Raw genomic sequence first — 219,481 nt, forward strand, 5'->3', positions numbered from 1 at the left:
CCCCGCAAGCGACCTCGGCGACCTGCGGTCCCGCCTGAAGGACGGGCGCATCCTCGGGACTGGCGGGCTCGAATCGAAGCACATCGCCATGGAAGCCGGCGAGGCGGGCGTCGATTACCTCATGTTCGGCGGCCTCTACCCGGACGGCGCCGCGCCGGACGCCGAGACCGTGCTGGCGCGGGCCGGCTGGTGGGCCGAGATCTTCGAGACGCCCTGCGTCGCCGTCGCCGCGACGGAGATGGAGCTGCCCGCGCTCGTGGAGACCGGCGCCGAGTTCGTCGGCCTCGAGAGCGCGCTCTGGCTGTCCGATCCGGCCGCCGTCGCACGGGCTCAGGCCCTCATCGGAGCGCAGGCCGGATGAGGATGCGCGCCCTCGCCCTCGCCGCCCTCCTGATCGCCCAGGGGCCGGCCCACGCCGCCTCGGTGGTCGATCCGAAGGCCACCGACGTGCCCCCCGCCGACAAGAAGCCGTCGCGGGAACTGCCGACGCCCTACACGCCGAACTACAGCGGCGGCGCCGTGCCCCCGGTGAGCGGCCAGCCGCCGGATTTCGCCTATGGCGCCTACCAGCGCGGCCAGTACGTGACCGCCTTCCGCGAGGCGACCAAGCGCATCGAGGCCGACCCGAAGGATTCGGCGGCGATGACGCTGCTCGGGGAATTGTACAACCAGGGGCTCGGCGTTCCGCAGAACCCGGTGAAGGCGGCCGACTGGTACAAGCTCGCCGCCGCGCAGAAGGACCCGGCGGCGATGTCCTCGCTCGGCCTGATGGCCCTCGACGGGCGTGGCGTGGCGCGCGATCCCAAGGCCGGGCGGCGCTGGCTCGAACAGGCCGCCGCCATCGGCTCGCCGGCCGCATCCTACAATCTCGGGTTGATCCTGATCGGCACCGGCCTGCCCGCCGACGAGGCCGAGGCCGCCAAGCAGTTCCGCAAGGCCGCCGACGCGGAACTCGGGCCGGCGCAGCACGATCTCGGCGTGCTCTACCTGCAGGGGCGCGGGGTGCCCAAGGACCCGACCGAGGCGGCCTCGTGGTTCCGTCGTTCGGCCGACAACGGCGACCTCGCGGGCGAGGTCGAGTTCGCGATCCTGCTGTTCAACGGGACGGGCGTGCCGAAGGACGAGCGGGCGGCGGGCCGCTACTTCCTGCACGCGGCTAAGCGCGGCAACGCCATCGCGCAGAACCGCGTCGCCCGGCTCTACGCCTCGGGGCGCGGGTTGCCGAAGAACCTCGTGGAGGCGGCCGCCTGGAACCTCGCCGCCGCCGGGCAGGGCCTGTCCGATGCGTGGCTGGACCAAGCCGTCGCCGGGCTCTCCGCCGAGGAGAAGGCGCGGGCGGAACGGCTCGGCAACGACCGGATCGAGGCCCAGTAGGTCAGGCTTCGGCCTTCGACCAATCCACCCCGGCTTCCAAGTCCGGCAGGAGGACGACGCTCTCCTGCTCGTTCGGATCGGTGCGGGCGATCACCGCCACCACCGGCTCCGTGCGGCTGCGGTTGTAGGGCAGGTGCGGGACGTTCGCCGCGATGTAAACGAACTCCCCCGCCCCGGCGATGGCGTGGTGTTCCAGCCGCTCGCCCCAGAAGCAGCCCGACACGCCCTTCAGGACGTGGATCGCCGTCTCGTGCGCCTCGTGCTTGTGCGCATGGGCGCGCTCGCCGGGGGCGATCTCCAGAAGCTGCATGTGCAGCGCCGTGGCGCCCACCGCCTCCGCCGAGATGGCGTGGCGGTAGAGGTGGCCCTGCTTGCCCCGGAAGGGCGCACCCTCCCGCACCACCATGAGGCCGGCTCGTTCGCTCACCTGATCCTCCCGCTGGACTCAGCGACAGGACATCACAACCGGCACGCGCCGCCAAGCGCGTCGTTCTCGGCTTGGGTGAAGAGACGCGAGCGGATGTGGAAGCGCTTCTCGCGGCCGTTCTCCAGCGAGAACATGCCACCCCGGCCGGGCACCACGTCGAGCATGATGTGGGTGTGCTTCCAGACCTCGAACTGCGTGCGCGAGATGAAGAAATCTGCTCCGCCGACCTGGCCGAGATGGACGTCGCCGTCGCCGACGATGAAGTCGCCGACCGGATAGCACATCGGTGAGGAGCCGTCGCAGCAGCCGCCCGACTGGTGGAACATCACCGGCCCGTACTCGCCCTTCAACTCCTCGATCAGCGCCAGGGCCACGGGCGTTGCGGTGACGCGAAGGGGCGTCCCGTCCGCGCCGGTCTGTTCGGCGGTGGTGGCCTCGACCGTCTCCGTGGCGCTCATGCGCTCCTCCCGTTCGTTGGTACCGGTGGGATCTATGGCCGTCAGGTGGGGGCGGCGACCCCCGGACGCAAAGAGGCCCCGGCCGAATGACCGGGGCCCAAGGCAGTCTCGGGGGGAGACTCGGCGAGGCTCAGAAGAATCCGAGCTTCTTCGCCGAGTAGCTAACCAGCATGTTCTTCGTCTGCTGGTAGTGGTCGAGCATCATCTTGTGCGTCTCGCGGCCGATGCCGGACTGCTTGTAGCCGCCGAAGGCCGCATGGGCCGGGTAGGCGTGATAGCAGTTCGTCCAGACGCGGCCCGCCTGGATCGCCCGGCCGAAGCGGTAGGCGCGGGTCCCGTCGCGGGTCCAGACGCCGGCGCCGAGGCCGTAGAGCGTATCGTTGGCGATGGAGAGGGCGTCGGCGTCGTCCTTGAAGGTCGTGACCGACAGGACCGGGCCGAAGATCTCCTCCTGGAAGATGCGCATCTTGTTGTGGCCGCGGAACACGGTCGGCTTCATGTAGAAGCCCTCGGCCAACTCGCCCTCGCGCACGCCGCGCTCACCGCCGGTGAGGCACTCCGCGCCCTCCTGCTTGCCGATGTCGACGTAGCTGAGGATCTTCTCCAGCTGCTCGCTCGATGCCTGGGCGCCGATCATCGTGGCCGGATCGAGGGGCGAGCCCTGCGTGATCGCCTCGACGCGCTTGATCGCCCGCTCCATGAACCGGTCGTAGATCGATTCGTGGACGAGGGCGCGGCTCGGGCAGGTGCAGACTTCGCCCTGGTTGAGGGCGAACATCGTGAAGCCCTCCAGCGCCTTGTCGAAGAAGTCGTCGTCCTCGTTCGCCACGTCCGCGAAGAAGATGTTCGGCGACTTGCCGCCCAGTTCCAGCGTCACCGGGATCAGGTTCTGCGAGGCGTACTGCATGATGAGGCGGCCAGTGGTCGTCTCACCCGTGAAGGCGATCTTCGCGATGCGCGGCGAGGAGGCCAGCGGCTTGCCGGCTTCCAGGCCGAAGCCGTTCACGATGTTCAGCACGCCCGGCGGCAGCAGGTCGCCGATGATCTCCATCAGCACCAGGATCGAGGCCGGGGTCTGTTCGGCGGGCTTCAGCACCACGCAATTGCCGGCGGCCAGCGCCGGGGCGAGCTTCCACACCGCCATCAGGATGGGGAAGTTCCACGGGATGATCTGGCCGACGACGCCCAGCGGCTCGTGGAAATGGTAGGCGACGGTGTCGTGGTCGATCTCGGAGATCGAGCCTTCCTGCGCCCGCACGCAGCCGGCGAAGTAGCGGAAATGGTCGATGGCGAGGGGGATGTCGGCGTGCGTCGTCTCGCGGATCGGCTTGCCGTTGTCCCAGGTCTCGGCCAGGGCGAGGAGGTCGAGGTTCTCCTCCATCCGGTCGGCCATCTTGTTCAGGATGCGGGCGCGCTCGCCCGGCGCGGTGCGGCCCCAGGCTTCCTTCGCGGCGTGGGCGGCGTCGAGCGCCCGGTCGATGTCGGTCGAATCGGAGCGGGCCACCTCGCACACGACCTTGCCGGTGATCGGCGAGGTGTTCTCGAAATAGCGGCCGGCATTCGGGGCGACCCACTGGCCGCCGATGAAGTTCTCGTAGCGCGACGAGAACGGCGACTTCGTGCGGCTGTCGCCGAAGAATTCGGGCTTGTTCATGGGCGTACTCCCTGGGTTGGGCCCGGCCTCGCGGACCGCGGCTCATTGATTCGGCCCCCTTGAGGGGGTCCGTGCCGCGTCCCTCGGCTCCGGGCTCTAGCCAATGTCAGATGGCTGCTCGAAGCAAGGTGGACTTTTGGCCGATGCTCCCCGACGCAAGAGCTTACGCCTGCCGCGAACCCTTGGCGACCCCGCCCCTCACGCCGCCAGGGCGAAGGGCAGGCAGGCCGCCGCGAGGGGCAGAGCGGCCAAAGCCGCCGGCCGCAGCCAGCCCGGCCGGAAGGTGAGGCACAGGGCCACTCCCAAAGCCGCCGCCGTGATGGCGCCCGTCGCCTGGACCGGCCCGAAATTCCACCCGTCGAGGGCGATGGCGGCGGCGAACGACAGGACGATCCCGGCCCAGCCGACCGCCCGCAGGGGCCGCACGCGCCCGCGCGGCACCGGCCCGCGCAGCGCGACGCGGTGATGCCTGTCGAGGCTGAGGGCCAGGGCCGCCATCCCGGCGAAGGCCAGGGCGGCGCACAGGAGGAGGGTGGGCGCGCTCATGCCTCGGCCACCCGCGTCGCGGCCCTTTTTGCGAGGGCCGAAGGGGGCCGCGCGGCCGTCCGTGCCGCGACGATCAGCAGGGCCCCCACGAGGAGCATCGCGATGTCGAAGGGCACGAAGCGCGGCTCGCCGATCAGGGCGAGGTCGGCCGGGACGATGGCGACGAAGGTCGCGGCGGCAAGGCCGAGGGTCAGCGGCCACGCGAGGCGGCGCGGCGCCAGGGCGCCCGCGAGCGCGACGCCGACCCAGGCGCCGAAGAACAGCCCGACCTCCCACGAGGCCCGCCCCGCGATGTCGAGGGGCAGCAGCCGGTTGGCCAGGAAGAACGCGGCAATCCCGGCGGGCAGGCCGGCGATGGTCCCGACATTCAGGATCCGCACGAGGCGCAGACCGAAGCCCTCCGGGGCCGCGCCCTTCGGCGCCCGCGCCACGGTCCAGAGCACGAGGCCGGAGGCCACGGTGGCGGCGCCGAGGAGGCCGCACAGGAAGAACAGCACCCGCAGGGCGTGCGGGGCGAAATGCGCCTCGTGCAGGCCGTACATCACGGTCGCGGTGCGCGTCGCCGGCCCGGCCGGCAGGTTGCGCGCGAGCTCGGCGCCCGTCACCGCGTCGTAGGCGATCTGCGGGTGGAGATGGGCGAGGCCGTGCGGCTCCTCGAACACCGCGCTCACCGTCGCGGCGGCGTCGCCCGGCGAGGAGACCATCAGCGCCTCCGGCAACTCCCCGCCGTCCTTTCCGGCGATGCGGACGATCTCCCCCAGGGGAAGCCCCTCGGCGGCTGTGCCGGCCGGCATCCGCCCCTTCGGCATCAGCCCCGCCTCGACGTAAAAATGCGGTGCCTCGTCCTTGTAGGCCGCCTGCAGCCCCCAGGGCATCAGCATCGGCCCAAGGGTCATCAGGCCCGTGTAGGTGATCATCAGGTGGAAGGGCAGCGCCAGCACGCCGAACAGGTTGTGCGCGTCGAGCCACGCCCGCTGCCGCGAGCGGTCCGGCCGGAAGGTGAAGAAGTCGGCGAAGATCCGCCGATGGGTGACGATGCCGGAAATGAGCGCGATCAGCAGCACCATCGCGCAGGCGCCGACGATCCAGCGCCCCACGAGGGGAGGCAGCGCCAGCTCGAAATGGAAGCGATAGAGGAATTCGCCCGCCTGCGTGTCGCGGGCGCCCGTCGGTGTGCCGGTCACGGGATCGAGGAGGGCGTGGTGGAACGGGCCGGCGAAGCTCTTCCACCAATAGACCTCAGTCAGCGGCTGATCCGGCTTCGGCAGCATGACGAGCCAGCCACCGGAATCGGGGGCCTGCTTGGCGAGGAAGCCCGCCGCCGCTGTCGCGGATTGGGCCGGATCGATCACGGTCTCCCGCAATTCGGGCCGCATCCAGCGGGAGATGTCGTCCTTGTAGTAACTCGCCGTGCCGGTCACGAAGACCGCGAACAGCACCCAGCCGACAATGAGCCCGGCCCAGGTGTGCAGCCACGCCATGGCGGGGCGGAAGCGCTTGGCCTCGCTCATGCCGGCACACCCGCCGAGAAACCGCCCGCGAGCCACAGGCAGGCCGCGAGGATTGCCGCCGTCCCGAGGATGCCGAAGGCGGCCCGGCGGAGGGTCGCGGCGGCGAAGACGAAGACGACGGCACCGGCCATCACCGCGAAGCTCGCCAGCATCGCCGTCGACACCGCCTCCGCCCGCGACAGGGGCAGCGTCACGGCGCCGAGGGCTGTCACGAGGGCGGCCACCGTGTAGCCGCCGAACGCCGCCAGGGCGACCCGGCCCGCGACGGCGAGGCGCCCGCGCCATTCCGACCCGCTGCGGGTCGGCGGATCGCGGGAGGCGTCGAGGGGTGGCGAGTCGCTGGCCATGGCGTCGGGTAGCAGCGGCCGGCGACGCTCGGCAATCGCTATCTTTCGGAACGATTCCAACAAGACGCCAAGCACTTGGCCCGTCTCAAAGGAATCGGTTCGCGCTCAGCGGCCGTTGGTGCCGCGCCCCTGGCGCTGGACCCCGGCGGCGGCGGCCGAGGCGCTGGGCGGCAGGGCCGTGGCGGCGGGGTTTCCACCGGAAGGAGCGCCGGGCGTGACGACGGGGGCGGTGCCCGTGTTCGTCTCGCGGCCCGAGGCGTAGCCGGCGTTCACGCCCGCATAGAAGCCCGTGAAATCCTCGGCCCGGGCCGGAAGGGCGGCGAGGAGGAGAAGCAGCGGCAGGCGGCGGATCATGCGGAACCCAGCGCGTGAAACGAGAACGGCGGCCCGTGGGGGCCGCCGTTTCGAACCTGTCGTGGCATCGCGGCGACAGAGAGGCGCCGCGAGACCCGAACTCAGCCGTCGACGCTGATCGAGGAGGCCTCACGGCCCTTCATGCCCTCGACGACGCCGAGCGTGACCTGCTGGCCCTCGGCCAGGGAGTCGAGGCCGGCGCGGGCGAGCGCGGAGCGGTGGACGAACACGTCCTTGCCGCCGTCGTTCACCGAGACGAAGCCGAAGCCCTTGGCCGGATCGTACCACTTCACGGTGCCGACCATCTCGGTCGACGGGCCGGACGGGGCACGACCGCCACCGCCGCCGCCGCCACCGAATCGGTCGCCGCCACGGCTGCCGCCACCGCCGAAGCGATCGCCGCCGCCGCCGCCGAAGCCCTCGGTGCGCGGACGGAACTCACGGCGGGGCGCCGGAGCCTCGGCCGTGGAGGTGTCGACGCTGGTCACGCTCGTGACCTGCGGACCCTTCTGGCCCTGGGCGGTCGTCACCATCAGCTTGGTGCCGGGCATGAGGTCGTCATGGCCGGCCGCCTCGACGGCCCGGATGTGGAGGAAGGCATCGCCCGAACCGTCGCCGAGTTCGACGAAGCCGAAGCCCTTCTCCTTGTTGAACCACTTTACAGTGGCATCGCGCTCAGGGCCCGTCGGAGCCGGCGCCGCGCCACGGGCCGGACCGCGGTCGAAGCCGCCGCCGCCGTAACCGCCACCGCTGCCATAGCCGCCGCCACCGCCGCCGCCATAGCCCCCGCCAAAGCCGCCCGAGGGAGCCTGATCAGGCCATCTCGGCTCACCGCTCTCGTCGAAGCCGCGCTTCTGCGGCCCCCTGAAATCACGACCACGTCCCATTAGAAGCTCGCAAAAACCGTCCGCCGCCCGTATTCAAAATACACGCCGACCATTGCGGAGGATCGGCGGCTCGCACTGCGCATTACCCCAGGTCACGCTAACCAAGAATAATGGCTTAGTCCTGACGCAATCGGGCCTTGACCGCAAGGTCCTTTAAGGCCGAAACGCGGCGGTTCAATCACTTTCCTGACGCAAGTGTCGCGCGGAGGGTGAGTGGCGTTAGCGAAATGCAAAGTCCGGTCGGCTACGGTCGCGCTGGGACGACGCACCCGATGATTGCCACACCGACCTTCCCCGACCTCTCCGCCCTCGTCGTCGACGAGAGCCTGTACATCCGGCGCATCGTCCGGGACATGCTGATGCGCGTGGGCATCAAGCGCGTCCTGGAGGCGCCCGACGGCGCCGAGGCGCTCGGCGTCATGGCCGAGAGCAAGCCCGACATCGCCATCATCGACTGGGACCTCTCGATCCTGTCTGGCGAGGAGTTCATCCGGCTGGCGCGCACGCCCTCCACCTCCCCCTGCCCCACCCTGCCGATCATCCTGATGCTCGCCCAGCCGCGCCGGAACGTCGTGGACCGGGCGGTCGGGCTCGGCGTCAACGAGATCATCGCCAAGCCGTTCTCGCCCAAGACCCTGTGGTCGCGGCTCGACGAGATCATCAACCGGCCCCGCCCCTACTCGCAGGTGAAGAGCCTGCTTCGGCCGATTCCCCGCGCGGCCGGCGTCGCGAAGGTGTTTGCCTGACCCCCGGCGGGCGTTCGCCCGTTGCAGTTCCCGCCCGAGCCTGTAGGCTCTTGGGCAAGTGAGGCCGGGCTGTCAGCCGGGCCGATGAGGATTCGACGGCCGCGCCGATGAGGGACGAGACCGCCGCGGCCGCGCCGGCCCGGCCTGCCACCGGTATCGCGCCGCCCTCGACGCCGACCCTTTATGCGGGCCGCGAGCGCCGGCAGAGCTATGCGGCCCTCGATCTCGGCACGAACAATTGCCGGCTTCTCATCGCCGAGCCGACCTATGGCGGCTTCCGGGTGATCGATGCCTTCTCGCGCATCGTGCGGCTCGGCGAGGGGCTGGGCTCCTCCGACCGGCTGAGCGAAGCCGCCATCGAGCGCACGGTCGAGGCCCTGCGCATCTGCCGCACCAAGATGCAATCCCGCAGGGTCCGCCGCGCCAAGATCATCGCCACCGAGGCCTGCCGGCTGGCCGTCAACGGCGCCGACTTCGTGGAGCGGGTGCGCCAGTCGGTGGGGCTCGACCTCGAGATCGTGGACCGGCAGACCGAGGCCTACCTCGCCGTCACCGGCTGCGCGGCCCTGGCCGACCCGAGGGCCGAGTCGGTCGTCATCTTCGACATCGGCGGCGGCTCCACCGAGGTGGCGTGGCTCGACGGCGCGGCCACCAACCCCTCCACCGATCCGACCCTGCGCATCCGCGCCTGGGATTCGCTGCCGGTGGGCGTCGTGACGCTCGCCGAGCGCCATGGCGGCGCCGAGGTCACGCGGCGGATGTTCGAGGGCATGGTCGAGGAGGTGGCCGAGAAGCTCGCCGCCTTCGCCCTGCGCGCCGCCCCGGCCGCCACGGCCAGGGGCTTCCACCTGCTCGGCACGTCGGGCACGGTCACGACCATCGCGGCGATGCACCTGCGCCTCGCCCGTTACGAGCGCCGCCGGGTCGACGGCCTCTGGATGCGCGACGACGAGGTCTCGGCGGCCATCGAAGACCTCCTCGACACGCGGCTGGAGCAGCGGGTCGACAATCCCTGCATCGGCCGCGACCGGGCGGACCTCGTCCTCGCCGGCTGCGCGATCCTCGAAGCCCTGCGCCGGGCCTTCCCCTCCGAGCGCCTGCGCATCGCCGACCGTGGCCTGCGCGAGGGGCTTCTCGTGAACATGATGCGCGAAGATGGGGTATGGTCGCGCAAGCCCGTGCGGTAACGGGCGACGGACACCGGGTTCATGACTGACAGGCGCGGCGGCGTAGGCTCCACCGGGGGCGTGCGCGGGGATCTCAAGCAGCGGGTGAAGACCGCGCGCAAGCGCACCGTCTCACAGACGCGCTGGCTCGAACGGCAGCTCAACGACCCCTACGTGGCCCGCGCCAAGCGCGAGGGCTACCGCTCCCGCGCGGCGTTCAAGCTCCTGGAGATCGACGAGCGCTACAAGCTGCTGAAGCCCGGCCAACGGGTCGTGGATCTCGGCGCGGCGCCCGGCGGCTGGTCGCAGGTGGCGGCGCGCGTCGTGGGCCCCACCGGCAAGGTGGTGGGCATCGATCTCCTGCACATCGAGCCCATGGCCGGCGTGGAGTTCATCACCCTCGACTTCCTGGACGACGACGCGCCCCGGCAGCTCACCGACCTCCTCGGCGGCCCGGCCGACTTCGTGATGTCGGACATGGCCGCCAACACGACAGGCCACAAGAAGACCGACCACCTGCGGATCATCGGCCTCGCCGAGACCGCCGCCGAATTCGCCCGCGAGGTTCTGGCCCCCGGCGGTTCCTACCTCGCCAAGGTGCTGCAGGGCGGCACCGAAGGTGAATTGCTCGCCAACCTGAAGCGCGACTTCGCCGTGGTCCGCCACGTGAAGCCCTCCGCGAGCCGCGCCGATTCGAGCGAACTCTACGTGCTGGCCACCGGCTATCGCGGGGCGCTCGGCCGGGGCGTGGCCCCGGAAGAGTAGGCGGACCTGTTCCCCTGGGGACAGATCGGCGCAGCGCGGCGGCGCCGGTAGGCCGGCACGGCGGAATGGGTTAATTTTAGTGAAAGTGTATCGATAGTCAGCGCGTGCTCAGCGGTCCCGCCATTCTTCGCATCTCGGTGCTGTTGCTCCTCGCCGGAGCTCTCGCCGCGCTCGTACAATACTGGATACCGGCCTCGCCGCAGCCGCCCGCCAAGACGGCCGCGGCGACGTCCGCGCCGGCTCCGAGCGAGCCTCCCGTCCGCAAGATCCCGTCGGCGGCCCCGCCCGATACGGTGATCGCGGCCCCCACGCCGCCCCCGACTCCCCCCAAGCCTCAGCCGGCCCCGGCTCCGCCGCCGCAGGTGCCGAGCGACGCCCTCGCCTTCCCGGCGCCGCCGCCCTCCGCCGCGCCCGAGGGCAGGGAAGAGGTGACGGAGGCCGAGACCACGGAGGGTCCGCCGGCCGTCGCTTTGGTGGATCTCAATACCGCGAGCGTCGCCGACCTGAACCGCCTGCGCGGCGGCGGCTCCATCGGCCGGGCCATCGTCGCCAAGCGGCCCTACACCCAGGTGGGCGACCTGCTCACCAAGAGGGTGCTCAGCCGGTCGGTCTACGAGCGGATCAGGGAGCAGGTGACGGTGCGGTGAGGGGCCGGAGGGCCCCTCACGCCGGTCTCAGAGCTTCGTGCCGAACAGTTCCGCGACCTGCGGGATGTCCTTGTCGCCGCGCCCCGACATGCTCAGCACCATCAGGTGGTCGGTCGGGCGCGCGATGGCGAGTTCCGTGACCTTCGCCAGGGCATGGGCGGGCTCCAGGGCCGGGATGATGCCTTCCAGCATCGAGCACAGCTTGAACGCCTCCAGCGTCTCGGTATCCGTGGCCGAGAGGTAGGTGACGCGGCCCATCTCGTGCAGCCACGAATGCTCGGGCCCGATGCCCGGATAATCGAGGCCCGCCGAGATCGAGTGCGCGTCGGCGATCTGCCCGTCCTCGTTCATCAGCAGGTAGGTGCGGTTGCCGTGCAGCACGCCCGGCTTGCCGCCCGTGAGGGAGGCGGCGTGCAGGCCGCTCTTGACGCCGTGGCCGGCGGCCTCGACCCCGAAGATCTCGACCTCGCGGTCATCGAGGAACGGGTGGAACAGGCCCATCGCGTTCGAGCCGCCGCCAATGCAGGCGATCAGCGAATCGGGCAGGCGGCCCTCCTGGGCGAGCATCTGCTCGCGGGTCTCGCGGCCGATCACCGACTGGAAGTCGCGGACCATGGCCGGATACGGGTGCGGGCCGGCGACGGTGCCGATGCAGTAGAACGTGTCCGCGACGTTCGTGACCCAGTCGCGCAGGGCCTCGTTCATCGCGTCCTTGAGGGTCTTCGTGCCGGACTCGACCGGGATGACCTCGGCGCCGAGCATCTTCATGCGGAAGACGTTCGGGGCCTGACGGGCGACGTCCACGGCGCCCATGTACACGACGCATTTCAGGCCGAACCGGGCGCAGAGGGTGGCGGTGGCCACGCCGTGCTGGCCGGCGCCGGTCTCGGCGATGATCCGCGGCTTGCCCATGCGGCGGGCGAGCAGGATCTGCCCCAGCACGTTGTTCACCTTGTGCGAGCCGGTGTGGTTCAGCTCCTCGCGCTTGAAGTAGAGCTTCGCCCCCATGCCGGCCGGCGCCTGGGCGCGCATGTGCTCGGTCAGCCGCTCGGCGTAATAGAGCGGGCTCGGCCGGCCGATATAATGCGTGCCGTAGCTTTCCATGTCCGCCTTGAACGCGGGGTCCTGCTTCGCCTCCTCGTAGGCCTTCTCCAGGTCGAGGATCAGCGGCATCAGCGTCTCGGCCACGAAGCGGCCGCCGAAGATGCCGAAGCGGCCGCGCTCGTCGGGTCCGGTGCGGAAAGAGTTCGGGGCGGGGGCGATGGTCACGGATCTGTCCTTCGCGGAACAAGAAAAGTGTTGCCGGTTGCTAGACCCATGCGCGTCCCGCCGCAATGCCGGTGGCGCCAGACGCATCCGCGCAGTGCTAGCCTCGCGCAGCCGTGACGAAGGCGGCGATGCGCGCCGGATCCTTGATTCCCGGCGCGCTCTCGACGCCGGAGGAGACGTCGACGGCGCGAAGACCCGTCCGCGCCAGGGCCTCGGCCACGTTCTCCGGCCCGAGCCCGCCGGAGAGCATCAGCCCGGCGGGCAGGTCCGCCCCCGCCAGCAGCGACCAGTCGAAGCTGGCGCCGTTGCCCCCCGGCAGGGCCGCGCCGGGGGGCGCCTTGGCGTCGAGGAGGAGGCGGTCGGCGACCGCCGCATAAGCCGGGATCTCGGCGAGATCGGCCGGTCCCGCGATGCCGAGCGCCTTCATCACCGGCAGGCCCGTGGCGGCGCGGATGGCCGCGACCCGCTCCGGGCTTTCCCGCCCGTGGAGCTGGATCAGGTCCGGCGCGATCGCCTCGATGGCGGCGGCCAGCGCCGCATCGTCGGGATCGACCAGCAGGACCACGCGCCCCGCCCTGCCCTTCGCCCGACGCGAGAGCGTGCGCGCCGCCTCGAGCTCCACATGGCGCGGGCTGCGGGTAAAACGCACGAAGCCGACCCAATCGACCCCCGCGCCGAGGGCGGCGTCGAGGGTCTCAGGGGTGCTCAGGCCGCAGATCTTGATCTCGGTCATGGGGTGGATGGGCGCGGCGATCCGCGCGGGAGGGCCTCAGCGCGGCGCGGGCAGCGCCGTGCGGACGGGAACGGAGGTGCCGGGATAGGTCTGGCCCGGCGCGTCGGGGGCGTACGGGCGCAGGCGGTTGACCTCGCGCTCGTAGCGGGTGGCCTCCCGGCGGTGATGGCGGGCATTGGCGCGGACGCGGCCCTGGCCGAGCCAGGTGAAGACGCCGCCGACGACGATGCCCAGCGCCACGGCGCCGAACAGGATCGCATAGAGCGGCAGGTTCACGCTGAAGACCGGCGCATCGACGTTGACCGGATCGAACGACAATGGCACCGGCGTCCGGTTGGCGACGGCCAGCAGGACCACGATTGCCGCGACCGGCAGGAGAACGAGGCTCTTCAAGAACCGGATCATCGTTGTGTGACTCCTGCCTATTCCGCCGCGACGCCTTCGCCGATCTTGGCCGCATTGAGCCGCAGGCGCATCTCCTTACCCGTCTTGAAGACGGGAATGGCCTTTTCGGACACGGCAACGGCCGCGCCCGTGCGGGGGTTGCGTCCCTTGCGCGCTTCCCGGCGCTTCACGGAAAACGCGCCGAAGCCGCGCAGTTCCACCCGGTCTCCCCGCGCCAGGGCGTCGGCGATCGTGTCGAGGATGGCGTTGACCAGGATCTCCACGTCCCGCTGGTAGAGATGCGGGTTCTGCTCGGCGATCTTGAGGACAAGCTCCGACTTGATCATGGCGTTTCGTCTTCCCGTTGGTTCGGCTTTGTTCGGAGGTCGCTGAGGCAATCGCGCTCAGGGCTCCGGCCGCCACAGGACGAGGAGCCCGCCCTGCGCGCCGGCCTGCGCCTCGGCGCCGAGCGCCCGGAGCTGGCCCGCGAAGCCTTCGAGGCCGAGGAGCCCCGCCCCCGTGCCGGCCGCTGACCACAGGGAGAAGTCACTCTCCGAGCGCGGCTTCCAATCTGTCACCGGCAGGTCCTTCGGCACGCCCCGGGCGCTCTCCAGCCACGCCACGGCCTGCCGCTCGCCGCCGAGTTCGTCCACGAGCTTCAGGGGCACGCTCTGCCGGCCGCTGAACACCCGCCCGTCCGAGACGGCGGCGAGCTGCTGCGGGTCCATGCCCCGGCGGTCGGCCACGAGGCCCTTGAACCACGCGTAGGTGTCGCCCACCACGGCGGCGAGGGCCGCGCGCGCCTCGGGCGACGTCGGCGTGAAGCCCGAGGGCTCGGCCTTCAGCGGCGAGGACTTCACCGATTCGACCTTCACGCCGACCTTGTCGAGGAGGCCCGACAGGTCGGGGTACTGGAACAGCACGCCGATGGAGCCGACGAGGCTCGTCTCGCGGGCGACGATGTGGTCGGCGGCGATGGCGGTGATGTAGGCGCCGGAGGCCGCCGTGCCGTCCACGAAGGCGACGATGGGCTTCTTGGCGGCGAGCGCCCGCAGGTTGCGGAAGATCTCCTCCGAACCGGTGGTGGTGCCGCCGGGCGAGTTGATCGAGACGACGACGCCCTTCACGGCATCCGATTCGCCCACCCGCTTCATGAGCTTCGCGGTGGCTTCGCTGCCGGCGATAAAGCCGGAGACGGAGATGCGCGCGATCTGCGGGCGCACGGCGAAGGCGCCGTTCCCGCCGGCCCGGACGCGGTAGCCCACGGCGCCGACGGCCACGATCAGGCCGCCGATCCCGAGCACGCGCCAGAGGCCGAGCCTGCGGCGCAGTCGCCGCCTGTCGATCAGCAGTTCGGCGTCGGCTGCCATGCGATCCGTTCCCTTGCATCCCCGGCCGAACGCCGTGGTCGGCCACCCTGCCCGACGCCGCCCTGGCCCCGCCTCGCGGCGTGCAAGTCCTTGGCGTCCTTGGCATCCCGCCGGGCGGGGCCCGTGCGAGGCGGTGTTCTAGAGCATTTTTTGCCGACGTGGATACGGGGCGCGACGAAGAATTTGCGCGCGGGGTCGCTCGCTCCGATCAGGCCGCGTCGAGGGTCGGGATGGCGGCGAGTTCGTCGGCCATTTCCCGCTCCAGGATGCGCAGGTCGTAATTGCGCTGAAGGTTCAGCCAGAACTCGGCCGAGTTGCCGAACAACTTCCCCAGCCGCAACGCCATCGCGACCGTGACGGGCTGCCGCTCGGCCACGAGATCATGCAGCGTCTGCCGCGACACGCCGAGCTTACGAGCGATCTCGGTCTTGGTCAGGCCGGTGGCGGGGATGATCATTTCGCGAAGCCATTCGCCGGGGTGCATCGGCTCGAGGCCGGTGAGGAGAGACTTGCTGACCATCAGTGATAATCCTCCAGATCGACGTCGATCGCATCCTGCCCGTCCCAACCGAACGTGATTCGATAGTTTGCGCTGGCATCGACGGCGTAACGACCCAAGGAGGTTCCCCGTAGGCCGTGGAAGCGGAGACCGGGCTGGTTCATCACCTCCGGCGATGTCGCCGAGTCGAGAGCGAAAAGGATCTGTCTCACCCGTTTGACGTTCGTTACGCTCAATTTCCGCGCGTCTCCGGTCTCAATGAACAGGCGCAACGCCTTGCTGCGGAACGAGCGGATCATGCGCCGGAATTGACGGCCCATGCCTCCCGATGTCAACCGCCGCCTTACAGTTGTATCCTTCTGTGGCGTAAAAGAAAAGCCGCGCGGAGGGCATCCGCGCGGCTTTCCGAATTCATGCCGCCGCCCGGCGAACCGGGCGGCGTGCGATGAGGATTACTCCTCGTCGGGGCGGGCCTTCTTGAAGGCGGCGCCGAGGATGTCGCCGAGGGAGGCACCCGAATCGGCGGAGCCGAACTGGGCCATGGCTTCCTTTTCCTCGGCCACTTCCAGGGCCTTGATCGAGACCTGGACGCGGCGCGCCTTGCGGTCGAACTGCACCACGCGGGCATCGACCTTCTCGCCGGCGGCGAAGCGCTCGGGGCGCTGGTCGGCACGGTCGCGGGCGAGCTCGGCCCGGCGGATGAAGGTCTGCATGTCGGTGTCGGCGAGCCGCACCTCCAGGCCGGAATCCTTCACCTCGACGATCTCGCAGGTCACGATCTGACCCTTCTTGACTTCGCCGGCCTCGGCGAAGGGATCACCCGCGAGCTGCTTGATGCCGAGCGAGATGCGCTCCTTCTCGACGTCCACGTCGAGAACCTGGGCGCGGACCATGTCGCCCTTCTTGAACTCGTCGATGACCTGCTCGCCGGGACGGTTCCAGTCGAGATCCGACAGGTGGACCATGCCGTCGACATCGCCCTCGAGGCCGATGAACAGGCCGAACTCGGTCTTGTTCTTGACCTCGCCCTCGACCTCGGAACCAACCGGATGCTTCTCGGAGAAGCCTTCCCACGGGTTCTGCAGGGTCTGCTTGAGACCCAGCGAGATGCGGCGCTTGACCTGATCGACTTCCAGGATCTGAACCTCGACCTCCTGGGAGGTGGAGACGATCTTGCCCGGATGGACGTTCTTCTTGGTCCAGCTCATCTCGGAGACGTGGATCAGGCCCTCGATCCCCGGCTCCAGCTCCACGAAGGCGCCGTAATCGGTGATGTTGGTCACGCGGCCCTTGAGCTTGGCGCCCTCGGGGTAACGGGCGGCGATGCCCTCCCACGGATCGGCCAGGAGCTGCTTGATGCCCAGCGAGATGCGGTGCGTCTCGTGGTTGATCTTGATGATCTTGACCTTCACCGTCTGGCCGATGGTGACGACCTCCGACGGGTGGTTCACGCGGCGCCACGCCATGTCGGTGACGTGCAGCAGGCCGTCGATGCCGCCGAGGTCCACGAACGCACCGTATTCGGTGATGTTCTTGACCACGCCGTCGATGACCTGACCTTCCTCAAGGTTGGCCACCAGCTCGCTGCGCTGCTCGGCGCGGCTCTCTTCGAGGACCGTACGGCGCGAGACGACGATGTTGCCCCGGCGGCGATCCATCTTGAGGATCTGGAACGGCTGCGGCGTGCCCAGAAGCGGGGTGACGTCGCGGACCGGACGGATGTCGACCTGCGAGCGCGGCAGGAACGCCACGGCGCCGTCGAGGTCGACCGTGTAGCCGCCCTTGACCTGGTTGAAGATCGTGCCGGTGACACGCTCGTTGGCCTCGAAGGCCTTCTCGAGCTTGACCCAGCTCTCCTCGCGGCGCGCCTTGTCGCGCGAGATGACGGCTTCGCCCAGCGCGTTCTCGATCCGGTCGACGTAGACCTCGACCTCGTCGCCGACGCTCAGCTCGCCTTCCCGACCGGGGCCGGAGAATTCTTTGAGTGCGACACGGCCTTCCGTCTTGGCGCCGATGTCGATGACGGCCACGTCCTTCTCGATCGCGACGACGCGACCCTTGACGACGGACCCTTCGGTGATCTCGTGTTGGAGGAAGCTCTCCTCCAGAAGCGCGGCGAAATCATCGCGGTACTGATCCCGCGCCACGGCTGTCCCTGCGGTCATTCTCTCTCCTGGGCGGTCACATCCTGGGATGGACCGGGTGCGTCGGCGGCTCGCGTTGCAAACGCCCTTGCCGCCGCAGCTTCCCTATGGAGAAGCAACCGCCTCCGAACGGAGACCGGTTTGCCGACGCGTCGATACGGATGACGAGGGCGGCCCGGCCGACTCGCCCGAATATGCCGCCAAGGAAGGCGAGCATCACGACGGACGGCGAGGCGCCTGTCACATACTCTATTCGCGAAGGCCGTTCAACAGCGCCCTCACGCCGCCCGCGCGAAGGCTCCTGCGTTCTCCGGCAACTCGTCCGTCAGGACGTCGAACAGGGCGAGGTAGGCGGTGCCGAAGCTCGTGGTCAGGGCGCAATCGGTGGCGTCGCGGCCCCGCGCCATGACGATGCGGCCGACGCGCGGGCGGTTGTGCCGGGCATCGAACGTGTACCAGCGCGGGCCGTCGGGGCCTTCGAGGAAGACCTCGAACCACGCGGAGAAGTCCATCGGCGCCGGATCCTTCGGCACGCCGATATCGCCGAGATAGCCGGTGGCGTAGCGGGCCGGAATGTTCATGCAGCGGCAGAGGGTAATCGCGAGGTGGGCGAAGTCGCGGCACACGCCGACCTGCTGGCCGTGCCCGTCATGGGCGGTGCGGGTCGCGTCGGCCTTCTGGTAGTCGAAGCGCAGCCGGTTGTGGGCGTAGTCCACAATGGCCTGCACGCGGCCCCAGCCCGGCGCGATCCCGCCGAACAGGGCCCAGGCCGTCTGGGAGAGCTTGTCCGTGTCGCAGTAGCGCGAGCCGAGGAGATAGACGAGCACATCGTCCGGCAGATCCTGCACCGGAATTTCCCGGGCGTCGGGGGCGTCCTCGTCCGGCAGGCCGCTGTCGGCGATCACGAAGTCGGCCGACATGGTGATCCGGCCGCCTGGCGCGACGATGCGGGTGCAGACGTTGCCGAACCCGTCCACATGCTGCCGTGCAGCGACCGGCGGATCGAACATGATCACCTCCGGGGTGATCAGATCGTCCCGGCGCTCCGGCCGGATGTTGAGGAGCAGGTTCATCGGCGTCGGACCGTTGGTGTCGAACGCGATGGTGAAGCCGGTGCGGATCTGCATGGTCTGGGCCGAGATGCGTGGCGGCGATCACTGTCGTGGCGCCGCGAAGACTTATGACAGGCTCCACAACCACAAACTGTAAGGCTGGTTCCGCGTTTCGGTCCCCTGTTCGTGTCGCCGAATGCACAAAGATCATGCAAGGCGGGGCGGGGGTCGTGCAAACATGCAGGGCTGGGCTGTTACCGTCGATGTTGCATCGCGATGACGCCCTGCCTAACCCTGCGCCACCTTTTCTCTGTCGATCCGATCCCATGGCCGCCGACTCTCAGCCCGCCGACAAGCTCTCGCTCCCCAAGGACAAGATCCGCGTCCTGCTCCTGGAAGGGATCAACGACAGCGCCGTCGCGCTGATGCAGGCCGCCGGCTACACCAACCTCACCCGCCTCCCGAAGGCGCTCGACAAGGAGGCGCTGCACGAGGCGCTCCAGGGCGTTCACATGCTCGGCATCCGCTCGCGCACCCAGCTGGATGCGGCGGCGTTCGAGGCGGCCGACCGGCTGCTGGCGGTGGGCTGCTTCTCGGTGGGCACCAATCAGGTGGACCTCGAAGCCGCCCGGCACCGGGGCATCCCGGTCTTCAACGCGCCCTTCTCCAACACCCGTTCGGTGGCCGAGCTGACGATCGGCGAGATCGTGATGCTGCTCCGGCGGATCGTGCCCCGTTCGGTGGGCGCCCATGCCGGCCAGTGGGACAAGTCCGCCGTCGGCTCGATGGAAGTGCGCGGCAAGACGCTGGGCATCGTCGGCTACGGCAATATCGGCACGCAGCTCTCGACGCTCGCCGAGGCCATGGGCATGCGGGTGCTCTTCTACGACCAAACCGACCGCCTGCGCCACGGCAACACCGAGCCGACCGACTCGCTGAAGGATCTGCTCGGGCAGAGCGACGTGGTCTCCCTGCACGTGCCGGAGACCGAGACGACCTTCAACATGATCGGCGAGGCCGAGATCCGGGCGATGAAGCCCGGCGCCTTCCTCATCAACAATGCCCGCGGCACCGTCGTGGACCTCGACGCGCTCGCCTCGGCCCTGCGCGACGGCCACCTGCGTGGCGCCGCCGTGGACGTGTTCCCGAAGGAGCCCGGCTCCAATGCCGAGCGCTTCGTCAGCCCCCTCCAGGGTCTCGACAACGTGATCCTCACCCCGCATGTCGGCGGCTCCACCGAAGAGGCGCAGGAGCGCATCGGCGCCGAGGTCGCCAAGAAGCTGGTGGATTATTCGGACATCGGCTCGACGGTCGGCGCCGTGAACTTCCCGCAGGTGCAATTGCCCACCCGCGCCACCGGCACGCGCTTCATCCATGTCCAGCACAACTTGCCGGGCATGCTCGGGCGGCTGAACGAGGTCTTCGCCCGCAGCCACGTCAACATCGCCGCCCAGTTCTACCAGACGGACGGCGAGGTCGGTTACGTCGTGCTGGAGACCGATGCCACCGACGCGGATGCGGAGTCGCTGCTCGGCGAGATCCGCGCCATCCCCGGCACGATCCGCGCCCGCCTGCTCTACGAGCGCCGCTGAACGATTGCACCTTGCGCGCGAGGCGTTGGCGCTGTTCAAGTCCAGCGATCAAGCGGAACGGGAGCGGTCAGTGGTCAAGCGTGGCTGGACGGCACAAACTTCGCGCGGGGCCGCAGCCCTCGCCCTGGCCATGCTCGGCACGGCCTGCACCGCCTCGCTGGCGTCGGCGGAATGCCTGCGCCAGATCGTCAACCGCTCGGCCTACGTGCTGACGGCACGGCGGGACGGCGGCCCGCCGGTGACGATCCTGCCGGGGCGCGCGGTGCAGATCCGCCTGTCGCATCCGGGCCAGCTGGATTTCGCCGCCTATTGCGCCGTCCCCGGGCCCGACGGCGCCCTGCGGCCGATCACCGAGGCGAGCTTCGACTACGAGGCGGTGATCGATCGCTGCTTCATCCGCTTCGGCGGGCAGGCCTTCATCCCGCAGCTCGGGCGCGGCTTCATCGGCCTTCAGGGCACGGCGCCGTTCACGGTGAACAACCCGCGTCAGGGCGACGTGGTCCTCGGCCCCTTCGCCACGGAGGCCTGTCCGGCGCCGGCGATCCTCAGCCGGGGCGGCTAGGACCGAACCTTACAGGTAATGCCGGAAGACGACCGGGCCGCCGGCCGGGCGGCCCGCAGGGGCGGCCGGGACGAGGCGGCGCGTGACGCGCTCCACGATGCGGATCAGGGCGGCGAGCGCGCCGTCGGACGAGGGGGTGTGGCGCTGGGTCATGGACGCCTCCGCCGCGGCCGGAGCGACACGCCCTTCCCGCGTACCCTCACCCTGTCAGGCACGAACGGCCAAGGCTGTGCCGGAGCGCACATGGTTTCGTTTCGCGATCTTTCCGCCAAGAGTGACAGGGCGAAACACCCCTTCCGTCTGGCGTGGGGCGTGAGCGCCGAATATGGTGGCTGAGCCGAACCGGGACCTGGTCAAGCCCGGCGTGACTGAGGACGCGCGTATGCTCACACACACCGGCAGCACGATCCTGCGCAACGAGCTCGGGGTCGAGGAGACGGTTGAATCCGACAACATCGTCCGCTGGGACGGAAACCGGCTCTATGTGGAGCAGGACGTCTTTCACAACGGACAATTGGTCCATCGCAAGTACAGGCGCACGGTCACGGAGCCCGTGGCGCGGGTCCTGTGGGACATCATCAACCGCGCCAAGCAATAGGCGAGGCGCCGGTCAGGCGGCGATGGCGGTCTCGACTGCCTCGTCCGCCGGGCGGATCCGGTCGATCGTTTGACGGGCGGCGTCGAAGGCCGCCCTGACGGTGGCCGACACGTCCTCGACCGCGACGAGGACCGAGAGCTTCTGGGCGGTGGCGCGGTCGGCGAGGCCCTGGGCCGCGTTCAGCAGCAGGGTCTCGAGCCGCGTCAGGTCGGCCTCGGCGTCTCGTCCGGCCGCCTGGTCGGCCTTCGCGAATTGCGATAGCACCGCTTCCAGGGCATGCCCCAGAACGAGGGTCTTCACCCGTTCCTGGAGGAGAGCTCTCTCTTCGCGCTTCATGGGGCGGTTCGCCGATTCGGATGACCACATCACTGTGGCATCACGGCGCACTTGAAGCAGCGCCTTCCGTGCAACAGAGGCCGCTGCCCACGTCGCCGGCCCCGTCTTCTCGGATCACAAGCGCCTGAGCGCCACACTGTCGATCCGGTGGCTTGCCCCCTTTGTGAGGATGAGGCTCGCCCGCTGACGGGTCGGCAGGATGTTCTCCCGCAGGTTCGGCAGGTTGATCGTCGTCCAGAGATGGTCGGCGATGTCGAGCGCCTCGGCCTCGGGGATCTCCGCGTACTTGCGGAAGTAGGAGCGCGGATCGCGGAAGGCGGTCTGGCGCAGGCGCATGAAGCGGGTCACGTACCAGCGGTGCAGGTCGTCCTCGTGCCCGTCGAGGTAGATCGAGAAGTCGAAGAAGTCGGAGACGAAGGGCACCGCCGTGCCGTCGCGCGGCAGGCGGGCGGGCTGCAGGACGTTCAGCCCCTCCACGATGAGGATGTCGGGGCTCTCCACCACACGCTCCTCCCCCGGCACCCGGTCGTAGACGAGGTGCGAGTAGAGCGGCGCCGTCACCCGCCTCTGGCCGGACTTCACCTCGTGCAGGAAGCGCAGCAGCGCGGCGGTGTCGTAGCTCTCTGGGAAGCCTTTGCGCTCCATCAGGCCGTGGGCGGCCAGTTCGGCGTTCGGCAGCAGGAACCCGTCCGTGGTGACGAGATCGACCTTCGGGGTGTTCGGCCAGCGGGTGAGGAGCGCCGCCAGGATGCGCGCGGTGGTGGACTTGCCCACCGCCACCGATCCCGCCAGCCCGATGATGTAGGGCAACTTGGTCTCGCGCTCGGCGGTGAGGAAACGCTGCGTCGCCTTGAACAGGCCCTGCGTCGCCGCGACGTAGAAGGAGAGCAGCCGCGACAACGGCAGGTAGATCTCCACGACCTCCTCGATGGAGATCGGATCGTTGAGGGATTTCAGCCGCTCCAGGTCGTCCGCGTTGAGCGTCAGGGGAGCGTCGGCGCGCAGATGCGCCCATTCCTCCCGGCTGAAGCGGCGGTAGGGGGAGAGGCTGTCCGTGCCGTCCGAGAGAGCGGGCGGCGGAGTCACGCGGTCGGCCTCGAAGCCTTCTCGGCGATGCCGCTCTGGGCGGTCCGTCGTTCCAATTCGGCCATCACCGCCTCAAGCTCGACATTGCCGGCCTTCAGCAGCACCACGAGGTGGTAGAGCACGTCCGCCGCCTCGTTCTTGAGGCCCTCGCGGTCGCCCTGCACGGCGGCGATGGCCGCCTCGACTGCCTCCTCGCCGAGCTTCTTGGCCGCCTTCGCCGGGCCGCCGGCCAGGAGCTTCGCGGTGTAGGAGGTGGAGGGATCTGTGCCGGCGCGGCTCGCCACGAGGCGAGCGAGATCGGCGAGGCTGTAGCTGCTCATGAACGGTCTTGCATTGTCCGGCCCGCGACGGGCCGATTTCCGGCAGGAAACTGCGCCAGCGCGCGTGCGGGGGCAAGCGCCTGCGCGTGAGAGGCGAGCCGCTTTGTTGGGTAAGGGTTTATCCGGCGATCCTCACCCGTTGGGCAGGTGACGCGCCAGGGCGTCGAGCACGGCCATGCGCACGGCGACGCCCATCTCGACCTGTTCGCGGATCAGCGACTGCGCCCCGTCCGCGATCTCGGAGGAGATCTCGACGCCGCGATTCATCGGACCGGGATGCATCACCAGCGCGTCGGGCTTGGCGAGCGCCAGCTTGTCGGCGTCGAGGCCGTGATAGCGGAAATACTCCTTCACCGAGGGCACGAACGAGCCGTTCATGCGCTCCCGCTGCAGGCGCAGCATCATCACGATGTCGCAGCCCTCCAGGCCCTTGCGCATGTCGGTGAAGGTCTCGACGCCGAAGCGTTCGATCCCCGCCGGCAGCAGCGTCGAGGGCGCGATGAGGCGCACCCGCGCGCCCATCGCCTGGAGCAGGATGAGATTCGAGCGGGCCACCCGCGAATGCAGGACGTCGCCGCAGATGGCGACCTGCAATCCTTCGATCCGGCCCTTGTTGCGGCGGATGGTCAGGGCGTCGAGAAGCGCCTGCGTCGGGTGCTCGTGCGCCCCGTCGCCGGCATTGACCACGGCACAATCGACCTTGCGCGCCAGGAGATGCACCGCCCCGGCGGCCTGATGGCGCACGACGATGATGTCCGGCCGCATGGCGTTCAGCGTCGCGGCGGTGTCGATCAGCGTCTCGCCCTTCTTCACCGAGGACGAGGCGACCGACATGTTCATGACGTCGGCGCCAAGGCGCTTGCCGGCGAGCTCGAACGAGGATTGCGTCCGCGTCGAGGGTTCGAAGAACAGGTTGATCTGCGTGCGCCCGCGCAGGGTTGTGCGCTTCTTCTCGACCTGCCGGGAGATATCCACGGCGGCGTCGGCGGCATCGAGCAGGGCTTCGATGTCGGGCCGGCTCAGGCCCTCGATGCCCAGCAGGTGCCGGTGCGGGAACAATGCGGGCGCAGGCGTCGGGGCTGTCATGACGGGTGCCGGGTGTAGGTGCCGGCGGCGAGTCCTGCAAGCGCCGCCGCGATCCGTGCACCGGCCACCCTGCGGCGTTTTCGTCGCGGCAGGTAACCGCATTGTCGCGCTACACGTATTGCGCGCACAGACCCCCGCCTCGGAGATGGCCCCTTGGACGCCTCGCCCGCCCTCAATGCCCCGGACAAGGCCGCGCCCGAGCGCGTCGGTCCCAACGGGCGCCGGCTGATCTACCGCCATCCGCTGGTGATCCGCCTGACCCACTGGATCAATGCGGCCGTGCTGCTGGTCCTGCTGATGAGCGGTCTTCAGATCTTCAACGCCCACCCGGCCCTCTATTGGGGCGCGGTCTCGACCTTCGACACGCCCGCCCTGGCCATCACCAGCGAGGAGAGCGGCGGCGCCAACCGCGGTGTCGTCTATCTGGGGGATCGCAAGTTCGACACGACGGGGGTGCTCGGCCTGTCGAAGGATGCGGGCGTCGAGACCGAGCGGGCCTTCCCGTCCTGGATCACCCTGCCCGCGAACCAGGACCTCGCCACCGGCCGCCGCTGGCACTTCCTGTTCGCGTGGTTCCTCGTCATCAACGGCGCGCTCTACCTGCTCTACGGGCTGTTCTCGGGGCAGTTGCGCCGCCGGCTGATCCCCGAGGGCGACCAGATCCGCGATTTCGGCGGGTCGGTGAAGGAGCACCTGCTCCTGAAATTCCCCGAGGGCGAGGAAGCCAAGCGCTACAACGTCATCCAGAAGCTCACCTATCTCGGCGTCGTGCTCGTGCTGCTGCCCGCGATGGTGCTCGCCGGGCTCGCCATGTCGCCGGGCGTCGATGCCGCGTGGCCCTGGCTGACAGAACTGTTCGGCGGCCGGCAATCGGCCCGCAGCGTCCACTTCATCGCGGCGGGGCTGCTCGTCCTGTTCGTGGTGGTCCACATCGTGCTCGTGCTGGTCTCGGGCGTCGTCAACAACCTGCGCGGGATGATCACCGGCTGGTTCAGCATCGGCCGCGTCCATCCGGCCGGGGAGGATGCCCGATGATCCTGCACCGCCGACGCCTCCTCACCGCCACCGCCGGCCTCGCCGGGGCCTCCCTGCTCGGCGGCTGCGACCGGTTCGCCGGGACCGAGACCGGCCGCCGCACCCTCTCCATCGGGGAGGACGCGAACCTCTACGTCCAGCGTCTGCTGATGACGGGCATGACCACGGCGCGGGAATTCCCCGAATCGATGATCTCGCCCTGGTTCAAGCCGAACGGATCGATCGATCCGCCGGACACCGCCTACAAGGCCCTCGCCGCGAAGAATTTCTCCGACTTCAAGCTGAAGGTCGACGGCCTCGTGGACACGCCGCTCTCCTTGAGTCTCGCGGACCTGCGCGCCCTGCCCTCCCGGACGCAGATCACCCGTCACGATTGCGTCGAGGGGTGGAGCTGCATCGGGAAATGGTCGGGCGTGCCCCTGTCCGAGGTGCTGAAGCGGGCCGGGCTGAAGCCGCAGGCCCGCTACGCGGTGCTGCACTGCGCCGACACCCTCGAATATGCCAGCGCCGACGGCGCCTGGATGCAGCCGAGCCACCCGAACACGGTGCGCGAGGCGCATGCCGCCTATGTCCAGCTTGCGGCGGCGGACGATTGGGGCGGCTCACCCACCGGTGCCGCCTCGGACGGCGAAAAGGACCCCGACGCCACGGATGGGCGCCGCCCGATCCGCTACTACGAGAGCATCGACCTGTTCGACGCCTTCAACCCGCAGACGATCCTTGCCTACGACCTCAACGGGAAGGCGCTGCCCGTCTCCAACGGCGCGCCGCTGCGCCTGCGGGTGGAGCGCCAGCTCGGCTACAAGAACGCGAAGTACGTGATGCGGGTCGAGATGGTCTCGTCGCTCGCCGGGTTCGGTGACGGCAAGGGCGGCTATTGGGAGGATCGCGGCTACGAATGGTACGCGGGGATTTGATCGGCCGGCGGGGCGCCATTTGACAACCCGCCGCCGCTCACCCACTTCTCCGCCCCGCGAGGCCCCGGCTGGCGGCGGGTTCGTTCGCATTCCGAACATTCCGTCGCGCCGCGGCCCCTTCGAGGGGGCAGAGGGTTCTGGATGAAAGTCGTCGTCGTCGAGTCGCCGGCCAAGGCCAAGACGATCAACAAGTATCTCGGCCGCGACTACGAGGTGATCGCCTCCTTCGGCCATATCCGCGACCTTCCCGCGAAGGACGGCTCGGTCGATCCCGAGCAGGACTTCCACATGGTCTGGGAGCTTGAGGATCGCGGCTCGAAGCGGGTCAGCGAGATCGCCAAGGCGGTCAAGGGCGCCGAGAAGCTCATCCTCGCCACCGACCCGGATCGCGAGGGCGAGGCCATCTCCTGGCACGTCCTGGAGGCCCTGAACGCCCGCAAGGTGCTGAAGGGCGTGCCGGTCGAGCGCGTGACCTTCAACGCCATCACCAAGTCGTCCGTCGAGCAGGCGATGCGCAAGCCGCGCCAGATCGATCAGGCGCTGGTGGATGCCTATCTCGCCCGCCGCGCCCTCGATTACCTCGTCGGCTTCAACCTCTCGCCGGTCCTCTGGCGCAAGCTCCCCGGCGCCAAGTCGGCGGGCCGGGTGCAGTCGGTCGCCCTGCGCCTCGTGGTCGAGCGCGAGATGGAGATCGAGGCGTTCAAGCCGCGCGAATACTGGTCGATCATCGCCACGCTCGCGACCAAGGACGGCGCGACCTTCGAGGCCCGGCTCGTCGGCGCGGACGGCAAGCGCATCCAGCGCCTCGACGTCGGCAATGCCGAGGAGGCCGCCGCCTTCAAGAGCGCCCTCGAGGCGGCGACGTTCCAGGTGGCGAGCATCGAGGCGAAGCCCGCCAAGCGCCATCCCCAGCCGCCCTTCACCACCTCGACCCTGCAGCAGGAGGCCTCCCGCAAGCTCGGGATGGCCCCCGCCCAGACCATGCGCGTCGCCCAGCGCCTCTATGAGGGCGTCGATGTCGGCGGTGAGACGGCCGGCATCATCACTTACATGCGGACGGACGGCGTCGACATGGCGCCCGAAGCCATCGCCGATGCCCGCAAGGTGATCGCTCGCGAGTTCGGCGACCGGTACGTGCCGGGCGCCCCGCGCAAATACAGCGTGAAGGCGAAGAACGCCCAGGAGGCGCACGAGGCGGTGCGCCCCACCGACATGGGCCGCCGGCCCAAGGACGTGGCCCGCTACCTCGAACCGGAGCAGGCCAAGCTCTACGATCTGATCTGGACCCGCACCATGGCGAGCCAGATGGAATCGGCCGAGCTGGAGCGCACCACCGTCGATGTCCACGCGACGGCGGGCGGGCGCCGGATCGAGCTGCGCGCCACCGGGCAGGTGGTGAAGTTCGACGGCTTCCTCGCGCTCTATCAAGAGGGCAAGGACGACGAGGAGGACGAGGAGAGCCGCCGCCTGCCGAAGATGGAGGCGGGCGATTCCCTGCGCCGGGAGAAGATCGCCTCCACCCAGCACTTCACCGAGCCGCCGCCGCGCTATTCCGAGGCGAGCCTCGTGAAGCGCATGGAGGAACTCGGCATCGGCCGCCCCTCGACCTACGCCGCCGTGCTGCAGACCCTGCGGGACCGCGAATACGTCAAGATCGAGAAGAAGCGCCTCCAGCCGGAGGACAAGGGGCGGCTCGTGACGGGCTTCCTCGAAAGCTTCTTCCGCCGCTACGTCGAATACGACTTCACCGCCGATCTCGAAGAGCAGCTCGATCGCGTCTCGAACGCCGAGATCGACTGGCGGCAGGTGCTGCGCGACTTCTGGCGCGATTTCTCGGCCGCCATCGGCGAGACCAAGGAGTTGCGCGTCGCCGAGGTGCTGGAAGCCCTGAATGGGCTCCTCGGGCCGCACATCTTCCCCGACCGGGGCGAGGGCAAGGACCCCCGCGCCTGCCCGAATTGCAGCGAGGGTCAGCTCTCGCTGAAGCTCGGCAAGTTCGGCGCCTTCGTCGGCTGCTCGAACTACCCCGACTGCACCTACACGCGGCAATTGTCGGCCACGGGCGTCAACGGCGAGGGCGATGGCTCCTCCGGCGACGGCGGCCAGCCGGGGGTGCGGGTGCTCGGCAACGACCCCGCCACCGACCTGCCGGTGACGGTGCGCGACGGCCGGTTCGGGCCGTTCATCCAGTTGGGCGAGGCCAGCGCCGAGAAGGGCGCGGAGAAACCGAAGCGCTCCTCCCTGCCCAAGGGGCTCTCCCCTGGTGACGTGACGCTGGAGAAGGCGCTGGCTCTGCTCTCGCTGCCCCGCGAGATCGCACGACATCCGGAAACCGGCGAGCCGATCCTCGCGGGCATTGGCCGGTTCGGGCCGTACGTGCAGCACGGCCGGACCTACGCCAATCTCGGCCGCGACGACGACGTGCTGGAGATCGGCGGCAACCGGGCCATCGATCTCATCGTCGCCAAGGAGCAGGGCGGCGGGCGCGGTCGCCCGGCGGGCGATCCCGGCCGTTCGCTCGGCAAGGACGCCGACAGCGGCAAGGACATCGTGGTGAAGGCGGGTCGCTACGGACCCTACGTCACCGACGGCAACGTGAACGCGACCCTGCCGAAGAGCACCAGTGCCGAGGCTCTGACCTTGGAGGAGGCGCTGAAGCTGATCGCGGCGAAGCGCGAAGCGGGCGGCGGCAAGAAGGCGCCCGCCCGTAAGAAGGCGACGCCGCGCAAGGCCGAGGGCGAGAAGGCGAAGGCGCCGGCCAAGAAGCCGGCCGCCAAGAAGGCCGCGCCGAAGAAGAAGGCGGCAGGCTAAGGCCCGTCGCCCCGGCGGGCTCAGATCAGGTAGGAGATCGTGGCGGCGAAGGCCGTCGCGAGGGTGGCGACGGCGATGGCGGCGGGGGCGGTGACGAACGGGGCGGAACGGCCCTCGTCATCGTCGATGCACCCGAAGGCGGCGCCCGCTGCGTGCTCGAACCGGACGAGGTCGAGATGGCGGGCTTCGTTCGCGTCGCTGAGCATCGGCGCACTCCTGGGATCGGAGGATTGTCCATCCCTGCAACGCCTTGGCCGTAAGCGGGTTCCGGCGTTCCGGGAACGTTAACCACGGCGGTTCACCCTGCCGGGCTGCCGTGATGGCGCGAGGCGCTCGCGCGCCGCAGCGCAGCATGGCAGAAAGGCCACCGATTCCGTTCCGGCGGCTTTGATGTTTCCTTTTTGTTCCGTTATGCTGGCGAGATGAAGGCGCATGCTCCCAGACGCAAAGCTTCCCCCGGTTCGGTCGCTCCTGCTGCGCGTGGGAGTGGCCGCGTGAGCGATCCGGCCCGCGATCTCTTCGCCGGCAAGGGCAAGCCCCTGCCCGCCGCCGAGCCGAGGCGTCGCCTGACCGAGGCGACCTCGCCCGTCACGCTGGCGGCGGCCTCCCCGGAGGCGGGCTACACCGCATCCGACATCGAGGTGCTGGAGGGTCTTGAGCCGGTCCGGCGCCGGCCGGGCATGTATATCGGCGGCACGGACGAGCGCGCCCTGCACCACCTCTTCGCGGAGGTGATCGACAATTCCATGGACGAGGCGGTCGCCGGCCACGCGAGCTTCATCGAGGTGGAACTCGAGGAAGGCGGATCCCTCGTCGTGACCGATAACGGGCGCGGCATTCCCGTCGATCCGCATCCGAAGTTTCCGGGCAAGTCCGCCCTCGAAGTCATCATGACCACCCTGCACGCGGGCGGTAAGTTCGATTCGAAGGTCTACGAGACCTCCGGCGGCCTGCACGGCGTCGGCATCTCGGTGGTGAACGCCCTCTCGGACGTGCTGGAGGTCGAGGTCGCCCGCAACCAGACCCTCTATCGCCAGTGCTTCTCGCGCGGGCATTCACAGGGCGCCCTGGAGATCGTCGGGCGGGTGCAGAACCGGCGCGGCACGCGGGTGCGCTTCCACCCGGACGCGCAGATCTTCGGCTCGCTGAAGTTCGACCCGCGCCGCCTATTCAAGATGGCCCGCTCGAAGGCCTACCTGTTCGGCGGCGTCGAAATCCGCTGGAAATGCGCCCCCTCCCTGGTCGAGGGCAAGGAGGACGTGCCGGCCGAGGCGGTCCACCGCTTCCCCGGCGGCCTGTCGGACTATCTGGCCCGGGACATCGAGGGGAAGGACCTCGTCCTCGACACGGTGTTCTCCGGCAAGATGACGAAGCCCGGCTCGCACGGTTCGCTGGAATGGGCCGTGGCCTGGACGGTCGCCGATGACGGCGTCTCGCATTCCTACTGCAACACGATCCCGACGCCGGAGGGCGGCACCCACGAGGCGGGCCTGCGGGTCGCCCTGCTCCGGGGCCTGCGCGAGCATGCCGAACGGGTGAATCAAGCCAAGCGCATGACGGCCGTCACTACCGACGACGTGATGGCGACCTGCGCCTCCATGCTGTCGGTCTTCATCCGCGAGCCGGAATTCCAGGGCCAGACCAAGGACAAGCTCGCCACCGTCGAGGCGCAGCGCATCGTCGAGACGGCGGTGCGCGACGCCTTCGACCATTGGCTCGCCGCCTCCCCAGGCCAAGCCAACAAGCTCCTCGATTGGGTGATCGACCGCGCGGAGGAGCGCCTGCGCCGCCGCCAGGAGAAGGAGGTCGCCCGCAAGAGCGCCACCCGCAAGCTGCGCCTGCCGGGCAAGCTCGCGGATTGCTCGGCGGCCGGCACGGCGGGCTCCGAGATCTTCATCGTGGAGGGCGATTCCGCCGGCGGTTCGGCCAAGCAGGCGCGGGACCGGGCGACGCAGGCGATCCTGCCGCTGCGCGGCAAGATCCTCAACGTCGCCTCGGCGAGCCGCGACAAGCTCGGCGCCAACCAGTTGATCGGCGATCTGACGCTGGCGCTCGGCTGCGGCACGGGGGCGAATTTCCGTGAGGCGGACCTTCGCTACGACAAGGTGATCATCATGACGGACGCCGATGTTGACGGCGCCCACATCGCCTCGCTGCTGATCACCTTCTTCTACCGGCAGATGCCCAAACTCATCGACAAGGGTCATCTCTACCTCGCGATCCCGCCGCTCTACCGGATCCAGCAGGGTTCGAAGGTGGCCTATGCCCGCGACGATGCCGACCGCGAGCGGATCACCAAGACGGTCTTCAAGGGCGGCAAGGTCGAGATCGGGCGCTTCAAGGGCCTCGGCGAGATGATGCCGGCGCAGTTGAAGGAGACCACGATGGATCCGAAGAAGCGCACGCTCCTGCGCGTCGCGATCCTGGACGAGGCGCGGGAATCGACCGGCGACACGGTGGAGCGGCTCATGGGCAACAAGCCCGAGGCCCGCTTCACCTTCATCACCGAGCGGGCCGCCTTCGCGGAGGGCGCCGACCTCGACATCTGATCGAGGTCGCGCCTGAGGCCGATCCGGCCTAGTGCGCCGGGATCGCCTTGGCCGGGTCGAAGGCCTGGGCGGCCGCGATCGTGTCCTTGCCCATCTGAAGGATCGCGGAGAAGCGGTCCCCGCCCGGCCGCAGCACCAGCGCGTCCGGCCCGACGGCGATCCGCTTGCTGCCGATCCCGAGAAACCCGCCGACATCGACGACGACGGCCTTCAGCGTCCCGCCGTCGAGGAGCAGATCCTCGATCTTCCCGACGCTGTCTCCGGCCGGGTTGCGCACTTCCACGCCGATCATGCGCGAGGCCAGGAAGATGGCCGGCTTCAGGTTCTGGCGCTTGGTCGCCTCCTCGACGCTGCCCGCCTGCATCAGGCCGCCGCCGCCCTGGCCGCCCGTGGTGGTGCCGGGACCCGTGCCGGGCAAGACCGTGTCCTTCCCGATGACGGTGGCGTCCTGCGCCAGAGCTGGGGCGGCGCCCAGGGCGCAGAGCAGCGGCAGCAGGGCGAGGCGGGACGGGCGCAGCATGGGTGATCTTCCGGGCTAGATACCCGTCTCGAGCGCGGGCGCCGGTCAATCGGCCTGTTACGGCGCGGGTTCCTGTGCGCGGCGTCGCACCGGGTGCCCCTGAAACGAAAAAAGCCCGGCCGAATGGCCGGGCTCCCGAAGCCGCGGCCGAAGCCGCGGCGGTTGAGGTCTTAGTACGAGCCGAACTTGTAGTTCACGCCGGCGCGGACGACGGCGAACTCGGTGTCGCGGCGGGTGTTGGCCGGGCCGGAGACGAGGGTGACGCCGGGGGTGGTGGTGGAGACGAGGGCGCCGCCGATGTTCTGGGCGAACGAGCCGGCGGTGCGGCGGTTCTGCTCGAGGTTCACGTAGAGGCCTTCGACCTTCAGCGTGACGGCCGAGGAGCGGAAGAAGTTCAGGAACGAGTCGGTCGGGAGAGCGTACTCGACACCGCCGCCGACGGCGTAGCCGGTCTGGAAGTCATCGGAGTTGACGCCGGTGCCGAACTGACGGCCGCCGCCCGAGCCGTAGGCGAAGCCGCCGGTGGCGTAGACGAGGGTGCGGTCGAAGGCGTAGCCGAGGCGGCCGCGCACGGTGCCGAAGTAGTCGAGGCCCGAGAGGCCGTTCGGGTTGAACACCAGGGTGCCCGGGATGATGGCGGAGCCGTTGGCGCCGATGGCGGAGAAGCGGTTCCGCTGGCGGCCGAAGTCGGCGTACTGGGCGTCGGCTTCGATACCGACGACCACGCCCGAGCCCGGGGTGAACTGGTAGTTGTAGCCGATCTGACCGCCGCCGACGAAGCCTTCGTTGTTGTTGGAGTTCGAGAAGGCGAGGACGCCGCTCTGGAGGGTGTTGCCGGTCGCGAAGATGGCGTTACCGGGGGAGACGCCGACGACGGTCGGGGCGCGGCTGGAGGAGGCGTCGAAGCCGTAACCGGCGTTGAAACCGGCGTAGAAGCCCGTCCAGGTGAAGACCGGAACCGGGGTGAAGACCGGCGGCGGGGCGGCGCGGCGCGGCAGGTCGGCGGCCGAGGCAGCGGCGGTCAGGCCGGCGAGAACGGTCGAAGCAAGGAGAAGCTTTTTCATCGGGGTACCAAATCCTGGGTTGGCTTAGGCCAGCGGCCTTCTAGGCGCTTGCGGCGAACGGGTCTGTCGCTTTCCTGCAACAAGCAGGGTCAGATTAGCCATGTCGGGTCAACGAAAGGTGAAGGTTATGGAGACGTAACACTGGCCCAGGACCAATGTGCTCTGCCGCACAGAGGCACCATTCGAAGTGATGGTGCCTGAACTATCGTTCCGTTCCAATTGAGATTGAGGCGAAACCGCGGCGGGCCTGATCGAACATTTCATTCGGTCGAGGCGCAGCGCCGCAGGGGCAACGTTTTATTTTAGGACGCCGCGGCACCCGGCCTCGCGCGCGGCGCTAGCATTTGCTTAACTCCTGGAGCTCCGCCCGCTCAAACGGCGTAATGCCACGCTTCTACAGGGTAAACGGGCGGCGCTGCCCGCGTCATCCCGCCCTTCCGACGCCCTCAAGATTGACAAGTCGACGCAAGGCTCTAGGTGATGCGGTAATCGCTCGGCGGCCGCGGTTGTGCCCGTGCGTCCGCTCAATCCCGGATCGTTGCCGCGACGATGTCCATCGCGCCGGCCGGGTGCGTGAATGTTGCCGACACGAAATGCCGTTCTCCGATCTGGGACTGAGTGAGAAAGTCCTGCAGGCCGTTACATCGGCCGGTTATACCGAGCCGACGCCGATCCAGGCGCAGGCCATTCCCCACGTGCTGGCGCGCCGCGACGTCCTGGGCATCGCCCAGACCGGCACCGGCAAGACGGCGGCGTTCACGCTGCCGATGCTCACCCTGCTGGAAACCGGCCGCGCCCGCGCCCGGATGCCGCGCACGCTCATCCTCGAACCGACCCGCGAACTCGCGGCCCAGGTGGAGGAGAGCTTTGAGCGCTACGGCACCAATCACAAGCTCAACGTCGCGCTGATCATCGGCGGCGTGTCCTTCGCCGATCAGGATGCGAAGCTGACGCGCGGCACCGATGTGCTCATCGCCACGCCCGGCCGCCTGCTCGACCATTTCGAGCGCGGCAAGCTCCTGCTCACCGGCGTCGAACTCCTCGTCATCGACGAGGCCGACCGGATGCTCGACATGGGCTTCATCCCGGACATCGAGCGCATCGTGAAGATGGTGCCGTTCACCCGGCAGACGCTGTTCTTCTCGGCAACCATGCCGCCGGAGATCGAGCGGCTGGCGGACATGTTCCTGCATACACCGCAGCGGGTCGAGGTGGCGCGTGCCTCCTCCACGGCCACCACCATCACCCAGCGCCTCGTCGCCACCTCCGGTGAGGACCACGCCAAGCGCGACCGCCTCCGCCGCCTGATCCGCGCCGAGGACGGGCTGACCAACGGCATCATCTTCTGCAACCGGAAGCGCGATGTCGCGATCCTGCAGAAATCCCTGGTGAGCCACGGCTTCGATGCCGCCGCCCTCCACGGCGACATGGACCAGCGCTCCCGCACCGCCGCCCTCGACGCGTTCCGTAATGGCGAGACGGCCCTGCTCGTCGCCAGCGACGTGGCCGCCCGGGGCCTCGACATTCCGGCCGTGAGCCACGTCTTCAACTTCGACATCCCCCGGCACCCGGAGGATTATGTCCACCGCATCGGCCGCACCGGCCGCGCGGGACGCGCCGGCGCGGCCTTCACCCTGGTGAGCCCCGAGGACGACCGGTCGCTCAGTGCCATCGAGGCGCTGATCGGCCAGCCGATCCCGTGGTTCGACGGCGACCTGACGACCGTCACCCCGTCGGATTCCGAGCCGCGCAGCCGCCATCGCGGTCGTTCGAGCGAGGGCCGTCGGAGCAGCCGGGGCGGCGAGCGCGGCGGCCGCGAGGATCGCGAGCGCAAGGAGGCCCGCGAGCCGCGTGAGCCGCGCGCGGCGCGTGAGCCCCGGTCGGAGCCCCGCGAGCGTGCCGCTCCCCGCGCCGAGGCGACCCTCACGCCGAAGCCCGAGCAGACCCGCCGGGAGGCCCCCCGCCGGGAGAACCGGCGCGCCCCCCGCGAGGAGAACGACACCGACACGCCGGTCGGGCTCGGCTCGCACGTGCCGGCCTTCCTCCTCCGCGGGCCGAGCGTGAAGCGCGAGCGCTGAATCTTGGCGGCATCCGCCGAGATTGTTTTGGTCATCGGCGAAATTGTGCTGTTGAGCGCCCGTATCAGTCCAACGCGCTAAAACGGTGCGGCTCGATCAAAGCCGGTCGAGCCCCGGCGCCTTTAACTGGGCGTGTACAAAGTTTTGCTACAACCCTGCCGATGAGGCGATGCCCGAGCGGGCAAGCTCGCCCCGATGCGGGTTGAGGATGAGCCAGGACGCTTTCCCTGATCGTGACCGGTCCTTCGCCTTGGCGAAGCGAACGAACGAGCTCATGCGGGACTACGGTCCCTCGGCCACGCCGAGAGCCTATGCCGTGTGGTACACCTACGTCTCCGGCGAGGTGCCGCTGCTCAACGACGCCGTCAAACGGATGACGGCCGAGAGGGGGCATCTGACCGAGATCGACGTCGATCATTTACATGAGAGCTACCTCGACGGGCAGCGCCGGGCGACGGATGCGAGCGTCGTCAGCAAGACTGTGCTCGCCGAGCTGGCGGCGGTGAGCGAGGTGCTGGACCTCTCCCTCGGCTCCACGCAGCAATACGGCGAATCCCTCTCGACCCTGACGCATGACCTCGCGCAGGCGCAGCTCAGCCGCGCCCGCCTTGCCGAGATGGTCGCCTCGCTGGCGGCGGCGACGCGGGAGGTGGTGGCCGACAACCGCGTCCTCGAAGCGCGCATCCGCGAGAGCCGGGACGAGGTCGAGAGCCTGCGGGAAAAGCTCGAAGCCACCCGCACCGAGAGCCTGACCGACCCGTTGAGCGGCCTCTCCAACCGCAAGCATTTCGAGGAGATGATGCACGCGGCCGTGGCCGAGGTGCGGGCCGGCGGCCGCCTCAGCGTGATCGTCGTCGATATCGATTACTTCAAGCGCTTCAACGACCAGTTCGGCCATCTGACCGGCGATCAGGTGCTGCGCCTGGTGGCCGTGGTGATGCGCGAGAGCGTGCAGCCCAACGCGCGCCTGGCCCGGTTCGGCGGCGAGGAATTCGGGATCATCCTGCCCGGTGCCAACCGCCTCGACGCCGTGCAGATCGCCGAGACGATCCGGTCGAGCATGATCGGCCGGGAGCTCGTGAAGCGCTCGACGGGCGAATCCCTCGGCAAGGTGACGGTGTCGCTCGGCGTGGCCGAGCACCGATCCGGCGACACGCCGGCCTCGCTGCTGGAGCGGGCCGACCTGTGCATGTTCGCCGCCAAGCGCGGCGGCCGCAACCGCGTGGTGGACGACGCCTCGATCTCGGCGCCGTCCCAGGCCGCCTGAGGGCGGCCCCGCCCCTCAGGCTGAGGCAGGCACCAACTCAGGCGAGACGGGCGTGATGGCCACGGACTCGCCGCAGCCGCAGGCCGAGGTCTGGTTCGGGTTGTTGAACACGAACTGCGACGCGAGCTTCGTGGTGGTGAAGTCCATTTCGGTGCCGAGCAGGAACAGCACGGCCTTCGGGTCGATGAAGACCTGTACGCCCCGGTCCTCGACCACGTCCTCGCCGGGCTTGCGCCCCTCGGCATATTCCATCGTGTAGGTCATGCCGGCGCAGCCGCCGTTCCGCACGCCGACGCGCAGGCCCGCCACGGGCTTGTCGGCCTCGGCCATGATCGCCTTGATCTGATCGGCGGCGCGATCGGTCAGCGAGAGAACCTTGAAGTTCGCAATCATCGTCTCTCTCTCCGGCCCGAACGGGTTCAAGGCCCGTGGGACGTGGGGTGTCGTGTCCGCCTAAGATAAGCATCCCCGCCGTCCGGGTCCACACGATCCGACGCTCAGGCGGGCGGCGAGACGAGACGCGCGAAAGACGCGATGTCGACATTGCCGCCGCTAATGACGATGCCGACCCGCTTGCCCGCGACGTCGAGCTTGCCGTGCAGCACTGCCGCCGCCGCGAGGCATCCGGTGGGCTCTGCCACGAGCTTCATCCGGGCGGCGAAGAAACGCATCGTCTCGACGAGTTCGGCATCGCTGACGGTGACGATGTCGGTGACGCGTTCGCGGATGATCGGGAAGGTGAGGGCGCCAAGATAGGTCGTCTGCGCCCCGTCCGCGATGGTGCGCGGCACCGGGATCGTCACCACCCTGCCCTCATGGAACGAGCGGCGCCCGTCGTCGCCCGCTTCTGGCTCCACACCGTAGATCGCGATGCCGGGGGAGAGTTCCGCCGCCGCCAGGGCGCAGCCGGCCAATTGCCCTCCCCCGCCGAGGCAGGCGACCAGCATGTCGAGGGGGCCGGTCTCCTCGATGAGTTCGAGGGCCAGGGTCCCCTGCCCCGCGATGACGTCGGGATGGTCGTAGGGCGGGATCAGGGTCAGGCCCCGCGCCTGCGCGATCTCCCGGCCCAGCACCTCGCGGTCCTGGCTGTAGCGGTCGTAGGAGACCACCTCGGCGCCGTAGCCGCGGGTGGCCTCGACCTTCACCTGTGGGGCGTCCTCCGGCATCACGATCACCGCCGGCACGCCGAGCAGGCGGCTCGCGAGGGCGATGGCCTGGGCGTGGTTCCCGGACGAGAAGGCGATGACGCCGCGCCGACGCACCTCCTCCGGGAGGGCGCTGATCGCGTTGTAGGCCCCCCGGAACTTGAAGGCCCCGCCCCGCTGCAGGTTCTCCGCCTTAAAGAACAGGCTTGCCCCGCTCATCGCGTCGGCGGTGCGGGAGGTGAGCACGGGGGTGCGGTGCGCTTTACCCGCGATGCGGTCGGCGGCACGCTTCACATCCGCGAAGGTCGGCAAGGCGGGCGTATCCGTGGCCGGGACGGGCATGGTGAGACTCTCGTAGACCGACTGGCCGCCCCGGGAACCCGAGCGGAGCCATTAGCGTCGCCGTGGATTATCTCCCGTATGGGGGAGCACACAATGGCACGGGTCGAACGACAGCAGGCATTCGCATGGATGCCGGCATGACGCGGGACGAGACCCGTCTGTCCGGTACGCCCGTCACCTTCCGGGGCCGGGGGCTCGGGCTGCGCCTCGGCGCGCGGCTCCTGGTCCTCGTCTGTCCCCTCTGCTCGCAGCGCAACGCGGCGCGCGGCGCCGAGCGGGGGATCTGCGAATGGTGCGCCTACGTCCCGTCCGAGAAGGACGAGGATCCCGCCAGGAAATGAACGGCCTCGCCCCCGGGGGCGTTACTCCCGCAGAGCCCTCGCTCGAGGGACTACATAAATATCACGGAGACGCAGCCATGAAGACCACCACCCTCCTCGCCGCCGCCGGCCTGCTTGCCCTCGGCACCAGCGCGTTCGCGGCCGAGAGCGGCCCCAGCACCCAGAGCACCACCGGCAACGCCGTCGGCCGGATGCAGGGTTCGCCGAACGCCGCCGGCTTCGGCAAGGGCGAGACCACCGGCAGCACCCCGGGTGCGTCGAGCGTCGCGCCGGGCCACGAGATGAAGGGCGACGGCAAGATGCACGGTTCGCCCAACGCCTCCGGCTTCAACGGCGGCCAGGGCACCTCCGGCGCCACCGGCCGCTGATCCCTCGACCGTAGAAAAAGAAACGGCCGCCCCGAGGGGCGGCCGTTTCCGTGTGCGGTGGTCAGGTGTGGATCACCTTGCCGTAGGCGTCGAGGACGCTCTCGTGCATCATCTCGCTGAGCGTGGGGTGCGGGAACACCGTGTGCATCAGCTCTTCTTCGGTGCTTTCGAGGTTCATGGCGACGACGTAGCCCTGGATCAACTCCGTGACCTCGGCCCCGACCATGTGCGCGCCGAGGAGTTGGCCGGTCTTGGCGTCGAAGACGGTCTTGATCATCCCGTCCGGCTCGCCGAGCGCGATGGCCTTGCCATTGCCCGCGAAGGGGAAACGGCCGACCTTCACCTGGAAGCCCTGCTCCTTCGCCTTGGCCTCGGTGAGGCCGACGCTGGCGATCTGCGGCTGACAATAGGTGCAGCCGGGGATCTTGCCCTTGTCCATCGGGTGGGTGTGCAGGCCCTTGATGGTCTCGATGCAGATGACGCCCTCGTGCTCGGCCTTGTGGGCGAGCATCGGTGGTCCGGCGACGTCGCCGATGGCGTACAGGCCCGGCACGTTGGTGCGGCCGAGCCCGTCCGTGACGATGCAGCCCCGGTCGGTCTTCACCCCGAGCTTCTCGAGGCCCAGATTCTCGATGTTGCCGACGACGCCCACCGCCGAGATCATCTTCTCGGCCATGATCTGCTGGCTCTTGCCGTCCCCGCCCTCGATGGTGGCGGTGATCGAGTCGGAGGCCTTCTCGACCTTCGTCACCTTGGCACCGGTGAGGATCTTGATGCCCTGCTTCTCGAACCGCTTGCGCGCCATGGCGGCGATCTCGGCATCTTCCACCGGCAGGATCTGCGGCAGGACCTCGACCACCGTCACCTCGGCGCCCATCGTCTTGTAGAACGAGGCGAACTCGATGCCGATGGCGCCGGAGCCCATCACGAGCAGGCTCTTGGGCATCGTCTCGGGGACCATGGCCTCGTAATAGGTCCAGATCTGCTTCTTGTCGGGCTCAATGCCCGGCAGGGCGCGGGGCCGGGCGCCCGTCGCGACGATGATGTGCTTGGCCTGATAGGAGCCCGCGCCCTTGGCACCCTTCGGCGGTTCGGCGCGCTTGCTCTCCTTCACCGTGACCTGGCCGGGCTGGTTGCCCTTGGCGACGGACTCGACCGTGGCCTCGCCCCAGATCACGTCGACCTTGTTCTTCTTCAGCAGCATGCCGACGCCGCCGTTGAGGCGGGCCGAGACGCCGCGCGAGCGCTTCACGATGGCGGCGGTGTCGAAGCCGACCTTCTCCGCCGTGAGGCCGTATTCCCCCGGATGCTGGAAGTAGTGGAAGATCTCGGCCGAGCGCAGCAAAGCCTTGGTGGGGATGCAACCCCAGTTCAGGCAGATGCCGCCCAGGTGCTCGCGGTCCACCACGGCGGTCTTGAAGCCGAGCTGCGCGGAGCGGATGGCGGTGACGTAGCCGCCGGGGCCGGCGCCGATGATGAGGACGTCGTAGGTCTCAGACATGAAGGGCTCTCCTCAGACGAGCATTCCCATCGGGTTCTCGATCAGCCCCTTGAAGGCCGAGACCAACTCCGCGCCGAGCGCCCCGTCGAGGACGCGATGGTCGCAGGAGAGGGTGCAGGTCATCACCTGCACGACGGCCGGCGCCCCGTCCTTCACGACGACGCGCTTCTCGCCCGCGCCCACCGCCAGGATGCTCGATTGCGGCGGGTTGATCACCGCCGTGAAGTGCTTGATGCCGAACATGCCGAGGTTCGACACCGAGGTGACGCCGCCCTGATACTCCTCGGGCTTCAGCTTCTTGGCGCGCGCGCGCGCCGCGAAATCCTTCATCTCCTTCGAGATGGTCGAGAGCGTCTTCTCGTCGGCGCGGCGGATCACCGGGGTGAACAGGCCGCCGTCGATGGCCACCGCGACGCCGACCTCGGCGTGCTTGAAGCGCAAGATCCGGTCCTCGGCCCAGACCGCGTTGGCGGCCGGAACGCGGGTGAGGGCGAGGCCCATCGCCTTGATGACGAAGTCGTTCACCGAGAGCTTGAAGGCGGGCTTGCCGTCCTTGTCCTTGCCGGCCGAGCCGTTCAGCGTCTCGCGCAGCGACATGAGCGCGTCGAGTTCGCAATCCACCGTCAGGTAGAAGTGCGGCGCCACCTGCATCGCCTCGGTGAGGCGCTTGGCGATGGTCTTGCGCATGCCGTCGAGGGGGACCTCCTCGTAGGCATCCTTGGCGTAGAAGCCCTTGACCTGATCCGTCGTGAGACCGGCGGGCACGCCGCCCGCGGGAGCCGCCTTCGGCGCGGGGGCCGCCGCCTTCGGGGCTTCGGCAGGGGCGGCTTGAGGCGCGGGCGCCTTGAGGCCGCCGCCGGCCTTCGCCGCCTGGACGTCACGGGCGATCACGCGGCCATGGGGGCCGGTCCCCTGGATGGCGCCGAGGTCGATGCCGTCCATCTTGGCGAGGCGCCGGGCGAGGGGCGAGGAGAACACGCGGCCCCCCTCCCCGCCGGAGGCTGGCGGCGCGGAGGGCTGGCCGGCGGCCGGGTTCACCGCCTTGGCGGCGTCGGGCGCCTCGTTCGAGCGCGCATAGGACATCTGGGCGTCGTCGTCTGTCTTGGCGTCGGCCTTCGGCGCCTCGGCGGAGGCCGCCTTCGGGGCCTCGGCCTTGGCGTCGCCGCCGGGGGCCTGGACGCTGCCCGGATCCTCGCCCTCGCCCGCGATGAGGGCGATGAGGTCGTTCACCGGCACGTCGTTCGTGCCCTCGGGCACGATGATCTTGGCGAGGACGCCCTCATCGACGGCCTCGACCTCCATGGTCGCCTTGTCGGTCTCGATCTCCGCCAGCACGTCGCCGGACTTGATCGAGTCGCCTTCCTTCTTCAGCCACTTGGCGAGGTTGCCCTTCTCCATCGTCGGGGACAGGGCGGGCATCAGGACGTTGATCGGCATGGTCAGGTCTCGGGCGTGGCCGGATCGGCGAAGGGGAAGAGATCGTCGAAGGGGAATGACACGGCGTCGAAGGGCGCCAGCGAGACGGGCTCGCCGCCGACCACCGTTCCGAGCAGGAGCCACCGGCCGCCGGTCAGCGCGAACCCTTCGAGGGTGCGCTGGTCGGGGTCGAGCAGCCAGAGATGGCCGATTCCGGCCTCGGCATAGATCCGGCGCTTCGGCCCGCGGTCGAGCCGGAACGTCGAGGGTGAGAGGATCTCGCAGGCCCAGTCCGGCGGGGTCGTGATGAAGGCACCCTCCGGCTCGGTGGGCATCCGCTCCCGGCGCCACCCGGCGAGGTCCGGCACGACGACATGCGGACCGATATGCAGTTCCGGCTCGGCCATGAAGACCCAACCGCCCGGCCCGCCACGGCCACGGCCGAAGGGCATCTGCAACTCGGCGCCGAGGCTCACGGACAGCGACGCGTGCCTCGGCCTCGGGCGCGGATGCGTCTCCAGCGTTCCATCCACGATCTCGGCGACGAGGTGCGGCGGCACCGCTGCGAGGTCGGCGTAGGTGGCGAGGCGCGGAGCCGCCTGGGCCATGCGGGCCCCCGTCAGTTGAAGTCGCCCGGAGCGAGGCATTCCGCCTCGATCGCGGCGCGGATCCGCTCGAACGCCTCGTCCTCCGCCATGTCGGTATCGACCGCGTAGGCACGCGCCGCCTGCCGGGCGAGATCGACCAGCAACCGGCCCCAGGTCGCCGGATCGTCGAAGGAGCGGCGCAGGGCGACGCTCACCGCGCCGTCCACCACCGCCGCGCGCAGCACCTCGACGCCGCCCTGTTCGAGGGCGTCGGGCGGTGCGGCGAGTTCGGCGAAGTTCGCGCTCATCGGACGGGACCGGGTTGCGTTGTCCCGCCGGCGGGGCGGGAGGACGGGGTGACGGTGGGCCGAGCCCTACGACTTGTAGCAGACGGCCTTGGCCGCCTCGATCACCTCGCCCACGTTCGGGAGGGCGAGCTTTTCGAGGTTGGCGGCGTAGGGCATCGGCACGTCCTTGCCCGTCACCCGCAGGACGGGGGCGTCGAGGTAGTCGAAGGCATCGACCATGAGCCGCGCCGAGATTTCGGCGCCGACGCCGGATTGCGGGAAGCCTTCCTCGACGGTGACGCAGCGGCCGGTCTTCTTCACCGACGCGAGCACCGTGTCCGTGTCCATCGGGCGGATGGTGCGCAGGTCGATGACCTCGGCCTCGATGCCCTGCTCGGCCAGCGCCTGCGCGGCCTTCAGGGCGTAGGTCATGCCGATGGAGAAGGAGACGATGGTCACGTCCGACCCCTGGCGGTGAACGCGCGCCTTGCCGATCGGCAACTGGAAGTCGTCCAGCTTCGGCACCGGGAAGGACTGCCCGTAAAGGATCTCGTTCTCGAGGAAGATCACCGGGTTCGGGTCACGGATCGCGGCCTTGAGCAGGCCCTTGGCATCGGCGGCGGTGTAGGGCGCGATGACCTTCAGGCCGGGCACGTTGGAGTACCACGCGGCATAATCGTGGCTGTGCTGGGCGGCGACGCGGGCCGCCGCGCCGTTGGGGCCACGGAACACGATCGGGCAGCCGAGCTGGCCGCCGGACATGTAGAGGGTCTTGGCCGCCGAGTTGATGATCTGGTCGATCGCCTGCATGGCGAAGTTGAAGGTCATGAACTCCACGATGGGCTTCAGCCCGGCCAGGGCGGCGCCGACGCCGATGCCGGCGAAGCCGTGCTCGGTGATCGGGGTGTCGACCACGCGCTTGGCGCCGAATTCCTGCAGCAGGCCCTGAGTGATCTTGTAGGCGCCCTGGTACTCGGCGACCTCCTCGCCCATCACGAAGACATCGCCGTCGCGGCGCATCTCCTCGGCCATGGCGTCCCGCAGGGCCTCGCGGACGGTCATCGTGACCATCTCGGTGCCGGCGGGGAATTCCTCCATCACCGGGTCCTTCGCCTTGGCGGTGATCGTGGCCGGAGCGGCGGGGGCGCGGGGCGCGTCGTCCTCTGTCTTGGCGATCGTGGCCGGCTTGTCGCCGCCCTGCTCGACGGAGGTGTCGTGGCCGTTCGCCTTCGGCGCCTCGGCCGGCGGCTTCCCGCCCGATGAGGCGGCCGATTCGACGTCCTCACCCTCCTCCGCGATGATCGCGATCGGGGTGTTGACGGCGACGCCCTCGGTCCCCTCGTCCACGAGGATCTTGGCGAGGACGCCCTCGTCCACCGCCTCGACCTCCATGGTCGCCTTGTCGGTCTCGATCTCGGCCAGCACGTCGCCGGACTTGATCGGGTCGCCGACCTTCTTGAGCCATTTCGAGAGCTTGCCCTCCTCCATGGTCGGAGACAGGGCGGGCATGAGGATATCGGTCGCCATGGTGAGTTCTTCGCGTCGCTCTCGTACGGGGGCGGCCTAGGGGTTCGGCGGCGCGGTCAGGCGCCGACTTCGAGCAGGATGTCGGTCCACAGCTCGGAGGGATCCGGCTCCGGATCGTTGGTGGCGAACTCGGCCGCCGCGTTCACCGTCTCGCGGACCTTGGCGTCCGTCGCCTTGATGTCGGCCTCCGGCACGCCGTGCAGTTCGAGCAGGCGCTTGCGCACCATCTCGATCGGGTCGTGCTCGTCCCGCATCTTCGAGACCTCGTCCTTCGTCCGGTACTTGGCCGGGTCGGACATGGAGTGGCCGCGATAGCGGTAGGTCTGCATCTCGAGGATGAAGGGGCCCTTGCCCGAGCGGGCATGCTCGATGGCGCGGCTGGCGGCCTCGTGCACCGTGCGGACGTCCATGCCGTCCACCGACTCGCCGGGGATGCCGAAGGAGAGGCCGCGCTTCGAGAAGTCGGTCTGCGCCGAGGCGCGGGCGACGGAGGTGCCCATCGCGTAGCGGTTGTTCTCGATCACGTAGACGACCGGCAGCTTCCAGAGGGCCGCCATGTTGAAGCTCTCGTAGACCTGGCCCTGGTTGGCGGCGCCGTCACCCATGTAGGTGAGGCTCACCTTGCCGTTGCCGCGGTAATGGTCCGCGAAGCCGAGGCCGGTGCCCAGCGAGACCTGCGCGCCGACGATGCCGTGGCCGCCGAAGAACTGCTTCTCGCGGCTGAACATGTGCATCGAGCCGCCCTTGCCGCGGCTGTAGCCGCTCCGACGGCCGGTCAGCTCGGCCATCACGCCCTTCGGCTCCATGCCGGTGGCCAGCATGTGGCCATGGTCGCGGTAGCCGGTGATGACCTGATCGCCGACCTCGGACGCCATCTGCATCCCGACCACCACGGCTTCCTGGCCGATATAGAGGTGGCAGAACCCGCCGATGAGGCCCATGCCGTAAAGCTGGCCGGCCTTCTCCTCGAAACGGCGGATCAGCAGCATCTCATGGTAGGCGTGAAGGTCTTGGTCGCGGGTGAATTGCGGCATGTTCGGAGCCGGCTTGTGGGCCTCGGCCGCCGATGCCGACGACGGGCCGGCAGCGGGCTCAATCTTGGCCGTCTTGCCAGCTTCCATGTCGCTTCTCCCGCACTCTCGCTGTCGTGAGGCGGGTGTAGGCTAGGAACTGACCGAAAGCGAGGCCCGCCCCTCTGACAGGCAAGCGCCGATGTCAGAGCGCGGCGCAGCAAATCCACAGGGCTGTAGCGGATTGCCGGCTACAGCCGCGCGTGCGGCAAGAACTCTCAAGGATCGATGATGACCACGTCGTTGGCGTGGACGCGGCCCAGCACGATCCTGGCCCGTTCCTCCAGCAGGTCGCGGTCGATCTGGTCGCTCTTCAGCAGGGCGACGCGATGCTCCCAGACGGCGCGCTCGGCCTTCACCGTCGCGAGTTCCTGGTTGAGCCCGAAGGCCCGGATCTTCAGCGCCCGCTTGGCTTCGAGGCCGCGATTGCCGCTCTCCGCCTGGACGATGAAGTAGCCGCATACCAGGGCCGACAGGGTCCAGAGACCCAGCGGCAGCACGATCATTCTGACGCGGCGGCGGACAACCATGCGGGAACACTGGCGCGGGAAGGTTAACGGCTGGTTGCCGTCCGCCCCCAAACGAAAAGGCCCCCGGCGCCGCGTGGACGCCGGGGGCCTCTGTTCGGCCGAGGGAGCGGTCAGCCCTGCGCGATCTGCTTGATCGCGCCGCGCCCGGCATAGAGCGCCTGCGGGCCGAGGCCCTCCTCGATGCGGATGAGCTGGTTGTACTTGGCCAGTCTGTCCGAGCGGGCCAGCGAGCCGGTCTTGATCTGCCCGCAATTCGTCGCGACCGCGAGGTCGGCGATGGTCGAATCCTCGGTCTCGCCCGAGCGGTGGGACATCACTGCCGTGTAGCCAGCGCGCTGGGCCATATCGACGGCGGCCAGCGTCTCGGTGAGCGAGCCGATCTGGTTCACCTTGATGAGGATCGAGTTGGCGGTGTGGTTGGCGATGCCGCGCGACAGGCGCTCGACATTGGTGACGAACAGGTCGTCCCCCACCAGCTGGCAGCGGGTGCCGACCTTGTCGGTGAGCAGCTTCCAGCCCTCCCAATCGTCCTCGGACATGCCGTCCTCGATGGACACGATCGGGTACTTGCCGACGAGCTCGGCGAGGTAATCGACCTGGGCGGCGATGTCCCGGGTCTTGCCCTCGCCCTCGTAAAGGTAGGCGCCGTTCTTGAAGAACTCGGTGGCCGCGCAATCGAGCGCCAGGGCGATCTCGGAGCCCGGCTTGAAGCCGGCGGCCTGGATCGCCTCCATCACGAAGTCCAGGGCAGCCTCGGCGGAGGGGAGGTTCGGGGCGAAGCCGCCCTCGTCACCGACATTGGTGTTGTGCCCGGCCTTCTTGAGGGCGCCCTTCAGGGTGTGGAACACCTCGGAGCCCATCCGCACCGCCTCGGCGATCGAGTCGGCGCCGACCGGCATGATCATGAATTCCTGGAAGTCGATCGGGTTGTCCGCATGGGCGCCGCCGTTGATGATGTTCATCATCGGCACCGGCAGGACGCGGCCCTGCACGCCGCCGACATAGCGGTAGAGCGGCAGGCCGGAGGCTTCCGCCGCCGCCTTGGCGACCGCGAGCGACACGCCGAGGATGGCGTTGGCACCGAGCCGGCTCTTGTTGGCGGTGCCGTCGAGCTCGATCATCGCCTCATCGACGGCGACCTGATCCTCCGCATCCATGCCGCCGATGGCGTCGAGGATTTCGGTCTGCGCGGCCTCGACCGCCTTCAGGACGCCCTTGCCGAGGAAGCGGGACTTGTCGCCGTCGCGCAGTTCCATCGCCTCGTGGGCGCCGGTCGAGGCGCCGGAGGGAACCGCCGCGCGGCCGAAGGAGCCGTCCTCCAGCAGCACATCGACCTCGACGGTCGGATTGCCGCGGCTGTCGAGGATTTCACGGGCGCTGATATTGGTGATCGCGGTCATGGTTGTCTCCCCGAGGGCCGCGGGCCGTTCGTCGCGTCGGCCCAACGGCCACGCGTCGCGGGCGGCTTATCCGCCATGCTCGGCCCCCCGGCAACCCGGCGCCGCCCCGCTTCCCGGCGAAATCTTTGCGAATGCCGCTCAAGGCTTTCCAAAGCCGGTCCCCACGCTATAGGGGGCCATGACCAGCACAACCGACCTTCAGTTGGGGCAGGCGACCCCCCTCCCCCAGAATCCCGAGGAAGCCCGGCTCGACCGGGTGCCGAATCCCCATGCGGACACGGATTACGTCGCCCGCTTCACCGCGCCGGAATTCACCTCGATCTGCCCGGTGACGGGCCAGCCGGATTTCGCGATCCTCGTGATCGACTACGTGCCAGACGAATGGCTCGTCGAATCGAAGTCGCTGAAGCTTTATCTCGGCTCGTTCCGCAACCACGGCGCCTTCCATGAGGATTGCACCGTCACCATCGGGAAGCGCCTCGTGGCGCTGCTCGCGCCGCGCTACCTGAGGATCGGCGGCTACTGGTACCCGCGCGGCGGCATCCCCATCGACGTGTTCTGGCAGACGGGTACGCCCCCGGCCAATATCTGGCTGCCGGAGACCGGCGTCGCGCCCTATCGCGGACGCTGACGGCGCGCATGAAAAAAGGGTGGCCGGCTCGCGCCGACCACCCCTTCAATTCTGCGGCTGGAACTTAGTAGCCGTAGCCGTAGGCCGGGGCACCGTAGCCATAGCCGTAAGCCGGGGCGCCATAACCATAGCCATAAGCCGGGCGGCCGTAGCCGTAGGCGTCACGGGCCGCGCCGGCGGCGATCGCACCGGCCGCGAGGCCAGCGATGCCCAGGCCGACAGCCGCGCCGGTCCCGATGCCGCGACGACCGCCGTAGTAGCCGTGATGCCCGTAACCGCCGTGGAAGCCGTAGGGGCGCGCCTCGGCGCCGGTGGTGGCGGCAATGCTGCCGACAGTCAGAGCGGCGGCGGCGGTGATGAGAGCAAACTTGCGCATGGTATCCTTTCTCGATCACTGATCGATGCTGCTCCAATAACGTGGGGGCAGCATGGGGGTTCCAAAGGATTCACGGCGCGTTTCTTAACGCTCCAAAATCATGAACGCCTGTTCATCGCGCGATCACGTGCGAATTCGAGGGGCGATGCCTGCGCCGTGCTCACCGGAAGCTGCGCCGTTGGGGGCAGGGACTTGCCGGCATTGGACCGGCGCCGACGGATGCTCAAACGCCATTCGGCGGACGGATCCCTGCACACGGCGATTTGATCGAAACCCGATCCGGCCTGGGCGGGGTGCGCGGAAACGCGAACCGGCGCATAGGTTAAGACGCGCCGGGCATCGGCGTGCCGGAGTTCGGGTCCGATGGACGCCCTCACGCTCATCCGCGAGACCTTCGCGCCCCTCGCCGACCGGGCGATCCTCGATATCGGCTGCGGGACGGGCACCCTCGCCCGCGCGCTCAGCGAGGACGGCGCGGCCGTGACCGGCATCGATCCCGGTGCGGAGGCTCTTGCCAAGGCGCGCGGCCTCGTTCCCGCCGCGCGGTTCGAGGCGGCCTCCGCCGAGGCCCTGCCCTTCGGAGAGGGGCAGTTCGACGGGGCGGTGATGCTGAATTCCCTGCATCACGTCCCCGATCCGGCCGGGGCGCTGGCCGAGGCGGCACGGGTGCTGCGGCCGGGGGGCCGGCTGGTGGTGATCGAACCGCTCGCCTCCGGCACGTTCTTCGACGCGCTGAAGCCCATCGAGGACGAGACCGCGATCCGCGCGGCGGCGCAGGCGGCCATCGCGCAAGCCATCTCGGAGGGGGCTTTCGCCTGCGAACGTGACCTTACCGTCGAGCGGCGGGAATCCTTCGCGGATAGCGAGGCGTTTTTCGCCCGCGTGACCGCCGTCGACCCCGACCGGGCCAGGGCGATCCGGGAGCGGCGCGATGTGATCGAGGCGGCCTTCTCAAGCGCCGCCGCCAGGGGTGAGGACGGGCGCTTCGCCCTGGTCCAGCCCCTGCGGATCCACGTGCTCCTGCTGAGGGCCTAGATCAGAGGCCCTTCGCGAGCCTGTCGAAGGCGATCAGCTGTTCGAGCAGGGCCGGCATGTCCTTCAGGGCGACCATGTTCGGCCCGTCCGAGGGGGCGCGGTCCGGATCGGGATGGGTCTCGATGAAGACGCCGGCCACGCCGACCGCCACCGCCGCGCGGGCGAGCACGGCCACGAATTCCCGCTGCCCGCCGGAACTGCCGCCCTGGCCGCCCGGCTGCTGCACGGAATGGGTGGCATCGAACACCACGGGCGCGCCGCCCGTGACCTCAGCCATGATCGGCAGGCTGCGCATGTCCGAGACGAGAGTGTTGTAGCCGAAGGAGGCGCCTCGCTCCGTCACGATGACGTTCGGGTTGCCGGCCTGCGTCACCTTGGCGGCGACGTGCTTCATGTCCCAGGGGGCGAGGAACTGGCCCTTCTTCACGTTCACCACCCGCCCCGTGGCGGCGGCGGCGAGGAGAAGGTCGGTCTGGCGGCAGAGGAAGGCCGGAATCTGCAGGATGTCCACCGCCTCGGCCACGGGGGCGCATTGGGCGGCATCGTGCACGTCGGTGAGGACCGGGAGCCCCAGGGTCTCGCGGATCTCGGCGAAGACCGGCAGGGCGCCGTCCATCCCCATCCCACGCGCGGCGCCGCCGGAGGTGCGGTTCGCCTTGTCGAAGGAGGCCTTGAACACGAGGCCGATCCCGAGCCGCGCCGCCAGCTCCTTGAGGGCGGCGGCGATCTCCAGGCCGTGCTGGCGGCCTTCGAGCTGGCAGGGCCCCGCGATCAGCGACAGGGGCAGGTGGTTGGCGAAGGCGGCGTCGCGGGCGCGGACGACGGGGCCGGTCAGAACGTTCGACATGGCGCGGGTCTAGCCGGCATGGCGCCGACGGGAAAGAGCGGCGGGGGCGATCCGGCAGACGGTGAGATCCCCGGCGAGCGCATCCTGGCGGGGGCCGGTCTCGCACAGCATCAGCGCCCGGCCGGTGGCGCCCCGGCGGGGGGCGTCGGCGAGCAGGCTGTCCTGATGGAGGTTCAGCGCCAGCACCTCGGCCCGCTCGGCATCGGCGCCGGTCAGCGCCCGGGCGGCGAGGCCGACGAGCGCGAAGTAAGCCTTGTCCGGCTCGCGATCGAGGGAGGCGAGGGTGATCCGCGCCGGCGCTCGGCAATCGAGGCTCATGCGCTCGGCATCCTGCGCCCGGAACACCGCGTAGGCGCCGGTACGGCCGGCGAGCGACGCGCCGGTCACGCGGATGACCTTGGCCGTCAGGACATCGCAGGCATCGGCCGCCGCAGCCGGTGTGGCGGCGAGGAGGCCGGCGATCATGAGAAATCGGATCATCGGGTCTGTCCGGAGGGGGCTTTCCTCCCGCTCTTATAGGGCGATGTGATGGGCCGGTCCCCTCCGGAGTGCTCATGCCCCGTTTCGCCCTCGCCCCGGCCCTTCTCGCGCTGAGCCTTGCCGCCCTCCCCTGCCGGGCGGAGACGGCCTACGGGCCGGAACTCGAAGGGTTCGACTACCCCTTCCCGGTCGAGCGGTTCGCCTTCACCTCGCAGCGCCAGCCCCTGCAGATGGCCTATCTCGACGTGAAGCCAGACAAGCCGAACGGGCGGACGGTGGTGCTGCTGCACGGCAAGAACTTCTGCGCCGCGACCTGGGAGGGGCAGATCCGGGCCCTCACTGGGGCCGGCTACCGGGTGGTCGCGCCGGACCAGATCGGCTTCTGCAAATCGAGCAAGCCGGGCGCCTACCAGTTCACCTTCCGGCAACTGGCGGAGAACACCCACGCCCTTCTCGAGAAGCTCGGCATCGAGACACCCATCGTCGTCGGGCATTCGACCGGCGGGATGCTCGCCGCCCACTACGCCCTGCTCTACCCGAAGGAGGTCGCGCGGCTGGTGATGGTCAATCCGGTCGGCCTGGAGGATTGGAGCGCCAAGGGCCTGCCCCCCGTCTCCATCGCCCGCTGGTACGAGCGCGAATTGAAGACGAGCGCGGAGTCGATCCGCAAGTATGAGACCGCGACGTACTACTCAGGCCATTGGGATGAGCGGTACGAGCCCTGGGTGCAGATGCTGGCCGGGCTCTACGCGGGCCCCGGCAAGGAGGCCGTCGCCTGGGATTCGGCGCTGCTCTACGACATGATCGTCACGCAGCCGGTGGTCTATCGCTTCCCGCAGATCGCGGTGCCGACGCTGCTGATGATCGGCCAGAAGGACACCACCGCCATCGGCAAGGACCTCGCCCCGCCGGAGGTGCGGCCGACGCTCGGGCATTACCCCGAACTCGGCCGCGCGGCCGCCAGGGCTATCCCCGGCGCCCGCCTCGTGGAGTTTCCCGAGTCCGGCCACGCGCCTCAGATGACCGAGCCGGAGGCCTTCAACCGGGCGCTGATCCAGGGGATCGGCGACTAGAAGTACGATTGCAGCGTGCCCCGGCGGCGCACGTCGAGCGTGGCGCAGTGGAACGAGCCGCCGAACGGGCCGTAGCTCAGGAACGGCGCGGGGATCGGGTCGAAGCCCCAATCCTTCAGCGCCTTGATGAGCGTCGGCTGGCTCTGGTCCACGACGATCTTCTTCTCGGTGATCGCCAGCACGTTGATCGAGGTCCAGGGCGAGCACATCGAGATCTTGCTCATGAAGCCCTCGACCGGGTCGGGGCGCGGGGCGATGAGGACGTCCCATTTCTTGAGCACGGCCGGCAGCCGCTCGACATCGACGTAATCCGGGTTCACCAGCACCTTGCCCGGCGCCAGCGGCATGAACGACGAGTCGATGTGCATCGGCTGCGGGCAGCGGCTCTCGATCTCGTGGATGCGGAAGCCCGAGCCCAGGTGGCGGCGCAGCCACTCGATGCCCATCAGGTTCGTGACGTTGGAGCGGGTCACGAACAGGTCGCGGCCGCAGCGCACGAAGTCGGCGGCGTCGAAGACCGGCTCGAACTCGTTCACTGTGAACTGCATGGGCTCGCCGGCCTTCAGGTTCGGCACCCGGTAGTCGTAATTGTAGAGGTCGTCCGTAAGCTGCGGGCGCGGGGCCGAGGTCCAGCGGGCGCCGTTGCGGAAGTATTCCTTGAACAGCGAGCGGTAGGCGTCACCCTCGAAGTAGCGGGAACGCCAGCACATCGGGCTCTCGATGATCTCGTCGCCGATGACGAGGTACGGGTCGCGCGGGCAGGCCACGCAGAACCCGCGCGAGGACCAGCGCGGCGCCTTGAACTTGCGCGAGAAATCCACCGCGTCAGGACGGCGCACCTTCACGCCCTCGCCCGCGAGGATGGTGATGAAGTTGTCGAGCTCGGCCTGCGCGAGCTTCTTCATGAACTTCGGATACTTCCAGCCCGAAGCCAGCCGGTAGAAGGGCTGGGCCGCCCGCGGCAGGTTGAAGATGACCGTGAGATGGTGGGTCGGAATCGTCGCCCCGTCGAGGGAGCCGACGATGACCTCTTCCAGCGGATCCCACTCGTTCCACGCCATCACGGGCGAGTGCGGCGCGGGCGTGGAAGGCTCCCGCGAGTGGGTCGAGTAACCGTCGACTCGCGCGGATTCATCCACGGCCTCGGCGGCCGTGATGGGTGATTCGCGGTCCATGACGTGTGCCCCTTCTGCGACGTTTCGCGGTCTCATGTCCGGGACGTCAGGCCCGGTCGCCGCTTTGCCCCTCGGTGTAGCAAACGGGTGATAGACAGCGCTCATCCATGCTGCAACGTGGCGGAATAGCTTGTCGGGGCCGCGCCGACCTATTTCCGCCGCGACCGTGACCGATTTCCCGCATCAAGCCATTTGCGAGCTTGAAAGACGAAGATGAAGCGTCTCACGACACTGGCCTCGATTGCCGGTCTCTGCACGGTCGTGGGCCTGTTCGCGTCCTCGGGACTTGAGGACGTGTCGGCCGCCGTTGCGAGCGCCGGATGGGGCGCCCTCCTCGTCGTGCTCGCGAGGATCGTCGCCGTCGCCTGGGCGGGACTCGGCTGGTACGTCGTCTTCCCGAAGGCGCCCACGCCCCTCCTGCGCGACTGCATCTCCCTGCGTTTCGTGCGCGAGGGCATCAACACGCTGTTGCCGGTGGCGACGGTGGGCGGCGACTTCGTCGGCGCGCGCCTGCTCGCCAAGCGCGGCGTCAGCGGCGCCCTGGCCGGCGCGAGCATGTTCGTCGACCTGATGACCCAGGCGGTGACGCAACTCGTGTTCACCGTGCTCGGGCTCGGGCTGCTGATCTGGCTCGTCGGGGACGGGCCGGTCGCCCGCACCGTGTCGGGGGGCGTCGCCCTGGCCGTGCCGGCGCTGGCCGCCTTCTACCTGATCCAGCGCCGGGCCGGGCACCGGGTGATCCAGGCGCTCGTCAACCGCTTCGCCTCCGGGCGCGAATGGCGGGCGCTCGGCGCCGTCGACCAGCTCTATGACGGCCTGCGCCGGCTCTACGGCGCGCCGGGGCGGGTCTTCGCGGCCATCGTCGTCCATTTCGGCGGCTGGATCATCGGCACCCTCGAAGTCTATCTGTGCCTGCACTTCATGGGCTATCCCGTGGACTTCATGCAGGCGCTCGTGATCGAAAGCCTCGCGCAGGCGGTGCGTGGCGCGGCCTTCGCCGTGCCCGGCGCCCTCGGCGCGCAGGAGGGCGGCCTGATCGCCCTGTGCGGCCTGTTCGGCATCCCCGCCGAAGCGGCGCTGGCCCTCTCGCTGGTGAAGCGCTTCGCCGATCTCGGCGTCGGCCTGCCGAGCCTGCTCCTCTGGCACCGCACCGAGGCCGCGATCCGCGCCAGGGGCGAGGACGAGACGGAGGAGGCCGAAGCCGAATCCGACCCGGACGGGGCGATCCGCTTCTCCCGCCGGCCCAAGCCGACGACCCATGCGGCGACCCTCGGTCCGTTCTACAGCTATGCCCCGCCGCGCATGGGCGCCCGGCTGGACGAGAAGGACCTGAAGAAGTGCGCTTGATCCGCCGCTTCGCCGTCGCCGCGATCCTGGCCCTGCCCCTCGCCGCCCCCGCCCTGGCGGGCGACGAGGCCGCGATCCAGAACGTGCGCGACTTGTATGCCGCCTTCTCCGGCGCGGTGAAGGACGGCGCGGGCCCCCTGCCCGCCCGGGTCGAGGCCGTGACCCCGGTGATCGACAAGGTCTTCGACTTCCCCGCCATGGCGCGCATCGCCGTGGGCTCGAAATGGTCGGGCTTCACCCCCGAGCAGCAGCAGGCGCTGACCAAGGCGCTCAAGCGCAGCCTCACCGTGACCTACGCGAACCGCCTCAGCCAGGCGGCGGGCGGCCGGTTCGAGGTGATGCCGAAGATCGAGATGCGCGGCGCGCAGCGCGTCGTTCCGACCAAGGTCACGACGGTCGGCGGCGACGATTCCGAGGTCGACTTCGTCGTCAATGCGGACGATAGGGTGCAGGACGTGCTCCTGAACGGCGACGTGAGCGAGTTGGCGGCGCAGCGCACCCTGCTGTCGAAGCCGCTGGCGAGCGGCGGCGCGGACGGGGCGGTCAAGTTCCTCAACGAGCGGGCCGAGGGCATGCTCGCCGCGAAGCCCGCCTCCAAGCCCGCCCCCGCCAAGCCCGCCCAGTAGTCGCCGCCCGCAACGCCGCAGCCGGCGGCCGGACATTCACGGACCCGACGGATGGATCTGACTTCGCTGGCGTCGCAGGCGCTGCTCTGGCTATCGCCGCTCTGCCTGCTCCTCGCCGGAGCGGGGTGCCTGTACGGGCTCGCGGCGTCGTTCTTCGTGGGCCGCTTTGGCGCCCGCCGCATCCCCGCCCTCCCCGGTGAGGTGAGGCCGGCGGTGACGGTGCTGAAGCCCCTCTGCGGGCTGGAGCCGAACCTCTACGAGAACCTGGAGACGGTGCTGCGCCAGGATTATGCCGGCGCGGTGCAGGTCGTCTTCGGCGTGCAGAACGCGGGCGACCCCGCCATCGGCGTGGTCCGGGCGTTGCGCGAGGCGTACCCCGACGCGTGGATCGACCTCGTGATCGATGCGCGGCAGCACGGGTCCAACCGCAAGGTCTCGAACCTCATCAACATGGCCGAAGCGATCGCCCATCCGGTGATCGTGCTGGCCGACAGCGACATGGTCGTCGCGCCGGATTACTTAGAGCGCATCGTCGCCGAACTCGCCCAGCCGGGCGTGAGCGGCGTGACTTGCCTCTATCATGGCGTGCCGGCCTTCCCCGGCTCCATGGGGCAGCTCTCGGCGCTGGCCATCGACGTGCAGTTCCTGCCGAACGTCGTGATGGGGCTGAGCCTCGGCCTCGCCAAGCCGTGCTTCGGCTCCACCGTCGCCTTCACCCGCGAGAGCCTGGACGCGGTCGGCGGCTTCCGCCGCTTCCGCAACGACCTCGCGGACGATTACGCCATCGGCGCCGCCCTGCGCGGCCTCGGCGGGCGGATGACGATCCCGACCTTCACCATCGGGCATACCTGCGTCGATACCGAGCTTCACGGCATGTGGAAGCACGAGCTGCGCTGGAACCGCACGATCCGCACCGTGGATCCGGCGGGCTATGCCGGCTCGGTCGTGACCCACGCCTTCCCGCTGGCGCTGATCGGCGCCGTCCTGCCGGGCGCGGGCACCCTGTCGCTGGTGGTGGCGGCGAGCGCGCTCGCCAGCCGCATCCTGCTCTGCCGGCAGGTCGAGCGGGCCTTCCGCCTGCCGCCGCACGCCTACTGGCTGTTGCCGATTCGCGACATCCTCTCCTTCATGAACTTCTCCTGTGCCTTCCTCTCGGGGTCGGTGACATGGAAAGGTCACGATTATCACGTGGTTGCGGACGGTACGCTGATCCCCGACGCAGACCTCGGCCGCGATGCCGGGGCTCCGACCGCCTGATCCGCCCGACCCTGCCACTGGCTCAGCATTGAGGCCTTGAACCCCATGCGCACGCTTTTCCTCCAGGCCCCCACCTTCGACGGGTTCGACGGCGGCGCGGGCTCCCGCTACCAAGCCAAGCGCGAGATCAAATCGTTCTGGTACCCGACTTGGCTCGCCCAGCCGGCCGCCCTCGTGCCGAACTCGAAGCTGATCGACGCCCCGCCGCACAACATCAAGCTGTCCGAGATCGTGGCCCAGGCCAACGACTTCGACCTCGTGGTGCTCCACACCTCGGTCCCGTCCTTCAAGTCCGACGTGAAGACGATCGAGGCGCTGAAGGCCGCCAACCCGAAGCTGATCGCCGGCCTGATCGGCGCCAAGGTGGCCGTGGACGCCGCCGGCGCCATGGCCCAGGCCCCGGTGGTCGACTTCTGCGCCCGCAACGAGTTCGACTTCACGGTCAAGGAAGTCGCCGACGGCGTGCCGATGGCGCAGATCAAGGGTCTGTCCTATCGCGATGCCAACGGCACCGTGGTCCATAACGAGGACCGCGAGATCATGACTGATATGGACCAGCTTCCCTTCGTCACCAGCGTGTACAAGCGCGATCTGGAGATGGAGAAGTACTTCATCGGGTACCTGAAGCACCCCTACATCTCGTTCTATTCGGGCCGTGGCTGCAAGAGCCGCTGCACCTTCTGCCTGTGGCCGCAGACGGTCGGCGGGCACACCTACCGCACCCGCTCGGTCGCGCACGTGATCGAGGAGATCAAGTACTGCCTGAAGGAGTTCCCCCAGACCAAGGAGTTCTTCTTCGACGACGACACCTTCACCGACAACCTGCCGCGCGCCGAGGAGATCGCCCGCGAGCTCGGCAAGCTCGGCGTCACGTGGTCGTGCAACGCCAAGGCGAACGTGCCGCGTGAGACCCTGAAGGTCCTCAAGGAGAACGGCCTGCGCCTCCTCCTCGTCGGCTACGAGTCCGGCAACCAGCAGATCCTTCACAACATCAAGAAGGGCATGCGCGTCGAGGTGGCCGAGAAGTTCACCCAGGATTGCCACGACCTCGGCATCGCCATCCACGGCACCTTCATCCTCGGCCTGCCGGGCGAGACGAAGGAGACGATCCAGGAGACGATCGCCTTCGCCAAGCGGATCAACCCGCATACGATCCAGGTCTCCCTGGCGGCGCCCTACCCGGGCACCTTCCTGTACAAGCAGGCGGTGGAGAACGGCTGGCTCGATATCGAGAACGCCGAACTGGTCGATGAGAACGGTGTGCAGGTCGCCCCGCTGCACTACCCGCACCTGTCGCACACCGAAATCTTCACCTCGGTGGAGGAGTTCTACAAGAAGTTCTACTTCCGGGCTCCGAAGATCGCCTCCATCGTCAGCGAGATGGTGCGCTCGCCCGACATGATGAAGCGCCGCCTGCGCGAGGGCGTGGAGTTCTATCGCTTCCTCAAGGAGCGTCAGGGCACCGCGAAGGCCGCGTAAGGCTGACAATGGGGCCGGGGCCTCGGCTCCGGCTGTGTGCGGGGCGCTGCCCCGCCCCCCGCGAGAGGGCTCGCCCTCTCGACACCCATGACCGGGGGCAAGGTGAAGCGTCTCGTTGTCACTGCGGATGATTTCGGGCTCAGCACCGAGGTCAACGAGGCCGTCGAACAGGCTCACCGTGAGGGGATCCTCACGGCTGCCAGCCTCATGGTCTCCGCTCCCGCCGCCGCCGATGCGGTGGCGCGGGCCAAGCGTCTGCCCTCACTCAGGGTCGGGCTACATCTCGTGCTGGTCGAGGCGTGGCCGACCCTGCCGCCCGCCGCGCTTCCCGATCTCGCCGGGCCGGATGGCCTGCTGCGGGCCGACATGGCCAAGCTCGGTCTCGATTTCGCCCGCCGGCCCGCCGCGCGGCGCCAGCTCGCCGCCGAGATCGAAGCGCAGTTCGAGGCCTACCGGGCGACCGGCCTGCTCCTCGATCACGTCAACGCCCACAAGCATTTCCACGTCCACCCGCTGATTGCGGGCGCGGTGCTGCGCATCGGCCGGCGCCATGGGATGCGCGCGATCCGGGTGCCCCGCGAGCCGCGTGAGATCCTGCGCCGCGCCGAGCCGGAGGCACGCCCCCGCGCCGCCCTCGACAGCGCCCCCTGGGCCGCCCTGCTCGCCGTACGCGCCCGTCAGGCCGGCCTGCTGATCCCCGACCGGACCCTCGGCCTCGCATGGTCCGGCGCGATGACGCCGTCGCGTGTGGCCGGGCTCCTCGCCCATCTGCCGGATGGCCTGACGGAGCTTTACACGCACCCGGCCACCGGCGGCGGCTTCCCCTGCGAGGCGCCGGGCTACCTCTACGCGCAGGAGCGCGATGCGCTCATCGCCCCCGCCAGCATCGCCGCCGCGCAGGCGTCGGGTGCCGTTCGAGGCGGGTTCTCGGACTTCCTGTAGGCCATCCCGCTCGCGACGGTGGATGCGCGCGGAGACGCGCCGGCTACTTCGCCGGCACCGGCTCCGCGCGGCGCTTGCCGAGGATCGGGCTCTTGCCGGCCGCGTCGCCCTCGGGGCGGTTGCGGTCGGGCTGGGCCGGGGGCTCGCCCAGCGTCGCCGGCACCACGAAGAACGCCGCGAGCAGCGTGAAGAACAGCGACAGGGCCAGCAACTCGCCCATGCTCGCCGTGCCCGGATGGCTCGACAGCACCAGCGAGCCGAAGGCGCTGCCTGTGGTCATCGCGGAGAAGAAGATCGCCCGCGTCAGGCTGGAGGCCAGCATGTCGGTCACGCCCGCCCGCCACGCGATCACGTAGTAGATGTGGAAGGCCACACCCACCGCGAGCATCAATGGGAGGGCGATGATGTTGGCGAAGTTCAGCGGCATGCCGATGATGCGCATCGCCATCAGCGTCCACAGGGTTGCGATCACCAGCGGGCCCAGCGTCATCGCCACGTCCCACGGCTTGCGCAGGGCGACCGAGAGGATGACGAAGATCAGCACCAGCGCGGTGACGGCGGCCTGCACGAAGGCGCCGAGGATCGTGTAGCTCGACCGGGTGGTCGAGACCGGCGCGCCCGTCGCGTGCGGGGCGACCTTGAGCACTTCGTCGGCGAAGTTGCGCAGGACCTTATCGTTATTCGAATCCCCCTTCGGGTGAACCTCCACCCGCGCACGTCCGTCGGCGGCGACCCAGTCGGCCTTCAGCTGCGGCGGCATGTTCTCCAGGGTGATCTTCTCCGGGTGGAGCAGGTCGCGCAGCCGCGACAGCAGCGGTCCGAGATCCTTCGTCAGCGCCACGGAGGCCGCTTCGCGCTTCTGGACGGGGCCGTCCGCGAGGGTGTCGAAGGTGCCCGCGAGGTGCTTGGCCGTCCCGGCGCCGGGCGTGCCGGTCTTCGCCTCGTCCGCGACGCCCTTCAGGGCGGTCGCCGCGTCCTTCAGCGCCTTCACGTTGTCGGCGTCGGTGGGGGGCGGCGGCTTGCGGGCCGGGTTGAGGATGGGATCGAGCAGCTGTGCCGTGTCAGCGACTTGCGCGAGCTTCTTATCCTGGTCCGGCGGGACGAAGGTGTTGACGCTGGTCACGAAGTCGGCGGCCGGCAGGGTCTCCAGCTTCTTCGAAACTTCAGGAATCGCCGCCACGTTCGGGGCCAGCACGTCGATGACGTTGGGGCTCGTCTCGGGATTCTTGATGAGGTCGAGATAGGTGGCGATCGATTCGACCTTCGGGCTGCGCAGGTGCATCGGGTTCGAATCGAACGGCAGCGACCACAGCAGCGGCATGCCGGCGAGCGTCACCAACCCGACCCCGATCAGGATCGGCTTGCGGTTCTGGATGATCCACGGATCGACGCCGACCAGCCACTTCGTCTCGACGGCGACCTTCTCCCCCTTAGGCCGGAACACGGCGATGAGGGCCGGCAGCAGGGTGAGGGAGAAGAGGTAGGCTACGATCATGCCCACGCCGGCGATGAGGCCGAGCTCGGACACGCCCCGGAAGGCGGTCGGGAGGAAGGCGAAGAAGCCGGCGAGCAGGGACACCGCCGCGAGCGTCAGCGACCAGCCGACGCCTCTTGCGGCGGCGCGGATCGCGGCCTGCAGGGTCGGCTGTTCGTAGCGGTCGGCGCGGTAGCGCACCGAGAACTGAATGCCGAAATCGATGCCGAGCCCCACGAAAAGGGCGGCGAAGGCCACGGAGATCGGGTTCAACTCGCCGACGAGCAGCAGCCCCAGGGCCGCCGTCACGATCAGGCCGGCGAAGGTCGTGATGATGACGGCGATGACCAGCGGACCCGAGCGCAGGGCGAGCCACAGGAACAGCACGATGGCGCCGACGATGATGCTGTTGTTGAGCAGCGCATCCTCGGAGAGCGTCGCGAATTCCTCGTCGGCCACCGCCACGGGGCCGGTGAGGCGCATCCGCAGGCCGTTGGCGGCGTCGATCTTGAGGTCGCGGGCGACCTCGCGGATCATCTTCGTCGCCTCGTAGCCCGGCTCCAAGGCGTTGAAGTCCAGCACCGGCTGGATCATCACGAATTTCAGCTTGTCGGTGACGCGGGTCTGGCCGTTGGCGAGCAGCGACTGCCAGGACAGGCGCGCCGGCTCGCCCTTGAGGACCTTCTGGAGCGTGGCGTCGATCTGCGCCATCGGCTTGTCGAGGTCTTGGAGTGTCGCGTCGCCCGACTTCACGCCGCGGGCGCCGAGGGTGAGCACGCGCATGATGCCGCGCAGCGACGGGTCGGCGGCGAGCGGGCCGAGGAGGCCCTGCTGCTGGGTCAACTGGTCGAGGGTCTTTTCGAGTTCGGCCGGCGGCATGAGCAGGAGGCCGTTCTTGTCGAAGAACGGGCCGCCATCGGGCCGGTAGACGGTCTCGATCAGGTTCTTGCGCTCGGAGAGGGCGCGGGTGAGCGAGGCGGCGGCCTCCTCGGTCTCCTCCGGCGTCTGCCCGTCGATGACGGCGACGATCAGGTTCGAGCGCTGCGGGAAAGCCTTCTCGAAGGCGATCTCGTCCTGCCGCCAGGGCTCCTTCGGGTCGATGAGCCGTTCCACATCGGTGTTGATCCGGAACAGGTGGGCGGCGACACCGAGGCTCGCGACTGTCATCACCGCAATGAGTGCGATGACGGTCCAGCGGAAGCGGACGGAAGACGCGACGAGACCTTCGATCACGAGTATCCTGCCAGTTCGTCCGGCGCGAAGGGGGAGATCCCGCCCGTTCCGGAAACGCTTGCCGGGCCGAACGGCTCTGAGAACCGCCGGACCCGTGGTCGTCGAGGGACTACGCGCGGGGCAAGCCTGCAACCGGTGCGAGGTTCCCCCCGCGCCCGGCGCCTTCTTGCGGCGCAGTCGCTTGGCTCAGTAAAGAGGCGGGATCAGGATTGCAACGCGAGGCGGGCCTGCGTCACCTTCCGGCCACAGGCGTGCGTTGCCGCACCGTAACCGCGACGAGGTTTGCGCAAGCGGACGGAATGGCCGTAATGCGGTCGCATTGTGCGCGTGGAAGTCGTGCACCGTCCGGGGTTGAGGCCGCCGGGTTGACGGCGTCTGGCATCAGCCATGCGTCTGCCTGTGGCGCCGATGCGTCAGCCTCGGACTATTGAGTTCCTACAAGTCCTCTACACCGTAGTTTGAGAGTCGTTCCAAGCTACGTTGCTGGAAATCGAGAACTTTTCACGCTATGCACCCCGCCTGTCCGGGGCCGACGCAACTAAGGAGCCGCAACTTGGGTATCCCCCTCCGGTACGTCGCGAAGATCGGCGGCTACATCCTCAAGCAACATTTGACGGGCCGCAAACGCTACCCGCTCGTGATGATGATGGAGCCCCTCTTCCGCTGCAATCTGGCCTGCGCAGGCTGCGGCAAGATCGACTATCCCGAGGAGATCCTCAACAAGCGCCTGCCTGTGGACGAGGCGCTTGAGTCGGTGCGCGAGTGCGGCGCCCCGGTGGTGGTGATCGCGGGTGGCGAGCCGCTTCTCCACAAGGATCTGCCGCAGATCGTGGAAGGCATCATCGCGCAGAAGAAGTTCGCGATCGTGTGCACGAACGCGCTGCTCCTCGAGAAGAAGATCAAGGAGTACAAGCCGAGCCCGTACTTCACCTGGTCGATCCATCTCGATGGCGACAAGGAGATGCACGATCAGTCGGTGTGCCAGCGCGGCGTCTACGACAAGGCCGTGGCGGCGATCGCCAAGGCCAAGGAGATGGGCTTCCGCGTCACCATCAACTGCACTTTCTTCAACAACTCGAAGCCGGAGAAGATCGCCGACTTCTTCGACAGCGTGACCCGGATGGGCATCGACGGCATCACCGTCTCCCCCGGCTACGCCTACGAGCGCGCCCCCGACCAGCAGCACTTCCTGAACCGTAAGGCGACGAAGGACCTGTTCCGCGGCGTGTTCCGGCACGGCAAGGAGAAGGGCCGCGAGAAGTGGACCTTCCAGCAGTCGGGCCTGTTCCTCGACTTCCTGGCCGGCAACCAGACCTACCATTGCACCCCGTGGGGCAACCCGACCCGCACCGTGTTCGGCTGGCAGAAGCCCTGCTACCTGCTCGGCGAGGGCTACGCGGCGACCTTCAAGGAGCTGATGGACAGCACCGACTGGGATTCCTACGGCACCGGCAACTACGAGAAGTGCGCCGACTGCATGGTCCACTCGGGCTACGAGGCCTCCTCGGTGGTCGATTCCGTCCGCAAGCCCTGGAAGCCGGTGGTGCAGATGCTGCGCGGCATCAAGACCGAGGGCGACATGGCCCCCGACGTCAGCCTCGCGAACCAGCGCCCGGCCGAGTTCGTGTTCTCGCGCAACGTCGCGCAGAAGCTGTCCGAGATCAAAGCCTCGGGCGTGGACACCAAGCAAGAAGCCCGCAAGCGCACCGCCGCCTGAGGCGCTTCCCTTGACGAAATAGAAGGGCCGTCGCGGTGCACCCGCGACGGCCCTTTTTTCATGCCGCTTCCGGCGGCTCGTCGTCGCCCGGCGCGGCGGGTGAGTTGAGGAGATCCTCCAGCTCGTCGATGAGCCGGTCGATCTGATCCTCGGTGGCGAGCACCTTCAGCACTTCGCCGGTCTCGGCTTCGACGGCCAGCTCGATATGCGGCCCGACGCGGACCGCCAGCATCCGCGCGAGTATCTTGATGGCGCTCATCGAGTCAGGTCCTCCGCGATAAGGCCGACCGCCACGGCCGGGCCACAGGTTGAAATCCAGGTGGACGCAGCCTCCCCCGCCCGCGCGGCGAGGAGGTCGGCGAGGCCCGTGCGCGACCGCCCGAGCCGAGCCGCGAGCCGGTCGCCGACGAAGGCTCCGGCGCCGCAGGTCACGAATGGGGCGCCCGCCGGCATGTCGGGCCGCGAGAGCAGGGTCGCCGCCGCATCGTGCAGGAGGCGCAGCTGCGCCTCCGCGAAATGGCCCGCGAGGGCGGCCCAGGCGTGGGCATCGCCCTCCCCCCGATCGCGGCCGACGATGCGGGCGAGGCGCGTCTCGCTCTCCGCCACCGACTTGCCCTTGCGGTCGCCCGTGCCCTGCTGGTCGGCTTCCGGCGGCAGGTCGCCGAGGATGCGGTAGACATCCGCCGCGTGGGCGAAGGTCTCGGTCATCAGCCGGGTGCGGCGCCCCAGGAACGGGGCATGGTCCGTCAGGCCGATGAGCGCCGTGCGCACCACGCCGGTATAGACGAGTTCGCCGGTCTCCAGTCGTTCGGCGTCGCTGTAGCCGGTGGCGGCCGGGCGTCCATCGATGACGGGGATGAGGTCGGCGGTGGTGGAGCCGATATCCACGACGAGGGCATCGGGGGCGAGCCGACCCACCAGGGCGGCGGTGGCGTACCAATTGGCCGAGGCGATCTCGAAGGACGCGGCGGCCGCCTCCTCCGGCGCGACGAAGCCGGCGCGGCCGGCGAAGATCCGCACCGGACCCGCGAGCCGCTCGGCGGCCCAGCCGGCGAGCGCCGCGACGCCCTCCGTCCGGTCGGCGAAGCAATCTGTGAGTTCCCCCGTCATGGTGACGGCGTGGTGCGCCTCCTGGCGCGTCCAGTCGGGCAGCGTCGCTAGGGTCGCGTCGAGTGCCTTGATGCCCTGCCATAGGGGACAGGGCGCCTGCACGGCGGCCTGCACGCGCCCGTCGCGAATCAGCGAGGCCTTGACGTGGACCCCGCCGAGGTCCCACCCGACGATGGTGCTGGCAATCGACATGCGCGGATGACGAGCTTCGAGAGAGTGGGGTACGCGGCCGGGACTCCCGGCTTCGCGGTGATTCCGGTGCTGGACCTGCGCGGGGGCCGCGTGGTCCGGGCGCGCCGGGGCGAGCGCGCCACCTATGCCCCGATCGAGACGCCCTTGGCAAAGGGATCCGACCCCGGCGCCGTGGCGTCCGGTCTGCTGCGGGCATGGCCGGCGCGGTGCCTCTACGTGGCCGACCTCGACGCCATCATCGACGGCGCCGCGCCGGACCTCGCGGCGTTGCGCGCCATCGCCGCCGCCTGCCCCGGCACCGGCCTGTGGGTCGATGCCGGATTCGCGCAGGCCGATGGGGTGGAGGCGTTCCTGGCCGAGGGGCTCGGGCGCCCGGTGATCGGCACCGAGAGCCAGGAGGATACCGCCCTCGTGACGGCCCTCGGGGACCGGGCGGTGCTGTCCCTCGACACGCGCGGCGGCGAGCGGATGGGCCCCGACAGCCTGCACGAGGATGCGACCCTGTGGCCCGCCGACGTCATCGCCATGACCCTGGCGAGCGTCGGCGCCGGGTCCGGTCCCGACCTCCCCGCCCTGGCCGCCATCCGCGCGCGCGCACCGAGCCGCCGCGTCTACGCGGCGGGCGGGGTGCGGGGGCCGGAGGACCTGCGGGCGCTGGCGGCGGCGGGCATCGCGGGCGCCCTCGTCGCCTCGGCCCTCCACGACGGCACCCTGCGGCGGGAGCACGCCTGAACTTCCGGCCCGGCCAAGAGGCTGCTACACCGGAGGGATTCCAGAAACCCGACCGGCACCAAAGAGACGATGGACAAGTTCACGACCCTGGAGGGCGTCGCGGCGCCCATGCGGACGATCAATGTCGATACCGACCGGATCATTCCGGCCAAGTATCTCAAGACGATCAAGCGCACCGGCCTCGGCAAGAGCCTGTTCGCGGAGATGCGCTACCGCGAGGACGGATCCGAGAACCCGGACTTCATCCTGAACCAGCCGGCCTACCGCCAGTCCAAGATCCTTGTGGTCGGCGACAATTTCGGCTGCGGCTCGTCCCGCGAGCACGCGCCCTGGGCGCTGGCCGATTTCGGCATCCGCTGCGTGATCTCCACGAGCTTCGCCGACATCTTCTTCAACAACTGCGCGAAGAACGGCATCCTGGCGATCCGCGTCGCGCCGGAGGACCTGGAGAAGCTGTTCGAGGATGCCGAGCGCGGCGCCAACGCCACGCTGACCGTCGATCTCGACGCCCAGACGATCCGGGGCCCGGACGGCGGCACCCTGCATTTCGACATCGAGCCCGGCCGCAAGCACAACCTGCTGAACGGGCTGGACGAGATCGGCACGACCCTGGAGCGCGGCTCGGCCATCGACGCCTACGAGCAGAAGCTCGCCGCGCGTGAATGGGCCTGAGGCCTCGGGCGAGTGGGGGTGACGGGCGTTTCGTCACCCTTCGTTAACCCTCATGCCGCCTGAATCCGCGCCCAGATTCCGCCCGCCGACATGAGGATTCCCGCCATGCCGAAGCCGACCAACGGACAGGGGCTCGCCGTGGCGCTAAGCCTTCTCGCCGGCCTCTCGGCGGCGCCGGCCCGCGCCGATTTCGACGGGTGTCTCGCGGGCCTGCGCGCCCAGGCCTCCGCCGCCGGCATCTCGGGCCGGGCGTTCGAGGCGGCCACCGCCGGCATTGCCTACGACGACAAGGTGATCGAGCTCTCTCAGGCCCAGCCCGAGTTCAAGACGCCGATCTGGGACTACATGGCCGCCCTCGTGGACGACGAGCGGGTCGAGGACGGGCGCGCCGCCATGCGCCAGCACGCCGACGCCCTCGCCCGCGCCGAGGCGCGCTACGGCGTGGAACGCTACACCATCGCCGCCGTGTGGGGCGTGGAATCGAACTTCGGCAAGAACCTCGGCAAGATGCCGCTGGTGCAGTCGCTCGCCACCCTCGCCTGCTCGGGCAACCGCCGCCGGGACTTCTTCCGGGGCGAGCTGATGGCCACCCTGAAGATCATCGACCGGGGCGACATCGCGCCGGAGCGGCTGACCGGCTCCTGGGCCGGTGCCTTCGGCCAGACCCAGTTCATGCCGACCACCTACCAGCGCCTCGCCGTCGATGGCGACGGCGACGGGCGCCGGGACGTGGTCGATTCGGTGGCGGATGCCGTCGCCTCGACGGCGAACTTCCTGCACGTCGCCAAGTGGCAGAACGGCCAGCCCTGGGGCTACGAGGTGCGCCTGCCCTCCGGCTTCAACGTGTCCGCCGCCGGCCGGAAGAACAAGAAGCCGGTCTCGCACTGGGCGTCGCTCGGCGTCACCCGCCTCGACGGGCGCCCCCTCTCCGGTGAGGGCGCGGCGGGCATCATCGCCCCGGCCGGTGCCGGCGGCCCGGCCTTCCTCGTGACCCGGAACTTCGACGCGATCTATTCCTACAACGCCGCCGAATCCTACGGCCTCGCCATCGCCGTCCTGTCCGACCGCCTGCGCGGGCGTCCCGGCGTGCAGGTGGCGTGGCCGACCGACGATCCGCCCCTGTCGCGGGCCGAGCGCCGCGACCTGCAGGTGCGCCTCACCAGCATGGGTTACGATGTCGGCGAGCCGGACGGGAAGGTCGGCCAGAAGACCCGCGACGCGATCAAGGACATCGAGCGCAAGCTCGGCATGCCGGCGACCGGCCGTCCCGGCGGCAAGGTGCTCGAAGCCCTGCGCCGCTGAGCCGGCGCCGGGACCGGCCCCAAACAAACCCGCCCAAGAAAAAGCCCGCCTCGGCCAAGCCGGGCGGGCTATTTCGTTTCGGCCTTGGCGCCGAGGGATTACTCGGCGGCGGCGGGAGCCGGGGCCGGAGCGCCCTTGGCGGGCTTCGCGGTGCGGTCGCTGCGCTCGACGATACGGGCCGACTTACCGCGACGGTCGCGCAGGTAGTACAGCTTGGCGCGACGCACCTTGCCGCGACGGACCACCTTGATCGAATCGATCATCGGGGAGTGCACCGGGAAGACGCGCTCGACGCCCTCGCCGTAGGAGATCTTGCGGACGGTGAAGCTCTCGTTGAGGCCGCCGCCGGAACGGGCGATGCAGACGCCCTCGTAGGCCTGGACGCGGGTCCGCTCGCCTTCCTTCACGCGAACGTTGACGATGACCGTGTCGCCCGGCTCGAAATCGGGAATGGTCTTGGCGAGGCGCGCGACTTCCTCGCGCTCCAGCTGCTCGATGATGTTCATGACAATGCTCCAGCCGTTGCGCCCAACCGCCCTGAGGGTGGCGAGCACCAGGATTTCGGCGATCCTGTTGTGAGTTGGCGCGGTCCCTACACCAGCGCGGCGCTCTTGTCGACCGTTTGGTGTTCGGCGCGTCACGGCCGCCAGAGCGGCTTCAGGATCTCATCGCGGATTATGAACGGATCGAGACCCACCTCCCGGATCTGATCCAAGTCGAGGCTCGCCAGGGCGCGCCGGTTCCGGAGGCGGCGCAGCCAGAGGCTTGGCCATGCGATGCCGTCCTTCGGCGCCGTCAGGGCGACCGGGCGGGCGGAGATCACGAAGTGCGCGGACATGATGACTGATCCGGTGGTGAGGAAGCAGTCCGGCCGGGATTGCGTGCTCCGATGTGCTCCGCTAATTGAATCGGATCAATCGGAACATTGTGCTCGGATCAATTATGCCGTCGACGGATTTCCGGGGCGTTGCCGATGAGGTCGCCGCCGAAATGGCGGCGGGCAGGCTCCGGCCCGGCGATCGGTTGCCTCCCCAGCGGGAGTTCGCCTACGCGCGGGGAATCGCGGTCTCGACGGCGAGCCGCGTCTATGCCGAGCTGGCGCGCCGGGGACTCGTGATCGGAGAGGTCGGGCGCGGGACCTATGTCCGCTCGGACCTCGGTACGTCGCGGGCGGTCCCCCCCGAGCCGCCGCCCAGCGCGGTCGACCTGCAGCGAACCATGACGTACCTGCCCGAGCAGGAGGCGGTTCTCGCCGAGACGCTGGCCAAGCTCGGACGCAGCGGCGCGATCGCGGCGGCGCTCCAGCAGCATGGCCCAACCGGCACGCCGCATGCGCAGGCGGTGGCGGCGTTGTTCCTCGCGGCGGAGGGCTACGCGCCGGCGCCGGCCGACATCCGCTTCGCGGGCAATGGCCGGCAAGGCATCGCCGCCGCCCTGGCGGCCCTCGCCTCGCCGGGCGAGCGGATCGGGTGCGAGCCGCTCACCTACCCGGTGGTGAAGGGAATCGCATCCCGCCTCGGGATCGCCCTCATCCCCCTCGCCATGGATGACGAAGGCCTCTGCCCGGACGCTGTCCTACAGACGCACCGTGTCACGCCGTTGAGCGGCCTCTACCTTCAGCCGAGCTTGCAGAACCCCCTCGGCACGACGATGGGCGCGCAGCGCCGGGCGGATCTCGCTGCCGTCCTGCGGAGAACCGGCATCGTCGCCATCGAGGATGCCGTCTATGGCTTCCTTGCGGATACGAAGCCGCTGGCGGCTCTGGCGCCGGAGAACGTGATCTTGATCGACAGCCTCTCGAAGCGGGTGGCGCCGGGGCTGACGATCGGAATGCTCGTGGCCCCTCCGGGATTGGGCGAGCGGCTCGGCGTGTCCCTGCGCCAGGGGGGCTGGTCGGCGACCGGCTTCTCTCTCGCGGCGGGCGTTCACTGGATGAGCAGCGGCGACGCCGAACGTCTCGCCGCCATCAAGCGCAAGGACGCGGCGGAGCGGCAGGCCATCGCGCGACGGGTGCTGGCGGATCTCGAGATCGCCGGGGATCCCCGCGCCTATCACCTGTGGTTTCGGCTGCCCGACCAGTGGCGCGCGGAGGCCTACACCAATGCCGCCCTCCGGCGCGGCATTGCGATCATCCCCGCCTCGGCCTTCGCGGTGACGCCGGGCCATGCGCAGAACGCCGTTCGGATCGCCCTCGCCTCGCCGGGCCGCGACGACCTCGCCAGGGCTCTCGGGCAGCTTCGCACCCTCGCCTTGGCGGGCGACGAGCAGATCATCGAGTAGGGCGAACGGACCCGCGCCCGTCAGACTTCGCCGGCGGCGGCTTCGATGCGGTCCATGTCCTCGTCGGAGAGGCCGAAATGGTGGCCGATCTCGTGGACCAGCACGTGGGTGACGAGATCGCCCAGCGTCTCGTCGTGCTCGGCCCAGTAATCGAGGATCGGCCGGCGGTAGAGCCACACGGCGTTCGGCATCCGGCCCGACTCGACCTCGCCGGACTGCGCGAGCCCGACGCCCCGGAACAGGCCGAGGATGTCGAACTCGCTCTCGCAGTTCATCTCGTCCAGGGTCTGCTCGTCGGGGAAATCCTCGACATGGATCGTCACCCCCGCGCAGCGGGTGCGGAAGGCCAGCGGCAGGGCGGCGAAGGCGTCGTGCGCCAGGGCCTCGATCTCGGCGAGGTCCGGCGCCCGCATTCCCGAGAGGCCGCTCATGCCGTGCCGACCGCCGGCTGCACACAGGTGGTGAGGAAGCCCGCGAGGTCGTCGGTGATGTGGTCGATATGCGGCTCCTGCACCGCCTCCTGCTCGAACGCCTCGCGATAGGGGTCGATGATCCGGGGCACCACGAGCACCGTCGCCATGCCGAGGTCGTGCGGCACCGCGAGGTTGCGGGCGATGTCCTCGAACAGGGCCGAGCGCGTCGGCTCGACGCCATGCGCCTTCAGGAATCGCTCGTAGGTGACGCGCTCGGGCTTGGGCACGAAGTCGGCCGCCGCGATGTCGAACACGTCCTCGAAATGGTCGAGGATGCCGAGCTTGGCCGCGACGTTCTCCGCGTGGCGGCGGGAGCCGTTGGTGAGGATCAGCTTGCGGCCGGGCAGCTTCTCGATCGCCGCCCCGAGGGGGACGTCGAGCTTGATGGTCGAGTGGTCGATGTCGTGGGCGAAGTCGAGGAAGTCGTGCGGGTCCACGCCCTCCTCGACCATCAGCGCCTTCAGGGTTGTCCCGTAGCGGTGGTAGAAGTGCTTCTGCAGCGCCCGCGCCGAGATCGCGTCGAGGCCGTAGAGGCGCATCACGTAAAGGGTGATGCGCTCGTCCACCTGTGGCCAGACCAGCGCTTCGCTCGGGTAGAGCGTATTGTCGAGATCGAACACCCAGGTGTCGACATCGCCGAAGCCCCGGGCGCCCGGGGCGGTGAAGTGGTCTTGCGTCGGCTGATACAAGGAATCCGTCGCAGGAATGAGGGGCGGCCCGAGGCCGGGCGACGACAATGCGCGGAGACGGCCGAGGTTGCTAGCCCCGCCGAATCAGCGTTCCGGCGCCGTAATTCGTGAACAGCTCCAGCAGAACCGCGTGGTTCACCTTGCCGTCGAGGATGACGACCGCCTCCACGCCCCGGTCGAGGGCGTACATGCAGGTTTCGATCTTCGGGATCATGCCGCCGGTGATGGTGCCGTCCGCAATGAGGCGGCGGCAATCCTCGACGGTAAGTTCGGGAATGAGCTTCTTGTTCTTGTCGAGCACGCCCGGCACGTCGGTCAGGAGCAGCAGGCGCTTGGCCCGCAGCGCCCCGGCGATGGCGCCCGCGAAGGTGTCGGCGTTGACGTTATAGGTCTGCCCGTCGGCGCCGTAGGCCACGGGGGCCAGGACCGGGATCAGTTCCGCCTTCAGCACCGCGTCGAGGACGCCGCGCTCGACATGCTCCGGCTCGCCGACGAGGCCGAGGTCGAGCACCTGCTCCTCGTTGCTCTCGGGATCGCGGAACGTCTTCATGGCGCGCTTGGCGCGGACCATGTTGCCGTCCTTGCCGCACAGGCCGATGGCCCGGCCACCCTGCCCCGAGATCCAGCCGACGATCTGCTTATTGATGGAGCCGGCGAGCACCATCTCCACCACCTCGACGGTGGCCGCATCGGTGACGCGCAGGCCGCCCCGGAATTCGGACTGGATGCCGAGCCGGTCGAGCATCCGTCCGATCTGCGGCCCGCCGCCATGGACCACGAGGGGCTTCAGGCCCGACTGTTCGAGGAGGACCACGTCCTGCGCGAAGGTCTGCGCCGCCTCCACGTCGCCCATCGCGTGGCCGCCGTACTTGATGAGCACGATCTCCTGATCGTAGCGCTGCATGTGCGGCAGCGCCTGGGCGAGGATCTCGGCGCGCACGTGCACGTTCGGCAGTTCGGTCATCGCGGTCCTATGCCTGCTTTCCCGCCCGGGTTCGGCGGGGGCTCGGGTCTCAGGGCGGTGTGCTTCTACAGGACTTGTCCGGGCCGTTGAAGCCGCCTTCGGCACGTGGCGCGCATTCGTGCGCTGTCAAAAAACCGTCGTGATTTCGCGGTGTTGCTGCGTGGCTACAGATCGGGCCGCGTGAAGGCGGCCCGGTTGCGCCGACGCCGTGCGCGGCACATGCTGCAATGCGGCACGCCGCCCGGTCGGCTGCCGGGAGATTGGCATGCGTATCGCAATGATCGGGGCGGGCTATGTCGGGCTGGTGTCCGGCGCCTGCCTCGCGGATTTCGGCCACGACGTGGTCTGCATCGACCGCGATCCGGCCAAGATCGCCGCCCTCGAACAGGGCCGGATGCCGATCTACGAGCCGGGGCTCGAATCCCTCGTCGCCGACAACGTGCGCCAGGGCCGGCTCTCGTTCCGCACCGAACTCCGTGAGGCGGTGGCCGGCGCCGACGCCGTGTTCATCGCGGTGGGCACGCCCTCCCGCCGGGGCGACGGCTTCGCGGACTTGTCCTTCGTCCACGATGCGGCGCGCGAGATCGCCGGGGCGCTATCGGGCTACACGGTGGTCGTGACCAAGTCGACGGTGCCGGTGGGCACGGGCGACGAGGTGGAGCGCATCATCCGCGAGACGGTGCCGCAGGCCGAGTTCGCCGTGGTATCGAACCCGGAATTCCTGCGTGAGGGCGCCGCCATCGGTGACTTCAAGCGCCCCGACCGGATCGTCGTCGGCACCGAGGATCCCCGCGCCGAGGCGGTGATGCGGGAGGTTTACCGCCCGCTCTACCTCAACGCCTCGCCGATCCTCGTGACGGGACGCCGCACGGCCGAACTGACGAAGTACGCGGCCAATGCGTTCCTGGCGGCCAAGATCACCTTCATCAACGAGATGGCCGACCTGTGCGAGGCGGTCGGCGCCGACGTGCAGCAGGTGGCGCGCGGCATCGGCCTCGATGGCCGCATCGGCACGAAGTTCCTCCATGCCGGGCCGGGCTATGGCGGCTCGTGCTTCCCCAAGGACACGCTGGCGCTGGCCAAGACCGCGCAGGACCACGGGATGCCCCTGCGCATCGTGGAGACGGTGGTCGCCGTCAACGACCAGCGCAAGCGCGCGATGGCGCGCAAGGTGATCCGCGCCTGCGGCGGATCGGTGCGCGGCAAGACCATCGCCCTCCTCGGCCTCACCTTCAAGCCGGACACGGACGACATGCGCGAGGCGCCCTCCCTCGCCATCGCCGCCGGGCTGCAGGATGGCGGAGCCAAGGTGCGGGCCTACGATCCCGAGGGGATCGAGCAGGCGCGCCCGCTCCTGCCGGCCGTCTCCTTCGCGGAGGATGCCTATTCCTGTGCAGAAGGGGCCGACGCGGTGGTGATCGTCACCGAGTGGAACGCCTTCCGCGCCCTCGATCTCAAGCGTCTTCATACGGTGATGCGCACGCCGGTTCTGGTCGATCTGCGCAACATCTACGACCCCGCTATCGCAGCGCAGCATGGATTTGCCTATCAGGGCGTCGGACGCAGCGCCGGGACGGGCTCGACGTCCGAAGCCTGACGGACTCTCACCGTCGTACGACCGAGCGATACTGGCGATGACCGTGGATCGGCGCGGCCGTGATTTGCCGTCCGTCAACGGATAGACTGTCGCAGCACAATGCTTCCAAGCAGAGCAGTACCGCCTTCGGATGATGAATCAATCATCACGACACCGCTGCCCTGGATTCGAAATTGGCTTTTATGGGGCAGCGATTGTGGATTGCGCTGATGAATACATGTCACATCGCGGAGCAAATTCTCTCTAGGTGGAAGTCCTATCCCAGCGCGAGGTTGGACACCGCATTGACGCCATACTAAGGGACCAGATGGTCCTCACTCGTCGAGAGCCGAGCCACCTTACCTTCACGAGCGCCCGCGAACCGAACGTGACACAACGCACAGACATCGCGATCGTCGGACGCGCCTGCCGACTCCCTGGGGCGCCGAGCGTCGAGGGCCTGTGGCAGCTGCTTTCGGAGGGCCGCTGCGCGGTCACCACCCTGCCCCCGGACCGCTTCTCCCTCGAACGGTTCCTGCATCCCCGCGCCCATGAGCGCGGCAAGAGCTACACCTTCGCGGCGGGCGCGCTGGAGGATGTGTGGTCGTTCGATCCCACCGTGTTCGGCATCTCGCCCCGCGAGGCCGAGCAGATGGATCCGCAGCAGCGGATGCTGCTGGAACTGACCTGGGAAGCCCTGGAAGATGCCGGCCTGCGGCCTTCCGCCGTCGCGGGCAGCCAGATCGGCGTGTTCGTCGGCGCCTCGTCGCTGGATCACGGCAACCTGCGCATCATGGATGCGCCCTCGGGCGACGCCTACACCGCCACCGGCAATACGCTCTCGATCCTCTCGAACCGTATTTCGTACATCTACGACCTGAAGGGTCCGAGCTTCACCGTCGACACGGCCTGCTCGTCCTCCCTCGTCGCCTTCGACAACGCCGTCCAGGCGATTCGCTCCGGCCGGATCGACACCGCCATCGTGGCGGGCGTGAACGTGCTGGCGAGCCCGTTCAACTTCATCTGCTTCTCCGCCGCGCAGATGCTCTCGCGCACCGGCCTGTGCCAGGCGTTCTCCAAGAACGCGGACGGCTACGTGCGCTCCGAGGGCGGCGTGGTGCTGGTGCTGCGCTCGGCCGAGGCCGCACGCCGCGCCGGCTCCACCGTGCGCGCGGTCGTGGCGGCCTCCGGCGTGAACTCCGACGGCCGCACCACCGGCATCTCCCTGCCCTCCGGCTACGCCCAGGCGGCGCTGCTGGAGCAGGTCTATCGCGAGGCGGACATCGCCGTCGATGACCTCGCCTTCATGGAGGCGCACGGCACCGGCACGCCGGTCGGCGACCCCATCGAGGCGTCGGCCATCGGCACCAAGCTCGGCAAGGGGCGCGGCGTCCCGCTGCCCATCGGCTCGATCAAGTCCAATATCGGCCATACCGAGCCGGTCTCGGGACTCGCCGGCCTGATGAAGGCGACGCTCGCCCTCGAGCACAACCTCGTGCCGCCCTCGCTGCACGCCGCCGAACTGAACCCCGAAATACCCTTCGGCGACCTGAACCTGCACGTCGTGCGGCAGGCGCTGCCGATCACCCGTGGCAGCCGCCAGCGCTTCGCGGGCGTGAACTCCTTCGGCTTCGGCGGCACCAACGCCCACGTCGTCATCACCGATGCCGACCCGGTCCCGGCCGTGGCGGGCGAGGCGGCGCGTGCGCCGCAGGTGCTGATGATCTCGGCGCAGAGCCGCGCCGCCCTCAACGAACTGGCCCTCGATTACGCCGAGCGCTTCGAGGCCGAGCCGGAGGCCGTGGCCGAGGTCGCCGCCGCGATTGCCCACCGCCGCGAGCGGATGCCCGCGCGCCTCGCCGTCTCTCTGGATGGCCCGGCCGGCGTGGTGTCGGCCCTGCGCGCCGTGGGCGAGGGCGAGGATTCCGAGGTAGCCCACACGGGCACCGCCGTGGACCGCGCCGCCGAGGTGGCCTTCGTCTATTCCGGCAACGGCAGCCAGTGGGCCGGCATGGGCCGGGAGGCCTACGAGCTGAACGCGGTCTTCCGCGAGGCCTTCGACACGATCGACACGCTGTTCCAGACCTACGCCAACTGGTCGCTCAAGGACGCCCTCTACGCCGACGACCTCGATGAGCGGCTCGCCCTGACCAGCGTCTCGCAGCCGCTGATCTTCGCCATCGAGAGCGCCTCGACCACCTCCCTGCGCGCCAAGGGCCTCGTGCCGGCCTACGTGCTCGGCCACAGCGTGGGCGAGATCGCGGCGGCGGAAGCGGCCGGGATCCTCACCCTCGAGGATGCGGTCAAGGTCATCTACTACCGCAGCCACCATCAGGAGACGACGCACGGCCAGGGCACCATGGCGGTGCTGCTGATGCCGGTGGAAGAGGTGCCGGCCTTCCTCAAGGATTTCCCGAGCCTCGACCTCGCGGCGACCAACAGCCCGAAGGCCGTGACGGTGGCCGGGCCGGTGGCCGACATCGACGCCGCGCTCAAGGCCCTGTCGCGCAAGCGCCGCCGGGGCCGGAAGCTCGACCTCGCCTACGCCTTCCACGGAAGGCTGATGGACCCGACCGAGAAGCCGCTGCTCCGTGACCTCGCCGGCCTGCGCCCGCAGGCGGGCGGCACGGCGATGATGTCCACCGTGACGGGCACGAAGCTCGACGGCTCGACGGTCGGGCCGACCTACTGGTGGCGCAACATCCGCGAGCCGGTGCGCTTCAGCGACGCCGTGCAGGAGGCGACCCGCCAGGGCGCCCGCGTGTTCGTGGAAGTCGGCCCCCGCGCGACCCTCATGTCGCATGTCGGCGACGCGGTGGAGCCGCTGGGCATCGAGATCGCCACCGTCGGCGTCATGCACCGCAAGGCGTCCGGTAGCGATCCCATCGCCAAGGCGGTGAACGCGGCCCTGGTGCTCGGCGCCGCCGTCGATGACGACAAGCTGTTCGGCTCCGCGCCGCGCGGCGACGTGCGCCTGCCGACCTATCCCTGGCAGCGCCGCCCCTTCCGCCTGAACGACACGACCGAGAGCGTCGGCGCCCTGAGCCCCCGCCCCTACCACCCGCTGATCGGCTCGCGGGCCGAGGCGGATGGCCTGGAATGGCACGGCTACGTCGATCCCGAGACGCTGCCCGAGCTGGAGGATCACCGCGTCGAGGGGCAGGTCATCATGCCCGGCGCGGGCTTCGTGGAAATGGCCCTCGCGGCCGCCCAGATCGCGCTGCGCGACGATTCCGTGGTGCTCTCCGAGTTCGAGATCGTCGCGCCGATGATCTTCGCGGAGGACGCCCTGCGCGAGGTGACGGTGCGCCTCGCCGGCTCCGGTAACGGCATTCAGGTGCTGAGCCGTCCGCGCCTGACCCAGACGCCCTGGCAGCTTCATGCCCAGGCGAAGATCGTCGAGGGCGCGTTTTCGGCCCCGCGCAAGCCGGACCTCGACGGGTTCGACTTCGACACGGCGGGCGACCACGTCCTCTCCGGCGAGGCCCTGTACGGCCGCGCCGAGGCGGCGGGTCTCGGCTTCGGCCCGAGCTTCCGGCAGGTCGCCATGGCGGCGCGCCTCGATGAGGCGACGATCGTCGCCGACCTGAAGCCCGCCGAGGCCGATTCACGCTTCACCCTCGTGCCGTCGCGGCTCGATGCCTGCTTCCACGGCCTGATCCTGCTTTTCGCCGACCTCCTCGGAGACGGCGCGGGCAAGGCCTACATCCCCGTGCGCTTCGGCGAGATCCGCCTCGTGCGGCCGGGTGCCGTCATCGCGCGGTCGGTGATTCGTACCCGCCGCGCCAACGAGCGCTCGATCCTCGCCGACTTCACCCTGCTCGACGCGGAGGGCGAGGTCATCGCCACGATCCGCGAGGGCCGGTTCCAGGCGCTGCGCACCAAAAGCGGCGACGAACTCGCGGCCTACGCGATTACGCAGCGGGCGGAACTCGCCACCGAGCCGACGGCGATCCCGATGGAGCGCCGCCCGAGCGTGGCGGCGCGCCTGCGCCCGCTGACGCAGCCGGTGAAGGGCTCGGCCGACGCCACGCTCTCGCCGGGGCACCTCCTGCTCGAAGGCTGGGCGACGTCGCTCGCCTTCCGCCTCGCCAAGGGACTGGCGCAGAAGTCCGGCCATGTGGCCCTGAGCGATCCCCGTTTGCCGGCGGCGCTGCGGCCCTGGCTCGTCAACGCCCTCTACGCCCTCGAAAGCAGCGGCCTCGCCGAGCACGAGACCGATGCGTGGCGACTCGGCGACGGCTCGGCCCTGCCCGCGCCCGACGAGATCATGCGCTGGATCGCGGCGGACCATCCCGACCTCTCGGCCGAACTGGTCCTGATCGCGGATGTCGGCGCCACGGTGGACCGCATCCTGGCGGGCGACGTCACCGACCTGCCGAACCTGCCGCAGAGCGCGGTGGATGCCTTCATCCTGCGTTCGGCCACGTCCCGCCACTCGGCCAACACCCTGGCAAGCCTCTTCGACGGGGCCCTCGGGCAGCTTCCGAAGGAGCGGGCGCTGCGGGTGCTACAGGTGGGCTACGGCCCGCTCTCGGCCCAGGCCGCCGCCTTCGCCACTTCGGCCGAGGCGCGCTTCACCATCTTCGAGACCGACCGGCGGCTCGCCGAGCGGGCGCGTCTCTCCTTCGGCCGCGCCGCGACCCTGATCGAGTCGGCCGACGAGCTCACGGCCGGCGGGTTCGACCTGATCATCGGCGCCGGCAGCCTCCACCGGGGCGAGCGCGGCCTCGTGGGCAATCTCTCAACGGCCCTGGCGACGGGCGGCCTGTTGGTCGCCGTGGAGCCCGGCATCTCCCTGTTCCGCGACCTCGTCTTCGGGCTCACCCCCGATTGGTTCGAGGACGGGATGGGTGGCCTGCCCGTGGGCCGGCTCGACGATGTCGGCGGCTGGCAGCGCACCCTGAGCGCGGCGGGCCTCGTCTCGGTCTCCGTCGACCGGGCGATCTCCGGCAACGGCGACGACCTGCTCCTCGTGGCCGAGGCTCCGGCCCGTCCGGTTCCGGCCGCCGCGCAGAGCTTCGCCTTCATCATCGGTTCGGACGACGATTTCGCCGCCGAGACCGCCTCTTCCCTGGCGACCCTGCTGGTCGCGGGCGGCGTCCATGTCTCGATCATCCTCGATTCCGAGACCTCGCTGATGGAGCTGGAGAAGGAGACGCCGGACACGGTGGTCTTCCTGGCCGGCGCCTTCATGCGCGGCGGCGAGGCGGCCGAGCGCCTGCGCGACCGCTGCCTGAGCCTGAAGCGCTGCGTCGAGCATCTCGGCGCCCGCCAGACCTGCCTCTGGGTCGTGTCGCCCGGCGCCACCCGTGATCGCGGCGGCCAAGCCACGAACGTCGAATCCGGCGTGTGGGCCTTCACCCGCACCCTGGCGAACGAGGTGCCGAACCTCGACATCCGCCGCATCGACCTCTCGCCCGAGATGTCCTCGAAGCGCGCCTCAGAGCGCCTGCGCGACCTCATCCTTTCCGGCACGCCGGAGACGGAGATCGTGCTGGACGACGAAAGCACGCAGGTCGTGCGCTTCCATACCGGCCGGCCGCGCCACCGCGACCCGGCCGATACCGTGCCCGCCCCCGCCGCGCGGCTGGAGCGCAGCAACACGGGCGGCCTCAACGAGATGGTCTGGGGCCCGGCCGAGCGTGTCGCGCCCGGTCGCGGCGAACTGGAGATCGCCGTCGAGGCGACGGGCCTGAACTTCCGTGACGTGCTCTGGGCGCTCTCGATGCTCCCGGAGGAGATCCTGGAGGACGGCTTCGCCGGCCCGCGCCTGGGCCTCGAATGCGCCGGCCGCGTCACGGCGGTCGGGCCGGGGGTGAAGGGCTTCAAGGTGGGCGACGCCGTCGTCGCCTTCGCCCAGTCCGGCTTCTCCACGCATATCGTGGTGCCTGATCTTGTCGTCGCGCCGATGCCGCAGGGCGTCGATCCGATGGCGGCGGCGACGGTGCCGGTGGCCTTCCTCACCGCCTACTACGCCCTCGTCTCCTGTGCCCGGATGCGGCGCGGGGAGTGGGTGCTGGTTCATGGCGGCGCGGGCGGCGTCGGCCTCGCGGCCCTGCAGATCGCCAAGCTCAAGGGCGCCCGCGTCATCGCGACGGCGGGCTCCCGCGAGAAGCGCGCCCTGGTGAAGGCGCTCGGCGCCGAGCACGTCCTCGATTCCCGCTCGCTGGCCTTCGTGGACGACGTGCGGGCCATCACGGGCGAGGGCGTCGACATCGTGCTGAACAGCCTGTTCGGCGAGGCGATGGAGCGCTCCCTCAACGCACTCCGGCCCTTCGGGCGCTTCGTGGAATTGGGCAAGCGCGACTACGTCGCCAACACCCATATCGGCCTGCGGCCCTTCCGCCGGAACCTCAGCTATTTCGGCGTCGATCTCGATCAGGTGATCCAGCACCAGGGTGACGACGGCGCGCGGATGTTCCGCGAGGTGATGGCGCTGTTCAACGACGGCGGCCTGAAGCCCCTGCCCTATCAGCCCTTCACGGCGGCCGAGACCTCGGACGCGTTCCGGCTGATGCAGCAATCCGGCCATATCGGGAAGATCGTGATCAGCCCGCCCAAGGCCGGCACGGTCCTCAAGGATGTCGCCAAGCCCTTCACCGTCTCGGGTGAGGGCGTGCACCTCGTCACCGGCGGTCTCGGCGGCTTCGGCCTGGAGGCGGCGCGCTGGCTCGCGGATCGCGGCGCCCGGCACATCGTCCTCTCCGGCCGCAAGGGCGCGACCACCGACGAGGCCAAGGCGCTTCTCGCCGAGCTGACGGAGCGCGGCGTCAAGGTCGAGGCCAAGGCGGTCGACATCACCAGCCGCTCGGCGGTGGACCGGATGCTCGCCGAGATCGAGCGCGGCGGCGCCAAGCTCGCGGGCGTGATCCACGCGGCGGCGGTGCTTCAGGACGGCCTCATCGCCAACCTCGAAGTTTCGGCGCTCGACGCGGTGATCGGCCCGAAGGTGATCGGCGCCCAGCACCTCGACGCGGCGACCCGCGACCGGGCGCTCGACTACTTCGTGCTGTTCTCCTCGGCCACGACCTTCATCGGCAACCCGGGCCAGGGCTCCTATGTCGCCGCCAACGGCTTCATGGAAGGCCTCGCCCGCCAGCGCCGCCGCCGGGGCCTTCCGGCTCTGGCCGTCGCGTGGGGTGCCATCGGCGACGTGGGCATGCTCGCCCGCAACAAGGCCGTGATGGAGACCCTGGCCGGTCGCGTCGGCGTGACGCCGATGGAGGCCCGCCGCTGCCTCGACCTGATGGCCGACGCCCTGTCGAACCAGGGCACCGCCCCGGACGAGGCGGTGATCGCCATCGCGGCGATGCATTGGGGCAAGGCGCGCGAGCGGCTCGCCACCATGCGCTCGCCGAGCTACGCCGAACTCGGGTCCGACCAGCAGGCGGAGGCCGGCGCGGTCCAGACGATCAACATCGCCTCGCTGCTCAAGGGCTCCGACATCGACACGGTGCGCAAGACCGTGTCGGACGCGATCGTGGACGACATCGCCCGCATCCTGCGCCTGCCCAAGGACGACATCAGCCGCGTGCGCCAGCTCTCGGAGATCGGCCTCGACTCGCTGATGGGCGTGGAACTCGGCGCGAGCCTTCAGGAGCGGTTCGGCCTCGAATCGCCGCCTGCGGGGCTTTCGGCGGGCATGACCGTCAACGAACTGTCGGATTCCTTAATTCAGGCGGTTTCCGCGCCCATGGACGACACGGCGGGCGTCGCGATGAGCCTCATGGCCAAGCATATCGGCGGTGAGGTGAGTGCGAGCGTCATGGCCCCTCTGCGCGACCTGATCGAGGCGCGCGAGAACGAGAGCAAAGAGACCTAGCGATGACGCAATCTGCGCGGCCCGACGGTGGGCGTGCGGCCCTGGCCGGCTTCGTGACGAACCGCCTCGGGCGTGCGACCCCCCGGCCCGCCCAGGCCAAGGCGCCTGAGGCGTCGCGCGCGAGCGCGGCCCAGAACTTCGAGAACCTGCCGGGCTACCGGGAGCTCAAGCTCCAGCGCTCGGCGGCCGAACTGATCGGCCTCGGCAACCCGTTCTTCCGCGTCCACGACGCCAAGGCCGGCGCCACGACGCGGATCGACCAGAAGACCTTCACGAACTTCTCGTCCTACGATTATCTCGGGCTGAACGGACACCCGAAGGTCAGCGGCGCCGCCCGCGAGGCCATCGAAGCCTACGGCACCTCGGCCTCCGCAAGCCGCGTGGTGGCGGGTGAGCGCCCGGGCCATATCAGCCTCGAACAGGCGCTCGCCGCCCATTACCGCACCGAAGGCTGCGTGGTGATGGTGAGCGGGCACGCCACCAACGTCACGACCATCGGCGCCCTGCTGGAAGCCGGCGACGTCGTGTTCCACGATGCGCTCTCGCACAACAGCATCGTCACCGGCGTGCAGCTCTCGGGGGCACAGCGCCGCTCCTTCGCTCACAACGATCTCGACGCCCTGGAGAACCTGCTCCAGGCGACGCGCCACGAGCACCGCCGGGCGCTGATCGTGATCGAGGGCCTCTACAGCATGGACGGCGATGCCCCGGACCTCGCCGGCTTCGTCGCCCTGAAGAAGCGCTACGACGCGTGGCTGATGGTGGACGAGGCCCACGGCCTCGGCGTCACCGGCCGCACGGGCGCGGGCCTGTTCGAGCATTGCGGTGTCGACCCGAAGGAGGTCGACATCTGGATGGGCACCCTGTCGAAGACCCTCTCGGGCTGCGGCGGCTACATTTGCGGCCCGATCGCGCTCATCGAGTACCTGAAGCACTCGGCCGGCGGCTTCGTCTACAGCGTGGGCATGTCGCCGCCGATCGCGGCGGCCGCCGAGGCCGCGCTCGAGGTGATGCAGGCCGAGCCGGAGCGCGTGGAGCGCCTGCGCCGTAACGGCAACCTGTTCCTTGCCACCGCGCGCAAGCTCGGCCTCGATACCGGCTTCAGCCTCGGCCTCGCGGTGATCCCGGTGATCGTGGGCGATTCCCTGAAGGCGGTGACGCTGTCGGACCGGCTGTTCAAGCGCGGCATCAACGTGCAGCCGATCATCCACCCGGCGGTGCCGGAGCGTGGCTCGCGCCTGCGCTTCTTCCTGACCTCCGAGCACACGCCGGAGCAGATCACGGATACGGTTAATGCCGTCGCCGAGGAGTTGGCTGCCATCGACAAGGGCGGCTCGCTGATCGAGCAGCTTCTCGCCAAGCGCTGACTGGCACGATCGGATATGACAAAGGCCGCGGACCGTGAGGTCCGCGGCCTTTGTCGTTCGGGTTGGCCCTATCGCGAATAGCTGTACACGGCTGCGGCGGAGGCCACAGGCCCCGTGACGGTGGAGAAGACGCCCAGCACCTTCTGGATCTCGGTGAACGGCGCGTTCGAGACGTAGACGAGGTCGCGGTTGCGCATCCGGAACGCCTGCGCGGTGAACAGGCTGTTGGGGTCGCGCATGTCGATCCGGTACACCACCGGCACCAGCGGCGTGCCCGTCAGCTTCGAGCCCGGCGAAAGACGCCGCACGATCGCCGCCGGCTCGAACCGGAAGATGAACGTGCCGGCCGGGTCGGCCTGGAAGTCCGACAGGCCCCGCGCCTTGGCCAGGGCCTGCGCCAGGGTGATCCCGTCCGCCGAGAACGGCAGTTCGGTGGAGTTGCCGAGCGCCCCCACCGCCAGGAAGGTCTGCGGGTCGCGCACCAGCGTCAGCACGTCGTTGGGCCGCAGGTAGATGTTCTCCTTGGGGTTCGACACCACCGTGGTCAGCGGCACCGTCGCCGTGACGGGCCCGCGCGACAGCCGCACGAAGGTCTCGGAGACCGGCGAGCGCACGCCGCCGGCCGTGGCGATGACGTCGAGCAGGCGGTCGCCGTGGCCGGTCAGCGGCAATCGGGCGCCGGCCACGGCCTCGCCGGTCACGGTGACGGTCTGCGAGATCGGCTTGGTGACGGAGACGAGCACCTGCGGCTGGATGGCCTTGCCGGCGAGTTCGTTCTCGATGAGCGCCTGCACGTCCTGCGGGCGGCGGCCGGCGACGGCGATGCGGCCGGCATAGGGGACGGAGATGGCGCCGTCGCGCCCGACCGGCTGTTCGGGGATGAGGGCGGATTTCGAGCCGGCGGAGAAGCGGTCGGCGACGAGGGGGCCGGAGAACAGGCCGCCGGACCCGGCCTCCCAGACGGAGACGGCGACCATGTCGCCGATGCCGATGAGGGGTTCGGCGGAGGGGCGGTGATCGCCGAAGGAGGCGAGCAGGCTGTCGAGGGGCCGTCCGCGCAGGGCCTCGATGGTGGCGGGGTTGATGTCGATGATTTCGTAGCGGGCGAGCAGGCCGCCCCCGGACTCGGGCACCTCGGCGCCGGCCTGGATCGCCGTGGCCGTCGGCCCCGCCGCGGGCAGCAGCGTGCAGCCCGACATCGCCAGCGTGGCGATGCAGGCCGACGAAACGGCGAGGTTCCCCAAACGCATCATTCAGAAATCCGCTGTGCCGGGCCCGTCGACGCGGCCCGCCGCCCCATAAGGGGGCTGAAGGACTGCCATCAGCTTAACGGTGAATTGAGGCCGGTTCGAGGATCGCATCTTTCGCTGCCCGATGGCGTGCCATCTGCGCAACATTTATCCCCAACCCACCGCCGTGTTCTGCGCGACCATGATGCTGCCGCGTTTTTCGCGGCAGGACGGGATGACGGAACGCGGCGGGATTCGGCGCGACGGAGCGCCGTTCCGGCCCCGACGGTGCGCGATCGGAAAGTGTGGCTTTCATGGCATTGATCCCCGCCCCCGGCCCTCATGAGCGCGGCACCACGGGCAAGGCGGCCTCCCGCCAGGGCGGACGCCAGGTCTTCCTGTTCCTGCAGGGCCCGGTCACTCCCTATTTTGCCGACACGGCGAACGAGCTCGAAGCGCGCGGCCACCGCTGCCTGCGGGTGAACCTCTGCTTCGGCGATTGGCTGTTCTGGCGCCGTCCGGGTGCCGTGAATTACCGGGGCCGTCGGGAGAACTGGCCCGCCTTCATCGCCGACCTGATCGACCGCGAGGGCGTGACGGACCTGATGTTGCTCGGCGAGCAACGCTTCTACCACAAGGTGGCGATTGCGGCGGCCAAGGCGCGCAACCTCAACGTTACCGTGACGGATTTCGGCTATCTCCGGCCGGATTGGATCACCCTCGAGCGCGACGGCATGTCGGGCGACAGCTGCTTCCCGCGCGAGCCGGAGGCGGTGATGAAGCTGGCCGAGGGCCTGCCCGCGCCGGATCTGGAGCCCCGCTACGGCGACAGCTTCAAGACCCAGGTGATCTGGGACATCGCCTACCACATGCTCACCAACTGGCTGTGGTTCCTGTACCCGTTCTACCGCTCGCACCAGCTCTACCATCCAGGGCTGGTCTATCTCGGCACGGGCCTGCACATCCTGCGGGCGAAGTTCAGCTCGCCGAAAGTCGATCGGTTCGTCGGCCGGCTGAAGGCCGAGAAGGCGCCCTATTACGTGCTGCCCCTGCAGATGGAGAACGATTTCCAGCTGCGGGCCTATTCGCCCTATTTCGACTTCAAGGCGCCGATCCACGCGGTGGTCGCCTCCTTCGCCAAGAACGCACCGGCCGACAGCCGCCTCGTCATCAAGGCCCATCCCCTCGATCCGGGGCTTCGCAACTGGGCGCGGATCGTCCGCCGCTCGGCCGCCAAGCACGGCGTCGCGGGCCGGGTGGATTTCGTGGATGGTGGCAACCTCGCCGTGATGCTCGAAGCCTCGAAGGGCTGCATCACCGTGAACAGCACGGTCGGCCTCTGGTCGATGCGCGTCGCGGTGCCGACGATCACCCTCGGCACGGCGGTCTACGACATCGAGGGCCTGACCTTCCAAGGCCCCCTCGACCAATTCTGGACCGAGGCGAAGCCGCCCCGCCAGGACCTCTGGCATGCCTTCGTGCGGGCCATCGTCGGGCATATCCAGATCCGCGGCGTGTACTACGCCAAGGAGGGCCTCGCCGCTGCCGTGCAGGCGACCGCCTCGCGCCTCGACCTCACCGAGGGCGCGTGGCTCGAAATGCGCTCCCGCGCCCGCCGCAATGCCGCCGTGGCGGACCAGGCCGTCCCGGAGCACGGCTTCGAGTTCCAGAACGTCTGAGCCGGTCGGCGGCGCCTAGCGCCGCCGCAGCAGGTGGCGCGAGGCCAGCGACCAGACCTGCTTCATTGCCGCCTCGACGGTCGGCTCGCGCCGCATCAGCCCCGCATCGCCCTCCGACAGCCGCTGGATGATCACCTCCGGCGGACAGGGCAGGCCGCTGCGCGGATCGACGTAATGCGGGTAGACGATGAGCGAGGCCGCGACCAACTCGTCGAGGGTGATGCGCCGCGTCCGCCTCGGGCAGGCCGGGCTCTCGGTCAGGCCCCACCCCGCGTAGAACGGCAGCCCGTGGGTGGTGACGCTCCGGCCGCGCAGCAGCGCCTCGAACCCGATCAGCGACGAGATGGTCTCGACATGGTCGGCCGCGTCGATGGCGTCGGCCGCCGACACGTCGCGCAGGACGATGTCCGCATGGGCGGAGACTTCCTCCGGCGGCACCCAGCCCGGCCGTAGCCCGGCTTCCACGTCCGGGTGCGGCTTGAAGGCGATCACCGCGTCGGGATGGCGTTGGCGGGCGAGCTTCAGGAGGTCGGCGTTGCGGGCGACGGTGGCGCCGCAGAGCTTGATCGAGGCGTCGTTCTCCACCTGCCCGGCGACGAGCACGACCCGCGCGCCTTTCGGCAGGGCCGGCATCGGCGCCGCGCCGACATTGTACTTGCTGAGCTTGGCTTCCACGACCGCCGCGCGCAGGCGCTTGGCGCGGTCCAGCACGTCGGCGGGGAAGCCACCTTCTTCCAGCAGGCGTTCGAGGTCGCTCGGGCCGCTGGCGTCGTAATAGATGCCGGTGGCGTCGATGACGTGCGAGGCGCCGGGGCGCAACGCCACGCCGAGGCCGATGGAGCGGATGAACCCGTCCTCCATCCGCAACAGCGGCACGCCGGCCTCGCGGCAGGCGGCGCCGAGGCTGTCCGGCGCGCGGCTCGCCCAGGCGACGACCCGCTCGTAGCGGGCGATTTCGGCGGGCTTCGGCTCGTGCCGGGGGGCGGCGATGGCGGGAATCCGCCCCGGCGAGGCCAGCGCCCGCGACAGCCAGCGCCGCTTCCAGGTGGCGAAGCCGATGCAGAGGGTGCGGGCGGCGTTGGCGCGCTGCTCCTCCACGACCAGACGCAGGATCGCCGCCGCCTCCTCGAACCGGCAGGTCTCGCCGCCATAGGGCTCGAAGTAGCGCGAGCAGATCATGTAGACCGCCGCGAAGACTTCCGCCGGGCTGCGGCTGCGGCTGCGGCGGATCGGATCGAGCCGGTCGTCGGTGAAGCCCCATCCGGCATAGAACGGCACGCCGAAACAGCTCACCGGCCGCCCCGCCAGCGCCGCCTCGAAGCCGATATGGCTCGTGACCACGTAGAGCCGTGCGGCGGCTTCGATCACCGACCACGCCTCGACCGGCTCGTAGACGGCCCGCGCGCCGGAGGCCTCGATGGCCGCCCGTTCGAGATGGCCCATCGTGCCCGGCCGCGCGGCCGGGTCCATGATAACCACGCGGTCGGCCTCCGGGTGCTCGGCGGCGGCGGTCGCGAGCATGGTGGCGAAGCCCGTCTCGCTGGCGAGCCCGAACCCGATGGTCGGGTCCTTCTGGACCTGATCCACGATCACCACGAGGGGGCGTGCCGTGTCGCGCCCGTCGAGCAGGGTCGCGAGGTTGGCGCGGCGGGGGTCGTTGTCGAGGCTGAGGCGCGCCTCGCGCAGCAGGGCGATGCCGGCTTCCGCGCGGGCCAGGATCTCGTCGTTCTCCCAGCCGCCTTCCTGAAGGATGATCTCCAGCTCGCTGCGCGCGGTGGCGTCGTAATAGATGCCAAGACCGTCGACGATGGAGCTCAGCGGACGCTGCGTGCGGGCGCCGGGCAGGCGCAGGAAGCCCTCGTCCCAGCGGTCGGCATGGCCGACCCGGCGCGAGACCGGCTCGCTGCCGAGGCGCCGAACCGGGCGGCCGCCGGGCATCTCGATCTCCGAGAGCGTCCGGGGCCACAGGCGCTTGAGCTTGCCACCTTCCATCCGAGAATCATCCATCACCGGAACCGTTGAGCCGCACCCGCCGACGTGGATAACGGCCCGGAAGGCGAGGGTTTGGGCATAGCACCGCAGGGGGCCAGGCCGAAATGGCTTCCCCTCCGGCGGGGAGCACTCTACGAGGCCCGCGACGGCGCGCGGCCTTCCACATCGTTTCGACAGCGTCAAGCGAGATGGGACAAGGCTGCACGGCGGAGAGGGAAGGCGGGGATCATGGCGGAAATGACCAGCGGCAGGCCGGGCGGCGCCCGGTGAGGACGATTCTGATCACGGGGGCCTCGAGCGGCATCGGCGCCGCCCTCGCCCGCCATTACGCCGCCGCCGGAACCCGCCTCATCCTCGTGGCCCGCAACGCGCCGCGCCTGGAAGCCGTGGCGCGGGATTGCCGCGCCAAGGGCGCGGAGGCGGAGGTCGCCCGGGGCGATACCCGCGACCGGGCGGCGATCCGCCGGCTTCTCACCGAGGTCGATGCCCGCTCGCCCCTCGACCTCGTGGTGGTCAACGCGGCCATCAACGGGGGCGGCAAGGAGGGCCGGGTCGAGACCGAGGAGATGGCCTTCGAGACCGCCGACATCAATTACACCGGCTCGCTCAACGTGATGCTGCCGACCCTGAGCCTGATGCTCGCCCGGGGCCGGGGCCAGATCGCGCTCATGTCGTCGCTCGCGGCCTATGCGCCGCTCGCCGACGCGCCGACCTATAGCGGCGCCAAGGCGGCGCTGATCGCCCACGGCCTCGCCCTGCGCCAGAAGGTCTGGCCCCTCGGCGTGCGCATCAGCGTGGTGACGCCGGGCTACGTGAAGACCCCCATGGGCAGTGAGCTCAAGGGCTGGCGCCCCCTGGAGATGAGCGCCGAGCAGGCCGCCGCGATCATCGCCAAGGGCCTCGCGAAGGACCGGGACGTGGTGTCCTTCCCCCTTCCGCTGGCGGTGCTGGCCCGCTGCGTGCTGCTGCTGCCCGAATGGGTGCGGCGGGTCAGCTTGTCCGCGTTCAAGTTCAACCAGCGGTGACGGCCTTGCGGATCGCGCTCCTCGTCCTCGAAGCCCTGCCGAATGCCCGGACCGTGCGGCGCCTCGTGGCGGATCGCGGGCATGAGATCGTCCTCGTCGGGCTGTCCAACGCGGAGCGGCCGTCGAGCGGCGGTCTGACGGGGCAATTGCGCCGCCATCTCGGCCGCTCGGGCACGGGGATCCTGCCCTATCTCGCGGTGAATTTCGGCCTGCCCGACCTGCTGCGCCCGCTGGCCCCCCTCACCCAGGCCGCCGCCGGCAGCGCGGAAGTGCCGGAGGCGACACCGCTCGCGACCCTCTGCCGCCGGATGGGCATCCGCAGCGTGAAGGTCGATGACGTGAACGGGGCGGAGATGCACCGCGCCCTCCGCGAGGCTGCGCCGGACCTGATCCTCACCTACCATTTCGACCAGATCCTGAAGCCGGAGACCATCGCTTTGGCGCGGCTCGGCGGGATCAACGGCCATCCGGGGCTGCTCCCCCGCCATCGCGGGCCGGTGCCGACGATCCACGCCCTCGCGGAGGGGCCGGATGCGTTCGGCATGACCCTGCACCGGCTCGCCGCCGCCATCGATGCCGGCGCGATCCTCGATCAGGAGGCGGTGCGGATGCCCGCCGACGTCACGGCGACCCGCGCCGCGATCCTGCTCCACCAGCACGGCCGCGCCATGCTCGACCGGCTCCTCGACACGGTGGCGGCGACGGGCGCTCTGCCCGAGGGACGGATGGCGGACGTCCTGCCCTATTGCCCCTTCCCCGACCGGGCGATGCTGGCGAACCTCAAGCGCCGGGGCCTGCGGCTCACCGATGCGGCCGATCTCGCGGCGGCGGCGACGCTGTCGCTGCGGTAGTCGTGGCCAACGCGCGCCTGCGCCCGTACCCGTAGAAGATCGCGAGGCCCAGGCCGGTCCAGGCGGCGAGACGCAGCCAGGTCTCGGGCGGCAGGGAGACCATCAGGGCCGCGCAGGCGAGAAGCCCGAGGGCCGCGACGAGGTCGGCGGCCGGGACGCGGAAGGGCCGGTGCCGGTCCGGCTGCAGGCGGCGCAGGATCGGCACGCTGGCGCAGACGAGGCCGAAGGCCAGCAGCGTGCCGATGCTCACGAGTTCGCCCAAAACGTCGATGGGCACCAGCCCCGCGACGGCGGCGGTGCAGAGGCCGATCGTCATCTGGCCGGTGGCGGGGGCGCGGGTCTGCGGGTGGATGCGGGCGAAGATTCCGGGCAGCAGGCCGTCGCGCGCCATGGCGTAGAAGATGCGCCCCTGCCCGTAGAGGGCGGTGAGCGTCGAGGTGGTGAGCCCGACGAGGGCGCCGAGCTTCACGAACAGCGCGAAGCCGGGATGGCCGATGGAATCGACCGCCTTCGCGATCGGGTCCGGCACGCCGAGCTCCCGGTAGGGCACGAGGCCGGTGAGCACGGCGGCGACCGCGACGTAGAGCAGCGTGCTGACGAGGAGCGAGCCGATCAGCCCCTTCGGCGCGTCGGATTGCGGGTCGCGGCACTCGCCCGCCGCCGTCGAGACGGTCTCGAAGCCGATGAAGGCGAAGAACACCACCGCCGCGCCCCGGAAGATGCCGCTCGTCCCGAACTCGCCGAAGGCGCCTGTATTCTCCGGCACGAAGGGGTGCCAGAGTTCGGGCCTGAGATGGGCGGCGCCGATGCCGACGAAGGCCAGGATGATCGCCACCTTCAGCGCCACCAGGGCGGCGTTGATGCCGGAGGCCTCGCGCACCCCCCGCGTCAGCAGGACGGTCAGCGCCAGGACGACGATCACGGCGGGCAGGTCGATGGTTCCGCCCGCCCCCGGCGCGGCGGCGAGGGCGGCCGGCAGGCGCAGGCCCAGATCCGCGAGCAGCGACTGCGCGTAGCCCGACCAGCCCGAGGCGACGGTCGCCGCCGCGAAGGCGAATTCGAGGACGAGATCCCAGCCGACGATCCAGGCCGGCAGCAGGCCGAGGCTCACGCGGGTATAGGCGTAGGTGGACCCGGCCTCCGGGATCATCGCCGCGAGTTCGGCGTAGCACAGCCCGACAAGCCCGCTGACGAGACCGCCGATCAGGAAGGACAGGATCAGCGCCGGCCCGGCATAATGCGCGGCGGCCGTGCCGGTGAGGACGAAGATGCCGGCGCCGATGGTGCCGCCGAGCCCGATGCAGACGAGCCCCGGCGCGGTGAGCGTCCTTGCCAGATCCCGGGAAGACCCAGCCGGCGCGCTCGATGATCCTGACATGCCTGATCCTTCTATCGGTGGCGACAGGGCAAGTCCCGGGCCGGGGGTGGCATCCGCGCCCGTTTCGTGTATGGATCCCACAGCCTCGACCCGGTTGACCGGGCGGGGCTTGAACCGCTTGCGGCAGACCGTGCTGGACGACATCCCGGCTCAGGCCGGTCCGCAGGCTCAAGGCGCCCCGCAGGGCGCTCCATCGTACGAAACACCCGAAAGGTATGCGATGTCGATCACGGCAGAGCGCAAGACCGCGCTCATCAAGCAGCACCGCACGGACGCGAAGGACACCGGCTCCCCCGAGGTGCAGGTGGCCATCCTCTCCGAGCGGATTTCCAACCTGACCCAGCACTTCAAGACCCACGGCAAGGACAACCATTCCCGCCGCGGCCTCCTGAAGCTGGTGTCGCAGCGCCGCTCGCTTCTCGACTACCTGAAGCGCAAGGACGAGTCGCGCTACCGTTCGCTCATCGAGAAGCTCGGCATCCGCCGCTAATCTCACCCGACGCGGCTTCCGGGTTCCGGGGCCGCGTTCGACTTTGGCAGGTCCGGGCATGGGGCTCGGGCAGGCCGAACGGGCCGCCCCTCGCACGAGATCGGGGCAGGATCGCCGGGGGCTTCGTGAAGCCCCCCGTCGTCTTGCCCCCGCCGTGCCGGGCGAAGCCCGCTGCATGAAGGCAAGGACAGACAGACCATGTTCGACGTACAACGCGAAGAGCTGATGTGGGGCGACCGCAAGCTCGTCCTCGAAACGGGCAAGGTGGCCCGTCAGGCGGACGGCGCCGTCGTCGCCACCTACGGCGAGACCTCGGTGCTCGCCTGTGTCGTGGGCGCGAAGGAGCCGAAGGCCGGCATCGACTTCCTCCCCCTCACCGTGAACTACCAGGAGCGCGCCTACGCCGCCGGCCGCATCCCGGGCGGCTACTTCAAGCGCGAAGGCCGTCCCTCCGAGAAGGAGACGTTGGTCTCCCGCCTCATCGACCGTCCGATCCGCCCCCTCTTCGTCGAGGGCTGGCGCAACGACACGCAGGTCACGGTCACGGTGCTGACCCACGACCTCGAGAACGATCCGGACATCGTCGGCATGGTGGCGGCCTCGGCGGCGCTGACCCTCTCGGGCGTGCCGTTCATGGGCCCGATCGGTGCGGCCCGCGTGGGCTACATCAACGGCGGCTACAAGCTGAACCCGCTCGTCACCGAGACCAAGGAAGAATCCTCCCTCGATCTCGTCGTCGCCGGCACGCAGGACGCGGTGCTGATGGTCGAGTCCGAGGCCAAGGAGCTCTCGGAAGACGTGATGCTCGGCGCCGTGATGTTCGGCCACAAGCACTTCCAGCCGGTCATCGAGGCGATCGTCCGGCTGGCCGAGAAGGCCGCCAAGGAGCCGCGCGACTTCTCCCCGCCGGAGAACGCCGACGTCGAGAAGGCCGTCCTCGACGTGTGCGAGGCCGAGCTGCGCGCCGCCTACACCAAGACCGTCAAGCAGGAGCGCTACGCCGCCGTCGACGCCGTGAAGGCGAAGGTGATGGCCGCCCTCTGCCCCGAGGGCGCCGAGAAGTTCCCGGCCGAGAAGGTCAAGGCCGCCTTCAAGGAGGCCCAGTCGAAGGTGGTCCGCTGGAACATCCTCGACACCGGCTCGCGCATCGACGGCCGTGACGTGAAGACCGTCCGCCCGATCCTCTCCGAGGTCGGCGTGCTGCCCCGCGCCCACGGCTCCTCGCTCTTCACCCGTGGCGAGACGCAGGCCCTCGTGGTTGCGACGCTGGGCACCGGCGAGGACGAGCAGTTCATCGACGCGCTGGAAGGCACCTACAAGGAGCGCTTCCTGCTCCACTACAACTTCCCTCCCTATTCGGTGGGTGAGACGGGCCGCATGGGCTCGCCGGGCCGTCGCGAGATCGGCCACGGCAAGCTGGCGTGGCGCGCCATCCGCCCGGTGCTGCCGCCGGCTCACGAGTTCCCGTACACGATCCGCGTCGTGTCCGAGATCACCGAGTCGAACGGCTCGTCTTCGATGGCCTCGGTCTGCGGCGGCTCGCTGTCGCTGATGGATGCGGGCGTCCCGCTGCGCCGTCCGGTGGCCGGCATCGCCATGGGCCTCATCCTCGAGGGTGAGCGCTTCGCGGTCCTGTCGGACATCCTGGGCGACGAGGATCACCTCGGCGACATGGACTTCAAGGTGGCCGGCACGGACGAGGGCGTGACCTCGCTCCAGATGGACATCAAGATCGCCGGCATCACCGAGGAGATCATGCGGGTCGCCCTCGATCAGGCGAAGGACGGCCGCGCCCATATTCTCGTGGAGATGGCCAAGGCCCTCACCGCCGCGCGTCCGGAGCTCGGCGAGTACGCGCCGCGCATCGAGACCATGCAGATCCCGACGGACAAGATCCGCGACGTGATCGGCACCGGCGGCAAGGTGATCCGCGAGATCGTCGAGAAGACCGGCGCCAAGATCAACATCGAGGACACGGGCGTGGTGAAGATCGCCTCGGCCGACGGCAAGGCGATCAAGGCGGCCTATAACTGGATCCGCTCCATCGTCGCGGAGCCCGAGGCCGGCACGATCTACGACGGCACGATCGTGAAGTGCATGGAGTTCGGCGCCTTCGTGAACTTCTTCGGCGCCAAGGACGGCCTCGTCCACATCTCGGAACTCGCCGCCCAGCGGGTCGCCAAGGTGACGGATGTCGTCAAGGAAGGCGACAAGGTGAAGGTGAAGTTCCTCGGTCAGGACGACCGTGGGAAGATCCGCCTGTCGATGAAGGTCGTCGATCAGCAGACCGGCGAGGACATCACCGACAAGATCAAGGCGCAGCGCGACTCCGAGCGGTCCGAGCGTGGCGACGAGCCGCGTGAGCCCCGTGAAGGCCGCGAGGGCGGTCGCGAAGGTGGCCGTAGCCACCGTGGCGAGCGCCGCCGCGAGGCGGGCGAGTAATCGCCCTCATCCTCACGATCTGACGTGACGGCGAAGCGCGGTCCCCTCGGGGGCCGCGTTTTCGTTTGCGGCACCACACGGAACGCCCCGGCACCCCCCGCGTTCGCCCCGCGATTGGAAGCGGAGGAACCCGATGGCCCGAGACATGATCCACGACATCTTCAGCGGCACGCCGAACCTGAGCACGACGGAGCGGGCGGTGTCCGTGGCCCTCGGCCTCGGCATCGCGGCGGCGGCCGCCCAGCCGCGCCCGAACAAGTGGCTGAGCCTCGCGGCCCTGGTGGTCGGCGTCGGCCTTGCCATGCGCGGGGCCACCGGGCATTGCGCCGTGAAGTCGATGGCGAACGAGTTCTGAGAACGAAAAAGGGGCGCCGAGGGCGCCCCTTCCTTTAGCCCGCTGCGGCGGGGCCTCTCAGTAGGTGGTGGTGCGGCGGCTGGCGATGAAGCCGTAGATGGCGAGCACGATCACCGCGCCCACGATGGCGCCGATGAAGCCCGCGCCTTGATTCGGGCCGTACCAGCCGACCGCCTGACCGATGAAGGTCGCCACGAAGGCGCCGACGATGCCGAGAATCGTGGTCAGGATGAAGCCGCCGGGCTCGTTCGGCCCCGGCATGATGAACTTGGCGATGACGCCCGCCAGGAATCCGATGATGATGGTCCAGAGAATGCCCATGTGTCTCCCCGCTTTGGGCCGCTGACGCCCTCTGAACGTTTGGATTTTCCAACCGGTTGCCCCGACTCGTCATCGCGATGCGGATTTTTTTCGCGGTTCCCCTCTGCGACACTGGTGACCGCGCCCGCCCTTTACGCCAAGCCGTCCTCGGCGGCAGATACGCCGCCGCCGGAGCATCGTCCGGCGAACCCCTCAGGATGGACGGAGAGAGCGTATGGCGATCAGGCGGATCGAGCCCGGGGCACGGATGTCCCAGGGCGTGGTGTATGGCGATACCGTCTACCTCGCCGGGCAGGTGGCCGACGAGCCCGTAGGCCGGGGCGTCACCGCGCAGACCCAGAACATCCTCGAACAGATCGATCGCCTGCTGGCCGCCGCCGGCACCGATAAGGAACAGCTCCTGACGGCCACGATCTACCTCGCCGACATCGCGACCTTCGCCGAGATGAACGCCGCCTGGGACGCCTGGGTCTCGAAGGAGAACCCGCCGACCCGCGCCACCGTCGAGGCGAAGCTCGCCGCGCCGGAATACCTCGTCGAGATCGTCGTCGTCGCCGCGCGGGCGGCCTGAGCGTGGCGCTCCGTCTTCCGAGGCGGGGGCGGCTCGCCGCCCTCGGCGTCTGCCTCGCGGCGGCGCTCGGCACCGCCCTGTTCGCCGGCGCCGCGCGCCCGGCGAACGAGAAGGTCGTCAACATCTACAACTGGTCGGATTATATCGACCCGCAGGTGCTCGATGCCTTCACCCGGGAGACGGGTATCAAGGTCGTCTACGACACCTACGACAACAACGAGATTCTGGAGACGCGGCTGCTCGCCGGCCGCTCGGGCTACGACATCGTCGTGCCGTCGGGGCCGTATCTCCAGCGCCTGATCCGGGCCGGCGCCTTCCGGCCCCTCGACAAGGCGAAGCTGAAGAACCTCGGCAACCTCTGGCCGGACATCATGAGCCGGCTCGCGGGCTACGACCCCGGCAACGTCTACGCCATCGACTACATGTGGGGCACCACCGGCATTGGCTACAACGTCGCCATGGTCCGGGAGAAGCTTGGGCCGAACGTGCCGGTCAATTCGTGGAGCGTCGTGCTCAACCCGTCCTCGGCCGCGAAGCTGAAGGAATGCGGGCTGATGATGCTCGACAGCCCCGAGGACCTGATCCCGAGCATGCTGCCCTTCTTCGGCGCCAAGGCCGACAGCAAGCGCTGGGACGACATGACCCTCGTCACCGACGCCCTCTACAAGGTGCGCGGCAGCGTGCGGAAATTCCACTCGTCGGAATACATCCAGGCGCTCGCCAACGGCGATATCTGCATGGCCGTCGGCTATTCGGGGGATGTGCTGCAGGCCAAGAAGCGGGCGGACGAGGCCAACAACGGCGTCGATGTCGCCTACGTGGTCCCCAAGGAGGGATCGCTGATGTGGTTCGATTCCTTCGCCATCCCGAAGGACGCGCCGCACCCGGACGAGGCCCTGGCCTTCCTCGACTACATGATGCGGCCGGAGGTGGCGGCGGCCAACACGAATTTCGTGTCCTACGCGAGCGGCAACCTCGCCGCGAAGGCCCACGTGAAGCCGGACATCCTCAACAATCCCGGCATTTACCCGGACGAGGCGACGATGCAGCGCCTCTCGGTCAACACCGCCTGGGACGAGCGCACCCAGCGCTTCGTCACCCGGCTCTGGACGCGGGTCCGCACGGGTCGCTGAGCAATGGCGCCCTCCCGTGATCCCAAGATCACGGGAGGGTTGCGGAACTAGTGCTTGAGGTCGTCCGGCACCTTGCCGCCGTTCTCGGCGACCTTCTGCATTACCTGCTTGTGCAGCCAGATGTTCATGGAGGCGGAATCCTCCTTGTCACCGGTGTAGTGCAGTTCGTCGGCGAGCTGCTTGCGCGACGCGAGGCCCGAATCGAGGTCGAGGAGCTTCATCAAGTCCACGATCGAGTGGCGCCAATCGAGCTTCTGCGGGTTCTTCTCCGCCATGCCGGTGAGGACGGCCTCGACATCCACCGGACCGCCGCTGCTGCTGCCACCCGCGCTGCCGGTGGGAGCCGGCGTGCTGGTCTGGCCGGAGCTCGATGTCGTGGAGGAGGGGGCCGCCTCTGCCTGTCCGCCACCGAACGGGTGGAGGATCTTGCTGACGATGTTGCCGAGAAGGCTCATGGGTCTACTCCGTCCTACGCCGCGACCGTCGTGGCGCGATGCACCGACAACATGTCGCATTGGTGTGACGTTCCACTGGCGGCCGCCTCAGCGGGAAATACGGAGGCTGACGCCGAGCAGGCACAGGCCGACGATCAGGCAAATCCCGCTCCAGCGCTCGAGGAAACCGGCGCGCGTGGGATCCCGGATCGACAGGGCAGCGAGAATCACGCCGCTCAGAAGGCTTCCGAGGCAGATCACGATCAAGAGAGCTTCTATTGCGAGACTCGATGACACGTCGCCTCCATAATCGCGGAAGCGCAACTTGCGAAGATACGTTTGGCTAAGTCACGTATCTATACGCAATATTCCTCGTGGTGAGATAATTCCGATCACGGAGTGTTGAAGTCAATACTCACTTTGCGGTTGTTAAGCCGCCTAGTGCAATGTGTGATCGATTCCAGCGCCTGCACCCGGCGAATGAGAGCGGCAGGCAGTACAAATCTGCTTTATGTTTGTCTCGGATCGTCGAACGATCGGCGTGTGACGCGCCCCGGCAGAGGGCCTGCTTCCAGCCACGGTTGCGGGCCGGGGGCAATCCTTGCGCACGACCCGGTTGCGCCACCGTTGCTGGGTGGATGCGTCATTCGCCTGCCCGCGCGGGTGGCAGGGTTTAACTGCGCAGGTTGCGCCAGGGAAGCGTTGACACGGCGCCACCCCCCCACCATAAGGGCGGCGCGGGACGGCCCCAGGGGGGCCTCACCGACCTTGGGGGAATGTCCCGAGCGGCAAAGGGGGCGGACTGTAAATCCGCTGCGTAAGCTTCGTAGGTTCGAGTCCTACTTCCCCCACCAAGATCCTCACCCACACCATCAGCGCGATTTCGCCAGGGCGGCCTCGATACGGGCCGCGGCGGCGGCGGAATAGCCCTTGCCTTCCAGCGTCTGGCCCGCCTGCGCGACGCCGGACAGGCTGCGCGGCGCCCGGCCGGTGAGGTGGCGCGCCCGCAGGGCGTGGGAATCCCGGTGGCTCGCATGGGTAACGGCGATGGCCAGCGCGTCCGCCGCGTCCGCCACCCGGAATTCCGCCTTCGGCAGCAGGAAGCGCACCATCGCCTGGATCTGCGCCTTGTCGGCGTGGCCGGAGCCCGCCACCGTCTTCTTGATGAGGTTGGCGGCGTATTCGAACACCGGGTGTCCGGCGAGCGCCGGCACGAGCAGCGCCACGGCGCGGGCATGGCCGAGCTTCAGGGTCGCCTGCGCGTCCTTGTTCACGAAGGTCTCCTCCACGGCGACTTCGTCGGGCTGGAGCGTCTGGCAGATCCGGGTCAGCCCCTCGAACAGCTCGCGCAGGCGCAGCGCCAGCGGCAGTTCGCCATCGGAGGTGATCACGCCGCAATCGTGGTAGGTCAGGCTGGTCCCCTGGGCGGTGATCAGGCCCCAGCCGGTGCGGCGCAGGCCCGGATCGATCCCGAGGATACGGATCGGAGCGCTCGTGCCGGTCTTCATGACGGTGCTCATGGTGCTCGCTCGGGGGGCTCGTGAGCCCGATGTCAGGACGCAGGCCGGCTGCCACCCGTACCGCGAAGCCGGGCCTCTCACCAGACGAGGACGAGAATGCGCCACGAAGGTCCGATCAGCCGCTTCTCGGTGCCGTCGCTGGCGGAGATGCCCGCCGACCTGCGGCAGCGCATCGAACAGGTGCAGGAGAAGGCGGGCTTCGTGCCCAACATCTTCCTGGCGCTCGCCCACAGGCCGGAGGAATTCCGCGCCTTCTTCGCCTATCACGACGCGCTGATGGACCGCCCCGGTGGCCTCACCAAGGCGGAACGGGAGATGATCGTGGTGGCGACGAGCGCCGCGAACCACTGCCTCTATTGCGTCGTCGCCCACGGGGCGATCCTCCGGGTGCGGGCGAAGGACCCCCTGCTCGCCGACGAGATCGCCACGAACTACGCCAAGGCCTCCATCACATGGCGCCAGAAGGCGATGCTCGACTTCGCCGTGAAGCTCGCCCTCGAACCGGGCGCGGTCGGTGCGGAGGACCACGCGATCCTCGAAGAGCTGGGCTTCTCGCAGGACGACATCTGGGACATCGCCGCGATCACCGGCCTCTTCGCCCTGTCGAACCGCCTCGCCAGCGCCACGGATCTGCGGCCGAACGCCGAGTTCTTCGGGATGGGCCGGGGCTGAACGTCCCTACCGGCCGCGCCCGTACAGGATGATGCCGGCGCCGAGCAGACAGAGCGCAGCGCCGAGCCCGTCGCGCAGGTCCGGGCGCTCACCCTCGACGAACCACATCCAGGCCAGCGAGGCGGCGATATAGACGCCGCCATAGGCCGCGAAGGCGCGGCCCGCCGCCTCGCTCTCGACGAGGGTCAGCAGGGCCGCGAAGGCCATGAGCGAGCCGACGCCCGGCACCGCCCACCATGCGGAGCGGCCGAGCCGCAGCCACATCCAGAAGGCATAGCATCCCGCGATCTCCGCGAACGCCGCGCCAAGATAAACCATGTTATTCATGTGCCGGTATTTCTGTATTTTCTAGGTAGATATCAAATCATCGCGCAGCCGCCTTGCCAACCAAATCCCAATTCATGCATCTTTGCCCGAACGATTGCGAACGAAGGGGGTCTCGTGGAGATCAGGCGGATCGGCGCGCGCGCATGCACGGCAGGCCCGGCGGAGTGGTTCACGGGCAGCGTCTCGATCGACCCCTTGTTCGGCCCCACGGACACCTCCCGCGCCGGCGGGGCCTGGGTCACGTTCCAGCCCGGCGCGCGGACGGCCTGGCACACCCATCCCCTCGGACAGGCGCTGATCGTGACCGATGGCATCGGATGGGTGCAAACGCTCGGCGGCCCGGTGGAGGAGGTGCAGACGGGGGACGTGGTGTGGTTCGCTCCCGATGAGAAGCATTGGCATGGGGCGAGCGCCACGTCGTCCATGAGCCACATCGCCGTGCAGGAATCCTTCTACGGCTCGCCGGTCGTCTGGCTCGAACAGGTCTCGGACAGCGATTACACCTGCTGAAGCGGTGCGTTAACGCCGTCGCGCTCTGATGGGGGCATGCCCTCCTCGTCCGCCTCCGACGCCCCCGCCGAATCCCTGCTCCCGCCGGGGGACGGCCCGTTGCGCGCCGCCGTCGCGGGCTGGATCGATGCCCTCGCCCGCGAACGGCGGATGTCGGCCAACACGGTCGAGGCCTATGACCGCGACCTGCGGCAGTTCCTCGTCCATCTCGAAAGCCGGCGCGGCGAGCCCACCATCGCGATGCTCATCGACCTGAAGGTGCGGGACATCCGCGCCTTCATGGCGGCCCGGCGGGCGGACGACATCTCCGGGCGCTCGCTGATGCGGATGCTCGCCGGCCTGCGCTCCTTCGGGCGCCACCTGGAGCGCGAGGGCTACGGCGCGATCTCGGCGCTGGGTGGGGTGCGCTCGCCCAAGGTGCCCCGGCGCCTGCCGCGCCCGCTGCCGGTGAATGCGGCGGTGGCGCTGACCGATGTCGGCATCCGCGCCGGGGAGGACCGCGAGCCCTGGATCTTCGCCCGCGACGCGGCGGTCCTCGCCCTCCTCTACGGGGCGGGCCTGCGCATCTCCGAAGCCCTCGGCCTGCGCCGGGCCGATGCGCCCGTGCCGGGGGTCGATCAGGTGACGGTGCTCGGCAAGGGCGGCAAGGAGCGGATGGTGCCGGTGCTGCCGGTGGTCGCGGAGGCGGTGTCCGCCTATCTCGCCGCCTGCCCGTTCCCGCTGCCGCCGGAGGGGCCGCTCTTCGTCGGTGCCCGGGGCGGGCCGCTCTCGCCCCGGATCATCCAATACGCGGTGGCGCGGCTGCGCGGGGCCCTCGGGCTGCCCGACGAGGCGACGCCCCACGCCCTGCGCCATTCCTTCGCGACCCACCTCCTCGCCCGGCAGGGCGAATTGCGGGCGATCCAGGAACTGCTCGGCCACGCCTCGCTCTCGACGACGCAGCTCTACACGCAGGTCGATGCCGCCCGGCTGATGAGCGCCTATGAGGCGGCCCATCCCCGGGCGCGGATGCGCGCCTGAACCCTCAGACGTGGATGGCGCGCTTGTTCACCGCGAGCGCGGCTTCCTTCACCGCCTCGGTGAGGGTCGGGTGCGCGTGGCAGGTGCGGGCGATGTCCTCGGAGGAGGCGCCGAACTCCATGGCCACCGCCACCTCGGCGATGAGATTGCCCGCATCCGCGCCGACGATGTGCACGCCGAGCACGCGGTCCGACTGCGCGTCGGCCAGCACCTTCACGAACCCGTCCGTGGTGCCGTTCGCCTTGGCGCGGCCGTTGGCGGTGAAGGGGAACTTGCCGGCGTTGTAGGCGATGCCGTCCTTCTTCAGTTCCTCCTCCGTGCGGCCGACCGAGGCCACCTCGGGGAAGGTGTAGACGACGTTCGGGATCACGGCGTAATTCACGTGGCCCGACTGGCCCGCCAGGATCTCCGCCACGGCGACCCCCTCGTCCTCGGCCTTGTGGGCGAGCATTGGCCCGGCGATCACGTCGCCGATGGCGTAGATGCCGGTAACGTTGGTCGCGAAGTGCGAATCGACGTGGATGCGGCCCTTGTCGTCCTTCTGGACGCCGGCATTCTCCAGCCCCAGGCCCTCGGTGTAGGGCACGCGGCCGATGCAGACGAGCACCACGTCCGCCTGCAGGGTCTCGGCCTCGCCGCCGGCGGCGGGCTGCACGGTGACCGTCGCGCCCTTCTTGCCGACCTCGACGCCCGTGACCTTCGTGGAGAGCTTGAACTCCATGCCCTGCTTGCCGAGGATGCGCTGGAACTGCTTGCCGACCTCGCCATCCATGCCCGGCAGGATCCGGTCGAGGTATTCGACCACCGTCACCTCGGCGCCGAGACGCCGCCAGACCGAGCCGAGTTCCAGGCCGATGACGCCCGCACCGATGACGAGGAGCTTCTTCGGCACGCGGTCGAGCTCCAGGGCGCCGGTCGAGGAGACGACGACCTTCTCGTCCACGGTGATGCCCGGCAGGTTCGCGACGTCCGAGCCCGTGGCGATGACGATGTTCTTCGTCTCCAGCATCTGGTTGCCGCCATCCTCGGACAGCACCTCGACGCGGCCCGCCCCGGCGATCCGGCCGGTGCCGTGGAAGGTCTCGACCTTGTTCTTTTTCAGCAGGAACTCGACGCCCTTGGTGTTGCCGGCGACGCCCTCGGCCTTGAAGCTCATCATCTTCTTCAGGTCGAGCTTCGGCGTACCGACATCGATGCCGAGATCGCCGAAATGCTTGCTGGCCTCCTCGAAGGCCTCGGAGGCGTGGAGCAGCGCCTTCGACGGGATGCAGCCGATGTTGAGGCAGGTGCCGCCATGGGTGGCGCGTTTCTCGACGACGGCCGTCCGCAGTCCGAGTTGCGCCGCGCGGATCGCGCAGACGTAACCGCCGGGGCCGGTGCCGATGACGACGAGATCGTAGGACATGATCGTTCGTTTCCTTCTCCGGCTTGAGGGGCCGGACGGGTTGTTCCGTAAGGCGATGGGACGTCAGCGGCCGCCGGAGACGAGAATGTTGGCGCCGGTCGTGTAGGCAGCGTCCTCGGACAAGAGCCACACGATCGGGGCCGCCACCTCCTCCGCCGTGCCGGCCCGGCCCATCGGCTGGTCCGGCCCCAGCCGCGCGACCCTGTCGGGCTGCCCGCCGCTGGCGTGGATCTCCGTATCGATGATGCCCGGTGACACCGCGTTGACACGGATGCCCTCCGTCGCGACCTCGCGGGCGAGGCCGGTGGTGAAGGTGTCGATGGCGCCCTTCGAGGCGGCGTAGTCCACGTATTGGCCGGGACCGCCGAGGCGGGCCGCGACCGAGGACACGTTGACGATGGCGCCGCCCTGTCCGCCATGCCTCGTGGACATGCGCCGCACCGCCTCGCGGGCGCAGAGGAAGCTGCCGACGATGTTCGTCGTCATCATCCGCTGAAGCCGGGCGGCATCCATCTCATCCACGCGGCTGGCGACATCGACCACGCCCGCGTTGTTGATGAGCGCGGTGAGCGTCCCGAGTCGGTCGGCGGCTTCGAACAGGGCGAGCACGTCGGCCTCGACGCCGACATCGCTGCGCACGGCCACCGCCCTGCCCCCCTTGGCGGCGATCGCCTCGACCACCGCCTGGGCCGCCCCGGCATCGGAGACGTAGCTCAGGCAGACCGCGTAGCCGCGATCCGCCAGCATCAGCGACACGGCGCGGCCGATGCCGCGGCTGCCGCCCGTGACGACGGCGACGGGGATGGATTGTCCGCTCACGTCTCCGCTCCTCAGCCGACCATCAGCTTGTGAATCTCGGCTTGCCGCTCACAGTCGCGCCGAAGGGAGTCGGCGCCGACATCGATCAGATATCCGGTATCGTCGGTCCAGCTGATCGCGTGGCCGTACTCGTCGACCCGGACCGAACGAAAGTTCTCGGGCGTTTGAAGCCACGCAAAGACCTTACCCTTCGCGAGAAGGGGGCGGAGATCGACCACGCCCTCGTACCCATCGACGAAGACGAGCTTGAGGACACCATGGATCACCGGTTCGGCCGACGAGACGCGTGGCAGACGCTTCATGGTATCCGCTCCACCTTCTCATGCGACGTGGTTCGGAGGAAAGCTTCGAGGAGGGCGTCCTGCCTGGTCGCCGCCCAACGTATGACTTTCCTTCGTTTCGCGACAGGTAGGAAGCCCTCGATCACGCTCAACGTCGCGATGTCGAAACTGGCGACATGCTCCGCGCAATAGGCGTGGAAGTGCGGCGGCGGATGCTCGTTCGCGTAGAACATGATCCGAATGCCATCGAATTCCGCCACGATCGGCATCGATGATCGCTCCGGTCGTGGCGGGTTCTATGGCCTCCGATCAGAGATCCAGCACGAGCCGGGCCGGGTCCTCCAGGGCTTCCTTCACGCGCACGAGGAAGGTGACGGCCTCCTTCCCGTCCACGATGCGGTGATCGTAGGACAGGGCGAGGTACATCATCGGCCGCGCCTCGATCTTGCCGTTACGGACGACCGGGCGTTCCTCGATCCGGTGCATCCCGAGGATGCCCGATTGCGGCGCGTTGAGGATCGGCGTCGACATCAGCGAGCCGTAGATGCCGCCGTTGGTGATCGTGAACGTGCCGCCCTGCATGTCCTCGATGGAGAGCTTGCCCTCGCGGGCCTTCTTGCCGAAGCCGGAGATCTTCTTCTCGATGCCGGCGATGGACAGGTCGTCCGCGTCGCGCACCACCGGCACGACGAGGCCCTTATCGGTCCCGACCGCGATGCCGATGTGGTAGTAGTTCTTGTAGACAAGGTCCTGCCCGTCGATCTCGGCGTTCACCGCCGGTACGTCCTTGAGGGCGCCGATCACCGCCTTGGTGAAGAAGCCCATGAAGCCGAGCTTCGTGCCGTGCTTCTTCTCGAAGATGTCCTTGTACTGGCTGCGCATCGCCATCACGGCGGACATGTCGACGTCGTTGAACGTCGTCAGCATCGCCGCCGTGTCCTGCGCGTCCTTCAGGCGGCGCGCGATGGTCTGGCGGAGCTTCGTCATGCGCACGCGCTCCTCACGGGAGGCGTCGTCCGGGGCGGACGGGGCGCGCGGCATGCTCGGGCGGGCTTCCTTGGCCGGGGCCGGGCTGCTCGGACCCTTGGCGATGGCGCCGAGCATGTCGCCCTTGGTCACGCGGCCGTCCTTGCCGGAGCCGTTGACGCCGGACGGATCGACGCCGGACTCGCGGGCGAGCTTGGCGACGGCCGGGCCGTTGTCGCCCACCGGGCGCTGCTGGGCCGGGGTGCCCGCGTCGTGGTTGCCGTAGCCGGCGCCACCCTCGGGGGCCTTCGCCTCGGCGGGCTTCGGGGCCTCGCTGCGGCTCTCGGACTTCGTCTCGGCGGTCTGCTTCGGGGCTTCCTTGGCGGCGGCCTTCTTGGGCGCGCCGGAACCCTCGACGATGGAGCCAAGGATCGCGCCCGGCTCGACGGTCTCGCCGTCTTTCACGAGGATTTCGCCGAGTTCGCCCGCGGCCGGAGCGTTGACCTCGAGTGTGACCTTGTCGGTCTCGAGTTCCACCAACGGCTCGTCGGCCGCCACCGCGTCGCCGGGTTTCTTGAACCAGCGGCCGATCGTGGCCTCGCTCACGGATTCCCCGAGCGTCGGGACGAGGATGTCGGTTGCCATGGTCTCGCTCTGTCAGGTCGGCGGGTCCCCGGGGGACCCTGGATGGGATCGGCGGCCACTGGGCGCGGCCGCCGGAGTCTCGGGACGGATCAGACGGCCAGCGCCTCGTTGAGGAACGCCTGCAACTGCGCCTGGTGCTTCGACATCAGGCCCACGGCGGTCGAGGCCGAGGCCGGGCGGCCGACGTAGCGGGCGCGCGACACGGGGGAGTTCGCCTGGCCCAGCACCCATTCGAGATAGGGCTCGACGAAGGACCACGCGCCCATGTTCTTGGGCTCTTCCTGGCACCACACCACGTCCGCGTTGCGGAAACGGGCCATCTCGTTGGCCAGCGCCTTCAGGGGGAACGGATAGAGCTGCTCCACGCGCATCAGGTAGACGTCGGTGATGCCGCGCTTCTCGCGCTCTTCCAGCAGGTCGTAATAGACCTTGCCCGAGCACAGCACGACGCGGCGGATCTTGTCGTCGCGGACCAGCTTGTACTCGCTACCCTCGCTCTCCGCCTCGTCCCAGAGGACGCGGTGGAACGTCGAGCCTTCGGCGATGTCACCGAGCGTCGACACGGCGCGCTTGTGCCGCAGCAGCGACTTCGGCGTCATCAGGATGAGCGGCTTGCGGAAGTCGCGCTTCAGCTGCCGGCGCAGGATGTGGAAGTAGTTCGCGGGCGTCGTGCAGTTGGCGACCTGGATGTTGTCCTCGGCGCAGGCCTGGAGATAGCGCTCCAGCCGGGCCGAGGAGTGCTCCGGCCCCTGCCCCTCGTAGCCGTGCGGCAGCAGCAGCACGAGGCCGGACATGCGCAGCCACTTGCGCTCGCCGGACGCGATGAACTGGTCGAACACCACCTGCGCGCCGTTGGCGAAATCGCCGAACTGCGCCTCCCACAGGACGAGCGCGTTCGGCTCGGCCAGCGAATAGCCGTACTCGAAGCCGAGCACCGCCTCTTCCGAGAGCATCGAGTTGATGATCTCGATCTGCGCCTGCCCGTCGCGGATGTTGTTGAGCGGCGTGAAGCGCTGCTCGTTCTCCTGATCGATCACCACGGCGTGGCGCTGGGAGAAGGTGCCGCGCTCCACATCCTGGCCGGACAGCCGGACCCGGTTGCCGTCGAGGAGCGTCGCGCCGAAGGCCAGGGCCTCGGCCGTCGCCCAATCGATGCCGGCGCCGGTCTCCACCGCCTTGGCACGGTTGTCCATGAAGCGCTGGATCGTGCGGTGCAGGTGGAAGCCGGGGGGCGCCTGGGTGATCTTGCGGGCGATCTCCTGGATCGTCTCGGCCGGCACGGCGGTGCGGCCCCGGCGCGGATCGTCCACGTCCTCGTGGACGGCCTTCACGCCGGACCAGCGCCCATCGAGCCAATCGGCCTTGTTGGCCTTGTAGTTCGTGGCGATGTCGAACTCGCTGTCGAGCATCGACCGGAACTCGGCCTTGCGGGCGTCCAGCGCCTCCTGCGAGAGCGTGGTGTTCTCCACGAGCTTGCGGCCGTAGGTCTCCAGCACGGTCGGATGCTTGCGGATCCGCTGGTACATCTTCGGCTGGGTGAAGGCCGGCTCATCGCCCTCGTTATGGCCGAAGCGGCGGTAGCACAGCATGTCGATCACGACCGGCTTGCCGAACTTCTGGCGGTACTCGACCGCGATCTTCGCCGCGAATGTCACGGCCTCGGGGTCGTCGCCGTTGCAGTGGAAGATCGGTGCCTCGACCATCTTCGCCACGTCCGACGGATAGGGCGAGGAGCGCGAGAAGCGCGGATCGGTGGTGAAGCCGATCTGGTTGTTGATGATGAAGTGCACCGAACCGCCGGTCCGGTGGCCCTTCAGGCCCGACAGGCCGAAGCACTCGGCCACCACGCCCTGGCCGGCGAAGGCGGCATCGCCGTGGATCAGCAGCGGCAGGACGGTGCGGCGCTCGACGTTGGGCTTCGCCCACTGATCCTGCTTGGCGCGGACCTTCCCCAGCACCACCGGATCGACGATTTCGAGGTGGGACGGGTTGGCGGTGAGCGAGAGGTGGACGTTGTTGCCGTCGAAGGCGCGGTCGGACGACGCGCCGAGATGGTACTTCACGTCGCCCGAGCCCTCGACTTCCGCCGGGGAGGCCGAGCCGCCCTTGAACTCGTGGAACACTGCCCGGAAGGGCTTGGCCATCACGGTGGTCAGGGTGTTCAGGCGGCCCCGGTGGGCCATGCCGAACACGATCTCGCGCACACCCAGCGCACCGCCGCGCTTGATGATCTGCTCCAGCGCCGGGATCATCGCCTCGCTGCCGTCGAGGCCGAAGCGCTTGGTGCCGGTGTACTTGAGGTCCAGAAACTTCTCGAAGCCCTCGGCCTCGATGAGCTTATTGAGAATGGCGCGCCGACCTTCGGGCGTAAAAGAAATTTCCTTGTCCTTGCCCTCGATGCGCTCCTGGATCCACGCCTTCTCGGCGGGATCGGAGATGTGCATGAACTCGACGCCGAGCGTCTGGCAGTAGGTCCGCTCCAGGATGTCCACGATCTCGCGGATCGTCCCGAATTGCAGGCCGAGCACGTTGTCGAGGAAGATCGGGCGGTCGTAATCGGCTTCGGTGAAGCCGTAATGCTGCGGATGCAATTCCTCGTGGTCACCGCGCGGGGCCAGCCCGAGCGGATCGAGCTTGGCGTGGAGGTGGCCGCGCATGCGGTAGGAGCGGATCAGCATGATCGCCCGCACCGAATCCTTGGTCGCCTGCTCCACGGAGACGCCGGTGGTGGCCAGGACGCCGCCGCCCGCGGCATCGACCGGCTTGCCCGGCAGGGCGTCGCCCTTCTTCTCCTTGGCGACGATCTTGTCGCCGATGGCCTTTTCCAGGGCGGCCCAGTTGCCGTCCATGGCCGAGACCAGCTCGCCGTTCAGCGGCACCGGCCAGTTCGGCTTCTCCCAGGAGGCGCCTGCGGCGTTCTTCTCGACGAGGGTCTCGTCTTCACCGAGGGCCTTGAAGAAGTTCTGCCACTCGGGATCGACGGAATGCGGGTTGCGCGCGTAAGCCGCCTGCAATTCCTCGATATAGGCGGCGTTCGCGCCGTAGAGGAACGAGGTTTCGAGGAGCGCTTCGTTCACGTCCTGGCGTGCCATGGTCCGTCCATCCTGTCGCTCGGGCGGGCGGCGGAGCCACCCGCATCGCGGTGCCGGAACGTCGCCGGCTCTAGAAAGCGGTGAAGGGCGCCGCGCGCCCCTCACCCGATTGCCTTGCGCCGGGCAGCCCCGAGGGGCCGCCGGGGAGGTCGTCAGCCCTTGAGGACCTCGACCAGGGTCGAGCCGAGGCGAGCCGGCGACGGGGAGACGCGGATGCCCGCCGCCTCCATCGCCGCGATCTTGTCCTCGGCGCCGCCCTTGCCGCCCGAGATGATCGCGCCGGCATGGCCCATGCGGCGGCCGGGGGGCGCCGTGCGGCCGGCGATGAAGCCGACCATCGGCTTGCTGCGGCCGCGCTTGGCCTCGTCACGGAGGAACTGCGCCGCTTCCTCTTCGGCCGAACCACCGATCTCGCCGATCATCACGATCGACTCGGTCTTGTCGTCGGCCAGGAACAGTTCGAGCACGTCGATGAATTCGGTGCCCTTCACCGGGTCGCCGCCGATGCCGACCGCCGTCGTCTGGCCGAGGCCAGCGGTCGTGGTCTGGAACACGGCCTCGTAGGTCAACGTGCCGGAGCGCGAGACGATGCCGACCGAGCCCTGCCGAAAGATGTTGGCAGGCATGATGCCGATCTTCGACTGACCCGCCGTGACGATGCCGGGGCAGTTCGGGCCGACGAGGCGGGACTTGGAACCCACGAGGGCGCGCTTCACGCGCACCATGTCGAGCACGGGGATCCCCTCCGTGATGCACACGATCAGCGGGATCTCGGCCGCGATGGCCTCGCAGATCGCATCCGCCGCGCCGGGCGGGGGCACGTAGACGACGGAGGCGTCGGCGCCAGTGGCGTCGCGGGCCTCGGCGACCGTGTCGAAGACCGGCAGGCCGAGATGGGTCGAGCCGCCCTTCCCGGGGGAAGTGCCGCCGACCATCTTCGTGCCGTAGCTGAGCGCCTGCTCGGAGTGGAAGGTCCCGTTCTTGCCGGTGAAGCCCTGGCAGATGACCTTGGTGTTGGCGTCGATCATCACCGACATGATCAGGCTCCCTTCACGGCGGCGACGATCTTCTGGGCGGCGTCATCCAGGTCGTCGGCCGGGATCACGTTGAGGCCGGAGGCGCGGATGATTTCCTTGCCCTGCTCGACGTTGGTGCCTTCGAGGCGCACCACCAGCGGGACCTGCAGCCCCACCGCCTTCACCGCCGCGATCACGCCGTTGGCGATCACGTCGCACTTCATGATCCCGCCGAAGATGTTGACGAGGATGCCCTTCACGTTCGGATCGGCGGTGATGATCTTGAACGCCGCCGTCACCTTCTCCTCGGAGGCGCCGCCGCCCACGTCGAGGAAGTTCGCCGGGCTTTCGCCGTAGAGCTTGATGATGTCGAGGGTGGCCATGGCCAGACCCGCGCCGTTCACCATGCAGCCGATCGTGCCGTCCAGCGCGATGTAGGCGAGGTCGTACTTCGACGCCTCGATCTCCTTGGCGTCCTCCTCGGTCTCGTCGCGCAGCGCCACGATGTCCGGGTGCCGGTAGAGGGCGTTCGAATCGAAGGCCATCTTGGCGTCCAGGCACTTCAGGTGCCCGTCGCCGGTCAGGACCAGCGGGTTGATCTCGAGAAGGCTCATGTCCTTCGACACGAAGGCCTTGTAGAGCTTGTCGGTGACGTCGGCCGCTTCCTTGGCCTGGGCGCCCGTGAGCCCCAGCGCCTTGGCGACCGCGCGGCCATGGTGGGGCATGACGCCCGTGGCCGGATCGACCGGGATGGTGTGGATCTTCTCAGGCGTGTCGTGGGCGACCGCCTCGATATCCATGCCGCCCTCGGTGGAGACCACGAAGGCGACGCCGCCGGTCTCGCGGTCCACCAGCATCGACAGGTAGAACTCGGCGGCAATCTGCGCGCCTTCCTCGATATAGAGGCGGTTCACCTGCTTGCCGGCCGGGCCGGTCTGGATCGTCACCAGGGTCTGGCCGAGCATCTCGCCGGCATATTGCTTCACCTCGTCGATCGACTTGGTGACGCGCACACCGCCCTTGGCGCCCTGCGGGGCCCCGACGAACGTGCCCTTGCCGCGACCGCCGGCATGGATCTGGCTCTTCACGACCCAGACCGGACCGCCGAGTTCCTTGGCGGCCGCCTCGGCCTCGGAGGGGTTGAAGATCGCCACGCCGCGGGAGACCGGCAGGCCGAACTCCCGCAGGACCGCCTTGGCCTGGTATTCGTGAATGTTCATCGGAGCCTCTTTCAGAGGAGCGAATAGGGAATAGCGAATAGCGAATAGTTTTCGGGAGGTGCGTTGGGGGCGTAGCGCCCCCTCTTCGCTACTCCCTATTCGCTATTCGCCCGACGGCTCACGCCAGCGAGCCGTCGACGGTCTTGCAGGCCTCGATGAGGCCCTTCACCGAGTTGACCGACTTCTCGAACATCGCCTTCTCGTCGCCGTTGAACTCGACTTCGAGGACCTTTTCGACGCCGTTCGCGCCGATCACCACCGGCACGCCGATGAACAGGCCGGCGATGCCGTACTGGCCGTCGAGATGGGCGGCGCAGGGCAGGACCCGGCGCTTGTCGCGCAGGTAGCTCTCGGCCATCGCGATGGCCGAAGAGGCCGGGGCGTAGAAGGCCGAGCCGGTCTTGAGCAGGTTGACGATCTCGCCGCCGCCCTTGCGGGTCCGCTCGACCATGGCGTCGAGCTTCTCCTGGGTGGACCAGCCGAGCTTGATCATGTCGGGGAGCGGCACGCCCGCGATGGTCGAGTAGCGGACCAGCGGCACCATGTCGTCGCCGTGGCCGCCGAGCACGAAGGCGGTGACGTCCTCGACCGAGACCTTGAACTCCTCGGCCAGGAAGTGGCGGAAGCGGGCCGAGTCGAGCACGCCGGCCATGCCGATGATCTTGTTCTTCGGCAGGCCCGAGAACTTCTGCAGCGCCCACACCATCGCGTCGAGCGGGTTGGTGATGCAGATCACGAAGGCGTCCGGCGCGTGGGCCTTGATGCCCTCGCCCACCGCCTGCATGACCTTGAGGTTGATTCCGATCAGGTCGTCGCGGCTCATGCCGGGCTTGCGCGGCACGCCGGCGGTGACGATCACCACGTCGGCCCCGGCGATCGCCGAATAGTCGCTGGCGCCCGCGAGCTTCGCGTCGAAGCCCTCGACCGGCGCGGCCTCGGCGATGTCCAGCGCCTTGCCCTGGGGAACGCCGTCGACGATGTCGAACAGCACGATGTCGCCCAGTTCCTTGAGGCCGGCGAGAAGGGCCAGGGTTCCGCCGATCTGGCCGGCACCGATGAGGGCGATCTTGCTGCGTGCCATGTCGGTTCTGCCTCCTTTGAAACCGTGCGTTCGTAGCGCGAGGGGATTGGACCGGCGTGCGTTGCGCCGGCTCGTTCGCGTCCGAAATTCTGCGCGGCTGTGTGGCCGAAAAGCACCGTGGCTTCAACCCGATGCGGCTTGGCCAAACCTCCCGATCGCGCCCGCTGACCGTTCGGTCACGCGCGGGGCCAGTGCGGAAACCGCTGTGCTGCAAAGGTTTTAGGTGCGGTGCAGCGAGGTGGAAGGTCGCAATGACAGAACGCCGAACCTGTCAGTTTCACATTTTCGAGGGGGCGCCTCGGCGCGACTCGCAGCCCGAAAATGAGAAGGGCGGGGTCGCGTCTGCCGCGAACCCCGCCCTGGTCTTTCAGAGCACCCCAGCGCGTAAGACTCGCTGGATGGCGTGGATTACGGCGCCGAAGCGCGCCTCGATCAGGTCTCGCGGCACGTCCGCGTCGTGCTGGATCGCGAGGGGATGCGTGAAGCGGTAGCTCGCGTCGAAGATGTAGGCGATGGCCCGCTCCCGGTCCCGCGCCGAGAAGATGCCGGAGGTGATTCCCTCCTCGACCACCCGCTCCACGAGGCTGCGCAGGCGCACCCGGTGGCGCCGGGCGATGGGGCGGGCCGCGACGGTGGCGTCCAGATGTACCGCGAACAGGTTCGGTTCGTTGGCGAGCGCGTCCCGTTGCAGGGCTGCGAGGGCGACGAGCAGGCGCTCGATCTTATCGTCGGCCGGATCGGGGGCGTCGGCGATGCCGGCGAGCCGCGTCTCCACGTCCCGCAGCCAGCGCCCCGCCACGGCGTCGAGCAGCGCGTCCTTCGAGGGGAAGTACCGGTAGACGTTGGCGTGCGTCATGCCCGCCTCGGCGGCCACGGCGACCACCGTCACCCGCTTGGGACCGAGCCGCGCGAGATGCTCGGTGGCGATGCCCAGAAGGCGGATATCGGCTGAAACGGGGGCCCGAGCCTTGGCCGGCCCCGTGGCCTCGGCGCCGTCACGCGACGCGGCAGGCGGAAGACCCTCGATTCCCGGAAGGCTTACCTTGAGGCCGGGCTCGTCATCCTTCGAGGATTCGGCATCCGACCTGAGGAACGGAAGTGGAAGGCGGGAAGAGGACAGGTGGTAGGGCGAGGCGGACCCCCATCGTTCCGAAAGAAGCGCCGGGACGCTTCCGGTTGACTCTGCGGTGTCCCCCCGGGAGCCCGCGTGCTCATGCAGCTTCGCTGCCGCTTACGTGTCGTATGTTCAAAATGATTTGAGAACGCAACAAATTTTTCCGTCTCAACACGCTCAGAAACGATCTTTCCACGACCTTAGAGTGACGAACACATTCTCCGCGCTGGTACCTGCTGGCAGATCGACGCCCTGTGCCAGTTCTGGGCTTTCACTCCTCAGAAAGGGATTGGTGCGGCGCTCGTGAGCGAGAGTCGAAGGGATCAGGAAGCGGCCCTCGCGCTTGGCCTGCTCGGCTTCCGCGACACGGGCGCGCAGGGCCGCGTTGTTCGGGTCCGCGGCGAGGGCGAACTTGCCGTTCGATAGTACGTAGTCATGCCCGCTGAAGACTTGGGTCTCATCCGGCAGGGCTGAAAACCGTTGAAGCGAACGCCACAAGACTTCCGGCGGGCCTTCGAGGACGCGGCCGCAGCCGAGGGTGAACAGCGTGTCCCCCGCGCAGACGATGCCCGCCTGCTCGAACCAGTAGGTGATGTGGTCGCTGCAATGGCCGGGCGTCTCCCAGACCTGGGCCGTGAGCGACCCGACGGAGACCGTATCGCCCTCGCCCACCGAGACATCGACGCCGGGGATCTCGCCGCCCGCCTTGCGTGGGGCGGTGACGCGGGCGCCGGTCTTCTCCTTCACCTCCGGGATGCCGGCGATGTGGTCGCCGTGGCGGTGGGTGACGAGGATGTCGGTGAGGCGCCAGCCGGTCTCGTCGAGGGCCCTGAGGACCGGGCCCGCCTCCGGCACGTCGATGGCGGCGCAGGCGCCGGTCTCCGAATCGTGGATCAGGACGCCGATATTGTCCGAGCGGCAGAGGAACGTCTTGACCTGCGCTGTCACGTCCGCGTCTCTCCCTGCTGCCTCGCGGCCGATCCGGCCCAAGGCTCCGGTTGAAAAAGCCGCTTTCGCGCAGCGAGGTTCCGCCACGCCTTGCCGCGAGCCCTTCCCGCCACCATTGATGGCCCTGGACGCGGGGCGCACGCCCCGCCGGGATCAGCGGCAGCCTCCAGAAGCGCGTAGAACGGTCATGCGCCTCGACGTCAACGGCCTGAGGGCCTTCTATGCCACGCCCCTCGGCGCCACGACCCTGAGGGTCGTCGGCCGTTCGGTGCACGGCTTCCTCGGGTCGGTCTCGGGCCTGCGCGTCCTGGGGATCGGCTACGCGACCCCCTACCTCGCCCCCGTCCATTGCATCGCCGAGCGGACGCTCGCCTTCATGCCGGCCTCGCAGGGGGTGGTGAACTGGCCGGGCTCCGGGCGCTCCTGCACCGCCCTCACCGACCCGACCATGATGCCCCTGCCCGAGGCGGCCATCGACCGGGTGATCCTCGTCCACGCGCTGGAATCGGTCGAGAGCCCGACCGAACTGCTCCAGGAGGTCTGGCGCACCCTCACGCCGGGGGGGCGGATGGTGCTGGTGGTGCCGAACCGGCGCGGCATCTGGGCCCGGCGCGAGGCAACGCCCTTCGGCCACGGCCAGCCCTACAGCCGCTCGCAGCTCGGGCGGCTGATGCGGGACACGCTGTTCTCGCCGGAGGGCTGGGCCGAGATCCTGTACATGCCCCCGGTGCGTTCGCGGGTGCTCCTGCGGACGGGGCCGATCTGGGAGGCCTGCGGCACGTCGCTGGCCATGCCCTTCGCCGGGCTCCACGTCATCGACGCGACGAAGCAGCTCTACCGCCCCATCGCCGTGGCACAGGTGCGGCGCGCCCGTCGCCTCGCGCCGGCCCGCGTACTCGTCCCCGCGCCCGCACCCGGCTAGACCATCCTCCGAACGGAGGACGGAGCCGGGTGAGCGTCGATTCCACGATCCAGCACTTCCTGCTGGCCTTTTCGGGCCTGATCGCCATCGTCAACCCGATCGGCGGCTCGCTCATCTTCGCGCAGGTCGCGGGCGGCTTCAGCCATGCCGAGCGGGTCCTGCTCTCGCGGCGGATCGGCGTCTACGCGGCGATGATCATGCTGGGCGCCCTCTGGGCGGGCACGCCGATCCTGAACTTCTTCGGCGTCAGCCTCGCCGCCCTGCGCATCGCCGGGGGGCTCGTGGTGATGTCCTCGGCCTGGACGCAACTCAACCGGCCGGAGGCGCGAGAGGCCCGCAAGCAGGCCGAGGCGTCGGGCTCGCGGGACAGGCGGGCCCAGGACCTGCCGGTGGAGGCGCCCTCCGGCAACCTCGCCGAGATCGCCTTCTTCCCCCTCACCCTGCCCTTCACCACCGGCCCCGGCACCATCGCGGTGGCGATCACGCTGGGGGCGAGCCGGCCCGAGGTGCTGGCCGACAGGATCGGGTTCTACACCGGGGTCTCGCTGGCGGCGCTCGGCGTCGCCCTGCTCGTCGCCCTGGTCTACGGCTCGGCGGACCGGGTGGTCGCCCTGATCGGGCCGGCGCGGGCGCGGGTGCTGGGGCGGCTCTTCGCCTTCCTGCTCCTCTGCGTCGGCACCCAGATCCTGCTGACCGGCCTGAACGACGCCTTCCCGTCGTTCGGCCGGTCGCGCTGAGCGGAGCCTAGATCACCGGCAGTTCCGAGAACCCGCCATACATCGCGGCGTGGCCGAGATAGTAGAGCAGCAGGAAGCCGGCGAGGGAGGCGGCGTACCAGGCCGGGGCGAGGACGGTGTCGCGGACCCGGACCTTGGCCCGCACGTCGTCGGCGGCGATGCCGAGCAGGACCACGATGATGCCGGAATGGCCGATGGCGTCGATCTTGCCGAACTCGAAGATGGCCGAGATGAACACGCCGGCCAGGATCAGGGCGGAGGTGCGGCGCACCAGCGGGGTCCAGATCAGGGCGAAGGCGAGGGTGAACTCGATGACGCCGGCCGCCTGCATGAAGAGCTCGGGGCTCGCACCCATCGTCATGGAGGGCTTGGCCGCGATCAGCGGATCCGTCCATTGCGGGTAGGCCCACTTCTCGACCGAGGCCCACATCAGCGTGACGGCGGCGGTCCAGCGGACGATATCGAGGGGGCGGATGCCGTAGGGCGACATGTCGAGGCCGCGCAGGATCAGGTAGGTCGCGACGCCCAGGAACACCGGATAATCCGCGAGGTGGAACAGACCGTACTGCGCGGTGGCGTAGGAGAACAGGAACACGATCCCGAGGCCGGTGATCGGCATCGTCCTACGCCAGATCAGGCATCCGGCGAGGGCGAGCTGGAGCCACGGGATCCAGGCCGCGTCGGTCTTCAGCTCGGGCGTCAGGATGACGCCGCCGAGGCCCCAGAGCGAGACGAAGAAGAAGCCGACCGTGGCGCGCACCAGAAGCTCGGTGTCGGTGCGGATGCGGCTCGTCACTCGGTCGAGGGCGTTGAGCAAAGCGGTGCCGAGCGGCGTGCCCTCGGCGAGGCAGCCGAACATCAGGCAGGCCAGGGCCAGTCCGACCAACCATTCGAAATCGAGGCAGAGGACGTTCTCAAGACCGCGCGGCTGGCCCGACACGTCGTAGGCGCAGAACCACTTCACATGCGCGCTGGCTTCGCCCGATAAGGCTAAGCTCAATGGGACCGCGACGGCAAAGGACGAAAGATGACCAGAAAACAACTTCCTGGGGGACTGCATAAGACCCTCGCCCTGATCGGCCGTGCTCTATGAAATGAATTTAAATCGATTCCGCCTCGCGATGCTAAGCCTTTGTTAACATGTCTACCCAAAAGGTTAACGCTGTGGATTCTGTGTGTCTCAGTGCACACGCCATCCCCAACCTCCGAGGAACGGCCGCTGGAAGCATGCGGTTAAGGCTTGGCGCCTAGCGTGGCTGTGTTGGCCCCGCCGGGGCACCCGAGGAGCGTTGCGGAGAAATCGTTCATGGTGGGATTGGCGAGCGCACTCAGCCTCTGCCTCGGCGTGGCCCTCGCGGCTCACGCGCCGTCCGCAGGTCTGCGCGCCGAAGCCTTCGAGACCTCGGGCGGCGTGTTCCTCGTGTCGGGGCTGGTTCTGCTCGGCTCCGGCCTGCCGGTTTTCCACTAAAGCCCCGCGAACGGGGCTGACGGCGCCCTCAGGGCGTCGGCGCCTGGGGCGGGAAGACCGCCGAGGTCTCGTCCCGATCACCCTCGGCGGTCAGCGTGCCGAGGAAGGCGATGAGATCGGCCTTCTCCTCGGCCGTGAGGTTCAGGGGCTTGATCTGCCGGGAGCGGCTCGGCCGCTCGATCCCACCCTTGTCGTAGAGGTCGATCACCGCTTCGAGCGTCGGGACGGAGCCGTCGTGCATGAAGGGCGCGCGCTTGCCGACCTCGCGCAGGGTCGGCGTCTTGAAGGCGTAGCGCAGGGCGACCGAACTCGGCATCAGCCGGCCCCGGCCGATGTCGCTGCCCGTGGCGGTGCCGATGTCGTGGAACGAGTTGTCGGTGAAGGACCAGCCGGAATGGCAGCCGGAGCACCCGGCGCGGCCGTTGAACAGATCGAAGCCGCGCTTGGCCGCCTCGGGGATCGCGGCCTCGTCGCCAGCGATCCAGCGGTCGAACGGCGCCTTTCCGGCGACGATCAGGCGCTGGAAGGTCGCGAGCGCCGCGTCCAGACGCTCGGCGCTGACCGTGGGATCCCCGAAGGCGCCGGCGAAGGCCTCGCGGTAGCTCTCGTCCGCCGAGAGGCGCTTCACCGCCTCGGGGATCTTGGAGTTCATGTTGCCCACGCCGGTGATCGGCGCCCGCGCCACGAGTTCCAGGCTGTGGAACTTGCCGTCCCACCCGAGTGGCCCGTCCTGCCACGCGACGTTCAGGAGCGTCGGCGTGCGCAGGTCCATGTCGCCGCCCACGAGGGTGGAGGCGCGCGCCCGCCCGTCCGACCACGCGAGGTCCGGCCGGTGGCAGGAGACGCAGGCGCGGTCGTTGTTCCCGGACAGGATGGGGTCGAAGAACAGCCTGCGGCCGAGATCCGCCTTGGCGGGGGAATAGGGGTTGGTCTCGGGAAAGGGGATGACCGACGGCGGCCGGTAGGCGGCCCGCCACACGGCGCGGCGGTCATCCTCCGAGGTCCCGGCGGGACCCGTCGCGGCTGCGAGCGCAGCAAGCGCCACCGCGGCGGCGCCGTATGTCCTCAACTGAGACCACATCATCGAACGACCTATGCGTGGTTCGGTTGAGAATTCGTAAATTGATTCAGCAACGCGACAGTAAAGCTTGCTTGACACTAAAGCCCGCAAATCATTCGATTCGCACGGCGACGCTGTCGGTCGCACCGTTTGCATCGAGAACGGAGATGCGGGCGAAGCCTGCACCTTCCGGCACCCAGGTCGACTGACGACGGACCGTGCGGTCGACGGGCATCCCGTCGATCATCCAGGTGAGGGGCGGCACGCCGCCCGACGCCTTCAGGATCAAGCCTTCCCCGGCCTTTCCGCCTTGTACGGCGAGGCCGAGATCGACCCGCGCCCCGTCCGGTGGATAGGCGATCCTCAGGGCGGGCGATCCCTCCTGCGCCTCGTCGTGGGCGAGGCGGCGCAGGGGCGGCGGCAGGGCGGCGTTGGTCGCGACCAGGGCTTCGGCAGGGCGCGGGCCGAAGGCCGGCTCGCCGCCGAAGCGGGCGAAGGCGTCGAACAGGGCCGGGGCTGCGACGATCCGTCCGACCAATCCCGGCACCGCAACCCCGTCCGCCCGCCCGACCCAGACGGCGATGGTCACGCGCCGGTCGAAGCCCACCGCCCAGGCATCCCGGTATCCGAAGGAGGTGCCGGTCTTGTAGGCGATGCGGTTCGGCAGGGCGTTGTCCGGCGGCGGCGTGCCGCGCAGGATGTCGGCGACGTACCACGCGGCTACATCCCCCGCGATCCGCTTGCCATCCACGGGCGGCGGCATCCGCCCCTCGCGGGCGAGGCCCGCATAGAGCCGGGCAAGGTCGGTGAGGGTGAGGCCGAGCCCGCCCAGGGCGACCGGCAGGCCGGGCGCGGCCTCGCGCGGCAGGCGCAGGTCGGCCCCCGCCGCGCGCAGATGCGCCACGAAGCGCGCCGGCCCCACCGCCTCCATCAGCGCGACGGCCGGCACGTTGAGGGAGAGTTGCAGGGCCCGCCGGGCGCTGACCGTGCCCTGGAAGGTCAGGTCGAAATTCTCCGGCGCGTAGCTCGCGGAGAAGCGCGACGGGCGGTCCTCGATCAGCGTCTCGGGATGGGCGAGCCCGGCGTCGAACGCCATGGCGTAGACGAAGGGCTTCAGCGCCGAGCCGGGCGAGCGGATGGCGCGGGTCATGTCGATGGCCCCGCGCCGGCTCGCATCGAGGTAGCCGGCGCTGCCGACCTGCGCGAGGAGGCGCCCGTCGCGGTTGTCGAGCACGACGATGGCCGCCGACAGCACCGGCCCCGCCGACGCGGCCCGCTCGGTGGCCAGCGCTTCGAGACTCGCCTGCAACCGCCCGTCGAGGCTCAGGCGGATCACCGGGTTCGACGGGTCGGCGGCGACTGCTTCCTCGGCGGCGTGGGCGGCGATCATCGGGAAGGGGCGACGGCCATGCGGGACGGGCTCCGCCCGCGCCTGCGCCGCCTCGTCCTCGGTGAGGAGCCCGCTCGCCTGTGCGATGCCGATCACCCGGTCCCGCGCCGCCCTGGCCCGTTCGGGGAAGCGGTCGGGCCGGCGGGTCTCGGGCGATTGCGGCAGGGCCACGAGGAGAGCCGCCTGCGCCACGGTGAGCCGGGCGGGCTCGCGGCCGAAATAGGCGAGGCTCGCCGCCCGCACGCCCTCCAGCGCGCCGCCGAACGGCGCCAGCGCGAGGTAGAGGTCGAGCACCTGCGCCTTGCCGAGCCGGCGTTCCAGGCCCACCGCCCGCGACGCCTGCCGCAGCTTCGCGGCGACCGAGCGCTGCGCCCGCGGCTCCACGAGCCGGGCGACCTGCATCGACAGGGTCGAGCCCCCGGAGACGATGCGCCCGTGGCGCAGGCCCTGGAGCACCGCCCGCGCGACGGCAGCGGGGTCGATGCCGGGATGGTGGTCGAAACGCCTGTCCTCATAGGCGCGCAGCATCGCGAGATAGCGGGGATCGACCGACCCGGCGCTCACCGGAAGGCGCCAGCGGCCATCCGCCGTCGCGAAGGGGCGCAGCAGGTCCCCTGCCCTGTCGAGCACCACCACCGAGCGCGCCATCGCGGCGCTCAGGTCCAGGGGCGGCAGGGACAGGAGGTAGGCGGCGAGCGCCGCGAGTCCCAGGAGCCGCAGGAGGCCGAGGGCCAGGATGGGACGCCGCAGCCTGCCCATGCCCCAGACCTTTCCCTGTCAGGCGGCCTCGGGGGCGTCGGCGCGCTCCCGGGCGAGCTTGTCGAGGGCCACGAGGTCGATCTTGCCGGCGCCGAGCAGGGGGATGTCCTCGCGCACCACCACCTCGGCGGGGATCGAGACGTCCGAGGCGCCCTTGCCCTTGGCGAAGCTCTGGAAGGCGGCGCGGGTCGCCTCCTTCGCCTGGGTGAACAGCACCAGCCGCTCGCCCTTGCGCGGATCCGACACGGCGGAGACGGCGCTCAGGCGGTCGGGCCACAGTTCCGAAGCCAGCGCCTCGACGGCGGCCAGGGAGATCATCTCGCCCGCGACCTTGGCGAAGCGCTTGGCCCGGCCCCGGATGGTCACGAACCCCTCAGCATCGATGGTGACGATGTCGCCGGTATCGTGCCAGCCCTCGGGCGGCGGTTGCAGGCGGCCGGGCTGGTCGGATTTCAGATAGCCCAGCATGATGTTGGGCCCGCGCAGGACGAGCCGCCCGCCCTCGTCGATGCCCGGCACGGGGTCGAGCCGGGTCTCGATGCCGGGGAGGATGCGGCCCACCGTGCCGAAACGGTTGAACATCGGCGTGTTGAGGGCGACCACCGGCCCGCACTCGGTGACGCCGTAGCCTTCGAGGATACGAAGGCCGAACTTTTCGAGCCATGTCCGGCGGGTCGTGTCCTTCACCGCCTCGGCGCCGGCCACGACGTAGCGCAGGGAACGCAGATCGTAGGAATGGGCCGCGCGGGCGTAGCCGGTGAGGAACGTGTCCGTCCCGAACAGTACCGTGCTGTTCGAGCCGTAAATCAGCTCCGGCACGATCCGGTAATGCAGCGGCGACGGATAGAGGTAGACCGGCACGCCGGAGACCAGGGGCAGGACGGTGCCGGCGGTGAGCCCGAAGGCGTGGAACACCGGCAGCACGTTGAACACCTTGTCCATCGGCCCGAAGTCGATCCGCGCCGCCACCTGCGCCACGTTGGCGAGCATGCAGCGGTTGGCGAGCACGACGCCCTTGGGCGTGCCCTCGCTGCCGGAGGTGAACAGCACCGCCGCCGGATCCTCGCCGCCGCGCTTCACCAGTGGCTTGCGGGGGCTGAGGAAGCCCCGGATCTTGTCCGCCGTCGTGATCGTGGCGCGTAGATCCTCAAGGTAGACGAGCTTCACCGTGTCCTTCATCGCCTCCACGAGCGGGCCGAGGCGGCCCTTCTCGATGAAGGCGCGGGAGGTCAGCACCGTGGACACCTCCGCCGTGGCGCAGGCCGAGAGCACGTTCTTCGGCCCCGCCGAGAAGTTGATCATCGCCGGCACCCGGCCCGCCGAGGCCAGGGCGAAGAACGTCACCACCGTGCCGTTGGCGTTGGGCAGCATCAGGCCGATGCGTCCGCCCTCGGGGGCGTAGGCCATCAGCTTCCGGCCGAGGATGTTGGCCGCCATCACGAGCCGCCCGTAGGTCAGCCGCCCGGTGACGGGGTCTTCGAGGGCGTTGCGGCGCCAGCCGTGGTTGTCGCCCGCGTCGATCAGGGCGGCCATCAGCCCCCGGTCGATCTTGGTGGTTCGGAAAAGCAATTCCGACATCGCGTCGTAGAGTTCCGCGCCCGCCGCCTGCCGCCGGGACTTGCCCTTCAGTGCCGGATCGACGCTAAGCCGCAGAGGTGGCAGGATGGTGACAACCACCTTCGGCCACCAGCGGCGGCGCACCTGCCGCCGGGACAGGCGCGAGAAGGCGGTCTGTTCCAGGCCGTCGATCTTCACCGGCACCACCATGGCGCCGGACTTGTCCGCGATGAGCCCGGCCCCGTCGTAGACCTTCATCAGGCTCCCGGTGACGGTGAGCCGCCCCTCGGGGAAGATGATCAGCGTCTCGCCGGAGCGCACGGCGTTGATGAGTGTGCGGGTGGCGAGCGGCCGCGTCGGATCGAGGGGCATCGCCTTCGTCATCTTGAGGAAGGGCTTCACCCACCAGCGCTTGGCGATGCCGCTGTCGATGGCGAAGACCGGCTCCTGATCGAGCAGAGACAGGGCCAGCGGCGCATCGAGGAACGAGACGTGGTTGAGGGCCACGATGCAGTTCGGCCCGGCCTTCTCGATGTTGTCGAGGCCGCGCACCTCCAGGCGGTAGAAGGCCCGGAACAGGATCGAGATCGCGTCCCGGAACGGGCTCGTCGGCAGGGTGGCGAGCACCACCGCGCCGACCACGAGGTTCAGCACCGCCACGAGGGCGAGCAGGCTCGCCATCGACAGGCCCGCCGCCTGGAGCGCCGCCAGCGCCAGCGTGCCGCCGACCATGAAGGCGGCGGTGATGACGTTCACCGCGCCGATGATGCGGGCGCGCATCGCCTTGTCGGCCCAGGCCTGCACCGCCGCGAAGGAGGGCACGATGTAGAGGCCCCCCGCCATGGCGAGGCCGAGGAAGTCGATCACCGTGCGCAGGCCGTGGTGGCTGCCAAGGAACGCGGCCGGCCCGATGGCCTCCGTCGGGACCGGCGGGAGATGCGAGACCGTCCAGGCGAGGTCGAAGCCGAAGAGCGCCATCAGCACCGCGCCGACAGGCGTCGGCAGCAGCACAATCCGCCCGCTGGCGAGCCAGGAGGCGAGGCCCGAGCCCAGGGCGATGCCGATGGAGAAGGTCGCCAGCAGCAGGGTGATGACCGTCTCGGTGCCGTTGAAGGCGTTGCGCACCATCACCGGCAGCAGCGACAGCACCACCACCCCGACCAGCCAGAACCAGCTCACGATGAGCGAGCCGCGCCACAGCCGCGTATCGACCCAGAGGTCGCGCAGCAGGCTCGCGGTGGAGCGGGCGATGTTGCGATCGACCTTCAGGTCCGGCGCGCCCTCCCCCGTCGCGGGGATCATCCGGGCGGAGAGCCAGCACAGCACGGCGAAGGCCATGACGAGGGCGGCGAACAGGACGCCCGACCCGCCCATCGCCGAGGCGGTGCCCGCCGCGATGGTGCCGAGCAGGATGGCGAGGAACGTCGCGGCCTCGACGAGCGCATTGCCGGCGGGCAGCTCCTCCCGCCGGAGGTGATCGGGCAGGATGCCGTATTTGATCGGGCCGAACAGCGCCGCGATCGTCCCGAACAGGCCGAGCGCCACGAAGAGCACCGGCACGGAATGGAGCAGGAAGCCGATCACCGCGCAGCCCGCCGCGAAGATCTCCGCGAACTTGAGGCGGCGCGCCATCAGCGCCTTGTCGTAGCGGTCGGCCCATTGGCCGCCGAGCCCCGACAGGATGAAGAACGGGCCGATGAACACGGCGCTCGCCAGCGTCACCAGCACGCCGGCATGGCCCTCCTCGGGCGCGCCGCCATGCCCGCCGATGCCGAACAGGATCAGGAAGGCGAGCGCGTTCTTGAGGAAATTGTCGTTGAAGGCCGAGAAGAACTGGCACCAGAACAAAGGCGCGAAGCGCCGCGCGGTCATCAACGAACGAAACATGTCGGTCTCCGGCCTCGCGCCATGACTGACCCAGGCGCGGCGCCGAGGTCAAATCCTGCGTGAGCCGGACTTGTTTCTCCTCAGTGGCGGACGAGCCTCGCCCGCAGCATCGCGCCCGCATCGTAGGAGCGGCACGCGTGCTGCACGAGGATGACGATGAGCGCCAGGGCCAAAGCCGCCGCGATGCAGGGAAGGGCGAGCAGGAGGATCAGCACCGAGCCCACCGCCGTCCGCTCCCCGAGGGAGGCGCGGGGCCAGGGATCGATGGGCCAGCGGTCGAGCGGGCGCCGAATCGAGCGTGCTGTCGTCATGGGCGGGGGTCTCCCATCCGCACCGAACGCGTAATGTGTCCTGGATCGTTGTCCGCGTCGAGCGGAGAGTCCGGACGGCGATGTCGCGGCATGGCCTGGAAACCATGGCGTCCGGGGACAGTTTCAGGCGGTGCTTTCACCGCTGCGTGAGGGCGGAGGACGCGAGACGATGCCCGGTTATCTGCCCTTCGCGGGCGCCCTGAACCTGCCTGCCTACACATGCGACAATTGCGGGTTCTGGCAGCGGCATTTCGAGACGCCCGCCGCCTGCCCGATGTGCCTCGACGCGCGCCACGTGGTGCCGCAGGACGGCTGGCGCTTCCGCAGCACCATCGAAGCGCAGGAGGCTTTCCCCTGCCACTGGCAGGAGTTGGAGCCAGGCGTTTGGCGGTTCTGGAACGAGCCGGTCTCCGGCATCGGCCCTTCGGCCTACCTGATCCAGACCGAGGCCGGGAACATGGGGTTCGAGGGCTGCCCGGTCTTCAGCGAGGCGGCGCTCGACCAGATCGCCCGCCTCGGCGGGATGACGATCCTCTCGGCCTCGCACCCGCATTCCTACGGGGCGCTGGTGCAGTTGCAGGATCGGTTCGATCCGGAACTCTGCCTGCCGGCGGCGGACTTCACATGGAGCGCCGCCCTACAAGTGAGCTGGCCCTACGACGACTTCCTCGAACCGCTGCCGGGTCTCGAACTGCACCGTACGGCGGGGCATTTCGACGGTCACGCCGTGCTGTTCGACCGCAAGCGCAGGATCTGCTTCTGCGGCGACGCCCTGAAGTTCGAACTCGACCCACAGGATTTCCGCAAGGCGCGGACGATCTCGGCGCACAAGGCCTTCGTGCGCGGCGTGCCGCTGACGGTCAACGAGTTGCGCCACTACCGCGACGTGTTCGCGCGGCTCGACTTCACCCAGACCTGGACGCCCTTCGAACCGGCCGCCAATTGCGGCCGGGCGGAGGTGCTGGCGCTGATCGACGCGATGCTCTCCACCCGGCCGCACGCCTACCCGGTGCCGTTGGACGAGTTGCGGAAGGCATGAGGGGGGGCTTCCCTTCCACCCCCCTCATCCCGAGGTGGCCGCCCGGGCGGACACTTCAGGATGAGGGTGAGAGGTGGATTGCGGCAGGCTGGCCCTCGATCGACTGCTCCGGGTCGTTCCCCAGTACGATCGGCTCGCCATGGGGCGTGGCATGCGCCGCGCGCAGCCATGCGGCGGTGCAGGCCTCGACGCTCGCCCCATCCGCTACGCCGCGCTCGGCGAGGAGGCGTTCCAGCGTCTCCAGCCAGCGGCCGTAATCGGCCGCCTGCTCGCCCGCCCCGTCGGGCCGGATCGTGCGGCCGAGCGCCTCGGCCCATTCACCCCAGGTGAACAGGCCCGCCTCCTGCAGGGAGACGACCATGGCGAAGACCTCCGCCTCCCACGGTGCGGCGAAGGGCCCCTGCGGGCGCGGCGCGCTCATGCCGGGTCGAAGTAGGGCTCGAAGGCCGCGATGGTGATACGCCCGGCGGGATCGGCCTCCGGCCCCCACAATTCGGACGCCGCGAAGGCGATTGTGTAGAGCCAGGCCGGGTTCTCGCCTTGCTTGTAGGCATTGGTGTCGGGGAAGACGAAGGCGCCGTGGATCGCCTCGACCACGCCCCGCCGGCCCCGGACATAGCGCGGCAGGCGCGTGTGCCCGACCGGGTTCATCACCTTCGCGACGACGGTCTCGCCGATGGCGAAGCGGGCGGGCCCTTCGGGCTCCCGGTCGCTTGGGAAGCCCGCCCGGAAACGCGGTTCGAGGATGTCGGCGGTGAGGACGCGGGCCAAGGGCCGGGGCGGCTCGGCCGCGCGGCCGGTGGCCATCTCCTCCCGCGTGGCGAGGCCGTTCGCGAGGATCTGCGCTTCCAGGGCTTCGAGCCAGATGTCGTAGTAGCTCGACGCCAGATACTGCGCGGGCGGCAGCGATTCCCGCGCGGCGCGGCTCCCGTCGAGATTCCAGGCTCCGGTGAAGCCCATCGCTAGCGCCATGGCGAAGACGCGCTTCTCCCACTCCGCGTGGAAGACGGGCTCGTTCGGCTCCGGCCGGACGGGCCCGAACCCGTGCGCCCCGCCGAGATCCTGCGCGCCGTTCATGGGCGGATCTCCGCGCCGGGCGAGAGCGGCAGGCCGGTGCCGATCATCGCGTCGCGGGTGACAAGGGCGGCCAGCGCCTCCTCGGAAAAGCCCTCCGTGCCGGCGGGCCGCATCGGCAGCACCATGAAGCGGGTCTCGGCGGTGGAATCCCACACCGTGATCCGCGTCGTCTCGGGGAGGCCGACGCCGAAATCGCTCAGCACCCCGCGCGGGTCGATCACCGCGCGGGCCCGGTAGGCCGGCGCCTTGTACCAAACCGGCGGCAGGCCGAGGACGGGCCAGGGGTAACAGGAGCACAGGGTGCACACGACCATGTTGTGCACCTCGGGCGTGTTCTCGACGACGACCATGTGCTCGCCGCCCCGCCCGCCGATGCCGAGTTCGGCGATGGTCGGCGTGGCGTCTTTCAGGAGGCGATCGCGATAGGCGGGATCGGTCCAGGCGCGGGCGACGACGCGGGCGCCGAGATGGGGGCCGACCTTGGTCTCGTACATCTCGACCAGGGCGTCGAGGGCGGCGGGCTGCACGTAGCCCTTCTCCACGAGGAGCGATTCCAGCGCCCGCACCCGCGCCTCGACGGCCGTGAGATCGCTGCCGTGCGGATGGTCGTGATCGTGGTGGTGATGGTCGTGCGTCATGGCTGATCCTCGGGCAGGGAGGATGCACCCCGCGTCGCCGCGATGCCAACCCCGAAACGTTACCGCCTGGGACTTCGGGACAATCCGGCAAATCCGTCGGGGGTTGTTTAACAGCGGTTCATGCAGGGGCTTGTACGAGACCTTAGACAAATTCCAATATGTAATATTTCGAGGGAGGCCGGATGATCGCCGATCCGCCGGAAGGAGCCACCGAGGCCGCGCCGACGCACGGCGCCAGCGATGTCGGGCGCCATCTGTCCGCGCCGCTGAAGGACTATTTCGCGCTCACGACGAACGACGCGCTGCCCGAGGGTCTGTCGGGCCTCGTGACCCGGCTCGAAACCCTGTTCGCGGGTGCCGACGCCGCGCTGGCCTTCGATTTCCGCGCGGACATCATCAACGCCCTGCCGGCCCTGCGGACCTTCGCCCTCTCCCTGTGTGGGGATGCAATTCGCGCCGACGACCTCGTGCAGGAAGCCTTCGCCCGCGCCTGGGCGAACCAGCATCGCTTCCGGCCCGGCACCAACTTCACGGCGTGGCTGTTCACGATCCTGCGCAACCTGTTCTACTCGGACCTGCGCAAGGCCAAGCGCGAGGTGGAGGATGCCGACGGCGTCCATGCCGAGCGGATGGTCGCCCTGTCCGATCAGGAGGATGCGAGCACCCTCAACACCGTGCGCGAGCACCTGAACCTCCTGCCCGCCGCCCAGCGCGAGGCGCTGCTCCTCGTCGGAGCCGAGGGCTTCACCTACGAGGAGGCGGCGGACCGGATCGGGTGTCAGGTCGGCACGGTGAAGAGCCGGGTGAGCCGCGCCCGCGCGACGTTGCTCGCGGGGCTCGGCATCCTCAAGGAATCGGCTGGCGAAGGTGCCATTCGGTAGCCCGCTGGAAAGCCTGGCCAACGCGCAGGGCCATGGCCTCGTCGTAGCCCCGGCAGGCGATCTGGAGCGACAGCGGCAGGCCGCCCGCCGTGAAGCCTGACGGCAAGCTGAGGGCGCAGAGGTCCAGCAGGTTGCCGAAGCGGGTGAAGCGCGAGGGCGCGTAGGCCTCGTCCACCTCGGACACGGGAATCGCCGCGCATTCCGTCGTCGGCGTCAGCAGGGCGTCGATCCCGTCCATCGCCGCCGCGAACTGCACCTTCATCGCCGCCCGGCGGCGCTGCGTGTGCAGGTAGGTCTGCGCGGACACGGTGGCGCCCGCCAGGATGCGCCCCCGCACCGCGTCGCCCAGCGGCGAGGCCGCATCCTGCGCCAGCGCCCCGTTCTCGAAATAGGCCTCCGCGTTGGTAATGTCGCTCATCGCCAGGAAATCCGCGAAGCGGAACGGCAGGGCGATGTCCACGATTTCGGCGCCCTCCCCCGCCAGGGTGTCGAGTGCCGCGTCGTAGGCGGCCAGCATGTCCGGCGCGACGCCGTCCCGCTCGGCCGCCGGCATCCGCGCGAGGCGCAGGCCCCGCACCCCCCGGTGCAGCGTCGTCCACGGGTCCGCCGGGACGACGCCCTTCGTCACCGGATCGAGGGGATCGGGCCCGGAGATCGCCTCGTAGAGCAGGGCTACGTCCTCGACGGTGCGCGCCAGGGGGCCGGGCGTGTCGAGGGTCGCGGAGAGTGGCACGATCCCGTGGGTGGAGACCCGCCCGACCGTGACCTTGAGCCCGGTGAGTCCACAGAACGAGGCCGGCAGCCTCACCGAGCCGCCGGTATCGGTGCCGATGCCCCAGGGGGCGAGCCGCGCGGCGACGGCGACGCCCGTGCCGCTGGACGATCCCCCCGGCACGCGCTGCACCTGCATGTCCCAGGGGTTCCAGGGCGTCCCGAGATGCTGGTTCGTGCCCCAGCCGCCATAGGCGAACTCGACCGTATGGGTCTTGCCCAGCACGATCATGCCCTGCGCGATGAGCTTGCGCGCCACGGTGGCCGTGCGCGCGGCTCGGCGGGCCCGGTGGGCGGCCGAGCCGCCCATGGTGATCCGGCCCTCCATGTCGATCAGGTCCTTCAGCACGACGGGGACGCCGTGAAGCGGGCCGACCGCGTGGCCCGAGCGGATCGCCCTGTCGGCGCCCTCGGCGGCGAGGCGCGCATCCTGCGCGAAAACTTCCGTGAAGGCCTGAAGCTGCGGTTCGAGCCGTTCGACCCGGCCGAGCAGGGCCTCGACGCAATCGACCGGCGAGAGCTTCCGCGCGGCGATGTCCTTGGCGAGGGCGGCGGCCGGGAGGGTGTGGAGTTCGGTCATGACGGGCTCCGGCCGCTCACTGAACACTGACACGGGTGAGATCGACGAACCAGGATTGCGGCGAGACGAAGCCCTTCACCGATTTCGACATGGCGCGTGGATTGAGATCGTGGACGACGTAGAGCCAGGGCGGATTGTCCACGAGGCGCTCGTGGGCGATCTGCGTCTGCGCGTCGATCACCTTCTGGTCCTTCGTCTCTGCGAGCGCCTTCAGGGCCGCGTCGAACTGGTCGTCCTTCCAGTTCGGGAAGTTGAAGCCGCCCGGCGGGAACCGGGACGAGGAGAAGTACCGCTCCATCACCGCCGCGTCGGAGGAGGGCGAGGAGACGTTCAGCGCGTTCGAGCCCTGCAGATTGCCCGAATCGGGCAGGAGGCGGCTCGCGTTGAGGAGCACCTGCCATTCGACCACGTTGAACGACACGTCCACATTGCAGGACTGCTTCAGGTTCTCCTGAAGGTACTCGTTCATCGGCATGGGCAGCATCTGGCCGGAGCCCGATGACGACACCATCACCTTGAGCGAGAGGGGCTTCCCCGGCCCGTAGCCGGCCTCGGCCAGGAGCTTCTTGCCCTTCTCCGGATCCGAGCCGTAACGGTTCTGAGGCTTGCCGAAATTCGGATCCTTGTCGTTGAGCCAGCCGGAGGCGGGCTCGGCGGTGCCGTTCAGCAGGGCGACGATGCCCTCGCGGTCGACGCAGTAATTCAGCGCCTGCCGCACGCGCACATCCTTCAGGGGACTGTTCGTGCCGGCGATGTTGTAGATCCACGGCCAGACATGCGGGTAGGAGCCCGTGGTGATGGTGAAGCCGGCCTGCTTCAGCGAGGGGATGGCGTCGGGCGCAGGCACCTCGATCCAGTCCACCTGCCCCGAGCGCAGGGCGGCGACGCGGGCATTTGCCTCCGGGATCGGCATCAGGCGGATGCGGTCGACCTTGGCCATGCGGCCGGCATCCCAATACTCGGGGTTGCGGGCGAGATCGACGGATTCGCGCGGGCTGACCTTCACGATCTTGAACGGGCCGGTGCCGGCGGCCGGCAGGGCGGGCACCTTCGTCCAGTCGCGGCCCGCCTTCTCGAAGGATTGCGGCGAGGTGAACAGCAGATACACCACCATGTACGGGAAGTACGACGCGACCTGCGTGGTCGTGATCTGTATCGTCGCGTCGTCGATCTTGCGGTAGCCGGCGACGATGGGCGCCCGCGCCCGCGAGATGCCCGCCGCCTGCGGCTCGAATTGCGGGCTGTCGTTCTTGAAGAACCGGTCGAGGTTCCAGACCACGGCATTCGCGTCGAAGGGTGTGCCGTCGTGGAACTTGATCCCCTGGCGCAGGTGGAAGGTCCAGATGTGGCCGTCGGCGGGGTCCTGCTCCCAGCTCTGGGCGAGGGCCGGCTTGATGCCCGAGGGCCTGTCCGTCTGCGTCAGGTCCCATTGCGTGAGGCCTTCGAAGATCGGGTAGCCCATGAAGCGCATGCCCTCGAAGCCGTTGTTCGGCAGGCCGGTGGCGGTGGGCACGTCGGTCGCCGTCATGGCGATGCGCAGCACGCTGTCGGCCTGGGCTTGGGCCGCGAGGGCGAGGCTGGCGGTGAGCGCGAGGGCGGTGCGTCGGGGGAACGTCATCGGGTGTCCGGATACCGTGGCTGACGCCGCGCCCCGGCAAGTCTCGCGCCAGAACAGGCGGTGACGCCGCAGGGCGATGCTTGTCCATCCTGCGTCCAAGGGGCCTTGCGCCGCCGCTCCACCGTGCCACGATGAGTTGAATTGAAGCGTGCAGGGAGGATTGGCGTGGCTGAACCGACGGATGGGGCGGCGGCTGCGCCGATGAACGGCGCCGAAAGTCTTGTGCGCACCTTGGTGGCGGGCGGGGTGGAGGTCTGCTTCACCAACCCCGGTACGTCGGAAATGCATTTCGTGGCCGCCCTCGACCGGGTCGAGGGGATGCGCTGCGTGCTCTGCCTGTTCGAGGGCGGCGCCACCGGCGCGGCGGACGGCTATGCCCGCATGGCGGACAAGCCGGCCTCGACGCTGCTGCATCTCGGCCCCGGCCTCGCGAACGGCCTCGCCAACCTGCACAATGCCCGGCGGGCGCGCTCGCCGCTGGTCAACATCGTCGGCGAGCACGCCATCTACCACCGGCAATACGATGCGCCGCTCACCTCGGACATCGAGGGGCTGGCACGGCCGATGTCGGCCTGGGTCCGCACGGGGATGAGCGCGGAGGAGATCGGCCGCGACGGGGCCGACGCCATCGCCGCCGCCCGCACCGCGCCGGGGCAGGTCGCGACGCTGATCCTGCCCGCCAACACCGCCTGGGACCCCGGCACCGGCATCGCCCCCGTGCCGCCGATCCCCGAGCGCGCGCGGGCCGAGGACGACGCGATCCGCGAGGCGGCGAAGGTGCTGGCGAGCGGCGAGCCGGTGCTGCTCCATCTCGGCGACCGGGCGGTGCGCGGGGAGGGCCGGGTGATCGCCGACCGCATCGCCCGCAAGACCGGCGCGAAGCTGCTGGCCATGACCTCGAACGCCCGGATCGACCGGGGCGTCGGCACCGTGCCCATCGAGCGCCTGCCCTACCCGATCGATCAGGCCATCGACGCCCTGAAGGGCTTCCGCCACATCATCCTGATCGGCGCGACCCAGCCGGTCGGCTTCTTCGCCTATCCCGGCAAGCCGAGCCTCCTCGCCCCGGAGGGCTGCGCGACCCTGACGCTGGCGACGCCGGAGCAGGACCAGATCGACGCCCTCGAACGGTTGGCGGAGGCGGTGAACGCGCCGGAGACCGCCCTGCCCGATCTCGGCACGCGGCCGGAGATCCCGAACTCCGAGGCCCTGGACCAGGACGCCATCGGCGCCGTCCTCGGCGCGCTGATCCCCGAAGGTGCGGTGATCTGCGATGAATCCCTCACCACGGGGCGCAACTTCTTCGCGCTGACAAAGGCCAGTGCCCCGCATGCCTGGCTGCAATTGAGCGGCGGCTCCATCGGCGTCGGCATTCCGATGGCGACCGGCGCCGCCATCGGGGCGCCCGGCCGGAAGGTCATCAACCTCCAGGCGGATGGCAGCGGCCTCTACACAGTGCAGGCGCTGTGGACGCAGGCCCGCGAACGCCTCGACGTGGTGACGGTGGTCTGGTCGAACCGCGCCTACGCGATCCTGCGGGGCGAACTCGCCAATGTCGGCGCGCACAATCCCGGCCCGAAGGCCATCGGGATGCTGAGCCTCGACAACCCCGCCCTCGACTGGGTCTCGCTGGCGCGGGGCTTCGGCGTCGATGGCCGGCGGGTCGAGACCCTGCCCGAATTCATCGATGCCCTGAAGCACGGGCTCGCGGAGAAGGGCCCCTACCTCATCGAGGTGGTGCTTTGAGCCGGACCTTCGCCCTGCCCGGCCTCACCGGGCCGGCGGAGATCCGGATCGATGCCGCCGGCCTCGCCCATATCCGGGCGGGCAGTGCCCTCGACGCCTACCGCGCCCAGGGCTTCAACGCCGCACGCGACCGGCTCTGGCAGCTCGACCTGTGGCGCAAGCGCGGGTTCGGGCTGCTCGCGGCGGATTTCGGCCCAGGCTACCTCGCGCAGGACCGGGCCGCGCGCCTGTTCCTCTACCGGGGCGACATGGCTGCCGAATGGGCCGCCTACGGCCCGCAGGACACGCAGGCCATCGTCACGGCCTTCGTCGGCGGGCTGAACGCCTACGTCGCGCTGACCGAGTCGCAGCCGGATCTCCTGCCGCCCGAATTCGCGCGGATGGGCACGCGCCCCGCTGTCTGGGCGCCGGAGGACGTGGTGCGTATCCGCAGCCATGGCCTCGTGCGCAACGTCCTGTCCGAGGTGGCCCGCGCGAAGGTGCTCAGCCTCGGCGGCGGCCACGAGACGGACGAGTTGCGCAAGCACCTGAGCCCGCCGCACGCGCCTTTCGTGCCCGGTGGCCTCGACGCCTCCGACTGGCCCGACGACCTCCTCGACCTGTTCCGCCTCGCCACGGCGCAGGTGCAGTTCAGCCCCGAACGGCTCCGAGCGACCCGTGAGGAGGCGTGGGCGTGGTCGAAGGTCGATGCCCACGGCATTGTCGGGCGGACGAGCGCGCCCCCGCCGGAATCGAGCGAGGGCTCGAATAACTGGGTGATCGGTTCCGACCGCACCGCCACCGGACGGCCGATCCTCGCCAGCGATCCGCACCGGATCTACCTCAACCCGTCCCTGCGCTACGCCGTGCACCTCACCGCGCCGGGTCTCGACGTGATCGGCGCGGGCGAGCCGGCCCTGCCCGGCATCTCCATCGGCCATAACGGCCACGCCGCCTTCAGCCTGACCATCGCGCCGATGGATCAGGAAGACCTGTTCGTCTGCGAGAAGCACGGGGACGATCCCGACCTGATTCGCGACGGCGAGGGCTGGGAGCGGATCGCCCGCGTCCTGGAGGGGATCCCCGTGCGGGGCGGGCCGGACGAGACCGTCTCCCTCGCCTACACCCGCCACGGACCGGTGATCGCGGAGGATGCGCGCCGCGCCTTCGCCCTGGCCACGGTGTGGTCGGCGCCGGGTTCGGCCGCCTATCTCGGCAGCCTCGCCTATCTCGACGCGCGGACCCCCGAGGCGTTCGGGCAGGCCCTGCGGCACTGGTCCGCGCCTTCGGTGAACCAGCTCTATGCCGACCGGGATGGGCGGATCGCGTGGTTCATGGCGGGCAAGGCGCCGCGCCGGCCGGGGCATGATGGGCTCCTGCCCGTGCCGGGCGACGGACGGTTCGATTGGGCGGGCTTCCTCGACGCGGAGGAATTGCCCCGCGCCATCGACCCCGCCGAGGGCTGGTTCGCCACCGCCAACGAGATGAACCTTCCGCCGGGCTACCCGGCCGAGGACAGGAAGGTCGGCTTCGAGTGGCACGAGCCGTGGCGCGCCACGCGTCTGCGCGCGGTGCTGGGCGCGCAGGACAGCCACTCGCTGGCCGATTCGCAGGCGTTGCAGGCCGATGTGGTCTCGGAGCCGGCCCTGCGCATCGCGCGCCTCGCCTGCGCCGCCCCGGCCGAGAGCGACGACGCCCGGCAGGCACAGGACCTGCTGCGGGGCTTCGACGGACGGCTTGGCCCCGACAGCGCCGCCGCCGCCCTGGTGGAAGTGCTCTGGGTCCGCCACCTGCGCCCGGCGCTGATCGCGGCGCTGGTGCCCGATCCGGCGCTCCGCAGGCTCATTCCGCCGGGCGACACGGAGAGCCTGCTCGCGCGGTTGGAGGCGATGGACCGGCCCGCAGCGCTCCTTGATACGGCGCTTGCCGCCGCCTGGACGACCTGCGGCGAGTTGATGGGCGCGGAGGCCTCCGCCTGGGCCTGGGGGCGCCTCCACCGCGCGCTCTTCGCCCATCCCCTGTCGGCCCTCGGCGGGGACGAGGGATGGGATGTGGGGCCGTTCCCCCTCGGCGGCGCGGGCGCCTGCGTGATGCATGCCGAGTACCGCACGGATACGTTCCGCGTCACCAACGGCGCCTCGTTCCGCATGGTGGTGGATGTCGGCGCATGGGACGCGTCGGTCTTCGTGAACGTGCCCGGCCAGTCGGGCGACCCCCGCGATCCCCATTACCGCGACCTCGGGGAGGTGTGGGCGCGGCAGGGCTACGCGCCGATGCCGTACTCGCCGGACGCCGTCGCGGCGGCGACGCGGCACGTCATCGTCCTCACCCCCGAAACCGGCGCATGACTTGCTCGTCGGCCGGCGCGGAAAGACGCGAAGGATAAGTCTTGAAGATCTTCATCGCCGGCCTTGCGACCGAAACCAACACCTTCGCCCCGTTGCCCACCGGCCGCGCGGCGTTCCTGGCTGATTACTCCCGCCGCGACGGCACGCGCGCCCCGCCCTCCCTCAGCAATATCGGCCTGAAGGCGTGGCGGGAGATGGCCGAGGCCGACGGCCACGAGGTTTCCGAGAGCATCTCGACCTTCGCCCAGCCCGGCGGGATCACCCTGCGCGACGTCTACGAAGAGTTGCGCGACACGCTGCTCGACGACCTGCGCGCCGCGATGCCGGTCCAGGCGGTGCTGCTCTTCATGCACGGGGCGATGGTGGCCGAGGGCTATGACGATTGCGAGGGCGATACGGTGGAGCGGGTCCGCGCCCTGGTCGGGCCGGACGTGACCATCGGCGTCGAGCTCGACCTGCATTGCCACCTCACGGAGACGCTGCGGCGCGGAGCCGACGTGATGGTGATCTACAAGGAATACCCGCACACCGACATTGTGGACCGCGCCCGCGACCTCTACCCGCTGGTGATCGGCACCGTCGAGAAGCGCATCCGCCCGGTCATGGCCTATGCCGATTGCCGGATGGTCAGCATGTGGAAGACCACCCGCGAACCCATCGCCGGCTTCGTGCGGCGGATGATCGAACTGGAGGGCCATGACGGCATCCTCTCGATCTCCTTCGGGCACGGCTTTCCTTACGCGGATGTCACCGATGTCGGTGCGAAGATGCTCGTCGTGGCCGATGGCGACGCGGGCAAGGCCCAGGCGCTGGCCGACACCCTCGCCGCCGAGATCTGGGCGATGCGGGTGGAAGCCTCGACCGCCTTCGACAGCATCGACGCCGCCCTCGACGCGGCGCTGGCCTCCGACGACACCCGGCCGATGGTGCTGGCCGACACCGCCGACAATGCGGGCGCCGGTGCGCCCTCCGACAACACGGCGATCCTCGCCCGGCTCGTCGCCCGTCAGGTGAAGGGCGCGGCGCTCGGCATGATCTGGGATCCCGGCGCAGTCGGCATCTGCCACGAGGCCGGGCTCGGCGCGACCTTCGACCTGCGGGTCGGCGGCAAGTGCGGCGTCACCTCCGGCGATCCGGTGGACCTGCGCGTCACCGTGCGCGGCCTCTCGGACGACCACAGCCAGGGCGGGTTGAGCGGCGGGCGGGCCACCCTCGGCCCCGCCGCCTGGGTCGAGGCGGATGGCATCCACCTCGTCCTCACCCACAAGCGGCAGCAGCCTTTCGCGCCGGATGCCTTCACCGGCCTCGGCCTGACCCTCGACGACAAGCGCATCGTGGTGGTGAAGTCGATGCAGCACTTCTATGCCGGCTTCGTCCCCATCGCCTCCGCCGTGCGCTACGTCGCGGCGCCGGGCGCGGTGCCGCCCGATTACGGGGCGATTCCCTACACGAAGCGCGACCCGAATTTCTGGCCGCGCGTGGACGACCCCTTTGCCGGCCCGGCCTCGGAGGCTGCCCGATGACCCGTGACCTGCACTTCGCCCCCGAGGCCCTGCTCGCGCAACTGCGCGCCTGGGTCGAGTGCGAGAGCCCGACCTACGACGCGCTCGCCGTCAACCGCATGATGGCGCTGGCCGCCCGCGACCTCGCGCTGATCGGCGCGCAGGTCGAGACGATCCCCGGCCGGATGGGCCTCGGCGATTGCGTGCGGGCGCGCTTCCCGCATCCGAAGGGCAACGAGAAGGGCATCCTCGTCCTCGGCCACCTGGATACGGTCCATCCCGTGGGTACACTCGCGCGCCTGCCCTGGCGGGTGGAGGGCAACCGCGCCTACGGGCCGGGCATCCTCGACATGAAGGGCGGCAACGTCATCGCGGTGGCCGCGCTGCGTGCCCTGATCGCCGCCGGGGCGCAGACGCCCCTGCCGGTGACGGTGCTGTTCACCAGCGACGAGGAGATCGGCAGCCCCGCCACCCGCGACCTGATCGAGGCCGAGGCGTCGCGGCATTCCTACGTCCTCGTGCCGGAGCCCGGCCAGCCCGGCGACGGGGTGGTGACGGGCCGCTACGCCATCGCCCGGTTCGACCTGGAGGCGGTCGGCCGGCCGAGCCATGCGGGCTCGTCGCCGGGCGAGGGGCGCTCCGCCATCCGCGCCATGGCGCGCAAGGTCCTCGCCATCGACGCCCTGACGGATGCCGAGTGCACCGTCTCGACGGGTATCGTCTCCGGCGGGATGTGGGTGAATTGCGTGCCGACCCTGTGCCGGGGGCAGGCGCTCAGCATGGCCAAGCGCCAAGCGGACCTCGACCGGGTGGTCGAGCGGATGCTCGCCCTCTCCGGCGAGGAGGACGGCGTGCGCTTCACCGTCAGCCGGGGCGTCACGCGGCCGGTCTGGGAGCCGGATGCGGGGACGCTCGCCCTCTACGCCCTGGCGAAGGACCTCGCGGCCGAGGCCGGCGTGGTCCTCACCCATTGCAGTGCGGGCGGCGGCTCGGACGGCAACTTCACCGGGGCCATGGGTATTCCGACCCTCGACGGGCTCGGCGTGCTCGGCCACGGCTATCACACCCTGGACGAGCACGTTCTCATCGACTCCCTGCCGAGCCGGGCGGCGCTCTTCGCCGGCCTGCTGATGCGCCTCGGCGCGTGAGGCTCAGGCGCCCGCCGGGTCCACGGGCATCGGCGGGACGCCCCCGGCTTCGATGGCCTCGCCCGCCGCGAGGCACAGATCCTCCCGGAAGCGGCCGGCGACCACCTGCACGCCGACCGGCGTGCGGCCGACCAGCCCTGTCGTGACCGTGAGGGCGGGGATGCCGAGCGGCGCCAGGGCGATCTGAAGCAACTGCGCCTCGAAGGCGCGGGCGATGCCCTCCGGCGTGCGGTCGAGCCCATCGGGGAAGGGCAACTCGCCGGAGACGGGCACGAGCAGCACCGGGTTCTCGGCCAGGAACACAGAACCATTGCCGGGCGAGGGTCGCCCGCCGGGTCAGCGCCTGGGTGATCGCGTCGGGCCCCAGCGCCTCGGCCCTCGGGCGGAAGGCGTCGAGGAGGTCGATGGCCGCCGGATCGCCCTCCCGCTCGGCCGCCGCGCGGACGGCGGCGAAGCCGTCCCCGAGCCAGAGGGTCAACTGGATGTCGTTCGCCTCGCGCAGCGGCGGCGTGTCGGCGATCTCCTCGACCTGCCAGCCGGCGGCTTCGAGGCGCCGGGCCGCATCGTGCAGCGCCGCCTCGACCTCCGGCACGATGGCGAGGCCCCCCGGCCGCAGGCAGAGGGCGACCTTGCGCGGCGCGGGCGGACCTTCGAGGGGCGCGGGCACCCACCACGGATCGCGCGGATCCGGCGCGGCCATGGCGGCGAGGCCGAGGCGGACATCCGCGATGCTGCGCGCGAGGGGGCCGGACACCGCCATGAGTTGCGGGCCGATCCCGCGCTCGGGGGACGAGGCGTTCCAGGCGGGGATGCGGCCGAAGCTCGGGCGCAAACCGTGGACGCCGCAGGCATAGGCCGGGTAGCGCACCGAGCCGGCGATGTCGGTGCCGTGGGCGATGGCGCCGATGCCCGCCGCCACGGCGGACCCCGCCCCGCCGGAGGAGCCCCCCGGCGTCAGGCCGGGATCGCGCGGGTTCCTGGTCTCGCCGTGCAGGCTGTTGGTGGTGAACCAGCGCAGTGAGAAGGCCGGCGTGTTGGTGCGCCCGAGGAGCACCGCCCCCGCCCGCCGGAGGTTGGCGACGACGGGGCTGTCGTCCTTTGCCACGAGGTCCTTCTGCAGGCGCAGGCCGTTGGTGGTGGGGAAGCCGCGCTGGTCGGCATTGACCTTGGTCGTCACCGGCACGCCGGCGAGCGGCCCCAGCGCCTCGCCCCGCGCGCGGGCGGCATCCACCGCCTCCGCCTCGGCCAGGACCTCTTCCGGCCGGTGATCCACCACGGCGTTCAGCGCGCCGTTGACCGCCGCGAGGCGATCCAGCGCGTCGGCGGCCACCTCGCGGGCGGACACGTCGCCGGCTCGGATGCGACTCGCGAGTTCCGTCGCGGACAGGCGCCAGAGTTCCATGAATCGACCTCGGTTGTGCTGAACTCGCGTGATTCGGAACTTGTTGAACCAGCTAAATCGACCTGCGGCCGACTTATACAAAATGCATCGATGCTGCCTTGAATTTAGGCATCGGCAGGATTGCGTGAACGATCAACGTTTTCCCGCACTGCACATTCCCTGCCATCCGTACTTCACCACAGGCCGGCCTTGCGTCCAACACGCGCTTGCCTAACCTCGCCTTAGATGCGCGTCCGACCTGGGCGTCGGCCCAGAACGGGTTCGGCATCCCGTGACCCCTGCGGCAGCTTTCTCCAGCAAGAGGCAGGTTTCCATGTCCGAAGCCATTCGCGTCAAGCCGACCCACGACGGCACCTACACGGTCTATCGCGGCCATCTCGCCCTGGTCAGCGGGCTCACCCGCGCCCAGGCCGAACGCTACGAGGCCAGCATCACCCGGATGCAGGCCCCGGTCCTCGCCAGCGCCGGCTGAAATTCAAGCCGACAGGGTCGCGCTCGACCCCAGATCGAGGGGGCCGAGATCGGCCATGGACCCGGCGGCGTCGAGGCCGCGCCGCCGGGCCGCGATGGCGTAGCCGTCGTTCACCCGTGCAATGTCGTAGAGCACGTAGCCCGCCCGGCGGGCCGGCACCGCGCCATGCCCATCCGGCAGGGCGGAGGCGGAGGGCACGCCCACCACCGGCACCCTGCGCCCGCCCGGCCCGGCGATGCGGGCGAGGCTCGCGATGTGATTATGGCCGTGCAGGATCAGGTCCGCGCCGACCCGGCCGATCATCGCCGTGAAGGCGGCGGCGTCCTTCAGTTCGCGCCCTGGCGAGGCACCGCCCGGATGGGGCGGATGGTGGATCATCACCACCCGGCAGGGCCGCCCCGGCTCGGTAGCCAGCGCCCGCAGCAGGGTTTCCGCCGCCGCGAGTTGCGGCGGGCCAAGGCGCCCGCTCGCCACGAAGGGCTTCGTCGGGATGGCGCTCGACAGGCCGATCAGCGCCAGGGGACCCCGCCGCCTGAGATAGGGGAAGTGGGCCTGCGTGCCCGAATCGTCCGCCGTGTAGGCGCCGCAGGCGTCGAGCAGCCCCTCCAGCGAGCCGCGCACATAGGCATCGTGGTTGCCGGGCACGAGGCTCACATCCTCGGGCGGTCCCAGCGCCTCCATGAACGAGTGGGCGGTCGCCCATTCGCTCGGCAGGCCGATGTTGCAGAGGTCGCCCGTGCAGGCGATGTGCCCGGCCCCCTGCGCCCGCAGGTCCGTGACGAGGAGCGAGAGGGTCGCCATGTCGTGGCTGCGCGAGCGGCCCCGGCGCCAGTTGGCGTAGCCGGTGGCGCGCTTGCCGAACAACTGGCGGAGGCGCGGCCGACCCAGGGGGCCGACATGCGGGTCGCTGAGATGCGCGAGGCGGAAGATCAAGGCGAGGGGGCGCTCCGGGCTTCGCCCCGGCATCGCGGCGCCGGGCGCCGCCGTCAAGCGCTGCCGATCAGGATCCCGGTCACGAGGACCAGCACGCCGCCGAGCATCACCTGCAGCGCCGCCCGCCAGAACGGCGTGGCCATGTAACGGGTGCGGATGCCCGCGATCACCGCCAGCTCGACCACCACGACCGCCACCGCGAGGCTGGTGGCGAGGACGAAGGCGTTGGGCCAGCCCGGCGGCAGGGTGTCGGGAATCGCGTAGGGCAAGGTGTGGCCGAGGCCGCCCAGCGTCGTCATCGCCCCGCAGACGAGGCCGCGCATCACGGGGCTGCCCCGCCCGGTCACGCTGCCGTCGTCCGAGAGGGCTTCCGTGAAGCCCATGCTGATTCCCGCCCCCACCGAGGCCGCGAGTCCCACGAGGAAGGTCGACCAATTGTGGCCCGTGGCGAAGGCGGCGGCGAAGATCGGCGCCAGGGTGGAGACCGACCCGTCGATCAGCCCCGCGAGTCCGGGCTGGACATAGCGCAGCACGAGGTCGCGCCGCGCCTCGGCCAGTGCCGTCGCCGTATCGTCCACCACCATTGCCATCGCCGCCCCCTTCCTGGAACGGTTCCAATCTACAGTTTGTAATCGTTCAAAACAAGGGCGAGACACGCCTTTGTGAGGCATGTGTGCGATGGCTCTTCCCCTCACGCGGGGCGCGATTGTCCGGCACGGGCGGCTTGAACCGAGCCGGCTCGCGGGGCTATGCCGCCGGGCCTGACACGCGGGCCATGATGAGTTTCTTCAAGCGCCTCCTTCGACAGCCGCTCGTGAAGCGGGCGCTTGGGCGTCTCGCCGCCGGCTATCTGCGCCTCGTCCGCGCCACCAATCGCTTCACGATGGAGACGGGCGCGGGGTTCGCGGGCGACCTGCCGGCCGCGAATGCGTGGCTCGACGCGCAACTGCCCGCCATCTTCGGCATGTGGCACGGCCAGCACATCCAGATGCCGCTGATGATGCGCGCGACCGACCGCGTCGCGACGATCATCTCCCGCAACCCGGATGGGGACATCAACACCATCGCCCTCGAACGCCTCGGCGTGCGGGTGATGCGCGCCTCCGGCGCCCGTGGCCGGCGGCGGACGGCCGATGCCCGGTCCAAGGGCGGGGCCGAGGGCCTGCGCGCCATGCTCAAGGCCCTGAAGGCCGGGGAATGCGTCGCCTTCAGCGCCGACGTGCCGAAGGTGACGCGGCGCTGCGATGCCGGCATCCTCACCCTGGCCCGATTCTCGGGGCGGCCCATCGTGCCCTCGGCGGTGGTGATGAGCCGCCATATCCGCTTCGGCTCCTGGGACCGCGCCTGCCTCGCCCTGCCCTTCGGCCGGGCGGCGATCGTGCTGGGCGATCCGGTCTTCGTGCCCCGCGAATGCGAGGGCGAGGCGTTCGAGCGCCTGCGCCTCCTCGTCGAGACGGAGATGGACCGGGTCCATGCCCGCGCCTACGCTCTGGTCGGGCGGCCCGACCGCGCCGCCTATTACGGCGAGAGCGTCGCCCCGGCGGCCGCCATGCCGAAGGTCGCCGTATGAGGCGGGCCCCGCTGACGCTGCCCCTGCGGCTCTACCGCACCGGCCTGCGCATCGGCGAGCCGGCCGTGGCGGGGCTGCTCGCGTGGCGTGCCCGTCGCGGAAAGGAAGATCCGCGTCGGCTGGGTGAGCGGCGCGGCCTGCCGGGCCGGGCCCGTCCGGTCGGCCCGCTCGTGTGGATGCACGGCGCGAGCGTCGGCGAGGTCCTGTCCCTCGTCGCCCTGGTGGAGGGCATGATCGCCCGACGCTACTCGGTGCTCGTCACCACCGGCACCCGCACCGCCGCCGACCTGATCGGCGCGCGCCTGCCGCCCGGCGCGGTGCATCAATACATGCCCCTCGACGCGCCCCGCTGGATCGAGCGTTTCCTCGACCATTGGCAGCCCGACATCGCCGTGCTGGCCGAATCGGAGATCTGGCCGAACACCATCGTCGCCCTGGACGAGCGCGACATTCCCCTGATCCTCGTGAACGGGCGGATGTCCGAGCGGTCCTTCCGGGGCTGGGAGCGCGCGAAGCGCACGGCGGCGGCGCTGCTCTCGCGGATCGCCGTCTGCCTTGCGCAGACGGAGGAGGACGGCGCCCGCTTCGCCCAGCTCGGCGCCCCGCGCGTCTCCATCGCCGGGAACCTGAAATTCGACGCGCCGGTCCCCCCCGTGGACCCGCAGCAACTGAACTACCTCCGGCCGATGCTGGCCGGGCGTCCGGTCTGGCTGGCGGCGAGCACGCATCCCGGCGAGGAGGCGGCCATCGCCCACGCCCATGCGGAGCTGAAGGGCCGCTTCCCGGATCTCCTGACGGTGCTCGCCCCCCGCCATCCCGGCCGGGGCGCCGAGGCCGCCGCCTGCGCCACCGCCGCCGGCCTGCGCAGCGCCCGGCGCTCGGCGGGGGGGCGGCCGCATCCGGGCGTCGACCTCTACGTCGCGGACACGATCGGCGAACTCGGCCTGTTCTACCGGCTGAGCCCACTCGTCTTCGTCGGCGGATCGCTGGTGCCGCGCGGCGGACAGAATCCCATCGAGCCGGTGCGCCTCGACGCGGCGGTGCTGCACGGGCCGCATACGGGCAATTTCGCGCAGGTCTACGATGCCCTCGACCGGGCGGGCGGCGCGGCCCTCGTCGCCAACGGCGCGGAACTCGCCGATTCCGTCGGGCGGCTGCTCGACGATCCCGCGCGCCTCGCGACGATGGCGGAGGCCGGCCACGCGGCCCTGCAGCCCTTCGAGGGCGCAGTGGCCCGCACCCTCGCGGTGCTCGATCCCTTCGTGGCCCAGATGAAGCTGCAGGGGCTGCACCCGGCGGCGCGCGGCCGGGCCTGATGCGCCCGCCCGGCTTCTGGCAGGCCGGGCCTCGCCATCCGGCGGCGCGGCTGCTGGCCCCCCTCGGCGCTCTCTACGGCGCGGCCGGCGCCCGCCGCATGGACAGGCCGGGCGCGCACGCACCCTGCCCCGTGATCTGCCTCGGCAACTTCACCCTGGGCGGGGCCGGCAAGACACCTGCGGCGCTGGCTGTGGCGGCGATCCTGCGCGACCTCGGCGCCTCGCCCGTCTTCCTCAGCCGGGGCTATGGCGGACGCCTCCCCGGCCCCCTGCGGGTCGAGCCCGCCGCGCACCGCGCCGCCGATGTGGGCGACGAACCGCTCCTACTCGCCCGCGCGGCGCCCGCCGTGATCGCCCGCGACCGCCCGGCCGGGGCCGCCCTGTGCCGCAGCCTCGGTGCGACCGCCATCGTGATGGATGACGGGTTGCAGAACCCGAGCCTCGCGAAGGACCTCTCCTTCGCCGTGGTCGATGCCGCCGCCGGGATCGGCAATGGCCGCGTCTTCCCCGCCGGCCCCTTACGCGTGCCGATGGACCGGCAATGGCCGCATGTCGGCGGGGTGATCCTCGTCGGCGAGGGCGCAGCGGGTGAGTCCGTGGCGACGCAGGCGCGGGCATTGGGCCTACCCATCCACCGGGCGCGGCTCGTGCCGGAGCGGGCCGACCTCGCGGGCGGGCGCTGGCTGGCCTTCGCCGGGATCGGACGGCCGGACAAATTCTTCGCGACGCTCCGGGAGCAGGGCGCGGTGCTGGCCGAGGCCCGCGCCTTCCCGGACCATCATCCCTATCGCGACAGGGATCTCGCGGGGCTGGCGGCGGACGCGGATCGCCTCGGCGCGCGGCTCATCACGACGGAAAAGGACGCCGTCCGCCTGCCGCCGGATGTCCTCGCGCGGGTCGTCGTCTTGAAGGTCGAACTCGTCTTCGCCGAGCCCGAGCCGCTGCGGCGCCAACTGGCCGCCGCGCTGTCATCGTCGCCGCAAACACCTTAAAGTCGGACCTTGGGTTTCCGGCGCAACCCGCTGGCGGTGCTTACGGACGACCGTGTTCCTTCAGGCGCTGCATGAGCACCTCCGGCGTGGCATAGGCCTCCTGCCGCGCGACGCTCCAGTAGCGGAGGTTGTCGAGGGGGATCGCATCCCCTGTCACCGCGCAGCGCACGAAGGCGCCGGGCTTCACCACCCGCATCGTGCCGTCGCCGTAGGAGACGACCGCCTCACCCGAATTTCCACGATCCAACCGGCCCAGCACGTCACGCCTCCGACGACAATTCGCGCCCTTCTATACCCGTCCCGCCCGTTCAGGCGAGCATGGACGGCACGGTGTCCGCCGCGAGGAGCCGCTTCGCCTCGGCGGCGTCGAGATGCATCCGCGCGATCAAATCATCGGCGCTGGCGAATCGCTCCTCGCCCCGGATGTAGGCCACGAACTCCACCGCCAGTTCCTGGCCGTAGAGGTCGCCCGAGAAGTCGAACAGGTTCACTTCGAGGAGCGGCGCGCCGTCATCGAAGGTCGGCCGGCGGCCGTAGCTCGCGACCCCGTCCTTGATCGCGCCGTCCGGCAGCTTGATGCGCACGGCGTAGATGCCGTGGGCGAGGGCGCAATCGGCGAGCATCAGGTTCGCCGTGGGGTAGCCCAGGACGCGCCCGCGCTTGTCGCCGTGGCGGACCTCGGCCGTCACGAACCAGCAATAGCCGAGCAGCGCGTTCGCCCGCGCTACGTCCCCGTCGGCGAGCGCATTGCGGATCTTGCTGGACGACACCGGTTCCTCCTCCCCCGACAGGGCCACGGGATCCACGAGGCGGCAGGTGAGCCCCGCCTCGCGGCACAGATCGCGCAGCAGGGACGGCGTGCCCTCCCGCGCGCGACCGAAATGGAAGTCGTGGCCCACCACGACGCCCGACAGGCCGAGCCCGTCGCGCAGAAAATCCATCACGAAGGCGCGAGCGCTCGTCCCCGCCAGATCGGCGTCGAAGCGCCGGACGATCAGCCCGTCGAGGCCGCTATGGGCGAAGAGGATTTCCTTCGCGTGCTCCCCGGTCAGCCGGAACATCGGCGCGTCGGGGCGGAAGAAGGCACGGGGATGCGGCTCGAAGGTGAGGGCCACGGCGGGGTGGTCGCCCGCCCTCGCTTCCTCGCGCACGGCGGCCGCCAGCGCCCTGTGGCCACGGTGCACGCCGTCGAAATTGCCGATCGCGGCCACGGCTCCGCGCAGGGCGGCCGGCACGGGCTCGTCCACACGGCAGAGGTGGAAGGGCCGCGCGGTCGTGTCGTCGCCTGAGGCCATCGGATCTGGGATCGAAACTCGCGAGAGCACGGAAAGGCCGGGGCAGCCGCCCACCCCCCGGCGCGGCCGGACCCTGCCGAAATGGGCCGAGCCGGTCAAGCGAGCTCTCTTCGACCGCTTTAACGCCTTTGCAACACGGTCGGCGCTAGGGTCATAACAGGTTCCGCACGGTCCTTCCGGCGGACACGACAATCCAACGATCCGGGATTTCAATCTCCCGGGTGACTTCGGAGCATTTGGTTCATGGCTCTCGACCTGAGCATGCCGATCCTCGTCGTCGATGATTATCAGACGATGGTCCGCATTATCCGCAACCTGCTGAAGCAGCTCGGCTTCGAAGAGGTCGACGACGCCTCCGACGGGACGGCCGCCCTCGCCCGGATGAAAGGCCGCAAGTACGGTCTCGTCATCTCGGATTGGAACATGGAGCCGATGACCGGCTACGAGCTTCTGCGCCACGTCCGCGCCGACGAGGCGCTGCGCACGACGCCGTTCATCATGGTCACGGCCGAGTCGAAGACCGAGAACGTCATCGCCGCCAAGAAGGCGGGCGTGAACAACTACATCGTGAAGCCGTTCAACGCGGCCACGCTCAAGTCGAAGATCGAAGCCGTCTGCGGCAGCTGACGGCCCCGCCGGGGCGCGACGGCGGATCCGCCGCCTTCCCCCGGCAAGACTGTGGGGGGGACCGGCGGGTCACAGAAGGTGGTCCGGCACTCGAGGTAGATCAGATGTCTGACGCGCTGCGGAGAAAATCCGCCGATATCCGAGAGTTCGAATCGACCGCCGTGGTCTCCGAACTGATCCAAATCGCCGAATACATCACGCATATGCGCGAAGAGATCGCGGCCCTGCGTGCCAATGAGATGACCCGCGACCGGATCCCCATGGCGCACGAGGAGCTGGGCAGCGTCCTCGACGCCACGGCGGGCGCCACCAACCGGATCATGGCCGCCGCCGAGTCGATCCTGAACCTGCCGGACGGGCCGGAGGCGCGCCCCGACCTTGAGGAGCATGTCGGGACGATCTTCGAGGCCTGTGCCTTCCAGGACATCACCGGCCAGCGCATCTCCAAGGTGGTGGACGCGCTGCAGAGCTTCGAGCAGCGGCTCGACCGCTTCATCGGCGCCGTCCGGGCGCGGGATGCCGCCATCTCCGACCCGGCCGAGCGCGCCCGTCGCGAGCGGGCCGCCGAGCTGATGCTCAACGGGCCGCAGGCGGAGGAGATCGCCACCAGCCAGGACGACATCGACGCCCTCTTCGCCTGACGGTCGACTCCGGCGCCGGGAGACGGTTACACCGTCACCGGGCCGGGTTCGGACGGTGTGAGGGAATGGCGGCGCGTTACTGGTCCGACCTGACGACCGAGGAGTTCGCCGCCCGCGCCATGGCGCGGACGGTCGCCGTCCTGCCCGTCGCCGCCACCGAGCAGCACGGGCCGCACCTGCCGCTCTCGACCGATACCGACATCGCGCGGGGCTATCTCGACCGGGTCGTCGCGCTGACGCCCGACGACATCGACGCGCTGATCCTGCCGATCCAGACCATCGGCAAGTCCGACGAGCACGACGACTTCCCCGGCACGCTTACCCTCACCACCGCCACCGCGCTCGCCGCCTGGACCGAGATCGGCACCGGCATCGCCCGCGCGGGCTGCACGCGCCTTGTCCTCGTCACGAGCCATGGCGGCAATTCCACCCTGATCGACCTCGTCGCCGGGGATTTGCGCAACCGGCTCGGGATGGTCGCGGTGACGACCTCGTGGAGCCGGCTCGGCTACCCGGAGGGCCTGTTCCCCGCCGACGAGATCACCCACGGCATCCATGCGGGCGGGATCGAGACCGCGCTGATGCTGGCGCTGCGCCCCGACCTCGTGCGCCGGGACAGGATCGCCGACTTCCCCTCGCGCGGGGCCGAGATCGCCCGCACCCACACCGTGCTGCGCACCGGCCGCCCGGCGGCGCTCGCCTGGAAGGCCGGCGACCTCAACCCCGCCGGCGCCATCGGCGATGCCCGGCTCGGCAGCGCGGAGGCGGGGGAGCGCCTGCTCGACCACGGGGCGCGGATCTTCGTGGACCTTCTGCGCGATGTCGGCTGCTTCGGAAGCCCGGCGGCGTAACCGGAACGCTTCGGCCGCCGAACAAGCGGGCAGGGGCGCGGTTCGCGACCCGCTGGAGCCTTCCATGAGACCGAAGCCTTCCCTCCGCCTCCTCCCGGCCGCCGCCCTGGCGCTGCTCGCCGGCCTCGCGCCCGCCAACGCCCGCCCGGTGGTGGTGGAGCTGTTCACGTCGCAGAGCTGCTCGTCCTGCCCGCCCGCCGAGGCGCTGATCGGCGCCCTGGCCGGCGAAGGCGCCGATGTCCTGCCTCTCGCCTACCATGTGACCTACTGGAACCATCTCGACTGGCGGGACACGTACTCCCTCCCCGCCGCCACCGAGCGGCAGAACGCCTATGCGAAGCGGCTCGACGGGCAGGTCTACACCCCGCAGACCGTGATCGACGGGCAGACGGGTCTCGTCGGCTCGCAGGAGGCCTCCGTCCGCGCGGCCATCGCGGCGGCGAAGGCGGGGGCTGGGGAGGCCGTGCCGGTGAGCCTCGTGCGCGAGGGCGGCCTCCGGGTGCGCCTCGGCGCCGGGGAGGGCTCCGGCACCGTCACCCTCGTCGGGTTCGATCCGAGCCACGTGACATCCGTCGCCCGTGGCGAGAATGCCGGGCGCACCATCAAGCAGGCGAACGTCGTGCGCTCCGTTGCCGAGATAGGCCGCTGGAGCGGCGCCGCACGGGAATGGACCTTGCCTTGGCCGGCGGGCGAGGCCGCCGCCGTGATCGTGCAGGACGGAGCGGGCCGCGTGATCGGCGCCGCGCGGACGGGGGGATAGGCATGGCCGCCTCGTTCGCCCTCGGGACCGGCGGGTTCCCGCCGGTCGGTCGCGCATTCCGGCCGGCTGCGCTAGAAAGCGCACGCGGAGAGGCACGGGCCGGCAGCGGAATGGCGCTCGAAGGCGAATTGGCGGGCCTGATGGCGGCGGCGCAGCGGGGCGATGCGGCCTCCTACCGCGCGCTGCTCCGCGCCTCCCTGCCGGTCATCGCCGGCTTCGCCCGCGCGCAAGGCGTGCGCGGCGACGCGGTGGACGACGTCGTGCAGGACACGCTGATGACCCTGCACGCCGCGCGGGCGAGCTACGACCCCGCCCGCCCCTTCATGCCGTGGCTGCGGGCCATCACCCAGCGCCGGGCCATCGACCGTCTGCGCCGGGCCGCGCGCCGGCCTCAGGAGGTGTTCGATCCCCTCTCCTACGAAGCGGAGGTGGATCCCCTCCCCGCCCCCGGCGCGGGCATCGAGGCGCGCGAGCGCGGCGCCGCCCTGGCGCGGGCGGTGGCCGCGCTGCCTGAGGGGCAGCGGCAGGCGGTGGAGCATCTGGGTTTGCGCGAACTCAGCCTCGACGAGACCGCCGCCCTCACCGGGCGCAGCAAGAACGCCCTGAAGGTCAATCTGCACCGGGCCCTGAAGGCGCTCCGGGCCAGTCTCACGCCGGGGGGCGAATGATGGACATGCGCCACGACCGGCTCGTCGAGCATCTCGCCGGCCGCCTCGAACCCGTGCGGCCCCTGCCCCGCCCCTCGCTGCGGGCGGCGCTGTGGATCGGCGCGGCCGTCGTCATCGGCACGCTGCTCGCCTCGAAACTGGCGATGATTGGGCTCGAACACCGCGCCGGCCGGGCCGATCTCTGGCTTGCGGCGGCGGGCGGGGCGCTCACCGCGATCACCGCCGCCTACGCCGCCTTCGCCACCAGCGTGCCGGGCCGCTCGCCGGCCTGGGCGCTGCTGCCCGTGCCGGCAGCGGCCCTCTGGATCGGCGCGAGCGGCCTCGGATGCCTGCGGGCGTGGGTCGCCCCGCCCCTCGACCTCAGCGAGGCGCACGAACCGGTGAGCTGCTTCAGCTTCCTCGTCTGTGTCTCGGTGCCGCTATCGCTGCTGATCGTCGCGATGCTGCGCCGGGCCTGCCCCCTGCGGCCGAACCTGACGGCGGCGCTGGCCGGCCTCGCCGTCGCGGGCGCCGCCGCGACGCTCCTCGTGCCGTTTCACCCGGTGGAGGCCACCGCGTCCGACCTCCTCGTCCATGCGGTGGTCGTGGCGGGGGTGATCGGGCTGAACGCCCTGGCCGGGGGGCGGCTGCTCTCGAAGGCGCCCGCCTGAGGGCGCGACGCTACGCCTCGTCCTCCGGCGAGAGCGCCGGCCAGTCCACGATGCGCTCGGGATACTCGTCCTCGCCGAACTCCTCCTCGGCGCCGGCGATGCGCCCGCGCACCGACATGCCGGCCTCGTGGATCGTGGCGCGGCTGCCCGAGACGAGATGGTGCCAGGGATAGAGCGGCAGCCCGTCCCGGACCAAGCGGTAGGCGCAGGTCGGCGGCAGCCACGGGATCGCGCGCACCGCCTCCGGGGTCAGGCGCACGCAATCGGGCACCTTCTTCTGGCGCCGGGGATAATCCCGGCAGCGGCAGGCGTAGCCGTCGAGGAGCGTGCAGCCGATATCGGTGTGCAGCACCTCGCCGGTATCCTCGTCCTCGAGCTTGATGAGGCAGCAGCGGCCGCAGCCGTCGCACAGGCTCTCCCACTCGTTGGGAGACATTTCTTCGAGGGACTTGGTGCGCCAGAACGGCGCGTCCGCAAGCGGCTCGGATTTGAAGGGGGATTGGGACATCGGCCCCGACCGTCTGCCCGAGGCGCCCGCCGGAGGCAAGCCGCCGTCCCGCGCCCGCCGCAATCGCCGCGTTAACCTCGATGGCGATCCCGCCCCTGGGGAAAGGGCCCGTGAAGGGGCCCATGCGTTAACCTGCGCATCGCGCCGCCTCGCCGCCGCGATGCAACCCTGATAAGGAATGGGTAGCCGAGAGGGCGCCCGAACACCGGATCCGAACACCGTGCGCCTGCCCAGATTGAACGCGATCAAGACTCGCATCGAGCGCGCGGCCCTCGCCTTCGACGCGTGGGTCAACGCCTCGCTCTACGACGGCGGCCGCTCGACCGGCGAGGCGTACGAGCGCTTCCAGCGCTTCATGAGCCGCTTCGCCGTGCGCGGCTGGAAGCGGATCGGCCTCGATCTCACCAGCGAGGCGCTGACGCTCGGTGTGGGCGGCATTTTGGCGCTGCTCGCCCTGGCGCAGCCGGCCTTCCAGCTCACCAGCGACAATTGGCTGAAGCAGCAGGACCTCGCGGTCACGTTCCTCGACCGCTACGGCACCGAGGTCGGGCGGCGCGGCATCAAGCACGACGATTCGCTGTCCCTCGACCAGTTTCCCGACATCATGATCAAGGCGCTGATCTCCACGGAGGACCGGCGCTTCTACGAGCATTACGGCATCGATCCGATCGGCACGCTGCGCGCCCTGGTCGCCAACTCGCGCGGCGGCGGCAACACACAGGGTGGTTCGTCCATCACCCAGCAGCTCGCAAAGAACCTGTTCCTGACGAACGAGCGCTCCCTGGAGCGCAAGGTGAACGAGGCGTTCCTGGCCTTCTGGCTGGAGAGCCACCTCACCAAGAACGAGATTCTGAAGCTCTACCTCGACCGCGCCTATATGGGCGGCGGCACCTTCGGCGCGGTGGCGGCGGCGGATTACTATTTCGGAAAGCCGCTCAAGGACATCAGCCTCGCGGAGGCCGCGATGCTGGCGGGCCTGTTCAAGGCGCCGACGAAATACGCGCCCCATGTGAACCTGCCTGCCGCCCGCGCCCGCGCGGCCGACGTGCTGCACAACATGGTCGAGGCTGGCTTCGTCACCGAGGGCCAGATCCAGACGGCCCTGCGCAACCCCGCCACGCCCGTCACCCGCACCCGCGACATCACGGCCGATTACTACCTCGACTGGGCGTTCGGTCAGGTGAAGGCCATGGCCGACAGCGGCAAGATCCGCGACCGGGTGCTGACGGTGAAGACACCCCTCGACCTCGCCGTGCAGAAGCGCGCCGACGAGGTGGTGGCCGACATCCTGCGCAAGTCCGGCGACGCCTTCGACGTCGATGAGGCGGCGATGGTGATCCTCGATCCCGATGGTGCCCTGCGCGCCATGGTCGGCGGCGCCGATTACGGCGAGAGCCAGTTCAACCGCGCCACCGACGCCATGCGCCAGCCGGGCTCGTCGTTCAAACCCTACGTCTACGCGGCGGCCCTGGCCTCGGGCCAGTTCAAGCCGGACACGACCGTGGTCGACAGCCCCGTCTGCATCGGCAACTGGTGCCCGCAGAATTACGGGCGCTCCTATTCCGGCCGCCAGCCGATGTGGCTCGCGGTGGCGAAATCGGTGAACACGATCCCGATCAAGATCTCGATCTCCCTCGGCAAGGCGCTCGGCATCACCCACGAAGCCAAGGCCGCCAAGGCGGGCCGCGCCAAGATCATCGCCATGGCCCACAGCATGGGCGTGACCGCGCCGCTCATCGATACGGTGTCGCTGCCCATCGGCTCGGACGAGGTGACGGTGATCGATCAGGCGGCGGGCTATGCCGTATTCGCCAACGGCGGGTTCAGGGCGAAGCCCTACGCCGCCACCGAGATCCGCAATTCCTCGGGTGAGGTCGTCTATCGCCACGCCGACGAGGCGCCGGAGCGGATCCTGTCGCCGCAGGTCGTGGCCGACATGAACTTCATGCTCAACAAGGTGGTCGAGGAAGGCACCGGCAAGCGGGCGCAGCTCGAAGGCATCAAGGTCGCCGGCAAGTCGGGCACCACGAACGCCTACCGCGATGCGTGGTTCGTGGGCTACACGGGCAATTATGTCGCCGCCGTCTGGTACGGGAACGACGACCACACCTCCACCAACAAGCTGACCGGCGGCTCCCTGCCCGCCCAGACCTGGCACGACGTGATGGAACCGGCCCACCAGGGCATCGAGATCAAGGGCCTGCCCGGCCTGAAGGACAGCGCGAAGGCCGCCGCGCAGGCGGCGGCGGGCGGTGCGACGGCGCCGGTCGATCCGAACGCCAGCTCCTTCGGCAAGCTCTCCCGCCGCTCCTTCGAGGTGATCGGCGGGCTGAACGGGCTGTTCCGCGCCGCCGAGCGCCCCCGGGCCCAGACCCGGCCGGGTTCGGACGACCGCGCCTCCGCCGCGCCCGCCCGCGAGGTCGCCGAGGGCGCCCGCGCCGTGGGCGGCCGCATCGCCCTGCCGTGAGGCATGAGGCCATGAAGGTCGCGTTGTCCGGTCAGGCCGCCCGCCTGCCCGCATCCGCAGGGGCGGTTGGGGGGCTCGTCGCCCGCTTCGTCCGCAAGAGCGGCATGCCGCTGCTGGTCCTCTATGCCCTCGCCCTCGGGGCGGTGCTTGGCCTCGCCAGCGCCGACTGGGCGACGCGGGGCGGCTATCCGTTCGGCGGGTTCCGCATCGGTCCCTGGACGGCGTGGCCCCGCGCCGGGGCGACCGGCGCCGACCCCTATACCCGCGCGGTGAATGCACGCCGGGGCGAGATCCCCCTCGCGGTGGGCGAGGGCTTGCTCCTCACGGCGGCCGAGGACGACGAGGGCCGTACCCTCGATGCCTCCTGCACCTACGCCATCGGCGGTGTCGTGCCCCCCGCCCGCGCCTGGACGATGACCGTCGCCGGGCGTGGCGCCCGCGACCCGGATCGTCCGCATATCCGCGACGGGTTCACCTCCACCGAAATCCTGCGGCGGCAGGACGGGCGCTTCGTGATTACCCTCTCGCCGGAGGCCGAGCCCGGCAACTGGCTCCCGAGCCCGCGCGCGACCGGGCCGATGCGCCTCGCGCTGCGCCTCTACGACACGCCGGCCGCCGCAGGGGTCGGCTCCCTCGACCGGAGCGTGGTGCCCTCCATCACCCGGAAGGGCTGCGCCCCGTGAGATTGCGCCTCGCCTACGCCACCCTCGCGGGGTTCGTCCTGGCGGGCATCGTCCACATCGCGGCGGTGCTGGCCATCCCGCGCCTCGCGGAGACGGATGCGGTGACGCGCGCCCGCACCAGCGAGAACCTAGACCATCCGCAGGTCATCTACGCCCTCTCGACCGGCGAGACGGCCGCGCCGCAGGAGGCGTGGCTGCCGATCCCCGATCCGGCGGTGGCGGTGGGCGTCTGCGCCTTCGACCTTACGGATGGGCCGATGCGCGTCTCGGCCCGGACAGGTCCGCTGGCGTTGTCCCTCGCGGCCCATGGGCGGCAGGGCGCGTTCTACGCCGTGACCGATCAGGCGGCGGTGCGTGGCGCCCTCGATCTCGTGATCCTCACCCGCGCGCAATACGATCAGGCGCTTGCCGACGACGACGAGAACGAGCCGAGCCGCGATGTGCGCATCGTCGCCCCCGAGGGGCGCGGCTTCGTCGTGGTGCGGGTGATCGCCGGATTGCCGAGCCAGCGCGAGGCGGCCAACGCCGCCGTGCAAGCGGTGAACTGCACGACCGACGCCGCCGCAGACGATTCGGCCAAGCGCTAGCGCCGGATCAATCCTTCACGATCAGCGGCGGCGCCACGGCCACCGCCGGAGCGGGCACGAGCCCGCAGCGGATTGCCGCATCCGGCGGCAGCACCGGGTCGAGCAGCGGACGCCGGGCGGCGAGCATCGCCAGGGCGCGGTCGGATTCGGCTGCGGCGGGGTCCGGCGCCTCGGCGAACAGGTGTTCGAGGGCGTAGCGATAGGCCTCCAGGCGCTCGCCCGTTTCCATCCGAACCCAGGCCACGAGGCAGCGGTTCTCCGCCACCCGCATGGCCGCCTGCCGCACGTCCCAATCGTCGAGGGTCTTGGCGAAGGGCAGGCTCTTCAGCCGCCGCGCGTCGGCATCGGCCACCCGCGTCGCGAGCAGGGCGAAGGGCGGGATCAGCCGTGCATCGGCCACGGCATCGTCGGTGAGGCGGCGGTAGCGCGAGACCGGCGAGCGCAGCCCCTCCCCCAGGATCGCGTCATGGTAGCGCGCCGGATCGTGGGGCCGCCACGAAGGCGGCAGCACCCGCGCGCGGGTCAGGTTGGCGAGGATGTCGAGGAACGCCTCCCGCGTCGTCGCGGGCATCAGGAAGCGCCACGCGCGGGCGCGCAGGTCCTGCTCGTCGTCGGTGAGCGGCGAGGCCGAGGCCGGGCCGCCGCGCTCGCCCGCCGTCACGGTGCCGGTGGCGTCGATCAGGCTGTTCCACACGCCGGCCTTGGGACGCCCGAAATCCCCCTGCTGCGCGCAGGAGACGAGGAGGCCTAGGACGAGGCCGAAGGGCAGCGTGCGGAGGGCGCGGCGCCTGCGCATCGCGCCCGCGTGCGGGAGGCTGAGTGTCTGGGGCATGGCGCTGAACGGGGCTGCGGGCGTGCGGTCGCATCCGCCGGCCGCGCCGGACGCGTCACTGTGCCGGGAAGGGGTCGCTCAGGAGGCGAGGCGCTCGTAGCGCACGCCGAGGAAGAGCAGGATCTGGCCGCGCGACTCGCCCGAGACGGGGGCCGGGCGGGTCGGCCGCGCGCCCCGCGACGGGAAGGGAACGACGATGCCGGTGCGGACGGGCTCGTCCGATGCCGGAGGGGACACGGCGCTGCGTTCGATTTTCCGGTGGCGGTTCATGGTCTGGCTCCTGTCGGCGATCCGGGCTTTTGCCCAGGCCCGGCAATGGGCGTCGGCAAGGGGCGTTAGGTGGAAGGGCGTGAACTCTGGTCTCGTGATGCCTGATCAGATCATCACGGGATGGTTAACAGATGCTTGCCGGGGTGGCGGCGCGGCTGGATTCAATTGGCCTGCGCCTTGCTTGAAGACCGTGGCCCATGGCGGGCGTTTCCTCCCTTTGACTGGCCCTGCCCGGATGCGGGCGGGGCCGTTTTCTCGTCGGGAGCCGGCCGCCGCATTTCTGCAACGCGCGACACAAGTGGTAGCCGAGGCGCTTGCCTACCGCCCGGCTGGCCCGATATGCGGACGCAACGCGGGCTGGTCCGCCGCCCCGCAATCGTTGTTTGAGGACAAGGCTGGATGCGACTGGTTCCGGACAATTCCCTTCGTTCGCCGCGTGCCGTCGCGCTCGCTGCACTGACGTTTCTGACGCTCTCGGCCGCTCCGGCTTTCGCGCAGCGCGAAGATCAGGGTCTGCAGCTCGGCTGCGCCGACGATTATTTCCGCCTCTGCATCGGCGTCGATCCGAACAGCCCCGACGCGGATCGTTGCATGCAGCGCAACCGTGCCAAGCTGTCTCAGAAGTGCCGCGCGGCCATCGGTGACTATGATCGCCGCACCGGCGGCAAGTCGATGCCGAACAACTGACAGCTGCGTCACCCGCGCACGGGAAAGCCGCCATGAGCCTGACCGTTGCGGTCCAGATGGACCCGATCCAGAACATCCGGATCGCGGGCGATACGACCTTCGCGCTGTTGCTCGAAGCCCAGCGCCGGGGGCACCGGCTCTTCCACTACACCCCCGACCGGCTCTCCATGCAGGGCCGGCGGGTGACGGCGCGGGTCGAGGCCCTGACCGTCCAGGACGTGCAGGGTGATCACTTCACCCTCGCGCCGCCGGAGCGGATGGACCTCGCCGAGTGCGATGCGGTCCTGATGCGCCAGGATCCGCCGTTCGACATGGCCTATGTCACGGCGACCCACATGCTGGAGCGGATCCACCCGAAGACGCTGGTCGTGAACGACCCGTCCGAGGTGCGCAACGCCCCGGAAAAGCTCTTCGTCCTCGACTTCCCCGAACTGATGCCGCCGACGCTGATCAGCCGTGATCGCGCGGAGATCGAGGCGTTCCGCCTGGAGCACGGCACGGTGGCGATGAAGCCGCTGCACGGCCATGGCGGCGCGGCGGTGTTCAAGGTGACGGAGAACGACCCGAACTTCGGCTCGATGTTCGACCTCTTCGCCACGACCTTCAAGGAAGCCTGGGTGACGCAGCGCTACCTCGACCGCGTGACCGAGGGCGACAAGCGCATCATCCTCGTGGACGGCGTGGCCATGGGCGCGGTGAACCGCGTGCCGGCGGCGGGCGACATCCGGTCGAACATGGTGCGCGGCGGCGCGGCCTCGGCCTCCGAACTGACCGAGCGCGAGCGCGAGATCTGCGCGACGATCGGCCCGGAGCTGGCGCGGCGTGGCCTGATCCTCGTGGGCATCGACGTGATCGACGGCCATCTCACCGAAATCAACGTCACCTCCCCCACCGGCATCCGCGCCATCGAGCGCCTCGGCGGGCCGAACCTCGCCGTCACCGTGTGGGATGCCATCGAGACCCGCATCGCCGCGCGCAAGGCGGGCTGACGCTCACAGGTCGGCGCGCGGGGTCGCGCTGAGTTCGGCCCAGTCGAACTCTTCTTCCAGCAGGAAATAGGCGTCGTCGCCGATCTCGCCCTTGCGGCGCATCTCCATCACCTTGTCGCGGGCGGCGAGGATGGCGTTGAGCCGCGCGGCGTCGGCGGGCAGGCTCTCGGGGGCGCGCCCTTCCTCGTGCGCCTCGGCTTCGGCGAGGGCGGAGCGGAACTCCGCGCGCAGGGAATCCGTGGCGGCGCAATCCTCGCCTGCTTCGAGGCTCTTGAGCGCCGCGCCGTAGGCGGCGGCCCGCCCGCGCCCGACCTCCTGGCCCACGGGGTCGTCGTCGGGGAGCTTCAGCAGTCTGAGCAGCGGGCTCAGGGTGAGGCCCTGCAGCACCAGCGTCCCGAGCACGGTGAAGAAGGCCGTGAACACCACGAGGTCCCGGTGCGGAAAGTCCTGCGGCAAGGCGAGCGCCGCCGCCACGGTCACGATCCCGCGCATCCCCGCCCAGGCGACGGCGACCCCGGCGCCGAGCCTAGCCCGGTCCCCGTGCGGGCCGAGGCCGAAGCCGCGCAGGCCGCTCGTCGGGAGAACCCAGGCGAGCCGCGCCACGACCACCGTCAGGAAGACGAAGCCCGACAACAGGATCGCCTGCCATTGGTCGGTGGGGTTCAGCCGCTCCAGGATCGGATCGATCTGGATGCCGATGAGGACGAAGGCCAGCACGTTGATGACGAACACCGCCGTGTCCCACACGGCGTAGGAGACGATCCGCGCCCGCGGGGCGGTGACGCCCGGCGCCCGCCGCGCCACGGTCATCGCGAAGGTCACGACCACGAGGACGCCCGACATCTCGACCCGCTCGGCGGCGAGCCATAGGCCGAAGGCGGCGACGAATTGCAGGACGATGGCCGTCGGCGGGTCGCTGATGCGCTTGCGCAGGGCGACGAAGGCGATTCCGAGCATCGGCCCGACGACGAAACTCGCGGCGACGCCGAACAGGAAGCCCGGTAGGGCCTCCCGCATCGAGAAACTGCCCGCCATCGCGGCACCGACGGCGAGACGATAGAGCAGAAGCGATGCCGCATCGTTGAGCAGGCTCTCGCCCTTGAGAATGGTCGCCAGCCGGTGGGGCATCGGCGCATGGCGAAGCACCGCCATCGCCGCCACCGCATCCGGAGGCGCGACGATGGCGCCGAGCGCGATACAGGCCGAGATCGGCATGTCGGGCACGATCATCCTTGCCACGACCGCCACCGCGAGGCTCGTCACCACCACCGCGCCGACCGCGAGGCCGAGCACGGGTCGCCAACTCACCCGCAGGTCGCGCAGCGAGGCGTCGAAGCCGGCATCGAGCAGGACGGGGGCGAGGAACAGGGCGAGCGCCAGTTCGGGATCGAGGCGCAGGTTCGGCACGCCGGGCACGAAGGCGAGGCCGATGCCGCCGATGGCGAGGAACGCGGGATACGGGGCGCCGAGCCGTGCGGAGAGCCCCGTCAGGATGACCGCGCCGAGCAGGACGGCGACGGTCCATTCGAAAATCAACATCGCATGGACATAGGGCGCGACGGGTCTCGCGCCGGGTATAAGCTTTGCGTTGACCGCCGCCCTCGCCTATTCGACAGCAAGACCCGCCGGACACGCCATGCCCGAGACACCGATCTTCTCGTCCGCCGCCGTCGCGGCGCCGCACAGCCTCGCGGCGCAGGCGGGCCTCACCGTCTTGGCGCAGGGCGGCAACGCCATCGAAGCGATGGTCGCCATGGCGGCGTCCATCGCGGTGGTCTACCCGCACATGAACGGCCTCGGCGGCGACGGCTTCTGGCTGGTGCGCGAGCGCGGTGGGAAGGTGCGCGGCATCGAGGCCTGCGGCCCGGCGGGCCGGGAGGCCACCATCGCCCGCTACCGGGAGAAGGGCTACGACGCGATTCCGCCCCGTGGCCCGGAGGCGATGGTGACGGTGGCGGGCGCCGTCGGCGGCTGGGCCCTCGCCCTCGAACTCTCGAAGGCGCTGGGCGGCCGGCTTCCCCTCGAAACGCTGCTGGCCGACGCGACCCGGCAGGCCCGCGAGGGTGTGCCCGTCTCGGCGAGCGAGGCGCGCTACACGCCGCAGCCGGGCGACACCCTCCACGAGGCGCCGAACTTCGCCGCGACCTTCCTGAAGGACGGCAAGCCCTTCCCGGCGGGCGAGACGCGGCGGCTGCCGCAACTCGCGGGAACGCTCGAACAGCTGAGCCATGCCGGGCTGGACGATTTCTACCGGGGCGATATCGGCCGCGAGATCGGCGTCGACCTCGAAAAGCTCGGCGCTCCCGTTTCCCGCGCCGACCTGAAGGCCTACCGGCCGGCGGAGCGGGCGCCCCTCACCCTGCGCCGCCGGGACGCGACGCTCTTCAACTTTCCGCCGCCGACCCAGGGCCTCGCGGCGCTCATCATCCTCGGCCTCTACGACCGCCTCGGCATCGCCGAGCCCGAGACGGCCGCGCATTATCACGGGATGATCGAGACGACGAAGCGCGCCTTCGCCATCCGCGACCGGGTGGTGACGGACTTCTCCCGCCTGCGCCACGATCCCGCGACCTTCCTCGACGCGCAGCGCCTCGCCGCCGAGGCGGCGCGGATCGAGATGAAGCGGGCCGCCTCGATCCCGGTCGTCTCGCATAGCGGCGACACCGTGTGGATGGGTGTGATCGACAAGGACGGGCTCGCCGTCTCCTACATCCAGTCGGTCTATTGGGAATACGGCTCCGGCACGGTGCTGCCGCGAACCGGCCTCGCGTGGCTCAACCGGGGCGTGTCGTTCTCCCTCGATCCGGCTTCGGTGAACCCGCTGGAGCCGGGGCGGCGTCCGTTCCACACCCTGATCCCGGCCCTCGCCTGCTTCGACGACGGCCGCGTCATGGCCTACGGCTCCATGGGCGGTGACGGGCAGCCGCAATTCCAGGCGCAGATCTTCGCGCGCTACGCCGATTATGGGATGTCGGTGGCGGAGGCCGTCGATGCCCCTCGCCTGCTCTACGGCCGCACCTGGGGCGCGCCGTCGCTCAGCGTGAAGGTCGAGGACCGCTTCGATCCCGCCTGCCTCTCCGCCCTGGAGCGGATGGGCCACGAGATCGAGCCGGTGGGCCAGGCCTACAGCGACACCCTCGGCCATGCCGGGATGCTGGTGCGCCATTCCCGCGACGGGCGCATCGCCGCCACGCACGATCCGCGCTCCGATGGTGGGGCGCTGGGGCTGTAGCTCGGTAACGTCCGGCCGGTATCATCCGGCCGCGCCCGATCTCTCGCCTCCTACCAGACGCCGCCGCCATGCTTGTTCACGAAGGGTCCACCCGGACGTACAGGATCGACGAACGCCTCGGCTGGACGTTCGCCGCCATCGCGGGGGCCCTGAACGTCGCCGGCTTCTACGCCTTCGGCACCTTCTCCTCGAACATGACCGGCAACGTCTCGGCGCTCGCCGACCATCTCGGCCTCGGCGAGGTGCGGATGGCGCTGTTCGGCCTGCTCCTCGTGCTGGCCTTCGTCGCAGGGGCGATGGCCGCGACCCTGCTCATCGATGCCGGACGCACGCGGCACCTGCCGGGGGTCTACGCCTACGGAATCCTCGGCGAGGCGGCGATGCTGCTCGTCCTCGGCTGTGCCGCCCCGTTCCTGCCGGAGGACGTGCGCGGCGCGGTGCTGGCGCTCGGCCTCAGCTTCCTCCTCGGGTTGCAGAACGCCACCGTCACGCAGATCACCAACGCGCGGGTCCGCACCACCCACGTCACCGGCATGGTGACGGATATCGGGATCGGGCTCGCCAACCTCCTCGAACGCCGTCCCGACGTCGACCGGGACAAGCTGCGCCTGCACCTTGTGACCGTGGCGGCCTTCCTCGGCGGGGGCATCCTCGGCGTGGTGCTGTTCCAGATGATGGGCACCGCGCTCCTCGTCGTGGCGGCCTGTGTCCTCGCCGCCCTGGCCATCCCCGGTATCACCATGGCCCGGCGGATGCGGGCCTATGCGGGGTCGGTGGAATCCCGCTCGGCCTGATGCCTCCGCAAGCTGAACGGTTGCTGCCAGACGGCTTCAGGGCCGGTGCAGGCGGTGCACGGCATTCTCTCTCCATGGCCGGAACAGCCGGCCGAAGACATCGAGAGGGTTGGGCCATGAAGACGTTCGCTACTCTGGCCGCCGCCACCCTGGTCATGGTCGGGTCCCTCGGCGCTCCGCAGGCGCAGGCCCGGGGCGGCGGCGCCGTCGCCGCCGGCGTGATCGGCGGCCTCGCCGCGGGCGCCCTCCTCGGCGCCGCCATCTCCGAAGCCCATGCCGAGCCCGCCTACGGATACGGCTACGCCCGGCCCGCCCCGGCCTACGGCTACGGTTATGCGCCGGCCCCGCGCGTTCGCGCCTACGAGGTCGATGAGGGGCCGGTCTACCGCACCGAGCGCGTCGTGCGCCGCTACGACGTCGATCCCGACGACGGCTATCGCTACGCCGGTTACGGCTACGGCCACCGCCGTCATTGCGACCGGCCCTACGGCTACGGCGGCTGGTGATCGCCCCGGCCCCGCAGCGATCCATGCATCGCTGCGGGGCGCTAAAATATATCGCTGTCTGCAATTTAGGCAGCGATTGAATGATGTTTATACAATCTTCAATATGTATTTTTATGCATGGCGGCAGTGTTCTTTTGACTGGCCGTTCACCATGCATGTCTCCATCAAGGCGGCCCTCGGGGGCATGTTCGGCTTGTCGGCCCTCGTCGCGGCGGGGCAAGGTTACATCGCCGTCGAAAGCCTTTCCGAGATGAAGCGCAACGTCGGCGAGATCGGCCGCGTGAAGTTACCGGCGGTCAACGTCGTCAATCAGATCAACACCGCGATCCGCGACCATCGCGTGAAGCTCTACAGGCTGGTTCTGTCGTCGGAGACGGCAGAGAATCTTGTAGAGAACCGGAAGGCGGTCGATGCCGTCGGCAAGGCCATCGACACCCTGCGCCACGACTATGAAGCCATGGACAAGACCGCCGAGGAGCGTGCCCTCTACGAGCGGTTCTCGACCCTGTGGGCCACGTATCTCACGCAGCAGGCGACGGTGGTCGACACCCTGGCGGCGGGCAACCGAAGCGACGCCGTGGCGATCCTGCTCGGGCCGGACCTGCTGCAACTGGCGACCAACGCCTCCGACACGCTGAAGAAGAACGTCGCGGTGAACAAGCAGGCCGCCGAGGTCGCGGTGAACGGCACCATCGCGGATGCCGAATCGGCGATTCGTACGGCGGGCCTCGCCGCCGGCCTCGTCGTGGTGCTGTCGCTGCTGGCGGCCCTGTTCAGCTTCCTGCGCATCTCGCGGCCGATCCATCGCATGACCGGCGCGATGGAAATGTTGGCGGCCGGCGACACCACGGTCGCCATCCCCGGCGCGGGCCGCAGGGACGAGATCGGCGCCATGGCCGCGACCGTGCTGGTGTTCCGCGACAACCTCATCCGCGAGCGGCAGCTCGAGGAGGAGACCCGCGTGGCCCGCCTTTCGGCCGAGGAGCAGCGCCAGGCCGCCATGCGCCAGATGGCCGACGGGTTCGAGGCCGCCATCGGCGGCATCGCCACCCTGGTCTCGTCCTCCGCAACGCAGTTGCAGGCGACGGCTCAGGCGATGTCCGGCACGGCCTCCCGCACCGCCGCGCAATCCACCACGGTCGCGGTCGCGGCCGAGGAGGCGGCGGTGAACGTCACCACGGTGGCGGCTTCCGCCGAGGAACTGGGTTCGTCCGTGCAGGAGATCGGCCGGCAGGTCGCGGGTTCGGCCGATCTGGCACGCCGGGCCGTGGACGAGGCCTGCGAGACCGCGTCCTCCGTGCAGGAGCTGAACGAGGCCGTCGCGCGGATCGGCGACGTGGTGACGATGATCGCCCACATCGCCGGGCAGACCAACCTGCTGGCCCTCAACGCGACCATCGAGGCGGCCCGCGCCGGGGAGGCGGGACGGGGCTTCGCCGTGGTGGCCTCCGAGGTGAAGGAATTGGCGGGCCAGACGGCGCGGGCGACCGAGGACATCGCGACCCAGATCGCCCGGATCCAGGCTTCGACCGGCCAAGCGGTGCGCGCCATCGATTCGATCGGCGGGCGCATCCGCGAGATCAGCGGCGTGGCGACGGCCATCGCGGCGGCGGTGGAGGAGCAGGGCGCGGCGACGCAGGAGATCGTCCGCAACGTCGCCCAGGCGGCGACGGGCACCGGCGAGGTGACGAACACCATCGCCGATGTGGCGGAGGCGGCCGAGGAGACCGGCGCGGCGGCGAGCCAGGTGCTCGACGCGGCGTCCGAACTCTCGCGCCATTCCGAGCGCCTTCAGGCCGAGATGACCCGCTTCGTGGCGACGGTCCGCGCGGCGTGAGGCTGGGCCGAACCGGCACGGATGGCGCGCAGCGCCTCCGTGCCGGCATCGCTCAGGGCAGTTTCCAATTCGCCTTGTGCGGCACGAGCACCATCGGCCGCGCGCCCTCCGGCACCTTCATCGCCTGGAAGGTGTAGTCCGCCGAACCGGTTATGCCCTGATACTTCCCGGTCCCGCCGACGAACTCATGCCGGCCGGTCTTGGCGTCGGCGAGGTAGGTCGAGAAGACCTGATCGCCGTCCTTGTCGGTGTCGATGCAGCTGCCGCGATTGACGACATCGTTGCCGTTGGCCTCCCGCAGACCCAGGCACCGTGTTCCCATATTGTTGAATGGTCCCTCGCCGGCATCGTTGCGGGTGATGCCTGCGCTTTCGTAGATGGACGCAAGCCTGTCGCCCATTTTCATCGGCGTCGCGGAGATATTCACATAGTGCGTCGTGTAAGACGCTGAACCTTCTTTCGGGAAATTCTGTGCCGAAGCGCCCGAGCAAACGGAGATGACAAGTAGAGAGATCGAAACTATGCGCAACATCGTCCCCTCCCATCGTTGAAGGTATTATTTGCCGTTCACTCGAAATTTCGAGAATCGGCAATCGACGATGATGCGCAGGTTCTGATCGCGCTTAATATCATAGAAACGGTTTCAGCGGACACGATGAAGTGATCAGCCGCCGCTGCTGGCAGATTTCGTTGTACGAATTGGGCGTCTGGTTTGATGATGGCGGCGACGACTTGGTGCGGACGGCGGGAATCGAACCCGCACGGCCTTGCGGCCGCAAGATTTTAAGTCTCGTGCGTCTACCGGTTCCGCCACGTCCGCTCGAGGCGCAGCGGTAAACGCCGCGCCCTCCGGGATCAAGCCGGAGGAGTCCATCCATAGACCCAGGCGTAACGGTCCCGCATGCCTGTCGGTCCCAAACGGCTCATCACGGCGTTGCGCACGAGGCCGACCATGCCGCTCGCATGGTAGCTGCGCCCGTTGGCGCGGGCGGCGCGCTGCACCTGCCGCACGCGTGTCTCTCGCGCCTGCGCATAGGCATCGAGCGCATCCGGCACCGTAGGCGCGTCGGCGAGGGAGCGGGTCAGCACCGCCGCGTCCTCGATGGCGAGCGCCGCACCCTGCGCGAGGAACGGCAGGACCGGATGGCCCGCATCACCGAGCAGCGCGATCCGCCCCCGCGCCATTGGGCGCGGCGCGGGACGATCGGCCAGGGACCAGACGAGCCATGAATCAGGCAGGGCGAGCACCTCCCGGAGGGGCTCGGCGCAACGGCGGAAATGGGCGCGCAGCACGGCCGGCTCGCCGAGCCGTCCCCACCCCTTTTCGCCCACCGCCTCCGGTACGACCGCCACGACGTTGAGCAGGCTGCCGCCCCGCACCGGGTAATGCACCACATGCCGCCCGCGCCCGAGCCACAGGCCCGTCGCCTCGCCCTGGAGCGAAACCGGCACGGCCTCGCGCGGGACCAGGGCACGCCATGCCGCCGCCCGTCCCGGCCGCAGCGGCGCATCGTCGAAATGCTTGCGGAGCGCTGAGCGCAGGCCATCCGCCCCGATCAGCAGATCGAACTCCAGCTCTTGCGTGCCCGTGCCGGTATCGGCCGTGAGGAGCACCCGCTCCGACCCTTCCCGCGCCTGCGTGGCCGAGCGGCCCATCAGCAGGCGAATCCGCGGCCGTGCCCGCACCGCGTCGAGCAGGAGCGTCTGCAGGTCGGCCCGGTGGATCACGTAATAGGGCGCGCCGAAGCTCTCCCGCGCCGAAGCGCCCAAGGCGACGCCGCCGATCCGCCGCCCGCTTTCCAGGGCGCGCACCTCGACCCCCGGCGGCTCGCTCGCCGCCCGGCGCAGGGCGGCGGACAGGCCGAGCCCGGCCAGCACCCGGCTGGCGTTGGGGGAGATCTGGATACCCGCTCCGACTTCGCTGAAACCGGTGCGCCGCTCGATCAGCGTGACCGCGTGGCCCGCATCTGAGAGCGCGAGCGCCGCCGTCAGGCCGCCGATGCCGGCGCCGACGATCCCGATGTCGAGTTGGATGGCGGGAGGGGTCGGTTCGGGCGACACCGCTCTCGGACGCCCCCTCAGGCCGCCGCTGCCGCCGAATCGTCGTGCCAGACGCACTCGGCCGGTTCGGCCGCGCCGGCACCCAGCGACGGCTGGTAGCGGTAGAGCGTCGAGCAATACTGGCAGATGATCTCGTTGTCCGCGCCCATGTCGAGGAACACGTGCGGGTGGTCGAACGGCGGCAGCGCGCCGATGCACATAAACTCCTTCGCGCCGACCGCGATGGCCGGGACGCCGGGTTCGTTGTGGAAATGCGGTACCGACTTGCCTGCCATCCGGCCCTCGCCTGCCCCGCCCGTGGGGCATGTCCGCCTGCGCTTATGCCGCCCCGGCCCCCGGCCGCGCAAGGGAGGCGGCGCGCGAGCCTCGCGGACAGGACATGCCGTTTGCGCATCGCCCGTCGCGCGGGGCGCTTGGCCTGCCGGCTGGCGCACCGTACATAGACACGAACGGCAGCAAGACGATCCTACCAGAAACCTCTGATCATGATGCAGGAACAGGCGAGCGCTCAGGCGCGCCGGGCGCCGGAGCCGCCGATCCACGGCCCGGAGGATTTCGCGGGGATGCGGCGGGCGGGGCACCTGACCGCCCAGGCCCTCGACCTCCTGATGGAGGCGACCCAGCCCGGCGTGACGACCGATGCCCTCGACAAGCTCGCCTTCGAATTCGCAATGGACAACAAGGCCTATCCGGCCTCGCTGTTCTATCGCGGCTATCCGAAGTCGATCTGCACCTCGATCAACCACGTCGTCTGCCACGGCATCCCCAACGACAAGCCGTTGCGCGAGGGCGACATCATCAACCTCGACATCTGCCTCATCCTCGACGGGTGGCACGGCGATTCGAGCCGCATGGCCTTCGTCGGGGAGGTGCCGCGCAAGGCGCAGCGCCTGTGCGAGATCACCTACGAGGCGCTGATGCGCGGCATCGCGGCGGTGAAGCCCGGCGGCTCCACCAACGATATCGGCCGGGCGATCCAGAGCTTCGCCGAGTCCGAGCGCTGCTCGGTGGTGCGCGACTTCTGCGGCCACGGCCTCGGGCGCAGCTACCACGATGCGCCGACCATCCTGCACTACGTCGAGGCGAGCTACGACGTGCCGCTCAAGCCCGGCCAGTTCTTCACCATCGAGCCGATGATCAATCTCGGCCGCCCGGCGGTGAAGGTGCTGGGCGACGGCTGGACCGCCGTGACCCGCGACCGCTCCCTCTCCGCGCAGTTCGAGCACACGGTCGCCGTGACCGACACGGGCGTCGAGATCTTCACGGTCTCACCCAAGGGCCTCCACCAGCCGGTCAATCCGGCGGCCTGAGGACGGGCGTGGAAGCCGCGCCGCCGCCGGCTCCCCTCGCGGAGGAGCCCCACTATCTCGGCCACCGGGACCGCCTGCGCGACAAGTTCGCGGAGGCCGGGGGCGACGCCCTCCCCGATTACGAACTCCTCGAATTGCTGCTGTTCCGGGCGATTCCCCGCCGGGACGTGAAGCCCCTCGCCAAGGCGCTGATCCGCCGCTTCGGCAGCCTGGCGGAGGTGCTGGGCGCCGAGCGCGCCCGGCTCCTCGAAGTCGAGGGGATCGGGCCGGGCGTCGTCAGCGATCTGAAACTCGTGGAGGCCGCAGGCCGCCGCCTCGCCCGGGGCGCGATCCGCGAGCGCGACGTGCTCGCCTCGTGGAGCGCCCTCTCCGAATACCTGCGCGCGACCATGGCCTTCGCCCCGCGCGAGGAATTCCGCATCCTCTTCCTCGACAAGCGCAACCATCTGATCGCCGACGAGGTTCAGGGGCGGGGCACGGTGGACCACACCCCCGTCTATCCCCGCGAGGTCGCGCGGCGGGCGCTCGAACTCTCGGCGACGGCGATCATCCTCGCGCACAACCACCCTTCGGGCGATCCGAAACCCTCGGCGGCGGATGTCAGCATGACCCGCGAAATCGTTTCAGTCCTGGCGCCGCTGAACATCGTGGTGCACGATCACGTCATCATGGCCCGTAACGGTCATGTGAGCCTGAAAGGGCTCAAGCTCATCTAGAAGTGGCGCCCCCCTGGTAAGCCGGCTCGGGACCGCTACGCTAACGGCCATGGCGCGCCTCTTGCCTCTTGAGCTTGAGCGCTTGGGAGAGAGCACAGCATGGCTGCCGCAGCCTTCGACGAAATGACTGGCCTGGGTGGCTCTGCCGATCCGAGCACCCTCCGCGAGGCCTATGGTCGGTTGAAGGCGTGGCTCGATTCGACGCCCGCCGACCATTTCAACACCCGCCGCTCCCAGGCCGAATTGCTGTTCCGGCGCATAGGCATCACCTTCGCCGTCTATGGCGACACCGAATCGACCGAGCGCCTGATCCCCTTCGACATCATTCCCCGGGTCATCACCCGGCCGGAATGGGATTTCCTGGAACGGGGGCTGAAGCAGCGCGTCACGGCCCTGAACATGTTCCTGAAGGACATCTACGGCGCGCAGGAATGCATCAAGGCCGGCATCATCCCCGCCGACCTCGTCTACCGGAACGCCCATTACCGGATGGAGATGCGCAACTTCCGGGTGCCGCACGATCTCTACGTGCATATCGCCGGTATCGACATCGTCCGCACCGGTGAGAAGGACTTCTTCGTCCTCGAGGACAATGCCAGGATCCCCTCCGGGGTCTCCTACATGCTGGAAAACCGCGAGGTGATGCTCCGGCTCTTCCCGGACCTGTTCTCGAAGCATCGCGTCGCCCCGGTCGAAAACTATCCCGACGCCCTCCTCGCGACGTTGCGCAGCCTCGCCCCGACCTCGGCCACCCGCGATCCGACCGTCGTGCTGCTCACCCCCGGCCGCTTCAATTCGGCCTTCTACGAGCACTCGTTCCTGGCCGACAAACTCGGCGTCGAACTGGTGGAGGCGTCCGACCTCTTCACCAAGGACGACGTGGTCTACATGCGCACCACCGAGGGACCGCGGAAGGTCGACGTGATCTACCGTCGCCTGGACGACGACTTCCTCGATCCACTGGTGTTCCGGTCGGATTCGGTGCTCGGCGTGCCGGGCATCATGAACGCCTACGAGCGGGGCTCGGTGACGCTGGCGAACGCAGTCGGCACCGGCATCTCCGACGACAAGGCGGTCTACAGCTACATGCCGGAGATCGTGAAGTTCTTCACGGGCGAGGAGCCGATCCTGCACAACGTGCCGACCTTCCGCTGCCGCGAGAAGGAGGCCTTCTCCTACGTGATGGACAACCTGTCCGAACTGGTGGTGAAGGAAGTGAACGGATCGGGCGGCTACGGGATGCTCGTCGGCCCCCATGCCAGCAAGCGCGAGATCGACGATTTCGCGAAGAAGCTGCGCCACGCGCCGGACGGGTTCATCGCCCAGCCGACCCTCTCGCTCTCCACCTGCCCGACCTTCGTCGCCTCCGGCATCGCCCCGCGCCACGTCGACCTTCGGCCCTTCGTGCTATGCGGGGCGGACGAAATCCGAATCGTGCCCGGCGGTCTGACGCGCGTCGCCCTCAAGGAAGGATCCCTCGTGGTGAATTCGAGCCAGGGCGGGGGCACGAAGGACACCTGGGTGCTCGACGCCTGAGAGTCCGAACCCGTTCAAGACCGCGTAAGCCCTCCGGGGCCGGGACGATCGAGCCGCAACATGCTCTCCAGGACTGCCGACAACCTCTACTGGCTCTCGCGCTACGTCGAACGCGCCGACTTCGTCGCGCGCATCCTCGACGCCGCCCACCGCCTCGCCGCCCTCCCCTCCAGTTACGGGGAGAGCAACGAGTGGGAATCGGCGCTGGCCTCGGCCGGCGACCCGGAGCTGTTCAAGCCGCATTACAGTGTCGTGAACGCCGATACGGTGTGCGACTTCCTCGCCTTCAGCCCTCACAACCCCTCCTCGATCCGCTCCTGCATCGAGGCGGCGCGCGAGAATGCCCGTTCCGTGCGCACCGCCCTCACCACCGAGATGTGGGACGCGATCAACGGCGCGTGGCTCGAACTGCGCTCCTATGCCGGGCGCGAACTGAACCGCGACGAGTTCGGCCGCTTCCTCGATTGGGTGAAGACCGTCTCGCTCACCTATGACGGCTCGGCGTTCCGCACGATGCTGCGCAACGACGCCTTCTGGTTCACGCGGCTCGGCACGGCGATCGAGCGGGCCGACAACACCGCCCGCATCCTCGACGTGAAGTACCAGATCCTCCTGCCGCACGACGAGAAGATCGGCGGCAGCCTCGACTACTTCCAGTGGACGACGATCCTGCGGGAAGTGTCGGCCCTGACGGCCTATCACTGGGTCTACCGCGAGAGCGTGAAGCCCCTGCTGGTGGCGGACCTGCTCATGCTCAACAAGCAGATGCCGCGCTCCTTCGCCAACTGTTACGGCGTGATCGTGGAATACCTCGACCTCATCGCCGACGCCTACGGACGGCGCGGGCCGAGCCAGCGGCTGGCGGGCAACCTGCTCGCCAAGCTGGAGAGCGACAACATCGACCGCATCTTCAACGCCGGCCTCCATGAGTTCGTGGAGGCGTTCATCGTCGAGAACAACGGGGTGGGCGAAGCGATCGCCAAGCAGTATCTCGTCGGCTGAGTCCGGCCGGGGGCCGGGCATCTGTCGATCATCACAGGCGGGAAAGGCGCATGCGCATCCGCGTGGTCCATGAGACCAGCTACACCTACGAGCAGCCGGCACGGGGTCTGATCCAGATCCTGCGCCTGACGCCGCGCGACCATGACGGGCAATACATCCGCCGCTGGCGCATCGACACCTCCGTGGACGGTCGCCTGACCGCCCGCGAGGACGGGTTCGGCAACATCGTCCACTGGTTCACCCCGGACGAGGCGGCCGACGCCCTGATGATCCGCGTGACCGGCGAGGCCGATACCGACGACACGCACGGCGTCGTGCGCGGCTCGGTCGAGCGGCTGCCCGACCTGTTCTACCTGCGCGACACGGATTTCTGCGCCACGAGCGCCGAACTCCACGACCTCGCCGAGGAGGCCGCGCGCGGTGCCGAGGACCCGCTCGCCGTCCTCCACCGGCTCATGGAGGCTGTGCACGACGCGGTGAAGTTCGAATCGGGCCCGGCGAACGCCGCCGTCCCGGCCGCCAAGGCCCTGGCGGCGGGCAGCGGCAATTCGCAGGACATCGCCCATGTCTTCATCGCGGGCGCGCGGCACCTGAACATCCCCGCGCGCTACGTGGCGGGCTACCGCGCGCGCGACGACGGCGAGGCCGAGGTCGAGGCGCCGCATGGCTGGGCCGAGGCGCTTGTGCCGAATCTCGGCTGGGTCGCCTTCGACGCGGTCCACAAGATCAGCCCGTCCGAGCAGTACATCCGCCTCGCCATGGGGCTGGACTATCTCGGCGCGGCCCCGATCCGCGGCAGCCGCATGGGTGGTGGCACCGAGACGCTGGACGTGAAGCTTCGCGTCGAGCAAGGCAGGTCGGCCGTCCAGTGCTGACGCATCCCACGCCGGAACCGTGAACCCATGACCTACTGCGTCGGTGTCCTCGTCGAGGAGGGTCTCGTGATGGTCGCCGATACCCGCACCAATGCGGGGCTCGACGACATCTCGACCTACCGCAAGCTGCACCATTTCAACGTGCCGGGCGAGCGCGTGATGATGCTGGCCTCGGCCGGCAACCTCTCGATCACCCAATCGGTGCTGAGCATGCTGCAGGAGGGGGTGCCGGGCGACGAGGGCGAGCCCGCCCAACGTCTGATCGACGCGCCGACCATGTTCCAGGCGGCGCAGCTGGTCGGCCGGGCGATCCGCACGGTGCGGACCATCGAGCAGAAGGGATTCGAGGCCGCGAGCATCCGCTTCTCGATCTCGCTGCTGTTCGGCGGGCAGATCGGCAACGAGCCGATGCGGCTGTTCCTGATCTACTCGGCCGGCAATTTCATCGAGTGCAGCACCGACGCGCCGTTCCTGCAGATCGGCGAGCACAAATACGGCAAGCCGATTCTCGACCGGGCGGTGAAGTTCGAGACCGATCTCTACGACGCCCTCAAGGTGGGCCTCGTCTCGATGGATTCGACCATGCGCTCGAATCTCGGCGTCGGCCTGCCCATCGACATCGCCGTGGCCCGGCGCGGGGTGCTGACCCTCGAAGTGAACCACCGGATCGAGGCGGGCGAGGGCTATTTCCACGACCTGCGCGAGCGCTGGTCCGCTGCCCTGCGGGCCGCGCACCGGGCCATCCCGCGCCCGCCCTACGGGCCCTCGCCGCAGGGTTGAGCGGACCACGCGGCCAGGAGGCGGCGCGCGGCTTCGGTGGGATCGGGCGCCCGCATCAGCCCGCCCATGACGGCGAACCCCGACGCCCCCGCCGCGCGGCAGGGGACGAGCGTGTCCTCCGCGAGCCCCCCGAGGGCGACGACGGGCAGGCCGATGCGTCGCGAGGCGGTGATCGCCTCTGGCCCGAGAGCCGGTCCGTAGCCGGGCTTGCTGGCGGTGGGAAAAATCGGACTGAGCGTCACGTAATCGGCGCCCGCCTCGGCTGCCGCCGCGACATCGCGCACCGAATGCGCGGAGAGGCCGACCAGCAGCGTCGGCCCGGCCCGCTCTCGCAATCCCGGTAGGGCGGACATCGGCAGGTGAACCCCGTCCGCGCGGAGCGCATGGGCGAGGTCGAGATCGCCGCCGACGCTCAGGAAGCCCCCGGCCGCACGCACCACCGCCGCCACTGCCTCGCCGAGGCCGCGCCGTTCGTCCGCCGGCAGGTCGCGGTCGCGGAACCAGATCCAGCGCCCTCCTCCGGCCAGCACCGCCCGCACCGTCTCGGTGAGGGGGCGGGCCTGGCCGTGGCGGTCCGTCACCGCGAGCAGCGGCGACGGCAGGCTCACGAGCCGACGAGGCCGAGCTGCGGGCTCGACGGATCGGCCCGGCCCCGGCGCGGGATGCGCCCGGCGAGGTAGGCGTCGCGCCCCGCGTCGACGGCGCGGGCCATGGCGCGGGCCATCCGCACGGGATCGTCGGCCTTGGCGACGGCGGTGTTCACGAGGCAGGCGGCGGCACCGAGTTCCATGGCGATCACGGCATCGGACGCCGTGCCGATCCCCGCATCGACGATCACCGGCACGCCCGCCCGGCGGCAGATCAACTCGATGTTGGCCGGGTTGGCGACGCCCATGCCGGAGCCGATCAGCGAGCCCATCGGCATCACGGCGGCGCAGCCGATGTCTTCCAGCCGGCGGCAGACAATGGGATCGTCGTTGCAATAGGGCAGGACGGTGAAGCCCTCGTCCACGAGGTGGCGGCAGGCCTCGATCAGTTCGGCGACGTCGGGGTACAGGGTCTCGCGGTCGCCGATCACCTCGACCTTGATCCAGGTGGTGTCGAGCGCTTCGCGGGCGAGTTCTGCCGTCATGATGGCGTCGCGGGCGGTCTCGCAGCCGGCGGTGTTGGGCAGGAAGCGGCGGCCCTTGAGCAGGCTCACCGTGTCCGAGCCGTGTCCGCGCAGGGAGACCCGGCGGATCGAGGCGGTGACGACCTCGGCGTCGGACGCCTCGACCGCGTCGCGCATGATCGCCTGGGTCGGGTAGCCGGCGGTGCCGAGGAACAGGCGCGAGCCCAGGCGCACCCCGGCGATGACCAGGGCGTCGTCCTCTTCGGGGCGCAGCGGCGTGACGATGCTGTCCATGCTCTAGCCTCCCTGCATGGCGCGGACGATCTCGATGCGGTCGCCCGGCGTGATGGTGGTGTCCGCCCAGTCCTTCCGGCGCAGGACGCGGCCGTTGAGGGCGATGGCGATGCCCTGCGGCCCCTCGATCCCGGCTTCTTCCGCCTCGGCGGTGAACAGGGCCTCGACGGTGGCGGCTTCGCTCTCGCGGGGCTCGCCGTTGACGAAGAGCTTCACCGTGCGGCCCTCCTCGGCTCCGGTCGCGCGAAGCGCGCCAGGGTGAAGGCACGGGCCACGGCCGGCATGTCGCCCGTGGCCACGAGGTCGGCCACCGCATCGGCGGTGACGGGCGCCAGCAGATAGCCGTTGCGATGGTGGCCGGTGGCGACGACCAGCCCCGGTGCGATGGCATCGATGATCGGCGCGTCGTCGTCGGAGGTCGGGCGATAGCCGCTCCACACGGCCTCGACCGCCATCTCCTCGATGCCCGGCAGCACCCGCCGCGCGCCTTCGAGCAGGGCGTAGAGCCCGCCCGCCGTCACGCCCTCGCGAAACCCGCAATCCTCCACCGTCGCGCCGACGATGAGGTGCCCGTCGCTCTTCGGGGCCATGTGGACCTGCTCGGTCCAGACCATGCGCGACAGCGTGCCGGTCTGGCGCGTGGTCCGCAGGGCCAGGGCCTGCCCCTTCAGGGGGCGCACCGGCAGGGCGAGGCTGTCGGGCAGGAGCCCGCCCTCCCCGCTCCAGGCGCCGGCCGCGAGCACGATCATCTCGGCGGAAAGGCGCCCGGCTTCGGTCAGCACGCCGGTTACGCGGCCGCCCGACCAGTCGAGGCCGGTGACGGCCATGCGCTCGATGATCGTCACGCCCGCCGCCTCGCAGGCGCGCACCAGTGCCGCCATGACGAGGCGCGGATCGACCTGATGGTCGAGGGGGCATTGCACGCCCGCCGTCACCGAGGGGCGCAGCACGGGCTCAAGCCGGCGGATCTCGGTGCCGTTCAGCCACGTCGCGTCGAGGCCGGAGCGGCGCTGCAGATCGTAGCGGAAGCGCAGGCGCTCCACCTCGTCGCGGCCGACGGCGAGCACCAGCGTGCCGTCCGGCCGGTAGTCGATGGAGAGGCCGGAGGCGGCCTCGAGTTCGTCGCGGAAGCCGGGCCAGCGGGCGAGCGAGTCCATGGCGAGGGGCAGGAGCGGGTCGGAGCCGGGCTCATGCTCGGCGGCCGGCGCCAGCATGCCCGTGGCGGCGAGGCTCGCGCCGGAGCCGACGCTTCCCCGCTCGATCACCGTGACGGAGAGCCCCCGGGACGCAAGGCGCCACGCGCTGGCGAGGCCGATCAGCCCGCCGCCGATGACGGCGACATCCGCGCGCGCGGGCAGACCCGTCGTCCGGGCGTCGAGCCCCGGATCCAGGCGCTGTCCGATGGGTGAAACGGGCCTCGGAAGCCCCATGGCGACACTCCGCTTATCGGGCGGAGGGATGGGGCCGGATGCTTCGTGAAAAGCGATGGCCTGTCAGGACGACGGCCGCGGTCCAATCCCTACGCCGGTGTGAACCGGATCAGGTTCGAAGGATTTCCGCGCCGCAGGCCCGGTTAAGGGCATGCCATCGGTTTCTCAGCCCCTTGCCGGGGATCTCCCTGGAACAGAGGCAGATGTGGGCCCTCGCGCCGCCGGGGTCAATCCCGTTTGCGCGGCCGCAGGAACTTCGGCTTGAACACCGCCATCGGCTCCTCGAAGCCATGGAGCGTGTGGACGCCCACCGGCACCGGATCGCCCCACAGGAAGTCCACGAACGGCTTCGACATCAGAAGCTCCTCGCCGAGGCCCCGGTTGAGCTTGGCGAGCCGGCTCGCGAGGTTCACGTCGCGGCCGATCACTGTGAAGTCGAGGCGCGAGCCGGAGCCGACATTGCCGTAGGCCGCCTCCCCGTGGTGCAGGGCGATGCCCGCCTGGATCGGCACCGGGAACTGATGCAGGGCGTTCGCTTCGTCGATGGCCGCCAGGATGTGCTGCGCCGCCGTCAAGGCGCCCTTGGCCGCGCCGCCGAGGTCGTCTCCGCTCTCGCGAAAGATCGCCAGCAGTCCGTCGCCGAGGTACTTCAGCACCTCCCCGCCCTCGCCCTCGATGGGCGGGACGAGGCAATCGAAGAACACGTTGAGGAGGGCCACCGCCTCCTCCGGCGTCATGTCGGCGGAGATGCGCGTGTAGTCGCGCATGTCGGCGAACAGGATCGCGGAGCGGATGCGCGTGACCTGACCGCGCCGGATGTCGCCCGACAGGATCGCCCGGTGCGGCTCGTCGCCGACATAGACCCGCAGCACGTGGTCGAGCTGCTTGTTCAGCACCCGCATCTCCATCACCGCCGCGAGCGCGGGCATGATGAAGCGCAGGATCGCGATGTGCTCGCGCTCGAACCCCGTTGGGCACTTGGTGGCGAAGGTGATGCCGTTCTGCGTGCCGTTCGTGAAGAACAGCGGCGCGACGACGTAGTGCGTGAACCCTTCCGCCTTCAGGTCCGGAACGATGGCGTAGGCGTCGTCCGGCGTCTCGGAGAGGTCGAGGATCAGCCACCGGCCGGTCTGGTGGACCTCGGCGAAGGGGCTGCGGAGATAGGCTTCCTGCGAGCGGCTGCCGTGCGGGAAGAGCCGCACCGTGACGCCGCCGTTGCGCGTCCAGACCCGGCCGACGCCGGCATATTCCGAGTGCAGCGTGTCGATGGCGGTGGAGGCCCGGTCCACCGGAACGCCGATGTCGATCAGCCGCTCGGCGAGGCCTTCGAGCATGTGCTCGGCCTTGTCGATGCGGGCCCCCTCACCGAGCAGCCAGTCGCGGATGCCGACCGAGGGCTCCAGCGCGCCGAACGGGACGTCGCTGGTCTCGGAGCCGTCCGCATCGGCCGTCGGTGTTCCGGGCAGGGGCGGACGTCGTTCGAGCATGGCGCCAAGGTGGGATTCCGTCACGGCAAAGCAAGGCTTTGCCGTGAGCCGGCGGCACGGGCCGCCGACTCAGTTGTCGAGGAAGCTCCTGAGCTTCCGGCTGCGGCTCGGATGCTTGAGCTTGCGCAGCGCCTTCGCTTCGATCTGGCGAATGCGCTCGCGGGTCACGGAGAATTGCTGGCCGACCTCTTCGAGGGTGTGGTCGGTGTTCATGCCGATGCCGAAGCGCATGCGCAGCACGCGTTCCTCGCGCGGGGTCAGCGACGCGAGCACGCGCGTCGTGGTCTCACGCAGGTTCGACTGGATCGCCGCGTCGATCGGCAGGACGACGTTCTTGTCCTCGATGAAGTCGCCGAGATGGCTGTCTTCCTCGTCGCCGATGGGCGTTTCGAGGGAGATCGGCTCCTTGGCGATCTTCAGGACCTTGCGGACCTTCTCGAGGGGCATCGCCAGCTTTTCGGCCAGCTCCTCCGGGGTCGGCTCGCGGCCGATCTCGTGGAGCATCTGGCGCGAGGTGCGGACGATCTTGTTGATCGTCTCGATCATGTGGACCGGGATGCGGATGGTCCGCGCCTGATCCGCGATCGAGCGGGTGATCGCCTGCCGGATCCACCACGTCGCGTATGTCGAGAACTTGTAGCCCCGGCGGTACTCGAACTTGTCCACGGCCTTCATCAGGCCGATGTTGCCCTCCTGGATCAGGTCCAGGAACTGCAGGCCACGGTTCGTGTACTTCTTGGCGATGGAGATCACGAGGCGCAGGTTCGCCTCGATCATCTCCTTCTTGGCCTGCCGGGCTTCGCGCTCCCCCTTCTGGACCATGTTCACGATGCGGCGGAACTCGCCGATCTCGAGGCCGGTCTCGGAGGCGAGGTCGAGGATCTGCGCGCGCAGTTCCTTGACCTGCTTCTGGCCCTTCTCGACGAGGTTCTTCCACCCCTTTCCGCCGAGCGTGCCGACGCGATCCATCCAGGCCGCATCGAGCTCGTAGCCCTGGTAGTGGCGCAGGAACTCGTCGCGGGCGACGCCGTGGCTCTCCGCGTAGCGCATCAGCCGGCCCTCGTGGCCGATGAGCTGCTTGTTGATCGCGTAGAGCTGGCCGACCAGCGCCTCGATGCGGTTGTTGTTGAGCGATAGGGACTTCACGTCGGCGACGACAATGTCCTTCAGGTCGCCCTGCTTCTTGGTCTGTGCCGACGTCTTGTCGGCCACGGCGACGGACGCGGTCTCGGTTTGCGCCTTGCGCAGCTTGTGGTAGTTCTGGGCGATGGCGTCGAAGGTTTCGAGGACGCGCGGCTTGATCTCCGCTTCCATCGCGGCGAGCGAGACGTTGTTCTCGAGATCGTCCTCCTCGTCGCCCCCGTCGGGCGGCGTCGGCGCGTCGGCATCCTCGTCGGCCTCGCCCTCGGCCATCTGCGGCGCGTTGCGCCCGTCCGGCCCGGCATAGGTCGCTTCGAGATCGATGATGTCGCGCAGGAGGACTTTGCCCTCCACCAACTCATCGCGCCAGATGATGATGGCCTGGAAGGTCAGCGGGCTCTCGCACAGGCCGGCGATCATCGCCTCGCGCCCGGCTTCGATCCGCTTGGCGATGGCGATCTCGCCCTCGCGGGAGAGAAGCTCCACCGAGCCCATCTCGCGCAGGTACATGCGCACCGGATCGTCGGTGCGGTCGGTGGGCTCCTTGGTCGTCGTGGCCACGGCGACGGCGCGGGTCGACGTCACCTCCGCGACTTCGCCGCCTTCGGCCTCTTCCTCGTCGGCCTCGCCGCTCGCAGTCTTCTCGCCGGCGGCGGCCTCTTCGGTCTCCTCGGCCTCGACGACGTTGATGCCCATCTCGGACAGCTGGGACAGCACGTCCTCCAGCTGGTCCGGGTCGGACTGGCCCTCGGGAAGCACCTCGTTGACCTCTTCGTAGGTCACGTAGCCGCGCTTCTTCGCGAGCTTGATCATCCGCTTCACGGCGGCATCAGACAGGTCGAGGAGCGGCCCGTCGGTCTGCTGCTCGGGTGCAGCGTCCGCCTCGTCCCGTTCCGTTGCCTTCGTCGCCATGATGAGCCTATTGTTGTCCCGTTGCGGCGGATTGCGGAGGCATCGGGAGCCTGTCCACGCCTTCGACGCCGCGATGCAAAAACTGGTGCGAGTCGCGACGGATGACCGCGCGACCCATCTTCGTATGCAGCCTGACGCTTGACCTTGCGTTAACTAAGGCTTCCAGCGTGGAGCGGCCACAGCCGTTAGCCGCCTATAGCGCCAGCGCCCTATGGAAGTCACGGCGCGCCTCGCGCATCCGTCGCCGGAAGATCAGCCTCCGACTCCGCAGACAGCACGATTGCCAGCCTCTCTTTCACGTCGCAGACCCAAGTCCAGCCGGCGTCCGTCGGATCGGCTTCAAACGCCTGCCGGGCCTCGTGAAGTTCGCTATGTAGCGCTCCGGCCTGCCGGTGCAAGATCATCGCTTGGCGCAAGGCATCCGCGCACTGCGCCGGATCGCCCTGCGGATCGAGTTGCGCCCGCTCCCGCGAACGGGCCAGACCCAGCACGCGCTCTGCGGCCTCCACCAGTCCCGCGCGAGTGAGGCGTTCCTGCAACAGAGTCGCGTCAGGTAGCGTGTGCTCGGTGGCGCAGGCCAGCAGGACCGATACGACCGCCCGGCAATCCGAATCAGCGAAGTCCAGTTCCGCCAGTTCGTCGCCGAAGGTCGAGACCATCTCCGGGTGAACGAGGAAGGTCGCGGCGATCATCGATTCCCGCACGGGCGCGGCACCGCTGAACCCCGCCGAGGCGGTGACGGAGGCGCTGGGCGCCGCCCGCAGGCGCGGCGAGACCGGCTCGGGCTGCCGCCGGCCGCGCTCGCGGTTCTGCGGCGCGTTGCGCACGGGCTGGGGCGACAGTCCGCGCAGTCGCTCCTCGATGTCGTCGCGGTAATAGCGCCGCACCGTCTCGTCGCGGATCGTCGTGATGGTGGCGCGCAGGGCGCGGGCGAACCCGGCCCGGCGCTCCGGCGTGTCGACGGGCTGCGCCTCGACCGCCCGGCGCCAGAGCAGTTCCGACAGGGGGATGGCCGCTTCGAGCACGCGGTCGATGGCGGCGGGGCCGCCCGAGCGCAGGAGGTCATCCGGATCCTGCCCGGCCGGCAGCAGGGCGATGCGCAGGCTCTTGCCGGGCTCCAGCAGAGGCAGCGCGACATCGATGGCCCGGTGGGCGGCCCGCACGCCCGCGCCATCGCCGTCGAAGCAGAGCACCGGCTCGTCGGCATGGCGCCACAGCAGGGCCAGCTGGTCCTCGGTGAGGGCGGTGCCCAGCGGCGCCACCGTTTCCCCATGGCCCGCGAGCGTCATCGCGATGACGTCGACATAGCCCTCGACAGCGATGATCGAGCTGCGCTCGTGCGCGGCCTTCCGCGCGTTGTGCAGGTTGTAGAGCATCCGCCCCTTGTGGAAGAGCGGCGTCTCCGGGGAGTTCAGGTATTTGGCGCGCACGTCCTTCGCGAGCGCCCGGCCGCCGAAGGCCACGACCCGGCCGCGCAGGTCGGTGATGGGGAACATCACCCGGTCGCGGAAATAATCGTAAGGCACGGCGACGTCCTCGCCGCCCGCGAGCAGGCCGAGTTCGACCATCGTGTCGCGCTCGACGCCCTTGCCGGCGAGATGGTCCCGCAGGGCGTAGCGCTCGTTCGGCGCATAGCCGAGGCGGAACCGGGCCCTCACCTCGTCGCCGAGGCCGCGCCGGTCGAGATAGGCGCGGGCGTCCGTGCCCTTGGACGAGCGCAGGCGCTCCTCGAACCACGCGGCGGCCATCTCCATGACGTCGATGGCGGTGGCGCGTCGCTTCTCGCTCTCGCGCGATTCCACGGTCGGCGCGGGCAGCGGGACGCCCGCCTCCCCCGCCAGCCGCTCCACGGCCTCGGGGAAGCTCAGGCCCTCCGTCTCCATCAGGAAGGTGAAGACGTCGCCGTGCTTGCCCGACGAGAAGCAGTGGTAGAACTGCTTCTGGTCGTTCACGTAGAAGCTCGGTGTCTTCTCGGCGTTGAACGGCGACAGCCCGCGCCATTCGCGTCCCGCCTTCTTCAGCTGGACCCGGCGGCCGACCACGGCCGAGGCCGGAAGCCGGGCGCGGATTTCTTCCAGGATGTGCGGCGGATAGCGCAAGGGTATCGCGGGGCAGAGGTCGGGACCGGCGAGTATAGCGCGTCCGACCCCACGGAGTCCCGGCCCGCCCGCCGCCCCGCCGGGGGATTGCGGGCAGAACCGCGATGTTGCTCCGTGCCGACCCTCACGCCTTCGCGGCGAGGGCTTCCTTCACGAGGCCGCTCGCCTTGGCGAAGTCCATTCGGCCGGCGAAGGTGCCCTTCAGGGCGCCGATCACCCGGCCCATGTCCTTCGGCCCGGCCGCGCCGGTCTCCAGGATGGCGGCCTCGACGGCGGCCTTCATCTCGGTCTCGTCCATCTGCTTCGGCAGGAAGCTCTCGATCACCACGATCTCGGCGCGCTCGTTCTCGGCGAGTTCGGGGCGTCCGGCCTGCTCGTAGACGGTGGCCGATTCGTTGCGCTGCTTGATCATCTTCTGCAGCAGCGAGAGGATGTCCTCGTCCGAGGCCGGACCCTTGCCGAGGCCGCGCGCCTCGATATCCTTGTCCTTCATGGCGGCCTGGATCATCCGCACGGTGGCGAGGCGGCCCTTGTCGCCGGCCTTCATGGCTTCTTTCATCTCGGCGGTGAAACGCTCGCGCAGCTGCATCTCGAAGTCCTTCAGAGGGTGTGGAAAGCGGGCGGCTGCCCCGCGACGACGGGCGTTGAACGGCACGCGAGTTGCAGCCACATTGACCGCATCACACGCCGCAGTCTTTAAGACGCGCCGGATGGATCCGCGCGCGCCGCAAGGCGCCGGATGCCGACGAGATAAGCGAGAAGGTCCCGATGCTGCAAGACGACGGCGCGTCCGCGCACCCCACGGCCGAACCCGCGCCCTGGTCCGAGCCCGTCGCCACCGCCCTTCTGGTGCTGGCGGACGGCACGATCCTCGAAGGATTCGGCATCGGCCAGACCGGCGTGGCCGATGGCGAGGTCTGCTTCAACACCGCCATGACGGGCTATCAGGAGATCCTGACCGACCCGTCCTATGCCGGGCAGATCGTGACCTTCACCTTCCCGCATATCGGCAATGTCGGCACCAACGACGAGGATCTCGAAAGCCTCGATGCGGCGCCGGCCTCCGGCGTGCGCGGCGCCGTCATCGCCTCGGCGGTGACGAAGCCGTCGAGTTGGCGCTCGTCCTCGCATCTCGACGGCTGGCTGCGGGCGCGCGGCATCGTCGGCATCACCGGGGTGGATACGCGGGCGCTCACCGCACTCATCCGCGACAAGGGCATGCCGAACGCCGTCATCGCGAACGATCCCAACGGACAGTTCGACCGCGACGCCCTCAAGGCCCGCGCTGCCGCCCTCGCCCCGATGGAGGGGCTGGACCTCGTGCCGCCGGTCACGAGCCGTGAGACGTCCGAATGGTCGGAGACCGTCTGGGCGCTCGGCAACGGCTACGGCAAGCGGCCGCCGGGCACGGGCCTGAAGGTCGTGGCCATCGATTACGGCGTGAAGCGCAACATCCTGCGGCTGTTGGCGGAGGCGGGCTGCGACGTCACCGTCGTGCCGGCCACCACCAAGGCCGAGGAGATCCTGGCCATGAAGCCGGACGGCGTGTTCCTCTCGAACGGCCCCGGCGATCCGGCCGCGACCGGCGAGTATGCCGTTCCGGTGATCCGCAAGCTGCTCGAAGAGAAGGTGCCGACCTTCGGCATCTGCCTCGGGCATCAGCTCATGGGGCTCGCGCTGGGCGGCCGCACGGTGAAGATGGGCCAGGGCCACCACGGCGCGAACCATCCGGTGAAGGACAAGACGACCGGCAAGGTCGAGATCGTGTCCATGAACCACGGTTTCGCGGTGGACCCGGCGAGCCTGCCGGCCTCGGCGGTCGAGACACATGTCTCGCTGTTCGACGGGTCGAATTGCGGCCTGTCGCTCACCGACCGCCCGGCCTTCTCGGTGCAGCACCACCCGGAGGCCTCGCCCGGCCCGCGCGACAGCCACTACCTGTTCGAGCGGTTCGTGGCGCTGATGCGCTCGGGCAAGCCGGAATCGGTCCCGCAGGCCTGATCCCGAGACTGCCCCATCGGGGTCACAAAAACCCCGAATTCGGAAGGCTTATCCCCCGCCAACGGCTTGAGACGGCGACGCCATCGCGATCGCGCCGGCCGCGGCGGGGGATGATCCCAATGATTGCCAGACAGGCAAGCGACGACTTCTCGCGTCTGCACCGTGCCTTCAGCTTCCACCTCGGCGTGGCGACGGCCCTGGCTTGGCTCACTGCCCTCTACGCGGCGGCTTATGCCCCGTGGGTGCGCAACATCCGCGCGCTGATCGACCCCGTGGCCGGGCTCGACCGGATCGAGAGCACCTTCTCCTACCTCTTCGCCATGCCGGCCGTGCTGGCGCTCGCCTGGGTCTCCATCGTCGCCGGGCGCGAGAGCCTGCGCCGGGCGCAGACCCTGCCGAACGTCGCCGTGGAGTTCGCCGCCGCCGCGGTGGTGGCCTTCGGCGTGTTCTACCTCGCCATCGACCGGGCCATCGCGGCGCTTTTCGCCGCCGTCTGAGTGGATAGGCCGGCATCCTCCTTGCGTTGAGCGGCCGCGCGCCCTTGTCTCGGGTGCGGAGCCCCGTGTAAACGCAGGGCTCAACGACAATCCCGCCGTGCGTCCGGTCGTGGGGTTATGCCCGACGACGGGGCGCGCGTGCCTGTATCAAGGCGTCCGATGCCCAAACGCACCGATATCTCTTCGATCCTGATCGTCGGGGCGGGGCCGATCATCATCGGGCAGGCCTGCGAGTTCGACTATTCCGGCACCCAGGCGTGCAAGGCCCTCCGCGAGGAGGGCTACCGCATCGTGCTCGTGAATTCGAACCCGGCCACGATCATGACCGACCCGGACATGGCCGACGCGACCTATGTCGAGCCGATCACGCCGGAGATCGTCGCCAAGATCATCGAGAAGGAGCGCCCCGACGCGATCCTGCCGACCATGGGCGGCCAGACGGCGCTGAACTGCGCCCTGTCGCTGCAGAAGATGGGCGTTCTCGCGAAGTACGGCGTGCAGATGATCGGCGCCACCGCCGAGGCCATCGACAAGGCCGAGGACCGCTCGCTGTTCCGCGACGCGATGACGAAGATCGGCCTCGATACGCCGAAATCGGCATTGGCCAATGCCTCGGCGGTCAAGAAGGCCGACCGGGAGAAGTATCAGGCCGAGATCGCCCGCATCGAGGCTGCCAACACCGAGCCGCAGGCCCGCGCCGACGCCCTCGCCGCCTTCGAGAAGAAGTGGCAAGCGGGCGAGTCCGAGCGGCGCAAGCGCTACGGTGAACATGCCCTCGGCCAGGCGCTGATTGCGCTGGCCGAAGTCGGCCTGCCGGCGATCATCCGCCCGTCCTTCACCATGGGCGGCACGGGCGGCGGCATCGCCTACAACCGCGAGGAATTCCTCGACATCGTGGAGCGCGGCATCGATGCCTCGCCCACCAACGAGGTGCTGATCGAGGAGAGCGTGCTCGGCTGGAAAGAGTACGAGATGGAAGTCGTTCGCGACAGGAACGACAACTGCATCATCGTCTGCTCCATCGAGAACATCGACCCGATGGGCGTCCATACGGGCGATTCGATCACCGTCGCCCCGGCCCTGACGCTCACCGACAAGGAGTATCAGGTGATGCGCGACGCATCCCTGGCGGTGCTCCGCGAGATCGGCGTCGAGACCGGCGGCTCGAACGTGCAATTCGCGATCAACCCCGAGAACGGGCGGATGATCGTGATCGAGATGAACCCGCGCGTGTCGCGCTCCTCGGCGCTCGCCTCGAAGGCGACCGGTTTCCCCATCGCGAAGGTCGCGGCCAAGCTCGCCGTGGGCTACACCCTGGACGAGATCGCCAACGACATCACGGGCGGCGCGACCCCAGCCTCGTTCGAGCCGACGATCGACTACGTTGTCACCAAGATCCCGCGCTTCGCCTTCGAGAAATTCCCCGGCGCCGAGCCGACGCTGACCACCGCCATGAAGTCGGTGGGCGAGGCGATGGCCATCGGCCGGTGCTTCGCGGAATCCCTCCAGAAGGCCCTGCGGTCGCTGGAGACCGGGCTGACCGGCCTCGACGAGATCGAGATCGAGGGCCTCGGCAAGGGCGATGACCGCAATGCCATCAAGGCGGCGCTCGGCACCCCGACGCCCGACCGCCTGCTGCAGGTCGCCCAAGCCCTGCGCCTCGGCGTGAGCCACGAGGAAGTCCACGCCTCCTGCAAGATCGATCCGTGGTTCCTGGAGCAGCTTCAGGCCATCGTGGATCTCGAGCAGCGCGTGAAGGCCCACGGCCTGCCGACCACCCCCGGCGCCTTCCGGCAGCTGAAGGCGGCGGGCTTTTCCGATGCCCGCCTCGCCGTCCTCACCAAGATGGAAGAGAGCGAAGTGCGCGAGAAGCGCCGGGCCCTCGCCGTGCGGCCGGTGTTCAAGCGCATCGACACCTGCGCGGCGGAGTTCAAGTCGCCGACGGCCTACATGTACTCGACCTACGTGGCGCCCTTCGCGGGGACCGTGGTGGACGAGGCCGCGCCGACCGAGGCGAAGAAGGTCGTGATCCTCGGCGGCGGGCCGAACCGGATCGGCCAGGGCATCGAGTTCGATTATTGCTGCTGTCACGCCTGCTTCGCGCTGAGCGATGCGGGCTACGAGACCATCATGGTCAATTGCAACCCGGAGACGGTCTCGACCGACTACGACACCTCGGATCGGCTCTATTTCGAGCCCCTGACCGCCGAGGACGTGCTCGAAATCCTCGAAACCGAGAAGCAGGCCGGCACGCTGCACGGCGTGATTGTGCAGTTCGGCGGCCAGACGCCCCTGAAGCTCGCCCGCGCTCTCGAAGCCGCCGGCATCCCGATCCTGGGTACCTCGCCGGACGCCATCGACCTGGCCGAGGACCGCGACCAGTTCAAGCGCCTCCTCGACAAGCTGGCGATGAAGCAGCCGAAGAACGGCATCGCCTATTCCGTGGAGCAGAGCCGGCTGGTGGCGGCCGATCTCGGCCTGCCCTTCGTGGTGCGCCCGAGCTATGTGCTCGGCGGCCGGGCCATGGCGATCATCCGCGACGAGGCGCAGTTCGCCGATTACCTCCTCGACACCCTGCCGAGCCTTATCCCGTCCGACGTCAAGGCGCGCTACCCCAACGACAAGACGGGGCAGATCAACACGGTGCTCGGCAAGAACCCGCTGCTGTTCGACCGCTACCTGTCGGACGCGGTCGAGGTGGACGTGGACGCGGTCTGCGACGGCGAGACCGTGTTCATCGCCGGCATCATGGAGCACATCGAGGAGGCGGGCATCCACTCGGGCGATTCGGCCTGCTCCCTGCCGCCGCGCTCGCTCTCAGCCGAAACCATCGCCGAGCTGGAGCGTCAGACCACCTCCATGGCGCTGGCCCTCAAGGTCGGCGGCCTGATGAACGTGCAATACGCCATCAAGGACGGCATGATCTACGTGCTCGAAGTGAACCCCCGCGCCTCGCGGACGGTGCCGTTCGTGGCCAAGGTGATCGGCGAGCCGATCGCCAAGATCGCCGCCCGCGTGATGGCCGGGGAGAAGCTTTCGACCTTCGGCCTCGTGAAGAAGACCCTGCCGCATATCGCGGTGAAGGAGGCGGTGTTCCCCTTCGCGCGCTTCCCCGGCGTCGACGTGCTGCTCGGGCCCGAGATGCGCTCGACCGGCGAGGTCATCGGCCTCGATGCCGGCTTCGGCGTCGCCTTCGCCAAGAGTCAGCTCGGCGCGGGCAATCAGGTGCCGCGTTCGGGCGCGGTGTTCGTGTCGGTGCGGGACGACGACAAGGCGCGCATCCTGCCCGCCATGAAGCTCCTGGCCGAACTCGGCTTCACCATCCTCGCCACGGGCGGGACGCAGCGCTACCTCGTGGAGCAGGGCCTCAAGTCCGAGCGGATCAACAAGGTTCTGGAGGGGCGGCCGCACGTGGTCGACGCCATCAAGAACGGCGACATCCAACTCGTGTTCAACACGACGGAGGGGGCCGGCGCCCTGTCGGACTCGCGCTCGCTCCGCCGCGCGGCCCTCTTGCATAAGGTGCCGTACTACACCACTCTAGCCGGCGCGATGGCGGCGGCCGAAGGGATCAAGGCCTATCTCGAAGGCGATCTCACGGTGCGCGCGTTGCAGGAATATTTCGCGGCCTGAAGTTGCAGGCCCCGGTAACACTATCAGGGCCCGGAGGGAGTGACCCGCTCCCGGCCGGGCTTCTTCATTACGGCGCGAGACAATGAGCATAGACAAGGTTCCGATCACGACCCGCGGCTATGCGGCCCTGGAAGAAGAGCTGAAGCATCGGCAGCAGGTCGAGCGGCAGCGCATCATCCAGGCGATTGCGGAAGCGCGCGCCCTGGGCGACCTGTCCGAGAACGCCGAGTATCACGCCGCCAAGGAAGCCCAGTCCCACAACGAGGGCCGGGTGATGGAACTCGAGAGCATGATCGCCCGTGCCGAGGTGATCGACGTCGCCAAGCTGTCCGGCTCCAAGATCATCTTCGGCGCCACCGTGAAACTCGTGGACGAGGACACGGAGGAAGAGAAGACCTACCAGATCGTCGGCGAGCCGGAGGCCGACGTGCGATCCGGCCGCGTCTCGATCGGCTCGCCCATCGCCCGTGCGCTGATCGGCAAGGCCGTGGGCGACACCGTCGAAGTGACGACGCCGGGCGGCGGCAAGTCCTACGAAGTGGTCGAGATCCGGTTTGGCGGCTGAGCCGATGGCGCGTCGCTTTCGCTTGGCTGCCGGTCTCGCGGCCCTCGTCGGCCTCGGCGCGCCAGCATCGGCGGGTGATTTCCCGCCGACGCCGGTCTTCTCCGACGTGCGCGTCGATGCGCGGCCGCTGCTCGCCAAGGGCGGCGGGCTGCCGGCCGAGGCGCTGGCGGCCGACCTGACAGCGGCTTTGCGGAAGAACCTCGCGGATCGAATCGGCGGGCGCGGCCCCAGCCTCGTCGTCGTGCTCACCGGCCTGTCGCTGCGCGACTATGTCGGCAATAACGGCGGACGGTTCGGCCTCGGCGGCACGCAGAGCGACTATTTGGAGGGCGATGCCCTCCTCGTCGGGCGGCGGGGTGAGGTGCTGGGCCGGCACCACCAATTGACCGCTACGCCGTCGAGCTACGGCGGGGCGTGGTACGACCCCGACAACGAGCGTCGGCGCGTTGCGGTGATCGCCGACATCTACGCCCAGTGGCTCGCCCGCGACCTCCCGCGGGACTAGCAATGCCCGGCCTCGCCGGCCTGCGCGCCTGGATCGTCACGGACGGCAAGGCCGGCGACGAGAATCAGTGCCTCGGCCTCGCCGAATGCCTCGGGCTCGATGCGGAGTTACGCAGGGTTCCCGCCTCGGGGCCGTTCGGGTGGTTCGCACCCTGGGGGCCCATCGATCCCCGAGAGGGGCCGCGCCGGCCCGGCGGCGCCCTGTACGGTCCCCTCCCCGATCTCGTCATCGCCTCCGGACGCCGGGCGGTGCCGTACCTGCGCGCCTGTCGGCGGCTCGGCGTCGGCTTTACGGCTTACCTCAAGGACCCGCGCACGGGCGCCGGCACCGCCGACTTCATCTGGGTGCCGGAGCACGATTCGCTGCGCGGCCCCAACGTGCTCCGCACGATCACCTCACCGCACCGGGTCTCGGCGTCGAGGCTGGATTTGGCACGGGCGGCGCCCGATCCACGACTCGCGCGGCTCGCGGGACGGCGCGTCGCGGTGCTGCTCGGCGGGGACAGCCGTCACCTGCGGTTCTCGGAGGACATGATCGCGCGACTGCTCGCCGACCTGCGCCGCCTCGCGGCGGCGGGTTGTTCTCTGATGGTCACGGCTTCGCGTCGTACTCCTGAGCGCCTGAGAGAGCCCGCGCGGATCCTCGCGGCCGAGACCGGCGGGTTGTTCTGGGACGGGACCGGCGAGAACCCCTATCTCGCCATGCTGGCGCTGGCCGAGGCGGTCGTCGTCACCTCCGATTCGGTGAACATGGTGAGCGAGGCGGTGGCGACGGGTGCGCCGGTCCTGCTCTGCGAGATCGAGGGGACGCCGCCCCGGCACCGGGCGATGTATGCGGCGCTGGCGCGTGCCGGGGCGCTCGTGCCCTTTGACGGACGACTCACGGATCTGCGGTATACCCCCATCGACGCGACGCCGGTGATCGCGCAGGCGCTCGCGGATGCCTATATTGCGCGTCGCCGTGGCCGAGATTGACGCCCCTGCGGCAAGACGAAGAGTTCAAGACCGATGGCCCACACGCACGCAAAGCTCATCATCGTCGGCTCCGGCCCGGCCGGCTACACCGCCGCGATCTACGCTGCCCGCGCCATGGTGAAGCCGCTGCTGATCTCCGGCTTCCAGCCCGGCGGGCAGCTGATGATCACCACCGATGTCGAGAATTATCCCGGCTTCGCGGAGGCGATCCAGGGACCGTGGCTGATGGAGCAGATGCGGGCCCAGGCCGAGCACGTCGGCACCGAGATTCTTTCCGAATACATCACCAAGGTCGATCTCAAGACCCGGCCGTTCCGGCTGGAAGCCGATTCCGGCGAGACCTATACGTGTGATGCGCTCATCATCGCGACCGGTGCCCAGGCCAAGTGGCTGGGGCTGCCCTCGGAGGCGAAGTTCCAGGGCGGCGGCGTCTCCGCCTGCGCAACCTGTGACGGCTTCTTCTTCCGGGGCCGCGAGGTCGTGGTGGTCGGCGGCGGCAACACCGCCGTCGAGGAGGCGCTGTACCTCGCAAACATCGCCAAGAAGGTCACGGTCGTGCACCGTCGCGACCAGTTCCGCGCCGAGCGCATCCTGCAGGAGCGCCTGTTCAAGCACCCGAATGTCGAGGTGCTGTGGCACAAGCAGATCGATGAGATCTGCGGCGTCGAGAAGCCGGCGCCGAATGTCACCCATGTCCGCCTGAAGGACACGCGCAACGGCGACATCAGCGAGGTAAAGACCGATGGCGTGTTCGTGGCCATCGGCCACCAGCCCGCCACGGCGATCTTCGACGGGCAATTGCCCCTGCGGGACGGCGGCTACCTCACCGTGAAGCCGGGCACCGCCGAGACGGAGATCCCCGGCGTGTTCGCGGCGGGCGACGTGACCGATGACGTCTACCGTCAGGCGATCACCGCCGCCGGCATGGGCTGCATGGCAGCGCTGGAGGCCGAGAAGTACCTCGCCAACTTGGAGATCGGCGAAAGCCCGGCCCGCGCGGCGGCGGAATAAAACTCGCGCCATCCCCGCTTTTCGCGGGATTATGCACCGGTCGTCGGGCCCCGGGGGCTCGCGCCGGACGCATTGGTCTGTTCCCCGTGCAGGAATGCGTATATCGCATGGCACGGTGGCGTCGATGTCGGCCCTGCGACGTTGTCGGTCGCGGGCATGGAGACAGCTTCCGCCCAGCCGAAGCGGGTCATTGGTCTCCGCGGCGCAGCACGACCGGGAGTTCTGGCGTTGGACTGGGACAAGATTCGTATCTTCCTGAACGTCGCCGAGGCGGGCAGCTTCACGAAGGCCGGGGACGATATCGGGCTGAGCCAATCGGCGGTGAGCCGCCAGATCAGCGCCCTCGAACGGGAACTGAAGGCGCCGCTGTTCCACCGGCATGCGCGCGGGCTGATTCTCACCGAGCAGGGCGATCTGCTGTTCCGCGCCGCGAAGGACATGAAGCTCCGCCTGGAGAACACCCGGGCGCGCCTTGTCGAGACGTCGGAGCGCCCGACCGGCGACCTCAAGGTGACGACGACGGTCGGCCTCGGCGTGTCGTGGCTGTCCCAGCGGGTGGGCGAGTTCCTCGATCTCTATCCGGATGTGCGGATCGAGATGATCCTCACCAACGAGGAGTTGGACCTCGCCATGCGCGAGGCCGACGTGGCGATCCGCATGCGCCGCCCCGCCCAGCCGGACCTGATCCAGCGGCGGCTGTTCACGGTGCATTACCATGCCTTCGCCAGCCAGGATTACGTGAAGCGGTTCGGCGAGCCGAAGACCGTGCAGGATCTCGACGAGCACCGCATCGTCTCCTTCGGCGGCAACGAGCCGTCCTACCTGCTGGCGGCGCATTGGCTGGCCGATGCCGGGCGCGATGGGCGCGAGCGGCGGCCGGTCCATCTGACGGTAAACAACATCGGCGCCCTGCAGCGGGCGATGGAGGCCGGTGCCGGCATCGGCATCCTGCCCGACTACGCCGTCGATGGGGACGACAACCTCGTGCAGGTGCTGCGGGAAACCGACATGCCGACGCTGGAAAGCTACCTCGTCTACGCCGAGGAGATGCGCTCCGTGGCCAGGGTGCAGGCGTTCCGCGACTTCCTCGTCCAGAAAGCCCAACGCTGGACCTACTGACCGCACCTTCGCGCCGATCTTAGCGGAGGCTGCAACCCCCGGTTGGTTAACCATACCAATCGCAACTTGGCGTTGCCGAGCCCTTTTCGATTAGCGGTCCGACCGGCATCCCCTGACGGGGAGGCCGCTCTATGTCCCGGTCACGGATGCAACCGGGAGGTGGGTATGTGTGAGATGGCGAAGGCGATCGTCGTCGGGGCCGGCGGCGGGTTCGAGCGGGTGAGCACGACCCAGCGCCCGGTGCCGGAGCCCGGCTTCGGCGAGGTCACGGTGCGGCTGCGGGCGAGTTCGCTGAACTACCACGACTTCGCCGTGGTCAGCGGCATGTGGGGACCGCCGGAGGAGCGCATCCCGATGTCCGACGGGGCGGGCGAGGTCACGGCGGTCGGGCCGGGCGTCGCAGACTTCGCCGTCGGCGACCATGTGGTCAGCACCTTCTTCCCGACCTGGCTCGACGGACAGCCCGAGGTCGTCGGCTTCGCGACCGTTCCGGGCGACGGGGTCGATGGCTATGCCCGCGAGGCGATCACCGCCCCGGCGACGGCCTTCACCCATGCCCCGGCCGGCTGGGACCATGCCGAGGCGGCGACGCTCACCACCGCCGGCCTGACCGCGTGGCGCGCCCTCCACGACGACGGGAGGGTGAAGGCGGGGGACACGGTTCTGGTTCAGGGCTCGGGGGGCGTCTCGGTCTTCGCCCTGCAATTCGCCAAGATGGCCGGGGCGACGGTGATCGCGACCTCCTCATCGGACGAGAAGCTCTCGCGGCTTCAGGCGCTCGGCGCCGACCACCTCATCAATTACAAGCAGGACGCCGCCTGGGGTGAGACCGCGCGCAAGATCACGGGCGGCCGGGGCGTCGACCATGTGATCGAAGTGGGCGGCCCCGGCACCCTGGAGCAATCGATGGAGGCCACCCGGACGGGCGGCCACATCTCGGTGATCGGCATCCTCACCGGCGTCGCCGGCTCGCTGCAGGTCGTGCCCGCCCTGATCCGGCAGTTGCGGCTTCAGGGCGTGCTCGTCGGCAGCCGACGGCAACAGATGGACATGGTGCGGGCCATCGATGCCAACGGGATGAGGCCGGTCATCGACAGCCGCTATCCCCTCGACGCCATGGTCGAGGCGTTCAAGCACCAGGAGAGCAACCGCCACTTCGGGAAGATCTGCCTGGAGATGTAAGACCGGAGGCGAGCGGCTAAACGAACAACCGCTCGCCCTCCATCCCCTTGTAGAGCCCCGCCACCTGCTCGCCGTAGCCGTTGTAGATCAGCGTGGGGACGCGCTGGTCGGTGCCGAGCACCCGCTCGCTCGCCTGGCTCCACCGGGGATGCGGCACGGCCGGGTTCACGTTGGCCCAGAAGCCGTATTCGGAGGCCTGCAACCCCTCCCAGAAGGTCTTGGGCCGCTCGGCCGTGAAGGACACCTTCACGATCGATTTCGCGGACTTGAAGCCGTACTTCCACGGCACCGCGATGCGGATCGGCGCGCCGAACTGGTTCGGCAGGGGCTTGCCGTAGATGCCGGTGACGACGAAGGGGAGGTCGTTGCCGGCCTCGGCCATCGTCAGGCCCTCGATATAGGGCCAGGGGTAGTAGAAGACCCGCTGGCCCGGTGCCATTGCCTTGTCCATGAAGGTCTCGAAGCGCACGTATTTCGCGCCGGAGGTCGGCTTGGCCAAGGCCACGAGCTTCGAAAGCGGAAAGCCCGTCCACGGCACGGCCATCGACCATGCCTCGACGCAGCGGTGGCGATAGAGCCGCTCCTCCAGCCCGATCTTCTTGATGAGGTCATCGACGCCGATCTCGAACGGCTTCTCCACAAGCCCGTCGATCTTCACCGTCCAGGGCGAGGTCTTCAGCGCGTTGGCGGCCGGCAGGACCGTCTTCGACATGCCGAATTCGTAGAAGTTGTTGTAGTCGCCGCTGAACCGCTCCGGCGTCACGGCGCGGTCGAGGGTGTAGGCGTCGTTGCGCGGGGCCGGGTAGGCACCGGCGTCGCCCGCCGCGAAGGCCCGCCCGCCGATGAGCGAGCCCGCCGCCAGACCCGCCGCGCCGCCGATCAGGCTGCGCCGGTTGAGGAATATCGTCTCAGGCGTGGCTTGGGATTCGGGGATCTCCCATCCGCGATGGCGCCTGATCAACATGGTTTTCTCCCTGCCTCGTGCCGCGATCTCGAAAGGGGAGATCGGGCCGGAACGCGGGCCGGACAAGCCGGCCCACCTCACCATTCGGCGAGGAGGCCCGCGAGGTTACGTCGCGTCCGGTCCCGGCGGCGTCTCGTCGCGCAGGACCCGCCGCAGCACCTTGCCGACATTGGTCTTCGGCAAAGCGTCGTGGAGCACCACCGTGCGGGGTACCTTGTAGCCGGTGAGCTGCGTGCGGGCGTAGGCGCGCAGGGCATCCTTCGTCACGCTCTGGTCCTTCAGGACGACGTGGGCCACCACCATCTCGCCGGTCTCGGCCGAGGGCGTGCCGACGACGGCGCATTCGAGCACGGCCGGATGCGAAGCCATCACGTCCTCGACCTCGTTCGGATAGACGTTGAAGCCCGAGACGAGGATCATGTCCTTGAGCCGGTCCACGATGCGGACTTGGCCGCCTTCATCCATCACCGCGACGTCGCCCGTGCGGAAGTAGCCGTCACGGGTCATCACCCGGTCGGTCTCGTCCGGGCGGTTCCAGTAGCCGCGCATCACCTGCGGACCCTGGGCGCAGAGTTCGCCGCGCTCGCCGGGGGGCAAAGGCTCGCCGTCGCCGTCGCGGATCGAGACGTCCGTCGAGGGCAGCGGATAGCCGATGGTGCCGCTGAAATCCTGGAGCGCGTAGGGGTTGGCGCAGAGGACGGGGGAGGTCTCCGACAGGCCGTAGCCCTCCACGATCGCCTTGCCCGTCAGCGCCTTCCACTGCGCGGCAACGGCGCTCTGCACGGCAGTGCCGCCGCCGATGACGAAATCGAGATGGGAGAAATCCACCGTGCCGACCTTCGGGTGGTTCACCAGCATGTTGAACAGGGTGTTCACCCCGGCGAGCCCGGTGAAGCGCGTGCGCGAGAGCGTCTTCACGAAGCCGTCGCAGTCGCGGGGGTTCGGGATCAGCAGGCAGCTGCCGCCCGTTCGCACCGCGAACAGGAAACAGGCCGTCAGCGCGAAGATATGGTAGAGCGGCAGGGCCGTGACCGTGACCCGAAGACGGCTCGTATCCGTCGATTGGAACCACGTCACGCATTGCTCGACATTGGCCGAGACGTTGCGGTGCGTGAGCATCGCCCCCTTGGCGACGCCGGTCGTGCCGCCGGTATATTGCAGAAAGGCGAGGTCGTCCGGGCTGACGGGCACCGGGCGCAGGCTGGCCCGGGTCTTCAGGGCGGCGGCGTAGCGCACGGCCATCCCGGCGGGCAGCGTGAAGGCCGGCACGGCTTTCCGCAGGTGGCGGCTGGCGAGGTTGATCGCCTGCCCCTTCACCCCGAGTCCGTCGCCGGGGCCGGCGACGATCACCCGGCGCAGGTCGATCTCGTCGAGGCCCCCCGCGACGGTATGGGCGAAGTTCTCCAGAACGATCAGGACGCGGGCTCCGGAATCGGACACCTGCGCCGCCATCTCGCGGCTCGTGTAGAGCGGGTTGATGTTGACGACGACCGCTCCGGCGAGATGTACCGCGACGATGGCGACCACGTAGGTCGGCACGTTCGGCAGCATGATCGCCACCCGGTCGCCCTTGGCGACGCCATCGGCCTGCAGGTAGGCCGCGAGCGCCCGCGCCTGCCGGCCGAGTTCGGCATAGGTCAGGTGCGATCCGAAGCACGTCGCCGCCGGCCTGTCGGGGAAGGCGGCGATGCTGTGCGCGAACAGATCCGGCAGGGTCTTCAGGCTTGCGACGTCGATCTCGGCCGGCATGCCCGGCGGATAGGCGGCGAGCCACGGCCGCGTGGCCGATCCGCCCGGCGCGCCGACCGCGTCGCGGTTCATGGTCACGCTGGCATTCATGGCGTTTCTCCCGCAGGTGCGGCTCTCGCGGCCGTCAATCCCGCCCCCTCGCCCGGAACTGTGGGCGAAGCGGAAGACGCGCGCAAGCTGGCCTCAGGCGACAGCGCGACGGCGGCGTAACGCGACGAGCAGGCTGTGCGGGGCCATCGCCACGAGCAGCAGCACGGCCGCGAGCCCGGCTTCGCTCCCCGTCATGGCCCGTGCCGGCCAGGGGCCGAAGCCGAACGTCTTTGCGAGGCCGATGACCCCCGCACCGAACCACAGGGTCATGAAGGACAGGGCGCCCCAGCCGATCCGGTGCCAGCGCGGGCGGAGGGGGCGGTTCGCGGCGACGACCGCCACGCCGACGATCCCGCCGACCATCGCAGCCGCGACGGCGGCACCGATGGCGTAGGCGAGCCACAGGGGCTGCCCGGTCAGGAAGGCCATGCTGCCGGTGGCGTAGCCGCCGCGCAGGGTCAGGCCGCCGAAGGTCGGGTAGAGCCCCGCAAAGCCCAGCGCGACGAGCCCCAGGAGGGCGAAGACGACCCGCCGCACCGACCCGGCGGGTCCCGGCCCTGCGGCGGCGGCGACGATCCTCGCCGCGCCATAGACCAGGGCGAAGGCGAAGAGCGGATAGCGGTCGAGGAAGTATCCGTAGGCGTAGGGTTCCAGCGCTTCCGGTAGGCCGGAGCGGCGGCTCAGGCCGCTCGCGGCGACCAGGGCCAGCGCGAGGAGCGCCGCCGCCACCGGCAAGGCGGCCACGAGGCCCTGCCCCGCCCAAGTCCCGCGCGGTGCCGCGTGGCGTGGGGCAGGCGACCGGACGGGCGCGAAGCCCGATCCGACCACGTCGAGGAAGGCATCGCCAGCCACGGCAGCGGCTCCCAGCCGGTCAGCGCGTCTCGTAATGGTCGCGGATCAGCCGGTCGAGCAGGCGCACGCCCCAGCCGGCGCCCCAGCTCTTGTTGATCTCGTTCGAGGTCGAGGACATGGCCACGCCCGCGATATCGAGATGCGCCCAGGGCGTGTCCTCGACGTAGCGCTTGATGAAGGAAGCCGCCGTCGCCGCGCCGCCGTGGCGCCCGCCGGTGTTCTTCATGTCCGCGAACTTCGAGTCGATCGCCTTGTCGTAGGCGGGGATGAGCGGCATCCGCCACACGGCCTCGCCCGTCGCCTCGCCCGCCGCGTGGATGTTCCGCGCGAGCGTGTCGTCGTTCGAGAACATCCCGGCGATGTCCTGGCCCAGCGCCACGATGATGGCACCCGTCAGCGTCGCGAGATCGATCATCGCCTTCGGCTTGGCCGTGCGGACGATGTGCGTGATCACGTCGGCGAGCACCAAGCGGCCTTCGGCGTCGGTGTTGATCACCTCGATGGTCTGGCCGGACAGGGAGGTGAGGATGTCGGACGGGCGGTAGGCGCCGCCGTCGGGCATGTTCTCCACGAGGCCGATGGCGCCGATCACGTTGCAGCGGGCCTTGCGCGAGGCAAGCGCATGCATCGCGCCGACCACGGCGGCGGCGCCGCCCATGTCGCCCTTCATGTCCTCCATGCCGGCGCCCGGCTTGATCGAGACGCCGCCCGAATCGAACACGACCCCCTTGCCGATGAAGGCGACGGGCGCCTCGCCGGAGGCGCCGCCGTTCCAGCGCATGATGACCACCCGCGGCTCGCGCACCGAGCCCTGGGCCACGGCAAGAAGGGCGCCCATGCCGATCTCACGCAGGCGGGCGAGGTCGAGGACTTCGATCTCGACGCCGAGCTTGCTCAACGCGCTGGCGCGGTTGGCGAATTCCTCGGGGAAGAGGACGTTCGGCGGCTCGTTCACGAGGTCGCGGGCGAGGATGACGCTGTCGGCGAGGCCGCGCGCCGTCTCGGCCTCGCGGGCGGCGGCGGCTTGGTCGGCGACCAGAATGGTCAGGCTCGTGCCGGCCTTGTCCTCGGCGTCCGGCTTCTTCTTCGTCTTGTAGCGGTCGAAGGTGTAGTTGCGCAGCTGCGCCCCGAGGGCGAAGGCGGCGGCCTGCTCGGGGCCGGTCGCGACGCCCGGTAGGTCGAGGACGATCCGTGCCGTGCGGCCGGACACCTTCGCTGCGGTGAACCCGCCGAGTGCCGGCCAATCGAGCTTGTCGCGATCTACCTCGCTGCCGAGGCCGACCACCACGAGCCGGTCGGCGGAGACGCCCGCCGGGGCCGGCAGCATGAGCGCCGAGAGGGAGCGGCCCTTGAACTTTTCGGAGGCCGCGGCCTTCGCCACGAGGTCCGCGCCGGACGCGCCGAGGGCGTCCCGCGCCGGGCCCGCCAAAGCGAGGTCGTCGCCTACGAACACCACGAGGTCGCCCTGGCCACCCTGGCCGAGGGGCCCGAAGGCGATGTCGATCTTGTCCGTCATGCTTGGAGCCATCCCGCCGCCTCGGCCGTGGAACGCCGGCCGCGATGCGCAATCCCACCTGTGTAGCCGTTGAGACGCAGAACGCAACGCGGCGCGAGAGCCCTGGAATCGCCCCACTTATCCCGTCATGCCGCTGGCAGGGGAGCGAACCAGGGAGTAGGCCTCTCAGACGATGAGGCAGGTCGAACGCTACATCTTCCGGATCGCGGCAGGCGGCACGCTGGCCTGCCTGCTGGGACTGACCGGAACGATCTGGGTCACTCAGGCCTTGCGCGAGCTCGATCTCGTGACGGCCAAGGGGCAGACGCTGCTCGTCTTCCTGTTCGTGACCGCGCTGTCGCTGCCGACGCTGATCGTGGTGATCGCGCCCGTGGCTCTGTTCATCGGGACGATCTACGCCCTGAACAAGCTGAACGGCGATTCCGAGCTGATCGTGATGTCGGCCGCCGGGATGCCGCCGCGCGCCCTGCTGCGGCCCTTCGTGACGCTGGCGCTCAGCGTCAGCTTCCTCGTCGGCGTGGTGGTGATCGTGGTGATGCCCGCGAGCTTCCAGGAACTGCGCGACGTCATCACCCGGGTGCGCGGGGACTTCATCGCCAACGTGGTGAAGGAAGGCCAGTTCACCCAGCTCGACAACGGCATCACCTTCCATTTCCGCCAGCGCGGGCCGGGGGGCGTGCTCGAAGGGCTGTTCATTCAGGACAAGCGCGAGGCGGGCAAGACCAAGGTCTACCTCGCGGACAAGGGCAACGCCGTCGACATCGACGGGCAGAGCTATCTGATCCTCGAACACGGCACCGTGCTGCAGCAGCAGAAGGACAGCCGCGATTCCTCGATCCTGAAGTTCGACCGCTACACGATCGACCTCGCCGCCTTCGCGCCGCCGGACTCGGACACGATCTACAAGCCGCGCGAGCGCTCGACGGCGCAGCTTCTGTTCCCCGACCGGAGCGAAGCCTATTACCAATTGCAGAAGGGCCGCTTCCGGGCCGAATTGCACGACCGGCTCTCGGCGGCGCTCTATCCGCTGGCCCTGGTCTTCATCGCCTTCGCCGCGCTCGGCGATCCGCGCACCACCCGCCAGGGGCGCGGGCTGGCCATCGCCGGGGCCATCGTCGCCGTGGTCGCCCTGCGTATCGGCGGGTTCGCCGCCGTCAGCGCGGCCGCGCGCAGTGCCGGCGCGGTGGCGGCGATCTACGGCGTGCCGCTCCTCGCGATCCTCCTGTCGAGCCTCGTGATCTTCCAGGGGCCACGGGTGCGGGCCTTCAACGCCGGCCTCGCCCGGTTCGTGCGGGGGCGGCTGCGCCCTCCCCGCCTCGCCCCCGCCCAGTAGCGTTCCGCGATGCTGATCGGCCCCACCCTCGGACGCTACTTCGCCGCGCGGTTCGCCCGCACGGTGCTCGGCGTGTTCATCACCGTCTTCGCCCTGGTCTACACCCTCGACTTCGTGGAGCTCCTGCGCCGGGCCGGCGAGTCGCAGGGGGCCTCGCCGGGGCTGATGGCGCAATTGTCCCTCTACCGGACGCCCACCGTCGCCGAGGGCGTGCTGCCCTTCGCCGTGCTGTTCGGCTCCATGGCGGCGATGCTGCAGCTGTCGCGCAAGCTGGAGTTGGTGGTGGCCCGCGCCGCCGGCATCTCCGCGTGGCAGTTCCTGCAACCGGGCCTGTTCGTCGCCCTCGCCCTCGGGGCGGTGGCGGTGGGCATCTACAACCCCGTCTCGGCGATGCTGAAGCAGCGCTCCACCGAGATCGAGGCCAAGATCTTCGCCAAATCCACCAAGGCGGCCTCGGGCAAGGACCTATGGCTGCGCCAGAAGAGCCTCGACGGCGAGGCCATCATCCGCGCCGAGACGGCGATCGAAGGCACCACCACGCTGGCGGGGGTCGGGGTGTTCACCTTCGACGATCGCGGCGAGTTCACCTCGCAGATCGTCGCGGCGCGTGCGATTCTGCACGACGGGTTCTGGGAGCTGACCGACGCCCGCATCATGCGGCCGGACGAGCCGCCGGAGAGCTTTGGCACCTACCTCATCGCCTCGAACCTCCAGCCGGAGCGGGTGCGGCAGCGCTTCACCAGCCCGGAATCTGTGCCCTTCTGGCAACTGCCCGCCACCATCGCACAGACCGAACGGGCGGGGCTGGATGCGACCCGGTACCGGCTGCAGTACGATGTCCTGTGGGCGAGGCCGATTCTGTTCGTGGCGATGGTTCTCGTCGCCGCAACCGTTTCGTTACGGTTCTTCCGCTTTGGTGGCGTTGGAAAACTCGTCCTCGGGGGCGTCGCGGCGGGGTTCACCCTGTACGTGGTGCGCCAGATCATGGAAGGGCTCGGCGCCTCGGGTTTGGTTGCAACACCTGTGGCTGCCTGGTTCCCGGCGGTGGTAGGGAGTCTTCTCGGTACGCTCGCGCTTCTGTACCAAGAGGACGGCTGATGCCTGCGGCCCCGCGGGTCGGGAGACGAGTGTGAGTGTCGTGGCGGAAGTCGTCACAGGAGTTGGGACTGGCGTTGCGTAAAGTCGCCGACATCCTGCGGAGCGCCGGTCTCGCGGCGGCTCTGACGGTCGCGGTGCTGCCCGTGTCGAGCGGGCACGCCCAAACCATTCCCGCGCCCAAAGGCAAGCCGGGCGAGAAGCTGCTCGTCGAGGCGAACGAGCTCGTCTACGACAACGACCGCAACACGGTGACGGCCCGCGGCAACGCGGAGCTGCATTACGGCCCGCGGACCCTCCAGGCCGACCGGGTGCGCTACGACCGGGGCACCGGCCGCGTCTTCGCCGAGGGCAACGTCCGCCTCACCGAGGCCGATGGCGGTGTCGTGACCGGCGAGCGCATGGAGCTCACCGACGATTTCAAGACCGGCTTCGTGGACTCGCTCCGGGTGCAGCAATCCGTCGAGCGGAAGAACGAGACCGTGCGGGTGCGCTTCTCGGCGCCGCGCGGCGAGCGCGTGAACGGGGAGCAGACCTCCTTCGACTACGGCAGCTACACCGCCTGCGAGCCGTGCAAGGACGCGCCGGAAAAGCCGCCGCTGTGGCAGATCAAGGCGCAGAAGATCATCCACAACAACGAGACGCACACGATCTATTTCGAGGAATCCACCCTCGAGATCGCGGGCATCCCGGTGGTCTACCTGCCCTATTTCGAGGCGCCGGACCCGAGCGAGCGCCGCAAGACCGGCTTGTTGACGCCGCGCTTCATCTCGACCACGGCGCTCGGCAGGGGCGTGTCCCTGCCGTACTTCATCAACTTCGCGCCGAACTACGACCTGACGCTGACGCCGACCCTGCTGAGCCGCCAGGGCGTGCTCGGGCAGGCCGAGTTCCGCCATCGCCTGGACAACGGCTTCTACTCCCTGCGCCTGTCGGGCATCTCGCAGACGACGCCCTCGGCCTTCCTGCCGAGCCCCCTCGGCGCGGGCGAGCGCGACTTCCGGGGCTCCATCGAGAGCCAGGGCCGGTTCTACATCAACGACCGCTGGCGTACGGGTTGGGATGTCGTCGGCGTCACCGACAAGTGGTTCCTCGACAATTACCGCATCCGCAACCAGTCCATCACCACGGACTTCTTCCGCGAGGCGGTGTCCACGGCCTACCTGACCGGCCAGGGCGACCGCTCCTGGTTCGATGCGCGCGGCTACTACTTCAAGGGCCTGTCGAGCTTCGACTGGCAGAAGCAGCAGCCCATCGTCGCGCCGGTCATCGACTACGACAAGCGCATCAACGGCCCGTCCGAGATCGGCGGCGAGCTGCGCTTCCAGGCCAACATCACCAGCCTCGACCGCGACGTGACCCAGTACCAGGGCCTGCCGCGCACCACGACCTACCAGTTCTCGCCGAGCATCAACGGCATCAGCTTCCCGCTGTACCAGACCTGCGCGGTGTTCGTGCGCGGCGCCTGCCTGATCCAGGGGCTCGCCGGGCAGAACACCCGCGCCTCGGCGCAGCTGACGTGGCGGCGCAGCTTCATCGACGATTACGGGCAGAAGTTCACGCCCTTCGCCTCGCTGCGGGCGGATGCGTTCTTCGTGAACCCGAACCTGTCGGGCTACCAGAACGACCTCGCCCCCTCGGTGGCGCGGATCGATGACGGCCTTTCCGGCCGTGTGATGCCGACGGTCGGCCTCGATTACCGCTACCCGTTCGTGGCGAATTTCGGCGGGCTCGGCGTCCACACCCTGGAGCCCATCGGCCAGCTTCTGCTGCGTCCGTCCGAAACCAAGATCGGCCGCCTGCCGAACGAGGACGCGCAGAGCCTCGTCTTCGACGACACGTCGCTGTTCGAGTGGGACAAGTTCTCGGGCTACGACCGCGTCGAGGGCGGCGTCCGCACCAATCTCGGCGGCCAGTATTCCGTCGTCACGCCCTCGGGCTGGTACGCGAACGTGATGTTCGGCGAGTCGATCCAGCTCGCCGGCGTGAACTCGTTCCGCCGGGGCGATCTCGCCAACACCGGCCTCGAATCCGGCCTCGACAAGACGCTGTCCGATTATGTCGGGCGCTTCCAGCTGTCGCCGAACCAGAACATCACGTTCATCACGCGGGCGCGGTTCAACCAGTCGGACTTCCACGTCTCGCGGTTCGAGACGGGCGTCACCGCCCGCTTCGCCCCGTTCGTGCCGCTCACGACCTCGCTGTTCTACTCGTATTACGAGGCGCAGCCGCTCCTCGGCTACAGCCACTACCGCGAGGGCGTGACGGCCTCGGCCACCTACAACATCACGCCGAACTGGTTCGTCTCGGGCTCGATGCTGCTCGACCTGACCCACTACCTCGACGTGCGCAACACCTACACCGACGCGCTGGCGGGCTACCTCGCCAACCCGATCGGGTCGGCGCCGCTCTACGAGAATCCCGGCCGGTTCTATTTCGCCGGGGCGAGCTTCGGCGGCGGCTATCAGGACGAGTGCACCACCGTCACGCTCAACTACATCAACTCGCCCATCGCCACGGCGACCGGCGTCCGCGAGCGCAACCAGACGGTGCTGCTCCGCGTCGAGCTGAAGACGCTGGGTGAGGCGGATCTGCGCCAGAACGTCGGCGTCGCGACCACGGCGGACGGTATCGCCTCGGCGCGGTGATGGCGCGGGCGGTGCGGGGCGCTGTATAGAGCGCCATGGCCTCCCTCGCCCTCACCCTCGGCGATCCCGCCGGGATCGGTCCGGAACTGGCGCTCGCCGCGTGGCTCGAACGCGGCGGCCCGAACCCGCTGCCGCCGTTCTTCGTGCTCGGCGATCCCGCCTTCCTCGAACGCCTCGCCCTGCGCCTCGGCCGCCCCGTCCCCGTGGCGGAGGTCGATCCCGAGACCGCGACAGAGGTGTTCCCCCGCGCCCTGCCCGTCGTCCCGCTGCCGAGCGGCGCCACGGTGGAGGCGACCCCCGGCCTGCCCGATTCCGGCTATGCGGGCGCGGTGATCGAATCGATCAGCGCCGCCGTGGGGCTGGTGAAGGCCGGGCGCGCCTCGGCGGTTGTCACGAACCCCATCGCCAAGCACGTCCTCACCCGCGCGGGCTTCGCCCATCCCGGCCACACGGAGTTCCTGGCGGCGCTCGCGGTGCCGCCGGGCGTCGCGCCGCCCCGGCCGGTGATGATGATCTGGAGCGAGACGCTGGCCGTCGTGCCGGTGACGATCCACGTCCCCTTGCGCGACGTGCCCGACCTGCTCACCCAGGACCTCGTGGAGGAGACCGCGCGCATCGTCGCCCGCGACCTGCGCGAGCGCTTCGGCCTGCCGGAGCCGCGCCTCGTCCTCGCGGGGCTGAACCCCCATGCCGGGGAGGCCGGCACGATGGGCCACGAGGACCGGGACGTGCTGGCGCCCGCCGTGGCGCGGCTCCGCGCCGAGGGCATCGACATCCGGGGGCCGCTGCCCGCCGACACGCTGTTCCATGCCCGCGCCCGGGCGACCTACGATGTCGCCCTCGCCCCGACCCACGATCAGGCGCTGATCCCGATCAAGACCATCGCCTTCGATGACGGGGTGAACGTCACCCTCGGCCTGCCCTTCGTGCGGACCTCGCCCGATCACGGCACCGCCTTCGACATCGCCGGGAAGGGCATCGCGCGGCCGGACAGCCTGATCGCCGCGATCCGCCTCGCCAAGCGGCTGGCCGGCACCGTCCCCCGGTTTGCGCGGGACGCGGACAATCCCTTGAGCGTCTATGCCGGGCGGCAGCGTTCGCCGGGCGCCAACCATTTCGATCCCGAGGACGAGTTGTGAGCGCATCCGACGGGCTGCCGCCCCTGCGGGAGGTGGTGGCGCGCCACGGCCTCGAACCGAAGAAGGCGCTGGGCCAGAACTTCCTCTACGACCTCAACCTCACCGGGCGCATCGCCCGTGCGGCCGGGCCCCTCGAAGGGGTGACGGTGGTGGAGGTCGGCCCCGGTCCCGGCGGGCTCACCCGCGCCCTGCTGGCCGAGGGGGCGGCGCGTGTCGTGGCGATCGAGCGCGACCCGCGTGCCCTGCCGGCGCTCGCCGAGATCGCCGCGCATTATCCCGGCCGGCTCGAGGTGATCGATGCCGACGCCCTCGCCTTCGATCCCCGGCCCCTCATCGGGGAGGGCAAGGCGCGGATCGTCGCGAACCTTCCCTACAATGTCGGCACGGCTCTCCTCACCGGCTGGCTCTCCGGCGAGGCGTGGCCCGCATGGTGGGACAGCGCGGTGCTGATGTTCCAGCGGGAGGTGGCCGAGCGCATCGTCGCCACGCCGGAGGAGCGGGCGGATTACGGGCGGCTCGGGGTGCTGTGCGGCTGGCGGACGGACGCGTCGATCCTGTTCGACGTGGCGCCCTCGGCCTTCGTGCCGCCGCCCAAGGTGACGTCGAGCGTGGTGCGGCTGGTGCCCCGCGCCGCGCCCCTGCCCTGCCGGGCGGGTGCGCTGGAAGCGGTGACGCGGGCGGCCTTCGGCCAGCGGCGGAAGATGCTGCGTCAGAGCCTCAAGGCGCTCATTCCCGATCCGTCGCCCGTGCTCGACGCGGTGGGCATCGTGGAGACGGCGCGGGCGGAGGAGATCCCGGTGGAGGGCTTCGTCGCCCTGGCCAATGCCTGGGACGCGGACAGAAAAAAGACCGGCGCCTGAGGGGCGCCGGCCTGTCGAGACTTTAGCGGTTGGTCTGCTGGATCGCCGAGAGGACCCAGCCCCGGCCGGGCTGCCGCTGGAACGTCCAGAGCTCGGTCGCCTCCGGGTCGCCGTTGGCGACGATCCGGCCGCTGCCCCGCTCCATCGTCACGTCCTTCAGGGCGTAGCGCATGGCGACGGTGGCGTAGTCGGTGCGGTCCTCGCCCCAGCTCTCCGCGAGGTCGCCCTGCAGGAGCTTCACGTCCGAGATGCGGTTCACGACGCCGCGCGAGGCGTTGCCCTTCAACTCCTCATCGAAGTAGCTGACCATCTCGGGGGTGGAGAGGTTCGAGAGGGTCACGCGGTCTTCACGGGAATACGCGTCCTGGATGTCGCCGAGCAGCCGCTCGAACGCCTGGAAGTCGTTCGGGCCGATCTGCACCTGACGCATCTGCGGCTGGCGCGGCGTGCCGCCCATCGGGCCGCCTGCCATACCACCCGTCGGGCCGCCGGCCGGGCCGCCCATCGGACCCCCGTTCCCGGGGTTCGGGCCGGTGCGGGCGTAGCTGGCTGCGGCCGGCTCGCTGTTGCGGCGGCGGAAGAACCGCATCGCCAGCATCACGACGAGGACGAGCAGGCCGACCTGGAACAGCAGGCCGATCATGGAGGCGAGGCCGCCGAGGCCACCGAAGAAGCCGCCGCCGAGCAGCGCACCCAGCAGGCCGGCACCGAGCAGGCCCGCGAAGAAGCCGCCGCCGAACCGCCGCCCGGAGGGCTGCATGCCGGGGTTCGCCATGCCGGGATTGGTCATGCCCGGCGAGGGCGAGGTCTGGCTGCGCTGCATGGTCATGCCGCCGCCGGGGGCGGTCGGCGTGGCCGAGGGCGCGGTGTAGGTGCGCGAGCCGCGCGAACCCATGGATCCGCCGCCGCCGGGCCGAGCCTCGGCGATCGGGGCCGCGACGGTCAGCGCCGCGGCGAGCGCCAGGAGGGCCGCCTTGCGCCGGCTGCGCGATTGGATGGTCGACATGAAACGCCTCTGAAGACGAACCGGCGACGAAGCCGCCGATGATCATATGGGAACGGTTGGGCGGGGATTTTAGTCCGTCGCCTTGCGAGCTGCGCAGTTCACCGCGTCAGTGCAGGGTCCGTTCCGGGGCCGCCGGCAGGACGAGGCGCACGCGCGTGCCCCCGCCGGGTTCGCTGTCGAGGGAGATGGTGCCGTTCTGGCGCTTCATCAATCCGTGGACGATGGCGAGGCCCGCGCCCCTCCCCGCCTCCCGGCTGGTCTGGAACGGGGCGAGCGCCCGCGCCAGCATTTCCGGCGACATGCCCTGCCCTGTATCGCCCACCACGATCCCCACCGCTCCGGCGCCGGGATATTGCAGCGAGCGGTCGCCGGGTTCGATGCGGAAGGTCGAAAGCGTCAGCGTGCCGCCGTCCGGCATGGCCTCGCAGGCATTGGCCACGAGGTGCCGCAGGGCGAACTCGATCTGCGTCGGGTTGGTGATCGCCCGCGGCAGGCCGGGCGTCTGCTCGATGGCGAGGCGGATCCCCGGCGGCAGGTCGCTCGCCAGCCGCCCGCCCAGATCGGCCATGAGCGCGTCAAGGTCCACGGGGCGGACATCGGGCGCGATGCGCCGAGAATAGGCCAGCAATTGCCGGGTGAGGATCGCGGCCCGCTCGGTGGCGTCGGCCGAGCGGGAGATCGCCCGCTGGATGAACGGTTCCTGCCGGTCGCCGAGGCGGCGCTTCAATCCGTCGATGTAGCCGATCAGGATCTGCAGAAAGTTGTTGAACTCGTGGGCAACGCTGTTCGTCAGGAGCCCCAGAGCCTCTCGCTGGCGGGAGAGGGCGAGGGCCGCCTCGGCCTCGTGCCGGGCCGTCACGTCGAGGATCTGGCCGATCTTCTGTCCGCCTTCCGCGAAGGGGGCCAGCGTCAGGCTCGCCCAGAAGGTCGCGCCGTCCGCCCGGCGCGCCAGGAATTCCTGCGTCGCGTCGAGGGCGGCGTCGGCGGCGGCGTTGCCGGGGCAGGCGAGCGCCTCCAGCCCCTGACCCGCGAGGGCTGACGGCCCGTGCCCGGTGAGCGCATCGAAGGCCGGGTTGGTCCACAGGATCGTGCCGTCCGCATCGAGGGTGAGACTCGGGGTCGGCAGGGCCGCCAGCACCGTGCGTGCGGCCTCGCCGGGATCCGTGTCGCGCTGCACCATCCCCGCCTTCGCCAAAACGTCCTCGCTTGCCGGAGCGATAGCCGCTGCCGCCGGCCCGGCCAAGAGCGGGCGGCCCTTACTGGCGGACCCACATGACGCGGGCCATCCAGGCGATCTCGCCGATGTTGAGCACCCGGTCGGCATGCTCCGGGTTCAGAGAGGCGAGTTCGACGGTTCGCGCGGTGCGCCGCCGCAGCTCCTTCGCCAGAACCTCGCCGCCATGCAGCCGCACGACCACCCGGTCGCCCTTACGCACGCTCGCGGTGGGGGAGACGATGAGCACGTCGCCGTCGCGGAACAGGGGGTTCATGGAATCGCCCTGCACCTCCAGGGCGAAGGCGCGCTCCTCGCCGAGGTCGGGGAACTCGATCTCCTCCCAGCCCGGCCCGCCGGTCGGCATGCCTTCGTCGGTGAAGACCCGGCCGGAGCCGGCCTGCGTGAGGCCGATCAGCGGCACCATGGTCCGGGCCGGCACGGCGCGGGCCTCGATGAGCCGCAGGAATTCATCCAGGCTCGCCCCCGTGGCGGCCAGGACCTTCGAGATCGATTCGGTGGAGGGCCAGCGTTTGCGCCCATCCGCGCCGACCCGCTTCGAGCGGTTGAAGCTCGTGGCATCGAGCCCAGCCTTGCGGGCGAGGCCGGAGGCGGAATAGCCATGGCGCTCGGCGAGCCGGTCGATGGCGTTCCAAATCTGTTCGTGCGACAGCATGCGACCCGCCGAGTCTGGTCTGAACGGTCCGGAGACCTCGGCCCGCTTGTTCCGCGCCGGACACAATCCGATAGCCGGCCTGGTTGAGACGCGCAGCCTAATTCTAGGAAACTAGAACTATACCGCGCCAATTGCAATCGAGACTCAAGTGACGGTCTAGAAAGACTGGATTCCGTGCTTTCGGCTGTTGCCGCCGAACGGGGCTCGCTCTATCCGACGCCCACGAGGGACCTGACCATGCCGCTCATCTACAAGATCTGTCCGCGCGCCCTGTGGCGGGACGCCGAGCGCCAGGGCCGCTTCACCGGCGCGCCGGTGGATGTCGCGGACGGGTTCATCCATTTCTCTACCGCCCCACAGGTGGCCGAGACCGCCGCCCGCCACTTCGACGGGCAGGACGACCTGCTCCTCGTCGCCGTCGAGGGCGACCGGCTGGGCGACGCCCTGTGCTACGAAGCCTCGCGCGGCGGCGACCTGTTCCCGCATCTCTACGGCGACCTGCCGCTCGCGGCGGTGGTGTCGGTCGAGGAGATGCCCCTCGGCCCGGATGGGCGCCACCGCTTCCCGGAGGGTATCTTCCCGCAATGATCGACGCGGCCTTCCCCCTGGTGCGGCCCCTACTGCACCGGCTCGACGCCGAGCGCGCCCACGACCTGACGATCCGCGCCCTCGCGGCTCTGCCGGCCGCCTCGCCCGCGCCCGACGATCCCTGCCTCGCGGTCGATGTCCTCGGCCGGCGCTTCCCGAACCCGGTCGGCCTCGCCGCCGGCTTCGACAAGGGCGCGCGGGTGCCGGACGCCCTGCTCGGGCTCGGCTTCGGCTTCGTGGAGGTCGGCGGCGTCGTGCCCCGGCCGCAGCCGGGCAATCCAAAGCCCCGCGTCTTCCGGCTGCCCGCCGACCGGGCGGTGATCAACCGCTTCGGCCTGAACAGCGAGGGGCTGGACGTGGTGGCCGCGCGGCTGAAGACGCGGGCCGGGCGACCGGGCCTCGTCGGGGTCAACATCGGGGCGAACAAGGACTCGACCGACCGCCTCGCCGACTACGCCGCCTGCACGGCGGCGCTGGTGCCGCATGTCGCCTTCGTCACCGTGAACGTGTCCTCGCCGAACACGCCGGGCCTGCGCGATTTGCAGGGGGAAGCCTTCCTCGACGAGTTGCTGGCCCGCGTCGTCGCGGCCCGCGACGCGGCCGGCGCCGGGGCGGCGATCCTGCTCAAGATTGCCCCGGACATGGCGCTCGATGCCCTCGATGCCGTCTGCGCCACCGCCCTGCGGCGGGGCGTTCAGGCCCTCGTCGTCTCGAACACCACCGTGGACCGGCCCGCGAGCCTGCGCGAGGGCGCGCTCGCCCGTGAGACCGGCGGTCTCTCCGGTCGGCCGCTCTTCGTCCCGGCGACGCGGATGCTGGCGCAGGCGTGGCAACGGGTCGGCCACGCGATCCCCCTCGTCGGGGTCGGCGGCGTCGATTCGGCCGAGGCCGCCTGGACGAAGATCCGCGCCGGGGCGAGCCTCGTGCAGCTCTACTCGGCCCTGGTCTACGAGGGGCCGGGGCTGGTCGGGCGCATCAAGCGCGGCCTCGCCGAGCGGGTCCGCGCCGAGGGCGGCACGTCGGTCGCGGCCTTCGTCGGCCGCGACGCGCGGGCTCTGGCGGACGCTTAAAACCCCTTCACCTAGAACCCCTTGGCTTGGATCGCCTCCGCCCAGTTCACGGCGCGGCGGTTCATGGCGAGGTGCTGGCGCTCGTAGAGCCGGCCTTCGAGCTTGATGACGCCGCGCTTGGCGTATTCCGGCTTCTCGAAGGCCTCGATCACCATCTTGGCCCGGCGCACCTCTTCCTCCGTGGGGGCGAAGGAGGTGTTGGCGGGCTCCAATTGGCTCGGGTGGATCAGCGTCTTGCCGTCGAAGCCGAGGTCGCGGGCCTGACGGCACTCGTCGCGGCAGCCCTCCACGTCCGAGATGTCGTTGAACACCCCGTCGAGGATGGTCAGGCCCTCCGAACGGGCCGCGGCCAGGACGGTCATCATCCACGGCAAGAACGGCGCGCGGCCGGGCACGATCTTGGCCCAGGTGTCCTTCGAGAGGTCGTTGGTGCCCAGCACGAAGCAGGCGAGCCGGTTGCGGTGGTCGCGCCGGGCCTTGGCGATGTCGTGGATGTTCAGGATCGAGGCCGGCGTCTCGATCATCGCCCAGATGCGGATGTCCTCCGGCGCATCGAGGGATTCGAGCCGGTCGGCGATGTTCTCCAGCACGGCGGGGGACGACACCTTCGGCATCAGGATCGCATCGGGCTTGGCTTCGATGGCCGCGTGCAGGTCCGCCTCGCCCCAGGGGGTCTGCGGCGCGTTGACGCGGATGATCAGCTCGCGCTCGCCGTAGCCGCCGTTCTTCACCGCCGCGCAGACCTGCTCGCGCGCCGTCTCCTTCTCGTCGGGGCCGACTGCATCCTCAAGGTCGAGGATGATGGAATCGCAGGGGAGCGACTTGGCCTTCTCCAGCGCCCGCTGGTTCGAGCCCGGCATGTAGAGCACGCTGCGGCGCAGGCGGAGATCGGTCAGCGTGGCCATCGGCACCATCCTTCCCACACGGCCCTCCGGCCGCGGCTGTTCATCGGTCGACCCGTCGCCCGGCCGGTGGCCCGTTCCGGTGAGGTCGCGTTGCGCCGCACACTAAACGACGGCGGCGCGCAGGACATCGGTGTTTTGCATCGGCGATTGAGGGCACGGACAGTTTGACACCCGCCCAAGAACAGACGACGGCCGTGCTTTCGTCACGGTCGTTCACTCTAAACCCGCCGAACTCACTGCAATCTTGGACTTATTGATGAGACGGACATTTCTGATGCTCGCCCTCGCCGGCCTCCTCGCGATGCCGCAGGCGGCCTCGGCACAGAGCCGTACGACGATCGGCGTCGGCTCGGGCGCCGTGGCGGGGGCGCTCGTCGGCGGCCCCATCGGCGCCGTGGCGGGGGCGGTGATCGGCGGCGTCATCGGCAACTCGTCGGAGCGCGGCGGCCGCCGCCATGTCCGCCGCAGCCGTCGCGTCGTCTCCGCGCGCCGCGCGCCGCAGCGCCGGGCCGAGGCGACGATCCCCCGCCCCGCGACGGTGGCGACGGCCACCCCATGGAAGGATCCGCGCTGAGCTGCACTCAGGCGAAGGTGCGCCGCAGGAGACCGGGATAGGCGATCCGCTGGCCGAGGCCCCGCGCGGCGAGGAACACGATGAGGGCGATCCAGAGCCCGGTGTTCCCGAGGCCCAGGGCCTCCACCAGCGCGACGGTGCCGGTGAAGACGCCCAGGGCGATGAGCATGAGGTTGCGCATCGCCCGGGTCCATGTCGCGCCGATGAAGATGCCGTCGTAGGCGAAGGCCGAAGCCGCCGCGACGGGCGCGAGTCCGGCAAGGGGCAGGTAGCTCCGCGCCGCCTCGCGGACGGGGCCGTTCGTCGTCACGAAGTCGATGAAGGCGCCCCCGCCGGTCAGCGCCAGCAGGCTCACCGCGAGGCCGAAGCCGAGGCACCACCGCAGGCTGAGCGAGGCGGCGGTGCGGAAGGAGGCCGCGTCGCGGGCGCCGACCGATTGCCCGCATAGGGTCTCGGCGGCGGTGGCGAAGCCGTCGAGGAAGAAGCCCCCGATCAGCACGAGATTCCACAGGACGGCGTTGGCCGCGAGGATCACGTCGCCCTGCCGCGCCCCGAGCGCCGAGAAGGTGACGATGGCCGCGATGATCGCGAGCGTCCGCAGGATGACGTCGACGTTCACGGCCAGCGTCCGCTTCAGCGCGGCCGCGTCGCGGATCTCCGCCAGCGGCACCCGGAACGGGCGCGAGCCGAGGCGCGAGACCACGAACAGCCCGAGCACCAGCCCGGCGGCCTCCGCGCCGAGCGCCGCCAAACCCGCCCCCGCGATGCCGAGATCGGCCACGAGCACCAGGGCAAGGGTGAGCGCGATGTTGATGAGGTTGATCGCGACCTGCAGCACGAGGCCGAGATCGGTCCGCCCCCGGCCGAGCACCGAGCCGAGCAGGGCGTAATTCGCCAGGACGAAGGGCGCCGAGAGGATGCGGATGTGGAAGTAGCTCGACAGGGCCGCGACCACCGCCGGGCTCGCGCCGCTCACCGCGAAGGCCGCCTGCCCGAGGGGCCATTGCAGCAGCGCGATGGCGAGGCCGGCGAGCGCACCGGCCGCCAGGGCCCGGGCGAGGCTGCGGTCCACCTCCGACTCGTCACCCGCGCCGACCGCCTGCGCGGTGAGCCCCGCCGTCGCCATGCGCAGCGAGCCGAAGGACCAGAAGATCGCATCGAAGATGACGGCGCCCAGCGAGATGGCGCCGAGCAGGGCCGCATCCCCCAGCCGGCCGATCACCGCCGCGCCGACGAAGCCGAGCAGCGGCGTCGTCACGTTGGCGAGCGTCATCGGCAGCGCGAGCCGCAGCACGCGGGCATGGTTGACGGGGATGGCGGCGGAGGCGGTCACGGCGGGGCCCGTTGTAGGGACGTCAATGAAGCGGTCCCGCCGCGATGGTCAGCGCGTCCGTGCGCCAGCGCACACGACGCCCTGTGGTTCCTAGCGCGAAACGGCGAACAGCCGCGCGACGAGCCAAAGCGGCACCACGACGAGGGCGCCGGCCACGACCCAGCCGGTCAGGTCGTGCAATTGGGTCGTGGCGAGATGGACGAGATCCTGGATCGAATCGACCGCGCGCCAGAACAGCAGCCCCGGCGTGACGCCGAGCATCGACATGAAGGCGCCGACGAGGATCGACAGGAACAGCAGGCGTAGGAACACGCCGGCGGGCGATCCGCCGAGGAACCGGCGCAGGGTGGAGGGTCGCCCCGTCGGGAAGGCGGAGTGGGGCGGCACGCCGGTCTGGTGTCGATCGTGGTTGAGAAGCATCGTTCGTCTCGCTCGAGCGCCCTAACTTCGTCCCGGAACCGGGCATAACCGTGGCCGTCGCACCACACCGGCGCGAAAGCCGGTGACATCCGCGACAGTGGCGGATTTCGCCGCCCCGCCCCAGATGGCAAGCATGGCGACTCGCGCCAAGATGGCCGAGATGCCGCCCGAGCCCCGCCGGCCGACAGAGACGAGAGAATGATCGACCACGCCCTGTTCGACCCGGCGACGATCGATCCCGAGACGAAACGGCTGAATGCCGAGATCGTCGCGGCCCATGCCGCGCAGCCGGACCCCTGGACGCTGCCGATCGCGGAGGTGCGCGCCCGCCGCCGGGCCGGCACCCAGGCCTCCCCGGCCATGCCGCGCAGCGCGCGGGCCGAGTGGCTGACCATCGACGGGCCGGACGGCCCGCTGCGCGTGCGCTGCATCCGGCCGAAGCCGGGGGCGAAGGTGCGCGGCGCCTATCTGCACATCCATCGCGGCGGCTGGATCTGGGGTTCGGCCGACGAGCAGGATCCGTGGCTGGAGCGGGTCGCCGACACCTGCGGGTTCGTCACGCTCTCGGTGGAATACCGGCTCGCCCCCGAACACCCCTACCCGGCCGCCCTCCTCGATTGCGAGGCGGCTGCGCTCTGGCTCGTCAGCAAGGGCCGGGCCGAGTTCGGCGTGTCCGCCCTGACCATCGGCGGCGAATCGGTCGGCGCCCACCTCGCGGTGATGGTGATGCTGCGCCTGCGCGACAAGCACGGGCTCGGCCGCGCCTTCCGTGGGGCGAACCTCAATGCCGGCTTCTTCGATCTCGGCCTCACCCCCTCGGTGCGGAACTGGGGTTCGGAACGCCTCGTGGTGAACACAGAGGACCTGACCCGTTTCGCGGACGGCTACGTCCGCGACGGCATCGACCGGCGCCGGCCGGACGTCTCGCCGATCTACGCCGAGCTGAAGGGCCTGCCGCCGGCCCTGTTCACCGTCGGCACCTGCGATCCCCTGATCGACGACACGCTCTACATGTCCGCGCGCTGGGCGGCGGCGGGCAATGGCGGGCACACGGCGATCTATCCGGGCGGATGCCACATCTTCGTGCGCTACCCCGGCGCGATGAGCGAGCGCGCCCTCGAACTGATCGACCGTTTCCTCATGGCCCTCGCCTGAGCGGCCGGGCGGACGATCTCCCTCCAGCCTTCCGGTCGTGGTTCGCCGCGCGGGGCTGGGAGCCCCGCAGCCATCAGCTCGACCTGCTGCGCCTCGCACGGGTGGGGCGCTCCGCGCTCCTCGTGGCGCCGACCGGCGCGGGCAAGACGCTGGCCGGCTTCCTGCCGAGCCTCGTCTCGCTCTCCGAGCGCGGCGGCGGCAAGGCGAAGAAGCCTGCCCTGCATACGCTCTACGTCTCGCCGCTGAAGGCGCTCGCCGTCGACATCGCCCGCAACCTCGATGCGCCCATCGAGGGGATGGACCTCCCCGTCCGCGTCGAGACCCGCACGGGCGACACCCCGTCCCACAAGCGCGCCCGGCAGGTCAGCCGCCCGCCCGACATCCTGCTCACGACGCCGGAGCAATTGTCGCTGCTGATCGCCCACCGCGAGGCCGCCGACCTGTTCGCCGGCCTGCGCTGCGTGATCCTCGACGAGCTGCACGCGCTCGTCACCTCGAAGCGGGGCGACCTCCTCTCCCTGGCGATGGCGCGGCTGCACACGCTGAGCCCCGGCCTCGTCTCGATCGGCCTCTCCGCCACGGTGCGTGAGCCCGATGAGTTGCGGCGCTATCTCGTCCCGCAGGGCCGCGCGGAGGCGGCGCCCCTCGCCGACCTCGTGGTGGTGGCGGGCGGTGCCCGCGCCGACCTGCGAATGCTCGACCTCGGCCGCCCGCTGCCGATCTCCGGCCACACGGCGTGGCACTCGATGGAGGCGATCTACGACCTCATCAAGGAGCACCGGACGACCCTCGTCTTCGTGAACACGAGGCTCCAGGCCGAATACACCTTCCAGGAACTCTGGCGGCTCAACGAGGACACGCTGCCCATCGCGATCCACCACGGCTCCCTCGATGCCGCCCAGCGGCGGCGGGTGGAGGCGGCGATGGCGTCGGGGGGCCTGCGGGCCATCGTCTGCACCGCGACCCTCGATCTCGGCATCGACTGGGGCGACGTCGATCTCGTGGTGAATGTCGGGGCGCCGAAGGGGGCGAGCCGGATCATGCAGCGGATCGGCCGGGCCAACCACCGCATGGACGAGCCCTCGAAAGCCTATCTCGTCCCCGGCAACCGGTTCGAGATGCTGGAATGTCAGGCGGCGCTGGATGCCGTCGAGGAGGCGGCGCAGGATACGCCCGACGCCCGGGAAGGCGCCCTCGACGTGCTGGCCCAGCACGTCCTCGGCATGGCCTGCGCCGACGCCTTCGACGCGAGCGCCCTCTACGACGAGATCGTCTCTGCGTCGCCCTATGCCGGCCTGACCTGGGAGCGGTTCGAGCAGGTCATCGACTACGTGGCGACAGGCGGCTACGCGCTGCGGGCCTACGAGCGCTTCGCCAAGATCTTGCGCGGGCCGGACGGGCTGTGGCGGGTGCGCGACGCCCGCACGGCGCAAAACTACCGGATGAATGTCGGCACCATCGTCGAGGCGGCGCGGGTGAAGGTGCGCCTCGGCCGGAGCCTGCGCGGCAAGCCGGGCACGGTGCTGCCGAAGACCGGCCGCGTGCTCGGCGAGGTCGAGGACGAGTTCGCCGAGACCCTGACGCCCGGCGACACCTTCCTGTTCGCGGGAGAGACCCTGCGCTTCGAAGGGCTGGCCGAGGACGAGGCCCTCGTCACCCGTGCCCCGCCGGGGACCGACCCGGCGATCCCCTCCTATGCCGGCTCGAAGTTCCCCCTCTCGACCTTCCTCGCGGCGCGGGTGCGGGCCATCATCGCCGACCCGTTCGAGTGGGACCGGCTGCCGAAATCCATCGGCGACTACCTCGTGCAGCAGCGCCGCCGCTCGGTCCTGCCGGGGGAGCGCGACCTGCTGGTCGAGACCTTCCCGCGCGGCAAGCGCCACTACCTCACGGCGTTCCCCTTCGAGGGGCGGCTCGCCCACCAGACGCTCGGCATGCTGCTGACCCGGCGCCTCGAACGGGCGGGGCTCCGGCCGCTCGGCTTCGCGGCCAACGATTACGGCATCGCCATCTGGATGACGCGGGACATCTCGGAGCGGGCCGGCTTCGATCCCGACTTCATCGGCGAGCTGTTCGGCGAGGACATGCTCGGCGACGACCTCGAAGCGTGGCTCGATGAATCGGCCATGATGAAGCGCACCTTCCGGCAATGCGCCGTGATCGCCGGGCTGATCGAGCGCCACCACCCCGGCCAGAAGAAGACCGGCCGGCAGGTCACAATCTCGACGGACCTGATCTTCGACGTGCTGCGCAAGCACGAACCCGACCACCTGCTGCTCGCCGCCGCGCGGCAGGATGCGGCAACCGGACTCCTCGACGTGAGGCGGCTCGGCATGATGCTAGAACGCATCCAGGGGCGAATCATCCATCGCGCCCTCGACCGGGTGTCGCCGCTGTCCGTCTCCGTGATGCTGGAGATCGGCCGCGAGCGGGTCTACGGCGAGGGAGCGGACGAGATTCTGGCCGAGGCCGAGGCGGAGCTTCTTCAGGAAGCCCTGGCTTGAGCCGAGGCCCGCACGACGGTTCGCCCTTCCCCGACGCGATAGAGGATGCCCTGGTGGCGGCCGGACTCCGACTCGAGAAGACCCAGAAGCACCCGACGATCACTGTCGCGGGCGAAGTGCTCACCCTCGATCTCTGCGGCGGGATCTGGCTCGAAGCCCACCGCACGCTGATCGTCTCCGACCTCCACCTGGAGAAGGGTTCCGCCTTCGCCGCCCGGTCGGGCCAGTTCCTGCCGCCCTACGACACCCGCGAGACCCTCGCCTGCCTGCACGAAGCCATCGTGCGGCACGAGCCCGCCCGCGTCGTCGCGCTGGGCGATTCCTTCCACGATGCGCGCGGCCCCGAGCGCATGGAGCCCGGCGACCGGGCGATGGTCGCCGCCCTGCAGGAGGGGCGCGACTGGGTCTGGATCGCCGGCAACCACGACGCGGCGGTGCAGGAGGGCGTCGGCGGGCGCTACGCCGAGGCGCTGACCCTCGGCAACCTCGTGCTCCGGCACGAGCCGGGTGAGGCCCCCTCCCCCGGCGAGATCGCCGGCCACCTCCACCCTTGCGGGAAGGTGGCTGGCCGTGGCCGCGCCGTGCGCCGCCGCTGCTTCGTCACCGACGGTCAGCGCCTCGTCATGCCGGCGCTCGGCGCCTTCGCCGGGGGGCTGAACGTGCGGGACAAGGCCTTCGACGCCGCCTTCCCCAAGGGCTTCACGGCCTACCTCCTCGGCGACGGCCGCGTCTTCGCCATCGGCCGGGCACAGCTGGCGCGGGATTGACGACCGTGCCGCTCAGAACCAGCCTCTGATGCGGAAGTAGATGATCGGCATCACCGCGCTCAGGAAGATCAAACACAGGGCGTAGGGATAGCCGTAGGCCCAGTCGAGTTCCGGCATGTTCTTGAAGTTCATGCCGTATATCGACGCGATCAGCGTCGGCGGCACGCCCACCACCGAGACGACGGTGAGCACCCGGAAGACGTTGTTCTGCTCGATGTTGATGAGCCCCAGGGCCGCGTCGAGCAGGAACTGAACGTTCTCCGCGAGCCGCGTCTCGAATTCGTCAAGCGATTCGATGTCCCGGCGGATCGTCTCGAACCGCCCGTCGTCGTTGAGTTCGAGCCCGTCGCAGGCGCTCGACACGAAGGGCAGGATGCGCTCCAGCCCAAGCAGGCTTGCCCGCACCTTGCCGAGCACTTTCCCCCGGCGGCTGATCGCCCGCAGGATGCGCCGCAGGGCGATGTCGCGGCGGCGGGGCGGCGGCTCTTCCATCCGTCGGGCGGAGGGGCCGCGCACATCGAAGTCGAAGATGCGGCTCGACAGCGAATCGAGGTCGGCAGCCATCTCCTCCAGGGCGTCGGCGAGGCTGTCGACCAGCTCCTCCAGCAGGACGATGAAGGTCTCGGCCGGATCCCCCGCCTCCTCCTCCGACAGGCGTTGCGCCGCGTGGCCGTAGGCGCGCAGATCGTGGAAGCGGACGGTGACGAGGTGATCCTTCGTCAGCAGGAAGCCGAGGGGCTTCAGCTGCGAATCCGCCTGCTCGAAGGTGATCATCGGCGTCGAGAGGGAGAGCCCGCCCTTCAGCCGGCGCAGGCGGCTCGACGTCTCCACCTCGGAGAGCGCGGCGCGCGTGGGAATGCGCAGCCCGGTCTCCTTCTCCACCGACGCGACCTCCTCCGCCGAGGGGTCGAGCAGGTCGATCCAGACCGCCCCGTGTTTCTTCAGCATGTCGGGTGGCGATCCTGGCAGACACGGGCCGCGACGCGGCCCGGGAAGGTGCGACCATCTTGACTCGATGACGCGCGATGGCTATTTCGCCACCACGTTGGCACTCGTCAAACGAGAGTGCTAACAAGGGTGCTAACTATGGGGTCGAGGCGACCCGCCGGGCCGCATCAACGCCATCTCCAGACCTGAAGCAAGAGGGCAACTCATGAAGTTCCGTCCGCTGCACGACCGTGTGGTCGTCCGCCGTATCGAGAGCGAAGAGAGGACGAAGGGCGGGATCATCATCCCCGATTCCGCCAAGGAGAAGCCGCAGGAGGGCGAGATCATCGCCGTCGGGCCGGGCGCCCGCGACGAGAACGGCCGGGTGAACCCCCTCGACGTCAAGGCCGGCGACCGCGTCCTGTTCGGCAAGTGGTCCGGCACCGAGGTCAAGATCGACGGCGAAGACCTCCTCATCATGAAGGAGTCGGACATCATGGGCGTGGTCAACCTCTGACCCCCATCCGACCCAGACAGCTTTGAAGTCCCTTTGAGGCCGAACCCGGCCTCGGGGCATCCTCGAACCGAAAGAGCTTAGGACATGGCAGCGAAAGACGTTCGTTTCTCCGCCGACGCCCGCGACAAGATGCTTCGCGGCGTCGACATCCTCGCGGACGCCGTCAAGGTGACGCTCGGCCCGAAGGGCCGCAACGTCGTGATCGAGAAGAGCTTCGGCGCCCCGCGCATCACCAAGGACGGTGTGACGGTCGCCAAGGAGATCGAGCTCGCCGACCGCTTCGAGAACATGGGCGCCCAGATGGTGCGCGAAGTGGCCTCGAAGACCAACGACATCGCCGGTGACGGCACCACCACCGCGACTGTGCTGGCCCAGGCCATCGTCCGCGAGGGCGCCAAGTACGTGGCCGCCGGCATCAACCCGATGGACCTGAAGCGCGGCATCGACCTCGCCACCGCCGCCGCGGTGAAGGACATCATCGCCCGCGCCAAGAAGGTCTCGACCTCCGACGAGGTCGCCCAGGTCGGCACGATCTCCGCCAACGGCGACAAGGAGATCGGCGAGATGATCGCCCACGCCATGCAGAAGGTGGGCAACGAAGGCGTCATCACCGTCGAGGAGGCCAAGACGGCCGAGACCGAGCTGGACGTCGTCGAGGGCATGCAGTTCGACCGCGGCTACCTCTCCCCGTACTTCATCACGAACGCGGAGAAGATGGTCGCCGAGCTCGAGGACCCCTACATCCTCATCCACGAGAAGAAGCTCTCCTCGCTCCAGGCCATGCTGCCGGTGCTCGAGGCCGTGGTGCAGACCGGCAAGCCGCTCGTCATCATCGCCGAGGACATCGAGGGTGAGGCGCTGGCCACGCTCGTCGTGAACAAGCTGCGCGGCGGCCTGAAGGTCGCGGCCGTCAAGGCTCCGGGCTTCGGTGATCGCCGCAAGGCGATGCTCGAGGACATCGCGATCCTGACCAAGGGCCAGATGATCGCCGAGGACCTCGGCATCAAGCTCGAGAACGTGACCCTCCCGATGCTCGGCCGCGCCAAGCGCGTCCGCATCGAGAAGGAGAACACCACGATCATCGACGGCGTGGGCGAGAAGTCCGAGATCGAGGGCCGCATCTCGCAGATCAAGGCGCAGATCGAGGAGACCACCTCGGACTACGACCGTGAGAAGCTGCAGGAGCGTCTGGCCAAGCTCGCGGGCGGCGTCGCGGTGATCCGCGTCGGTGGCGCGACCGAGGTCGAGGTGAAGGAGAAGAAGGACCGCGTCGACGACGCGCTCAACGCCACCCGCGCTGCGGTGGAAGAGGGCATCGTTCCCGGCGGCGGCACCGCGCTGCTCCGCGCCAAGAAGGCGGTCGCCGAGCTGAAGTCCGACATCCCGGACGTCCAGGCCGGCATCAAGATCGTCCTGAAGGCCCTTGAGGCCCCGATCCGCCAGATCGCCCAGAACGCGGGCGTCGAGGGTTCGATCGTGGTCGGCAAGATCACCGACAAGACGGACTCCGAGACCTACGGCTTCAACGCCCAGACCGAAGAGTACGTCGACATGATCCAGGCCGGTATCGTGGACCCGGCCAAGGTCGTCCGCACCGCCCTTCAGGACGCCGCCTCGGTGGCCGGCCTGCTGGTGACGACGGAGGCCATGGTGGCCGACGCCCCGAAGAAGGACGGCGGCGCCCCCGCGATGCCGGGCGGCGGCGGCATGGGCGGCATGGACTTCTAAGTCCACGCCACCTGACGGAACGGGAAGGGGGTCGCCGCAAGGCGGCCCCTTTTCTTTTGGGCGCGGCGGCGGCACAGTTACCAGGAATTGGTAACTGTGCCGCCACCGGGGATTCCGTGGGACGCAATACCTCGATCGCCCTCAACGACCATTTTTCGCGCTTCATCGACCGGCAGGTCGAGGGCGGACGCTACGGTTCGGCCAGTGACGTCGTCCGCGCTGGTCTGCGCCATCTCTGACGAGGCGCCAGCCCTCACGCCGTGTCGCGATGCTCCAAGGCCAGCGTCGGCGGCTGGACCACCGCTGACAGCGGGGTGATCTTCAGGGTCGTGATCCGGTTCTTCGCCTTCCTCAGCACCTGGAAGCGGAAGCCGTGGAAGTTGAACGCAGTGCCCTGGTCCGGGATGGTGCGGGCTTCGTGGATCACGAGGCCGGCGATGGTGGTGGCCTCGTCGTCGGGCAGGTGCCAGTCCATTGCGCGGTTGAGGTCGCGGATCGGCACGCCGCCATCGACGTTCACCGACCCGTCCACCTGAAAACGCACGCCCGAGACCGTCACGTCGTGCTCGTCCGCGATGTCGCCGACGATCTCCTCCAGGATGTCCTCAAGGGTCACGAGGCCCATCACCTCGCCGTACTCGTCCACGACGAGGGCGAAGTGCGTCTTCTTCGAGAGGAATGCCTTGAGCTGCGCCCGCAGGGTCGTGGTGCCGGGGACGAACCACGTTTCGAGGGCCAGTTCCTCGACCTTAAGCCCGGAGGCGTCACCCCCTGCCGCGTCGAGGGCGCGGAGCAGATCCTTGGCGTGGAGCACGCCGACGATGTTCTCCGGCGTGCCCCGCCACAGGGGCATCCGCGTGTAGGGCGAGGCCAGCACCGCGCGGACGATGTCCTGCGAGGTCATGTCGGCGTCGATGGCGCGCATCTTGGTGCGGTGGACCATCACATCGGACACGGAGAGGTTCGACAGGTCGAGGAGGCCGCCGAGCATGTCGCGCTCAGCCCGCTCGACGCCGCCCTCCCGGTGCAGGAGCGCCACCTGCCCCCGGATCTCCTCGGCGGCGGTGAGGATCGATTGGTGCTCGCCGATGGTGACGCCGAAGGGTTTCAGCATCAGGCGCACCAATTGCTCGATGGCCAGCGCGGGCGGGCCCATCAGCGCGACAGCGAAGGCGACCGGCCGCGCGATCAGCAGGGCGATCTTGTCGGGGTTGGAAATGGCCAGCGTCTTCGGCAGCACCTCCGCGAAGACGATGACCAGCACCGACATGCCGATGGTCGCGTAGATGACGCCGCTCTTGCCGAACAGAGCGGTGAGCACGCTCGTCGTGAAGGCCGACGCCCCGATGGCGACGATGTTGTAGCCGATGAGCATCGCGCCGATGAACCGCTCGCGGATCGCGAGGATGCGGTTGACGATGCTGGCGCGGGGATCACCCCCCTGTTCCAGGGCGTGCATCCGCGCCCGCGAGGCGGCGGTGAAGGCTGTCTCGGCACCCGCGAAGAAGGCGGAGAGGACGAGCGAGATCGCCACGATGCTCGCGGCGAACCAGAGGTCTGTTACGGTGCCCATCGGTCAGATCTGACGCACCGCCTCTCGGTGCCCGGTGGAGCCATATAACGCCCCCGTGAGCCCGGCGCATGCCCTTCCGGTCAGGGCGTGCCCGTCCGGCGCACGGTCCATGTCGCCCAGAAGGCCGGCCGGCCATAGACCCGCGAGCCCTCGTAGCCCCCGGCGCCGGGGGAGAGGCGGTCGACCCAGGTCAGGAGGCCCGACTTGCCGGCATAGGTCGTCGGCAGGTCGAGGTTGCCGTAGGCGTCGGTCATCCAGAAATGGGTGGCGCGGTCGAAGCGCCCTGCCCCGTTCCCGCCCGAGCGCAGGCCGAGATAGGTCGGCGAGCGCCCGGCCTCGACCGGGTCCGCGTAGAGCGTCAGGGCGCCGATCCCCGCCGGATCGAGATCGGCCGTGTATTGCAGGCAGATGTCGGCCAGCGGGCCGCCGGGGGCGTTCGCCGGGCGGTTGCAGGTGTAGGACACCGCCCAGCGGGTCGCGCCCTTGGCGCGGGCCACCCGCACCAGGCTGTTCGGCGGCAGGGCCGCGCCGAGGCGTCGCGCGGTCGACCACACCCTGTCGGCGGCGAGGTCGGTGGAGGTGCGCAGGTACAGGCCCATGCGCCGCTGCTCCGGCGGCAGGCCGCAATCCTCGGGCAGCACGTCCGTGTAGAAGTAGTGATACGTGCGGTCGACGATGCTGATCGAACCGGCGAGGCCCTGCGTCGCGAAGGGCGGCGCCGGGCAGGCGGACATCAGCGGCTTGCCGGCCTCGTCCAGCACCGCCACGGGTGTCGGGGCGTCGGAGGCGCGACGCCGCTTCTTGCGCTCCTGCGTGAAGGGCTCCCAGGCGAGCTTGCCATCCTCGTCGCGGGTGCGAATCTCGAAGGTCGCGAAGTCGAGGGTGCGTGCCTCGATCTGAATCCGCCTGAAGGAGGCCGGTGCGGCCGGCTCGGACGCCTCGCGCCTGCGGCGGCCGCGTCCGCGCCGGGGCTG

General features: G+C 69.6%; 207 protein-coding genes, 2 tRNA genes, 3 pseudogenes and 1 riboswitch (2 of these 213 running past the window's edge). Of the genes and pseudogenes, 102 read left to right on the plus strand and 110 right to left on the minus strand.

The annotated features are described in order from the left end of the window. A protein-coding gene (locus ACXJ1Y_RS08825) for a thiamine phosphate synthase (protein WP_463849666.1) crosses the window boundary here: on the plus strand, positions 1-361 show its 3' portion. 293 nt of this gene lie to the left of the window's left edge; only the last 361 of its 654 coding nucleotides appear in the window; the start codon falls outside the window, past its left edge; its stop codon occupies positions 359-361. Then, positions 358-1,374: a tetratricopeptide repeat protein gene (locus ACXJ1Y_RS08830; protein WP_463849667.1), complete on the plus strand. Its 1,017-nt coding sequence runs from the start codon at positions 358-360 to the stop codon at positions 1,372-1,374. Before ACXJ1Y_RS08825 ends, ACXJ1Y_RS08830 begins: the two co-directional genes overlap by 4 nt. A 1-nt stretch (position 1,375) precedes the next feature. Here the strand turns inward: ACXJ1Y_RS08830 and ACXJ1Y_RS08835 are convergent, their stop codons facing one another. From ACXJ1Y_RS08835 to ACXJ1Y_RS08870, 8 genes are all read right to left on the minus strand, one after another. Continuing rightward, positions 1,376-1,780: a cupin domain-containing protein gene (locus tag ACXJ1Y_RS08835; RefSeq protein ID WP_463850074.1), complete on the minus strand. Its 405-nt coding sequence runs from the start codon at positions 1,778-1,780 to the stop codon at positions 1,376-1,378. Between the two features lie 53 nt (positions 1,781-1,833). After that, positions 1,834-2,259 carry a DUF779 domain-containing protein gene (locus tag ACXJ1Y_RS08840; RefSeq protein ID WP_463849668.1) on the minus strand — a complete coding sequence of 142 codons (426 nt, stop codon included), beginning with the start codon at positions 2,257-2,259 and terminating at the stop codon, positions 1,834-1,836. 130 nt (positions 2,260-2,389) lie between these two features. Continuing rightward, complete coding sequence (adh, locus tag ACXJ1Y_RS08845) at positions 2,390-3,913, minus strand: aldehyde dehydrogenase (protein WP_463849669.1); 1,524 nt, start codon at positions 3,911-3,913, stop codon at positions 2,390-2,392. Between the two features lie 198 nt (positions 3,914-4,111). After that, complete coding sequence (locus tag ACXJ1Y_RS08850) at positions 4,112-4,459, minus strand: DUF3325 domain-containing protein (RefSeq protein ID WP_463849670.1); 348 nt, start codon at positions 4,457-4,459, stop codon at positions 4,112-4,114. Beyond that, positions 4,456-5,970: a PepSY-associated TM helix domain-containing protein gene (locus ACXJ1Y_RS08855; protein WP_463849671.1), complete on the minus strand. Its 1,515-nt coding sequence runs from the start codon at positions 5,968-5,970 to the stop codon at positions 4,456-4,458. Before ACXJ1Y_RS08855 ends, ACXJ1Y_RS08850 begins: the two co-directional genes overlap by 4 nt. After that, complete coding sequence (locus ACXJ1Y_RS08860; RefSeq protein WP_463849672.1) at positions 5,967-6,317, minus strand: iron transporter; 351 nt, start codon at positions 6,315-6,317, stop codon at positions 5,967-5,969. The genes ACXJ1Y_RS08855 and ACXJ1Y_RS08860 overlap by 4 nt, the downstream gene beginning before the upstream one ends. Before the next feature lie 105 nt (positions 6,318-6,422). After that, positions 6,423-6,671: a hypothetical protein gene (locus ACXJ1Y_RS08865; protein WP_463849673.1), complete on the minus strand. Its 249-nt coding sequence runs from the start codon at positions 6,669-6,671 to the stop codon at positions 6,423-6,425. A gap of 101 nt (positions 6,672-6,772) precedes the next feature. Then, positions 6,773-7,558 (minus strand): cold-shock protein, encoded by a 786-nt coding sequence (locus ACXJ1Y_RS08870; protein WP_463849674.1) that lies wholly within the window; start codon positions 7,556-7,558, stop codon positions 6,773-6,775. 272 nt (positions 7,559-7,830) lie between these two features. On the opposite strand from ACXJ1Y_RS08870, the gene ACXJ1Y_RS08875 reads away from it, so the two are divergent. From ACXJ1Y_RS08875 to ACXJ1Y_RS08890, 4 genes are all read left to right on the plus strand, one after another. After that, positions 7,831-8,304 carry a response regulator gene (locus ACXJ1Y_RS08875; RefSeq protein WP_463849675.1) on the plus strand — a complete coding sequence of 158 codons (474 nt, stop codon included), beginning with the start codon at positions 7,831-7,833 and terminating at the stop codon, positions 8,302-8,304. Positions 8,305-8,411: 107 nt separating this feature from the next. Continuing rightward, the gene (locus ACXJ1Y_RS08880; RefSeq protein ID WP_463849676.1) at positions 8,412-9,491 is read left to right on the plus strand and encodes a Ppx/GppA phosphatase family protein; all 1,080 of its coding nucleotides are present in this window, start codon (positions 8,412-8,414) and stop codon (positions 9,489-9,491) included. Positions 9,492-9,512: 21 nt separating this feature from the next. After that, on the plus strand, positions 9,513-10,235 hold the full coding sequence (locus ACXJ1Y_RS08885) for an RlmE family RNA methyltransferase (protein ID WP_463849677.1): 723 nt from the start codon (positions 9,513-9,515) through the stop codon (positions 10,233-10,235). Positions 10,236-10,339: 104 nt separating this feature from the next. Next, positions 10,340-10,882, plus strand: a complete 543-nt coding sequence (locus ACXJ1Y_RS08890) for a helix-hairpin-helix domain-containing protein (RefSeq protein WP_463849678.1) — start codon at positions 10,340-10,342, stop codon at positions 10,880-10,882. Between the two features lie 27 nt (positions 10,883-10,909). On the opposite strand, the gene trpB is transcribed toward ACXJ1Y_RS08890, so the two are convergent. The 9 genes from trpB to ACXJ1Y_RS08935 form a co-directional block, all read right to left on the minus strand. Further along, positions 10,910-12,151 (minus strand): tryptophan synthase subunit beta, encoded by a 1,242-nt coding sequence (trpB, locus tag ACXJ1Y_RS08895; protein WP_463849679.1) that lies wholly within the window; start codon positions 12,149-12,151, stop codon positions 10,910-10,912. 97 nt (positions 12,152-12,248) lie between these two features. Further along, positions 12,249-12,884 (minus strand): phosphoribosylanthranilate isomerase, encoded by a 636-nt coding sequence (locus ACXJ1Y_RS08900; RefSeq protein ID WP_463849680.1) that lies wholly within the window; start codon positions 12,882-12,884, stop codon positions 12,249-12,251. 36 nt (positions 12,885-12,920) lie between these two features. Then, a complete protein-coding gene (locus ACXJ1Y_RS08905; RefSeq protein WP_463849681.1) occupies positions 12,921-13,289 on the minus strand; it encodes a lipopolysaccharide assembly protein LapA domain-containing protein in 369 nt (122 codons plus the stop codon). Between the two features lie 17 nt (positions 13,290-13,306). Continuing rightward, positions 13,307-13,615, minus strand: coding sequence for an integration host factor subunit beta (locus tag ACXJ1Y_RS08910; RefSeq protein WP_378974262.1), 309 nt, complete (start codon positions 13,613-13,615; stop codon positions 13,307-13,309). 57 nt (positions 13,616-13,672) lie between these two features. Continuing rightward, complete coding sequence (sppA, locus tag ACXJ1Y_RS08915) at positions 13,673-14,638, minus strand: signal peptide peptidase SppA (RefSeq protein WP_463849682.1); 966 nt, start codon at positions 14,636-14,638, stop codon at positions 13,673-13,675. A gap of 208 nt (positions 14,639-14,846) precedes the next feature. After that, positions 14,847-15,158, minus strand: coding sequence for a HigA family addiction module antitoxin (locus tag ACXJ1Y_RS08920; protein ID WP_463849683.1), 312 nt, complete (start codon positions 15,156-15,158; stop codon positions 14,847-14,849). Beyond that, a complete protein-coding gene (locus tag ACXJ1Y_RS08925; protein WP_463849684.1) occupies positions 15,158-15,436 on the minus strand; it encodes a type II toxin-antitoxin system RelE/ParE family toxin in 279 nt (92 codons plus the stop codon). The genes ACXJ1Y_RS08920 and ACXJ1Y_RS08925 overlap by 1 nt, the downstream gene beginning before the upstream one ends. Positions 15,437-15,589: 153 nt before the next feature. Then, positions 15,590-17,302, minus strand: a complete 1,713-nt coding sequence (rpsA, locus tag ACXJ1Y_RS08930; RefSeq protein ID WP_243954604.1) for a 30S ribosomal protein S1 — start codon at positions 17,300-17,302, stop codon at positions 15,590-15,592. Positions 17,303-17,559: 257 nt separating this feature from the next. Beyond that, complete coding sequence (locus ACXJ1Y_RS08935) at positions 17,560-18,408, minus strand: transglutaminase-like domain-containing protein (protein WP_463849685.1); 849 nt, start codon at positions 18,406-18,408, stop codon at positions 17,560-17,562. Between the two features lie 251 nt (positions 18,409-18,659). Here ACXJ1Y_RS08935 and serA point away from each other — a divergent pair, with 251 nt between their 5' ends. Then, positions 18,660-19,925: a phosphoglycerate dehydrogenase gene (gene serA, locus ACXJ1Y_RS08940; protein ID WP_463849686.1), complete on the plus strand. Its 1,266-nt coding sequence runs from the start codon at positions 18,660-18,662 to the stop codon at positions 19,923-19,925. 70 nt (positions 19,926-19,995) lie between these two features. Further along, positions 19,996-20,487: a hypothetical protein gene (locus ACXJ1Y_RS08945; RefSeq protein WP_463849687.1), complete on the plus strand. Its 492-nt coding sequence runs from the start codon at positions 19,996-19,998 to the stop codon at positions 20,485-20,487. Positions 20,488-20,496: 9 nt separating this feature from the next. Here ACXJ1Y_RS08945 and ACXJ1Y_RS08950 read toward each other — a convergent pair whose 3' ends face one another. Then, positions 20,497-20,640, minus strand: coding sequence for a hypothetical protein (locus tag ACXJ1Y_RS08950; protein ID WP_463849688.1), 144 nt, complete (start codon positions 20,638-20,640; stop codon positions 20,497-20,499). 229 nt (positions 20,641-20,869) lie between these two features. Between ACXJ1Y_RS08950 and ACXJ1Y_RS08955 the strand changes: the two genes are divergently transcribed. Next, positions 20,870-21,085 (plus strand): hypothetical protein, encoded by a 216-nt coding sequence (locus ACXJ1Y_RS08955; RefSeq protein ID WP_243954614.1) that lies wholly within the window; start codon positions 20,870-20,872, stop codon positions 21,083-21,085. Between the two features lie 12 nt (positions 21,086-21,097). On the opposite strand, the gene ACXJ1Y_RS08960 is transcribed toward ACXJ1Y_RS08955, so the two are convergent. The 4 genes from ACXJ1Y_RS08960 to ACXJ1Y_RS08975 form a co-directional block, all read right to left on the minus strand. Continuing rightward, positions 21,098-21,421 (minus strand): hypothetical protein, encoded by a 324-nt coding sequence (locus ACXJ1Y_RS08960; RefSeq protein WP_463849689.1) that lies wholly within the window; start codon positions 21,419-21,421, stop codon positions 21,098-21,100. Positions 21,422-21,535: 114 nt separating this feature from the next. Further along, positions 21,536-22,507 carry a type I pantothenate kinase gene (gene coaA, locus ACXJ1Y_RS08965; protein WP_463849690.1) on the minus strand — a complete coding sequence of 324 codons (972 nt, stop codon included), beginning with the start codon at positions 22,505-22,507 and terminating at the stop codon, positions 21,536-21,538. Next, complete coding sequence (locus tag ACXJ1Y_RS08970; RefSeq protein WP_463849691.1) at positions 22,504-22,827, minus strand: phosphoribosyl-ATP diphosphatase; 324 nt, start codon at positions 22,825-22,827, stop codon at positions 22,504-22,506. Before ACXJ1Y_RS08970 ends, coaA begins: the two co-directional genes overlap by 4 nt. Positions 22,828-22,959: 132 nt before the next feature. Further along, positions 22,960-23,913: an aspartate carbamoyltransferase catalytic subunit gene (locus ACXJ1Y_RS08975; protein WP_463849692.1), complete on the minus strand. Its 954-nt coding sequence runs from the start codon at positions 23,911-23,913 to the stop codon at positions 22,960-22,962. Positions 23,914-24,066: 153 nt separating this feature from the next. Here ACXJ1Y_RS08975 and ACXJ1Y_RS08980 point away from each other — a divergent pair, with 153 nt between their 5' ends. The 3 genes from ACXJ1Y_RS08980 to topA all read left to right on the plus strand — a co-directional run bounded on the left by ACXJ1Y_RS08980 (position 24,067) and on the right by topA (position 28,676). After that, positions 24,067-24,948 (plus strand): cytochrome b/b6 domain-containing protein, encoded by an 882-nt coding sequence (locus tag ACXJ1Y_RS08980; protein ID WP_463849693.1) that lies wholly within the window; start codon positions 24,067-24,069, stop codon positions 24,946-24,948. Beyond that, complete coding sequence (locus ACXJ1Y_RS08985; RefSeq protein ID WP_463849694.1) at positions 24,945-25,865, plus strand: molybdopterin-dependent oxidoreductase; 921 nt, start codon at positions 24,945-24,947, stop codon at positions 25,863-25,865. Before ACXJ1Y_RS08980 ends, ACXJ1Y_RS08985 begins: the two co-directional genes overlap by 4 nt. A gap of 141 nt (positions 25,866-26,006) precedes the next feature. Next, positions 26,007-28,676 (plus strand): type I DNA topoisomerase, encoded by a 2,670-nt coding sequence (topA, locus tag ACXJ1Y_RS08990; RefSeq protein ID WP_463849695.1) that lies wholly within the window; start codon positions 26,007-26,009, stop codon positions 28,674-28,676. Positions 28,677-28,696: 20 nt separating this feature from the next. Here topA and ACXJ1Y_RS08995 read toward each other — a convergent pair whose 3' ends face one another. After that, positions 28,697-28,882, minus strand: a complete 186-nt coding sequence (locus tag ACXJ1Y_RS08995) for a hypothetical protein (protein WP_463849696.1) — start codon at positions 28,880-28,882, stop codon at positions 28,697-28,699. 288 nt (positions 28,883-29,170) lie between these two features. On the opposite strand from ACXJ1Y_RS08995, the gene parE reads away from it, so the two are divergent. Continuing rightward, on the plus strand, positions 29,171-31,225 hold the full coding sequence (parE, locus tag ACXJ1Y_RS09000) for a DNA topoisomerase IV subunit B (RefSeq protein ID WP_463849697.1): 2,055 nt from the start codon (positions 29,171-29,173) through the stop codon (positions 31,223-31,225). Between the two features lie 28 nt (positions 31,226-31,253). Here the strand turns inward: parE and ACXJ1Y_RS09005 are convergent, their stop codons facing one another. Both ACXJ1Y_RS09005 and ACXJ1Y_RS09010 read right to left on the minus strand, forming a co-directional pair. Then, positions 31,254-31,745 (minus strand): PRC-barrel domain-containing protein, encoded by a 492-nt coding sequence (locus ACXJ1Y_RS09005; RefSeq protein WP_463849698.1) that lies wholly within the window; start codon positions 31,743-31,745, stop codon positions 31,254-31,256. A gap of 170 nt (positions 31,746-31,915) precedes the next feature. Then, positions 31,916-32,809 (minus strand): outer membrane protein, encoded by an 894-nt coding sequence (locus ACXJ1Y_RS09010; protein ID WP_463849699.1) that lies wholly within the window; start codon positions 32,807-32,809, stop codon positions 31,916-31,918. Positions 32,810-33,402: 593 nt separating this feature from the next. On the opposite strand from ACXJ1Y_RS09010, the gene ACXJ1Y_RS09015 reads away from it, so the two are divergent. Further along, positions 33,403-34,887, plus strand: a complete 1,485-nt coding sequence (locus ACXJ1Y_RS09015) for a DEAD/DEAH box helicase (protein WP_463849700.1) — start codon at positions 33,403-33,405, stop codon at positions 34,885-34,887. Between the two features lie 208 nt (positions 34,888-35,095). After that, positions 35,096-36,154: a GGDEF domain-containing protein gene (locus ACXJ1Y_RS09020; protein WP_463849701.1), complete on the plus strand. Its 1,059-nt coding sequence runs from the start codon at positions 35,096-35,098 to the stop codon at positions 36,152-36,154. A 15-nt stretch (positions 36,155-36,169) separates the two neighbouring features. On the opposite strand, the gene ACXJ1Y_RS09025 is transcribed toward ACXJ1Y_RS09020, so the two are convergent. After that, positions 36,170-36,547 (minus strand): HesB/IscA family protein, encoded by a 378-nt coding sequence (locus ACXJ1Y_RS09025; RefSeq protein ID WP_463849702.1) that lies wholly within the window; start codon positions 36,545-36,547, stop codon positions 36,170-36,172. Between the two features lie 104 nt (positions 36,548-36,651). Next, a complete protein-coding gene (locus tag ACXJ1Y_RS09030) occupies positions 36,652-37,641 on the minus strand; it encodes a threo-3-hydroxy-L-aspartate ammonia-lyase (protein ID WP_463849703.1) in 990 nt (329 codons plus the stop codon). A gap of 137 nt (positions 37,642-37,778) precedes the next feature. Between ACXJ1Y_RS09030 and ACXJ1Y_RS09035 the strand changes: the two genes are divergently transcribed. Both ACXJ1Y_RS09035 and ACXJ1Y_RS09040 read left to right on the plus strand, forming a co-directional pair. Further along, entirely contained in the window at positions 37,779-37,982 is a 204-nt protein-coding gene (locus ACXJ1Y_RS09035) for a hypothetical protein (protein ID WP_463849704.1), read from the plus strand. A 77-nt stretch (positions 37,983-38,059) separates the two neighbouring features. After that, positions 38,060-38,350, plus strand: coding sequence for a hypothetical protein (locus ACXJ1Y_RS09040; RefSeq protein ID WP_463849705.1), 291 nt, complete (start codon positions 38,060-38,062; stop codon positions 38,348-38,350). A 61-nt stretch (positions 38,351-38,411) separates the two neighbouring features. Here ACXJ1Y_RS09040 and lpdA (ACXJ1Y_RS09045) read toward each other — a convergent pair whose 3' ends face one another. The 8 genes from lpdA (ACXJ1Y_RS09045) to eno form a co-directional block, all read right to left on the minus strand. Next, positions 38,412-39,851: a dihydrolipoyl dehydrogenase gene (gene lpdA, locus ACXJ1Y_RS09045; RefSeq protein ID WP_463849706.1), complete on the minus strand. Its 1,440-nt coding sequence runs from the start codon at positions 39,849-39,851 to the stop codon at positions 38,412-38,414. A gap of 12 nt (positions 39,852-39,863) precedes the next feature. Further along, entirely contained in the window at positions 39,864-41,288 is a 1,425-nt protein-coding gene (locus ACXJ1Y_RS09050) for a pyruvate dehydrogenase complex dihydrolipoamide acetyltransferase (RefSeq protein WP_463849707.1), read from the minus strand. Positions 41,289-41,290: 2 nt separating this feature from the next. Next, complete coding sequence (locus ACXJ1Y_RS09055) at positions 41,291-41,875, minus strand: Uma2 family endonuclease (protein ID WP_463849708.1); 585 nt, start codon at positions 41,873-41,875, stop codon at positions 41,291-41,293. 11 nt (positions 41,876-41,886) lie between these two features. Continuing rightward, positions 41,887-42,162, minus strand: coding sequence for a DUF5076 domain-containing protein (locus ACXJ1Y_RS09060; RefSeq protein WP_463849709.1), 276 nt, complete (start codon positions 42,160-42,162; stop codon positions 41,887-41,889). A gap of 66 nt (positions 42,163-42,228) precedes the next feature. Continuing rightward, positions 42,229-43,668: a pyruvate dehydrogenase complex E1 component subunit beta gene (locus ACXJ1Y_RS09065; protein ID WP_463849710.1), complete on the minus strand. Its 1,440-nt coding sequence runs from the start codon at positions 43,666-43,668 to the stop codon at positions 42,229-42,231. Positions 43,669-43,724: 56 nt separating this feature from the next. Further along, positions 43,725-44,789, minus strand: coding sequence for a pyruvate dehydrogenase (acetyl-transferring) E1 component subunit alpha (gene pdhA, locus ACXJ1Y_RS09070; RefSeq protein ID WP_463849711.1), 1,065 nt, complete (start codon positions 44,787-44,789; stop codon positions 43,725-43,727). 167 nt (positions 44,790-44,956) lie between these two features. After that, the gene (locus tag ACXJ1Y_RS09075) at positions 44,957-45,268 is read right to left on the minus strand and encodes an FtsB family cell division protein (RefSeq protein WP_243955999.1); all 312 of its coding nucleotides are present in this window, start codon (positions 45,266-45,268) and stop codon (positions 44,957-44,959) included. Positions 45,269-45,378: 110 nt separating this feature from the next. Continuing rightward, positions 45,379-46,668 carry a phosphopyruvate hydratase gene (gene eno, locus ACXJ1Y_RS09080; RefSeq protein WP_463849712.1) on the minus strand — a complete coding sequence of 430 codons (1,290 nt, stop codon included), beginning with the start codon at positions 46,666-46,668 and terminating at the stop codon, positions 45,379-45,381. 178 nt (positions 46,669-46,846) lie between these two features. On the opposite strand from eno, the gene queF reads away from it, so the two are divergent. Beyond that, entirely contained in the window at positions 46,847-47,299 is a 453-nt protein-coding gene (queF, locus tag ACXJ1Y_RS09085; RefSeq protein ID WP_463849713.1) for a preQ(1) synthase, read from the plus strand. A 64-nt stretch (positions 47,300-47,363) separates the two neighbouring features. On the opposite strand, the gene ACXJ1Y_RS09090 is transcribed toward queF, so the two are convergent. Continuing rightward, entirely contained in the window at positions 47,364-47,675 is a 312-nt protein-coding gene (locus tag ACXJ1Y_RS09090) for a hypothetical protein (RefSeq protein ID WP_342164981.1), read from the minus strand. 363 nt (positions 47,676-48,038) lie between these two features. Between ACXJ1Y_RS09090 and ACXJ1Y_RS09095 the strand changes: the two genes are divergently transcribed. Further along, entirely contained in the window at positions 48,039-48,710 is a 672-nt protein-coding gene (locus ACXJ1Y_RS09095) for a class I SAM-dependent methyltransferase (protein WP_463849714.1), read from the plus strand. Between the two features lies 1 nt (position 48,711). On the opposite strand, the gene kdsA is transcribed toward ACXJ1Y_RS09095, so the two are convergent. Then, positions 48,712-49,557, minus strand: coding sequence for a 3-deoxy-8-phosphooctulonate synthase (kdsA, locus tag ACXJ1Y_RS09100; RefSeq protein WP_463849715.1), 846 nt, complete (start codon positions 49,555-49,557; stop codon positions 48,712-48,714). Positions 49,558-49,566: 9 nt separating this feature from the next. Then, on the minus strand, positions 49,567-50,037 hold the full coding sequence (locus ACXJ1Y_RS09105; RefSeq protein WP_463849716.1) for a hypothetical protein: 471 nt from the start codon (positions 50,035-50,037) through the stop codon (positions 49,567-49,569). A 74-nt stretch (positions 50,038-50,111) separates the two neighbouring features. Between ACXJ1Y_RS09105 and ACXJ1Y_RS09110 the strand changes: the two genes are divergently transcribed. Continuing rightward, positions 50,112-51,110: an alpha/beta fold hydrolase gene (locus ACXJ1Y_RS09110; protein ID WP_463849717.1), complete on the plus strand. Its 999-nt coding sequence runs from the start codon at positions 50,112-50,114 to the stop codon at positions 51,108-51,110. Here the strand turns inward: ACXJ1Y_RS09110 and ACXJ1Y_RS09115 are convergent. Continuing rightward, positions 51,107-52,285 (minus strand): amidinotransferase, encoded by a 1,179-nt coding sequence (locus ACXJ1Y_RS09115; RefSeq protein ID WP_463849718.1) that lies wholly within the window; start codon positions 52,283-52,285, stop codon positions 51,107-51,109. The genes ACXJ1Y_RS09110 and ACXJ1Y_RS09115 overlap by 4 nt on opposite strands. Positions 52,286-52,498: 213 nt before the next feature. Between ACXJ1Y_RS09115 and ACXJ1Y_RS09120 the strand changes: the two genes are divergently transcribed. The 5 genes from ACXJ1Y_RS09120 (at position 52,499) to hpnK (ending at position 57,936) form a co-directional block, all read left to right on the plus strand. After that, positions 52,499-53,632 (plus strand): flippase-like domain-containing protein, encoded by a 1,134-nt coding sequence (locus ACXJ1Y_RS09120; RefSeq protein ID WP_463849719.1) that lies wholly within the window; start codon positions 52,499-52,501, stop codon positions 53,630-53,632. After that, the gene (locus ACXJ1Y_RS09125; protein ID WP_463849720.1) at positions 53,623-54,258 is read left to right on the plus strand and encodes an MlaC/ttg2D family ABC transporter substrate-binding protein; all 636 of its coding nucleotides are present in this window, start codon (positions 53,623-53,625) and stop codon (positions 54,256-54,258) included. Before ACXJ1Y_RS09120 ends, ACXJ1Y_RS09125 begins: the two co-directional genes overlap by 10 nt. Before the next feature lie 51 nt (positions 54,259-54,309). Continuing rightward, complete coding sequence (gene hpnI, locus ACXJ1Y_RS09130) at positions 54,310-55,515, plus strand: bacteriohopanetetrol glucosamine biosynthesis glycosyltransferase HpnI (RefSeq protein ID WP_463849721.1); 1,206 nt, start codon at positions 54,310-54,312, stop codon at positions 55,513-55,515. Between the two features lie 45 nt (positions 55,516-55,560). Beyond that, positions 55,561-56,994, plus strand: coding sequence for a hopanoid biosynthesis associated radical SAM protein HpnJ (hpnJ, locus tag ACXJ1Y_RS09135; protein ID WP_243955977.1), 1,434 nt, complete (start codon positions 55,561-55,563; stop codon positions 56,992-56,994). Between the two features lie 102 nt (positions 56,995-57,096). Then, positions 57,097-57,936, plus strand: a complete 840-nt coding sequence (gene hpnK, locus ACXJ1Y_RS09140; protein WP_463849722.1) for a hopanoid biosynthesis-associated protein HpnK — start codon at positions 57,097-57,099, stop codon at positions 57,934-57,936. 43 nt (positions 57,937-57,979) lie between these two features. Here the strand turns inward: hpnK and ACXJ1Y_RS09145 are convergent, their stop codons facing one another. Then, positions 57,980-60,643 carry an MMPL family transporter gene (locus tag ACXJ1Y_RS09145; RefSeq protein WP_463849723.1) on the minus strand — a complete coding sequence of 888 codons (2,664 nt, stop codon included), beginning with the start codon at positions 60,641-60,643 and terminating at the stop codon, positions 57,980-57,982. A gap of 553 nt (positions 60,644-61,196) precedes the next feature. On the opposite strand from ACXJ1Y_RS09145, the gene hpnH reads away from it, so the two are divergent. After that, positions 61,197-62,360 carry an adenosyl-hopene transferase HpnH gene (gene hpnH, locus ACXJ1Y_RS09150; protein WP_243955971.1) on the plus strand — a complete coding sequence of 388 codons (1,164 nt, stop codon included), beginning with the start codon at positions 61,197-61,199 and terminating at the stop codon, positions 62,358-62,360. 58 nt (positions 62,361-62,418) lie between these two features. Here hpnH and ACXJ1Y_RS09155 read toward each other — a convergent pair whose 3' ends face one another. Continuing rightward, positions 62,419-62,619, minus strand: coding sequence for a hypothetical protein (locus ACXJ1Y_RS09155; protein ID WP_243955969.1), 201 nt, complete (start codon positions 62,617-62,619; stop codon positions 62,419-62,421). Then, the gene (locus ACXJ1Y_RS09160) at positions 62,616-63,662 is read right to left on the minus strand and encodes a hydantoinase/oxoprolinase family protein (protein ID WP_463849724.1); all 1,047 of its coding nucleotides are present in this window, start codon (positions 63,660-63,662) and stop codon (positions 62,616-62,618) included. Before ACXJ1Y_RS09160 ends, ACXJ1Y_RS09155 begins: the two co-directional genes overlap by 4 nt. 6 nt (positions 63,663-63,668) lie before the next feature. On the opposite strand from ACXJ1Y_RS09160, the gene ACXJ1Y_RS09165 reads away from it, so the two are divergent. The 3 genes from ACXJ1Y_RS09165 to ACXJ1Y_RS09175 all read left to right on the plus strand — a co-directional run bounded on the left by ACXJ1Y_RS09165 (position 63,669) and on the right by ACXJ1Y_RS09175 (position 66,368). Next, positions 63,669-64,394, plus strand: coding sequence for a HisA/HisF-related TIM barrel protein (locus ACXJ1Y_RS09165; RefSeq protein WP_463849725.1), 726 nt, complete (start codon positions 63,669-63,671; stop codon positions 64,392-64,394). A 69-nt stretch (positions 64,395-64,463) separates the two neighbouring features. Further along, positions 64,464-65,066, plus strand: a complete 603-nt coding sequence (gene leuD, locus ACXJ1Y_RS09170; RefSeq protein WP_463849726.1) for a 3-isopropylmalate dehydratase small subunit — start codon at positions 64,464-64,466, stop codon at positions 65,064-65,066. A gap of 105 nt (positions 65,067-65,171) precedes the next feature. Beyond that, a complete protein-coding gene (locus ACXJ1Y_RS09175; RefSeq protein WP_463849727.1) occupies positions 65,172-66,368 on the plus strand; it encodes a lytic murein transglycosylase in 1,197 nt (398 codons plus the stop codon). A gap of 98 nt (positions 66,369-66,466) precedes the next feature. Here the strand turns inward: ACXJ1Y_RS09175 and rplS are convergent, their stop codons facing one another. Together rplS and ACXJ1Y_RS09185 are read right to left on the minus strand one after the other, a co-directional pair. Continuing rightward, on the minus strand, positions 66,467-66,874 hold the full coding sequence (rplS, locus tag ACXJ1Y_RS09180; protein WP_463849728.1) for a 50S ribosomal protein L19: 408 nt from the start codon (positions 66,872-66,874) through the stop codon (positions 66,467-66,469). Positions 66,875-67,005: 131 nt separating this feature from the next. Further along, positions 67,006-67,206, minus strand: coding sequence for a DUF1127 domain-containing protein (locus ACXJ1Y_RS09185; protein WP_463849729.1), 201 nt, complete (start codon positions 67,204-67,206; stop codon positions 67,006-67,008). 104 nt (positions 67,207-67,310) lie between these two features. Here ACXJ1Y_RS09185 and ACXJ1Y_RS09190 point away from each other — a divergent pair, with 104 nt between their 5' ends. Further along, the gene (locus ACXJ1Y_RS09190) at positions 67,311-68,648 is read left to right on the plus strand and encodes an aminotransferase-like domain-containing protein (RefSeq protein ID WP_463849730.1); all 1,338 of its coding nucleotides are present in this window, start codon (positions 67,311-67,313) and stop codon (positions 68,646-68,648) included. A gap of 20 nt (positions 68,649-68,668) precedes the next feature. Here the strand turns inward: ACXJ1Y_RS09190 and ACXJ1Y_RS09195 are convergent, their stop codons facing one another. From ACXJ1Y_RS09195 to argB, 3 genes are all read right to left on the minus strand, one after another. Beyond that, positions 68,669-69,079, minus strand: a complete 411-nt coding sequence (locus ACXJ1Y_RS09195) for a metallopeptidase family protein (RefSeq protein ID WP_463849731.1) — start codon at positions 69,077-69,079, stop codon at positions 68,669-68,671. Next, on the minus strand, positions 69,076-69,810 hold the full coding sequence (locus ACXJ1Y_RS09200) for a pyrimidine 5'-nucleotidase (RefSeq protein ID WP_463849732.1): 735 nt from the start codon (positions 69,808-69,810) through the stop codon (positions 69,076-69,078). Before ACXJ1Y_RS09200 ends, ACXJ1Y_RS09195 begins: the two co-directional genes overlap by 4 nt. 70 nt (positions 69,811-69,880) lie before the next feature. Then, positions 69,881-70,774, minus strand: coding sequence for an acetylglutamate kinase (gene argB / locus ACXJ1Y_RS09205; RefSeq protein ID WP_463849733.1), 894 nt, complete (start codon positions 70,772-70,774; stop codon positions 69,881-69,883). A gap of 265 nt (positions 70,775-71,039) precedes the next feature. Here argB and ACXJ1Y_RS09210 point away from each other — a divergent pair, with 265 nt between their 5' ends. From ACXJ1Y_RS09210 to ACXJ1Y_RS09220, 3 genes are all read left to right on the plus strand, one after another. Next, a complete protein-coding gene (locus tag ACXJ1Y_RS09210) occupies positions 71,040-72,371 on the plus strand; it encodes a UDP-glucose dehydrogenase family protein (RefSeq protein ID WP_463849734.1) in 1,332 nt (443 codons plus the stop codon). Between the two features lie 367 nt (positions 72,372-72,738). After that, positions 72,739-80,175 (plus strand): SDR family NAD(P)-dependent oxidoreductase, encoded by a 7,437-nt coding sequence (locus ACXJ1Y_RS09215; protein ID WP_463849735.1) that lies wholly within the window; start codon positions 72,739-72,741, stop codon positions 80,173-80,175. Positions 80,176-80,177: 2 nt separating this feature from the next. After that, on the plus strand, positions 80,178-81,542 hold the full coding sequence (locus ACXJ1Y_RS09220; protein ID WP_463849736.1) for an aminotransferase class I/II-fold pyridoxal phosphate-dependent enzyme: 1,365 nt from the start codon (positions 80,178-80,180) through the stop codon (positions 81,540-81,542). Positions 81,543-81,610: 68 nt separating this feature from the next. Here the strand turns inward: ACXJ1Y_RS09220 and ACXJ1Y_RS09225 are convergent, their stop codons facing one another. Beyond that, positions 81,611-82,795 (minus strand): polysaccharide biosynthesis/export family protein, encoded by a 1,185-nt coding sequence (locus ACXJ1Y_RS09225; RefSeq protein WP_463849737.1) that lies wholly within the window; start codon positions 82,793-82,795, stop codon positions 81,611-81,613. 290 nt (positions 82,796-83,085) lie between these two features. Here ACXJ1Y_RS09225 and ACXJ1Y_RS09230 point away from each other — a divergent pair, with 290 nt between their 5' ends. After that, positions 83,086-84,450, plus strand: coding sequence for a capsule polysaccharide biogenesis protein (locus ACXJ1Y_RS09230; protein ID WP_463849738.1), 1,365 nt, complete (start codon positions 83,086-83,088; stop codon positions 84,448-84,450). Positions 84,451-84,465: 15 nt separating this feature from the next. Here the strand turns inward: ACXJ1Y_RS09230 and ACXJ1Y_RS09235 are convergent, their stop codons facing one another. Further along, positions 84,466-86,442: a capsule polysaccharide biogenesis protein gene (locus ACXJ1Y_RS09235; protein ID WP_463849739.1), complete on the minus strand. Its 1,977-nt coding sequence runs from the start codon at positions 86,440-86,442 to the stop codon at positions 84,466-84,468. A gap of 266 nt (positions 86,443-86,708) precedes the next feature. Between ACXJ1Y_RS09235 and ACXJ1Y_RS09240 the strand changes: the two genes are divergently transcribed. Next, on the plus strand, positions 86,709-87,467 hold the full coding sequence (locus ACXJ1Y_RS09240) for an SDR family NAD(P)-dependent oxidoreductase (RefSeq protein ID WP_243957108.1): 759 nt from the start codon (positions 86,709-86,711) through the stop codon (positions 87,465-87,467). Next, the gene (locus tag ACXJ1Y_RS09245; protein ID WP_463849740.1) at positions 87,464-88,318 is read left to right on the plus strand and encodes a formyltransferase family protein; all 855 of its coding nucleotides are present in this window, start codon (positions 87,464-87,466) and stop codon (positions 88,316-88,318) included. Before ACXJ1Y_RS09240 ends, ACXJ1Y_RS09245 begins: the two co-directional genes overlap by 4 nt. On the opposite strand, the gene ACXJ1Y_RS09250 is transcribed toward ACXJ1Y_RS09245, so the two are convergent. After that, complete coding sequence (locus ACXJ1Y_RS09250; RefSeq protein WP_463849741.1) at positions 88,269-89,696, minus strand: APC family permease; 1,428 nt, start codon at positions 89,694-89,696, stop codon at positions 88,269-88,271. The two genes, ACXJ1Y_RS09245 and ACXJ1Y_RS09250, sit on opposite strands and share 50 nt — an antisense overlap. A gap of 220 nt (positions 89,697-89,916) precedes the next feature. On the opposite strand from ACXJ1Y_RS09250, the gene rpsO reads away from it, so the two are divergent. From rpsO to ACXJ1Y_RS09265, 3 genes are all read left to right on the plus strand, one after another. Further along, the gene (gene rpsO, locus ACXJ1Y_RS09255) at positions 89,917-90,186 is read left to right on the plus strand and encodes a 30S ribosomal protein S15 (protein ID WP_243957100.1); all 270 of its coding nucleotides are present in this window, start codon (positions 89,917-89,919) and stop codon (positions 90,184-90,186) included. Between the two features lie 198 nt (positions 90,187-90,384). Next, positions 90,385-92,628: a polyribonucleotide nucleotidyltransferase gene (gene pnp / locus ACXJ1Y_RS09260; RefSeq protein WP_463849742.1), complete on the plus strand. Its 2,244-nt coding sequence runs from the start codon at positions 90,385-90,387 to the stop codon at positions 92,626-92,628. 133 nt (positions 92,629-92,761) lie between these two features. Further along, the gene (locus ACXJ1Y_RS09265) at positions 92,762-92,983 is read left to right on the plus strand and encodes a YgaP-like transmembrane domain (RefSeq protein ID WP_243957096.1); all 222 of its coding nucleotides are present in this window, start codon (positions 92,762-92,764) and stop codon (positions 92,981-92,983) included. Between the two features lie 57 nt (positions 92,984-93,040). Here ACXJ1Y_RS09265 and ACXJ1Y_RS09270 read toward each other — a convergent pair whose 3' ends face one another. Then, complete coding sequence (locus ACXJ1Y_RS09270) at positions 93,041-93,304, minus strand: GlsB/YeaQ/YmgE family stress response membrane protein (protein ID WP_463849743.1); 264 nt, start codon at positions 93,302-93,304, stop codon at positions 93,041-93,043. Between the two features lie 214 nt (positions 93,305-93,518). On the opposite strand from ACXJ1Y_RS09270, the gene ACXJ1Y_RS09275 reads away from it, so the two are divergent. Both ACXJ1Y_RS09275 and ACXJ1Y_RS09280 read left to right on the plus strand, forming a co-directional pair. After that, positions 93,519-93,875, plus strand: a complete 357-nt coding sequence (locus tag ACXJ1Y_RS09275; RefSeq protein WP_342164942.1) for a RidA family protein — start codon at positions 93,519-93,521, stop codon at positions 93,873-93,875. A 2-nt stretch (positions 93,876-93,877) separates the two neighbouring features. Then, positions 93,878-95,008 (plus strand): polyamine ABC transporter substrate-binding protein, encoded by a 1,131-nt coding sequence (locus ACXJ1Y_RS09280; RefSeq protein WP_463849744.1) that lies wholly within the window; start codon positions 93,878-93,880, stop codon positions 95,006-95,008. A 47-nt stretch (positions 95,009-95,055) separates the two neighbouring features. On the opposite strand, the gene ACXJ1Y_RS09285 is transcribed toward ACXJ1Y_RS09280, so the two are convergent. Both ACXJ1Y_RS09285 and ACXJ1Y_RS09290 read right to left on the minus strand, forming a co-directional pair. Next, the gene (locus ACXJ1Y_RS09285; protein ID WP_463849745.1) at positions 95,056-95,463 is read right to left on the minus strand and encodes a DUF3597 domain-containing protein; all 408 of its coding nucleotides are present in this window, start codon (positions 95,461-95,463) and stop codon (positions 95,056-95,058) included. An 87-nt stretch (positions 95,464-95,550) separates the two neighbouring features. Beyond that, positions 95,551-95,709, minus strand: a complete 159-nt coding sequence (locus ACXJ1Y_RS09290; RefSeq protein WP_463849746.1) for a hypothetical protein — start codon at positions 95,707-95,709, stop codon at positions 95,551-95,553. A 503-nt stretch (positions 95,710-96,212) separates the two neighbouring features. On the opposite strand from ACXJ1Y_RS09290, the gene ACXJ1Y_RS09295 reads away from it, so the two are divergent. Further along, positions 96,213-96,296: transfer RNA gene (locus ACXJ1Y_RS09295), tRNA-Tyr, on the plus strand. Positions 96,297-96,314: 18 nt separating this feature from the next. Here the strand turns inward: ACXJ1Y_RS09295 and ruvC are convergent. Next, positions 96,315-96,950, minus strand: a complete 636-nt coding sequence (gene ruvC / locus ACXJ1Y_RS09300) for a crossover junction endodeoxyribonuclease RuvC (RefSeq protein ID WP_463850075.1) — start codon at positions 96,948-96,950, stop codon at positions 96,315-96,317. A 108-nt stretch (positions 96,951-97,058) separates the two neighbouring features. Between ruvC and ACXJ1Y_RS09305 the strand changes: the two genes are divergently transcribed. Beyond that, positions 97,059-97,634 carry a peroxidase-related enzyme gene (locus ACXJ1Y_RS09305; protein WP_463849747.1) on the plus strand — a complete coding sequence of 192 codons (576 nt, stop codon included), beginning with the start codon at positions 97,059-97,061 and terminating at the stop codon, positions 97,632-97,634. Between the two features lie 6 nt (positions 97,635-97,640). Here the strand turns inward: ACXJ1Y_RS09305 and ACXJ1Y_RS09310 are convergent, their stop codons facing one another. Then, positions 97,641-97,952 carry a YnfA family protein gene (locus ACXJ1Y_RS09310; protein ID WP_463849748.1) on the minus strand — a complete coding sequence of 104 codons (312 nt, stop codon included), beginning with the start codon at positions 97,950-97,952 and terminating at the stop codon, positions 97,641-97,643. Positions 97,953-98,075: 123 nt separating this feature from the next. Here ACXJ1Y_RS09310 and ACXJ1Y_RS09315 point away from each other — a divergent pair, with 123 nt between their 5' ends. Together ACXJ1Y_RS09315 and ACXJ1Y_RS09320 are read left to right on the plus strand one after the other, a co-directional pair. Further along, the gene (locus tag ACXJ1Y_RS09315) at positions 98,076-98,471 is read left to right on the plus strand and encodes a (R)-mandelonitrile lyase (RefSeq protein ID WP_463849749.1); all 396 of its coding nucleotides are present in this window, start codon (positions 98,076-98,078) and stop codon (positions 98,469-98,471) included. Between the two features lie 36 nt (positions 98,472-98,507). Next, positions 98,508-99,491, plus strand: coding sequence for a tyrosine recombinase XerC (locus ACXJ1Y_RS09320; RefSeq protein ID WP_463849750.1), 984 nt, complete (start codon positions 98,508-98,510; stop codon positions 99,489-99,491). A gap of 4 nt (positions 99,492-99,495) precedes the next feature. Here the strand turns inward: ACXJ1Y_RS09320 and lpdA (ACXJ1Y_RS09325) are convergent, their stop codons facing one another. The 11 genes from lpdA (ACXJ1Y_RS09325) to gloB form a co-directional block, all read right to left on the minus strand. After that, positions 99,496-100,896 (minus strand): dihydrolipoyl dehydrogenase, encoded by a 1,401-nt coding sequence (gene lpdA / locus ACXJ1Y_RS09325; RefSeq protein WP_463849751.1) that lies wholly within the window; start codon positions 100,894-100,896, stop codon positions 99,496-99,498. Positions 100,897-100,959: 63 nt separating this feature from the next. Beyond that, a complete protein-coding gene (locus ACXJ1Y_RS09330) occupies positions 100,960-101,715 on the minus strand; it encodes an SDR family oxidoreductase (protein ID WP_463849752.1) in 756 nt (251 codons plus the stop codon). An 11-nt stretch (positions 101,716-101,726) separates the two neighbouring features. Continuing rightward, positions 101,727-102,017 carry a DUF2442 domain-containing protein gene (locus ACXJ1Y_RS09335; RefSeq protein WP_463849753.1) on the minus strand — a complete coding sequence of 97 codons (291 nt, stop codon included), beginning with the start codon at positions 102,015-102,017 and terminating at the stop codon, positions 101,727-101,729. Next, positions 102,014-102,265, minus strand: a complete 252-nt coding sequence (locus ACXJ1Y_RS09340; protein ID WP_463849754.1) for a DUF4160 domain-containing protein — start codon at positions 102,263-102,265, stop codon at positions 102,014-102,016. Before ACXJ1Y_RS09340 ends, ACXJ1Y_RS09335 begins: the two co-directional genes overlap by 4 nt. 40 nt (positions 102,266-102,305) lie before the next feature. Further along, entirely contained in the window at positions 102,306-103,607 is a 1,302-nt protein-coding gene (odhB, locus tag ACXJ1Y_RS09345; protein WP_463849755.1) for a 2-oxoglutarate dehydrogenase complex dihydrolipoyllysine-residue succinyltransferase, read from the minus strand. A gap of 89 nt (positions 103,608-103,696) precedes the next feature. Continuing rightward, positions 103,697-106,699 carry a 2-oxoglutarate dehydrogenase E1 component gene (locus tag ACXJ1Y_RS09350; RefSeq protein WP_463849756.1) on the minus strand — a complete coding sequence of 1,001 codons (3,003 nt, stop codon included), beginning with the start codon at positions 106,697-106,699 and terminating at the stop codon, positions 103,697-103,699. Between the two features lie 152 nt (positions 106,700-106,851). After that, entirely contained in the window at positions 106,852-107,736 is an 885-nt protein-coding gene (sucD, locus tag ACXJ1Y_RS09355) for a succinate--CoA ligase subunit alpha (RefSeq protein ID WP_463849757.1), read from the minus strand. Positions 107,737-107,738: 2 nt separating this feature from the next. Next, a complete protein-coding gene (gene sucC, locus ACXJ1Y_RS09360; protein WP_243954090.1) occupies positions 107,739-108,935 on the minus strand; it encodes an ADP-forming succinate--CoA ligase subunit beta in 1,197 nt (398 codons plus the stop codon). A gap of 118 nt (positions 108,936-109,053) precedes the next feature. Further along, entirely contained in the window at positions 109,054-110,016 is a 963-nt protein-coding gene (mdh, locus tag ACXJ1Y_RS09365) for a malate dehydrogenase (RefSeq protein ID WP_463849758.1), read from the minus strand. A gap of 367 nt (positions 110,017-110,383) precedes the next feature. Next, on the minus strand, positions 110,384-110,959 hold the full coding sequence (locus tag ACXJ1Y_RS09370) for a TetR family transcriptional regulator (protein ID WP_313898749.1): 576 nt from the start codon (positions 110,957-110,959) through the stop codon (positions 110,384-110,386). Positions 110,960-111,307: 348 nt separating this feature from the next. Next, the gene (gene gloB, locus ACXJ1Y_RS09375) at positions 111,308-112,078 is read right to left on the minus strand and encodes a hydroxyacylglutathione hydrolase (RefSeq protein WP_463849759.1); all 771 of its coding nucleotides are present in this window, start codon (positions 112,076-112,078) and stop codon (positions 111,308-111,310) included. A 187-nt stretch (positions 112,079-112,265) separates the two neighbouring features. Between gloB and ACXJ1Y_RS09380 the strand changes: the two genes are divergently transcribed. Beyond that, the gene (locus ACXJ1Y_RS09380) at positions 112,266-113,000 is read left to right on the plus strand and encodes a class I SAM-dependent methyltransferase (RefSeq protein ID WP_243954086.1); all 735 of its coding nucleotides are present in this window, start codon (positions 112,266-112,268) and stop codon (positions 112,998-113,000) included. A 29-nt stretch (positions 113,001-113,029) separates the two neighbouring features. Continuing rightward, positions 113,030-113,737: a MarC family protein gene (locus ACXJ1Y_RS09385; RefSeq protein ID WP_463849760.1), complete on the plus strand. Its 708-nt coding sequence runs from the start codon at positions 113,030-113,032 to the stop codon at positions 113,735-113,737. 7 nt (positions 113,738-113,744) lie between these two features. On the opposite strand, the gene ACXJ1Y_RS09390 is transcribed toward ACXJ1Y_RS09385, so the two are convergent. After that, positions 113,745-114,797, minus strand: a complete 1,053-nt coding sequence (locus tag ACXJ1Y_RS09390; protein ID WP_463849761.1) for a hypothetical protein — start codon at positions 114,795-114,797, stop codon at positions 113,745-113,747. Between the two features lie 246 nt (positions 114,798-115,043). On the opposite strand from ACXJ1Y_RS09390, the gene ACXJ1Y_RS09395 reads away from it, so the two are divergent. Next, the gene (locus ACXJ1Y_RS09395) at positions 115,044-115,205 is read left to right on the plus strand and encodes a hypothetical protein (protein WP_463849762.1); all 162 of its coding nucleotides are present in this window, start codon (positions 115,044-115,046) and stop codon (positions 115,203-115,205) included. Between the two features lie 28 nt (positions 115,206-115,233). Here the strand turns inward: ACXJ1Y_RS09395 and ACXJ1Y_RS09400 are convergent, their stop codons facing one another. The 4 genes from ACXJ1Y_RS09400 to ACXJ1Y_RS09415 all read right to left on the minus strand — a co-directional run bounded on the left by ACXJ1Y_RS09400 (position 115,234) and on the right by ACXJ1Y_RS09415 (position 122,169). Then, positions 115,234-116,289, minus strand: a complete 1,056-nt coding sequence (locus ACXJ1Y_RS09400; RefSeq protein ID WP_463849763.1) for a cytochrome-c peroxidase — start codon at positions 116,287-116,289, stop codon at positions 115,234-115,236. An 88-nt stretch (positions 116,290-116,377) separates the two neighbouring features. Beyond that, positions 116,378-118,414, minus strand: coding sequence for a penicillin-binding protein 1C (gene pbpC / locus ACXJ1Y_RS09405; protein ID WP_463849764.1), 2,037 nt, complete (start codon positions 118,412-118,414; stop codon positions 116,378-116,380). An 18-nt stretch (positions 118,415-118,432) separates the two neighbouring features. Next, on the minus strand, positions 118,433-121,858 hold the full coding sequence (locus ACXJ1Y_RS09410; protein ID WP_463849765.1) for an acyl-[ACP]--phospholipid O-acyltransferase: 3,426 nt from the start codon (positions 121,856-121,858) through the stop codon (positions 118,433-118,435). Between the two features lie 80 nt (positions 121,859-121,938). After that, positions 121,939-122,169 carry a hypothetical protein gene (locus ACXJ1Y_RS09415; protein WP_463849766.1) on the minus strand — a complete coding sequence of 77 codons (231 nt, stop codon included), beginning with the start codon at positions 122,167-122,169 and terminating at the stop codon, positions 121,939-121,941. Positions 122,170-122,338: 169 nt separating this feature from the next. On the opposite strand from ACXJ1Y_RS09415, the gene ACXJ1Y_RS09420 reads away from it, so the two are divergent. Then, positions 122,339-123,208, plus strand: coding sequence for an MBL fold metallo-hydrolase (locus ACXJ1Y_RS09420; RefSeq protein WP_463849767.1), 870 nt, complete (start codon positions 122,339-122,341; stop codon positions 123,206-123,208). A gap of 55 nt (positions 123,209-123,263) precedes the next feature. Here ACXJ1Y_RS09420 and ACXJ1Y_RS09425 read toward each other — a convergent pair whose 3' ends face one another. From ACXJ1Y_RS09425 to nthA, 3 genes are read right to left on the minus strand one after another with little or no spacing between them, the layout of a single operon-like run. Continuing rightward, positions 123,264-123,629, minus strand: a complete 366-nt coding sequence (locus ACXJ1Y_RS09425) for a nitrile hydratase accessory protein (protein WP_463849768.1) — start codon at positions 123,627-123,629, stop codon at positions 123,264-123,266. Then, entirely contained in the window at positions 123,626-124,285 is a 660-nt protein-coding gene (nthB, locus tag ACXJ1Y_RS09430; RefSeq protein ID WP_463849769.1) for a nitrile hydratase subunit beta, read from the minus strand. Before nthB ends, ACXJ1Y_RS09425 begins: the two co-directional genes overlap by 4 nt. Beyond that, positions 124,282-124,923, minus strand: a complete 642-nt coding sequence (gene nthA, locus ACXJ1Y_RS09435) for a nitrile hydratase subunit alpha (protein ID WP_463849770.1) — start codon at positions 124,921-124,923, stop codon at positions 124,282-124,284. Before nthA ends, nthB begins: the two co-directional genes overlap by 4 nt. A gap of 182 nt (positions 124,924-125,105) precedes the next feature. On the opposite strand from nthA, the gene ACXJ1Y_RS09440 reads away from it, so the two are divergent. Further along, positions 125,106-125,804 (plus strand): sigma-70 family RNA polymerase sigma factor, encoded by a 699-nt coding sequence (locus tag ACXJ1Y_RS09440; RefSeq protein ID WP_463849771.1) that lies wholly within the window; start codon positions 125,106-125,108, stop codon positions 125,802-125,804. Here ACXJ1Y_RS09440 and ACXJ1Y_RS09445 read toward each other — a convergent pair. Both ACXJ1Y_RS09445 and ACXJ1Y_RS09450 read right to left on the minus strand, forming a co-directional pair. After that, a complete protein-coding gene (locus ACXJ1Y_RS09445; RefSeq protein WP_463849772.1) occupies positions 125,770-127,155 on the minus strand; it encodes an amidase in 1,386 nt (461 codons plus the stop codon). The genes ACXJ1Y_RS09440 and ACXJ1Y_RS09445 overlap by 35 nt on opposite strands. A 16-nt stretch (positions 127,156-127,171) precedes the next feature. Then, positions 127,172-128,773, minus strand: a complete 1,602-nt coding sequence (locus ACXJ1Y_RS09450; protein ID WP_463849773.1) for an ABC transporter substrate-binding protein — start codon at positions 128,771-128,773, stop codon at positions 127,172-127,174. 201 nt (positions 128,774-128,974) lie between these two features. Between ACXJ1Y_RS09450 and ACXJ1Y_RS09455 the strand changes: the two genes are divergently transcribed. The 4 genes from ACXJ1Y_RS09455 to ACXJ1Y_RS09470 are packed head-to-tail and all read left to right on the plus strand — an operon-like array spanning position 128,975 to position 135,496. Then, positions 128,975-130,519 (plus strand): acetolactate synthase large subunit, encoded by a 1,545-nt coding sequence (locus ACXJ1Y_RS09455; RefSeq protein ID WP_463850076.1) that lies wholly within the window; start codon positions 128,975-128,977, stop codon positions 130,517-130,519. Continuing rightward, positions 130,516-132,846 carry a penicillin acylase family protein gene (locus ACXJ1Y_RS09460; protein ID WP_463849774.1) on the plus strand — a complete coding sequence of 777 codons (2,331 nt, stop codon included), beginning with the start codon at positions 130,516-130,518 and terminating at the stop codon, positions 132,844-132,846. The genes ACXJ1Y_RS09455 and ACXJ1Y_RS09460 overlap by 4 nt, the downstream gene beginning before the upstream one ends. Before the next feature lie 41 nt (positions 132,847-132,887). Further along, the gene (locus tag ACXJ1Y_RS09465; protein WP_463849775.1) at positions 132,888-134,369 is read left to right on the plus strand and encodes a M81 family metallopeptidase; all 1,482 of its coding nucleotides are present in this window, start codon (positions 132,888-132,890) and stop codon (positions 134,367-134,369) included. Further along, positions 134,366-135,496, plus strand: a complete 1,131-nt coding sequence (locus ACXJ1Y_RS09470; protein WP_463849776.1) for a M20/M25/M40 family metallo-hydrolase — start codon at positions 134,366-134,368, stop codon at positions 135,494-135,496. Before ACXJ1Y_RS09465 ends, ACXJ1Y_RS09470 begins: the two co-directional genes overlap by 4 nt. Before the next feature lie 3 nt (positions 135,497-135,499). Here ACXJ1Y_RS09470 and ACXJ1Y_RS09475 read toward each other — a convergent pair. Then, positions 135,500-136,898: pseudogene (locus tag ACXJ1Y_RS09475) on the minus strand (amidase family protein). 313 nt (positions 136,899-137,211) lie between these two features. Between ACXJ1Y_RS09475 and ACXJ1Y_RS09480 the strand changes: the two are divergent. Continuing rightward, on the plus strand, positions 137,212-137,370 hold the full coding sequence (locus tag ACXJ1Y_RS09480) for a hypothetical protein (RefSeq protein ID WP_463849777.1): 159 nt from the start codon (positions 137,212-137,214) through the stop codon (positions 137,368-137,370). A gap of 3 nt (positions 137,371-137,373) precedes the next feature. On the opposite strand, the gene ACXJ1Y_RS09485 is transcribed toward ACXJ1Y_RS09480, so the two are convergent. Both ACXJ1Y_RS09485 and ACXJ1Y_RS09490 read right to left on the minus strand, forming a co-directional pair. Next, positions 137,374-138,300 carry a metallophosphoesterase family protein gene (locus ACXJ1Y_RS09485; RefSeq protein WP_463850077.1) on the minus strand — a complete coding sequence of 309 codons (927 nt, stop codon included), beginning with the start codon at positions 138,298-138,300 and terminating at the stop codon, positions 137,374-137,376. Between the two features lie 56 nt (positions 138,301-138,356). After that, positions 138,357-138,848, minus strand: a pseudogene (locus ACXJ1Y_RS09490) (VIT1/CCC1 transporter family protein); the annotation flags it as partial. A 233-nt stretch (positions 138,849-139,081) separates the two neighbouring features. Between ACXJ1Y_RS09490 and ACXJ1Y_RS09495 the strand changes: the two are divergent. The 3 genes from ACXJ1Y_RS09495 to lpxK are packed head-to-tail and all read left to right on the plus strand — an operon-like array spanning position 139,082 to position 142,181. Next, positions 139,082-139,873, plus strand: coding sequence for a lysophospholipid acyltransferase family protein (locus ACXJ1Y_RS09495; protein ID WP_463850078.1), 792 nt, complete (start codon positions 139,082-139,084; stop codon positions 139,871-139,873). Continuing rightward, positions 139,870-141,189 (plus strand): 3-deoxy-D-manno-octulosonic acid transferase, encoded by a 1,320-nt coding sequence (locus ACXJ1Y_RS09500; RefSeq protein WP_463849778.1) that lies wholly within the window; start codon positions 139,870-139,872, stop codon positions 141,187-141,189. Before ACXJ1Y_RS09495 ends, ACXJ1Y_RS09500 begins: the two co-directional genes overlap by 4 nt. Then, positions 141,189-142,181, plus strand: coding sequence for a tetraacyldisaccharide 4'-kinase (gene lpxK, locus ACXJ1Y_RS09505; protein ID WP_463849779.1), 993 nt, complete (start codon positions 141,189-141,191; stop codon positions 142,179-142,181). The genes ACXJ1Y_RS09500 and lpxK overlap by 1 nt, the downstream gene beginning before the upstream one ends. A 40-nt stretch (positions 142,182-142,221) precedes the next feature. Here the strand turns inward: lpxK and ACXJ1Y_RS09510 are convergent, their stop codons facing one another. Both ACXJ1Y_RS09510 and ACXJ1Y_RS09515 read right to left on the minus strand, forming a co-directional pair. Further along, complete coding sequence (locus tag ACXJ1Y_RS09510; protein ID WP_463849780.1) at positions 142,222-142,440, minus strand: DUF2093 domain-containing protein; 219 nt, start codon at positions 142,438-142,440, stop codon at positions 142,222-142,224. Positions 142,441-142,489: 49 nt separating this feature from the next. After that, positions 142,490-143,476, minus strand: a complete 987-nt coding sequence (locus ACXJ1Y_RS09515) for a bifunctional riboflavin kinase/FAD synthetase (RefSeq protein WP_463849781.1) — start codon at positions 143,474-143,476, stop codon at positions 142,490-142,492. A 243-nt stretch (positions 143,477-143,719) separates the two neighbouring features. Between ACXJ1Y_RS09515 and ACXJ1Y_RS09520 the strand changes: the two genes are divergently transcribed. The 6 genes from ACXJ1Y_RS09520 to ACXJ1Y_RS09545 all read left to right on the plus strand — a co-directional run bounded on the left by ACXJ1Y_RS09520 (position 143,720) and on the right by ACXJ1Y_RS09545 (position 147,673). Continuing rightward, complete coding sequence (locus tag ACXJ1Y_RS09520) at positions 143,720-144,103, plus strand: response regulator (RefSeq protein WP_243954062.1); 384 nt, start codon at positions 143,720-143,722, stop codon at positions 144,101-144,103. 104 nt (positions 144,104-144,207) lie between these two features. Then, positions 144,208-144,744, plus strand: a complete 537-nt coding sequence (locus tag ACXJ1Y_RS09525) for a protein phosphatase CheZ (RefSeq protein ID WP_463849782.1) — start codon at positions 144,208-144,210, stop codon at positions 144,742-144,744. 65 nt (positions 144,745-144,809) lie between these two features. Beyond that, on the plus strand, positions 144,810-145,595 hold the full coding sequence (locus ACXJ1Y_RS09530) for a creatininase family protein (RefSeq protein WP_463849783.1): 786 nt from the start codon (positions 144,810-144,812) through the stop codon (positions 145,593-145,595). A gap of 64 nt (positions 145,596-145,659) precedes the next feature. Next, the gene (locus ACXJ1Y_RS09535) at positions 145,660-146,355 is read left to right on the plus strand and encodes a DUF1223 domain-containing protein (RefSeq protein WP_463849784.1); all 696 of its coding nucleotides are present in this window, start codon (positions 145,660-145,662) and stop codon (positions 146,353-146,355) included. A 110-nt stretch (positions 146,356-146,465) separates the two neighbouring features. Beyond that, complete coding sequence (locus ACXJ1Y_RS09540) at positions 146,466-147,023, plus strand: RNA polymerase sigma factor (RefSeq protein WP_463849785.1); 558 nt, start codon at positions 146,466-146,468, stop codon at positions 147,021-147,023. Further along, positions 147,020-147,673, plus strand: coding sequence for an NrsF family protein (locus ACXJ1Y_RS09545; RefSeq protein WP_463849786.1), 654 nt, complete (start codon positions 147,020-147,022; stop codon positions 147,671-147,673). The genes ACXJ1Y_RS09540 and ACXJ1Y_RS09545 overlap by 4 nt, the downstream gene beginning before the upstream one ends. A gap of 10 nt (positions 147,674-147,683) precedes the next feature. Here the strand turns inward: ACXJ1Y_RS09545 and ACXJ1Y_RS09550 are convergent, their stop codons facing one another. Next, entirely contained in the window at positions 147,684-148,181 is a 498-nt protein-coding gene (locus tag ACXJ1Y_RS09550) for a YcgN family cysteine cluster protein (RefSeq protein WP_463849787.1), read from the minus strand. 220 nt (positions 148,182-148,401) lie between these two features. Between ACXJ1Y_RS09550 and ACXJ1Y_RS09555 the strand changes: the two genes are divergently transcribed. From ACXJ1Y_RS09555 to ACXJ1Y_RS09565, 3 genes are read left to right on the plus strand one after another with little or no spacing between them, the layout of a single operon-like run. Continuing rightward, a complete protein-coding gene (locus ACXJ1Y_RS09555) occupies positions 148,402-150,648 on the plus strand; it encodes a transglycosylase domain-containing protein (protein ID WP_463849788.1) in 2,247 nt (748 codons plus the stop codon). An 11-nt stretch (positions 150,649-150,659) separates the two neighbouring features. Then, a complete protein-coding gene (locus ACXJ1Y_RS09560; protein WP_463849789.1) occupies positions 150,660-151,331 on the plus strand; it encodes a DUF1214 domain-containing protein in 672 nt (223 codons plus the stop codon). Further along, on the plus strand, positions 151,319-151,918 hold the full coding sequence (locus ACXJ1Y_RS09565; protein WP_463850079.1) for a DUF1254 domain-containing protein: 600 nt from the start codon (positions 151,319-151,321) through the stop codon (positions 151,916-151,918). Before ACXJ1Y_RS09560 ends, ACXJ1Y_RS09565 begins: the two co-directional genes overlap by 13 nt. A 7-nt stretch (positions 151,919-151,925) precedes the next feature. On the opposite strand, the gene ACXJ1Y_RS09570 is transcribed toward ACXJ1Y_RS09565, so the two are convergent. Further along, positions 151,926-152,714 carry a hypothetical protein gene (locus ACXJ1Y_RS09570; protein ID WP_463850080.1) on the minus strand — a complete coding sequence of 263 codons (789 nt, stop codon included), beginning with the start codon at positions 152,712-152,714 and terminating at the stop codon, positions 151,926-151,928. 114 nt (positions 152,715-152,828) lie between these two features. Beyond that, positions 152,829-153,020, minus strand: coding sequence for a hypothetical protein (locus ACXJ1Y_RS09575; RefSeq protein ID WP_463849790.1), 192 nt, complete (start codon positions 153,018-153,020; stop codon positions 152,829-152,831). A 399-nt stretch (positions 153,021-153,419) separates the two neighbouring features. Here ACXJ1Y_RS09575 and ACXJ1Y_RS09580 point away from each other — a divergent pair, with 399 nt between their 5' ends. After that, positions 153,420-153,707, plus strand: a complete 288-nt coding sequence (locus tag ACXJ1Y_RS09580) for a hypothetical protein (RefSeq protein ID WP_463849791.1) — start codon at positions 153,420-153,422, stop codon at positions 153,705-153,707. Positions 153,708-153,739: 32 nt separating this feature from the next. After that, positions 153,740-154,696 carry a glutathione synthase gene (gene gshB, locus ACXJ1Y_RS09585; protein ID WP_463849792.1) on the plus strand — a complete coding sequence of 319 codons (957 nt, stop codon included), beginning with the start codon at positions 153,740-153,742 and terminating at the stop codon, positions 154,694-154,696. A 3-nt stretch (positions 154,697-154,699) separates the two neighbouring features. Here gshB and ACXJ1Y_RS09590 read toward each other — a convergent pair whose 3' ends face one another. Continuing rightward, positions 154,700-156,235 (minus strand): cation:proton antiporter, encoded by a 1,536-nt coding sequence (locus ACXJ1Y_RS09590; protein WP_463849793.1) that lies wholly within the window; start codon positions 156,233-156,235, stop codon positions 154,700-154,702. A 97-nt stretch (positions 156,236-156,332) separates the two neighbouring features. Between ACXJ1Y_RS09590 and ACXJ1Y_RS09595 the strand changes: the two genes are divergently transcribed. From ACXJ1Y_RS09595 to ACXJ1Y_RS09610, 4 genes are all read left to right on the plus strand, one after another. Further along, positions 156,333-157,928: a gamma-glutamyltransferase family protein gene (locus tag ACXJ1Y_RS09595; protein WP_463849794.1), complete on the plus strand. Its 1,596-nt coding sequence runs from the start codon at positions 156,333-156,335 to the stop codon at positions 157,926-157,928. A 68-nt stretch (positions 157,929-157,996) separates the two neighbouring features. Beyond that, a complete protein-coding gene (locus tag ACXJ1Y_RS09600) occupies positions 157,997-158,722 on the plus strand; it encodes a YoaK family protein (protein ID WP_463849795.1) in 726 nt (241 codons plus the stop codon). 116 nt (positions 158,723-158,838) lie between these two features. Beyond that, positions 158,839-159,228 (plus strand): hypothetical protein, encoded by a 390-nt coding sequence (locus tag ACXJ1Y_RS09605; protein ID WP_463849796.1) that lies wholly within the window; start codon positions 158,839-158,841, stop codon positions 159,226-159,228. 151 nt (positions 159,229-159,379) lie between these two features. Continuing rightward, positions 159,380-161,065, plus strand: coding sequence for a methyl-accepting chemotaxis protein (locus tag ACXJ1Y_RS09610; RefSeq protein WP_463849797.1), 1,686 nt, complete (start codon positions 159,380-159,382; stop codon positions 161,063-161,065). A 52-nt stretch (positions 161,066-161,117) separates the two neighbouring features. Here the strand turns inward: ACXJ1Y_RS09610 and ACXJ1Y_RS09615 are convergent, their stop codons facing one another. The 4 genes from ACXJ1Y_RS09615 to ACXJ1Y_RS09630 all read right to left on the minus strand — a co-directional run bounded on the left by ACXJ1Y_RS09615 (position 161,118) and on the right by ACXJ1Y_RS09630 (position 163,401). After that, complete coding sequence (locus ACXJ1Y_RS09615; protein ID WP_463849798.1) at positions 161,118-161,597, minus strand: hypothetical protein; 480 nt, start codon at positions 161,595-161,597, stop codon at positions 161,118-161,120. A 201-nt stretch (positions 161,598-161,798) separates the two neighbouring features. Beyond that, positions 161,799-161,885 (minus strand) — tRNA-Leu (locus tag ACXJ1Y_RS09620). A 35-nt stretch (positions 161,886-161,920) separates the two neighbouring features. Continuing rightward, on the minus strand, positions 161,921-163,126 hold the full coding sequence (locus ACXJ1Y_RS09625) for an FAD-dependent monooxygenase (protein WP_463849799.1): 1,206 nt from the start codon (positions 163,124-163,126) through the stop codon (positions 161,921-161,923). 17 nt (positions 163,127-163,143) lie between these two features. Beyond that, entirely contained in the window at positions 163,144-163,401 is a 258-nt protein-coding gene (locus tag ACXJ1Y_RS09630) for a zinc-finger domain-containing protein (protein ID WP_463849800.1), read from the minus strand. Positions 163,402-163,611: 210 nt separating this feature from the next. On the opposite strand from ACXJ1Y_RS09630, the gene map reads away from it, so the two are divergent. The 6 genes from map to ACXJ1Y_RS09660 all read left to right on the plus strand — a co-directional run bounded on the left by map (position 163,612) and on the right by ACXJ1Y_RS09660 (position 169,345). Beyond that, on the plus strand, positions 163,612-164,436 hold the full coding sequence (gene map, locus ACXJ1Y_RS09635) for a type I methionyl aminopeptidase (protein ID WP_342164866.1): 825 nt from the start codon (positions 163,612-163,614) through the stop codon (positions 164,434-164,436). A gap of 8 nt (positions 164,437-164,444) precedes the next feature. After that, the gene (radC, locus tag ACXJ1Y_RS09640) at positions 164,445-165,152 is read left to right on the plus strand and encodes a RadC family protein (protein WP_463849801.1); all 708 of its coding nucleotides are present in this window, start codon (positions 164,445-164,447) and stop codon (positions 165,150-165,152) included. Positions 165,153-165,251: 99 nt separating this feature from the next. Continuing rightward, positions 165,252-166,688, plus strand: a complete 1,437-nt coding sequence (locus tag ACXJ1Y_RS09645; RefSeq protein ID WP_463849802.1) for a circularly permuted type 2 ATP-grasp protein — start codon at positions 165,252-165,254, stop codon at positions 166,686-166,688. A gap of 60 nt (positions 166,689-166,748) precedes the next feature. After that, the gene (locus ACXJ1Y_RS09650; RefSeq protein ID WP_463849803.1) at positions 166,749-167,690 is read left to right on the plus strand and encodes an alpha-E domain-containing protein; all 942 of its coding nucleotides are present in this window, start codon (positions 166,749-166,751) and stop codon (positions 167,688-167,690) included. A gap of 50 nt (positions 167,691-167,740) precedes the next feature. After that, positions 167,741-168,565 carry a transglutaminase family protein gene (locus ACXJ1Y_RS09655; RefSeq protein ID WP_463849804.1) on the plus strand — a complete coding sequence of 275 codons (825 nt, stop codon included), beginning with the start codon at positions 167,741-167,743 and terminating at the stop codon, positions 168,563-168,565. 27 nt (positions 168,566-168,592) lie between these two features. Next, positions 168,593-169,345, plus strand: coding sequence for a proteasome-type protease (locus ACXJ1Y_RS09660; RefSeq protein ID WP_342164861.1), 753 nt, complete (start codon positions 168,593-168,595; stop codon positions 169,343-169,345). On the opposite strand, the gene ACXJ1Y_RS09665 is transcribed toward ACXJ1Y_RS09660, so the two are convergent. The 8 genes from ACXJ1Y_RS09665 to ACXJ1Y_RS09700 form a co-directional block, all read right to left on the minus strand. Further along, positions 169,321-169,953 (minus strand): thiamine phosphate synthase, encoded by a 633-nt coding sequence (locus ACXJ1Y_RS09665; protein WP_463849805.1) that lies wholly within the window; start codon positions 169,951-169,953, stop codon positions 169,321-169,323. The genes ACXJ1Y_RS09660 and ACXJ1Y_RS09665 overlap by 25 nt on opposite strands. Continuing rightward, a complete protein-coding gene (locus tag ACXJ1Y_RS09670) occupies positions 169,950-170,750 on the minus strand; it encodes a thiazole synthase (RefSeq protein WP_463849806.1) in 801 nt (266 codons plus the stop codon). The genes ACXJ1Y_RS09665 and ACXJ1Y_RS09670 overlap by 4 nt, the downstream gene beginning before the upstream one ends. A 3-nt stretch (positions 170,751-170,753) precedes the next feature. Further along, positions 170,754-170,966: a sulfur carrier protein ThiS gene (gene thiS, locus ACXJ1Y_RS09675; RefSeq protein ID WP_463849807.1), complete on the minus strand. Its 213-nt coding sequence runs from the start codon at positions 170,964-170,966 to the stop codon at positions 170,754-170,756. Beyond that, positions 170,963-172,180: a glycine oxidase ThiO gene (gene thiO, locus ACXJ1Y_RS09680; protein ID WP_463849808.1), complete on the minus strand. Its 1,218-nt coding sequence runs from the start codon at positions 172,178-172,180 to the stop codon at positions 170,963-170,965. Before thiO ends, thiS begins: the two co-directional genes overlap by 4 nt. Before the next feature lie 68 nt (positions 172,181-172,248). Further along, positions 172,249-172,379: riboswitch (TPP riboswitch) on the minus strand. A gap of 28 nt (positions 172,380-172,407) precedes the next feature. Beyond that, entirely contained in the window at positions 172,408-173,667 is a 1,260-nt protein-coding gene (locus ACXJ1Y_RS09685; protein WP_463849809.1) for an adenylate/guanylate cyclase domain-containing protein, read from the minus strand. 69 nt (positions 173,668-173,736) lie between these two features. Then, a complete protein-coding gene (gene rpoD, locus ACXJ1Y_RS09690) occupies positions 173,737-175,719 on the minus strand; it encodes an RNA polymerase sigma factor RpoD (RefSeq protein ID WP_463849810.1) in 1,983 nt (660 codons plus the stop codon). Positions 175,720-175,937: 218 nt separating this feature from the next. Beyond that, entirely contained in the window at positions 175,938-177,818 is a 1,881-nt protein-coding gene (gene dnaG, locus ACXJ1Y_RS09695; protein WP_463849811.1) for a DNA primase, read from the minus strand. Between the two features lie 124 nt (positions 177,819-177,942). After that, entirely contained in the window at positions 177,943-178,407 is a 465-nt protein-coding gene (locus ACXJ1Y_RS09700) for a GatB/YqeY domain-containing protein (RefSeq protein ID WP_463849812.1), read from the minus strand. 179 nt (positions 178,408-178,586) lie between these two features. Here ACXJ1Y_RS09700 and carA point away from each other — a divergent pair, with 179 nt between their 5' ends. The 9 genes from carA to ACXJ1Y_RS09745 all read left to right on the plus strand — a co-directional run bounded on the left by carA (position 178,587) and on the right by ACXJ1Y_RS09745 (position 189,305). Then, positions 178,587-179,819, plus strand: coding sequence for a glutamine-hydrolyzing carbamoyl-phosphate synthase small subunit (gene carA, locus ACXJ1Y_RS09705; protein ID WP_463849813.1), 1,233 nt, complete (start codon positions 178,587-178,589; stop codon positions 179,817-179,819). Positions 179,820-179,938: 119 nt separating this feature from the next. Beyond that, on the plus strand, positions 179,939-180,316 hold the full coding sequence (locus tag ACXJ1Y_RS09710; RefSeq protein WP_342164850.1) for a hypothetical protein: 378 nt from the start codon (positions 179,939-179,941) through the stop codon (positions 180,314-180,316). A gap of 159 nt (positions 180,317-180,475) precedes the next feature. Beyond that, the gene (gene carB / locus ACXJ1Y_RS09715) at positions 180,476-183,949 is read left to right on the plus strand and encodes a carbamoyl-phosphate synthase large subunit (protein WP_463849814.1); all 3,474 of its coding nucleotides are present in this window, start codon (positions 180,476-180,478) and stop codon (positions 183,947-183,949) included. A gap of 88 nt (positions 183,950-184,037) precedes the next feature. Further along, positions 184,038-184,514, plus strand: coding sequence for a transcription elongation factor GreA (greA, locus tag ACXJ1Y_RS09720; RefSeq protein WP_243954114.1), 477 nt, complete (start codon positions 184,038-184,040; stop codon positions 184,512-184,514). A gap of 4 nt (positions 184,515-184,518) precedes the next feature. Next, complete coding sequence (locus ACXJ1Y_RS09725; protein WP_463849815.1) at positions 184,519-185,019, plus strand: hypothetical protein; 501 nt, start codon at positions 184,519-184,521, stop codon at positions 185,017-185,019. Positions 185,020-185,021: 2 nt separating this feature from the next. Beyond that, entirely contained in the window at positions 185,022-185,993 is a 972-nt protein-coding gene (locus ACXJ1Y_RS09730) for a mitochondrial fission ELM1 family protein (protein ID WP_463849816.1), read from the plus strand. 33 nt (positions 185,994-186,026) lie between these two features. Next, positions 186,027-187,004: a thioredoxin-disulfide reductase gene (gene trxB / locus ACXJ1Y_RS09735; RefSeq protein WP_463849817.1), complete on the plus strand. Its 978-nt coding sequence runs from the start codon at positions 186,027-186,029 to the stop codon at positions 187,002-187,004. A 228-nt stretch (positions 187,005-187,232) separates the two neighbouring features. After that, positions 187,233-188,123 carry a LysR family transcriptional regulator gene (locus ACXJ1Y_RS09740; RefSeq protein ID WP_342164844.1) on the plus strand — a complete coding sequence of 297 codons (891 nt, stop codon included), beginning with the start codon at positions 187,233-187,235 and terminating at the stop codon, positions 188,121-188,123. A gap of 174 nt (positions 188,124-188,297) precedes the next feature. After that, positions 188,298-189,305: a zinc-dependent alcohol dehydrogenase family protein gene (locus tag ACXJ1Y_RS09745; protein ID WP_463849818.1), complete on the plus strand. Its 1,008-nt coding sequence runs from the start codon at positions 188,298-188,300 to the stop codon at positions 189,303-189,305. Positions 189,306-189,321: 16 nt separating this feature from the next. On the opposite strand, the gene msrP is transcribed toward ACXJ1Y_RS09745, so the two are convergent. The 4 genes from msrP to ACXJ1Y_RS09765 form a co-directional block, all read right to left on the minus strand. Beyond that, on the minus strand, positions 189,322-190,269 hold the full coding sequence (gene msrP / locus ACXJ1Y_RS09750; RefSeq protein WP_463849819.1) for a protein-methionine-sulfoxide reductase catalytic subunit MsrP: 948 nt from the start codon (positions 190,267-190,269) through the stop codon (positions 189,322-189,324). Between the two features lie 105 nt (positions 190,270-190,374). Then, complete coding sequence (locus ACXJ1Y_RS09755; protein WP_463849820.1) at positions 190,375-192,108, minus strand: AMP-binding protein; 1,734 nt, start codon at positions 192,106-192,108, stop codon at positions 190,375-190,377. Positions 192,109-192,201: 93 nt separating this feature from the next. Beyond that, positions 192,202-192,960 carry a hypothetical protein gene (locus tag ACXJ1Y_RS09760; protein WP_463849821.1) on the minus strand — a complete coding sequence of 253 codons (759 nt, stop codon included), beginning with the start codon at positions 192,958-192,960 and terminating at the stop codon, positions 192,202-192,204. 19 nt (positions 192,961-192,979) lie between these two features. Further along, positions 192,980-194,476 (minus strand): leucyl aminopeptidase, encoded by a 1,497-nt coding sequence (locus ACXJ1Y_RS09765; RefSeq protein WP_463849822.1) that lies wholly within the window; start codon positions 194,474-194,476, stop codon positions 192,980-192,982. Positions 194,477-194,648: 172 nt separating this feature from the next. Here ACXJ1Y_RS09765 and lptF point away from each other — a divergent pair, with 172 nt between their 5' ends. From lptF to rsmA, 5 genes are all read left to right on the plus strand, one after another. After that, the gene (lptF, locus tag ACXJ1Y_RS09770; RefSeq protein WP_463849823.1) at positions 194,649-195,809 is read left to right on the plus strand and encodes an LPS export ABC transporter permease LptF; all 1,161 of its coding nucleotides are present in this window, start codon (positions 194,649-194,651) and stop codon (positions 195,807-195,809) included. Positions 195,810-195,818: 9 nt separating this feature from the next. Next, positions 195,819-196,907 carry an LPS export ABC transporter permease LptG gene (gene lptG, locus ACXJ1Y_RS09775; RefSeq protein WP_463849824.1) on the plus strand — a complete coding sequence of 363 codons (1,089 nt, stop codon included), beginning with the start codon at positions 195,819-195,821 and terminating at the stop codon, positions 196,905-196,907. A gap of 74 nt (positions 196,908-196,981) precedes the next feature. Further along, a complete protein-coding gene (locus ACXJ1Y_RS09780) occupies positions 196,982-199,552 on the plus strand; it encodes an LPS-assembly protein LptD (RefSeq protein WP_463849825.1) in 2,571 nt (856 codons plus the stop codon). A gap of 35 nt (positions 199,553-199,587) precedes the next feature. Next, a complete protein-coding gene (gene pdxA, locus ACXJ1Y_RS09785; protein ID WP_463849826.1) occupies positions 199,588-200,691 on the plus strand; it encodes a 4-hydroxythreonine-4-phosphate dehydrogenase PdxA in 1,104 nt (367 codons plus the stop codon). After that, positions 200,688-201,551, plus strand: a complete 864-nt coding sequence (gene rsmA / locus ACXJ1Y_RS09790) for a 16S rRNA (adenine(1518)-N(6)/adenine(1519)-N(6))-dimethyltransferase RsmA (protein ID WP_463849827.1) — start codon at positions 200,688-200,690, stop codon at positions 201,549-201,551. The genes pdxA and rsmA overlap by 4 nt, the downstream gene beginning before the upstream one ends. A 22-nt stretch (positions 201,552-201,573) precedes the next feature. Here the strand turns inward: rsmA and ACXJ1Y_RS09795 are convergent, their stop codons facing one another. From ACXJ1Y_RS09795 to ACXJ1Y_RS09805, 3 genes are all read right to left on the minus strand, one after another. Next, a complete protein-coding gene (locus ACXJ1Y_RS09795) occupies positions 201,574-202,557 on the minus strand; it encodes a TIM44-like domain-containing protein (protein WP_463849828.1) in 984 nt (327 codons plus the stop codon). A 106-nt stretch (positions 202,558-202,663) separates the two neighbouring features. After that, positions 202,664-203,737 (minus strand): two-component system sensor histidine kinase NtrB, encoded by a 1,074-nt coding sequence (locus tag ACXJ1Y_RS09800; protein WP_463849829.1) that lies wholly within the window; start codon positions 203,735-203,737, stop codon positions 202,664-202,666. A gap of 76 nt (positions 203,738-203,813) precedes the next feature. Continuing rightward, positions 203,814-204,446 carry a S24 family peptidase gene (locus ACXJ1Y_RS09805; protein ID WP_463849830.1) on the minus strand — a complete coding sequence of 211 codons (633 nt, stop codon included), beginning with the start codon at positions 204,444-204,446 and terminating at the stop codon, positions 203,814-203,816. 237 nt (positions 204,447-204,683) lie between these two features. On the opposite strand from ACXJ1Y_RS09805, the gene ACXJ1Y_RS09810 reads away from it, so the two are divergent. Both ACXJ1Y_RS09810 and ACXJ1Y_RS09815 read left to right on the plus strand, forming a co-directional pair. Beyond that, positions 204,684-205,034, plus strand: coding sequence for a DUF952 domain-containing protein (locus tag ACXJ1Y_RS09810; RefSeq protein WP_463849831.1), 351 nt, complete (start codon positions 204,684-204,686; stop codon positions 205,032-205,034). After that, positions 205,031-206,104 carry a quinone-dependent dihydroorotate dehydrogenase gene (locus tag ACXJ1Y_RS09815; RefSeq protein WP_463849832.1) on the plus strand — a complete coding sequence of 358 codons (1,074 nt, stop codon included), beginning with the start codon at positions 205,031-205,033 and terminating at the stop codon, positions 206,102-206,104. The genes ACXJ1Y_RS09810 and ACXJ1Y_RS09815 overlap by 4 nt, the downstream gene beginning before the upstream one ends. An 11-nt stretch (positions 206,105-206,115) precedes the next feature. Here the strand turns inward: ACXJ1Y_RS09815 and ACXJ1Y_RS09820 are convergent, their stop codons facing one another. Next, a complete protein-coding gene (locus tag ACXJ1Y_RS09820) occupies positions 206,116-207,009 on the minus strand; it encodes an HpcH/HpaI aldolase/citrate lyase family protein (RefSeq protein ID WP_463849833.1) in 894 nt (297 codons plus the stop codon). A 256-nt stretch (positions 207,010-207,265) separates the two neighbouring features. Here ACXJ1Y_RS09820 and ACXJ1Y_RS09825 point away from each other — a divergent pair, with 256 nt between their 5' ends. Next, a complete protein-coding gene (locus ACXJ1Y_RS09825) occupies positions 207,266-207,583 on the plus strand; it encodes a YMGG-like glycine zipper-containing protein (protein ID WP_463849834.1) in 318 nt (105 codons plus the stop codon). A 7-nt stretch (positions 207,584-207,590) separates the two neighbouring features. On the opposite strand, the gene ACXJ1Y_RS09830 is transcribed toward ACXJ1Y_RS09825, so the two are convergent. After that, positions 207,591-208,856: an MATE family efflux transporter gene (locus ACXJ1Y_RS09830; protein WP_463850081.1), complete on the minus strand. Its 1,266-nt coding sequence runs from the start codon at positions 208,854-208,856 to the stop codon at positions 207,591-207,593. A gap of 150 nt (positions 208,857-209,006) precedes the next feature. Continuing rightward, entirely contained in the window at positions 209,007-209,336 is a 330-nt protein-coding gene (locus tag ACXJ1Y_RS09835; RefSeq protein ID WP_463849835.1) for a DUF6460 domain-containing protein, read from the minus strand. Between the two features lie 198 nt (positions 209,337-209,534). Here ACXJ1Y_RS09835 and ACXJ1Y_RS09840 point away from each other — a divergent pair, with 198 nt between their 5' ends. The 3 genes from ACXJ1Y_RS09840 to pdeM are packed head-to-tail and all read left to right on the plus strand — an operon-like array spanning position 209,535 to position 213,762. Beyond that, positions 209,535-210,491, plus strand: coding sequence for an alpha/beta hydrolase (locus ACXJ1Y_RS09840; protein WP_463849836.1), 957 nt, complete (start codon positions 209,535-209,537; stop codon positions 210,489-210,491). Continuing rightward, entirely contained in the window at positions 210,407-212,995 is a 2,589-nt protein-coding gene (locus ACXJ1Y_RS09845; protein ID WP_463849837.1) for a ligase-associated DNA damage response DEXH box helicase, read from the plus strand. The genes ACXJ1Y_RS09840 and ACXJ1Y_RS09845 overlap by 85 nt, the downstream gene beginning before the upstream one ends. 53 nt (positions 212,996-213,048) lie before the next feature. After that, the gene (pdeM, locus tag ACXJ1Y_RS09850; RefSeq protein WP_463849838.1) at positions 213,049-213,762 is read left to right on the plus strand and encodes a ligase-associated DNA damage response endonuclease PdeM; all 714 of its coding nucleotides are present in this window, start codon (positions 213,049-213,051) and stop codon (positions 213,760-213,762) included. A 12-nt stretch (positions 213,763-213,774) separates the two neighbouring features. Here pdeM and ACXJ1Y_RS09855 read toward each other — a convergent pair whose 3' ends face one another. Further along, entirely contained in the window at positions 213,775-214,710 is a 936-nt protein-coding gene (locus ACXJ1Y_RS09855; protein WP_463849839.1) for a magnesium transporter CorA family protein, read from the minus strand. A gap of 205 nt (positions 214,711-214,915) precedes the next feature. On the opposite strand from ACXJ1Y_RS09855, the gene groES reads away from it, so the two are divergent. From groES to ACXJ1Y_RS09870, 3 genes and pseudogenes are all read left to right on the plus strand, one after another. Continuing rightward, positions 214,916-215,206, plus strand: a complete 291-nt coding sequence (gene groES, locus ACXJ1Y_RS09860) for a co-chaperone GroES (RefSeq protein WP_238249590.1) — start codon at positions 214,916-214,918, stop codon at positions 215,204-215,206. Positions 215,207-215,290: 84 nt separating this feature from the next. Then, entirely contained in the window at positions 215,291-216,934 is a 1,644-nt protein-coding gene (gene groL, locus ACXJ1Y_RS09865) for a chaperonin GroEL (RefSeq protein ID WP_463849840.1), read from the plus strand. 116 nt (positions 216,935-217,050) lie between these two features. Further along, positions 217,051-217,170 (plus strand): annotated as a pseudogene (locus tag ACXJ1Y_RS09870) (type II toxin-antitoxin system ParD family antitoxin); the annotation flags it as partial. A gap of 17 nt (positions 217,171-217,187) precedes the next feature. Here ACXJ1Y_RS09870 and ACXJ1Y_RS09875 read toward each other — a convergent pair. Next, positions 217,188-218,507, minus strand: coding sequence for an HlyC/CorC family transporter (locus ACXJ1Y_RS09875; RefSeq protein ID WP_463849841.1), 1,320 nt, complete (start codon positions 218,505-218,507; stop codon positions 217,188-217,190). Between the two features lie 80 nt (positions 218,508-218,587). Beyond that, positions 218,588-219,481, minus strand: partial view of a hypothetical protein gene (locus ACXJ1Y_RS09880; protein ID WP_463849842.1) — the 3' portion only. Its footprint extends 609 nt past the window's final position; 894 of the gene's 1,503 nt are visible here — the last part of the coding sequence; its start codon lies beyond the right edge, outside the window; it ends in the stop codon at positions 218,588-218,590.

Source organism: Methylobacterium sp. TK26, assembly GCF_055361565.1.

Bases quoted from the DNA above. Each gene is read 5' to 3' on its own strand.
- ACXJ1Y_RS09265 (WP_243957096.1), top strand. From the start codon at position 92,762: ATGGCCCGAGACATGATCCACGACATCTTCAGCGGCACGCCGAACCTG.
- ACXJ1Y_RS09560 (WP_463849789.1), top strand. From the start codon at position 150,660: ATGAAGGTCGCGTTGTCCGGTCAGGCCGCCCGCCTGCCCGCATCCGCA.
- ACXJ1Y_RS09400 (WP_463849763.1), bottom strand. From the start codon at position 116,289: ATGATGTGGTCTCAGTTGAGGACATACGGCGCCGCCGCGGTGGCGCTT.
- ACXJ1Y_RS08955 (WP_243954614.1), top strand. From the start codon at position 20,870: ATGCTCACACACACCGGCAGCACGATCCTGCGCAACGAGCTCGGGGTC.
- argB (WP_463849733.1), bottom strand. From the start codon at position 70,774: ATGACCGAACTGCCGAACGTGCACGTGCGCGCCGAGATCCTCGCCCAG.
- ACXJ1Y_RS09010 (WP_463849699.1), bottom strand. From the start codon at position 32,809: ATGAAAAAGCTTCTCCTTGCTTCGACCGTTCTCGCCGGCCTGACCGCC.
- ACXJ1Y_RS09270 (WP_463849743.1), bottom strand. From the start codon at position 93,304: ATGGGCATTCTCTGGACCATCATCATCGGATTCCTGGCGGGCGTCATC.
- ACXJ1Y_RS09810 (WP_463849831.1), top strand. From the start codon at position 204,684: ATGCCGCTCATCTACAAGATCTGTCCGCGCGCCCTGTGGCGGGACGCC.
- ACXJ1Y_RS09380 (WP_243954086.1), top strand. From the start codon at position 112,266: ATGCGCCTCGACGTCAACGGCCTGAGGGCCTTCTATGCCACGCCCCTC.
- ACXJ1Y_RS09440 (WP_463849771.1), top strand. From the start codon at position 125,106: ATGATCGCCGATCCGCCGGAAGGAGCCACCGAGGCCGCGCCGACGCAC.
- rplS (WP_463849728.1), bottom strand. From the start codon at position 66,874: ATGAACATCATCGAGCAGCTGGAGCGCGAGGAAGTCGCGCGCCTCGCC.
- ACXJ1Y_RS09075 (WP_243955999.1), bottom strand. From the start codon at position 45,268: ATGGTTGTCCGCCGCCGCGTCAGAATGATCGTGCTGCCGCTGGGTCTC.
- adh (WP_463849669.1), bottom strand. From the start codon at position 3,913: ATGAACAAGCCCGAATTCTTCGGCGACAGCCGCACGAAGTCGCCGTTC.
- sucD (WP_463849757.1), bottom strand. From the start codon at position 107,736: ATGTCGGTGATGATCGACGCCAACACCAAGGTCATCTGCCAGGGCTTC.
- ACXJ1Y_RS09700 (WP_463849812.1), bottom strand. From the start codon at position 178,407: ATGCAGCTGCGCGAGCGTTTCACCGCCGAGATGAAAGAAGCCATGAAG.
- pnp (WP_463849742.1), top strand. From the start codon at position 90,385: ATGTTCGACGTACAACGCGAAGAGCTGATGTGGGGCGACCGCAAGCTC.
- map (WP_342164866.1), top strand. From the start codon at position 163,612: ATGATGCAGGAACAGGCGAGCGCTCAGGCGCGCCGGGCGCCGGAGCCG.
- hpnI (WP_463849721.1), top strand. From the start codon at position 54,310: ATGGATCTGACTTCGCTGGCGTCGCAGGCGCTGCTCTGGCTATCGCCG.
- ACXJ1Y_RS09595 (WP_463849794.1), top strand. From the start codon at position 156,333: ATGCCCGAGACACCGATCTTCTCGTCCGCCGCCGTCGCGGCGCCGCAC.
- ACXJ1Y_RS08960 (WP_463849689.1), bottom strand. From the start codon at position 21,421: ATGAAGCGCGAAGAGAGAGCTCTCCTCCAGGAACGGGTGAAGACCCTC.
- lptF (WP_463849823.1), top strand. From the start codon at position 194,649: ATGAGGCAGGTCGAACGCTACATCTTCCGGATCGCGGCAGGCGGCACG.
- ACXJ1Y_RS09090 (WP_342164981.1), bottom strand. From the start codon at position 47,675: ATGCGCAAGTTTGCTCTCATCACCGCCGCCGCCGCTCTGACTGTCGGC.
- ACXJ1Y_RS09795 (WP_463849828.1), bottom strand. From the start codon at position 202,557: ATGTCGACCATCCAATCGCGCAGCCGGCGCAAGGCGGCCCTCCTGGCG.
- ACXJ1Y_RS09235 (WP_463849739.1), bottom strand. From the start codon at position 86,442: ATGGAAGGTGGCAAGCTCAAGCGCCTGTGGCCCCGGACGCTCTCGGAG.
- ACXJ1Y_RS09830 (WP_463850081.1), bottom strand. From the start codon at position 208,856: ATGACGCTCGCCAACGTGACGACGCCGCTGCTCGGCTTCGTCGGCGCG.
- ACXJ1Y_RS09650 (WP_463849803.1), top strand. From the start codon at position 166,749: ATGCTCTCCAGGACTGCCGACAACCTCTACTGGCTCTCGCGCTACGTC.
- ACXJ1Y_RS09445 (WP_463849772.1), bottom strand. From the start codon at position 127,155: ATGACCGAACTCCACACCCTCCCGGCCGCCGCCCTCGCCAAGGACATC.
- groL (WP_463849840.1), top strand. From the start codon at position 215,291: ATGGCAGCGAAAGACGTTCGTTTCTCCGCCGACGCCCGCGACAAGATG.
- ACXJ1Y_RS09190 (WP_463849730.1), top strand. From the start codon at position 67,311: ATGCCGTCGACGGATTTCCGGGGCGTTGCCGATGAGGTCGCCGCCGAA.
- ACXJ1Y_RS09875 (WP_463849841.1), bottom strand. From the start codon at position 218,507: ATGGGCACCGTAACAGACCTCTGGTTCGCCGCGAGCATCGTGGCGATC.
- ACXJ1Y_RS09670 (WP_463849806.1), bottom strand. From the start codon at position 170,750: ATGGACAGCATCGTCACGCCGCTGCGCCCCGAAGAGGACGACGCCCTG.
- ACXJ1Y_RS09350 (WP_463849756.1), bottom strand. From the start codon at position 106,699: ATGGCACGCCAGGACGTGAACGAAGCGCTCCTCGAAACCTCGTTCCTC.
- ACXJ1Y_RS09165 (WP_463849725.1), top strand. From the start codon at position 63,669: ATGACGAGCTTCGAGAGAGTGGGGTACGCGGCCGGGACTCCCGGCTTC.
- ACXJ1Y_RS09025 (WP_463849702.1), bottom strand. From the start codon at position 36,547: ATGATTGCGAACTTCAAGGTTCTCTCGCTGACCGATCGCGCCGCCGAT.
- ACXJ1Y_RS09800 (WP_463849829.1), bottom strand. From the start codon at position 203,737: ATGGTGCAGCGCGACACGGATCCCGGCGAGGCCGCACGCACGGTGCTG.
- ACXJ1Y_RS09390 (WP_463849761.1), bottom strand. From the start codon at position 114,797: ATGCAGTCCCCCAGGAAGTTGTTTTCTGGTCATCTTTCGTCCTTTGCC.
- leuD (WP_463849726.1), top strand. From the start codon at position 64,464: ATGGACAAGTTCACGACCCTGGAGGGCGTCGCGGCGCCCATGCGGACG.
- ACXJ1Y_RS09545 (WP_463849786.1), top strand. From the start codon at position 147,020: ATGATGGACATGCGCCACGACCGGCTCGTCGAGCATCTCGCCGGCCGC.
- ACXJ1Y_RS08970 (WP_463849691.1), bottom strand. From the start codon at position 22,827: ATGAGCAGCTACAGCCTCGCCGATCTCGCTCGCCTCGTGGCGAGCCGC.
- ACXJ1Y_RS08985 (WP_463849694.1), top strand. From the start codon at position 24,945: ATGATCCTGCACCGCCGACGCCTCCTCACCGCCACCGCCGGCCTCGCC.
- ACXJ1Y_RS09175 (WP_463849727.1), top strand. From the start codon at position 65,172: ATGCCGAAGCCGACCAACGGACAGGGGCTCGCCGTGGCGCTAAGCCTT.
- hpnJ (WP_243955977.1), top strand. From the start codon at position 55,561: ATGCGCACGCTTTTCCTCCAGGCCCCCACCTTCGACGGGTTCGACGGC.
- ACXJ1Y_RS09020 (WP_463849701.1), top strand. From the start codon at position 35,096: ATGAGCCAGGACGCTTTCCCTGATCGTGACCGGTCCTTCGCCTTGGCG.
- ACXJ1Y_RS09495 (WP_463850078.1), top strand. From the start codon at position 139,082: ATGAGTTTCTTCAAGCGCCTCCTTCGACAGCCGCTCGTGAAGCGGGCG.
- queF (WP_463849713.1), top strand. From the start codon at position 46,847: ATGACCAGCACAACCGACCTTCAGTTGGGGCAGGCGACCCCCCTCCCC.
- lpdA (WP_463849706.1), bottom strand. From the start codon at position 39,851: ATGTCTGAGACCTACGACGTCCTCATCATCGGCGCCGGCCCCGGCGGC.
- ACXJ1Y_RS08885 (WP_463849677.1), top strand. From the start codon at position 9,513: ATGACTGACAGGCGCGGCGGCGTAGGCTCCACCGGGGGCGTGCGCGGG.
- ACXJ1Y_RS09395 (WP_463849762.1), top strand. From the start codon at position 115,044: ATGGTGGGATTGGCGAGCGCACTCAGCCTCTGCCTCGGCGTGGCCCTC.
- carA (WP_463849813.1), top strand. From the start codon at position 178,587: ATGCTGCAAGACGACGGCGCGTCCGCGCACCCCACGGCCGAACCCGCG.
- ACXJ1Y_RS09060 (WP_463849709.1), bottom strand. From the start codon at position 42,162: ATGAGCGCGAACTTCGCCGAACTCGCCGCACCGCCCGACGCCCTCGAA.
- ACXJ1Y_RS09590 (WP_463849793.1), bottom strand. From the start codon at position 156,235: ATGTTGATTTTCGAATGGACCGTCGCCGTCCTGCTCGGCGCGGTCATC.
- ACXJ1Y_RS09540 (WP_463849785.1), top strand. From the start codon at position 146,466: ATGGCGCTCGAAGGCGAATTGGCGGGCCTGATGGCGGCGGCGCAGCGG.
- ACXJ1Y_RS09285 (WP_463849745.1), bottom strand. From the start codon at position 95,463: ATGAGCCTTCTCGGCAACATCGTCAGCAAGATCCTCCACCCGTTCGGT.
- ACXJ1Y_RS09470 (WP_463849776.1), top strand. From the start codon at position 134,366: ATGACCCGTGACCTGCACTTCGCCCCCGAGGCCCTGCTCGCGCAACTG.
- ACXJ1Y_RS08850 (WP_463849670.1), bottom strand. From the start codon at position 4,459: ATGAGCGCGCCCACCCTCCTCCTGTGCGCCGCCCTGGCCTTCGCCGGG.
- pdhA (WP_463849711.1), bottom strand. From the start codon at position 44,789: ATGGAAGCTGGCAAGACGGCCAAGATTGAGCCCGCTGCCGGCCCGTCG.
- ACXJ1Y_RS09250 (WP_463849741.1), bottom strand. From the start codon at position 89,696: ATGTCAGGATCATCGAGCGCGCCGGCTGGGTCTTCCCGGGATCTGGCA.
- mdh (WP_463849758.1), bottom strand. From the start codon at position 110,016: ATGGCACGCAGCAAGATCGCCCTCATCGGTGCCGGCCAGATCGGCGGA.
- ACXJ1Y_RS09685 (WP_463849809.1), bottom strand. From the start codon at position 173,667: ATGCTCGAACGACGTCCGCCCCTGCCCGGAACACCGACGGCCGATGCG.
- ACXJ1Y_RS09055 (WP_463849708.1), bottom strand. From the start codon at position 41,875: ATGGCCCAGGCGGCTCCGCGCCTCGCCACCTACGCCGACCTCGCAGCG.
- ACXJ1Y_RS09845 (WP_463849837.1), top strand. From the start codon at position 210,407: ATGCCACATCTTCGTGCGCTACCCCGGCGCGATGAGCGAGCGCGCCCT.
- ACXJ1Y_RS09110 (WP_463849717.1), top strand. From the start codon at position 50,112: ATGCCCCGTTTCGCCCTCGCCCCGGCCCTTCTCGCGCTGAGCCTTGCC.
- ACXJ1Y_RS09530 (WP_463849783.1), top strand. From the start codon at position 144,810: ATGGCGGCGCGTTACTGGTCCGACCTGACGACCGAGGAGTTCGCCGCC.
- ACXJ1Y_RS09410 (WP_463849765.1), bottom strand. From the start codon at position 121,858: ATGTTTCGTTCGTTGATGACCGCGCGGCGCTTCGCGCCTTTGTTCTGG.
- lpxK (WP_463849779.1), top strand. From the start codon at position 141,189: ATGCGCCCGCCCGGCTTCTGGCAGGCCGGGCCTCGCCATCCGGCGGCG.
- ACXJ1Y_RS09220 (WP_463849736.1), top strand. From the start codon at position 80,178: ATGACGCAATCTGCGCGGCCCGACGGTGGGCGTGCGGCCCTGGCCGGC.
- rpsO (WP_243957100.1), top strand. From the start codon at position 89,917: ATGTCGATCACGGCAGAGCGCAAGACCGCGCTCATCAAGCAGCACCGC.
- ACXJ1Y_RS09765 (WP_463849822.1), bottom strand. From the start codon at position 194,476: ATGACGGACAAGATCGACATCGCCTTCGGGCCCCTCGGCCAGGGTGGC.
- ACXJ1Y_RS09185 (WP_463849729.1), bottom strand. From the start codon at position 67,206: ATGTCCGCGCACTTCGTGATCTCCGCCCGCCCGGTCGCCCTGACGGCG.
- trxB (WP_463849817.1), top strand. From the start codon at position 186,027: ATGGCCCACACGCACGCAAAGCTCATCATCGTCGGCTCCGGCCCGGCC.
- nthB (WP_463849769.1), bottom strand. From the start codon at position 124,285: ATGAACGGCGCGCAGGATCTCGGCGGGGCGCACGGGTTCGGGCCCGTC.
- ACXJ1Y_RS08835 (WP_463850074.1), bottom strand. From the start codon at position 1,780: ATGGTGGTGCGGGAGGGTGCGCCCTTCCGGGGCAAGCAGGGCCACCTC.
- ACXJ1Y_RS09600 (WP_463849795.1), top strand. From the start codon at position 157,997: ATGCTTGTTCACGAAGGGTCCACCCGGACGTACAGGATCGACGAACGC.
- ACXJ1Y_RS09725 (WP_463849815.1), top strand. From the start codon at position 184,519: ATGGCGCGTCGCTTTCGCTTGGCTGCCGGTCTCGCGGCCCTCGTCGGC.
- odhB (WP_463849755.1), bottom strand. From the start codon at position 103,607: ATGGCAACCGACATCCTCGTCCCGACGCTCGGGGAATCCGTGAGCGAG.
- ACXJ1Y_RS09730 (WP_463849816.1), top strand. From the start codon at position 185,022: ATGCCCGGCCTCGCCGGCCTGCGCGCCTGGATCGTCACGGACGGCAAG.
- ACXJ1Y_RS09310 (WP_463849748.1), bottom strand. From the start codon at position 97,952: ATGGTTTATCTTGGCGCGGCGTTCGCGGAGATCGCGGGATGCTATGCC.
- ACXJ1Y_RS09825 (WP_463849834.1), top strand. From the start codon at position 207,266: ATGAGACGGACATTTCTGATGCTCGCCCTCGCCGGCCTCCTCGCGATG.
- ACXJ1Y_RS09065 (WP_463849710.1), bottom strand. From the start codon at position 43,668: ATGGCGACCGATATCCTCATGCCCGCCCTGTCTCCGACCATGGAGGAG.
- ACXJ1Y_RS08910 (WP_378974262.1), bottom strand. From the start codon at position 13,615: ATGATCAAGTCGGAGCTTGTCCTCAAGATCGCCGAGCAGAACCCGCAT.
- ACXJ1Y_RS09210 (WP_463849734.1), top strand. From the start codon at position 71,040: ATGCGTATCGCAATGATCGGGGCGGGCTATGTCGGGCTGGTGTCCGGC.
- lptG (WP_463849824.1), top strand. From the start codon at position 195,819: ATGCTGATCGGCCCCACCCTCGGACGCTACTTCGCCGCGCGGTTCGCC.
- ACXJ1Y_RS08950 (WP_463849688.1), bottom strand. From the start codon at position 20,640: ATGACCCAGCGCCACACCCCCTCGTCCGACGGCGCGCTCGCCGCCCTG.
- ACXJ1Y_RS08875 (WP_463849675.1), top strand. From the start codon at position 7,831: ATGATTGCCACACCGACCTTCCCCGACCTCTCCGCCCTCGTCGTCGAC.
- ACXJ1Y_RS09275 (WP_342164942.1), top strand. From the start codon at position 93,519: ATGGCGATCAGGCGGATCGAGCCCGGGGCACGGATGTCCCAGGGCGTG.
- lpdA (WP_463849751.1), bottom strand. From the start codon at position 100,896: ATGTCCTACGATCTCGTCGTCATCGGCACCGGCCCCGGCGGTTACGTC.
- ACXJ1Y_RS08975 (WP_463849692.1), bottom strand. From the start codon at position 23,913: ATGACAGCCCCGACGCCTGCGCCCGCATTGTTCCCGCACCGGCACCTG.
- gshB (WP_463849792.1), top strand. From the start codon at position 153,740: ATGAGCCTGACCGTTGCGGTCCAGATGGACCCGATCCAGAACATCCGG.
- ACXJ1Y_RS08840 (WP_463849668.1), bottom strand. From the start codon at position 2,259: ATGAGCGCCACGGAGACGGTCGAGGCCACCACCGCCGAACAGACCGGC.
- topA (WP_463849695.1), top strand. From the start codon at position 26,007: ATGAAAGTCGTCGTCGTCGAGTCGCCGGCCAAGGCCAAGACGATCAAC.
- ACXJ1Y_RS09820 (WP_463849833.1), bottom strand. From the start codon at position 207,009: ATGGCCACGCTGACCGATCTCCGCCTGCGCCGCAGCGTGCTCTACATG.
- eno (WP_463849712.1), bottom strand. From the start codon at position 46,668: ATGACCGCGATCACCAATATCAGCGCCCGTGAAATCCTCGACAGCCGC.
- ACXJ1Y_RS09035 (WP_463849704.1), top strand. From the start codon at position 37,779: ATGACGCGGGACGAGACCCGTCTGTCCGGTACGCCCGTCACCTTCCGG.
- ACXJ1Y_RS09155 (WP_243955969.1), bottom strand. From the start codon at position 62,619: ATGAGCGCCATCAAGATACTCGCGCGGATGCTGGCGGTCCGCGTCGGG.
- ACXJ1Y_RS09610 (WP_463849797.1), top strand. From the start codon at position 159,380: ATGCATGTCTCCATCAAGGCGGCCCTCGGGGGCATGTTCGGCTTGTCG.
- ACXJ1Y_RS09420 (WP_463849767.1), top strand. From the start codon at position 122,339: ATGCCCGGTTATCTGCCCTTCGCGGGCGCCCTGAACCTGCCTGCCTAC.
- carB (WP_463849814.1), top strand. From the start codon at position 180,476: ATGCCCAAACGCACCGATATCTCTTCGATCCTGATCGTCGGGGCGGGG.
- ACXJ1Y_RS09160 (WP_463849724.1), bottom strand. From the start codon at position 63,662: ATGTCGATTGCCAGCACCATCGTCGGGTGGGACCTCGGCGGGGTCCAC.
- sucC (WP_243954090.1), bottom strand. From the start codon at position 108,935: ATGAACATTCACGAATACCAGGCCAAGGCGGTCCTGCGGGAGTTCGGC.
- ACXJ1Y_RS09575 (WP_463849790.1), bottom strand. From the start codon at position 153,020: ATGAACCGCCACCGGAAAATCGAACGCAGCGCCGTGTCCCCTCCGGCA.
- ACXJ1Y_RS08880 (WP_463849676.1), top strand. From the start codon at position 8,412: ATGAGGGACGAGACCGCCGCGGCCGCGCCGGCCCGGCCTGCCACCGGT.
- ACXJ1Y_RS09805 (WP_463849830.1), bottom strand. From the start codon at position 204,446: ATGCTGTCGCACGAACAGATTTGGAACGCCATCGACCGGCTCGCCGAG.
- ACXJ1Y_RS08900 (WP_463849680.1), bottom strand. From the start codon at position 12,884: ATGACCGAGATCAAGATCTGCGGCCTGAGCACCCCTGAGACCCTCGAC.
- ACXJ1Y_RS09580 (WP_463849791.1), top strand. From the start codon at position 153,420: ATGCGACTGGTTCCGGACAATTCCCTTCGTTCGCCGCGTGCCGTCGCG.
- ACXJ1Y_RS08920 (WP_463849683.1), bottom strand. From the start codon at position 15,158: ATGGTCAGCAAGTCTCTCCTCACCGGCCTCGAGCCGATGCACCCCGGC.
- ACXJ1Y_RS09225 (WP_463849737.1), bottom strand. From the start codon at position 82,795: ATGATGCGTTTGGGGAACCTCGCCGTTTCGTCGGCCTGCATCGCCACG.
- ACXJ1Y_RS08905 (WP_463849681.1), bottom strand. From the start codon at position 13,289: ATGATCCGGTTCTTGAAGAGCCTCGTTCTCCTGCCGGTCGCGGCAATC.
- ACXJ1Y_RS09230 (WP_463849738.1), top strand. From the start codon at position 83,086: ATGGCATTGATCCCCGCCCCCGGCCCTCATGAGCGCGGCACCACGGGC.
- ACXJ1Y_RS09120 (WP_463849719.1), top strand. From the start codon at position 52,499: ATGAAGCGTCTCACGACACTGGCCTCGATTGCCGGTCTCTGCACGGTC.
- ACXJ1Y_RS08865 (WP_463849673.1), bottom strand. From the start codon at position 6,671: ATGATCCGCCGCCTGCCGCTGCTTCTCCTCCTCGCCGCCCTTCCGGCC.
- ACXJ1Y_RS09550 (WP_463849787.1), bottom strand. From the start codon at position 148,181: ATGTCCCAATCCCCCTTCAAATCCGAGCCGCTTGCGGACGCGCCGTTC.
- ACXJ1Y_RS09535 (WP_463849784.1), top strand. From the start codon at position 145,660: ATGAGACCGAAGCCTTCCCTCCGCCTCCTCCCGGCCGCCGCCCTGGCG.
- ACXJ1Y_RS09340 (WP_463849754.1), bottom strand. From the start codon at position 102,265: ATGCCGATCGTGGCGGAATTCGATGGCATTCGGATCATGTTCTACGCG.
- ACXJ1Y_RS08855 (WP_463849671.1), bottom strand. From the start codon at position 5,970: ATGAGCGAGGCCAAGCGCTTCCGCCCCGCCATGGCGTGGCTGCACACC.
- ACXJ1Y_RS09455 (WP_463850076.1), top strand. From the start codon at position 128,975: ATGAACGGCGCCGAAAGTCTTGTGCGCACCTTGGTGGCGGGCGGGGTG.
- ACXJ1Y_RS08925 (WP_463849684.1), bottom strand. From the start codon at position 15,436: ATGATCCGCTCGTTCCGCAGCAAGGCGTTGCGCCTGTTCATTGAGACC.
- ACXJ1Y_RS09520 (WP_243954062.1), top strand. From the start codon at position 143,720: ATGGCTCTCGACCTGAGCATGCCGATCCTCGTCGTCGATGATTATCAG.
- ACXJ1Y_RS08870 (WP_463849674.1), bottom strand. From the start codon at position 7,558: ATGGGACGTGGTCGTGATTTCAGGGGGCCGCAGAAGCGCGGCTTCGAC.
- ACXJ1Y_RS09015 (WP_463849700.1), top strand. From the start codon at position 33,403: ATGCCGTTCTCCGATCTGGGACTGAGTGAGAAAGTCCTGCAGGCCGTT.
- groES (WP_238249590.1), top strand. From the start codon at position 214,916: ATGAAGTTCCGTCCGCTGCACGACCGTGTGGTCGTCCGCCGTATCGAG.
- ACXJ1Y_RS09320 (WP_463849750.1), top strand. From the start codon at position 98,508: ATGCCCTCCTCGTCCGCCTCCGACGCCCCCGCCGAATCCCTGCTCCCG.
- ACXJ1Y_RS09710 (WP_342164850.1), top strand. From the start codon at position 179,939: ATGATTGCCAGACAGGCAAGCGACGACTTCTCGCGTCTGCACCGTGCC.
- ACXJ1Y_RS09570 (WP_463850080.1), bottom strand. From the start codon at position 152,714: ATGCGCAGGCGCCGCGCCCTCCGCACGCTGCCCTTCGGCCTCGTCCTA.
- sppA (WP_463849682.1), bottom strand. From the start codon at position 14,638: ATGGCAGCCGACGCCGAACTGCTGATCGACAGGCGGCGACTGCGCCGC.
- ACXJ1Y_RS09655 (WP_463849804.1), top strand. From the start codon at position 167,741: ATGCGCATCCGCGTGGTCCATGAGACCAGCTACACCTACGAGCAGCCG.
- ACXJ1Y_RS09105 (WP_463849716.1), bottom strand. From the start codon at position 50,037: ATGATCCGATTTCTCATGATCGCCGGCCTCCTCGCCGCCACACCGGCT.
- thiO (WP_463849808.1), bottom strand. From the start codon at position 172,180: ATGGGGCTTCCGAGGCCCGTTTCACCCATCGGACAGCGCCTGGATCCG.
- rpoD (WP_463849810.1), bottom strand. From the start codon at position 175,719: ATGGCGACGAAGGCAACGGAACGGGACGAGGCGGACGCTGCACCCGAG.
- kdsA (WP_463849715.1), bottom strand. From the start codon at position 49,557: ATGTCGAACGTTCTGACCGGCCCCGTCGTCCGCGCCCGCGACGCCGCC.
- ACXJ1Y_RS09050 (WP_463849707.1), bottom strand. From the start codon at position 41,288: ATGCCGATCAACGTCCTGATGCCCGCCCTGTCCCCGACGATGGAGAAG.
- ACXJ1Y_RS09480 (WP_463849777.1), top strand. From the start codon at position 137,212: ATGTCCGAAGCCATTCGCGTCAAGCCGACCCACGACGGCACCTACACG.
- ruvC (WP_463850075.1), bottom strand. From the start codon at position 96,950: ATGAAGACCGGCACGAGCGCTCCGATCCGTATCCTCGGGATCGATCCG.
- ACXJ1Y_RS09755 (WP_463849820.1), bottom strand. From the start codon at position 192,108: ATGAATGCCAGCGTGACCATGAACCGCGACGCGGTCGGCGCGCCGGGC.
- ACXJ1Y_RS09195 (WP_463849731.1), bottom strand. From the start codon at position 69,079: ATGAGCGGCCTCTCGGGAATGCGGGCGCCGGACCTCGCCGAGATCGAG.
- ACXJ1Y_RS09115 (WP_463849718.1), bottom strand. From the start codon at position 52,285: ATGGACCGCGAATCACCCATCACGGCCGCCGAGGCCGTGGATGAATCC.
- nthA (WP_463849770.1), bottom strand. From the start codon at position 124,923: ATGACGCACGACCATCACCACCACGATCACGACCATCCGCACGGCAGC.
- ACXJ1Y_RS09305 (WP_463849747.1), top strand. From the start codon at position 97,059: ATGCGCCACGAAGGTCCGATCAGCCGCTTCTCGGTGCCGTCGCTGGCG.
- serA (WP_463849686.1), top strand. From the start codon at position 18,660: ATGGCCGCCGACTCTCAGCCCGCCGACAAGCTCTCGCTCCCCAAGGAC.
- ACXJ1Y_RS09095 (WP_463849714.1), top strand. From the start codon at position 48,039: ATGGACGCCCTCACGCTCATCCGCGAGACCTTCGCGCCCCTCGCCGAC.
- ACXJ1Y_RS09835 (WP_463849835.1), bottom strand. From the start codon at position 209,336: ATGCTTCTCAACCACGATCGACACCAGACCGGCGTGCCGCCCCACTCC.
- ACXJ1Y_RS09525 (WP_463849782.1), top strand. From the start codon at position 144,208: ATGTCTGACGCGCTGCGGAGAAAATCCGCCGATATCCGAGAGTTCGAA.
- ACXJ1Y_RS09450 (WP_463849773.1), bottom strand. From the start codon at position 128,773: ATGACGTTCCCCCGACGCACCGCCCTCGCGCTCACCGCCAGCCTCGCC.
- ACXJ1Y_RS08995 (WP_463849696.1), bottom strand. From the start codon at position 28,882: ATGCTCAGCGACGCGAACGAAGCCCGCCATCTCGACCTCGTCCGGTTC.
- ACXJ1Y_RS09645 (WP_463849802.1), top strand. From the start codon at position 165,252: ATGGCTGCCGCAGCCTTCGACGAAATGACTGGCCTGGGTGGCTCTGCC.
- ACXJ1Y_RS09335 (WP_463849753.1), bottom strand. From the start codon at position 102,017: ATGAAGCGTCTGCCACGCGTCTCGTCGGCCGAACCGGTGATCCATGGT.
- ACXJ1Y_RS09040 (WP_463849705.1), top strand. From the start codon at position 38,060: ATGAAGACCACCACCCTCCTCGCCGCCGCCGGCCTGCTTGCCCTCGGC.
- pbpC (WP_463849764.1), bottom strand. From the start codon at position 118,414: ATGGGCAGGCTGCGGCGTCCCATCCTGGCCCTCGGCCTCCTGCGGCTC.
- ACXJ1Y_RS08830 (WP_463849667.1), top strand. From the start codon at position 358: ATGAGGATGCGCGCCCTCGCCCTCGCCGCCCTCCTGATCGCCCAGGGG.
- ACXJ1Y_RS09630 (WP_463849800.1), bottom strand. From the start codon at position 163,401: ATGGCAGGCAAGTCGGTACCGCATTTCCACAACGAACCCGGCGTCCCG.
- ACXJ1Y_RS08935 (WP_463849685.1), bottom strand. From the start codon at position 18,408: ATGCAGATCCGCACCGGCTTCACCATCGCGTTCGACACCAACGGTCCG.
- ACXJ1Y_RS09840 (WP_463849836.1), top strand. From the start codon at position 209,535: ATGATCGACCACGCCCTGTTCGACCCGGCGACGATCGATCCCGAGACG.
- ACXJ1Y_RS09605 (WP_463849796.1), top strand. From the start codon at position 158,839: ATGAAGACGTTCGCTACTCTGGCCGCCGCCACCCTGGTCATGGTCGGG.
- ACXJ1Y_RS09815 (WP_463849832.1), top strand. From the start codon at position 205,031: ATGATCGACGCGGCCTTCCCCCTGGTGCGGCCCCTACTGCACCGGCTC.
- pdxA (WP_463849826.1), top strand. From the start codon at position 199,588: ATGGCCTCCCTCGCCCTCACCCTCGGCGATCCCGCCGGGATCGGTCCG.
- ACXJ1Y_RS09745 (WP_463849818.1), top strand. From the start codon at position 188,298: ATGGCGAAGGCGATCGTCGTCGGGGCCGGCGGCGGGTTCGAGCGGGTG.
- ACXJ1Y_RS09855 (WP_463849839.1), bottom strand. From the start codon at position 214,710: ATGCTGAAGAAACACGGGGCGGTCTGGATCGACCTGCTCGACCCCTCG.
- msrP (WP_463849819.1), bottom strand. From the start codon at position 190,269: ATGTTGATCAGGCGCCATCGCGGATGGGAGATCCCCGAATCCCAAGCC.
- ACXJ1Y_RS09005 (WP_463849698.1), bottom strand. From the start codon at position 31,745: ATGCTGCGCCCGTCCCGCCTCGCCCTGCTGCCGCTGCTCTGCGCCCTG.
- ACXJ1Y_RS09415 (WP_463849766.1), bottom strand. From the start codon at position 122,169: ATGACGACAGCACGCTCGATTCGGCGCCCGCTCGACCGCTGGCCCATC.
- ACXJ1Y_RS09660 (WP_342164861.1), top strand. From the start codon at position 168,593: ATGACCTACTGCGTCGGTGTCCTCGTCGAGGAGGGTCTCGTGATGGTC.
- ACXJ1Y_RS09500 (WP_463849778.1), top strand. From the start codon at position 139,870: ATGAGGCGGGCCCCGCTGACGCTGCCCCTGCGGCTCTACCGCACCGGC.
- ACXJ1Y_RS08860 (WP_463849672.1), bottom strand. From the start codon at position 6,317: ATGGCCAGCGACTCGCCACCCCTCGACGCCTCCCGCGATCCGCCGACC.
- rpsA (WP_243954604.1), bottom strand. From the start codon at position 17,302: ATGACCGCAGGGACAGCCGTGGCGCGGGATCAGTACCGCGATGATTTC.
- ACXJ1Y_RS09425 (WP_463849768.1), bottom strand. From the start codon at position 123,629: ATGAGCGCGCCGCGCCCGCAGGGGCCCTTCGCCGCACCGTGGGAGGCG.
- ACXJ1Y_RS09515 (WP_463849781.1), bottom strand. From the start codon at position 143,476: ATGGCCTCAGGCGACGACACGACCGCGCGGCCCTTCCACCTCTGCCGT.
- ACXJ1Y_RS09615 (WP_463849798.1), bottom strand. From the start codon at position 161,597: ATGTTGCGCATAGTTTCGATCTCTCTACTTGTCATCTCCGTTTGCTCG.
- ACXJ1Y_RS09030 (WP_463849703.1), bottom strand. From the start codon at position 37,641: ATGCCCGTCCCGGCCACGGATACGCCCGCCTTGCCGACCTTCGCGGAT.